Below are 227,340 nucleotides of genomic sequence, written 5' to 3'. Positions count from 1 at the left end.
ACGGTCAAGAAAGCGCGCGCCTGGCTCGATGAGCATAGCGTCGAATACGATTTTCATGACTACAAGAAGCTGGGCGTCGATCGAGCCATGCTGGAAAGCTGGCTCGAGCAAATGCCGTGGGAAAAGCTGGTCAACCGCGCCGGGACGACCTGGCGCGGATTGGGTGATGCCGAAAAAGCGGCGGTGCTAGACAACACCAGCGCCACCGCCTTGATGATCGCCAAGCCCAGCGTGATCCGCCGCCCCGTGATTGTGGACGACGCGCGCATCCTGGCTATCGGATTCGATAGCGAGACATACACCTCCCTGTTCTAAAAGCCAGGGCGCGCCTTCGCCTTGGCTTTCTGTCTTTTCTGAATTGGTGCATTGCCGCCAAAACCACACTTCAATTGCATCAAAATGGTGCGCATCCCATCCCAGCGCATTGGTGTTGCCTCATAAAAAATCTTCACTGCCAAAAGCTTAGACGCCTTCGGGATTACCCCTCATTGCCGTCTTTAATCTGGCATGCATTCTGCTAGAACACATATGCCGATCCAATGGCGGGTCGGCACCCGACACCGACGTCCGGATCTGCCCGCATAGGGGGTCTGGATTTTTTTATCTTATTGAGACAGAAACAATTGCGATGGAAACTCTGATCAGCCTGATGCATAGAATGAGCCTGAGCCAAAAGTTTGGCCTCAGCACACTGCTGCTCGCCCTTCCTGGCATCTTGCTGCTCGCGGTGGAATGGTGGCCGCAATACCGCCTCAATCTACACATTCTTTCCGGGGTGAGCGCAGGCATGGCATTGCTCATGATGGCCGCCTTCTATACCGCGATACGCCGCTCGCTGGATACGCTCAACCACGCTGTCAAATGCATGACTGCCGGCGATCTTTCCGCGCGCAGCCAGATGGAAAGCAGCGATGGCTTCGGCTCGCTGTCGCTCAACTTCAATGAAATGGCGCGCGAAACCGGCCGTTTGATCAAGGAAGTGCACGGCGCGACGGATGAGGTCGCCAGCGCAGCGCGCGAACTGACTTCCGCCGCTGCCCGCGTCGTTTCAGGCGCGACCGCGCAATGCAATCTGGCTGTCGATTCGACGAAAGCCGTCGAGGAAATGCGCACCAGCGTGGAGCAGGTCGCCGAAGCGGCCCGGTTGTCGCGCGAGATCGCCGAAAAGTCGGAGCATCTGGCAGAAAGCGGCACCGAGGTGGTCAACGAGGCCGGCAGCGAAATGGAGCGCATCCGCGCCTCCATGGTCAAGCTGGAAGCGCTGGTACTGTCGATGGGCGAAAACTCCGACGAAATCGGCAACATCGTCAACGTGATCCGCGAGATTGCCGACCAGACCAACCTGCTGGCGCTGAACGCCGCTATCGAGGCGGCACGCGCAGGCGAGCAAGGCCGCGGGTTCGCTGTGGTGGCGGATGAAGTGCGCAAGCTGGCGGAGCGCACCACCAGCGCCACCGTCAAGATCAGCGGCATGATCGACGGCATTCTGAATCAGATCGACGGCACGGTGCACGGCATGCAGGAAGGCCGCGCCCAGGCGGAACAAGGCGTGATTCTGGCCCAACGCGCCGGCGAAGCGCTAAGCAGCATACGCGAAGGGGGCCACCTGACCATGGATCGGGTACGCGCCATTGCCGAGGCAACTGAAACGCAAACCGCCGCCAGCCGCCAGGCAGTCGCCAGCATGGAAGAAATCGCCCGGCGCGCCGCGGAAAACAATGCCGCCAGCGACGAAGCCGCCGCCGTGGCCGGCCACCTCGAAACTCTTGCCTCCAACCTGCGCGCCTCCGTGCAACGCTTCAGGATTTAGCCATTATGCTAACGCTCGCCATCGCCATGTTCTGCATCGCCCTGCTGTATGGTGTGCTCTACCTTGCCGACAGCCACAAGAAACATCGCAAGATGCTGCGCCGGATTCGCGGCATCGCCGCGTTGCAAACCGGCGTGACGCTGATGTCGACCATACAGCAGCATCGCGGCATGTCTTCCGGTCTTTTGAACGGCAACGACAGCTTCCGTACCGGCCTCATCACCAAACAGGCAGAAGCACGCTCCATCATGTCGCACATGAAAGCGCTGATCGACGCAAGTCCGGAGCTGGCACGCGATCGCCGCACGCTGGAGAACGTAGCTACCGGCATGGAAGCCATCATCGGCAGCCTGAAGCAGATGACGCCCGAGCAGAGCTTTTCGCGCCATACCGAACTGGTGCGCAATACCATCCACCTGATCGGCGACATGGGCGAGCACTTGGGCCTGATGGACAATGAAGGCACGCCGCTGGCAATGCTTTCCAACCTGCTGCTGCTGCGCTTGCCGCTGTTGATGGAAAGCATCGGCCAGGCGCGCGCGCTGGGTTCCGGCTATGCAGCCAAGGGCCAGGTCGGCGCGGTCGGGCGTATCCGCCTTTCTTTCCTGGAAAGCCATATCCGCGAATGCCGCGAGAACATGCACATTCCCGGCAACAACGGCAGCGCCGCGACCGAAAAGGTGGAAGCGCTGCTCGACCTGCTGGAAAAGGAATTCATCCAGGCCGACGAAGTGAATATTTCGCCCGAGCAGTTCTTCAAGGCGGCGACCGATGCCATCGAATCCTGCCTCAAGTTGTGGCAGGACGTGGCGCAGCACACCGAATCGGCCATCGGCACGCGCAGTATTTCCGTTTCTACCGCCGCCGATCACCACTTCCGCGAATACCAACGCACCTAGGAATACATGACGCAGGCGGGCTTCAGCAAGCATCCGCCTTCTCCCGCCATCGCCCGGATGGTATCCTTGAGCTTTTACCGGTTTCGCATCGCCATGACTCCCACCCTGCAACTCGCCATCGACCTGCTTACTCGCCGTTCGAACACGCCGGAAGACGCCGGCTGCCAGGAACTGATGATTTCCCGCCTGGAAAAACTGGACTTCAGGATCGAGCGCATGCGCTTCGGCGATGTGGATAATTTCTGGGCGCGCCGCGGCACTCATGGCCCGCTGCTGGTGTTTGCCGGCCACACCGACGTAGTGCCCACCGGCCCGCTCGATCAATGGCACAGCGACCCGTTTACCCCCACGATTCGCGACGGCATGCTGTATGCGCGCGGCGCGGCGGACATGAAGACCTCGTGCGCCGCCTTTATCACCGCCATCGAGGACTTCGTCGCGGCGCATCCCGATCATGACGGCTCCATCGGCCTCTTGATCACTTCGGATGAGGAAGGCATTGCCGTGGACGGCACGGTGAAAGTCGTCGAGGCGCTGCAAGCGCGCAACGAGTTGATCGACTATTGCATCGTCGGCGAGCCAACTTCCAACAAACGGGTCGGCGACATGATCAAGAACGGCCGCCGCGGATCGCTTTCCGGCAAGCTTACTGCCAAGGGCATCCAGGGTCACATCGCCTATCCGCATCTGGTCAAGAACCCGATCCACATGGTATCCCCTGCCATCGCCGAACTGGCGAAAACCGTATGGGACGAAGGCAACGAATACTTCCCGCCGACCTCCTGGCAGATTTCCAACATGAATGGCGGCACGGGTGCGACCAATGTGGTGCCGGGCGAGGTAGAAATCCTGTTCAACTTTCGCTTTTCCACCGCCAGCACTGTTGAAGGCCTCAAGAGCAAGGTACACGCCATCCTCGACCAGCACGGCGTCGAATACGACCTGGAATGGGAACTCTCCGGCAAACCTTATCAGACACCCAAGGGAACCTTGGTGGAAGCCATCAGCGGCGCCATCGAACAGGCCTATGGCATCACACCCGAGCTTTCCACCAGCGGCGGCACCTCGGATGGACGCTTCATCGCCGACATCTGCCCGCAGGTAATCGAATTCGGCCCGCTCAATGCCACCATCCACAAACTCAACGAATGCGTGGACGTCGCGGACATCGAATCGCTCAAGGATACCTATCGCATCACCATGGAAAAGTTGCTGCTCAAGCCTTGAGCAGTCATTCTCGCGCATGGAATTCCTGCTGATATTCGCGGTGGCCGGCGGCATCATCTGGGCGCTGGTCTGGGCCGCCAGCGGGCGCGACAAAAATAACGGAGACAAAGATCAATGAGCACCAACCCGCTTGAAGCGGCGCACCAGCTGCACACCATCCGCGATTGGCTGCGCTATGCCGTGTCGCGCTTTGAGGAAGGCGGCATTTTCTTCGGCCACGGTACGCAAAACAGTTTTGATGAAGCGGTGTGGCTGATCATGGCCGCACTGCACCTGCCCCACGACACGCTGGAAAACTTTTACGACGCCGTCATCACCGAGGCCGAACGCCGCAAGCTCGCGCAACTGATCGAACGCCGCGTGACCGAGCGCGTACCCACTGCCTATTTAGTACGCGAGGCATGGCTGGGTGATTTCAAGTTCTATGTGGACGAGCGCGTCATCGTGCCGCGCTCCTTCATTGCCGAACTGTTGCGCGAGCAACTGGCGCCATGGGTGGAAAACCCGGAGGAAGTCACCGCCGCCGCCGACATTTGCACCGGCAGCGGATGCCTCGCGATTCTGGCGGCATACGCCTTCCCCAATGCCGAAGTGGATGCGGTGGATATTTCCGACAATGCGCTGACCGTCGCTCAGCGCAATGTCAGTGATTACGGGCTGGATAACCAGGTCAACCTGATCAAATCCGACATGCTGGCCGCGCTTAAGGGCAGACAATATGACGTCATCCTGAGCAACCCGCCCTACGTCGATGCTCCATCGATGGAAGCATTGCCGCAGGAATACCGTCAGGAACCCGGCTTGGCCCTTGCCAGCGGCGAAGATGGTCTGGAGCATACGCACACCCTGATCAACCATGCAGCGCAGCACCTGCATCCGGGTGGTCTGCTGGTCGTTGAAATCGGCCACAATCGCGACGTGCTCGAAGCTGCCTACCCCCACCTTCCCTTCACCTGGCTGGAAGTCAACGCCGGCGACGAATTTGTTTTCCTTCTGACGCGCGAACAACTGGTTTGAGCCGGCATCAAGCTATCGCTTGACACATATCCTGGCATCGCAGTTTCAAAAATTTGGGTATATTTATGCTAATTGGGTAACTCAGCATAAAAATCCACGGAAAAAAACTGCCATGCCGATCCTGGATCTCTTGACCACCAAGGCCTCGCCCCCGCCAGATCTCAACGATCCGGAATTTCAGCACTCGTTGATCAATGCTATCTACGAGGTATCGCCCAACGGGATTCTGGTCGTCGATGCGCGGGGCACGATCGTATTCCATAACCCGCGCTTTTTCGAAGTGTGGCAGCTGCCTGCAGCCAACAAGGCGAACCACTTCATCGGCATGGCCGTACGCTGGATCGCCACTCCACAGCCTTGCGCGGCCATCAGGGCCAGTATTTGGGGCGCGTCTGGTTTTTTCGCGACATTACCAGCCGCAAACAGGCAGAAAACATCCTGCGCGAGAGCGAAAATCGCTTCCGGCAAATGTTCGAACTGAACGATGCGGTAATGCTGCTGATCGATCCGGAATCGGGCGCGATTGTCGATGCCAATGCCGCCGCCAGCCGCTTCTATGGCTATGCGATCGAACGCATGCGGACGATGATGATCAGCGAAATCAATATGTTGCCGCCGGAGAAAATCGCTGAGGAACGTGCGCGCAGCCTGCGGTTAGAACGCAATTATTTTGTCTTTCCGCACCGGCTGGCCAATGGTGAAATCCGTACGGTGGAAGTGCATTCCTCCCCTATCCGGGTGGGCGACAACACGCTGCTGTTTTCCATCATCCACGACATCACGCGACAGCATCAGGCAGAACAGGAACTGAGGATTGCCGCCATCGCATTCGAGTCACAGGAAGGCGTGTTCGTCACAGATGCCGATCAGATCATCCTGCGCGTCAATCGCGCTTTCACGGACATTACCGGCTATACGGCCGAAGATGTGGTGGGCAAGTCGCCGCATATACTGAGCTCGGGCCGGCATGACGAGGCTTTTTACGCCGGGATATGGGAAAGCATCATGACGCGCGGAACATGGCAGGGCGAAATCTGGAACCGGCGCAAGAGCGGCCAAATTTATCCCGAATGGCTCACGATTACCGCCGTCAAGGATGAAAGTGGAAAGGTGACCCATTACGTGGCCGCACTCATGGATATCAGCCTGCGCAAGGCCTCGGAGGAAGAAATCAGCCAACTGGCCTTCTACGATGTACTGACGCGGCTACCCAACCGACGCATGCTGCTGGACCGGCTCGGCCGAGCAATGGCGGCAAGCAAACGCAGTCGCAAACAGGGCGCCGTCATGTTCCTCGATCTGGATAACTTCAAGCCGCTCAACGACACATACGGCCACATTGCGGGCGATATGCTGCTGATCGAAGCAGCACACCGTATTGCGCGCTGCGTGCGGGAGACGGATACCGTATCCCGTTTTGGCGGGGACGAGTTCGTGGTGCTACTGACCGACCTGGATACCGACCCTGCAGCTTCGCGAGAACAGGCGTTGCTCGTGGCCGAGAAAATTCGCGCTGCCCTCGCCGCGCCCTACCTGTTGACGCTCACCGCCACAGACCCGACAACATCGGCGACGGTTGAACACCATTGCACCGTCAGCATCGGCCTGGGGCTGTTCAGTGGTCGGATCAATATGGAGGATATTCTTGCGAAAGCCGATACGGCCATGTATCAGGCCAAGCATGACGGACGCAACCGGATCCGCATGTATGAAGCCCCGTCGTGAAAGTTCAAAGTACTCCTGAGTCTTTGACCTTACGGCTTCATCTGTCGCAAGGAGCTTGCCGGGTCATGCCGGACGCCGCTCAATCGCCTTTGTCATAGGGTAAAAAACGAGCTATCCCCTGCCGCGATTACGATCGCTGCGCTTCTGTTGCGCCGGCGGAGCCAGGTTCTCGCCGGTGACGCGGCGCTTGGCAGCCGGTACCTTTCTGGCAGGCGGTTTCCTGTCCGTGGTTTTTGCGGCCGGGGCGGCCAAGGTCTTGGCGCGGCTTTCCGGCTTGCGTTCCTTGGGCCGGAAGGTTTTCCCCAGGCTTTCCTTTTCTTTCTGCGTCCGTTGCTGAGCACGCGCCACCGGGAGCCCGGCCCATTCCAGGAGCTCCGCCACTTCCTGGGGCGGCAATTCGAGCATCTGTCCGCGTTTCAGGCGCGATGGCAGGCTGATCGGCCCGAAGCGCACGCGCATCAGGCGGCTGACCATCAGGCCGATGGCCTCGAACATGCGGCGCACCTCGCGATTGCGGCCTTCGCGCAGGCTGACTTCGTACCAGTGGTTTGCACCCTCGCCGCCCTTGTCCTGGATATTGTCAAACCCCGCGAGGCCGTCTTCCAGCTCGATGCCCTCCTTCAATTGCAGCATCTGGCCTTCGGTCAGTTCGCCCATCAGGCGCACTGCGTATTCGCGTTCGACCTCATAACGCGGATGCATGAAGTGATTGGCAAGGTCGCCGGACGTTGTAAATATCAGCAGGCCAGAGGTGTTGATGTCGAGCCGGCCTATCGCTACCCAGCGACCGCGCACACGCGGCAGCTTGTCGAACACCGTCGCGCGCTTCTCCGGGTCGTCCTGGCTGACGATTTCGCCCTCCGGCTTGTGATAGAGCAGCACACGCGGCAATTCGGCCTCGAACGGCAGCCGCAGGATGCGGCGGTCGAGCTTGACCACGTCGTTGGGCGTCACGGCGGCACCGACTTGCGCCACCTCGCCATTGATGGTCACGCGGCCGCTGGCGATCAGCTCTTCCATGTCGCGACGCGAGCCGAGACCAGCCAGGGCCAGCAGCTTGTGCAGACGCTGCGGCGGCAGGTCAGGAGTGCTAGGCCGCGATGGACGCGTAGCGGGGGATTGCTTGAAAGGTCTTGCCATTATTCAACTCCAATATTGAACCACGGAGATCACGGAGGACATTGAGAAAACCAGGCATTCTCTATGCTCTCCCGTGCGTTCCGTGGTGAAAAGCTTTTATTCCAAATCCAGCGGTATTTCGTGCTGCGGAAAATGCTCCAGCGGAGGCAGTTCCGACAGCGAACGCAAATTCAGGTCGTCCAGAAACGTCTTGGTCGTCGCCAGCAACGACGGCCTTCCCGGCACTTCACGGTGGCCGACGACGTCTATCCATCCCCGCTCCTGCAGCGTGCGGATAATGTTGGGGTTCACCGCGACGCCGCGAATTTCCTCAATGTCGCCACGCGTTACCGGCTGCCGGTAGGCAATGATCGCCAGCGTTTCCAGCACCGCGCGCGAATATCGCTGCGGCCTTTCAGGATTGAGCCGTGCCAGATACGGCCAATATTCGGCGCGCGCCTGGAAACGCCAGCCGCTCGCCACCTGCGCCAACTCCAGCGTGCGGCCCTGCCAGTCGGTTTTCAGCTCATCCAGCAGCATGCGCAGCGTGGTGCGATCCATGCGGTCTTCAAACAGCCGCAACAGGTCATCCAGCGACAACGGCTCGCGGCTCGTCAGCAACGCGGCTTCCAGCACATTCTTCAGGTGGCGGATATTGCCGGTTTCAACGGAGGCCATCGCTTGCCTGCACGTATATCGGGGTAAACGCCGCTTGCTGCGTCAGCCTGACCAAGCCTTCGCGCGCCAACTCCAGAATCGCCAGAAAACACACCACCAGTTTGGGAATGCCTTCCTTCAAATCAAACAATGCAACGAATTCCAGCAAGGGTTCGGCGTTCAGTTTTCGCAGGATCATGCTCATGTGCTCGCGCACCGAAAGCTCCTCGCGACTCACCTTGTGATGCGTGAAATGGCTGGCGCGCTTCAGCACGTCCTGCCATGCGGCGAAGAGTTCATCCATCGCCACGCCGGGTAATTGCTGTTGCGGAATATGCTCGTAATAGGCCTGCGCCACCAGCATCTCGCGCCCCACTTGCGGCATATCGTCCAGCCTTTGCGCAGCCAGCTTGATCGCTTCGTACTCCAGCAGGCGCCGCACCAGTTCGGCGCGCGGATCGTCTTCCTGCTCGATTTCCGCCGGCTTGGGCAACAACATGCGCGACTTGATCTCGATCAGCATCGCCGACATCAGCAGATAATCCGCAGCCAGCTCCAGCTTGCCCGCACCCATCCTCTCGATGTAATCCATGTACTGCTGCGTCAGGTCCGCCATCGGGATATCGAGAATATCCAGATTGTGCTTGCGAATCAGATACAACAACAGGTCGAGCGGGCCTTCAAAACTTTCCAGATAAATTTCCAGCGCGTCCGGCGGAATATAGAGATCCTGTGGCAGTTCCGCCAGGAGTTCGCCATGGATGCGAGCACTGGCGGCGGGAATCATCAGTTGTAGCCCAACCCCATCGCCTCGCGCACGTCGCGCATGGTTTCCCGCGCCATTTTGCGCGCTTTTTCGCAGCCATCGGCAACAATGTTTTTCACCAGTGTCGGGTCTGCCGCATATTCGGCGGCACGCTCCTGGATCGGTTTCAGCTCGACCAGCACAGCGTCGATGACCGGCTGCTTGCACTCGATACAGCCGATGGAGGCGCCACGGCAACCCTGCTGCACCCAGTCGCGGGTGTTGTCATCGGAATAGACCTCATGCAGCTGGTACACCGGGCATTTGGTCGGCTCGCCCGGGTCGGTACGGCGCACGCGCGCCGGGTCGGTCGGCATGGTACGGATTTTCTTTGAAATCGTGTCCGGGTCTTCACGCAGCGAAATGGTGTTGTTGTAGGACTTGGACATTTTCTGCCCGTCCAGCCCCGGCATGCGCGAGGCCGGGGTCAGCTTGGCTTCCGGTTCAACCAGAATCATCTTGCCGCCGCCTTCGAGGTAGCCCAGCAGGCGCTCGCGGTCGCCCAGCGACAGACCCTGGTGCTCTTCGATCATGGCCTGTGCCGACAGCAGCGCCTCTTCATCGCCGGATTCCTGATAACGGGTACGCAGTTCGTCGTAAAGCATGCCGCGCTTGCCGCCCAGCTTCTTGATCGCGGCCTCGGCCTTCTCCTCGTAGCCTGGTTCGCGGCCATAAATGTGGTTGAAGCGGCGTGCGATTTCGCGCGTGAATTCGATATGCGGCACCTGGTCCTCGCCCACCGGCACCTGGGTGGCGCGGTATATCAGGATGTCTGCGCTTTGCAGCAGCGGATAGCCGAGGAAGCCGTAGGTGGACAAATCCTTGCTGGAGAGCTTTTCCTGCTGGTCCTTGTAGGTCGGCACGCGTTCCAGCCAGCCCAGCGGCGTGATCATCGACAGCAGCGTGTGCAGTTCGGCATGCTCAGGCACGCGCGACTGGATGAAAATGGTAGCGCTGGCGGGGTCCACGCCGGCGGCAAGCCAGTCGATGACCATTTCCCAGACGTTTTCCTCGATCACATGCGGTGTGTCGTAGTGCGTGGTGAGCGCGTGCCAGTCGGCAACGAAGAACAGGCATTCCTGTTCGTGCTGGAGCTTGAGCCAGTTCTTGAGGACGCCATGATAGTGTCCCAGATGCAGGTTACCGGTGGGGCGCATGCCCGATAAAACGCGCTCTACAGCCATGATTCAGATTTGCCTTTTAGTTTTAAGAAAATAGCCACGAAATCGCCGCCATGGCGGCATTCACGAACGGCCACAGGATTTTACCGAGGATGCCGGTAAATAACAGCACTATCAGTATGATGAATCCGTAGCGCTCCAGTTTGGCAAATTGCCAGGCATATGGATGCGGCAACAGGCTGACCGCGATGCGCCCGCCATCTAATGGCGGCAACGGCAACAGATTGAGCACCATCAGTACCACGTTGATCATGATGCCGGCCTTTGCCATCAGCGCCATCGGCAGCACGAAGCTTTCGGGCATCGTGGCGGCCATCTTGTAGACCACGGCCCAGAACAGGGCCATCACCAGATTGGAACCGGGCCCGGCAGCGGCAACCCACAACATATCGCGCTTGGGGTGGCGCAAACGGCTGAAATCGACCGGAACGGGCTTGGCCCATCCAAACAGGATGCCTCCGACCAGCATGCTCAACAAGGGCACCAGCACGGTACCAATGGGGTCGATGTGCTTCAGCGGATTGAGCGTGATGCGCCCTGCTGCTGCGGCCGTCATGTCGCCGAAATGGCGGGCGGCATAGCCGTGCGCAGCCTCGTGCACGGTGATTGCGAAGATCACCGGCAAGGCATAAATCGAAATCTGCTGTATCAGGCTTAATTCCATATCACTCCAATCCAAAACGGGCAGGATCGCCCTTGCCGCGACGTATCAGTTGCGGCACCTCCCCGGTCAGATCGATCACCGTCGTCGGCAGCACGTCGCAAGCTCCCGCATCGATGACCAGGTCCACCAGTTTTTCCAGTCGGTCGCGTATCTCCCAAGCCTCGCTCAGCGGCGTTTCGTCGCCGGGCAGCATCAAGGTCATGCTGAGCAGCGGCTCGTTCAGCTCTTCCAGCAGCGCCAGCGTCACCGCGTGATCCGGCACGCGCAATCCTATGGTGCTGCGCTTGGGATGCTGCAAGCGGCGCGGGACTTCGCGGCTCGCTTGCAAAATAAAAGTATAGCTGCCCGGGGTGTTGGCCTTGAGCAGGCGAAACTGGCTATTATCCACTTTCGCATACACGGCAATTTCCGCCAGATTACGGCAAACCAGCGTGAAATGGTGACTCTCGTCCACGCCGCGTATTGTCCGGATACGTTCCTGAGCATTCTTGTCGCCCAGGGCGCAACCCAGCGCATAGCTGGAGTCCGTCGGGTAGGCGACCACGCCGCCGCTACGGAAAATCTCCACGGCCTGACGAATCAGCCGGGACTGCGGGCTTTCGGGATGTATCGAAAAAAACTGGGCCATTTAGTGAATAGCTTCTGCTTCCGGCCAATCTTGCCACACAGGAACGCAACCGGGCGGCAAATCCGGAAGTCGCCCCATATCCATGTAGCCATGCCCGGGTCCGTGGTAATCGGAACCCAGCGATGCAAGAAAACCGAACTGGTGCGCGAGACGCGCGAAATGACCGTATTGCTCGGGCGTATGGCTGCCGGTCACGACTTCGATACCGGCGCCGCCCAATTCGCGGAATTCCGCCAGCAATGTCGCCATGTTGGTACGGCCGAGATCGTAGCGTCCCGGGTGTGCCAATACCGCAACGCCACCACTGCCGGTGATCCAGCCGATGGCTCCGTCCAGCTCTGCCCAACGGTGCTCGAAATAGCCCGGCTTGCCCTTGACCAGATATTTCTTGAACACTGCGGAAATGTCTTTCGCATGCCCGGTTTCAACCAGAAAGCGAGCAAAGTGCGAGCGGCTGATGATGCCGCGTTTGGCATAGCTGTAAGCACCTTCCAGGCTGCCGGTAATGCCGATTTCATCGAGACCGGCGGCCATGCCTTCGGCACGCGCATGACGCCCGGCGCGTATCGCCTCCAATCCTTTCACCAGGGGCTCGTGTGCAGGCGAAACCTTGAGTCCGACGACATGAATGGTGCGTTTATGCCAGGTGACGGAAACTTCGACCCCATTAATGAATGCGATATTGTGACGTGCAGCAACCTCGGCCGCTTCGGCCAGTCCGCCGATATCGTCGTGATCGGTCAACGCCAGCACGCGCACGCCCTGAGCCGCGGCATGCTCGACGAGCTGGGTCGGCGTAAGTGTGCCGTCGGAAACAATGGAATGACTGTGAAGGTCAAAAGGGGAAGGCATAGGATCGCGTACATGAACCGCTCTTGTGAGCCAAGCAGAATCATAGCAAAATAGCAGCCCGACCGATACGTTAGCTAGCCCCTCTCCCACGTGAAATTCCTATTTGATCTGTTCCCCGTCATCCTGTTCTTCATCGTTTTCAAGACGATGGGCATTTATGCTGCGACGACTGCCGCCATCGCTGCCACGCTGGCGCAGATCGGCTGGGTGAAATACAGGCATGGCAAGGTGGATGGCATGCTCATCGCCAGCGGCGTGATCATCGTCGTTTTCGGCGGCGCGACCCTGCTGCTGCACAACGAAGCCTTCATCAAGTGGAAGCCGACCGTGCTGTACTGGATGTTTGCTATTGTGCTCTTTGCCGCCGAGATGTTCTGGAACAAAAACCTCATCCGCGCTGTCATGGATAAACAGCTTGTGCTGCCCGAACCGGTCTGGCGCAAACTGAACCACGCCTGGGCAGGCTTTTTTGCAATAATGGGCCTGCTCAATCTTTATGTGGCTTTTAACTTCGCCACGGAAACTTGGGTCAATTTCAAGCTTTTCGGCACGATGGGGCTGATGCTGGTCTTTGTTGTGCTGCAGAGCCTGTTCCTGGGCAAATACATGAAGGAACCGGAATAATGCTCTACGCCATTATCGGCACGGATCATCCCAATAGCCTGGAAAAGCGCATGGCCAACCGGCCTGAGCATCTCGCACGGCTGAAGCAGTTGCAGGAGGAAGGTCGCCTGCTGTTGGCAGGGCCGTTTCCTGCCATCGACAGCGTCGACCCCGGCCCAGCCGGATTCAGCGGCAGTCTCATCGTCGCCGAATTCCCTTCGCTGGCCGAAGCCAAGGCGTGGGCAGAGTCCGACTCTTTCGTCACCGGCGGCGTGTTTTCCGGCATTACCGTGCAACCTTTCCGTAAAACCCTGCCCGCTTGAACCATTCCGATCTACAGGACGAAATTCGCCGCCGTCTGACAGCGCTGGAGCCGCAATTGCTCGAAATTGTGGACGACAGCGCACAGCATGCCGGCCATGCCGGCAACAAAGGCGGCGGACATTTCACGCTTACGGTGGTCAGCTCGCATTTTTCCGGCAAATCGCAGATAATGCGCCATCGCATAATTTACCAGGCGCTTCAAGAACTTATCCCATCGCGCATTCATGCATTGAGCATATCCGCTTACGCTCCTGAAGATCGTTAACTACCATTCCATCCCATCCTCATTACAAGGAATCCTGATGAATCTGACACAAAAAACCTTGCTGGCCATCGCTTTCGGCCTGCTGCTCCCTTCCGCGCAAGCCGCCGACGCCAATGTCGCCACCGTCAACGGCAAACCCATCAAGCAATCCCTCGTGGACTACATCGCCAAGGATGCTACCGCGCGCGGCCAGAACGTTGACGCGAACGTTCGCAGCGTTATCGTCAACAAGCTGATCAGCAGCGAACTGGTCGTGCAGGAAGCCCAGAAGCAGGGAATGGACAAGCAACCCGATTATGTTGCCAAGGAAGAACTGCTGCGCCGCGAACTGCTGGTCAATACCTATATCGAGAACTTCCTGAAGAAAACCACCGTCAGCGAAGCCGACCTCAAGGCCGAATATGACAAATTCAAACAGCAGGTCGGCGACAAGGAGTACAGCGCACGCCATATCCTGGTTGCAACCGAGGCCGAAGCCAAGGACATCATCGCTCAACTCGGCAAGGGCGGCGATTTCGCCAAGCTGGCAAAAGAAAAATCCAAGGATACCGGCTCCAAGGACAAGGGCGGCGAACTGGGCTGGTTCCCCCCGGCTGCTATGGTCAAGCCGTTCAGCGACGCGCTCGGCACCCTGAAAAAAGGCCAGATTACCCAATCCCCAGTGCAAACCCAGTTCGGCTGGCACGTCATCAAGCTGGACGACACCCGTACCGCCCAACCGCCCGCCTATGACAAGGTCAAGGACAATCTGAAGAAACAGGTTCAGCAACGCAATCTGGAAAAGATGCTGAGCGACCTGCGCGCAAAAGCCAAGGTTGTCGCCAACTAAGCTTTGCGTATGGCAAGCTCCAGCGGCGCCGTCAAGGCGCCGTTTTTATTTCAGGAGCACCGGTCAAAGCCCTTGCACCTCAAGATGGTTATGCAATAATAAGAACAATTCTTATTTACTTGCGCCATTGCCATGTTAACCCTCAGCCTGGACAGCCTGAAACCCGGAGAGTCTGCGACCATCCACGCCATTACGGCGGAAGAAGGCCTGCATCAGCGACTCAATGCCCTGGGCTTCCGCATTGGAAAGCGCATCGAACTGATACGCCGCGCCCGCTTCCATGGCCCGCTACACGTGCGCATCGGCACGACCGATGTCATACTGCGCAGCGCCGAAGCTCATCGCATCCAGATTTCGCAGGATTCAGCCACTCCACACAACTGAGCTGCTCCGCCAGCTGCGCCGAACATACACTTAATGAAATTAATCGCACTCCTGGGCATGCCCAATACGGGCAAATCGACCCTGTTCAACCGCATCAGCGGCGCCTCGGCCCGCGTGGGCAACTGGCCCGGCATTACCGTGGACCTGATGAGCGCCAAGATATTGCTTGGCGGCCATATCGCAGAACTGATCGACCTGCCGGGCATTTACGACTTGCACGGTTTCTCCGACGACGAGCAAGTCGTGCGGCACTTTCTTGAAAACAACGAGATCGACCTGGTCATCCTCGTGCTCAATACATCGCAGGTGGATCGCCAGTTGTCGCTAGGCTTGCAGGTGCGCGACCTCGGCTTGCCCACGGTATTGATGCTCAATATGGTCGACGAGGCCAAGCGCGGCGGCATTACCGTCGACCCCGCCATCATGTCGCAACACCTCGGCACACCGGTGGCGATGCTGAGCGCCAAATACGGCGAGGGATTCCAGCAGGCGCTGCAACTGGCAGCGCAAACCATGAACAACGCTACCGCCCACCCCGCTCCCGAAGAATTGCGCGCGCAGCTCGACTCGGACGACAAAATCGAGCGTCAGATGGAAGAAATCGTCAAAGCCGCGGTGCAGATGCCGGTGCAACTGACGGATGCGCTTACGTCCAGGCTGGACAAGCTTTTGCTACATCCCTGGCTGGGATTGCCGATCTTCTTTGCCGCGCTTTACCTGCTTTTCCAGTTGATCTTTACCGTCGGCGCCCCGTTGCAGGACGGAGTAGCCTGGTTGCTGGATCATGGCCGCAGCGACCTGCTGGAGCCGATGATGGCCTCCTGGCCGGGATGGCTGCATGGCCTGCTGCTGGACGGCATATACAATGGCGTCGGTACCGTGGCAGCTTTTGTGCCTATCATTATCCTGTTCTTCCTGGTGATGACGCTGGTCGAAGACAGCGGCTATCTTTCCCGTGCAGCTTTCCTGATGGATGCGCTGATGGCGAAGATGGGCCTGGACGGCCGCGGTTTCGTGATGCTGCTGATGGGCTTCGGTTGCAACGTGCCCGCGCTGATGGGCACGCGCGTGATGCGTAATCGCGCTTCGCGCCTGCTGACCATGCTGGTCATCCCTTTCTCGCTCTGCTCGGCACGCTTGCAGGTGTTCGTCTTCATGACCGCCGTGCTGTTCACGCCGCAGCAGGCGCCGCTGGTGCTGTTCTCAATGTACCTGATGAGCTTTGCCGTGACGTTCCTGAGCGCCTTGCTGTTCAAGAGCCAGTTCCACAGCAACGAGCCCTTCATACTGGAACTGCCGCCCTATCGCTTTCCTACCCCCCGCCAGATCGTCCTGCGCGGCTGGCAGGAGGTCGGGCACTTCCTCAACCGTGCATCCAAATTCATCATTGCCGGCGTGGTGCTGGTCTGGGCGCTCACCAATTACCCGAGCGGCACCGCTCCTGCCAGCATTGATACTTATGCCGGCATGATAGGCCAGGTGCTTTCGCCGGTATTGACGCCCATAGGCATCGATGCCCAGCTCGCGATTGCGCTGATTTTCGGGTTTGTAGCAAAGGAAATCGTGGTGGGCTCGCTCGCCGTGATCTACGGCTTGCAAGGAGATGAACTGATGCAGCTGATGGCGCAGCGACTGGATTGGGTGCAAGGGATGAGCTTCATGCTGTTCACGCTGATCTACACCCCGTGCCTCTCGACCATCGCCACGCTCAAGACAGAATCCCGCAGTTCCGGGTTCATGTGGCTTTCCATCGGCTGGTCGTTGCTGCTGGCCTGGATGGTAAGCTTCGCCTTTTACCAAGGCGCGCGCGCCCTGGGGTTCTGAAGAAAACGTTACGGTTCAGGGCTGCCTTCACCCGGCCCTGAACATGAAATACACCGCCCCCATCAAACACAGTCCCGCCCATAAATAGTCCAGCTTGATGGGCTCTTGCATGTAAAACACGGCAAAAGGGATAAACACGGCCAGCGTGATCACTTCCTGCATGATCTTGAGCTGGGCGAGACTCACCGTGGTATAGCCGATACGATTGCCAGGTACCTGCAGAAAATATTCGAAAAGCGCGATACCCCAGCTTGCCAGCGCAGCGATCCACCAGGGTTTGTCGTTGAGATTCTTGAGGTGCGCGTACCAGGCGAATGTCATGAATACATTCGACATGACGAGCAATCCGGCGGCCTGCATCCAGGGAGGCAAGGATAGCAGACTACTCATACGCGGAATTCAGGGTGATGACGTTGCAGCAGCCCGAAGGCGAGCGCAAGATTGCCATGCGCCCGCCAGTTGCTGCTCTTGAGACGTAAATCAGACAGCGGCTTCGCCGGTCTCGCCGGTACGGATGCGGATCACCTGCTCCACCGGGGTAACGAATATCTTGCCGTCGCCGATCTTGCCGGTACGCGCGGATTTGACGATGGCTTCGATGCAGGCATCCAGCAGGTTGTCCGCCACCACCAGTTCCATCTTGATCTTGGGAAGAAAATCGACCACGTACTCTGCGCCGCGGTAGAGCTCGGTATGCCCTTTCTGGCGGCCGAATCCCTTTACCTCGGTTACCGTCAGCCCGGCAACGCCGATCTCGGAGAGCGCTTCGCGCACTTCATCCAGCTTGAATGGCTTGATGACGGCCTCAATTTTTTTCATGGTATTTCTCCTCCTTCAGAATTCGAATTTATATTTCGATGTTATCGGATAACGCCGGTCCTTGCCAAATCCGCGGTGCGTGATGCGCACGCCGACCGGTGCCTGGCGGCGCTTGTATTCGTTGCGGTCGATCAATGTCACGACCCGGCGGATATCCTCCGTCCGGAAACCCATCGCGGCAATTTCCGCCGGGCTTCTGTCGTATTCGACGTACGCTTCCATGATCGCATCCAGGATTTCGTAGGGTGGCAGCGAATCCTGGTCGGTCTGATCGTGCCGCAACTCCGCCGATGGAGCGCGGGTAATGATGCGCATCGGAATGATGGGCGCAACAGAGTTACGGTAATGCGAGAGCCGGTAGACCATGGTTTTGGGCACGTCTTTCAATACCGAGAACCCGCCAGCCATATCGCCATAAAGTGTTGAATATCCCACGCCCATTTCACTCTTGTTGCCGGTGGTCAGCACAATGGAGCCGAACTTGTTCGAGAGCGCCATCAGCAAGGTGCCGCGTATGCGTGCCTGCAGATTCTCTTCGGCGAGATCGAACGGAAGGCCCTCGAACTCCCCAGCCAGGGAATCGAGAAATGTTTCGAACAGATGTTCGATCGGCAATTCGGTGTAATGCACGCCCAGGTTTTCCGCCATTTGTGCAGCATCGTTCTGGCTGATGTCAGCGGTGAAGCGCGAGGGCATCATGACGGCACGTACGCGCTCCGCGCCCAATGCATCCACGGCAATCGCCAGTGTCAGCGCGGAATCGATACCGCCGGACAACCCCAGAACCACGCCGGGAAAACCGTTCTTGACGATGTAGTCATGCACGCCAAGGCATAACGCCTTGTATACGGCCGCTTCCAGAGGCTCTTCGGGAATCACTTCGGCCGGCAGCGGCTCGGCGCCGTCGAACTCAACGAGCCCGAAAGCTTCCTCGAACGCGGGCATCTGCATCATCAGAAGCCCTTCGCGGTTCAATACAAAGGAGGCGCCGTCGAACACCAGCTCATCCTGACCGCCGATCAGATTGGCGTAAACAATGGGCAAGCCAGTCTCACGCACGCGTTCGCGCAGCACCTCGTAACGCGTCAGCTGCTTTTCGAGGTGATACGGCGAGGCATTCAAGGCCAGCAGCAATTGAGCGCCGGCTCTGCGGGCGCGTATTGCCGGCTCCTGCTCCCAGACATCGGCACAAATAACGACGCCGATTCTGACGCCTTCGTGCTCGAAAACCAGCGGCTCGTCGCCCGGCTCAAAATATCGAACTTCATCGAAAACGCTATAATTTGGCAGCTTCTGTTTGTGATAAGTCGCGAATATCCTGCCTTCGCGAATCACGGAGGCGGCATTGAAATGCTTGCCATCCTGCTGTGCCGGATGCCCGACGATCAATGTGAGGCCCGCCGGGACCGATGCTGCCAATGAGCCGAGCGCGGTGTCGCATGCCTGGTAAAAATCTTCGCGCAGCAGCAGGTCTTCAGCCGGATATCCGGCGAGAGCGAGCTCGGGCGTCAGCAAGAGTGTGGCGCCAGCTTCACTGGCACGTCGACAGCTTTCCAAGATTCTAAATGCATTGCCGGCAAGATCACCGACAGTGCAATTGATTTGCGCTATCGCAAGTTTCATAAGGGAAATCAGCTACGGTCGTGGCCGGGTTTGCAGGCAGTGAGGCGACTCAATAGCTGCCGCCCGCATCCTTGATCATCTTGACGATGTCCTTCTCGCCATTTTTCATCGCATACACCAATGCGGTCAGCCCGTAGCCATCCTTGGCCTTGACATTGATGCGTTTGGCTAGCAGCAGGCCCACCATCTCCTTGGAGCCATTTTCGACGGCAAGATGCAGCAGGGATTCGTCATTAGTATCCTTGATGTTGACATCGGCGCCCTTGTCGATGAGCAATTCAGCGACTTCCACGCGACCTTTCTTGACCGCCCAGCTCAGCGCCGTCCAGCGCGTATGATCCTGATCGCCGACCTTGGCTCCTGCATCGAGCAGCGCCCTCACCGCATCCAGATTGCCTTCGCGCGCCGCATACATGAGGGCCGTCATCTTGTTGCGATCGCGTGCGGATACGTCGGCCCCGCTGTCCAGCAAAGTCTGGAGGGTTGGAAGCTGGCCGCTTTTCGCGGCGAACATCAGCACTGTCCTGCCGTCGTCGCTACGCGCGTTCGGATTGACCCCGGCCTTGATCAGCAGGCTGACTACCTCGTTGAAACCGGAAGTGGTTGCAAGGCCGAGCGCACTCCAGCCAGCCTGGTCGCGCACGGAGGTATCGGCGCCTTTTTCCAGCAACACGCGCACGGTATCGACAAAATTCTTCTTTGCGGCATACATCAGCGCCGTCCAGCCGTCGCCGTCCTTGGCGTTGACGTCCGCCCCCTTCTCCAGCAATACCTGCGCAACCTCGGCATTGCCCTTGCGCGCCGCATACATCAACGCGGTGATGCCTTCCGAATCCCTGGTGTTGGCGCTGGCGCCACTGTCGAGGATGGCGCGTACCATGGCTACGTCGCCGCGTGCGGAAGCCGCCAGAAGGTACGGCACATCTTCGGCCGCCATGGAGACCATGGGCAACAACGACAACAGAAGCAGGAGGCTACGCAGGATGAACTTCATTAGTTATTGTCCTTTTGCTTTAATGGCGGCCAGCACGGCTTCGCCCAGCCCGGCCGGAGAACTGGCGACGACCACGCCGGCCTTTTCCAGCGCCAGCATCTTGTCTTCCGCACGGCCGCTGCCGCCGGAAATGATCGCGCCGGCATGTCCCATGCGCTTGCCCTTGGGGGCGGTCTGACCGGCAATATAACCTGCGACGGGTTTCTTGACGTTGGATTTGATGAACTCCGCTGCAGCCTCCTCATCCGCGCCGCCGATTTCGCCCACCATGATGATGGCTTCGGTTTCCGGATCGGCCTCGAACATTTCCAGACACTCGATAAAATTGAGGCCTTTGATCGGATCGCCGCCGATACCGACGCAGGTGGTCTGTCCGAGGCCAAGCTGCGTGGTCTGGTGCACCGCTTCATAGGTGAGCGTACCGGAGCGCGACACGATGCCGACCTTGCCGCGCTTGTGAATCGATCCCGGCATGATACCGATCTTGCACTCGTCCGGCGTGATTACGCCCGGGCAATTGGGGCCGACCAGTCTGGCGCCGTTGGCGACCAGCGCCGCCTTGACGTTGAGCATGTCCAGCACCGGAATGCCCTCGGTAATGCAGACGATCAGTTCTATGCCGGCATCCGCCGCTTCGACGATGGAATCCGCGGCAAATGCCGGCGGAACGTATATCACGGATGCTTGGGCGCCGGTGGTCTTGACCGCATCGCGCATGGTGTTGAACACCTGCAGGTTCAGATGCATCTGCCCGCCCTTGCCTGGCGTGACACCGCCAACCATCTGCGTGCCGTAGGCCAGTGCCTGTTCGGAGTGGAAAGTGCCTTGCTTGCCGGTGAAACCCTGGCACAGCACCTTGGTATTTTTATTGATCAGTATGCTCATGTGATTCCTTATGCCACGGCAGCCACGGCTTGCTTGGCCGCATCGGTCAATCCATCGGCGGAAATGATGGACAGTCCGCTTTCGCGCAGCATTTTTTTGCCCAATTCAACGTTCGTGCCCTCGAGACGCACGACGACCGGAACCTGAACGCCGACTTCCTTCACGGCGGTAATGATGCCTTCCGCGATGATGTCGCAGCGCATGATGCCGCCGAAAATATTGACCAGGATCGCCTTGACGTTGCTGTCGGCGAGGATGATCTTGAAGGCGCGCGCCACGGTTTCCGCCGTCGCGCCACCGCCCACGTCGAGAAAGTTGGCCGGCATGCCACCGTGCAGCTTGATCAGGTCCATGGTCGCCATTGCGAGACCGGCACCGTTGACCATGCAGCCGATGTTGCCGTTCAGGGCAATGTAGTTGAGTCCGCTGGCGTGCGCCTCGGCTTCCTTGGGATCGTCCTGGCTCCAGTCGCGCAGCTCTGCCAGGCCTTTCTGGCGATAGAGCGCGTTGTCGTCCACGCTCATCTTGCAATCAAGTGCGACCAGCGTGCCGGACTCGGTCACTACCAGCGGATTGATTTCCAGCAGCGCGAGATCGTTTTCCTTGAACAGGCGATAAAGGCCTTTCAGCAGCTTGGTGAAGGCACCGATCTGCTCGCCGGCGAGCCCGAGCGCGAAAGCGAGATTGCGCGCCTGGTAATCCACCAGGCCGAGCAAAGGATCGCACACTTCGCGCAGGATTTTCTCCGGCGTTTCATGGGCGATTTCTTCGATTTCCATGCCGCCTGCTGCCGAAGCCACGACGACGACGCGCTCGACCGAACGATCCACCAGCAGCGAAAGATAAAGCTCGCGCGCGATGGGCAGAGTTTCCTCGATCAACAGGCGATGCACCGGCTGACCGTCGGGTGCATTCTGCTGCGTGACGAGGTGATTGCCCAACAGGTGAGTAGCGAGATTCTGCAGCTCATCGTGCGAGCGGGTCACCTTGACGCCGCCCGCCTTGCCGCGCCCGCCGGCGTGAATCTGCGCCTTGGCAACCCAGGCGGAACTGCCCAGCTCGCGCGAAGCGGCAACAGCCGACTCCGCATCATTCGCCACGATGCCGCGCGGCGTCGGCAGGCCATATTGTTGCAACAAATGCTTGGCCTGATACTCATGCAAATTCATGGTGATTCCAAAGACAGGGGAAATGCTGCAATTTTGGCGGAAAACCCCCGAATAAGCCAGTACTGGCGCATCGTTAAAACGTGATCTCCGGGCGCGATGCTATAATCGCGGCTCATTTTTCGCCAATTTTCCTATGCGTCTCGTGATCCAGGGGCAGAACCTGCTGCCCGAACATCTTGCCCATCTCTCCACCCTTAACGGCCAACGGGTTTTTCGTCCACTGACAAGCCACGCCTATGTGCTGTCGGACACCGCTCCCAATCCGGAAATTTCGGCCTATTGCGAGACCCACAAGATCGACTGTGCCTTCGTGAAAGACGAGCATACGCTGGACGATATCGGGCTGGTGGTGATGGACATGGATTCCACGCTGATCAATATCGAATGCATAGACGAAATCGCCGACATGCAAGGCCTCAAGCCGCAGGTTGCGGCGATCACTGAAAGCGCGATGCGCGGCGAGATCGAGTTCGCCGAAAGCCTGCGCCGCCGGGTTACGCTCCTGGCCGGACTGGATGATTCGGCATTGCAGCGCGTCTATGACGAGCGCTTGCAACTCAATCCGGGGGCACTCACGCTGCTCGAAGCACTCAGGGCACGCGGCATCAAGACCCTGCTGGTCTCCGGCGGATTTACTTTCTTTACAGAGCGGCTGAAACAGCGGGTCGGGCTGGATTACGCCCATGCCAACGTACTGGAAATCATCGATGGCAAGCTGACCGGTCGCGTGTTAGGGGATGTGCTGGATGCACAAGGCAAGGCGGACTGGCTGAATCGCATACGTGCTGAACTCGGGCTCAGTTCCGAGCAAGTAGTCGCCATCGGCGATGGTGCCAACGACCTGAAGATGATGGCCGCAGCCGGCATTGGCATCGCGTACCACGCTAAACCCGTAGTACGCGCGCAGGCAACTTACGCCATCAGCAACACCGGACTGGACGGTGCGCTCAACCTGCTTTCACCCGCTTAAAAAGCCTTGACCGAGGTGCGGCCGTCAATCTCGTCAGCTGCGGTATTCATGCTACGACCATAGGCATCCTGGCCGCTGAACTGGAATAGCAAGTGCTTGGGATCTATGGTGGCATTGCCGGTACTGTTCTGGCTAACCATGAACGTCACTGTGGCCTGCATGGTGGTTCTGTTGTAAACGACTGAAAGCGGCCGCTTGGCAATCTGCACCTCGGTGGTGGTCACGAAACCGGTGGGACTATTGTTGTAGTAGCCGCCGGCAGTGCTTTTCGCGCGTGAAATCGTCCAATTGCTCAATTGAGCGATAGACGTGTTGTCCATCTGGGTGCTGAACTGGATGTTGACTGAAAAGGTTTTGCTTGATCCGGGCGCAGTCAAATTGACCGGGTCGAGCATCCACAGCTGCGTGCCGGGCCCCAGGCTCAGATTGAAGCCGCTATTGGAGCCATCCACAAACAGAATCTTCGGCCGATTGATTTCAAAACTGAGGTCTGTGGTCAATGCCGAGCGCGCGCCCTTCAAAATCTGCAGTTGTCGGTTTGCTTCATCATCCTGACCAAGATGCGTGTAAGCCACGCCCAATTCATAGTTAGCCTCGTAGAACTTGGGCTTGAGCGACAATGCGGTTTTCAGTTCCTGCACCGATTCCTCGTATCTGCCCTGCTTGTTGTGCAAGGCACCCAGCGCATAGTAAACGTTGCCATCGGTCGGTACCATGCGCTGCACCTTGCGGAACTGCGCCTCCGCCTCCTGCAGACGGTCCGTTTGGACATACTGAATGCCCAGGGTATATTCGGGCAAGGGATTCCTGGGGTCCAGCCTGGCAGCGGACTTGAAGGTGATCTCTGCCTCATTGTAGCGTTTGCCTTGCAGGTAGGCATTACCTAGTTTGATCTGGAAATCGGAAGAAGTCGGATCGAGTTTGACCAGGTCCTTGAACGCCTTGACGGCTTCATCCACATTGCCCATCGAGAGATTGATATTCCCGATATAGGTGAGTGCCGTGGTGTTCTGAGGGTCGGAAGCAAGAGCCTGCCTAAAGCTAGTGATGGCCTCCTTCAGGTTATTGCTCTGCATTTGCTGAGCAGCTCGCTGCAGCGCATATTGCGCCAACTGCGAGCGCTGGGCGGACCGATCCTGTCCTATGACATCAAATATGTTGCCGCTGACGGAAAAAGGATCGGAAGCCATAATTGGTTAAGGAGCGACAGCCGAATTGCTAACGGGCTGCAAACCTGCGGCAATATTCCGATTGATGGCAATCAGGATATCGAGTTTGGCCGGTTCGGGATAGCTGATGGCCTCGAAGGTGCGCTTGTCAACGAACGCAGAGAGGGAAAGCAGATTGCGCTTGATTTCTGCGGGAATCGGGTTGTCCTTGTTCGCCATCTCGGCCTGGAACACCGTCCACAGGCGCAGGTTGTAACGCAGACTCTCGTCCAGCATGGCTTCCCGTTCCGGCGCATCCCAGTTCTGCTGCACGGCCGCCATGCGGGCCGCAGACTTGATCAACAGGCTGGCTTCGAGCGCGCGCCCATCCAGGGTAGCGCTTTCAACAGCTTGATAGGCTTTAAGCGGATTGTTGAACATGCTTGATTAACTCCTGTTCGAAATTCACCAGTTTGCGTGCACACTTCATGGCCTGATAATACCTGCCACAAGCCAGGTCATTGTTGATTTCGGCAATGTAATCCACCGTCGCCGGCGCTGCCACCAGTATCTCCTCGATCAACCGCTGGTAATTGCGCTGGTAGGCAGACAGATTGTTCCTGTCCATATACATCAATTGCACGCACAGATACACCTGCTTGCATGCGGAATCGGCTTCTTGCTCGGTCAATACATCTTTCTCTCGCAAAAGTGGAACATCGTTCAGAATGCTCAGCTCTGCAGAATTATCACCATTCTGGACAACCGCGCCCCCAATAAAGACTTTCTCATTGGGTTTCAGAGTTAACTTTAGCGCCATTGCCAGACCTTACAATTGAGCAAGTACGTCGGAAGCACCCGCGATCGGCAGGGACTTGCCATTCAGCTGACCGGCTACGGCAACGCTGATTTCCTGCGCCTGCGGCTCTTCAGGTGGGCGCGGCAGACCCTCGCTCGCATTTTCCGCAGTGCGCTGCAATTGCTGCTCCAGCGCCTCACGCGCAGTATTCACATCGTCGCGTATGACCTGCACCGCTTCGCCAAAGGCCAGCACCGCTGCATCGCTGGGCACTTGGGCATCAATGGGCGGGAACTCGGTCTCTTGCGGATAAAACACTGGCTCATAGTCTGGGGCTACAGGTGGAACCACCAAAGACTGCATCTCTTTTCGCAACCCATCTATGCTATTGATGTATTGCACCCGCTCTTCGTTCCCGGCCGGAAACGGTGGGTAGTTTTTTACCGCGCCGACCAGGGCCGCCATACCAGTCAGCAACTCATCTGCACGATCGAGCCCTTTGTTTGCATCCCTCACAGCTTGCGCAGCTCGAACGCTATCCTCCTTGCGATCCGTCAAAGTCGCGACGGATTCGGAAGACGAATTGATACTGACGGTTTCCTGTTGTTCGGACAAACCATTTTTCTGCCCATTCACACCCGGCGCAGTCTGCACACCTGATTCAGCAGGCGATGCAAGAGCGACTGAAGCCAAACCCGAAGGGTATCCCATGGTTGCCACATTTAATTCGCTGACCATGTCATTCTCCCAATGAAAGACCGGGGCGAGTCGAATTCGACCACCCCGGCAACATCATCAGTGTCCTTTCAACTCTCTTATTATTAGAAGAGTCTCAGGATACCTTGGGCTGCCTGAGAGGCCAGGGAGAGAGAAGTCGTACCCAGCTGATTACGCGTTTGCAGCATCAGCATGTTGGCGCCTTCTTCATTCTGGTCGGCCAGCGTCAGGTTGTCCGCGCCTGCCAGCTCGATATTCACCATTTCGTTGGTGAAATCCAGACGGGCGTTGACGATGGACAGGTTGCTCGACAGCTTGGTGGACTGCGCTTCCAGCACGGAGAGTGCAGCGGTAATACCGTTGCTGATCGCGGTCAGATTTTCAGCAATCGAGAAGCCTGCAGCAGTACCATCAGCGGATTGGAACAACGAAATCGTAGCAGCGGAACCACCAGCCACGTTAGCAGCCAGAAGGCTGAAACCGCCAGCCGTAGCAGCCAGAGAGCCAATCTGATCCGCGTCCAGCAGCATGCTGAACTGCGCATCGAAGCCTTGCAATGTCAGCTTGTTGGTGCCGGATTCGTTAAAGATGACGTCCAGACTAACGGCCGTACCGCCCAAGAAGTTAGTACCCTTGTACTTGGAGTCTTCAATCAAGTCATTGATTTCGCCAACGATGGTATCGAACTGCGAATACAGGGTGGAGTAGCTTGTGGAGGATGCCGTGGATGCCGTTGCGATAATACCGTTGGCACTTTCAAGCAGAGACTTGATACCTTCGATACCGGCATTGGTTGCCTTGATCGCCTGCACTGCTTCCGTCATGCCGTCCTTGCGGTTGGTCAGGTTGTTGGCACGGGTAGTGTGAGCAGCGGCACTAAAGAAGTTGGTCGGATTATCCAGCGCGGTGTTGACCTTCTTGCCGGTAGCCAGACGCTCTTGCGTACGATCCAGCAGATTGTTGGTGGCTTGCAGCGTGGTCAGGTTGGACCGCATTGCGGCGGTCAGCGTTACAGAGGTATTAGCCATTTCTTGCTCCTAATTCTTAAGAATGAATACGAGAAATTCTTTCCCGCTCACATGGGCTATCACGCCCACCACTCATTTTCGGCAGTGCTTTCTCGAACTTTAGGGAGAACGGCAAATTATTCTGAAATTTTTTTCAGCGCCGCCAAATGCCCGATGCGGCGGCGTTTCGGACAGTCAATCGAGGGCTTTGGCATCATCCAGCAAACGCCCCATGGCCTTCATCAGCTGCCCGGGATTCCGCTGGAGCAGGTCCGCATAGTTTTGCTTGGCCTCTTCGAAGTCGTGCTTGTTTTTGACCGCCTTCTCATAGCAAAGCAATGCTTCGTCGATCTGGCCTTCGATTTCCAGAATCACGCCCAGGTTGTTATAAGGGTGAGGATCGATGGGATCAATGTCGATCGCCTGCCGCAGGCAGCGCTTGGCCTCATCCAGGTCACCCTTGCCCGCCAGCGCCACAGCAAGATTATTGATCGCGCTCAGAAAGTCGGGTTCCAGCTCCAATGCGCGACGATACGCAGCGATAGCCTCGTCCCCACGCCCCAGCATCCGCAACGCCTCGCCCAGATCGTTCCAGGCCAACGCATTTTCGGCATCCGCCTCGGTAGCCTGACGCAACCAGCGCTCGCCATCATTCACATCCCCGCATGCCACGTGCAGTACACCCATTCCATGCAGAGCCGGAGAGTATCCTGGTACTTGCAGAAGTGCTTCCTGGAATATTGTCTGTGCAGTATCGGTATCGCCGTTCATCAGGCAGGTATGCGCCTGCTCGATACGCTTGTTAAGCCTTACTCGCTCTAGAGGATCGATTTTCATGATTGCTCCCGAATCATTGCTCCGTTGCCGCGAAAGCAACTTGTATATTTTTTACTACTTCTTCCCTGGCCTCATGCATGCAATCGATCAGGTTGGAGAAATCCCATTCGGCCTTGGCAAGCGCCTCGTCCTGATCCTTGATGATGGTGACCGCATTGTACGCCATGCTTAACAGGCGTGACGACGTGCCTCGGAACAGCAGTGCGCATGGATCATTGATATTGGATGGCGCAAGCGTCATCCAATGAATTTCGATCATTTTATCCAGCACATCTGACAGCGAACTCTGCGGGTTGGCTACGATGGCTTCGACCCGAGAGATAAAGGCATCGATCCGCTCCATCAGCATCCCCTGCAGCTCGTCCATATCCCATTCTTCGGGTTGGAAGGTATCCATGACTGCCTCGACAGTCGCATGCTTGTCGCACCCACCCGTCCAGGTTTGACTGAAATCCTCGGGAGGCAAAGGGATGGCATGTTCGATCAAGGCGCCATCGTTGAGGTTGTATACCTTGGCATCAGGATACATGGAAATGCTGTGGCTCATCATGGGCCGAGCAAACGACAGTACCTTGTTGGCATGCACTTCGCCGCCAAAATTACCGGGCACGATGATGTCGTTGGCCGGCTGGTGGGCGAGAATCTTCTTGAGATGATCCTCTTCAGGCATCAGGTTCATGTAAACCGTGTGCTTTGAATGATGCTTTTCCTTATCCTTGCTTCCAAGGTCGACGCCGAATAAATAAATATTCTTGAATCCCGCGCTCACCGCAAAGTCGATGGCGGTATTGGTGACAGTAGGCTGGCCGTTCAAAATAAGCTCGCGAGGCACGCCCTTGGCATTCAGCACCGCGCCCATCGTATCCGCGGCCTTTACGATCATGCCGTAGCGTTCAAACATGTTGAACACCTCGGGATACACGGGGCTTAGACCGATGAAGTTCACCCCTTCAAGAAACTCCATATCGTTGCTGATGGACTTCTGGATGACCTCGGCAATAATGTTCTGCCGCTCTTTTTCCACATGGAAATCCGGCTTGATGCCCATTTTATGCAGGATGGCCAGCGCGGTACCGCAGCTGAAAATTACCGCTCGATCACCATATTCGCGCAGGAGCGGAATCAGCCCATCCAGGGACGGACCGGAACCGATGACGAACGCAACCGCGTCCTTGGGGATCGTATTGGGGCGCCGATAGATCGGGACACCCTGTTTGAGATTGCCGAAGGTATGCCGGATGGTGACCAGTTCGTCATCGAAATACCCCATGCCGAAAAACAATTCCCACATGGTTTCCATGATCGTTTCTCTGATTTTGGCAACCATTGCTGTGTCGTCAACCCCATAAAACAGGGAAGCACCATGAATGAAGAACTGGGGCAAACCTCCGGTTCTCAACATCGCCCCCGTCAGGGAGCGCGCGATTTTATCGAGTTCGGATTGCACGATAAAGATCAGGTCGGTTCCCTTTTCCTGCGCAAGCCGTGTCAGCTGGACGTAATCCTGGAAAAAGGCGGACAAGCGGAAAGCATCCAGATCGGTTTCGATCACCACCAGGTGCCGGATCTTGTATTCAGCGAGCAGCCGGGGCAGATGCCAACCGAGACGGCTGCCGAATACAATCAGCAATGGGATTTCCTTCTCGCCGAAGCTGGGATAGCGATTGAGTCCACTATTGTCCGGATAGTGCTTGGCGAAATGCCGTGTCGCCCGGTTGGGGTATTCCGCATCCAGTTTGGAATAATGGAACACCTGGTGTCGGCCATGACTCGGGCTTTCCACGAATCTCCGCAAATTATGGAATGCGAGGAGTTGCGGACGATCGGACAGGTCACTGAATTTTTCGATGCGCCCCTCCATTTCCAGGATATCCGCGGTGACGCTACGGCTCTCGCCGTTGGCGTAGCGAACCACAAGATCGCCCTGCTCCGAGATGTCCACGCTCGCCGAAGATGCCTTGTCCAACAGCATTTTGTGCTGCGGCATGTTCAATTGGAAAAACGCTGCGTTTGCTTCAGCCGTCGCTCGCAATTTATTGAGGTAAGCCTGTTGTAGTGGTGTCATGTCGATATCTTTGGAAGGCTGTGCGGATTGTTTGCCGGGCAAGGTTAGCACCAATGCAAACTCAGGGACAAGTTAAAGAAAACCTTGCTCATGCAATGATTGCCATTATGAATTCGCGTGAGGCAGATGCGATTTAATCAGAGCGTAAACCCATCGTCCACAATCAAGTTTTGTCCCGTGATGTATCTGGTAGCGTCGGACAACAGGAATACCAGAGTGCTGCATATGTCTTGCGGGTCCAGCATGCCCTTTTCATTGCAATAGGCTTTATAGGCATCGAGAAAAGGCTCCGGCTGGCGATCGAGAATACCGCCAGGACTCAGGCAATTGACGCGGACACCTTTCCCCTTGAGATACTGGGCCAGGTAACGGGAAATGTGCAGGATGCCCGACTTGATGGCCGCATACTCCACCGGGTTGGTCATCGCCGTGTCTTTGTAAATGTCGAAACGCGGGGCAATGCAGCCATAGATGGAGGCCATGTTGACGATATTGCCGCCGCCATGCGCGACGAAATAACGGCTAAAACGTTGCGCCACGAGGAAATATCCGCCCAGGTGCAGGTTCAGGTTCTCGCAAAAATCCGCGTAGTCGACGTCCTCGAATTTACGACCGTAATTCGGATTGCGCGGATAGGCATTGTTGACCACCGCATCGATCCGGCCGTATCGGGCATGCAGCGTTTCGATCAGGGCATCGATCGAAGCCTTGTCGGTGATATCAAGCACTACGGCTTCGGCACGACCCGGGTATTCCGCCGCTATTTTTGCGGCTACCTCCTGGGCGGCCGGCAGATTCACGTCAGCCACGATGGCGACGCCTCCTTGCGCGGCTACCGCATGGCAGAAATTTTTTCCCAGCAGGCCCGCCCCGCCGGTGATCACGATGACCTTGTTATCGAGCACTACGCTTCCCTTTCGTCACGATATTGCAACAGGCATTCCGCCACCCGGAAATCCATCAGCGTATCGATATCGACGGCCCGCTCGACAGGAATCCGTACCGCACGGACCCGGCCGGCGAAAATAGTATCGGCGCGCATCACGAAATCGGGCGCCGTCACGTAGGCCACGGTCGTCATGTCATACACGTCCGGCGCGTCCTGGCGCCGCGTCAGAATACCGTCCCCCGGCGGAATAACCAGTTCGACACCGCCGTCGGCGCGCGCCTTGACCATGTTGAAGTACGGATTGCGATGCGGCTCCGCGACGGTGATGACGGTATCCACGTCGCCTTGCGCAAACTCGTCCAGGCAGCGCTCCAGGTCTTCCGGCAGGCGCAAGGGTGCCGTGGCCGGCACGACGAGCAATACATCCGGATAGGCGCCTTCATTCGCTTTCAGGTATTCCAGCGCATGGCGCCAAACGCTGCGTTCCGGGCTGTTGTCCTGGGCCAATTCGACGGGACGCATGAACGGCACTTCCGCTCCGGCCTTACGGGCGACGGCGGCAATCTCCTCCGAATCCGTCGAGACGATCACCCGACTGATGCGGGGCACTGCTTGAGCCTGCCGGATCGACCACGCGATCAGCGGCATCCCGGCCAGCGGCCGGATGTTCTTGCCGGGCAGGCCTTTCGAACCGCCTCGGGCGCAGATAAGGGCAACAATATTCATGAATGCTGCACCTTGACCACGGCACCAGCAGCTGCAGATGCGCGCGCGGCCTCGATGATGCGCAGCACCGCCAGCCCGTCCTCTCCGCTGACCATCGGTGACGCACCGGTCTCGACGCACTCCAGGAAGTGCCGCCATTCGGCGAGATAGCTGCCGTCGCGCTGCGTCGGACACTCCTCCACCACTTGCCAGGCGGTGCCTCCCTGCGCATAGAGTTCGACCTTGCCTTCCAGAGCGTTCCAGCGCAGCGAACCGGCCTCGCCGATCGCAATGCAATTGCGCACGGTATCGTGGCGGATGAAGTCGATATCCAGCGAGGCCACCAGCGGGCCGCGATCCGTAAGACCGTGGAAGCCCAGGATCAGGTGCGCCGTATCCTCGACGTCAATTTCAAGCGCGCTCTGCCTGAGCAAAGCCGCATTGACCCAGTCGATTTCGCCGAATACCCAACGCAGGAAATCGATTTCATGGCTAAGTTCCAGCAATGCGCCACCGCCCAGCGCGGCTTGTGCCGAGACATTGTTGCGGTAATCGCTACCAGGGCGCCAAGAAGGCAGGAACTGCCCCACTTCGGCACGTACCGACAGCACATGCCCGATGCAATGTGCGTGAATCAATTCCCGGAACTGCTGCAAGGACGGCAGGAAGCGCATGTTGTAGGCTGTCATCAGGACAACGCCATGCTGGCGGCAGGTGTCGATCAGTTCGGGCACATCGCCGGCAATACAGGAAATCGGCTTCTCGACCAGCAGATGCACCCCAGCCTTCGCTAGCGGAATGGCGCTCGAGACGTGGTGACTGGCCGGGTTCGTGATCACCCCCAAGCGGGGCTTGAGTTTCAAGGCATCGTCGATGCTGGTCACGCAGTGATCGATATCAGTGTCGGAAGTTTCCACTGCCTCGCTACGCCGCAAGGCGATGATCTCGCAATCGGGTCGCAGTTGCCTGATTACCCTGGCATGTCGCTTGCCTATGCTCCCCAGGCCGACGATCAGGACGCGATCCGCCATCAGGACTCGGCTTTCTGGTTAGCGACGGCATAATCGTCGATACGGCCGACGTCGAGCCACGGTTCGTGCATCGGGTAGACAACGGCGCGCAGCCCGCGCTCCTGCAACTTGCCGAACAGGGTCGGCATGTCGCAATGCTCGCCCTTTTGCATGTGATCCAGCACACTTGGATCGAGCGCGTAGACGCCAGCATTGATGTGACTTTTGATCACCGGTTTTTCCTCGAAGCCAACGATGTCCACGCCGCTCGTACGCACCACGCCGAACGGATGCTGCCATTCGTGCAAACGAACCGCCATCGTCGCAGCCGCGCCGTGATGGTTATGAAAGTCCAGCAGTTCGCCATAATGGATGTCCGTCAGCACATCGCCATTGGTGACGATCAGCGGCACGTCCGGCTTTGAATGCAGCAGCGCCAGCGCACCGGCGGTGCCGAGCGGAGTTTCCTCGCGGAGGTATTCGATGCTGATCTGCCAGCGGCTGCCGTCGCCAAAATAGTCCTCGATCATATGACCCAGGTAATGCACCGCCAGTATGAAGCGCTGAAAGCCTTCACCCCGCGCGCGCTCGATGATGTGCTCCAGCATCGGCTTGCCGCCCACCGGCAGCATGGGCTTGGGGCAGCGTTCGGTATAGGGCCGCAGCCGCATTCCCTGACCGCCCGCCATGATCACCATGGTATTGGGGCGCTGAACGGGCACCAGCAATTCATCCCATACATGCAGGCCGAGGACGCAGCGCTGACCATCCACCACGGGCAATTGGCGTACCTTGTTCGCCTGCATCAGTTGCAGCACCATTTCGCGTTCCAGGTGCGGCGGGACGACCAGAGGCTCGCGGTTGACGATGGACGCTACCGGGCTCTGCATGTCCAGTCCGCGCAACAAGCCACGGCGAATGTCGCCATCGGTCAGTGTGCCAATCAGGCTGTTCCCGGGGCCGACCACCATGGCAATCTGCAAGGCGGACGCATCCAGACTCATGATAGCTTGCTGCAGCGTGGCATCGGGTGGGAGCAGAGTTTTGTGCCACGGTTCGGAGGACGAGTGCTTGATGGACTCGCTCATGCACCGGCCTGCATTATCAATGGAATAGTTTTCATCGTTTTCATTCGGCAAGATCGTAAAACGGTTTCTTCAGCAGTTGATCCAGCGGATATTCCTGCAGCACCCGTACCACCTTCTCGCTCGCGCCGCCCTCGCCGTAGGGATTGCGCACCGTCGCCAACCTGGACTGGAACTCGGCAGAGTATAGCGTCCGAAGAGCATCGGCAATCGACTGCCGATCCGGGGCGCAATCGATCACGCTTCCCGCCTTCAGTCGGCCGCGCTGGCGATCGCCGATATTGACCGTCCCCTTGCGAAAACTGGGCGCCTCGATCAGGCCGCTGGAAGAGTTGCCCACCACGCCGTCCACCTGACTAATGCAGGAAAGATAACGCATCTGCCCCAGGGAAGTATAGACGCGGGCATTCGGATGAGTCGCGACGAACTGTTCGATCATGGCTATCAGAATCCGGCCATCGGTATCGGCGTTCGGCATCGTGAAAATCAGGTGCGTGTCTTCCAGTGCGTCGAGCGCCGCGAGCAATTCGGTCATCTGCGCGCCCGCGGTAGACTTTTCCAGCGTGACAGGATGGAAGGTGACCAGCAGATTTTTAGGGCCCAGCTTGAAATCCAGCGATGCTTCCAGCGCGGCGCGATCCAGCAAATCAAGCCGCTTGATATTGTCGATGCCCAGTCCGCCCACGAGGAACACCCGCTCCGGCGCCTCGCCCAGTTGCACGACACGGCGACGGTACTCTTCGGCCGCCACGAAATGCAGATGGGACATCTTGGTGATCGAATGACGGATGGCCTCGTCGATCGCGCCCTCGGTGGTTTCCCCGCCATGCAGGTGCGCCAGCGGCACGCGCGCGACCATCGCGGCGGCGGCGGCGGCAAAAATCTCGAAACGGTCGCCCAGCAGCAGCATCAGGTCCGGCTTCAACTGTTCAATGGCCTCGCCGAAACCGATCAGCCCGAGCCCCATGGATTTGGTGACGCCGGCCGGCGTATCCGAGCTCAGCAGCATTTCCACCTTGCGGTCGATGGCAAAGCCATCCTTCTCGATTTCGCGATAGGTCAGGCCGAACTCGGGAGACAGGTGCATGCCTGTCGCAATAACCTGAAGATGCAGGTCCGGCGATTGACGGATTCCTTCCATGACCCAGCGCAAAAGGCCATAATCAGCCCGGGTGCCGGTCACAACACAGATGGTGCGACTCATAGCTCGATCAGATCATCCTTGGCAAAATCGCGCGTTGCCCTACGCCCTAATACCTCATCCCAGCGCATGGGCGATATCCCTGTACCCGGTCTTTTGGCTGCGAGATTGGACTCCGTAAACACCTCGCCCGCATATATCTTCCGGCTCGCCACCAGCGACCTGCGCGCGATGGGAATGTTCTTGGATTCGCTTGGACTCGGACGCTTGATGCCGTCGCCAAGAGCAACCTCGATATTCCGGATTGCCGAGACCAGGCCCGACAACTCCTGGGGTTCAAGGCTGGCTTTATGATCCGGTCCGGCGAGGTTGCGATCCAGAGTGAAGTGCTTTTCGATCACGGTCGCTCCCAACGCAACGGCTGCAATCGGGATTTCGATCCCGAGCGTGTGGTCGGAATATCCGACCGCCACGCCGAACGTATCCCTGATGGTCAACATGGCCCGCAGATTGACATCGTTCATCGGCGTCGGATATTCAGTATTGCAGTGCAGCACTGTGATTTGTTCGCGTTTGGTTCCAGCATCTTCCAGCACCTCGATCGCCATCCCGATTTCGCCAAGCTCCGCCATGCCGGTAGAAAGTATCACCGGCATTCCGTATTTCCCAACATGGCGCAAGTAAGGCAAGTTGGTTATTTCTCCGGACGGAATCTTGAAGCGATCCAGCCCAAGTTGAGCCAGCATATCGACGCTTTCCTCGTCGAAACCGGTGGAAAAAAAGCCGATGCCCCGTGCCCGGCAATAATCGATCAGTTCGAGGTGCATTTCGCGCGTCAGTTCAAGCTTGCTCAGCATCGCATACTGGGTCTCGTCCGTGCCCGTGGCATTGCTTTGGTATTCGGCTTTCTGTGCGCCCGCAGTGACCAGCCGGCTAGCCGTAAACGTCTGAAACTTGACCAGGTCGGCGCCTGCGTCGGCCGCCACGTCAATCAGCCGGCGCGCCATGGACATATCGCCGTTATGGTTGACGCCAGCCTCCGCGATGATCAGTGTTCTCATTCCGAATATCCCGCCGACGCATCCTCGGCATGAGCTTCTAGATCGGCAATCACTTTTTCGCCCATTTTGACCATGCAGCGCTCGCCGATCCGAAGCCCTTGGCGCACGCAGGCATTGCTTCCGACAAAACTGCCCGCTCCGACCCATACGTCGCCATTCAATATCGCGGCGGTCGAGATGTGGCAATGATCGCCGACCTTGACATCATGCTCGATCAGCGCGTGGCTATTAACGATGCAATTGCTGCCAATGCTGGCGCCGGCATTCACCACCGCACCATGCATGACAATGGTGCCCTCACCCAGGCTCGCGTGCCGGGACACATACGCACGCGGCGAAATGATGCAAGGCAACTGGAAACCGCAATCCTTGAGCATCTGAAACATACGGATACGCAAATCAGGCGACTTGATCTGCCCCGAAACCACAAGCGCGCTGGCATATGCCCCGACCAAGGAAGGCAAATCGTCATCCGTTCCAAGTACGGGATATCCGAGCACGCGATTGCCGACCTCACGGGCCAGCCCAACCAGGCCGGCTATGACAAAGCGGTCTTCCTGTTCGATAACGTCGATGCAGGCCCGTGCATGCCCTCCCGCCCCGACCAATAGAATCGATTCTTTTTGCATGTGCTTTTCAGGCGCTGCCCACTGTCACACTGCTAGGGAGGTTGATTATGCGCTTTTCCAGAGATCCAGAGACAGGAAGCGGCATGCTCGGGCAGGCACGATATGGCGGAAGGTTGTGCATGAGCATCCACACCGGACGTGTCATCAATCCGGCGTCGTTGGTGGCTTGCAGCAGTTCGTCACGCAAGTCGGCGACGGGCTCATCCAACAGCAATGTCTGCAACCAGTAATTGCTGCGGCAGCCTTCCGGTTCGACAAGAATATGCGCTTCGGAAATGCCGGCAAAGGCAGTCTGGTACCGCGCATGCAGCCGGCGTTTGGCCTCAACGAACCCCGACAGCTGCTCCAGCTGCGCGCAGCCCAGTGCGGCATTGATGTTGGGCAACCGGTAGTTATAACCGATTTCGTCGTGGACATAGGCCCAGCGATGCGGCAGCTTGGCCGTGGTAGTCAGGTGCTTGGCGTGTTTCGCCAGCTCGGTATCGTCGGTCAGGATGGCGCCGCCGCCTCCCGTAGTGATCACCTTGTTGCCATTGAAGCTGAGCACGCCCATGCGTCCGAAGGTGCCGGTATGCTTGCCGTGGATGGTGCTGCCCAGGGACTCTGTCGCATCCTCCACCACTTCGAGGTGGAAATCGCGGGCCAGCGCCAGTACACCTTCGATGTCCAGCGGATGCCCGAACGCATGCATGGGGATGACGGCGCGGATCACGCGGCCAGTGGCCAGATTGACGCAGCGACCGTCGCGTAGCTCGGTCGTCGCGCCCAGATAGTCGCGCAGAGCTTGCGGGTCCAGGCCCAGTGTGCGCTCTTCGCTGTCCACGAAATGCGGGATCGCGCCGCAATAGGCCACCGCGTTCGCGGTCGCCACGAAGGTCAGCGCAGGAACGAGCACTTCATCCCCCGCTTGCACGCCCGCCAGTTGCAGCGCCACATGCAGCGCGGCGGTGCCGTTCACCACCGCCACCGCATGGCGGGCACCCGTATAGGCGGCGAGATCAGCTTCGAAGCGGTCAACATAGCGGCCCACCGAGGAGACGAAGGTGGAGTCCAGGCAGTCCTTCAGATAGGCCCACTCGTTGCCGGCGAAACGCGGTTCGTGCAGTGCCACGGAACCATCACCCACCACGGCCCGAATGGCCTGGAGGATGCGCGAGACAGCAGGAGATTGCGCAGAAGTATTATTCACAGATTGTAAATGTCCGCTTTATAGGCGGCCATATTGGCCGGTTCGCGGAACCACGCCACGGTCTCCGCGATGCCGCGCCGCAATCCGTCCACGCCGCCGTAGCTGGGCTGCCAGCCCAACAGCCGGGCTGCTTTCTCATTGGAAGCCCACAACCGGTCGACCTCGCTCTTCTCCGGACGCAGGCGCTGCTCGTCGGTGACGATCTCGATCTCTGCGCCCATCGCCTCGGCGATCACCCTGACGGTATCTCCGATGGAGATTTCGAAGTTGCTGCCGATGTTGATCACTTCACCCGCCCCCCGCTCGGAAGCCAGCGCGGCGAGGAAACCGCCAACTGTATCCGCCACGTAATTGAAATCACGCGTGGGATGGATCGCACCCAGCTTGATCTGCCGCTTGCCGCTGGCGATCTGGGTGATGACTGTCGGGATCACCGCGCGCGCCGACTGACGCGGCCCATAGGTGTTGAACGGCCGGATGACGGTCACCGGCGTGTCGAACGCGCAATGGAAGGACAGCGCGATCTGGTCCGCGCCGATCTTGCTGGCGGAGTATGGCGATTGTCCCTGCAGCGGATGCTCCTCGGTGATCGGCACGAAACGGGCAGTGCCATACACCTCGCTGGTCGAGGTATGGATGACCTTGCTCACGCCGAGTTCGCGGGCGGCCTGGACGACGTTCAGCGTGCCCTTGATATTGGTGTCGACGTAGGTGTCGGGCGAGTGATACGAATAAGGAATCGCAATCAGCGCGGCGAGGTGCAGGACAGCGTCGCATCCCTGCATCGCGGTCTTGACGCCGTGCGGGTCGCGCACATCGCCGGCGAACACGTCGAACTTGCCGGCCACATCGGGCGCGCAACGGTCCAGCCAGCCCCAGGAATTGAACGAGTTGTACTGGACGAACGCCCGGACGTCATAGCCCTGGCGCACCAATGCTTCCGTGAGATGCGAGCCGATGAACCCGTCGGCGCCGGTGACGAGGATTTTTTTCACTTCTTAATTACGGTCGGCTGCGGTTTACAGCAGGTTGAACAGGTTCAACTGGCTGGCATTGATGAAGGCTTTCTGGGTCGCCTCCAGCGATGTCTGCAGCAATTGCAGCTGCACGCCCGCAGTCAACATGTCCACCGACTCGACCCGGTCCAGCTCGTTCTGGTATTGCAACTTGTACTGGGTCTCGACCTCCTTGGCAGTTTCCAGCTGCTGGAAACGGACGGCCACATGGTCACTGATCTGCACCACCTTGCTCAGCGCGTTTTCCAATCCGCTGATGGCGGTGTCGGCGGTTGCGTCGAATACCGCACCGGTCAGGGTGCTGTCCTGCAAGTCAGTGATGAACTGGCTGATCACGGCGAACGGATCGTTGGCCGTGCCTACACTGAACACCTCCTGCCCCGAGTCGCTCACCTGGATTTTCTGGTTGGCGCCGATCGAAACATAGCGTTTTGCGTTATCACCCTGATAACTGGAAGCTCCGGTGCTCTGCTGGAACGGGGCGTCGTTCTGGAACCCGGAAAACATGTAATTGCCTGCGGCATCGGTGGAATTGGCATACCCGAGCAGGTCTTCGTATACCTGCGTCAGATAGTTGGCGAAGCTGGTCCGTTCCTGCGTGCTGGGGTTGTTGCCGGCACTCACCGCCGTATCCTTGGCACTCTGCAGCACCTTGCGTATCGCCTCGAGCGTGGTCGACTCCGCCTTGATCCGGGTTTGCGCCTTCGCGATGTTTTCCAGGCTGCTTTCCGAAACGGACAGCGCGCGGGCGGTTTGCAACGCGCGCGTAGCGCCGACGGGATCGTCCGACGGCGTCACGATACGTCGATGGGTCGCCATCTGCTGCTGGACGTGGAATAACGTGGCCTGTTTGTCCTGCATCGCCGCCAGGTTCATGTTGAAGTAGGAAGAAGTACTGATTCTCATGATTGCGATCTCTTAGCCGAGTTGCAGGATGGAGTCGAACATCGTTTGCGCCGTCGAGATGAGCTTGGCCGCTGCCTGGTATGCCTGCTGGTAACGCAGCAGATTGGCGGCCTCCTCGTCCAGGTTGACGCCGGACACCGACTGCTGGGCTTGCTGGGCCTGAGTCAGCAGATTGGTTTGCGCCCTCTGATTGACCTCGACCTGGCTGGTTTTGTTTCCGATGCTGCCGACCAGCGCGGCATACGCGCCCTCGAGCGAAGCACTGCCGCCCACCAGCGTCTTGTTGTTTTGCAACGCTGCCATGGCCAATGCGTTGCGATTGTCCTGTTCCCCGCTCGTATTGGCCGAGACGGTGAATACATCGCCGGTCGCGGGTATGCCGGTGATCTGGAACGTCCATCCGTTGTAGCTGATGTCGTCGCCCGCGGTGTAGGTCAGGCCGGTCGGATTGCCGGTGCCCGTACCGGATACATTGAACGTGGTCGCGGAGGTGAAGGTAATCGTCACCGTGCTGGCCAGGTTGGCATTGAGCGGCGGCTGATTGCTCGTATCCACGATCGGCTGGGTAAACTGTGCCGCACCGGTGTTGGCGGTCGCAGCGGCAGCCGCAACAGGCGAGGCGGCGGCGATCAGGTCCGGGTCCGAGATCGCGACACCGACACTGGTGGCCCCTGTCGCGGTCGGCCGGATCAGATAGCTGTCGCCCGAACTCACCGTGCCGCTGGCAAGCGAGAGCGTAAATCCCTGGGCAGCCGTGGTCGACAGCGTAGCCAGGCTGGCATTGCTCCAGGCTTGTCCGTCTGAAAGCCGCGTAAGGGTATAGTCGGTACCGTCGTAAGACAGCCGGTAATCGGAGGTCGTCAACGCACTGGCATCGTCTATCGTGGCGTCGATGTCGCCGCTGCCGGTATTGTTGCTGCTGGCGTAAGTCTGGGCAAACGTGGAAGGGTCGGTGAAAAACACTCCGCCCGCGTTACCGTTCAAATCCTGGCCCAGCTGGTGCTGGTCATTGATACTCTGAGACAGCGCGATAGCCAACCGCCCCAGCGAGTTCTGGGCAACATCGAGCGACTCAGAGCGATAATCCAGCAGGCCGCCCAGCTTGCCGCCCAGCGAGCCAGCCTCCCTGGACAGTTGCACGCCGCCATTGGCATCGAATACCTCGATCCGCGCCGGGTCGTACAAGGACGATTGGGCGGTGATGGAGGACGCCGTCATGCCCCCGACCAGCAAGTAACCATTACCGAGAAAGACATTGTAGCCATTGGTCGCGGCATCCTTGACCACCGTGACGCCCGCCAGCTCGTTCAACTGCGACACCAGCAAGTCACGCTGGTCGAGCAGGTCGTTGGGCGGCTGCGAGCCGGAAGCCTGCGCATTGGCAATGCGGCCGTTCAGTTCCGCGATATTCTGCGCATAGCTGTTGACCTGGTCAACAACACTGGTGATATCGGCATTGACGCTATCCTGCAACGATTGCAGATACGCGCCAACCCCATTGAGATTGTTGGCCAGCGTCTCCGCTGTGCCCAGCACCGCCTGCCGCGCGGCGATGGAGGAGGCATCGTCGGCGAGGTCGCTCCAGGAGGCAAAAAATTCCTGCACCATCGTGGAAAAACCGACCGAACGGTCGCCAAGGATATTGTTGATCTGCTGCATGCCCTGCAGATACTGGTCTAGGTACCCTGCCTGCGCTTCGCTCCGGCTCACCTGCCGCTCGAGCAGTTCGCTATAGGCTCTTTGGACCGTGTTGACGCTGACGCCCTGGCCGAGAAATCCGCTGCCGGTACGCGTGGCACCGTTGGTCCCCAGGATCACTTCCTGGCGACGATAGCCCTCCGTGTTGACATTGGCGATATTGTGCCCAACGGTCGCGATCGCGACTTGCGCCGATTGCAACGCCGATGTAGCCACGCTGTATATACTCATGCTTTCTCGCTTTCGATCATGTGTTCAATATCGGCCAGCCATCCAGAAACTTAAGCCGCCAGTCCCTGCCGCAGCGCGGCACTGCCGATGATGCGGCGCAGTTTGTCGCCATAGCCGGGATCGGTGGCGAAGCCGCCCTGACGCAGTCCTTTGATGAAACCTTCCGCATCCTGATTCAATGCACCGGCATAGCGCGGATTGTTAGAAAGCAGACTGGCATAATCGGCAAAGGCTTCCGCCGGCGTATCGTACGCACGGAAGGTTTCCACGGACTTGACTGCCTTGCCGTTGACATACTCCGTCACTTCCTTCGCTACTGTCCGTCCATCCCAGCGGCTGCCCGCCTTGATATTGAACAGATTGTGGCTGGCCGTGCCATCGGCAGTCTTGAGTACATGCTTGCCCCAGCCGGTTTCAAGCGCGGCCTGTGCCAGCAGGACATGCGGCGAAACGCCCAGCTCGGCCGCGGCATCCACTGCATGCGGCCACAGCTTGTTGACGAAACTGCGCGGCGTCATGGCTTCAATGTCTGCGTCTCCGGCATTGGCGGCCGCACCGGAGGCAGCCGCGTCGGAGACAGCCACCTCGGACGGTTGCGCGACAGGCGGCAGGTCATACGGGCGCGGCGCAGTCTTGACCCCTTGTGTTTCCAGCGAGAGCTGCATCTGCTGGACCAGCATATCTGCCAGACCCAGGCCTTTGCTTTGCGAAATGTTCTGCGCGACCTGCTGGTCGAACATTTCGCTGAACATTTTGGTTTCCTGGCTATCGAACGGGCCATCCTGCGACAGGGTCTGCCGCATGGTGCGCAGCATCATCTGCAGGAAATAGGATTCGAACTGCTGCGCCGCCGCACGAACCGATTCCTTGCCGTTATCCTGCTTCGCCTGCAAACGCAGGCTGTCCAGGCTTTTCGGGTTGAGGGCTAAGGAATCGGGCAGCATGATTATTACAGCCTAGATGACTTCCAGATCGGCCTTGAGCGCGCCGGCGGCTTTCATAGCCTGAAGTATTGCAAGCAAATCCTGCGGCGTGGCGCCGACAGCATTGAGCGCCTTGACCACTTCCCCGAGCGAGGCGCCGGCTTTGACCATCACCAGTTCACCCTTCTTTTCCTTGATCTCGATTTCGGCCGACTCGCTGGTCACGGTCTGGCCTTGCGAGAATGCGGCCGGCTGGCTCACCAGCGGCTCGCTGCTGATGATCACCGACAGATTGCCGTGGGCGACTGCAACGGTATCGAGCTTCACTTCCTTGTTCATTACGATGGAGCCGGTGCGCGCATTCAGGATGACACGTGCGACATCCTCGCCTGGATTGAGCGTCAGGTTTTCCATGCGAGAGATGAAACTCACGCGCTGGTTGATGTCCATCGGCGCAGCAACTTGAATCATGCGTCCATCCACTGCCACGGCGGTCCCCGGCCCGAAGTTGCGGTTGACGGCATCCACCAGGCGCGACGCCGTGGTGAAATCGGCCTGATGCAGTTCCAGATTGACGAACTGCCCTTGTCCCACGTCGGTGGGCACGGCACGCTCCACCGTCGCACCGGCAGGAATACGTCCGGCGCTCAGGTGGTTGACCTGTACGCTGGATCCGCCTGCCGAGGCGCCTACGCCGCCGACCATCACATTCCCTTGCGCCACCGCGTAGACCTGGCCATCGGCGCCCTTGAGCGGCGACATCAATAGCGTACCGCCGCGCAGGCTCTTGGCATTACCCATCGAGGAAACAGTCACATCCAGTGCCTGGCCGCTTTTGGCAAACGGCGGCAGGTTGGCGGTCACCATTACTGCCGCGACGTTTTTCAGTTGCAGGTTGGTGCCGGGCGGCAGGTTGACGCCCATGTTGCGAAGCATGCTGACGATGCTTTGCACGGTAAAAGGCGTTTGCGTCGTCTGGTCGCCGGTACCGTCGAGGCCGACCACAAGGCCGTAGCCGGCAAGCTGGTTGTTACGCACCCCCTGAATGGAAGCCAGGTCCTTGATGCGCTCCGCGTATGCCGGCATTGCCAGCAACACCGCAAGAAGCACGCCCAGCCATTTGCTTGTCGATTTCATAGCGTTGCTCCTCAGAATGGCACCAGCGAGATAAAGAAACGCGACAGCAAGCTGATGATCTGCGCGGTATCCATGCTTTGCTTGCCCTTGGATTCGATACGGGCATCGGCCAGCTGGGTCGAATTGACGGCATTGGCCGCCGTGATATTGACCGGATTTACAACGCCGGAAAGACGGATGAATTCTGTATTCTGGTTGACTGCGATCTGCTTCTCGCCGCTGACCATCAGGTTACCGTTGGGCAGCACTTCGATCACCGTCACGGTGATGGTACCGGTCACGTTGTTCCTGTTGGAGTTGGATTCACTGCTGTCATAGCTGATATCGGAGTCAGCCGTGACGCTGGTATCGAGATTGTTGCCGCGCGCGAAACCGGGAGGAGCCTTGCGCAGCGCTTTCGGCGTCAGGCCGAAGATCGTAGGCGTCGGAACGGAAACATTGACCTCGCCGGTACGCTCGTTGCTCTCGTCCACGCTCTTGGTAGCGCTTGTGCGCTCGACAATGTTGACCGTCAGCGTGTCGCCGACAAAACGTGCCCGCCTGTCCTCGAACAGCGGACGCGCATCGGCCACGCGATAGATAGAGCCATCGCGCTGCCCATTCTGCACCGGCGGCACCGGCCGTGTCGTCATCGGCTGCGCCACGCTGGTGGAAGGGTCGGTATTGCACCCTGCCAACAGTGCCAGCATCAGGATCAACAGGAGATTACGCAGGCTGTTCATGGTTCTTTCCGTCTTCGATCAAAGCTGGACCAGGCGTTGCAGCATCTGGTCGGAAGCCTGGATGGAGCGGGAGTTGATTTCATAGGCCCGCTGCGCGGTAATCATGTTGATCAGCTCTTCCACCACATTGACGTTGGAGGTTTCCACAAACCCTTGCTGCAGCGTCCCCAGACCGTTGGCACCAGGGTTGGAGGAGTTCGGCGTACCGGAAGCCACCGTTTCCAGATACATATTGTCGCCTATGCTTTGCAGGCCGGCCGGATTGATGAAGCTGGTCAGCTGGATCGGGCCTTGGGTGGTGACGGTATTACCCGGCTGGGTAATCGTGACCGTACCATCCTGGGCAATATCGACAGCGGTGGCATCGGGCGGGAGTGTGATCTGCGGCTGAAGAATATCGCCGTTGGCGGTGACCACGGTGCCTTCATTGTTGACCTGAAACGCCCCGTCGCGGGTGTAGGCCAGGGTGCCGTCCGGCAGTTGCACCTGGAAGAAACCGTTGCCCTGAATCGCCATATCGAGCGGATTGGTCGTTTGCTGCAGGTTTCCTTGCAGAAAAATGCGCTCTGTCGCTACCGGGCGCGCGCCCGTGCCGATCTGCAGGCCGGAAGGCACCTGCGTCTGCTGCGATGCCTGCGAGCCGGGCTGGCGCAGGGTCTGATAGATCAGATCCTCGAACACCGGGCGCGAACGCTTGAAACCGTTGGTGCTGACGTTGGCCAGATTGTTGGAGATGACGTCGATGTTGATCTGCTGCGACTCCATCCCGGTTTTGGCGATCCATAACGATCTGAGCATGATATTTCCTTAAATTAAGCCGTCAGCGCCATGACTTGCACGGCACGGTTGGCGTTTTCATCCGCTTTCTGCATCAGCTTGACCTGCATGTCGAAAAAGCGGGATTGATCGATGATGTCGATCAGCGCGGTGACGCTGTTGACGTTGCTGCTCTCCAGTGCGGACGAAGTCAGCGTGACGGCGGCATCCGCAACCGCGGGCTGGCCGCTTGCCTGACGAAACAATCCGTCGTCGCCGCGCACCATGTCGTTGTCGGCCGGATTCACCAGCTTGATGCGCGCAATGGCGGTCATCGCGTTGTACTGATTGTTGGTAACGATAGTGACGGTACCGTCCTTGCCGATCGTGACCTCCGAATCCTCGGGGATCGTGATCGGGCCGCCATCGCCCATCACCGGCAAGCCGTTGCTGGTCACCAGCAGGCCATTGCCACCCACTTGCAGGCTGCCGTTGCGGGTGTAGGCTTCCTGGCCGGCGCCGTCCTGAATCGCGATCCAGCCGTTGCCGTTGACAGCCACATCCAGCGGGCGGCCGGTATTGCGTATGCCGCCTGCCGAAAGATCGGCGCGCGGCGTCGAATCGACCACGAAGGTGCGTGTCGGCGCGCCCTGCCCCACCACCGGCACCGCACGAAACGCGTGGCTTTGCGCCTTGTAGGCGGTGGTCGAGACGTTGGCAAGATTCTGCGACGTCACAGCCTGCTGCAGCATGCTGTGCTTGGCACCGTTCATTGCAATGTAGAGAAGGCGGTCCATGGTTCAGCGATTAACGGAGGTTGACCAGGGTCTGCAGCACGGCGTCCTGCGTCTTGATGGTCTGCGCATTAGCCTGATACACGCGCTGCGCGGTGATCATGTTGACCAGCTCGGCGGTCAGATCGACATTCGAGTCTTCCACCGCCGAAGACTGCAACGCGCCGAATTGACCGCTCTGCGGCACACCGAGCACGGCCGGACCGGAAGCCGCGCTGTCTGCCCACAGGTTATTGCCCTGCGGCTCCAGGCCCTGCGGATTGCGGAAGTTGGCCAGCACGACCTGCGCCAGGTTCTTGGACTGGCCGTTGGAGTAGCGACCGAGCAGGATGCCGTCATCGGAGATCGTGAAGCCGGTCAGGCTGCCCGAAGCGAAACCGTCCTGCGCCAGATCGATGACCGTCGCTTCGCCGCCCCATTGCTTGGTGCCGGTGAAATCCACCCGGAAGGACATGTTTGACGCGCCGGTACCCAGTTGCGCGGCAGTAATCGCCTGGGTGAACGCGCCATTGGTCAATTCGGTCGATAGGCCTGCATCGATCACGCCATCGGAGTTGAACACAATGGTTGGAACGGTAGCGGGCGTGATATCGATGGGCGTGCCGCTCGGAGGCGTCACCGTGGTGTGAACGTCCCAGGTGTTGGCCGCGGTCTTCCGGAAAAACATGGTCAGGATGCTGGCGTTGCCCAGACTGTCGTAGATCGAAGTCGAGGTCGAGAAGTTGTAGGTGCTCGGATCCGTAGAGTCAAACGCAGTGGCAACTGGGATCGCATCTTCGCGGCTGTCCAGTTTCAGCTCCGCTTCCACGCCGGTGGCAGAGGCACTCGTGCCGGTCTCCTGCGGAGCGATATCCGAGATCGGGATGGTGATCTCCTGCAGGTCGCCCTGCACGATGGTGCCGGCATCGTCGGCCATGTAGCCGGTCACGCGCAGCCCCTGGCTGTTGACGATCTGGCCGTTCTTGTCCACCTGGAACTGGCCGTTGCGGCTGTAGTATGGCGTGCCACTAGGATCAGTGAGTCGGAAAAAACCGCCGCCGTTGATCGCGATGTCGAGCGGATTGTTGGTGGCGGTGATATTGCCCTGGGTGAACTGTTGCACGATGGTGGAGAGCTTGGAGCCCAGGCCCACCGGACTGCTGCCGGCACCGGTCAGCGAGGCCGCGAACACGTCGGCAAATTGCGCCTGACCGGTCTTGAAGCCGACGGTGGTGGCGTTCGCCACATTGTTGCCGATCACATCCAAATTCTTGGAAGCGGTATTCAAACCGCTCAACCCTTGTTGGAAACCCATTTTGCTGTCCTTTCCTTGCCTTTAGCTTTCCGATTAAAGCACTTGCTTGATGTCGTCGAGATCCACCAGCCCCATGCCGCTCACACTTAGTGCCGGACCGACATCGTCCATCAGCACGCTTTGCACCTTGCCCACTGCCAGACTGGTGGCATTCACTGCTTCGCCATCCAGCTTGGCGGTAACCGTAAAGGTATAGCTGCCGTCCGCGGCGGCGGTGCCTGCCTCGTTCTTGCCGTCCCAGGTGAATGCGTTCACGCCGGCATCGAGCTTGTCCAGATCCAGCGTCTTGACCAGGTTGCCCTTGCTGTCGAAGATCTTGACCGTCACATCATCCGCCGCGCTGGCGAGTTCCACGCCGCCGAGCGCCGTGCCGGAGGCCAGGTCCATGTGTTCGCCCGGTGCCAGCACGTAGTGCCCGATCATGTTGACCGACTGGAATGCCTGTGCCTTGGTGAAAGCATTCAGCGTCTCATTCAGCTTCTCGATGCCGGTAACGGTGGACAGTTGCGCCATCTGCGAAGTGATCTCGGCGTTGTCCATCGGGTTGAGCGGGTCCTGGTTCTTCATCTGCGTCACCAGCAGCTTGAGGAAGCGATCCTGTTGCGCCTGGACCGAATTACCGGTCAGCGAGGAAGCCCCTGTGGTCGGACTTGTGGAGTTGTTCACGGCCGTTACCATCGTATGTTCCTTTCGTTATTGACCGAGCGTCAGCGTGCGCTGGATCATCGTCTTGGCGGTATTCATCATTTCCACGTTCGCCTGATACGAACGGGAAGCCGAAATCATGTTGGTCATTTCCTCGACCACATTCACGTTGGGCATCGTCACGTAGCCTTCGGCATTGGCGAACGGATTCTGCGGGTCGTATACCAGTTTCATTGGCGCCGGGTCATCGATGACCTTGGTTACCGCAACGCCGCTCACGCCCTTGGGCATGGCGTTATTGACCGCCTGCGCCTGGAAAATCACCTGTTTGGCGCGGTAAGGTTGGCCATCGGCACCGGTCACGCTGTCGGCGTTGGCCATGTTGCTGGCTACCACGTTAAGGCGCATGGACTGCGCAGTCATCGCGGAACCGGCAATATCGAAGACATTGAACAAGGCCATGATCAGTTGCCTCTCAGCGCGAGCAAGGTGCTCTGGATCTTGCCGTTCATGAATTGCAGCGTGGACATGTACTGCAAGGCGTTTTCGGAGAACTGCGCCTGCTCGACGTCGGCATCGACAGTGTTACCGTCGATGCTGGGCTGCACGGCCGCACGGTACATCGGATTGATGCCTGCCACGGGGCTGCCGCCCTTGGTATCGATGTGACCGGCATCGGTCCGGCTCATCGAGATGCTACCCATCGCGTTGGTCAGCACCTGCGAGAAATCGATATCCATGGCCTTGTAGTTGGGCGTATCCGCGTTGGCGATATTGGAGGCTAATATCTGCTGGCGATAGCCGCGCACGGAGAGCATCTTGGAATCGAATGCCAGCGCCCTGTCGATACTGTTGAACATATGCCGAAGCCCTTGGGTTGATGTTTCGGCCTAACAAAAGCAGAAAGCATGCCATACGCCATAAACGGCGCCAGAACTGGGTTTCAACAGGATTAAGCGAGTGCTTTTTGCGGAGTCCGGCAAGCCCTTGCCGCTCAAGCGGCAAGGTTGGACTATTGAATGCGCTTACGCGCCGATAACGCGGTTGCGGCCGGAATGCTTGGCTTCGTACAGAGCCAGGTCGGCGCGCTTCATGGTGGCGTCCGGAACTTCGCCCTCAATGCGCTCCGCAACGCCGGCGCTGAAGGTGATCAGCACGCGCTCATTGTTATGCAGGAAGAAATTCTTGGTCAGCTCGCGCTGGACGCGCGCCATCACACGCTTGCCTTCCTCGAGGTCGGTTTCCGGCAGGATGATCACGAACTCCTCGCCGCCATAGCGCGCCAGCACATCAGTCGGCCGCAGCGCGGCCTTGGCGACCTTGGCGAGGTGAGCCAGCGCAATATCGCCGGCTTCGTGCCCCAGGCTGTCGTTGAGCTTCTTGAAATGGTCGATGTCCATGATCGCCAGACAAAGCCGGGCGTCGGTCCGGTCGGAACGGCTGAATTCGCGATCCAGCGCCTCGTTCATGCCGCGACGGTTGAGCGCGCCGGTCAGGTAGTCGTTATGCGCCATTTCACTCGCATGATCCAGCTCCGTCGTCAGTTGGCGTATGCGCTGCTCGGCAGCGTCAACCTTCAGCTGGGTTTCCTTGAGATCCTCGTGCGAGCGGATCGCATCGAGCTGCATTGCACGCGTGTCCTCCATCAGCCTGTCGAGCACGACATTGAGCTCGGTAATGTCGTCGGTGGAGCTGATCTTCTGCTGGTAGCCCGCGATCTTCTGGTGATACTCCCCCGTATTGCGCGTCATTTCGCCCAGTCGCTCCACGAACGTACGCGCCATCTGCTTGAGCGTATCCTTGGCTTCTGCCAGCCCGTGCTTGAGCTTGCCCTGCTTGAAGATCAGTTCCTTCAAGCCACTTTCGGCGTCATACAGCACTTCGATATCAAGCGGCTTGGAAATGATGTCGCGGATGATGGCCGTCTGGCCCGATAGCCATTTATCGTCGACCACCAGATCGCTCATATTGTCGACCAGCAGGCGCAACAGATGCAGCAGTTCCTCATGCAGGCGAAACTGTGCGTCGGTATGCATTTCCAGCTTGTACCAATAGCCCTTGAACGCCTCGGTCAGCTTGAGAACTTCATTTTCGGTGCGCGCACGGCGCGCCTGTTCCAGCAGGACTTCGGCGCCGCGCGCGAGTTCGGGAATGTATTTGAGCTGCGACAGCAGGCCGACCTCCAGCGTCTTGATCAGGAGATCGCGCCACAACAGCGCCAGCGGCCCTGCCTGTGCAGCGGCGTCGACCCTGGCGATATTCTCCTCGGCCTCGGGCACAACGGCCTGCATATCCGGGGAGATATCCTCTCCCGAACGCTCCATGGCCAAACCTCCGCCCCACGATGCGATCAAGGCCTGAATTTTCAGCAATAACTGATCGGGGTCGCTTTCGAAATTGACCAGCAGACGCTCCAGCCCCTCTTTTTTCTTGCTGGTCGTCAATCCCTTGTGGCTGGCTTCGAGTTGCCGGACAAGGCTGCGAATCAGCGTACCCCACCCGCTTCCCGCACCGGTGGGCAACAATTCGCGCAGCTGGTTTTCCGTTTCCTTCCAGTCGTGCTTGCCGACGGCGGCATTCAGGGCTTGCACCGATTTCAGGTATTTCGGCCGCTCCTTGCCGGCCTCCTTGAGCACCCGCTCCAGAGCTTTGGCGAGCCCGGCAGACTCATCCGCGGATTTGGTACCGGCAATTTCGTCGTATACCTTGCGGAAGTTGTCCGGCGTCGGAGCAATCTTGCTCAAGGCGAGCTGCTTGAGCGCCTGCCGAGCGATATCGATGGGGGTCGTAGGGCTTTGCATTTCGGGAAGATACTCGGGCTAAAGAAACGTTTGAGGTACGCTTCTTATTGGAATCCATTACAATCGCTCAGGTTCTCGATTCTATTACAGTTTCTTACGAATAGTTGATGCCAATGCGTTTCTTGAGTTTATTTTACCTGTTGATCCAGCTTGCTTTTTCCGCTGGCGCAGCCGCGCAGGAACTGCAATCGCTACCGGCTATCCAGAAAGCCGCGGAGGCATTCGTAAAAGAAAAAACCGCCAGCCTGCCGGGGCAATATACCGTCACCGCCAGCCGCGTCGATTCCCGCCTCAAGCTGGAGAAATGCACGCAATTGCAGGCTTTTCTTCCCAGCGGCAGCCGGCTGTGGGGCAACAGCAGCATAGTCGTGCGCTGTCTTGCACCCCAGAGCTGGTCGATTTATGTGCCAGTCCAGATCAAGGTAAGCAATCAGGTGCTGGTCGCGGTACGGCCGATCACCAGCGGGCAACAGGTACATGCAGAAGATGTCGCTCTGGAGATGCGCGATATCACCCGCTTCGCCGGAAGCGCACTTACGTCGCTGGATCAGGTCGCGGGCCGCACAGTGGTCGCCCCCGTCGCCAATGGAACAGTGCTACGCGCGGAAATGCTGCGCGCGGCGAATGTCATTCGGCAAGGGCAATCGGTCCAGCTGACCGCGAAGGGCAATGGATTTACCGTAACCTCGGAAGGCCAGGCCATGGGCAATGCGACGGCAGGCCAGATCGTCACGGTCAAGACCCGCTCCGGACAGCTCGTCAAGGGAATTGCCCGGGGCGAAGGCGTGGTCGAAGTGACGTTTTAAGGATAGCTGCCAGAATAAACTAACGACCAACCATTACTTCACCGGCAGCCACACCAGTTCACCTGCCTTCATATCCGGCACCAGTACATATTTGCCGTCCTGGCTTTTACCGAGATCCGCCGCGGCCTGGAAGCCATCCTTGAACAGTTCGACCTTGCCTTTTTTGCTGACGGAATAGACTTTGCCATTTTTCCAGTCGCTGACATACAGCACACCGCCAGGGCCGCGCACGACACCATCGCCGCCACCGAAACCTTCCGCGATCTTTTCCATTTCTCCGGTACGCAGCTTGACGCGGTAGAGGATGCCGGAAACGAAATCGACTTCCAGCAGCGCCCCCCGCCCATCCATCAGCAAGCCATTGGGCCCTTGCACCTGTGGGTCGTGATCGCCGACGACACGCGTTACCTTGCCGTTCTTGTTGATGCGATAGATCGCGCCGCCCTTGCCCTTGAGGTCGCCGCTGTCCGACACGTAGACATTGCCCTGGCTATCCGCTTCCACATCGTTCAGGAATTGCGGCACCACAGGGAAAGCATCGGCGGCGGCCAACACTGTCCACTTGCCGTCGATGCCGACCTTGAGCACACGCGTCTTGTCTGCGACGTAAAGATCATTGCCGAAAAATGCCAGGCCCTTGGGGTCATCCATGCCCATGGCAAACGTCTGCACCTTGCCGTCCTGGGCGATCACGCTTACCTTGCCGTCGCCATCCTTGCCGAATTCGCCGATTTCCGAGACATAGAGGCGGCCGTCGGAACCGACTACTACGGATTCCGGGGATTGCAGCCCGGTCACCTTCTGCGGCTCGGCCGCGGTGACGGTCATGGAAAACAGCAGGGAAACTGCAAAAACCAGTTTATTCTTGTTGAACATCATGTTTCTCCGATCAAAGTTTCGGAACCAGGGTCACCAGCGAGCAAGGCGACATGGGTAATGTGCGATCTATTCCCTGCTGCGCTGCGCTATTCGCCGTGAACTGCGCGGCGATATCCTGCATCGCGCGGTCATAGGCGGTTTGTACATAAGTTTCAATCAGGCGCGAGCCGTAGAAATCCTTGGACGTTCCGGTCGCGGTAAAAGTCTCGAGCAACTTGCCATCCGATCGATACAGGCGCGCCGTCACCTTGGCGTAATAAGTCATCATCATCGGGTTGTAGCTAAGATACGACTGCAGCCAGACCACGGCATCGGCATTCTCGTTGCTCTTGCACATGCGGATATCGCTGAAGCTCGGGCCGAATGCCTGGCGCGCCGCATTTTCCAGCGCCGGTCCTTTGCGCGCCCAGACGATATAGTGCGGCACAAAGCCAAGCCGTACCTCATGTTCGTATTCGTTGGCTTCGATGATCATCAACAGATCGGGCTTGGCCTCTTCGGCATGCACGCCGTTGATGCCGGCCAGCCCCAGCAATAAAGCAGCTATTACAGACTTCATTTCAATTCCTTGTAATCAGACAATAAATCAGTCCGGCACGATCATCGGGCATACGGATTGCCCGTCCGGGCCCACAGCAATCTCCGAAAGCCATCCAGGATCACTGTCATTTCAGCACATCGCTCCAGATATTCCTGGCCCACCATTGCGCGTAACTGCCTTCCTGCTCACTCGGACGGTCGGAGACGCCACCGCCTTCCGCCGACACCATGATTTGCTTTGATGCATCGAAACGATAGACGTTCGCCACATGCATTGCCATCGTATCGCTGACAAAGCTGTAGCAGGTGTTGGCAAAAACCGGCTGCGGGTCGGGCGCCTCGCCGGCCATCAGGGAAACAATCGCCGAAGCGCAGACCTTGGCCTGCGAAGTCGCCATGTGCGCGGACTTGGGCAGCGCTGCCGCCACCGCATCGCCGATGATATGCACGCCCGGGACAACCCTCGATTCGTATGTCAGAAAATCCACCTCGCACCAGCGACGGTCGATGTTCGCCATGCTCAATCCCTGCGCCAGCTTGCCGGCACGCTGCGGCGGAATCACATTGAGCACATCGGCCTTGACCGTCTCGAACTCCGTTTTCACGTTGCGTGTCGCAACATCGATTTCGATCAGCGCATTGTTGGGTCGATAATCCACCAGCCCCGGATACATGTCGGCCCAGGTTCTGGTAAATAGCCCCTTCTTCGATACAATCTCGGGATTTTCATCCAGCACGATGACTTTGGAGCGCGGCTTGTACTGCTTGAAATAGAAGGCAACCTGGCTGGCGCGCTCGTAAGGCCCCGGCGGGCAGCGAAAAGGCGCCTTCGGTATGGTCATCACAAACGCCCCGCCATCCGGCATGGCTTCCAGTTGGCGGCGCAGATTCACCGTCTGCTCGCCCGCTTTCCAGGCATGCGGCACAGCTTGTTGCGCAGTCGCGCTTTCCAGCATCGGGAGTTTTTCCCAGATGAAGTCGATGCCTGGCGCGATGATCAGCCGGTCATAGGCCAGCGTTTCTCCGTTCGACAAGGCCACCGTGCGAAGCTCGGGGTCGATGGCGGCGGCCTCCTGCTGCACACGGCGTATCCCGTACTTGTCCAATCCGGAGAACCCAAATGTCAGTTCGTCTATTGTTTTGCTGCCGCCTAGCACCAGATTGCTGAGCGGACAGGAAATAAACGCCGGGCTTTTCTCGACCAGCACGATGTCCAGCCGGTTACCGCCCCACATCCTCAAATATTTTGCAGCCGTTGCCCCGGCATAACCGCCGCCGATAATCACCACGCGGCCTTTGGGCTGATTTGCCCAAGCCAGGTTCGGGGCAGCGCCTACCGCAACACCGGCTGCAAGCAGCTTGAGAAAATCTCGACGCGCGATCACGGCGTTTCAGCTTTCGGGGGAAGTGTTGCCGAATGCCGCGGCTGAGCGGCGAAATAATCGGCGAGTTGACGGATTTCTGATTCGGTCAGCCCTTTTGCATGGCGATGCATGACCGTGGAAGGAAGCGTTCCCGAACGGAACGCCTGCATTTGCGTAATGAAATAGTCCGGCATCAGGCCAGCCAGCACCGGGGTGCCGCCGACGCTATTGCCATTGGTGCCGTGACAGGCGGCGCAGGAGGCCGCCAGCACGCGAAGATGAGGATCAGCCAGTGCCGCCTGCATGTAGCAGGCCAGCCATAGCAGCACAGCCATGGATACGCACCGTCTCACCTCACCTCCCAGTCGGAAAGACTATATTTGAGTCTTAAATCAGCTTTTTTTCAGAAGCATTTACCGTCTTTGCAGCCGTCGTCCTTGGCGCCGCCCTTCATCAGCAGATCGACCATGGCGGTGTTACCTTCATCGCGCACTACACGGACGATGGACACATTACCACGCAGCTTGATGTTGGGATCGGCACCCTTGGAAAGCAGGTAAGACACGACATCGCTGTAGCCGTCCACTGCGGCCAGTGCCAGCGCCGTCATCTTGGTGATCGGATGCCTGTAGTTCAGATCGGCACCTTTGTCGACCAGCAGCTTCACCACTTCCAGTTGACCCTTGTTGGCGGCGATTTGCAGCGCGGACCAGGCGAAATATTGATCGTTAACGTTCACGCCGTTGTCCAGGTATTTTTGTACCACCTTGACATTGCCGTTGCCCAGCGCTTCGGTATATTCGACTTGCTGATCACTGTCGAGAGCCATCGCGGAGAGCGGCGCTGCCAGTGCCAAACTCAGAATCAGTGCCTTAACCAGTTTCATGTTTTCTCCAGCTAATTATAAAAATTATCCTGCAAACTTCCGTGCATTGCGGAACATCCGCAACCACGGGCCATCCTCACCCCAACCCTCAGGATGCCACGAATGCTGCACGGTACGGAAGACCCGTTCCGGGTGCGGCATCATGATGCTGAAACGCCCATCGCGCGTGGTCAGGCCGGTAATGCCTTGCGGCGAACCGTTGGGGTTGAACGGATAGGTTTCCGTCGGCCGCCCGTGGTTATCGACAAAACGCACGCTGACCAGTTTATCAGCTAGCGCCTTTTCGACCGCGGTCGTCGAAGAAAATTCCGCAAAGCCTTCGCCATGAGCCACGGCAATCGGCATGCGGCTACCGGCCATGCCGGAGAAAAACAGCGACGGCGAGTCCATGATTTCCACCATCGCAACACGCGCCTCGAACTGCTCGGACTTGTTGCGCACGAAATGCGGCCAATGCTCGGCGCCCGGGATGATGGAATGCAGGTTGCTCATCATCTGGCAGCCGTTGCATACGCCCAGCGCGAAACTGTCGCCACGCTGGAAGAAGGCTGAAAACTCGTCGCGGGCACGCGGATTGAACAGGATGGACTTGGCCCAACCCTCCCCCGCACCCAGCACGTCGCCGTAGGAGAAACCGCCGCAGGCCACGAGACCGTTGAAGTCCTTCAGCGATACGCGGCCGGAAATGACGTCGCTCATATGCACGTCCGTCGCCTCGAAACCGGCGCGGTCGAAAGCGGCGGCCATTTCCACCTGGCCGTTGACGCCCTGCTCGCGCAGGATCGCCATCTTCGGACGTTTGCCGGTACCGATGTACGGCGCGGCAACGTTGTCGCTCAGATCAAACGTAAGTTGCGCATGCAGACCGGAGTCAGCCACGTCCAGGATGCGGTCGTGTTCCTGCTGCGCGCAGACCGGGTTGTCGCGCATGGATTGCATATGGAAGGTGGTGCTGGACCAGATGCGATGCAGTTCGACGCGCGACTGCTCCAGCAGCGGCATGCCGTTGCAGGTGAAGGCCAGCGTGGTATCGTCAGTCACACGGCCCAGCATGTGCACGCACTTCGGCAGCAGCGCATTGAGTTGCGCCAGCACGTCGGCAGCATCGGTGACACGCACCTGGATCACGGCGCCCAGCTCTTCGTTGAACAGGATATCGGTCACATGCCCCGGCAGCTTGCCGAGGTCGACATTCAAACCGCAGTGGCCGGCAAACGCCATTTCCACCAGCGACACGAACAGGCCGCCGTCGGAGCGGTCGTGATAGGCCAGCAGCTTGCCGTCGGCGTTGAGCTGCTGGATCGCAGTGAAAAAGTTTTTCAGCAATGCGGCATCGTTCACATCCGGCGCGACGTTGCCGGTCGCGCCGTATACCTGCGCCAGCGCGGAACCGCCCATGCGGTTCTTGCCCTGCCCGAGGTCGATCGCGATCAGCTGCGTATCGCCGAGATCGGTGCGCAGTTGCGGCGTCAGCGTCTTGCGTGCGTCGGTCACCGGCGCGAACGCGGACACCACCAACGAAATCGGGGCGGTGACAGCCTTTTTCTCGCCCTTTTCATCCCACACCGTCTTCATCGACATCGAATCCTTGCCGACCGGAATGCTGATGCCAAGCTGCGGGCACAGTTCCATGCCGACGGCCTTCACGGTGTCGTACAGCGCAGCGTCTTCGCCAGGATGCCCGGCCGGAGCCATCCAGTTGGCGGAAAGCTTGAGTTCGGAAATATCGGCGATAAGTGCCGCGGCAATGTTGGTCAGGGATTCGCCGATCGCCATGCGGCCGGAAGCAGGCGCATCGATCAGCGCCAGCGGGGCTTTTTCGCCGATGGCAAACGCTTCGCCGGTATAGGTTTCATAACCCGCCAGCGTCACCGCCACGTCGGCCACCGGCACCTGCCACGGGCCGACCATCTGATCGCGCGCGATCAAGCCGGTCACGGTACGGTCGCCAATGGTGATCAGGAAAGTCTTGTCGGCCACGCCTGGCAGGCGCAGCACGCGATGCGCGGCTTCCTCCAAATCCAGGCTGGTCGTGTCGAATGCAGGCAAGCTGCGCGGCTGGTGCTTCACGTCGCGCGTCATCTTGGGCGGCTTGCCGAGCAGCACGGAAAGATCCATGTCCACCGGCTTGTTGTCGAAATGGCTGTCTTCGACGGTCAAATGGCGCTCTTCGGTCGCCTCGCCCACGACAGTGTAAGGACAGCGCTCGCGCTCGCAGATTTCGGCAAAACGCGCCAGATCGGCCTTGGCGACCGCCAGCACGTAGCGCTCCTGCGACTCGTTGCACCACAACTCGCGCGGGCTCATGCCCGGCTCTTCGTTCTGAATGTCGCGCAGGTGAAAATGCGCGCCGCGCTCGGCGTCGTTAACCAGCTCCGGGAAGGCATTGGAAAGTCCGCCCGCGCCCACGTCGTGGATCGCCAGGATGGGATTATCATCGCCCAGCTGCCAGCAGCGGTCGATCACTTCCTGTGCGCGGCGCTCCAGTTCCGGGTTGCCGCGCTGCACGGAGTCGAAATCCAGGTTTTCGGTATTGGCGCCGGTATCCATGCTGGACGCCGCGCCGCCGCCGAGGCCGATCAGCATCGCGGGGCCGCCGAGTTGAATCAGCGCGGCGCCGGCCGGGATCGGATGCTTCATGGAATGCTTGGCGGAAATATTGCCCACGCCGCCCGCCAGCATGATGGGCTTGTGGTAACCGCGCACTTCCTTGGTGTTATCTGGGCCCACGGATTCGATTTCCAGGGTGCGGAAATACCCGGCGATATTGGGCCGGCCGAATTCATTGTTGTAGGCAGCACCACCCAAAGGGCCATCGATCATGATCTGCAACGCGGAGGCGATGCGGCCTGGCTTGCCGTAATCGTTTTCCCAGGGCTGCTGGAAATTCGGGATGTTCAGGTTGGAAACCGAAAATCCAGCCAGGCCCGCCTTGGGCTTGGAGCCACAGCCGGTCGCGCCCTCGTCGCGGATTTCGCCACCGGCACCGGTCGCGGCACCCGCAAACGGCGAAATCGCCGTCGGGTGGTTATGCGTTTCGACTTTCATCAGGAAGTGCATGTCTTCCTCAATATAGCCATAGCGGCCGTCGGCCTGCGGATAGAAACGCTTGGTCTTCTCGCCTTGCACAATGGATGCGTTGTCCGAATAGGCCACCACGGTCTTGCCGGGGTTGAGCTTGTGCGTGTTGCGGATCATGCCGAACAACGATTGCGCCTGCACCACGCCGTCGATCACCCAGTCCGCATTGAAAATCTTGTGGCGGCAGTGCTCGGAATTGGCCTGCGCGAACATCATCAGCTCGACGTCGGTCGGATTGCGGCCGATGCGGGTGAAGTTCTCGACCAGATAGTCAATTTCATCGAGCGATAGCGCCAGCCCCATATCGGCATTGGCCGCGACCAGCGCCGCCTTGCCGCCGCCGAGGATATCCACCGTGGACAAGGGCGCCGGCTGCGCCTCGTGATACAGCTTTTCCGCATCATCCAGGTTGCCGAACACCGCTTCCGTCATGCGGTCGTGAATTTGCGCCTTCAACGCACGCTTTTCATCATCCGTCAGCGGACTGCCGTCAGCCGTCGCCGCATAATAGGCAATGCCGCGCTCCAGACGCTGCATGGACTCCAGACCGCAATGCCGCGCAATATCCGTTGCACGCGAAGACCACGGCGAAATCGTGCCGGGACGCGGAACCACTAGGAACAATTCGCCAGACGGCGTCTCTTCCGCCATCTTGGGGCCGTAGGTCAGGATTTTCTGCAAGGTTTCCTGCTGCGCGGAAGATAGCTCGCCATCGCTCCAGGCAAAGTGCCAGAACTCGGCATAAAGATGCGAAACCCGTGGTGCGGCGCTTTTCAGCGCGGCCAGGATTTTATCGAGACGAAACGGGGAAAGGGCGGCACTACCACGGAGACGGAGCATGAGGATTCAGGCGTACGTAAAAGGATGAATTTTAGCAGAAAGTGGGCAGTTAGCCTCAGGGCTTGATTGAGGTTGGACTCTAATCTGTGGAACATACTCAATCTCAAACACAAATAGATTTTTTCGAAGAGATCACGGTGCACAAATCAAAACTTGACCACTTTTGTTGATAAGTTTGTATCGAATACGGTTTTCCTCATCGACTTCATAAACTATACATTTACCTTCTACAAGTCTCTCAACCAATTTATCAGCGTTTGACCAGGAAAATTCCTTAATGCCTTTTTCACTATATTGTTTTTTCAAGTTCGAGGATTCCCACCAAGTATTGTTAATTTCCTTTTCCCTTTCCTCCCACGGCGCTTTCTTAAACCATTTGTCATGAATAGCCGCGATGGCTGCAACTCCACCAAGGATAGTGGATGCTCCCAGAACCAATGTTAAAAACTCACCCATTCTTCACCCTCAGAAATATGAATAACATTGATTTTATAAGCTTGCGCAGACTAGAAGGAAATATTGCGTCGGGCTAGAAGGTTTTTCCAGTATTGGGTCAACGACCACCAAATGCCAAAAGCGGCAAATACGTCCAACAGCAAACTCACGGTTGCAACCAGCGTGGAATCATAGTATCGCTTGAGAGCCATTTCTTTTAGCAAATTAAATACTATAAATATAAGGCATCCCACAATAAAAACCCGCATGCTCAGATTTTCTTCATCACCAAACCTGATGGTAATTCTTTTGTAATAAACCATTTCGCCAATCCAATATCCCATTGAGTAACTCAAGGCGAATAGGGCAAGTTTTGAAAAAATTGAAACAATGGGGTCGGAGTCATAACAATTAACTCTGCTTCATTTCCTGCATAGCCATACTCGGCTCACATACCAATCAGTTAACATACCCCCTACTCAGGCATTCCGCCCGATCACTTCAAGGAACAATCATGTCTGATTTCGCAAGCGAACTGAACAAGGAAATTTCCGGCGCGGAAGCGACGATACGCCTGACTAACGGCGAGTCGTTCCGCATGTCGGGCAATGTGGAAAACATTGATGCCAATTTCATCAGGATCGGCTTATCCAACAACCCGGACAAGAAGGGTCGGATGCTGGTAAATGTCAATCACATCGTCAGCATCGACTGGTATGTGAAGTAATTACTGGCCGAGCGCGCCGAATACCTTCTTGATGAGATTCGTGGAGGCGCCTAGCGGGTCCTTGCGGATGGCTTTTTCTTCTTCCGCCATCATCAGGTAAAGCCCATCCAGGGTTTTCTGCGTGACGTACTGTTCCAGATTCGCCTGATCTTTTTTTACCAGCCCGTACTGCATGCCGGTTTCGGCGAATTTGTTGTATTGCTGGGCAAGCTGCACATCCTGCGTGGCTTCCTTGACCTTCGGCAGGAACTTGGCCGTCAATGGAGTGGCTGTCATCTTCTTGAAATACTGCGTCGCGGCGTCATCACCGCCGGTAAGAATATCCTTGGCGTCCTGCACGCTCATTTTCTTGACGGCATCGACCAGCAACACCTTGGCTTCGGGCACGGCGGCTTCGGCGGCGCGGTTCATGCGCAGCACCAGTTCGTCAGCCTGCTTGCCCATGCCGAAGAAACGCATCGCTTTTTCGGCTTTTTTGAGCGAATCTGGCAAGGGAATCTTGACCTTGGGATTCTTGAAAAAACCGTCGGTGACGCCGAGTTTGCCGACAGCAGCGCCGGACGCCTGAATCAGCGCATCCTTTAAGCCCCCGGTGGCTTCCTTGTTGCTGAGATCGGCCAACTCAACTGCGCTCGCCTGCCCGATGAAAAGAAATAATGCAAAAACAGCAGCAAGCGTTTTCATGACTCTCTCCTGAAGTAAATGATTTACCGCGCCACCGGCTCCACGCCCCACACCTTTTGCGCGTATTCGCGGATGGTGCGGTCGCTGGAGAACTTGCCCACGCGCGCCACATTGAGGATGGCACGGCGCGCCCATTCGTCCTTGTCGCGGTACAGGGCGCCCACGTCTTCCTGCGTTTTCACGTAGCTGGCGTAGTCGGCAAGCAGCAGGTAGTAATCGCCGTTCCAGGTCAGGGTTTCGTAGATCGGTTTGTAACGCTCGGGCTCCTCCACTGAGAAGTATCCTTCGGCGATCATGTCGAGCGCCTGTTTCAATTCCGCGTTGGCGTTGTAGTATTCCCACGGGTTATAGCCGCGCATGCGCAGCTCGGCGACCTGCTGCGTGGTCAGGCCGAAAATGAAGATATTGTCTTCGCCCACTTCTTCGCGGATTTCGATATTGGCCCCATCCAGCGTGCCTATGGTGAGCGCGCCATTGAGCGCCATTTTCATGTTGCCGGTACCCGAGGCTTCGGTACCGGCAGTGGAAATCTGCTCGGAAAGATCGCTGGCGGGGAAGATGCGCTCCGCTGACGACACATCGTAATTCGGCAGGAAAATCACCTTGAGCAAGCCGTTGATGGCCGGATCGCGATTGACCATGCCGGCCACATCGAGAATCAGGCGGATAATGAGCTTGGCCATGCGGTAGCCCGGCGCTGCCTTGCCGGCAAAGATCACGGTACGTGGCGTCATGCCTTCGGTCTTGCCCGAGCGGATGCGGTTGTACAGCGTGATCACGTGCAGTACGTTAAGCAGCTGGCGCTTGTATTCGTGTATGCGCTTCACCTGCACGTCGAACATCGACTCCGGATCGATCCGCATACCAAGGCGATGGTGGATGCGCTCGACCAAACGCTGTTTGTTGGCCTGTTTGATCTGCATGAACTCCTTGCGGAATCGGGCATCTTCAGCAAACGGTGCGAGTTTTTCGATTTGCGAGAGATCCTTGATGAAGCCGCTGCCGATGCGCGAGGCAATCAGTTCGGTCAACCCCGGATTGCACTGGTTGAGCCAGCGCCGCGGCGTGATGCCGTTGGTGACGTTGATGATCTTGCCGGGAAATATGCGGTTGAAATCCGCGAACAGCGTAGTTTTCAGAAGATCGCTATGAATCGCCGCGACGCCGTTGACAGTGTGGCTGCCGACCACCGCCAGATGTGCCATGCGCACGCGGCGTCCGTGGTCTTCGTCAATGATGGACACGCGTTTCAGCAGTTCGGTATCGCCCGGAAAACGATGATTCACATCATGCAGGAAATAGTGATTGATCTTGTAGATGATGTCGAGATGACGGGGCAGCACGCGCTCGAACATATCGACCGGCCAGGTTTCCAGCGCTTCCGGCATCAGCGTGTGGTTGGTGTAGGCAAAGACGCGCGTAGTCAGGCTCCAGGCACGATCCCATTTCAAACGGTAAACATCCACCAGCGCGTGCATCATTTCCGCGACGGCGATGGCCGGATGCGTGTCATTGAGCTGGATGGCGACCTTTTCCGGCAGCAACTCCCAACTGGAATCATGCTCATGGGTAAAGCGATGCAGGATGTCCTGGATGGAAGCGGACACGAAAAAATATTGCTGGCGCAAGCGCAATTCACGACCCATCACCGAAGTATCGTTGGGGTACAGCACCTTGGAGAGATTTTCGGTGCTGGTCTTGTCTTCCACCGCGCCGACGTAATCGCCGGCGTTGAAGGAATCGAGATTGAACTCCCGCGTCGCCTTGGCCGACCAGAGACGCAGATTATTGACGGTTTCGGTGTTGTAGCCTGGCACCGGCATGTCGTAAGCCATCGCCATTACGGTTTCGCAATCGACCCAATGCTGCTCGACCGAGCCGTCCTGCGCCGGGAATTCGACGACGTGTCCATAGAACTTGACCGGGTACAAGCGCTCCGGGCGCTGGAATTCCCAAGGGTTGCCGTACCGCAGCCAGTTGTCCGGATGTTCGACCTGCTGACCGTTTTCGATATGCTGGTTGAACATGCCGTACTCATAGCGGATACCGTAGCCCATACCGGGCAAATCGAGGGTTGCCATCGAATCGAGAAAACATGCTGCCAGCCGCCCAAGGCCGCCGTTGCCGAGCGCAGCGTCGGTTTCCATATCGGAGACGGCTTCCATGGTCTGGCCCAGCGCGTGCAAACCCTCGCGCACCTGACCGTCGATGCCGAGATTGAGGGCGGCGTTGGAAAGCATGCGGCCGATCAGGAACTCCAGCGAGAGGTAATAAACCCGCTTCGGATCCTTGTCGTAGTAGTTTTCAACGGTTTCCACCCAGCGCTCGATCAGGTGATCGCGCACGGTGTGGGCGGTGGTTTCATACCAATCGCGCGTAGTTGCAGCTTCGGCGTGCCGGCCGCTGGTATAAATCAGGTGATTCGCCAGTGAGTTATCGATGGAGTGTTCTTCGGAATTCAAGGAGAACTGGCGGGGAGATGCGGTTTTGCGAGGAGTGGCCATGCTGCTGGCTCCTGTTCAAGAATACCAGCAGTTTAACAAATCGCCACTTCCCCTGCGAGAAAGCGGCGGCCAGGACCTCAGGTGTCGGACTTTTTCTCGGCAGATGTCTGTTTTTCACCAGCCTGCTGTTGCTTCCAGCTATCGCGGGCCGCGTCGACATCCACGTTCCAGATATCGCCGAATGCCGAGATGCTTTCAGGCGGCTCATGTTCGGGATGCAAAGTTGAATAAAGCTTGCTGAGCGCCCAGATTTCAGTCACGGTCTCGGGCGGGAAGCCGAGCCGGTTCGGACGGTTGCTCATGATCAGTTCATCGAAATAGGGTCGCATGTCAGTGGTGCCCCAGAACTCCACAAGCTTATGAAATACATGCGGATATTTCTGCTCCAGATTCGTAGGATACTTATCCGCATGCTCTCCGAGGTGCTCAAGCATTTTCTGGTTCATTATTCACTCCTCAGATTGTCACATTAGTGATTAATGTAAACCTAAAAATGAAAGCTGCCAATCGGCAGCTTCCACGAGAGCACGCAGCTCGGCGTCACTCTTGACTGCAACCCCGATGGTTGGCCGACCACAGGTATCGTGATTGATTACCAATGATTAAACGAGCATTGCGTAGTACTGCACCACCAGTTGGATATCGATGGGGAACGGCACCTCGTCCGCTTCCGGCAGGCGAGTGATCTTGGCACTCAGCTTCTTGTCGTCCCAGCTCAACCACTCCGGTCGCGTCAGCGCAGGCTCGGCCATGGTTTCGACCACCATGGGAATATTGCGCGAGCGCTCGCGCAGCTGGATTTCGTCGCCGACGCGCAAACGCATCGATGGAATATTGACGATGCGGCCGTTCAACATGAAATGGCGGTGATTGACCAGTTGGCGCGCGGCGATCAGCGTTGGGGCCAGTCCGGCACGGAACACGACGTTATCGAGGCGGGATTCCAGCAATTGCAGCAGAATGGCACCGGAAGAACCGTGCGTGTGACGCGCATCCACCATCAGGCGACGCAGCTGGCGCTCGTTGACGCCGTAGTTGTAGCGCAGCTTCTGCTTTTCGATCAGTGCGACGCCGTAGTCCGACTTGCGTCGGCGGGCTGCCGACGCACCATGCTGGCCCGGCGGATTGGGACGGTTTTCGGTACTTTTGCGCGACAGGCCCGGCAATTCGACGCCGAGCGCGCGCATCACTCTCAGCCGGGGGCCGGTATAACGTGACATATGGATATCTCCTTGATTGTGTTGATTAGTGTCGTGTTTGGGACCAGTTGCGAGGTAATGGCCCCGCATCCAGCAGAAGACCGGTAATGCGGTTGGCTTCGTCCTCCGCCAGTTCCATGGCATCCAGCCCTTCCGTCAGCGTTGCCCACAGCAGCAGATAGGCATCGCGATCCATGTACAGACTGGCTTCACCCAGTCGCAAGCGCACGGTACGTTCTTCCAGGCAATATTCGACCGTCCAGTCTCCATGCTGGGAGAGAGGCAGCCATTCGGGAGATTTCTGTTTCATGCTGTAATCCTTTCTAGAGCCTGTTTCAGCGGGCTCTTGCGATAGCTATCGGATTTTTGCTATCCGGGAATTAAAAGTGACAAGCTTGCGTCTGCATCGTTCGCTCTTTTTTCATGCCACTTCGTTCGCAACTTCGTCTCCCGATAGCGCGGCTAACGCCAATACCAAATCCTGCATTGCGCATTTTCATGCCAACCCTCCGATCAAGCTATCTATCGGCTGGCTGGCTTGAGCTGGCTAGCGTATTTTTGAAGCGGCCGCTCGATGCGGCCTTATGTTTAAAGCGATTGCAATGTAAATAACACCGTCAACCCCAAGGATGTACCGACCAGTCCGGCCAACGCCAGGCGCGATCCGCGCATCTTGGTCCACAGCAGCACGCCGGTAATCGACAGCACCAGCATGGCTCCGGCCAAGGAATCAACCAGCAGAATCCAGCCGGCGTTCATGCCCGTGCCCTTGTGCATGCGCATCAGGAAGCCCCAGGCGTTGACGTCCTGCCGCTTCACGCTGACAAACTGATTGCCCACCCAGTATTCTGCGCTAAGGGAATAGTGCGGCAGATGAAATTCCGCTTTCCACTGCGCGGGCTGGGCAAGCTTTTTATCGCCCCAGGCAACCGGCCGTGAAGGCTCGTCATGCACCTTGTAAGCAGGCTGCTTGAGTTCGAACTCGCGCTGCATCAGATGCGCAAATTCCTGCGCGTTTTTTGGGGCGTTGGCCGGCATGGCTACTTCAAACTGGCTTTGCTCCATTTTGAGCGCCGGAATTTTCATCACGGCACGATGATTGAGCAAAAAACCGGTCACGCCGAACAGCAGACCCAACACCGCGCCCCACAACCCCAGCCAGCCATGCACGCGACGCAGCCAGCGCAAAACCTTGGCCCGGCTGACATGCGCCGAAGTCGTCGATGCTGCCGCCATCAGCGCCTCAGGCTCAGGGTTCCGACGTGACGTATGCCTTCGTAGGCATCGCCCTGGTATTCGCCCTTGGTCGCTTCGACGTGGACGACTTCCAGCACATACAGCCCCGGCCACGGCGTTTCAACCGTGGTTTCGCCCTGCGCATCGGTCTCATATTCGCGCAGCCACTGGTTGGGGGCGAACACATTCAGCTTGGCCTTGGCCAGCGGTTTGCCATGAAGGCTGACGCGCACCCGGCCCTTGCCCAGCGGCTGGATGTCGAGCGCCAACGCGGATGCGCCTTCGGCATCAGCCGCAGCGAAGCGCGAGTAATACATCGGCTTGACGATGCCGATGTTGTTTTTACGCAGGTCCTTCACTTTCATCGTGATTTCCTGCGCAATCAACGGCTGACCGGCCTTTGCGGCGAGCGCCAGGTAATCGGCCTTGCGCTGCAACGCAACAGTTGCGTGTTTGTCGTCGTTGGTCTGGACCTCGGGCATGGCAATCGTATCCAGCCTTCCGCCGGACTTTTCACGCAGCGCGTTTTCGTATTCGCCGAAGCACAGGTGGGCTTCCTCACCCACCGGCTCGATCCACAGGTAATGCGCCTTTGCCGGCATGGCAGTCGTCATACCCGACAAGAACAAGGCCATCATGAGTTTTTTCATGTTTGTTACTCCTAGAACTTGAGCTTGAGGGACAGCTGCGCATTGCGCGGGGCGCCCGGAGTATTGTCGATATCGACACCACCGTGGGCTGACACGAAATATTCGCGATCGAAGATGTTGTTCACCAGCAGCCGCACCTCGTATTTCTTGGTTTCGTAGAACGCGGTCATGTCGGCGCGTGCATAGCCCGACAGCTTCACGACATTGCTCGGCGAAGCGTACTGCTCGCCCATGAGCACCATACCGCCGCCGATGCCGAAGCCGTTGTCGAAGCGGCGCGTGACCCACAGATTGGCGCTATGGCGCGGCGTGAGGCTGGGGGTGTTGCCTTCAAGGGCGACCTTGATATTGGCACCGGTCGGGCTGATCGGCACATTCATCCTGCTGGGAGAATCAGTGATTTCAGCATCCAGGAAAGCGTAGCCGGCGGTGACATCCCAGCCGTGCGCCGGACGGCCGCTTACCGACAATTCCAGACCATCAGTACGCTGCTCACCAACAGGAATTACCCTGTTTGTCACCGGATCGGTAGACTTAATCTCGGTGCGTTCCAAGCGGAACAGCGAGATCATCGTAGAAAGATTGCCGCCCAGGAAATCCAGCTTGGTGCCAACTTCATAATTGGTCGTTTCTTCTGGCGCAATCTCGGTATTGTTGGCCGCCAGCGCAAAGGTTTCTTGCGAGGGCTGGAACGACTTCGTGTACGAAGCATACAAGCTGGCCCACGGCGTCGGTTGATATACCAAGCCGGCACGCGGGCTGTATTCGTTATCAGTGCGGCTCAACCGCGCGCCACTGATCAAGTTATCAGTTATCTGGTCGAAGCGGTCGTGACGCACACCAACCAGCGCTTTCCATTCGGGGCTCAGGGTAACCAAATCCTGCACGTAGAAACCGGCCGTTTGGCTCAGCGAACTCGTCCTGACCGCCGCAGTGCGCGTAGTGCCTAAATTGTTGAAAGGCTGCGGATCAAAAAGGCTAACATCGGGAGGAAAAGGACTGAAATCGCCAGACTGCGCATCCTTGTCTTGATAGCCCAACTCCATGCCGAACAGTAACGCGTGCTTCATACCCAGCCAATCTACATTGGTGCTGAGATCAGTCTGGTTGAAATAGCCATGTTCCTGGCGGTCGATGAAGCTATGACGGCGCGAGACGGTCAAAGTATTGGTTTTAACGGACTGGACCACGGTGTTGTTGCGGTTGAGGTCGTAATCATAGGCGCGGAAAGTGTTCTTGAGCTTCCAGCCGTTGTCGAACTCATGCTCGAGCGTAGCCGCACCGGACAGCACGTCGCTCTCGGTATAGTCGTCGTGGCGCGCGTCACTGGAGCCGTAATAGGTGCTCGGATCCACATTGACCGGACGGCCGTTGATCGCCGGCACGCCGAAGTCGGTCACGCGCTTGTCTTCAAGGCTCTCCACCTGAAGCAACAGCTTGGTCTTCTCGGAAATATCGAATTGCAGCGAAGGCGCGATGAAGTTGCGCTCGGTGAAACCCTGGTCGCGGAAGCTGTCCGAATCTTCCAGCGCCGCGTTGAGGCGGAAACTCACCGCTTCTCCCAGTGGCTGGTTGGTATCCAGTTCCACGCGCTTCATGTTCCAGGAACCCACAGTGGTAGTCACGTCCGTGAAGGCTTTATCGGTAGGCTTCTTGGTAATGCGGTTGATCAGGCCGCCGGAGGAGCCGCGACCGTAAAGCACGGAAGCCGGGCCCTTGAGCACCTCGACCTGTTCGATATTTGCCAGTTCGCGAAAATAGAGCGCATCGTCGCGCACACCATCGATGAACTGGTCCGCAATCGCGGAAAAACCGCGAATAGTGACCTGGTCGCGCTGGCCATCGCCGTTGCTAAAGCCAACGCCCGGCACGTTGCGCAGCACGTCGTTGAGCGAGCGAGCACCCTGGTCCTGGAACAGCGCTTCCGGAATGACATTGACCGTCTGCGGAATGTCACGCAATTCGGCTTCGATCTTGGCTGCGGTCTTGGTAGTCAGCGGCTGGTAGCGGTTTTCCGCTTCGGTAGAGGCCTCGACGCTCACATCGGGCAGCACGGCCTCAGCCACCGGGGCCGAATTATCGTTCGTTGTTTGAGTTTCCGCCGAGAAGGCAGGCCAGGCGGCAATAGCCATCATTACTGCGGCGATAGACGGCCGCAATCCAGTTCCGTAATTCATGCAAACTCCCAATAAGTGTATTTTTTTACTGGCTGGCTTGCCTCTGAATTAAATAGGGCTGGCTGGCGAATTGATTAGATATGCTTTATGAGTAACTTCCAAACGGAATATTAATGAGAATAGTTATTATTTGCAACTTTTTGTAAGGCGCATTTCACTTTCAGCGAGATAACGCGAGATGTGTAATTACGGCAGGTTGCAAAATGCACCCTGCCGTAATTAAAAAAGGAGATTTAGAGATTAACGGTTGTCGTTCGGGTCGGTGACGAAACCGATCTTGGTCAGGCCTGCCGAAGCGGCATCGGACATCACGACAGCGACATTGCGATACGCACTGCCTCCATCCGCACGAATGCGCAGCTCTGGCTGGGTCGGCGCCTTTGCGGCTTCTGCCATGCGCATTTGCCAATCGGACTTTTCAAGTTTCTGGTCATTCCAGTAGACCATACCGGCTGCGTCGATGGTCAGCCGGATCACTTCCGGCTTCTGCTCTTCGGGCGTCGAACTGGCTTTCGGCAGTTCGACCTTGACCGCGTGCGTCAACATCGGTGCGGTAATGATGAAGATCACCAGCAATACCAGCATCACGTCGATCAGCGGAATCATGTTGATTTCCGCCATCGGCTGCGTGGTCTGGCTTTTCGAAAATCCGCCGAATGCCATCATGCGCTCCGCTTGGAAATCGGCGTCACCTTGCCTTCGGCTGCCGGTTCCGCCATGCGCGTACCGGTAGACATGAAGGCGAACAGGTCATGCGCGAAAGAATCCAGTTCAGACAGAACAATGCGATTCGAGCGCGTGAAGAAGTTGTATGCCAGCACTGCCGGAATCGCGACGGCCAGGCCGAGCGCGGTCATGATCAGCGCCTCGCCCACCGGCCCGGCGACCTTGTCCAGCGTGCTCTGGCCGCTCATGCCGATGCCGACTAGCGCGTGATACACGCCCCATACCGTGCCGAAGAGGCCGATGAAAGGCGCACTGGAACCCACAGACGCCAACACCGTCAGGCCGGATTCGAGGCGGGCGGTGTCCTGCTCGATCGCGCGACGCAGCGAGCGGGTGAGGAATTCCTCCTGCGAGCCGGCTTCGATCATGCGTTGGCCGGTTTTGGAACCGTGCTGTGCAATCGCGCGAAAACCATGATGCGCCAGGTGCGAGAACGGATCGCGCGGCATGCCGTCGTTGAGGCGTTCGGCCACGACGTCAAGATTGGGTGCTTCCCAGAATGCCGCCAGAAAACTCTTGGCATGGCGACGCATGCGCCAGTTGGCAATCGTCTTGGTGACGATCAGATACCACGTGGCGATCGAAGATAGCGCCAGCGCGACCAGCAGAAACATGCCGACACCGTCGACTGTCTGTAAAAAATTTGCGAACCCCAATGTCTGTTGCATATAGACCCTATTTCAGTTGAAAACGACTGTGCGCCGGCCATGCATTGCGCGCAGGGCCAGGCAAGAGCCGCGCGGTTTGGCCATCCAAACAAGCGGCGAGTAACAACGCCATGCGCGCAATGCATGGCCATCCCGGAGGGTTTGAATACAAAAGAGCGTCTGCGGCGTTGCGAAACTTGCGAATGGAATAACCATTCGCTGCGTCTCGCGCCTTGCATCCATCTCTTTTGTATTCAAACGCATCATTCGTTTTCAACTGAAATAGGGTCTTACCCCTTTAAGCTAAATTGAATCGGTACGATGACCCACGCATCCACGGGCTTGTCGCCTTGACGTGCAGGTACGAATTTCCACTTCCGAACGGTATTGAGAGCCACCTGGTCCAGACGGTCGTAGCCGCTGGACTTGTGCAATACCACCGACTTGGCGGTTCCGCCCGCTGCAACGTGCACGCGCAGCAGGACACGCCCTTCTTCACCCATGCGCCTGGATAGCGATGGGTATCCTGGAGCGGGGTTATCGAGATAATCGGCATTGAAGCGCGGCGGATCGACGGGAGGATCTTCTTCCGCTGGCGCGGGAGGAGCCGCTTGGGCCACCTCAGGCTGCGGCGGCGGTGCAATTTCAGGCGCAGGCGCGGGCGGAGTGGGTGCCAGCGGCTCAACCGAGGGCGCAGGAACATTCTCGGGAGCCTTGGATACCAGTTGCGGTTCGGGTTGCACGACCGGCTCCGGTTTCTTCACGGGCTTGGGTTCGGTTTTTTTCTTGACTGGTTTGGGCGTCGCAGGCAGCGGCTTGGGCGGTGTGATTTCCGGCTTGGGAGCTTCCGGTGCCGGCTCGGGCGTAATCAGGCTGACCATGACGGGACGCGGCGGCTCGGGAACCTCCGTGCGGTAACTTGCCAGCACAGCGATGACTGCGGCATGCAGTGCAATTACCACGAGCAGCGATTTGGGTGCGATGCGCGGCAATTGGATACCGGGAAGATCAGGCATGGCCGCCAGGCGCGCCATGCTTTCATCGGGCATAACCACATTGGCCCCTGAAGATACGGCCGCGTTAGTGGACATGATATCCATCCTGCCCGTAAAACCCGCCATCGCGCAGGGATGCCTTGTCGAGGTTCGCGACAGCGGTCGCGATCAGGCTTGAAAGATTGCGGAAGGCATCATCCTTGAGCCGCAAGCTCACGGAGCCAACTTCGAGTTCCGCAACACGGCAATCGTGACAATAGACCACCCTGCAGCCGCTTTCGCCGGCCAACACCGTCTTGTTGCATGGCTTGCTTGCACTCATGAATACCCTTTTATCAACCCAACTCCCTGTACTGCCTGCCGGAGCGATTCCATGCTGCTTACCGCCGCCGCGCTGATGGCGCACCTGACTGGCTTGCACCCGTGACCGGGTTAATGTTGTTCTGGTTTACTTGGTCAGAATAAGCTTGCCCTGGCTGGTGATGCGCAGCCGGTACTCTTCGCCGACATGCTCGATCACCAATTCACGCAGCGATCCGAACAAGTCTTTGCTGCTGATACGCTTGCGGGCGGACGCAACATCGCCGGTCCGGGATTCGGATGCAAAGACGATGGATTTGTCGGAAGGCTTAATCATGTTGCAAATGATAATGATTCTTAACACCAGTGTCAACACGCCGCGCAACTCCCCGCCGACATTACTTTGGGATATCTACAGGGTAAGCCTCAGGAATGCCCGGCGCCATGAAGCCATGGGGTGATAACGCACGTATCCCTCGGACGGGGACTTGGTCTTATCCACATCCAACTCAGATCAAGGAAGGAGTGCCAACCGACAAAAAACGGATTAAAAACTTTAAACCAACCCCAGCGCCTTCATGCGGCGATACATCGTATTGCGGCTGATGCCGAGTTGGCGGGCGGCGGCGGAGACATTGCCTTCATGACAGCGCAATGCGGCGCGTATGGCCTCGCCGGCGAGGTCGTCAAGGGTGGCCCCTTCCGGCTCCGTTTCGGCAAACCGTTCCAGGTCGTCAAGGAAATCCTGCGTCAGGTGCAATTCGGTGACCGGCTTGCCGGAAGCCAGTGCGAGTGCCGTCCGCACCACATTGTGCAACTGGCGGATATTGCCCGGCCAGGGATGCGAGCGGAAAAGCTCCATGACCTCGGGCGTGAATTCCGCATGCTCCGCGTGCTCGATCTGCAGCAGCATATCCAGCAGCGCGGATAAATCCGTGCGCTGCCTGAGCGGAGGCAACGTCACCGACAGGCCGTTCAGACGGTAATAGAGATCGCTACGGAACTCGCCGCTTTCGACCTTCTCGCGCAGTTTCTGGTTGGTGGCGCTGACCAGCGAAAAATCCAGTGCCTTGGCCTTGCTGCCGCCTAGCGGAGTGACGCTGCGTTCCTGCAATACGCGCAGCAGCCGGGCCTGCAATGCCAGCGGCATATCCCCGATTTCGTCCAGAAATAACGTCCCGCCGTGCGCCTGCTCCAGTTTGCCTGGGCTGCCCCGGCGGCGCGCGCCGGTGAATGCGCCCTCCTCATAACCGAACAGCTCGGACTCGATCAGGCCTTCCGGCAAGGCGGCGCAATTCACCGCCACCCAGGGGCCGTGGCTGCGCGATGAGGCATCGTGAATGGCGCGCGCAAAGAGCTCCTTGCCGACGCCGGTTTCGCCTTCGATAAGAATGGGAATACCTTGCTGCAGCACCATTTTTACCTGCGCAATGGCGCGGGCGACACGCGGGTCGCCACTGTCCAGCATGTCAAAATTCGCGGCGGAAGTGCGCTTGGGTCGTGCCGATAATTCGGCGCGAGCGGCGGCGGAACTCCGCTCCGGCGAAATCTCCAGACGCGCAAACAGGCGCGCGCCGTTGGCAAGTCGCAGCGGGAAGATCAACTGCTCGGCCGATGCGCCACGCGCAAGGGTCGCGTTCAGCGGCATGTCGAACAGGCTATCGAAGGGAATGCCGCGCGCCGGGCCGGCCAGCTCAAGCTGGAATTGCCCGCTGCGATTCAGGGCCATCAGCGTGCCGTCGCCGGAAAATACCGCGATGCCCTCCCACAACGTGCCTATGAATTCCGGACGGGCATGGAAATGCAGCGCGAACTCGCCCTTGCAACTGGCACGGAACAACCGGTTTTCGATCATTTGCGCCGCCATCTTGACCAGGGCCAGGGTGTGCTGCTGCGGCATCAGGTAGTCGTTGGAAACGTCCAGCGTGCCGACCAGCTCATTGGCCGCGCCGAAAATAGGCACCGCCGAACAGCTGAGAATATGATGGCGCTCCATGTAATGCTCGGCGCCCTGCACCGTCATCGGGGCTTTATCGACCAGCGCCGTGCCGATGGCATTCGTCCCGCGCTGATCCTCATGCCAGGAGCATCCGGGGCTGAGTGCGATGCGTTGTGCTGCGCTGAGGAAATTATCGTCGCCCAGGCTGTGCAGTATCAGGCCCTCGTCGTCGGTCAGGATCACCATGCTGCGCGTATGCGAAATCTGCTCGTTCAGCGTCGCCATTTCCGGGCGGGCATGGGATAGCAGCAGCTCGTTCTTTTCGCATTTACGCGCCAGTTCGTCATGGGTAATCAGCTCATTGACGACGGGAGAAGAGGTCTCGAGGCCACTGTCCAGGCAGCGCCGCCAGGAGCGTTCAATCGCCTCGGCGACGGCTCCTTGCCGCACACGTCCGGCAGAAAAAAATTCCTGCCTGGCGCGCAAAACTGCTTGCGTATCATCTTGCATGAACGGGGTCCTCTGGGGCTGTTTCAACCTTGGTAATCTGTGCCACCCGCAGGTGACACCTGTGCATTTCCGTGACAACGGGGGAATTTTTCATTCCCCGATTATTTTTATTCGAACGCACTCGACAATTGGCGACGAAGCCTTGCAGGACAACGCCTTCCTCAATGCGCTTGCTGCATCTCGGCATTCTGGCACGCCAGTTGCGTAGATGAGTTGTGTCGATGATACGGCAATCGCTGATATCACGACAAGCGAATCTGATTTAGAGCTTGGCTCTAACCAATAAAACTAGTCTTTGGAGAATTAGCGTGAAATTTCAACCGTTGAAACTGGCTCTCGGTACCACCATGCTCGGCCTGCTCAGCCTGCCGGCATTCGCGAGCGACGAGCTGACGAAGCTCATGCAGGACGACGCCCAATGGGCGCATCCCCGCAAGGATTTTGCCAATACCGGCTATAGCCGCCTCAATCAGATCAACCAGAGCAACGTCAAATCTCTGAAGCTGGCCTGGACGTTCGCCACCGGTGTCAACCGTGGCCATGAAGGCGCGCCGCTGGTGGTCGGCGACACCATGTACATTCATACCGCTTTCCCGAACAACGTCTACGCGCTGGATCTGAACGACAACCAGAAGATCAAGTGGGCTTACTTCCCCAAGCAGGATCCGGCGGTGCAGGCGCTGCTGTGCTGCGATAACGTCAGCCGCGGCCTGGGCTACGGCGATGGCAAGATATTCCTGCAGCAGAATGACGGCATGCTGGTCGCGCTCGACGCCAAGTCCGGCGAAAAAGTCTGGGATGTGGCTGTCGTGAACACGCAGGAAGGCGCTTCCACCACCAATGCGCCGCATATCGTCAAAGACAAGGTCATTACAGGCTGCTCCGGCGGCGAATACGGCGTCCGCTGCTACCTCTCCGCCTACAATATCAAGGACGGCAAGCTGGCTTGGCGCGCTTACAGCACCGGCCCGGATAGCGAAGTGCTGATCGGCAAGGATTTCAACAAGGAAAACCCGCATTACAGCGCGCTTTCCTTGTATGAAGACGTGAATGGCGGCAACAAACAGGGCGGCTCCTTCAAGGCATTGACCAAGCAACAACTGAAGTATCCGGAAAGCGAACTCGGCGTCAAAACCTGGCTCAAGCCGCAGGCACGCAAGGACGGCTGGCAGAATGGCGGCGGTGCAACCTGGGGCTGGTATTCCTACGACCCGGCGCTCAACCTGCTGTACTACGGCAGCGGAAACCCCGGCACCTGGAACCCTGACGTGCGCCCCGGCGACAACAAGTGGTCGATGACCATCTTCGCGCGTGACGTGGACACCGGCATGGCACGCTGGGGTTACCAGATGACGCCGCATGACGAGTGGGATTACGACGGCATGAACGAAGTCATCCTGTGGGATGCCAAAGGCAAGAAGCTCGCTTCGCACTTCGACCGCAACGGTTTCGCCTACACCTTCGACCGCACCAACGGCACCCTGCTGGTCGCCGAAAAAATGCGTCCGTTCGTCAATTGGGCGACTTCCATCGACCTCAAGTCCGGCGTACCGAACAAGGATCCCAAGTTCTCCACCCATCAGGACTACAACGCGCAAGGCATCTGCCCTTCCGCGCTGGGCGTCAAGGATGAGCAGCCGGCGGCCTTCTCGCCCAAGACCGGTCTGTTTTACGTTCCGCTCAACCATGTGTGCATGACGTATGAACCGGTCGAATCCAAATACGTTGCCGGCCAGCCGTGGGTAGGGTCGACGCTGACCATGTTCGCCGGCCCCGAAGGCGTGATGGGCGGCTTCATGGCCTGGGATGGCCTCAAGGGCAAGTCGGTCTGGTACAACAAGGAAAAATTCTCCGCCTGGGGCGGCGTATTGGCCACCTCCACCAATCTGGTGTTCTATGGCACGCTGGACCGCTGGTTCAAGGCGCTGGACGCACGCACCGGCAAGGAACTGTGGAAATTCCAGGTCGGCTCCGGCGTCGTCGGCAATGCGATCACGTACAGCCACAAGGGCAAGCAGTATGTCGGCGTACTCTCCGGCATCGGCGGCTGGGCCGGCGTGGCAATGAATCTGGGCATGACCAACGATACCGACGGCCTCGGTGCTGCCGGCGGCTATAAGGAGCTGGTCAAGTTCAACGCGGCTCCTGGCGGCGGCGCAATGAACGTGTTCAGTCTGTAATCCTCCCGATCGCGCCCGGATCAACGCCGGGCGCGGGTTGTTGTAATTTCGCGATCCTCGCCCCTCTCTTTGCCATGGAGGGGCATTTTTTTGTGCAGCATCCAGTTGCTCTCCCCTGCGTCAGCCTCAGTAAACCCCCTATTGAATAAAGCTCCCTCGCGGAATACCATACTAAACAAGTCAACAATTAATCGGGGATAGCTAAAAGCACCGGATATTGCTTCGTTTCATGTGTTCGCACGCGTGCTTGCGTCCCCGGATTGCCCGGGAGGTTCGTCCAAAAATTTACAGGCGCTACTTTTTGAAGAAGGGAACACATCATGAAAGCAAATCGAATTTCCGGCCTTTTCCTGTGCGCGTCAACCACCATGATGCTGTGGACTGGCGTTGCAATGAGCGCCGAATTGCCCAGGCAGGGCACAGTCAATTATGTCATCCACTATGTCATGAAACCGATCAATACCATTGATGTCGACAAGCTGGGCAAAGCCGTTGCGCTGGAAATGGTAGGAACGACAGCCAACATGGAGGGGAAACCCCTCATGGACAAGATGATCGCCCATTGTGTCGCGATCAAGATCGACTCCGGCAAGGCACAATACATGAACGGCGGCTGCACCATGACCGACAAGGACGGCGACCGGATTTTCACGATCTTTGATACCCGCGAACTTGTCGGCGCACTGCCGCGATTCGGCTGCGGCACCCATACCATCACCAACGGCTCGGGCAAATACAAAGGCATCACCGGCAAGGAACCCTTCAACTGCCTCATCCTGCCCAGCGCATCAGGGCAAGGCTGGAGCGGGATGGATATCGAACACCAGATGACTTATAAATTCGAGTAAGGCTACTGTCGAAAGATACGCTTGAGGCAAAGAGAACGGTTCCTCCCTCTTGGCTATTGCAAAGATTTGCCGTCGATCAGACGCTGTAGACATGCCGCCGGTTGAAAGGGTAATCCTGCGTCCCGCCCTTGTGGGGACGGCCACCCAGTATCTGAAACAGCGCCATCCAGTTGTGCTCGAAGGCGTACGCCGAACCGGCCATGTAAATGCGCCAGATGCGGTATTTGTGCTCGCCTATCATCGCCAGCGCTTCGTTCTGCCGCGACTCCAGACGTTCTACCCAACTCCATAGCGTGCGCGCGTAATGCGGCCGCAGATTCTCGGCATCCAGCGGTTCCAGGCCGGCTGCGGCCATCTCCTGCATCACGTTGGAGACATGCGTCAATTCACCACCTGGAAAGACATATTCGTCGACAAACTCCGCAATGCCACTGCCCAGGCCATGCGCCTCGACCGCCGTGGAGGTGATTCCATGATTCATCACCAGTCCGCCCGGGCGCAGCAGCCTGTATATCTTGGCAAAATACGCCGCCAGGTTGCGCCGGCCCACGTGTTCGAACATGCCGACACTGGCGATCTTGTCGTATGGGGGACTCTCCGGCACATCGCGATAATCCATTAACCGCACCTCTACCCTCCCCTCCAGGCCGCGACGCCGGATTTCCTCGTTCACGTAATCGCGCTGGTTGTCGGAGAGCGTGATGCCCGTTGCCTGCACGCCATATTTTTCCGCCGCGTGCAGGATGAATCCACCCCAGCCGCAACCGATATCCAGCAGGCGCTCGCCGGGCTTGAGCATCAGCTTGCGGCAGATGAGATCGAGCTTTTTCTCCTGGGCGAGATCCAGGTTGCAGTCGGCATCCTCGAAATAGGCACAGGAATAAACGCGGTTGCGGTCCAGCCACAGCCCGTAGAATTCATTGGAAACGTCGTAATGGTAAGTAATGTTGCGGCGGTCGCTGGCGCGAGTATGGCGCCACCAGCGCCAATCGGAACCGTTGCTGTGGCGAACGGGTGCATCCGCCTTGCACAGGGTGCGGCCAAGTTCGAGGATATCGCGAGCATTGCCATGCAGATCGATCCAGCCTTCGACGTATGCACGCGCCAGCCCGCCCAGACTGGGGTTGGCCAGTACGCGCAACGCACGGGGATCGGAAGCATGAATGTGCACCATCGGCTCGGGCGCGGCCATCACTTCCCCGCTCCAGAGATGCACTGCCAGCGGCAAGTCACTCAGCTTCTCGCCGAGTTGCCTGAGCAAAACGTTCTTGAGCATCGCACTTCCCTCGTGTCGAAACAGCGAATCGGAACTTGTTGATTATACTAAGACAATATCAGGTGCCTGGGAATTCAGCCAAGGCGGTTCATTAAAATCATGAGGTGCATTTCATGACTACCCCGAATGCACACATCCTGTAGCTGGGTATAGTACGCTTCACAGAAGCCGGGATTCCGGCGACTGTAAGCACTTAACTCAAACCTAAGGAGATTATTATGTGGACCAAGCCCCAAGCTACCGAAATGCGTTTCGGCTTTGAAGTTACGATGTACGTTTGCAACCGCTAATTTGCGCTTGCATTAACCGGTAACCACGATGTGGTAGCCGGAATCAAAAACGGCAGCTTCGGCTGCCGTTTTTGTTTGTAGGGTATGCCACGTCCGAATGATAGATTTTTATTATCAATGCAATAACAACAATCAATTTGTACTATTTATATCCCCTCCCTAGAATGCACTTCATCGCAGTTCAACAATCCAACTAGGAGAAAACACAATGGCAACATCCCTGATCAACACCGAAGTCCTGCCTTTCAAGGCAACCGCGTTCCACAACGGCAAATTCGTCGACGTTTCCGAAACGGATCTGAAAGGCAAGTGGTCCGTGGTGTTCTTCTACCCGGCCGACTTCACTTTCGTCTGCCCGACCGAGCTGGGCGACCTGGCCGACAACTACGCCGAACTGCAAAAGATGGGCGTGGAAGTGTATTCGATTTCCACCGACACCCACTTTACCCACAAGGCCTGGCATGACACTTCCGACACCATCAAGAAGATCAACTTCCCGATGGTGGGCGACCCGACCGGCATCATCAGCCGCAACTTCGGCGTGATGATCGAAGAAGCCGGCCTCGCTGAACGCGGCACTTTCGTGATCGATCCGCAAGGCAAGATCCAGATCATCGAGATCAACGCTGGCGGTATCGGCCGCGATGCATCCGAACTGCTGCGCAAGGTCAAGGCCGCACAGTACGTTGCCAGCCACCCGGGCGAAGTCTGCCCGGCAAAGTGGAAGGAAGGCGAAGCGACCCTGGCTCCCTCCCTGGACCTGGTCGGCAAGATCTAAGCATCACACGCATGACGCCCGGGCTTGGTGCCCGGGCGGTTTTACCCGAATTCAAATAGAGAGAACGGAAAAATCATGTTGGACGCCAATATCAAAACCCAGTTGCAGGCCTATTTCGAGAAGCTGACGCAGCAGATCGACATCGTCGCCAATCTTGACGACAGCGCCAAATCGCGCGAGATGGTGGAACTGCTGGAGGATATCGCAGGGCTGTCCGGCAGGATCACGCTCGAACAACGCCGCGACACGAATGAGCGCGCACCTTCGTTCTCGCTTAATCGCCCCGGAGAAAACATCGGCCTCACGTTTGCCGGTATTCCGATGGGCCACGAATTCACGTCCCTCGTGCTGGCGCTGCTGCAAGTCGGCGGCCATCCACCCAAGGTGGAAGTCGACGTCATCGAGCAGATCAAGGGCATCCAGGGAGAATTCCGCTTTGAAACCTATATTTCGCTCTCCTGCCACAATTGCCCGGAGGTGGTGCAGGCGCTGAACCTGATGGCCGTGCTCAACCCGAATATCACCCATGTGATGATCGACGGCGCGCTGTATCAAAAGGAGGTCGACGAGCGCCGCATCATGGCCGTGCCGACGATCTACCTCAACGGCCAGGAATTCGGCCAGGGCCGGATGGAACTCGGTGAAATCATTGCCAAAATCGATACCGGCGCCGCAGCGCGCGATGCGGAAAAACTGTCGACCAAGGAACCCTACGACGTGCTAATCGTCGGCGGCGGTCCGGCGGGCGCGGCGGCGGCAGTCTATACCGCTCGTAAAGGCGTGCGCACCGGTATCGTCGCCGAACGCTTCGGCGGACAGGTCATGGATACGCTGGGCATCGAGAATTTCATTTCGGTAAAGGAAACCGAAGGCCCCAAACTCGTGGCGGCACTGGAAGAGCACGTCAAGAGCTACGAGGTGGACATCATGAACCTGCAACGCGCGGAATCGCTGATTCCCGGCGAGTTGATGGAGATTCGCCTGACCAACGGCGCGATACTGAAGAGCAAGGCGGTCATTCTCGCCACTGGCGCACGCTGGCGCGAGATGAACGTACCGGGCGAGAAGGAATACCGTGGCAAGGGCGTAGCCTACTGCCCCCACTGCGACGGCCCGCTATTCAAGGGCAAGAAAGTCGCAGTGATCGGCGGCGGCAACTCGGGCGTTGAAGCGGCGATTGACCTCGCCGGCATTGTCGGCCATGTCACACTGCTCGAATTCAACGATCAGTTGCGTGCCGATGCGGTGTTGCAGAAAAAGCTGCATAGCCTGCCGAACGTGACGGTTATTACCCAGGCACAGACCACGACAGTGACCGGCGACGGCGAGAAGGTCAATGGCCTCAACTATACCGACCGCGCGACCGGCGACTGGCATCACCTTGAACTGGAAGGCGTATTCGTGCAGATCGGCCTGGTGCCCAATACCGACTGGTTGAAGGGCACGATAAACTTGAGCAAATACGGCGAGATCGAGGTCGATGCCCGTGGCGAAACCTCAGTACCCGGCGTATTTGCCGCCGGCGACGTGACGACCGTGCCATACAAGCAGATCATCACCGCGATGGGCGACGGCGCGAAAGCCGCGCTGGGTACGTTCGATCACTTGATCCGCCACTAGTATTGGTAAGGCATTGTGCGCGAAGGGAAACCGTTGTTCCCTTCGCGCATTGCCTGCCTATTTTCCGTCTTGCTCGACAACCTTTCCTGTTTGCGCAGCAAAAAATAACCTCTCCAGAGTATCGTAAATGATTTTAGTTCTCATTTATAATGCTTCATGATAAAGTGCCGATCAATCGCTGCACTCGATAAACAGCGTTTAAATTTCGATAAGCCAGCCACCCAGGGATGTGCTCCAAGGCAGCTCGCCAGACATCACACTATCTGGGGAGTCTGTCATGAATTACACCGATCTGCGGCCGCGCACCCGCCAACGCACCCTTTCCATTCTGCTGGGCCTGCTTTACGCCGGCACCACCTCTTCCGCGCTTGCCGAATCAGGCACATCAACCACCGAACTTCAGCCGGCGTTGCTGGGCGACATAGTGATCACGGCTACCCGCACGGCATCCGACACCGCCGAAATCCCGGCCACGGTAACTGCCATTAATCAGCAGGAACTCGCACGCAAGGTGCCCTACGATGAGGCCGAGCTGTTCAAGGATGAGCCGGATATTGCAATGGCGCGCGATCTGCGTCGCTTTGGCGCAACACGCGTGAATATTCGCGGCATTGAGGATAATCGCGTCACCCAGCTGGTCGATGGCGTGCGCATGGCCGATTTCTACAATGGCGGCGGACCAACCAACTTCACAATGAATGCACCGCTGGGTGCCTCCATCGAATTCCTGAAGCAGGTGGAAATCCTGCGCGGGCCGGCATCGAGCCTGTATGGTTCGGATGCAATCGGAGGCGTGGTGGGTTATTTCACGCTCAACCCTTCCGACCTGATCGAAGACGACAAGAACCATGGCATCCGGTATCGCGGCAGCTACAACGGCATCAATGACGGATTCACCAATACCCTTCTGGGAGCTGTCAAAGGCGATGCCGCAGAATTCCTGATCGGCTACACCCATACAGACGGCCACGACGCCGACAACCAGGGCAACGTCGGCGGCACTACCAACCTGCGCACCAAACCCAACCCGCAAGACACGCGGGACGACGGAATATTGGCGAAACTGATATTGCGCCCCTCCGACCTGCATCGCATCACGCTGACGCTGGAAGGGCGCGAACAGGAGACGGATACAGAAGCCAAACGGCTGACCGCCTCCCTTCGCAAGGTCACGGCCATGTCCGGCACGGATGAGTCCCGGCGCAAACGCGGCAGCATCGAATGGGAATACATGCCGCCAGGCGCGTTTTTCGATCGACTCACCGCACGTCTCTATCGCCAGGATAGCGATACGCACAATTTCAACCTTCAGACGCGCAGCAACACCAGCGCCACATGCTCGGCCACGACAGGCAGCGGCAATAACTGCCGTATCGAACAGGACTTCAGCTTCACTCAGGAAAGTCTGGGAGGCGGACTCCAGTTCGAAACGGCGACCCAGTGGCTGAACAAGGAACACCTGATCACCTACGGCACCGACATTTCACGAGTCGATACGGAAGAACTGCGCGACACCTCGCGCTGGAACCTGACCAACGGCACCTTCAGCAAGACACTGGCCGGCGATACTTTCCCGTTGCGCGACTTTGCCAATGGGCGCACGGAAACCGTGGGTGTGTTCGTGCAGGACGAAATAAGCGGCTGGGCCAATGGGCGCCTGACCCTCACGCCGGGACTGCGCTACGATTGGCGCAGGCTCAAGCCTGAAGTCGACGCACTGGCGCAGAAATCCCTGACCGCCAATAATCGCGAAGCCGTTGAGCAAAGCGATTCGGCCTTTTCGCCCAAGCTGGCCGCGCTATGGAAGCTCGATGGCCGGTGGTCGCTCTACGGCCAGGCCGTCCGAGGCTTTCGCGCGCCCAATTATGAGGAAGTCAACGGCTCATTCCGGAATACCGTGCAAGGCTACGGTAATACGCCCAATCCCGACCTGAAGCCCGAAACCAGCATCGGGGTTGAAGCGGGCCTCAAACTGCATGCTGAAACCGTCCGCGGCCAGCTCTCGCTTTACGACAATCGCTACAAGAATTTCATCGAAAGCGTACGCCTCAATTGCCCTTCGGACCCCAATTGCCTGAGTGGGCTGAATACTTTCATGTATTCCAATCTTTCACGTGTCCGCATATACGGGGCTGAAATGCGCGGCGTCTGGGATTTCGCCCCAGGCTGGAAACTGGATGGCGCATTCGCATGGGCACATGGCCAGAATGAATCCGACAGCGAGCCGCTCAACAGCGTCGAGCCCGCGCGTGCAAACCTGGGGCTGATCCGCGACGCCGGCATATGGGGAGCGGAAGCGCGCGTTCGCGGCGCCACGGCCGTCTCGCGCACCGATGACAGCGACGGAGCATGGTATCGCCCGGCCGGTTACGTAGTGGTCGATCTGTATGCATGGTGGCGCCCCATCAAATCCGGCGTGCTGAACGTGGCGGTGAACAACCTGCTAGACAAGAAATACTGGCTGTGGAGCGACATCCGCCAGGCGGACGACATCAATCCGGTGGGCGTGGACTTTTACTCCCAGCCCGGCCGAACATTGTCGGCAAGTTTCACTTATCAATTCTGAGCGGACACGATGAAGCTTGTCAGATTTTTCATCAGGGCCGCCGCGCTACTGGCCTTATCCGCCAGTGCGGCGGCGGCACCGCGGGTGCTTTTCATTTCCGCCAATCCGGTCCAGCCGGGTAAATTCGTCAATCTCGCCAAGGTAGCGGAACCTTATGCGATCGGCGTGGAAGCGAAGTTTGCCGAAAAAATGGCGGCGGATACCGGCAGCGAAGCATTTGCAGCCTCCGACATCGTCATTTTTGACGCGCCTCGCGAGCACATCGAGGAGTTCATCCGTCTTCGGACCGCCAAGGCGCTGCCGGGGCTGGAAAAATCCGGCAAGCCCAGCCTGTGGATGGGGACAAAAACAGTCCGATCCCAAGGCATTCCAGATGCGCTGGCGCAGCGCTTGCACGCCTATTACATCAATGGCGGCCGCGCCAACTTCGACCATTTCTTCCATACCTTGCAGGCGCATTTTTCCAGCAAGCCATGGGACAAAATTCCCGCACCCATCATTTTCCCGACCTCCGGTGTTTATCACCCTAAGGCTCCCCGCCTGGTTTTCGATACTCCGGATGCGTACCTGGCCTGGAAAGCCGTCGACCTTGGCGCTCAACGCCCACCGGTGATTGCAATTGCCATGCACCAGCAATACATCGCTGCCGAGCAGACCGCCTTCATCGATGCCATGATCGCGCGTATCGAAGCTGGCGGGGCCGTGGCGCTGCCGTTTTACAGCCCCGTGATGGACCCCGATGCGATCACGCGCATGGTTACCCATGCCGGAAAACCGGTCGCCGACGTTATCGTCAACACCCAGATCATGCTCAATCCGGATGGGCGCCGCAACGAATTCCAAGCCCTCGGCATACCGGTCATCCAGGCCATGCCTTATCGCAAGGGCGACGAATCGGCATGGCGGGCCGATCCGCATGGCGTATCGCTGATGGACGTGCCGTTCTACCTGGCCCAGGCAGAGTACGCCGGGGTCACTGACATCCAGATAGCCGCGGCTACCCGCAAAGGCGATGAGCAGGTGGTGGCCATAGCCGCCCAGGCCGATGCCGTGGTGAACAAGGCGGTCAATCTGGTCAAGCTGCAGCGCGCCCAACCTGCCGACCGCCAGATAATCATGTTCTTCTGGAACTATCCACCGGGTGAAAAAAACCTGTCCGCCTCTTTCATGAATCTGCCACGCAGCCTGGCCGGAACGCTCGCCGCAATGAAAGAGGCCGGCTATACGACGGATACACCGGATGAAGCCCGCTTGATCCTGTTGCTGCAACGCCTCCTGGCTCCCTACTATCGCCCGGCTGAGGATCAAACCGAGCTGCAGGCCCTGCTACAGGAAGGACTGGCCGACCGTTTGCCGGTAAAGGTCTATCGTGACTGGCTGCAGACACTGCCAACCGAGGTGCGCGGCGCGCTGAATGAACGATGGGGAGCACCGGAGAAATCCTCCATGGTGCTGAAACAGAATGGCGAAACTTACTTCGTCATCCCCCGCCTCAAGCTGGGCAATATCAGCCTGTTGCCGCAGGCGCCGCGTGGCGAGCGCTGGGAGGAAAAGGAAAAATCGCTTTACCACTCCACCAGCGCGATTCCCTCGCATTTCTACCTTGCCAGCTACCTGTGGGCCAGGGAACAAGCCCGAGCGCATGCATTGGTGCACTTCGGCACCCATGGCAATCAGGAATGGCTGCCGGGCAAGGAACGCGGTCTGTCGGTATACGATTACCCGATGCTGGCGGTCGGCAACGTCCCGGTGGTTTATCCCTACATCATGGATAACATCGGCGAATCGACGCAAGCCAAGCGCCGCGGCCGTGCAACCATCATCAGCCATCAGACGCCACCGTTTGCGCCAGCAGGCCTGCATGACAGCCTGACCCATATCCATGACCAGTTGCATGCATGGCTGGCACAGGATGAAGGTGCGGTAAAGGACAAGATCAAGGCGGACTTCATGGCGCATGTGCGAAAAGAGCGCATCGACAAGGATCTGGACTGGGAACAGGAACGCATCGACAAGGAGTTCCCCGCTTTCGTCACGGCCGTTCACGATCACCTGCATGAGCTGGCGCGTACCGCCCAGCCTCTGGGGTTGCATACATTCGGCCAAGGTGCCGACGAACCGTGGCGCATGGCAACGGTGCTGATGATGTTGGGCAAGGGTTTCTGGGAGGCCGCTGCCGGCTCCGGTGAGGAAGCGGAAGAAATGCTGGTAGGCGATTACACGAGAATTGCCGATTCCGCGCCTTACAAGCGATTGCAGCAGATTATCCATGGCAGCATGGCAGACGATGGAGCGCTGCCGGAAGCTGCGCGTGAGCGGGCGGAAAAAGCCCGGAAATGGTATCGCGACCTGGGTGCGCAGAACGAAATTACAGCCTTTCTCAACGCGCTGAATGGACGGTTCATCCCAACTTCCTACGGCGGCGATCCCATCAAGAATCCGGATGCGCTGCCCACGGGCCGGAATTTATATGCGTTCGATCCTTCGCGCGTGCCCACCAAAGCCGCGTGGGAAGCCGGAAAGGAGGCTTTCGAAAGCCTGCTGGCGGCGCATCGCAAGCAATCCGGCCACGCTCCGAAGAAACTGACGTTCACCTTGTGGTCGGTTGAAACCATGCGCCACTTCGGCATGCTGGAAGCGCAGGCCTTGTGGGCGATGGGCGTGGAACCCGTGTGGGATGAAGGCGGCCGCGTCATTGATGTGAAGCTGGTGCCGCGCGGCCAATTGGGGCGCCCGCGTGTTGATGTGGTGCTCTCCGCCACCGGCCTGTACCGGGATCACTTCCCCAATGTCATGAAACAGTTGGCAAAAGCCGCCAAGCTGGCATCGGAAGCGCAGGAAGCCGACAATCCCCTGGCTGAAAATACCAGGCGCATCGCCAGCCAACTGGAAAAACAGGGCATGAATACAGACGCGGCCCTGCGCGCGGGGCAAACCCGCATCTTCTCGTCCGAATCCGGGCGCTATGGCACCGGGCTGGATGATGCAGCGCTCGCCACCGACACCTGGAAAGGCAAGGAGGACGGCGACCGCAAACTGGCGCAGCTCTACCTCGCGCGCATGCAGTTTGCCTACGGGCCGGACGAGGCGGAATGGGGCCAGGCCGACAAGGGCCTGAATCTCTACGCCGAGCACCTGAAAGGCACGGAGGGCGCTGTGCTGGCGCGCACCTCCAACCTGTACGGCATGCTGACGACCGACGATCCATTCCAGTATTTGGGCGGAATTTCCCTGGCGGTCCGCCATCTCGATGGCAAGGCGCCGGAACTTTACATTTCGAACCTGCGCGGCGCGGGCTCCGGCAAAGTGGAAGGTGCGGCACAATTTCTGAGCAAGGAACTGGCCACCCGCAACTTTCATCCCGGCTATATCGAAGGCCTGAAACGTGAAGGCTACGCCGGTACGCTGCAAGTGCTGGACGGCATCAATAATTTCTGGGGCTGGCAAACCACGGCACGCGAAATCGTGCGTGACGATCAGTGGCAGGAGTTCGTCGATGTCTACGTGCGCGACAAATACAAACTGGGGCTCAAGCAATGGTTCGAAAGCAAGAATCCCCATGCATTGGCACAGTCTATCGAGCGCATGCTGGAAGCGGCGCGCAAAGGCTATTGGAACGCAGACCCGGCCACGCTGAAAGAGCTCAAGGACCGCTATCGGGATCTGGAGAGCCGCTACGACGTCCGCACCGACAACGCGGCATTCAAGACTTTTGTCGGCGGAGGATTTGGCCTGCGTCACGAGCGCAGCCGGGCAACAAAAACAATAGCGCAATCCGCGCAAACGCCAATAGCTTCACCTTCCCTACCCGTACCGCCGCCTGTTCGCGGCATGCAGCTGGAGCAGGTGCAAGAGCAACAGCCGACCACGCCACCGTTGCAAACGCTGGCCTTCACCTTGCTGGCACTTTCCGTCATCGGCGGTGCGTACCGCGCCTCACGCACCTGACATTTTTCAATTTTTCCAAGCTCGGAGCCGCATCATGCAAAGTCAAATCGAATCATCCATGTATCTGGTAGGCCAGGTTTTCCAGTTGCCCACCCTCCTCCTGATCAGCCTGCTGTTCCTCTACGCTTTCTGGGTGTTGGGCGAATTTGGCGTGCTGGCCTGGCGCCGCCGCAACGGCCAGGGGAAAGCATTGCTGGCCGAGTTTCGCCGTCAACCCGACCTGACCGACGACACTCTCGACGTACTCGCGCACAAAATGCTGGAAGCACCGCGCATCGCCAGCCGCGTTGCTCCCATGCTGGGGCTGGTCGCCACCATGATTCCCATGGGCCCTGCATTGAAATCGCTTTCCGATGGCAACCTGGCCCTCGTTTCCGGCAATCTTACCGTCGCCTTTTCCGCCGTGATCCTGGCATTGATTGCCGCCTCCATCACATATTGGGTCGTGAATGTGCGCCGCCGCTGGCTGGCCGAGGAACTTCTGGAAATTGCCGCCATCAAGCAAGGGAGCGCGCAATGAGCATGAAACTGTTGCACGAGCCGGAAACCGAGGATCCCATCCTGTCGGTGGTCAACATCATCGACATTTTTCTGGTCATCATTGCCGCCTTGCTCATCACCATTGCCAAGAACCCGTTGATGAATCCGTTCAGCAAACAGGACGTGACCGTGATTACCGACCCCGGCAAACCCAGCATGGAAATGATCGTGAAGAAAGGCGAAAAAATCGAGCGCTACAAAGCCAATGGAAATATTGGCAGCGGCGACGGCGAGAAGGCCGGCGTCGCCTACCGCATGAAAGACGGCTCCATGATCTATGTGCCTGAAAGAAAGCAATAATGTATCGCCCGCTAACGCTGCTGTCCGGCCTGCTCTTCATCTGTTGCGCGCATAGTGCAGAACGCATTGTGGACACCCGCGACGGCAGTACCGTAACCCGGGAACAATTGATAGAGGTCATGGCCGGCAGCGAGTTCGTCCTGCTGGGCGAACTGCACGATAATGCCGCGCATCACCGGGACCGCGGAGAATTGCTGACCGCATTGAATAGCCATGCACCGAGCGTCGTTGCCGAACACCTGGAAAGCGGAAAGACTGTTGTTGCCGGAAGCGATCTTCAGGCCGATCTGGAGCGCGCCGGTTTCGACGCGAAAGGCTGGGGCTGGCCGCTGCATCAGCCCTTGTTCGCCGCGGTAATAGCAGCGGGAATGCCGCTGTCCGGCGGCAACATTCCGCGCGCCACGGCCAGAAATATCGCACGCGCGGGTGCAAGTGCCCTGCCCGAGGAGATAGCGCAACTGACAGTAGAAGCTCCTCTTGACGCGGAAGCCCGGGAAAAGCTGGATGCGGACTTGCTGCACGGCCATTGCGGCCAGCTTGATGCCGCCATGCTGCCCGGCCTGCGCCTGGCGCAACGTGCCCGTGACGCCACCATGTTCAACGCGCTGCGCAGCGCTACCCAGCGCCCTTCCATTCTGGTAGCAGGCAATGGTCATGTACGGCTGGACTATGGCGTTCCCAGCCTTATCCGGCACTACCTGCCGAACAGCCGCTTCGTCAGTATAGGTTTCGCTGAGGAACCTGCTATCGGCGTGCAGACCCAGTACCACTATCTTTGGATTACGGAACCGACACCACGCAGCGATCCCTGTGCGACCTTTAAGACCGGTAGTAAAGCCGGCAAATAAAGCGATCACTCCGTAATGCCCTGACGAATCCGTCAAATCTCCGTATCCGCAGCTTCAGTCTTCTTATGCGCAAGGTTCTCCAGCACCTGCAAAAAGCTGCTGAGGCTGGGGTTCCCGACAAAAGTGCATGGCTTGCCGGTGCGCTTGCATTGTTCCTTTACGCGCCAGTATGCGTTGTGGCTGATACAGCCGGTCTGGCAGATCACCGCATCCGCTGCCGAAATCACCGCCTCAAGCCGGCCGATGTTCTCTTCCTTCCCGCCGTCATGATGCATGAATTCGCCGCCTCGTAATTGCACCAGACTGCGAAAATGCGGAATGGCGTCGACACGGCCGCCGACGCACAGCACGGTACGCCCCAGCAGACGCTGTTCTTCCTGGTGCACGTCGTTCGATTCCGGCTCCTGGGCCGCGATCAATTCCGCCAGTTCGGATTCCAGCCGGCGAATGTCTTCCCGCGCCGCCGAATAGTCAATTTCCAGTGTCGCGTGGCGTTCCTTCAGCGTGGCGTATGCGCTCTCGGCCAATTGCAGCCGATACATCAGGCGCATGATTTCGTTTGAATCCTCCGCCTGTTCACGCAGGCTGTCGCGCTCGGCAGCATATCGCTCGGCCAGCGCCAGCTGCTGGACCGCGTCGGTGCGTGCTGCCTCCAACTGTGTTTTCAAGTCGGCAATCTGTTCGATGTAGCGGTTGCAGGACTCGGTGACGCGCTGCTGCATGCGCGACAACTCGCGCGTCAGCATGGCATTTTCCTCCTGCAGCCGCGTCCAGGCCTGCTGTTCGCGTCGCACACCGGCACCGATCTGATGTTGCAGCATGTGGATGTCGGCATATATCTGCAAGCGGAATTCCTCGGTGCTGGCCGGGTGCGTGAGCACGGCCCAGAACATACCGGGAATATCGTCTCCGGCCAGCGCCTCGCGCCATTTCGCCATCAGCTCCTCGGTCGTTTTCATGGGCTTGCAACGCTGGATGGCTAGCGCGTATTTCTTTTCCAGCGTCTTGTGCAACAGACTGGAAAGCGGCGTCCGCGTGCCGCACTCGCTGGCTGCGGTGCAGTGCACTTCATAATCGCTGGGCCGATGCGGAAAGGTCATGACCTTCAGCACCAGTTCGCGTATCTCGCCGAGCTTGAAGCAGACCCCGATGATCGGGCAGTGATACCGATGCGTCAGCTCCCACAGCCGATGGCGACGCGAACCATTGGTCAATGGCGTCTCGACGCTCATGTCCGCCTCGCTTGCTGGCGATCCAGTACCAACTGCCAGGCATCGCACAATTCATCGCAAGTCTTGTGAAGGATTTCCGGCAGGTCGTCGCGCTGCGACAGCACCTCCAGGTTTCGGTAGATGCGCTGGCTTAGCCTTGGTGAAGGCTGGCTTTGTTGGTCCTGGATTGCGTAAGAGTGAAACAGGCAGAGTAATGCGGAAATTGCTGCATCCGGTGTGATGGCAGCAACGGGAAGATCGAGTTCGTCAGGCATGGTAAGTCTCCTTGCGCTTGTGTTATTGATAATCATTCTCATTTAAATGAGTTGATTCGTCAAGCCCTGCCTCAAATAAAAAAGGCTGCCCGAAAGCAGCCTTTTCAGCGTCTTACCAAGAATGATCAGCTCATCAGCGACAGCAGCGAGTTCAGACGTTTCACGAAACTGGCTGGATCTTCCAGTTGCCCGCCTTCCGCCAGCAGCGCCTGGTCGAACAGCAGGTTGGCCCAATCGGCAAAACGCGCATCGTCGGATTCGCTCTTCAGGCGCGTCACCAAAGAATGCTGCGGATTGATTTCCAGGACAGGCTTGGTCGAAGGCGCGTTCTGACCGGCTGCTTTCAGCAGGCGCTCCAGATTTGCGCTCATGTCGTTCTCGCCGGTGACGATGCAGGCCGGGGAATCGGTGAGGCGATGCGTGACGCGCACCTCTTTCACCTTGTCTTCTCCCAGCGTGGACTTGATCTTCTCAACCAGATCCTTGAATTCGTCTTCTGCCTGTTTCTGCGCTTCCTTCTCGGATTCGTCTTCCAGCGAACCCAAGTCGAGATCGCCCTTGGCGACGGATTGCAGTTTCTTGCCTGCGAACTCGGTCAGGCCGCTGACCAGCCATTCATCGACACGGTCGGACAGCAGCAGCACTTCGATGCCCTTCTTGCGGAAGATTTCGAGGTGCGGGCTATGCTTGGCGGCGGCAAAGGAGTCGGCAGTCACGTAGTAGATATGTTCCTGTCCTTCCTTCATGCGGGCGATGTAGTCCTTGAGCGAGACGGTTTCCTCGTCGGTATCGGCATGGGTGGAGGCAAAGCGCAGCAGCCCGGCAATCTTTTCCTTGTTGCCGAAATCCTCGCCCGGGCCTTCTTTCAGCACACGGCCGAATTCCTTCCAGAAAGTCGCATATTTTTCCTGGTCGTTCTCTGCCATATCTTCCAGCAGGCCCAGTACCTTCTTCACCGAGCCGGCCTTGATGCCGTCGATTTCCTTGCTGTGCTGCAGGATCTCGCGCGACACGTTGAGCGGCAGGTCGGCAGAATCGATCACCCCGCGCACGAAGCGCAGGTATTGCGGCATCAGTTGCTCGGCGTCATCCATGATGAACACGCGCTTCACGTACAGCTTGATACCGTGGCGGCGCTCGCGGTCGTAGAGGTCAAACGGCGCACGGCCGGGAATGTACAGCAGCGAAATATATTCCTGCTTGCCCTCGACGCGGTTGTGGCTCCAGGCCAGCGGCTTGTCGAAATCGTGCGCGACGTGCTTGTAGAACTCCTCATACTGCTCTTCGGTGATATCGTTCTTGGCGCGCGACCACAGTGCGGAAGCCTGGTTGACGGTTTCGTCCTCGTCCGTCGGCACCTGCTCGCCATCCTTCCAGTCTGACTTCTTCATCACGATAGGCAAAGTGATGTGATCGGAATACTTGCGAATGATGGACTTGATCTTCCAGTCATTGAGGAATTCGTCCTCGCCTTCGCGCAGATGCAGCACGATCTCGGTGCCGCGAGCCGGCTTGTCAATCACTTCCAGCGTGTAATCGCCGGAACCGGTGGATTCCCAGCGTACTCCATGCTCGGCGGTGAGGCCCGCACGGCGCGTGCTGAGCGTAACCTTGTCGGCAAGAATGAATGCGGAATAGAAACCGACGCCAAACTGGCCGATCAATGTCGCGTCCTTCTTCTGGTCGCCGGACAATTGCGAGAAGAACTCGCGCGTGCCGGATTTAGCGATGGTACCGATGTTGTCGATCACTTCCTGACGGCTCATGCCGATGCCGTTATCGCTGAACGTCAGCGTGCGGGCGGCCTTGTCGAAGGAAATGCGGATTCTGAGCTCGCTATCGTTCTCAAACAGCGCGCCGTCGGACAGCGCTTCAAAACGCAGTTTGTCGGCGGCGTCGGACGCATTTGAAATCAGTTCGCGCAGGACAATTTCCTTGTTGGAATACAAGGAATGGATCATCAGGTGCAGCAGCTGTTTGACTTCCGCCTGGAAGCCCAGCGTTTCTTTGGTCGTGGTGGTCATGGGATCCCCTCTTGTTATCAGGAACTACGAAACAAGCTGGTAAATGGGGCCGGGCGGCCGAAATTCAAGAGGCAGTTTTATCTGGACAGATGCGCCAGCGCCCGGGACGCCATCCATAAGCCGAAGCTGGCCGTCACCGTCATCGCCGCACCGAAGCCGGCACAGTTGATGCCGCTCACCGGCTTGTCGTCGACATCGCAGGATTCGCCGTTTTCCGGCATCCTGAGCGGCTCGGAGGAAAACACGCACTCCACGCCGAATTTCTTCTTGGCATCCTTGGGAAAGCCGTATTCGCGCCGCAACAGCACCCGCACGCGGGAAAGTAGCGGATCCTGCACGCTGCGCGCCAGATCACCCAACTCGATGCGCGCCGGATCAACGCGGCCGCCGGCGCCGCCGGAAGCAATCATCTTGATCTTGCGGCGCTTGCACCAATTGATCATCGCCGCCTTGACGCGGGCGTTATCGATGGCGTCGATCACGAAATCGTAGCCACGGCCGAGCATGTCTTCGAGATTGTCTAGGGTGACGAAATCCTCGATCTCGATCACTTCGCAATCCGGATTGATGGCATGGATACGCTCCGCCATCGCGGCCACCTTGGCCTTGCCGTATTCGTCGCCCAAAGCATGCACTTGGCGATTGGTATTGGATTCGGCGATATTGTCGAGATCGATCAGGGTAATGCGGCCGATAGCGCTGCGGGCCAGGGACTCCGCGGCCCACGAACCGACACCGCCTACCCCCACGATGCAGACATGCGCCTGACGGAAACGCTGGAATGACTCTTCCCCATAGAGACGCCTGACGCCGCCGAAGCGTCGTTCGAAATCCATCTCCATTACTTTTCCAGTATTACAAAGGCGACGGCAAGCGCTTTTTCGTCGCTGATGGAAATATGCATGAAGCGGATACCGCGCTCCTCCACCCAGGCTTGCAAATCGGGGGCCAGCACCAGCACCGGCTTGCCGAGATCGCTATGGCCGACGCCTATGCTTTGCATCGCCACCGGCGCGCGCAATCCTGTACCCAATGCCTTGCCGAATGCCTCCTTGGCGGCGAAGCGCTTGGCGAGAAAACGCGCCTTGACCTGGCTCAACTCGAATTCGAGATATTCCGCTTCGGTCAGGATGCGCCGGGCAAAGGTGTCACCGAAACGCGCAAGCGATTGCTCGATGCGGGAAACCTCGACAATATCGGTGCCGATGCCGTAGATCATCGGCCTGTGGCGGCGGCTACCATCAGCGCCTTCATTTCGCGCACGGCATTGTCCCAACCGACAAAGAGCGCGTGGGCAACGATGGCATGGCCTATATTGAGCTCATCGACACCGGGAATCGCGGCGACCTGGTGCACATTGTGATAATGCAAGCCGTGACCGGCATTGACCGACAGGCCGAGCGATACGCCATGCACCACGGCATTCTTGATCCGGAACAGCTCTTCATTGCGTGCGTGCTCGGTTTCTGCATCGGCGAAGCCGCCGGTATGCAGTTCCACTACCGGCGCCCCAGCGGCTTTCGAAGCGTCCAGTTGTGCTTCGTCCGCATTGATAAAAAGCGATACGCGTATGCCGGCATCACCCAGTCGCTGGCAGGCACTCTTGACTTTGTCGAAATGACGCACTACGTCCAGACCGCCTTCAGTCGTCAGTTCTTCACGGCGCTCGGGCACCAGACAGACATCCTGCGGCTTGACCTGCAACGCGATGGCGATCATTTCTTCGGTGACCGCCATTTCGAGGTTCATGCGCGTCTGCAAAATACCGCGTAGCGTATGTACATCTGCATCCTGAATATGGCGGCGATCTTCGCGCAAGTGCAGCGTGATCGCATCCGCGCCCGATTGTTCGGCGCGCAAGGCAGCCTGCACGACACTGGGATAACGAGTACCGCGCGCCTGACGGATAGTGGCGACGTGGTCGATGTTGACGCCGAGTCTGATCATAATTCCTGTAAGTCGATAAGTAATTGACGGGTATGCAAGGGCTTGTCGCCGAGGTAATGCGCGAGCAGCATGCGCATCAGCTGCTTGCTTTGCAGCAGCGTGGCCGGGTCGCTGTAATCGTCGCGGGCCATATCAAGCAGCGTCTTGCCGCTTAATTGTACACCGGTTTCATTGTCACCCGGGCTGACAGCCCCGCGCTCCGGCAGGTAGAGATATTCGTGTTCAGGCTCGATGGGAGTGCCTTCCACCTGATGTGTCAGCGGCACGGCGTAGCCCAGCTCCTGCAGCATTTTCAGTTCGAGGCGACGCAGGGTCGGGGCCATCGGCTCGGCCGCCGCAAGGTACCGCAAAGTCTGGGAGTAATAATCGAACAAGGCCGTATGGGGATCTTCGCGCGGCAACAGGCGCAGAAGCAATTCATTGAGATAAAAACCACACATCAGCGCTTCGCCGTTGAGCAACAGCAGGCCTTCTCCCCAATCCAGAGAGTGCAGGTTACGGAGTTCGGATTTGCCCGACCATGTGGCGAGCAACGGTTGAAAGGCTTGCAACATGCCGCGCATTGCGGATCGCGGACGGCGCGCCCCTTTGGCGATTGCCGCGACACGGCCGAAATCGCGGCTGAACAATTCGACGACGAGGCTGGTTTCCTTGAAGGGATAGGTATGCAGCACGAAGACCGGCTGCTGATCCTGGCGTGCGATACCGCCGGCGGCCATGAGCTAGTCCCTGATCAATAACCCAGGCTTTTCAGTGCCCGCTCATCATCCGCCCAGCCGCCGCGCACCTTCACCCAGGTTTCCAGCCAGACCTTGCCGCCGAACAGCTTTTCCATGTCTTGCCGCGCCTCGGTGGAAATCTGCTTGAGCTTCTCGCCGCCCTTGCCGATCAGGATGGGCTTCTGGCCCTCCTTGTCGACGATGATGGCGGCATGGATGCGGCGCAAAGCTCCTTCCTGCTCAAATTTCTCGATTTCCACGGCGACCGAATAAGGCAACTCTTCACCGAGCAGGCGGAATATTTTTTCACGTATCAGTTCAGCTGCGAGAAAACGCTCGTTGCGATCCGTGAGCTCGTCCTCGCCATAGATTGCGGGCTGCTCAGGCAAGTGCTGCCGGATCGCGGACAACAGATCCTCAAGATTGAGGCTGCGCTTGGCGCTGATGGGCACGATGGCCGCAAACGGAAATACACCGCCGTGCTCCTGTATGAAAGGCAGCAACTGGCCTTTATCCTCCAGCAGATCGGCCTTGTTGATAACCAGTAGCACCGGAGTGTTTTTGGGCAGGATGTCGAGCACCTTGCGGTCGGCATCGCCGAAACGGGTGGCCTCGATCACAAACAGGACCACATCCACTTCGGACATGACCTGCTTCACCGTCTTGTTCATGCCGCGGTTGAGCGCATTGATGTGCTTCAACTGGAAGCCGGGGGTATCCACGAACAGGTACTGCGCATCCTCCGTGGTGTGGATACCGAGCAGCCGGTGGCGCGTCGTCTGCGCCTTGCGCGAAGTGATGCTGAGCTTGGCTCCCAGAATATGATTGAGCATCGTGGATTTCCCGACATTGGGGCGTCCGACGATAGCAATGGTGCCGCAACGAAAATCAGTCATTTTGAGCCTATTTCAGCAATTCATACGCTGCTTGCGCAGCCTGTTGTTCCGCAGCGCGCCGACTGTTGCCGGCACCCTGGGCATGGACTTTAAGTGCGGGAATACGACATTCCACGCGGAAAACCTGACAGTGTGCCTCGCCTTCCGTCGCCAGCAGGACGTATTCCGGCAAGGCCAGTTTGCGACCTTGCAGATATTCCTGCAAGAATGTCTTTGGATCTTTGCCCAGGGACTTGGGATCGAGGTTTTCGAGCAGCGGAGAATAAAGTCTTTCGACAACAGCTTCGGCAGCAGGAAACCCCGCATCGAGAAATACCGCGCCGAGCAATGCTTCGAGCGTGTCCGCCAGCATCGACGGGCGCCGCCATCCCCCGCTTTTCATCTCTCCCTCGCCCAGGCGCATATATTCACCCAGCGACAAACCGAGGGCAATTTCACATAAAGTGGCTTCCCTGACCAAATGCGCGCGCAAACGACTTAATTCGCCTTCGGGAAGCTTGGGGAAGCGGCGATAAAGCAGATGGGCGATAACGCAATTCAACACGCCATCGCCGAGGAATTCCAGCCGCTCGTTGTTGGGTACGCTATGGCTGCGGTGCGTCAGTGCCTGAATCAGCAGCGCATTGTTCGTAAAATCATGGCCGAGATACCGGACCAGTGCCGATTGGGTCATTAAGTTAAGGCAAGGACTTTCCTGCCGGCGAGTCTTCCGTAGATGCGTGGAATTTCAGCAAGGCACTGACATTGGCAACCAAGGGAATCACGACTTCGTAATCCGCCGTGACCACGGTTTCTCCGGAACTGTTCCGGGTAATTTGAAGATCCTTAGGTTGAACGCTGTGGATATCGTCAATGCCTTGGGATCGATCAAACGCGCGCTGGATTTCGTTTTTTTCCATACTGGAAAGGTTACCTGCACTCGCCATCCGGTTGATGGCTTTTTTGACCGCGAAAAATTCCGCATACGCCGGGAATAGTTTCATCGTCAATAAAGCAACGATAGCGATCATACCCACCGTGAACGTCAGGCTCCAGAAAGTAAAACCCTTTTGCTTGCGCATGGCATCTCCCCTTATTTAATGGTGTCGCCAATTCTGCCGAAATTATCGAAATTCCACCAGATCATGAACGCCTTGCCGACGATATTGTTTTCAGGCACAAAACCCCAGAAACGGCTGTCATTGCTGTTATCGCGATTATCGCCCATGACGAAGTAATGGCCAGGCGGCACAATGACTTCGCCATCGATCACGGGAGCATCGTCCACCAACAGAATATCGTGCTTATGTGCGCCCAGCGTTTCCTTGTACAGCTTGGCAGCGATGCGGTTGAGGCCCGGAGCCACATATTCGTAATCACCGTCCAGCCCTACTTCAAGCGGTTGGCCATTGATCACAAGATGCTTATCGCGATATTCAATGCGGTCGCCGGGAAGACCAACGACACGCTTGATGTAGTCCATCGAGGGGTCCTGCGGATAGCGGAACACCATGACTTCGCCGCGTTGCGGGTGATTCATTTCAAAGAAGGTATTGTTCAGGATCGGCACGCGCAAACCATAAGTATGCTTGTTGACCAGGATGAAGTCGCCCACCAGCAAGGTCGGCATCATGGATCCGGAAGGAATCTTGAACGGCTCGACCAGGAAGGAGCGAATCATGAAAACCGCGAGGATCACCGGGAAGAAGCTCTTGGAGTATTCCACGACCCACGACTCGGCCTTGCCTTCGGCACGTACCTTGCGCAGATAGAAGATGTCCAACAGCCAGACGGCACCGGTAAGTACCAGGGCCGCGAGCATGAACAGGGCGAACAGCATGATTATTTATCCTCCACACGCAGGATGGCGAGGAACGCCTCCTGCGGAATTTCAACGTTGCCCACTTGTTTCATGCGTTTTTTGCCTTCCTTCTGCTTTTCCAGCAGTTTCTTTTTCCGGGTGATGTCGCCGCCATAACATTTTGCCAGCACATTCTTACGCATGGCTTTCACTGTTTCACGTGCGATGATATTGGCGCCGATGGCCGCCTGGATTGCTACGTCGAACATCTGGCGCGGGATCAGCTCGCGCATCTTGGCAGCCAATTCGCGTCCGCGATACTGGCTGTTGCCCCGGTGCACGATCAGCGACAACGCATCCACCCGGTCACCGTTCACGAGAATATCCAGTTTCACCAGATCGGCAGTGCGGAACTCGAGAAACTCGTAATCCATGGAAGCGTAGCCGCGCGAGGTCGATTTCAATTTGTCAAAGAAATCCAGCACCACTTCGTTCAGCGGCATTTCATAAGTCAGCATTACCTGCCGCCCCATATACTGCATGTTGCGCTGTACGCCGCGCTTGTTGTTGCACAGCGTCATCACCGGTCCAACATATTCTTGCGGCATCAGGATAGTCGTTGTGATAATGGGCTCGCGGATTTCCTCGATGCGCGACGGTTCGGGCAGCTTGGAGGGGTTCTCCACCAGCACCACTTCGCCCGCCTTGGTAACGATCTCGTACACCACGGTTGGCGCGGTGGTGATGAGGTCCATGTCGTATTCGCGCTCCAGCCGTTCCTGCACGATCTCCATATGCAAGAGACCGAGGAATCCGCAGCGGAAGCCGAAGCCCAGTGCCTGCGACACTTCCGGCTCGAACTGCAGCGAGGCATCGTTCAGGCGCAGCTTTTCCAGCGCATCGCGCAGCGCTTCATACTGGTTGGATTCCACGGGATAGAGACCAGCAAACACCTGCGGCTTGATTTCCTTGAAACCCGGCAACGGCGCGGCGGCCTGCTTGTTTGCCAGAGTCACGGTATCGCCAACCTTGGCATTGGCCAGCTCCTTGATACCGGCGATGATGAAACCCACTTCACCGGCAGACAGGCTCTCGCGTTGACGCGACTTCGGGGTAAATACGCCGACCTGCTCGCACAGGTGTTCGGCACCGGTCGCCATCAGGCGTATCTTGTCCTTGGGCTTGATCGTGCCATCCACCACGCGCACCAACATGATCACGCCGACGTAGTTATCGAACCAGGAATCGATGATAAGCGCCTTGACCGGCGCAGCAGGATCGCCGACCGGCGGCGGAATCTTCGCAACAACAGAGTCGAGCACGTCTTCAACACCAACGCCGGTCTTGGCCGAGCAACGCACCGCGTCGGTCGCCTCTACCCCGATGATGTCTTCGATTTCCTGAATCACACGCTCGGGATCGGCCGAAGGCAGGTCGATCTTGTTCAGCACCGGCACGACTTCGACGTTCTGTTCGATGGCGGTATAGCAGTTGGCGACGGATTGGGCTTCAACGCCTTGCGAAGCATCCACGACCAGCAGCGCCCCCTCACAGGCCGCAAGCGAGCGGCTGACCTCATACGAAAAGTCCACGTGCCCCGGGGTATCGATCAGGTTGAGCTGATAAACTTGCCCGTCACGCGCCTTGTAATTCAGCGCGGCGGTCTGCGCCTTGATGGTAATGCCACGTTCGCGCTCCAGGTCCATAGAGTCCAGCACCTGGGCCTCCATTTCCCGGTCGGACAAGCCGCCGCAGAGTTGGATGATACGGTCAGCCAGCGTGGATTTGCCGTGGTCAATGTGAGCGATGATCGAAAAATTGCGGATGTTTTTCATTTTCAGGTAGCAAGAAGGGCGCCGAAAAGGCGCCCTTCTTGCTTAACAGGCTGTTCGAGCGCGGATTTTACCGCAAAGCAGTGGAATCCGCACCCGAAGAGACTACTTTCCGTTCACTTTTACCGGAATGTACAAGGTACTGTCGCCTCGCAGTACAAGCAATGCAACCGTCTTTCCCGATTGCGCCCCGCCAACCAGCTTGTTGAACTGCTCCAGGCTTTGAACCTCATTGTTGTTCACCGCCAGAATAACATCGCCGCGACGAATGCCGGCCTGGCCGGCCGTACCTTCAGCGCCGATCACCAGCAAGCCGCTCTTGCCATTCAGTTTCTTCTTCTGCTGCGGCGTCAGCTCACGCAGCGTTAAACCAATCTTGTTCGGCTCGGCTTTGGCAGGCCCCTTTGCCGGACGAGCTTCCTCTTTGTCGTCAGAGGGCATTTCACCCACCGTCAGAGAAATGTTGCGACCACCCCCTTTGCGCAGAATCTCCACATTCACTTCCTTGCCGGGCTTGGTGCCAGCGACAACGCGCGGCAGATCGGATGACGTGTTGATGGGCTTATTATCGAACTTAAGAATGACGTCACCTGCCAGCAGCCCCGATTTTTCAGCAGGACTGCCCTTTTCGACGCCCGCAATCAGCGCACCATTGGTATTTTTCATGCCAAAGGAATCGGCCAACTCTCGGGTAATTTCCTGGATATTGATGCCCAGCCAGCCGCGCGTTACCCTGCCGCTGGACTTCAACTGATTCTGCACCTCCATCGCGACATCGATAGGAATCGCGAAAGACAGGCCCATGTAACCGCCGCTGCGACTGAAAATCTGAGAATTGATGCCGACGACCTCACCCTTCAGATTGAAAAGCGGACCACCCGAATTGCCGGGATTGATGGCAACATCGGTCTGGATGAACGGCACGTAGTTTTCCTGCGGCAGCGCGCGCCCCTTGGCGCTTACGATACCCGCAGTCACTGTGTTTTCGAGGCCGAACGGTGAGCCGATGGCCACTACCCACTCGCCTACTCTGAGTTGTCCGGGGTCGCCAAAGACGACACGCGGCAAATTGGCGGCCTCGATCTTGACCAGGGCAACATCGGTACGGCGGTCGATACCGATGATCTTGGCCTTGAACTCGCGCTTGTCCGTCAGCTTGACGAGCACTTCATCGGCTTCATTGACGACGTGTGCATTGGTCAGGATGTAACCGTCGGCACTAATGATGAACCCCGAGCCCAGGGACTGCGTCTTGTAGTCCTGGCCAGGGCCGCCCCCGCCCGGCGGGGCGAAGCGGCGGAAAAACTCATAAAACGGATCATCTTCCGGCACGTTGGGGAAGGGCATGACTCCCTGTCCTTCAGCATGTATGGTCTGGGTTGTGCTGATATTCACTACCGCCGGGCCCTGCTTTTCGTAGAGCTCGGTAAAGTCAGGCAACTCCTTCGCAAAGGAAGGCATTGCAAAAGCAAAAATAAAAATCGATGCAGCAAAGGCTTTTTTAATCATTCAAATTACCTCTTTTACAAATTTTTCCATTGAGGCCGGGTATGGACTGCCGCAAGACAATCGGCCGGTAACTGCCGCTCGTCCGCCGCGCGGCATGACCGCGCAGCCAGAGCAAGCCTAGCGCCAACCCCAACCCGGCACCGCTTAATGCATAGGCATCCGCATTGGCTGGGGCAGCGGCAAAGGAACCACCCAATCCAGCACCGATAAGCAGTGAAATTAAAGGAACACCGTAAGCGGCCAGGGAACTGGCCAGCAACGCCTTCTCATCGATACCGACAACTACGCTGTCGCCGGCTTGGGCGTTAATTTGATTTTCTGCCCGGACAACCGAATTGCGATGCCCCAGCAGCCTCCCCCAGATCGATACGCCACAGCCGCGCGTCTGGCCGCAAAGGCCGCAGGGCTTGCTGCGCACGATTTCCAGTAAAGCCATGTCCCGATCGACATCGACGACAATAGCTTGCTCTTCAATCATGACTAATTAACCAGTTTATTTTTTAAAACTGACTGCGTTTGCAATCTGCCTGACCGTGGCTTCGGGCACTTCACCTACCACGATGATTTGATACCCGTCCAGGGCATTGGCGTAAACATTCGTGCCCCCTTGGGCAAGGAGGCCCAGTTTGGGCTTGGCATTTTTTTCGAGCGTTTCGATAAACAACGAGACCGAAGCCAGACCATCTGAAAACACCAGATGATGGACAGGAAATGATTTGCCGGGAACCTTGCGCCTTACCTGCTCAACCTTGCGGAAACCGGGAGGCAATTGAGCCACCACCCAACCCTCACCTTCCAGCAAGGCGGGCGTCACTGTTTCCTCAGGTTGCATCTCATATGTTTTGCCAGGCGACACTTCCGGACGGAACCAGTCCATATCCTGCGTATTCATCAATGAAAGCTGGCTAAAAGCCACCTGCTCGATCATTTCATTGTGTTCGTTCAGCATGACCGACTTGAGCAGAAGACCGAATTCACGATCCACCGAAAATTTATAGCCGTAACGATAGGGATCACGGGGCTCAAGGGAAATGATGATGCTGTCGCGGCCCCCGACACGCTCGTGCCCGACCTTGCGAACCTGATAACTTGCATTAAGGCTTTCCGGCAATCCAGGGAGCAGGGCGGGGAAGGAATTCTGAATACGCCTTCTTTCGATAATGACCTTTTCGTTGCGAGGATTGTAGATCACGACATCATTGCCTTGACGAAACACCTCACGCGGCTGCCCATCCAAGGAAACGAGGCGGGCATATTCACCTTGGGCGTAATTCATGTGGATGATCTCCATCGAACTGACATTACGGCCCGACTGGTAAACGAAAATACCCTTGTAATTCAGTTTGTGCGCGGCCTGGCCTGCTTTTTCAAGGACAACCCAAAGATCATCTTCCGATGCAGCTAATGCCGATAATGGTAAAAGTAGCAATAAGACAAGGACATGTCGCACAACCTGGCGCAGCATTAGTTACCATTCTCCGAGTAAGTCACCGGACGCACATAATAGGAAGTCTGCATTCCACTTTCGGGAGCAAGCTCTTGATGAGCAAGCAGATAAGAGTTCATGGATTCGGGAGAGACATTGCCCTGCGCCACGGAAGTGGCCGGCAAATCCTGCGTGGGAGCTTGCGCCTGCTGTTGCAACACCATCCATCCTACAAACATGACCGCAGCGACCGAAGCAGCCAGCGACATCAGGTGTGTGCGCTTCACTGCCAACTTGCGTTTCGGGGCAAGGACCGTAGGTTCGGATTCGATGCGCTGCATCACGCGCTGATGAAAGTCGGGGCTTAATTCAAGATTGCCGCGCATCGCATCGCCAATAAGATGGTATGTCGACCAACACTCATAAAACTCGCCATCTTTTTTCATTGCCTCGAACAAATGGTCCGAGGCATCTACATCAAACTCATCATCCATCAAGGCTGATATCTGGTCTTTCATTACCATCTCCTGTTTTCGGGGGTATCCAGCAAAGGCCGCAGTTTCTCGGCAATCGTTTCGCGCGCACGGAAGATACGGGACCGGACGGTACCGATAGGACACCCCATCAAAGTCGCGATCTCTTCATAACTCAATCCTTCGATTTCGCGTAATGTAATAGCGGTACGCAATTCCTCGGGCAATGCCGCTACCGTATCGTTGACGGTTTGGGCAATCTGTTTGGTCATGAGTTCCGTTTCGGGGGTATCTATCGTGCGTAAATCCTGACCATCCTCGAAATTTTCCGCATCTTCCACTTCGATCTCGGTGCTCACCTGTGGCCGTCGGCCCATTGCCACCAGATAATTCTTGGCAGTATTGATGCCGATACGATACAGCCAGGTGTAAAAAGCACTGTCTCCACGGAAGTTCGGCAATGCGCGATAAGCCTTGATAAAAGCCTCCTGCACTACATCCTCGACTTCCGCCTGATCTCGTATCATGCGCGACAGCAACCGCCCCAGCTTGCGCTGGTACTTCTGCACCAGCAAGTCGAAGGCAGCCTTGTCCCCGCGTTGAGCACGCTCAACCAATTCCTGATCTAGTTCACGCTCGCCCATGCGGGCGTTCTCCCTGAATTATTATCGATGAGCATGTATTTCCTAATGACTGGAGCCGCTCATCAGTATACCGCGCACGGCGATTTTGCCGTAACTCTATACGGGGGTTAGAGACAGCAGTACACTTCGGTTGGTTCATCTTCCAAGAAAAAATCGTGTTACGTTTCGATGTCCTGATTATCGGCAGCGGTCTGGCTGGCCTCACCCTGGCGCTGCAACTCGCTCCACACAAAAAAGTCTGCCTCGTCACAAAGCGCAATCTCAACGATAGTGCCAGCAGTTGGGCGCAAGGCGGAATCGCAGCCGTACTGACCGACGAAGATTCGCTGGAGGCGCACATTCAAGATACTCTGATTGCAGGCGCAGGGCTATGTGATCCCGAAGTCACCCGCTATGTAGTCACGCACGGCCGTGAAACCGTGGAGTGGCTGATCGAGCAAGGCGTGCCTTTTACGCGCGAGGAAGACGACAGCGGCTACCATCTGACACGCGAAGGCGGCCACAGCAAGCGCCGCATCATTCATGCTGCCGACGCCACCGGCCATGCCGTGCAGGAAACGCTTGCAGCCAAGGTATGCGCCCATCCCGGCATCACCGTACTTGAAAACCATATCGCGGTAGACCTGATCACCGCACGCAAGCTGGGAAAACGCAAGGATCGCTGCCTGGGCGCCTATGTGCTGGACAAAGCCAGCGGCAAGGTCATCACCCTCTCGGCGCAGCATACCGCTCTCGCCACGGGTGGCGCAGGCAAGGTTTATCTCTACACCACCAATCCGGACGTTGCCACCGGCGACGGCGTGGCCATGGCATGGCGCGCGGGATGCCGCGTGGCCAACATGGAATTCATCCAGTTCCACCCTACCTGCCTCTATCATCCGCAGGCCAAGTCCTTCCTTATTACCGAAGCCGTACGCGGTGAAGGCGGCTTGCTCAAACTGCCGGACGGCACGCGTTTCATGCCCGCACATGACGAGCGCGAAGAACTCGCGCCCCGTGACGTTGTAGCGCGAGCGATCGACTTCGAGATGAAAAAACGCGGCCTCGATTGCGTTTACCTGGATATCTCCCATCGCCCGGCAGACTTCATTCTGTCGCATTTCCCGACCATTTATCGCCGCTGCATGGAGCTTGGCATCGATATCACCAAGCAGCCGATTCCGGTGGTTCCTGCCGTGCATTTCAGTTGTGGCGGCGTGCTGGCCGACGAGGCCGCGCTGACGGATATTCCCAACCTCTACGCCATCGGCGAAACCGCCTGCACCGGCCTGCATGGCGCCAATCGCCTGGCGAGCAACTCCCTGCTTGAATGCATGGTCTATGCCAATGCCGCCGCCAAAGACATTCTCTCCGGTCCGCCCGCAGAGCTCCTGCCCTTGCCGGATTGGGATGAAAGCCGAGTCACGGATGCCGACGAAGAAGTGGTCATCACGCAGAACTGGGACGAATTGCGCCGCTTCATGTGGAATTACGTCGGCATCGTCCGCACCGACAAGCGTCTGGAGCGCGCGATGCATCGCATCCATCTGCTGCGCGACGAAGTACACGAGTTTTATAGTAATTTCCGCGTCAACAACGACCTGATTGAGCTCCGGAATCTATTGCAGATCGCCGAATTGATCGTGAAATGCGCGATGGAACGCAAGGAAAGCCGAGGACTGCACTACAGCAAGGATCATCCGGATATGTTGCCGGATGCGATCCCGACTGTCCTAACGCCGCTTAATTACTACAGCCTGCTGGATCATAAGCATGGCCAGAAGCATCACAAGCATTAAGAGTTATACAGCAGTACTCAACCCTAGCACTGGCTGATTGTGGGCGAAACAGAGAACCTGCTACCAATCAGATTTTCGGCATCGAAAAATTCAGCTCAACGCCATTACCGGCGGGATCGCGAAAGAAAATCTGCTTGGTGCCGGTTTGGTCGATAAAGCGTTCACCAAACTCGATTCGCCGATCGACAAGAATCTCCTCCATTCCCCCCGGATCGGTGCAAGTGAAGGCGACATGATCGAATGTGGTAGCCACATGCGTGGCGCGCATTTCTCCCGGTGCCGTCTCGCTCAAATGCAAGACATCATGGCCGCCCGCATATAGCCAGTAACCGAAACTCCTGAACGCAGGCCGCTCGCCCATCGTCAGCCCGAGAACATCGCAGTAGAAATCCTTGAGTTCATCCAGCAATGCACGAGGCGCGCGCAAGTTGTAATGATTGAATCCGGTAGCAGGCAAAGCGACGCTTCCAAGAGAATGATTAGTCGGAAAATTCTATGCCCGGCACGCCGCGCCCGCAAGCTCACAGGCTGGAAGTCTGCTCGCATCAGGAATAACATACACTTCCGTTTCGGATTTTCTTTTGCAAACAGAAAGGATACCAGCATGAGTAAAATCACTGTGGAACACAATCCGGATACCTCTCGCCTCAGTACGCTTGGGGTCTCGTCGTGGCCGACCTGGTCAAAAGAAGTATCAACTTTTCCTTGGACTTATAGCGAGCAGGAAGTCGCATATGTCCTCGAGGGCGAGGTCGTGGTCACTCCCCAGGGCGGAGAACCGGTGAAATTCGGCAAGGGCGATCTGGTGACTTTTCCAGCCGGCATGTCCTGCACCTGGGATGTCAGGCAACCCTTGCGCAAGCATTACCAGTTCGGATAGCCAAAAATGAAAAAGCCGGGAAAAATTCCCGGCTTTTAAATCTCGATTGGTCGGGGCGAGAGGATTTGAACCTCCGACCACTTGCACCCCATGCAAGTACGCTACCAGGCTGCGCTACGCCCCGAACCGTCGCCACAAGCTGCATGCTTGCGAACGAAGGTCGGCATTATAACGGAAAGCCCGGCTTCCGCCAAACGCCTTGCTTCAAGAAGAAGCTATTGCAATGATTGCGAGCTAAGAAGCGCGCAAAATCGCCAGGACGCTTTGCAATTCGCCACGCAAATGCGAAAAATCGAATGATGAATCGGGGGCAGTGGCAACCGGCATGGGTGCAGTCATCGCACTAGAGGGAGCGCCTGTTGACGCGTGCCCCTCCCGGACATCGACCTCTTCCAATCGATTGCGTGCGCCACTGATAGTGAATCCCTGCTCGTAAAGCAATTCGCGGATACGACGGATCAGCAGGACTTCATGATGCTGGTAATAGCGGCGATTACCGCGACGCTTTACCGGCTTGAGCTGTGTAAACTCCTGCTCCCAATAGCGAAGCACATGCGGCTTGACGCCGCATAACTCGCTCACCTCGCCTATCGTGAAATACCGTTTGGCGGGGATGGGCGGCAACACTACCTTAGTTGCCGGCTCCGCCATAGTTTTCCTCTACCTTGCTTTTCAGCTTCTGGCTGGCATGGAATGTCACCACACGGCGTGCGGTGATCGGTATTTCTTCCCCTGTTTTCGGATTGCGGCCCGGACGCTCGGATTTCTGGCGCAATTCGAAATTGCCGAAACCGGACAGCTTTACGCTGTCGCCGGCTTCAAGCGAACTCCGAACTTCTTCGAAGAACGCCTCGACCATGTCCTTGGCTTCCCTTTTATTCAACCCGACCTGCTCAAACAGCATATCGGCCAAATCTGCTTTTGTAAGTGTCATGCCATTCTCTCAACTACGTAACACAGCACCGTGTTTTTGGGCCATCGCCGTGAGCAACCTAGCCACTGCGGCATCGGTGTCCTCATCGGTCAAAGTTTTTTGAGTATCTTGCATAACTACAAGAAACGCAAGACTTTTCTTCCCTTGCTCGACGCCTTTTCCACGGTATTGATCGAACAGGGCGATCTCATTTATTACGCCCACATTCGCTTCATGCATTGCATCAATCAAAGCCTGCGCCGGTACGGATTCATCCACCACCACGGCCAGGTCACGACGCACGGGCGGGAATTTTGCGACCTCGCTGAAACATGGCAGGCCGACTTGCAGCAACGGTTCCAGATCCAGCTCGAACATCACTACAGACGACGACAACTGGTACTGCTGTTGCCACTTGGGATGCAGGCCGCCCAGCCAGCCAACGGGCACGCCATCGACCTCGATGCGAGCCGACTGTCCGGGATGCAAGGCCGGATGCACATCGGCGATGTATCTGGCTTGACCACGCGTCAAAGCTTCGACGTCTGCCTTGATATCATAAAAATCGACCTTGCGCCCCGCTTCATCCCATTGGTCCGGAACTACATTGCCATAGCACAGACCGGCGACTTTGGTACGATGGGCATACTTCTCGCCGTCCTGCGCAAAACAGGCGCCGACTTCGAACAGTCGGACACGCTCCTGCTTGCGATTGATGTTGTAAATCAAAGCTTCCAGCAGGCCGCCCCATAGCGTCGAGCGCATTACGCTCATGTTGCTGGCAATGGGGTTGCGCAATGGGATTGCCTGAGTATTACCGGCAAGATTGCGTTCCCAGGACTCGTCTACAAAGCTGTAGGTCACGACTTCCTGATAATCATTGGCGACCAATAACTCACGCACAGCCAACGCACTCCGATGAGACTCATTGTCCGCCAGCATGGTCATCTTCGCTTGCGGCGGATATGGCAGGATTTTCTCGTAACCGTACAGGCGCGCGACTTCCTCGATCAGATCTTCTTCGATCTCGATATCGAAACGATATGAAGGAGGCGTCACTGCAAACTCGCCGTCAGTCTGGGTGAATGACATGCCGAGGCGTTGAAGCAAAGCGGCGATTTCATTTTCACCGAGCGAAATGCCTAGCACGCGACGCACCCGATCCCGGCGCAAACGCACAGCAGGGCGCGCCGGCAATTCCGACACCGCTTCAGTAATCGGGCCCGCGCTACCGCCGCAAATTTCAATAATCAATTGGGTAGCACGCTCCATGGCCTGTAAAGTGGCGGCGAAATCAACACCGCGCTCGAAGCGATAGGAGGAATCCGTCGAGAAGCCCAGTTGACGCGCCTTGCCGACGATAGCTGCGGGGCTGAAGAAAGCGCTTTCAAGGAAAATATCGGTAGTAATTGCCGTCACCGAACTAGGTGTCCCACCCATGATGCCGGCCAGCGCCACAGGCCCGCCATTATCGGCAATCACCAGATAATCCGGCTGCAACTCAACCGTTTGCTTATTGAGCAATTCAAGCTTTTCGCCCGCCTTTGCCATGCGTACCTGGATATCGCCTTGCAATTTGGCGAGGTCAAACGCATGCAATGGCTGCCCCAGTTCCAGCAACACATAGTTGGTAACGTCAACGATAGCCGTCAGGCTGCGCAAGCCGCTACGCTCCAGGCGCTGCTTCATCCAGTCGGGTGTTGCCGCAAAAGCATCAACACCGCGAATGACACGGCCGGCATAGTGGGGACACGCTTCAGGTGCCGACACCTTCACTGCCTTCTGTTCTTGATGCGTCACCTGCACGGCAGCGGTTTCGGGTATCGTCAGAGGCACTCCGGTCAGCGCGGAAACCTCACGCGCCAGTCCCAACAGGCTCAGGCAGTCGCTGCGATTAGGCGTCAGCTTCAACGTAAACAGCTGATCATTGAGAGCCAACCAGTCGCGAATGTCGCGACCAACCGGCGCATCGGCCGGCAACTCCAGAAGACCGTTGCTTTCTTCCGCAATCCCCAACTCTTTTGCAGAGCACAGCATGCCGAAGGATTCGACCCCACGGACTTTCGCGCGCTTGATCTCGAATCCCGGCAATACGGCACCAACCAGTGCGCAGGGCGCCTTGAGGCCGGCGCGTGCGTTAGGTGCTCCACAAACGATCTGCAGCGGTTCACCATCGCCAACCTTGACTCGGCAGATCTGCAGGCGATCGGCATCGGGATGCCTTTCAGACGACAGAATTTCGGCAATAACGACACCGTTGAAGTCTGGTGCAACCGGATCAAGCTCTTCAACTTCAAGGCCTGCCATTGTCAACAAATGCGACAACTCCTCGCTGGAAAGCGAGGGATCAACCATGGTACGCAACCAGTGTTCGGAAAATTTCATTGTTCTATCGTTTCCAAAAATCGCTTATGCGAATTGTTTCAGGAAGCGCAGGTCGTTCTCGAAGAACAACCGGAGATCACTCACACCGTAGCGCAGCATCGCCAGGCGCTCGACACCAAAACCGAAAGCGAAGCCGATGTATTTCTCGCTATCGATGCCGACATGGCCCAATACGTTGGGGTGCACCATGCCGCATCCGGCCACTTCCAGCCACTTGCCCTGGCGCGGACCGCTGGTGAAGGCGAGATCGATCTCCGCCGACGGTTCGGTAAACGGGAAAAAAGAAGGGCGAAAACGCACCTGCATATCGTCCGTCTCGAAAAAATTCTTGAGGAAATCAGCGATCACGCCCTTGAGGTCGGCAAAACTGACGGCCTCCCCGATCCACAGGCCTTCAACCTGATGGAACATCGGCGAATGGGTCGCGTCGGAGTCGACGCGATATACCCGGCCCGGCGCGATAATGCGTACGTCCGGCATGGTTTCAAGCTGCTGGTGTCTGGCGACATGCGCTTGCATGTAGCGCACTTGGATAGGCGAGGTATGGGTGCGCAGCACATGCTGGTCATCCACGTAAAAAGTATCGTGCATCGCGCGCGCCGGATGATCGTCCGGGATATTGAGCGCGGTGAAGTTATAGAAATCGGTCTCGATTTCCGGCCCTTCGGCCACTTCAAAGCCGATCGAGTGAAAGAGATGCTCAATGCGGGCCAAGGTACGCGTCACCGGATGAAGTCCGCCCTGCTTCCTGCCTCGTCCCGGCAAGGTCACATCCAGGGTCTCGCTCGCCAGCTTCTGCGCCTGCTCGGCATCCAGAATCGCATCGCGACGCGCCTGCAGCGCCTGCTCGACGCCTTGCTTGACAACATTGATCGCAGCACCTGCGGTCGGCCGTTCTTCGGCAGACAGTTTACCCAACCCTTTGAGCTGCTCGGTGAGCGCACCGCTCTTGCCGAGGTATTTCGCCTTGGCCTGTTCCAGGTCTGCAATGTTCGCGCAAGCGGCAAAGTCACTCTGGGCGGCGGAAAGAATTTGTTCTAGGTTTTGCATAGTTCTCGTCGATTACCGTGCCGAAAAAAAAGGAGGCCATCAGCCTCCTTTTTCTGTCTGCTACTGATTAAGCAGCGCCGAGGCCGGACTTCGCCATTTCGGCAAACTTGGCAAATGCCGGTTTGTCGAAGACAGCCAGGTCAGCCAGCACCTTGCGATCCACTTCAACGGAAGACTTCTTCAGACCGTTCATGAAACGGCTGTATGTCAGTCCACATTCGCGGGCGCCGGCGTTGATACGGGCGATCCACAATGCGCGGAACTGGCGCTTCTTCTGACGACGGTCGCGATAGGCATATTGACCTGCCTTCATCACCGCCTGTTTGGCGATGCGGTATACGTTCTTGCGACGACCACGATAACCCTTGGCAGCGTCCAGAACTTTCTTGTGACGTGCACGGGCGATTACACCACGCTTGACTCTTGGCATGCTCTATCTCCTTATTGAGTCGGCATCATGGCGCGTACGCGCTTGACGTCGGTTGAGGAAATGATCGCCGTGCCGCGCAGCTTGCGCTTTTGCTTGGTGGTCTTCTTGGTGAGGATGTGGCGCAGGTGCGAATGGGTACGCTTGACCTTGCCATTCCCCAAGAACTTAAAGCGCTTCTTGGCGCCGCTCTTGGTCTTCATTTTTGGCATTTCGTTCTCCTTGAGATGATTAAGAAGCGATCGGGCATGCCTTTGGGCCGCGTCGCTCCAGGACTTGCTACTTGCTACCTACAACATCGAATCTCGCGAGCCAAACTCGCGAGAATTCAAATTACTTAACAATCTGTTTCTTGTGCGGGCCGAGTACCATGACCATTTGCCGGCCTTCCATTTTCGGGAACTGCTCAACTACCGCATGCTCCTGGAGATCTGCCTCGACGCGCTTCAGCAACGCCAAGCCTAACTCCTGGTGTGTAATTTCACGGCCGCGGAAGCGCAAGGTAATCTTGGCCTTGTCCCCTTCTTCCAGGAAGCGGATCAGGTTGCGCAACTTGACCTGATAGTCGCCTTCGTCCGTACCCGGGCGGAATTTCACTTCTTTGACCTGGACTTGCTTCTGCTTCAGGCGAGCCTCGTGCTGCTTCTTGCTCTCGTGATATTTGAACTTGCCGTAATCCATCAATCGACAAACCGGGGGCGCTGCTTGCGGCGCAATCTCGACCAGATCGATTTCCGCCTCTTCCGCCATGGACAACGCCTGACTCAAACTGACAATACCAAGCTGTTCGCCGTCCACCCCAATTAAACGAATCTGCGATGCAGTAATGTCACCGTTGATTCGAGTTTCTTTATCCTGAGCTATCGCCAATTCTCCAAGTCAATAAATAATCAGGCCGCGCCACCACGTCGGGAAACCTCTTCGCGCAGGCGTTCAATCAACGTCTGCAACGGCATGGATCCCAGGTCTTCACCTTTTCGGGTACGCACGGCCACTTGTCCGCTTTGCATTTCGCGCTCGCCTGCAACCAGCAGGTAAGGCATCTTCTGCAAGCTATGTTCGCGTATTTTAAAGTTTATTTTCTCATTTCTCAAGTCCGACTGCGCACGCAAGCCGTTTTTCTTGAGCTCAGAGACCACAGATTCAACGTATGAGGCCTGCGCATCGGTGATATTCATCACCACGGCTTGCACCGGCGACAGCCACAAAGGCATCGCGCCCGCGTAGTTTTCGATGAGAATCCCGAGAAAGCGCTCCATCGAGCCAACGATGGCGCGGTGCAGCATTACAGGCGGTTTACGCGAGTTGTCGTCGGCGACATATTCCGCACCAAGACGCGTCGGCAGGTTGAAATCAAGCTGGATAGTCCCGCACTGCCACAAGCGGCCAAGCGAATCTTTTAATGTAAATTCGATCTTGGGGCCATAGAACGCACCCTCACCCGGCTGCAGATCGTACTTGAGGCCGTTCTCGTCGAGGGCAGCGGCCAAGGCAGTTTCCGCCTTGTCCCAGGTTTCGTCGGAACCGACGCGTTTTTCGGGACGGGTGGACAATTTGACCAGCACGTCGTTGAAGCCGAAGTCGACGTATACCTCTTGCAGCATCACGATGAAGGATGCCACTTCGGCACGCACCTGCTCTTCGGTACAGAAAATATGGGCATCGTCCTGCGTGAATCCACGCACGCGCATCAGTCCGTGCAGCGCACCGGAGGGCTCGTTGCGATGGCAGGAGCCGAACTCCGCCAGGCGTAACGGCAAATCGCGATAGCTATGCAGACCGTGATTGAAGATTTGCACGTGACCGGGGCAGTTCATCGGTTTCACCGCATAGTCACGGTTTTCGGAAGCCGTCGTGAACATGTTTTCGCGGTAGTTTTCCCAGTGACCGGACTTTTCCCATAGCGAACGGTCCATCACCAGCGGCGTACGTACTTCCTGATAGCCGTGATCGATAAACTTGGCGCGCATGTATTGCTCGACTTCCTGCCACAGAACCCAGCCCCTGGGATGCCAGAACACCATGCCCGGAGCTTCGTCCTGCATGTGGAAGAAATCAAGCTGCTTGCCCAGTTTGCGGTGGTCGCGCTTCTCGGCCTCCTCCAGCATGTGCAGGTAGGCGTCAAGATCTTCCTTTTTCGCCCAGGCCGTGCCGTAGATGCGCTGCAGCATCTCATTTCTGGAGTCGCCGCGCCAGTATGCGCCTGCCACCTTCATCAACTTGAAGGCCTTGAGCCGACCGGTGGAAGGTACGTGCGGGCCGCGGCACAGATCGGTGAAATCGCCTTCGGTGTACAGCGAAACATCCTCGCCCTGCGGAATGCTTTCGATGATTTCAGCCTTGTAGTGCTCGCCGATGGACTTGAAATAGGCGACGGCTTCATCGCGCGGCAGAACCTTGCGCGTCACCGGGATGTCGCGCTTGGCGAGTTCAGCCATGCGCTTCTCGATGGCCTCGAGGTCTTCAGGCGTGAATGGGCGCTTGTACGAAAAGTCGTAGTAAAACCCGTTGTCGATGACCGGGCCGATGGTGACTTGCGCTTCGGGAAAGAGCTCCTTGACCGCGTATGCCAGCAAGTGGGCCATGGAGTGGCGGATGACTTCCAAGCCATCCGCATCGCGATCGGTAACGATAGCGAGATCGGAGTCTTCGGAAATCACATAGGAGGTATCGACCAGAGTGCCGTTGACCTTGCCGGCCAACGCGGCCCGGGCCAGCCCGGCGCCAATATTTTGCGCTACATCGAACACGGTCACCGGCGCATCGAATTTGCGCTCGGAGCCGTCCGGCAAACGGATAACTGGCATCGTGACTTCCCGTAATCGGACCGCAAAAATAACAAAAGCCGTCTAGCGGCTTTTGTTTTGGTGTTGGTAGGCGCGATTGGACTCGAACCAACGACCCCCACCATGTCAAGGTGGTGCTCTAACCAGCTGAGCTACGCGCCTAAAGAGCTGCGCATTCTAGCGAATAAAATGCCGGGAAGCAAATGCAGAATTGCACTTTTGCAAAACGCTATAATAATCGTCTTCCTGGAACATCATTCATCATGTCAAATTCCTTCCGCCCTGCCGAAGCAACCATCGCCGACGAAATCGCAGTTCAGGGTTACGCAATCATTCCCGATTTTCTTTCAGCCTCGGAGATAGCTGCATTGGCGAACGATCTGCGCGCTTTGCAGCAATCCGGAGAGATGCGAGGCGCGGGGGTAGGCAAGGATGCCGAGGTCACGAATAATGTGCGTGGCGATTTCATCCATTGGCTTGAGGAATCATTCGCTTCCCCGGCGCAGCAGGCGTATCTGCAACGTCTGGAAAATCTGCGCCAGGCTTTCAATCGAACACTCTATCTAGGGCTGTTTGAATTCGAAGGCCATTTCGCCAGCTATCCGCCCGGTGCGTTCTACCGCAAACACCTCGATCAGTTCCAGCATGACAGTCAGCGTGCATTGACTTGCATCCTCTACCTGAACGACGCATGGCAAGAAAGTGACGGCGGCCAGCTGCGCATGTATCTCGATGATCAGGACGATACCTTATATCGCGACATTCAACCTCAAGGAGGCACATTGGTCACCTTTCTTTCTGCGCGCTATTGGCATGAAGTGCTGCCCGCCCGGCGTGAACGGCTGAGCATCACCGGCTGGTTTCGCACGCGTGCCGCTCAATCTGCGATTTGATCAGCATGGATAAACAAACCCTGGAAGCGATGTTTTCGCCCGAGGCTTTCAACGCCAGTGGGCATGCCCTGATCGATATCCTGTCCCGCTATCTGTCGGATAATCTCGAAGGAAAAGGGCCAGTTCTGGACTGGCAACCTCCCGCGCAGGCAATGGAACAATGGCAAGCTGCGCTGCCTCGACAAGCCACGCTGACTTCCGGACAACTCCTGAAAGCGATCCAGGACGAAATTCTTTCGGCCAGCCTGCATATTCATCACCCACGCAATCTCGGACACCAGGTGGCCACGCCACTGCCGATGGCTGCACTTTGCGACCTGGTTGCCGCACTGACCAACCAGGCAATGGCCGTCTACGAAACCGGCCCCAGCGCTACCTTACTTGAGCGGCAAGTGTTGCACTGGTTGGGTGAACTCATTGGCTGGCAGCGCGCTGAAGGCGTGCTTACTTCGGGCGGAGCCCAGGCCAATCTCACCGCGTTGCTGGCGGCGCGGCAGGTCAAGGCCGGCTGGGATGCATGGCAGCATGGTGTCGGCGCCGGTCAACCCTTGCGCTTGCTGACAAGCGAGCATGCGCATTACTCGGTTAGCCGTGCTGCGGGCATCATGGGCCTGGGCACCGACGCTGTCGTCAAGATTGCTGCGGATGACCAGGGTCGCATGGATATGGCTGCATTGCAGTCAGCCTGGCAGCATTGCCTGGACCAAGGCAGCAAACCGTTTGCCGTTGCCGCAACCGCAGGCTGTACTCCAACCGGAAGTATCGATCCCTTGCCCGAGATCGCCAATTTCTGCCGCACACACGATCTATGGATGCACGTGGACGGGGCGCATGGCGCATCAGCACTTCTCTCCCGCCAGCACCGCCCGCTACTCGAAGGCATTGCCATGGCAGATTCGGTGGTGTGGGACGGGCACAAGCTGCTCTATATGCCAGCGACTGTCTCGGCAGTGCTGTTCCGCGAGCCGCAGCACGGATATGCGGCATTTGCACAAGAAGCTTCCTATCTCTTCCAGGGCAATAACAACGCGGAAGAAACCTACAACACCAGCTATCGCACACTGGAGTGCACCAAACGCATGATGGGATTGAAGCTGTGGGCCGCGTTTTCGCTCTATGGGACGGAGAAACTGGGCGGATTGGTAGATCAGGTATTCGCAACAGCGCGATTGCTGGCAGAAAAACTTCATGCCGCACCGGACTTTGAATTGCTGATGATGCCGCAGACCAATATCGTCTGCTTCCGCTACGGCAAAGAAGATCAAATGCTAATCAGGAAAAAACTGGTCGAATCCGGCGCCTTTCACCTGACGCAAGTCGCCATGCACGGCAAAGTCTGGCTACGCACTACAGTCATGAATCCCTTCACCGCCGAAGAGGACCTGGATGCGCTTCTCGCAGCCATTCGAGAGCACGGCATATCCAGTTCCGGTATTTTGTAAATGCATGATTACGCCGCATACTGGCAACATGACACCTGAAACCCTGTTGGAGCTCATGAGGGAAATCGAAAAGGAAGATCCCATCGATTTCACCGGGCTTCATTTCGAGGAAGACGACCTGCGCCAGTTGGCATGCCTGAACGTTCTAGAACTGATGAATAACTGGCCGCCCGACATCGGCCAAGAGGCACAGGATATGATCATGGCGGCCACCATTGCGCGGCTGGTGCTGGAAAACATGGTGCTGCAAGCCAGAATTTCTTTCCTGTTCCAGGATCAGTAGGCTGCGCCCTTTTTGCTGCTGAAACTCAGCGAAACTCTGTCTGCCAGCACTCCAGCTTTTGCCGCATGCGTTCAACGTGCCCGCCCTGCCAGTAAAATTTGTTGCAGCAAGGACATCGGTATGCCTTGCGGATATCCGGCGGCCATTGTGGCGATGGCTCGGCTTCGATGAGCGGGCTGTTGCACAGCGAACAGCGCGTGAACGGATTCAATAGCCAGTCAATATCAAGCTTACGGGTGATTTCACGGGCACAGGACTCTACTCCATTGCCTTCAAGCAGCACCGTCACGCGCATCGCATCGCGAATTTGCAGCAGGAAACGGTCGCGCGTAAGCAAAACACGCCCCTCCGCCAACGCACGCGCGACCAACTGGCGATCCGGCCTTCCGTCAGGTTCCATCGCCACATCGTAGCCCGACGTGCGCAGCCAGCGCGCCAATCCCTTGAGCATTTCGTCGCAAAGCAGTTTCATGGTTCGATTCATCGGGGCAAATAAAAAGGCCGCGTACGAGCGGCCTTTTGCTGCAAACTAAAACAGCAACCTGCTTGCCATCGGATTAACGATGGCCATGATGGCCATGATGGTGATGACGGTCATGGTGGCGGTAATCACGGTGACCACGCCATTGATGGTTGCGGCCATAATAGTGGCGAGGCTCGCTGTAATAGATTTGAGCACGCGGTTCATAGTAATAGCGAATCGGCGCAGGCTCATAATAGACCACGGGGGGCGGCGCATAGTAGACCGCCGGCGGTGCGGCATAGTAACCGGGGATGCCGATGTTCACGCTCAGCCCGAACGAATCCCGCGCGTATGCGCTGCCCATCCCACCTACTGCAAGTGCTGCGGCCAGCAATATTAATCGCAAGGTTTTCATCTTTAACTCCTCCATGCCAAAAAGGGCATAAGCATAAAACGCACGGAATTATTATTGGTTTACTTGAGTTCCGGATACCGCACTTGTCATCCGTGCGGCGATTTAAAATTATCCAGGCGTTTCGGCTGGGCACAGCCACCCCTCGCCCGGGCTAATTAATAGACCAGTGAGTTTTCAAGAAAGTTTCTTGCAGCGAATGAGCCGAGCGGGAAACGAATTTACCAGGCGCCGGAAAGATGTTTTTCTGCCCAGAACAGGGCAATCATGGTTTTGCCATCGGTGATTTCACCGCGCCGCATTGCATCCATCGCTTCGGCAAGCGTCAATGTAAATATCTCCAGCGACTCGTCATCGTCGCGCCGATGCTGCCCTGCTTCGAGGGTCGTCGCGAGATAGATCAGGATGCGCTCATCGGAATAGCCGATGCAGGGATGCAAAGTCGTCAGATGGTGCCATTCTCGTGCGGTATAACCGGTTTCTTCCTGCAATTCGCGCTGACCGGTTTGCAAAGGATCTTCGTTGGGGTCAATTTTCCCGGCGGGGAGTTCAATGAATGCGCGGCCCAACGGGTAGCGGAACTGGCGCTCGAACACCAGCCTGCCGTCATCCAGCAAAGGCACGATCAGCACTGCGCCGGGGTGAACGATATATTCGCGGGTGGTTTCGTGACCGTTATGCAAGCGCACGACATCGCGCTTGGCATGCATCAGTCTGCCGTGGAAAACGGTTTCGGAAGAAATGCGGGTTTCGGTGAGCTTATCGTCGCTCATTTGCGCCACAAATACCGCCAAACGAAACCGGGAAACGCGAATACGATGAACAGCGCGCCTGTCGTAGCATAGAACTGCCAGCCTTGCGGAGCCACCTGCCCCATGCTCGAGCGCTCAACGAAATAAGCCACGGCGCCGATGACGAAGTAAAAAACCACCAGTTCGAGCAGGCGCCATCCAAGATGCTTGTTTTTGAGCGACACGGCATAAAAGAGCCGCTCCGAGAACCATGGTAGATTTGCTGCGAGCAGCGTCAGCAGGATCAGAACAAGATGCATGGAATTCATTGCAGGCTATGAGCGATCGCGTAGGCGCAGAGTTCCATCAAACGCTGCGGCATCAAGCCCAGTATCAGTATCGCCATGCCATTGATGCCGAGAACCAGCGCCATGTCAGGCGAAGGCGTAATCGGCGCATGATCCTGCGGTTCGTCGAAATACATCAATTTGACGATGCGCAGGTAGTAGAACGCCCCTACTGCCGCCATCAATACCGCAAAGATCACGAGACTGACAAAGCCTGCCTGCAAGGCTGCCTGCAGCACGGTAAATTTGGCGTAGAAACCCAGCGTCGGCGGCACGCCAGCCATCGAGAACATCAACAGCAGCATGAGGAAGGCATACCACGGGCTGCGTTGATTGAGGCCCTTGAAGTCGTCCAGATTTTCCGCCTCGAAACCCTTGCGCGACAATAACAGGATCATGCCGAAGCCGCCGAGCGTCATCAGCACATAAGCCGAGATATAGAACATCGAGGAAATATAGCCGTTCATGCTGCCGCTCAGAAAACCGAACAGCAGGAAGCCGATATGCGAAATCGTCGAATAAGCCAGCATACGCTTCAGGTTGGTTTGCGCAATGGCGGTAATATTCCCGATGCTGATGGACAATACCGCCATGACGATCAACATGCCCTGCCAATCCACGGTGAGCACCTGCAAGCCCTGGATCAGCAAGCGGATCACAAAGGCAAACGCAGCGAACTTGGGCACCGAACCGACCAGCAGGGTGACCGCCGTTGGTGCGCCGTGATAGACGTCCGGCAGCCACATCTGGAAAGGTACCGCGCCCAGCTTGAAAGCCACGCCGGCAACCACAAACACGAGCCCCAGTATCAGCACGGAGCGGTCGGCCATGCCATTGAACAAGGCAGCATTGATCTGACTCAGCTCAAGCGCGCCGGTTGCGCCATAGATCATCGACATACCGTACAGCAGCATCCCTGACGCCAAGGCTCCCAGCACGAAATACTTCATCGCGGCTTCCGTCGAGCGCGGATTGTCGCGATCCAGTGCGACCAGCGAATACAGGCATAACGACAGCAGTTCGAGCCCCATGTACAACGTCAGGAAATGCTGGCCGGATACCATAATCATCATGCCCAGCATCGCGAACAGAACCAGCGCAAAAAATTCGCCGCGATACATGCCACGCAACGCAATATAGCTGCGTGAATAAACCAGCACCATGGACGTGCCAAGGTAGATCATCAGCTTGAGAATATCGGACAGCGGGTCGTCGACGAACATGCCGTTGAAGGCATAGCCGACCGCGGGAATATGCGTCGAAACGGTAATGAATGCGGCGCCGAGCAGCGTTACCTGCGTCAGGATATAGCTGACATAGAGGGTACGCGCACTCAGGAAAAGGCTGACCAGCAAGACTACCATGGCCATGCACAGCACGAAAATTTCCGGAAGTGCGGCGATCAGATCGTATGTTATTGCGTTATTCATCATGTTCAGCCTGGGATCTTGCTTTGGGCGAGGTGCGTGAGCAATTGCTCAACCGTGGCGTGCGTCAGTTCGGTGATCGGCTGCGGATACAGGCCGAAACCCAGCACCATCAATGCCAGCACACCCAATATCACGAATTCGCGCTTGTTCAAGTCCTGCAGTTCGGCGACATGCGAGTTGCCAACGGCCCCAAAAAACACCCGCTTTACCATCCACAAGGTGTAAGCCGCGCCGAGAATCAGCGTGGTTGCAGCCAGGAAGGCATACCAGAAGTTTTCCTGCACAGCAGCGAGGATCACCATGAATTCACCGACAAAGCCGGAAGTGCCGGGCAACCCGGCGTTCGCCATTGCGAATAGCACGGCAAATGCCGTGAAGGTCGGCATGGTATTCACCACACCGCCGTAGTCGGCAATCTGACGCGAATGCATGCGGTCATAGAGCACGCCAACGCACAGGAACATGGCTCCGGAAATGAACCCGTGAGAAATCATCTGCACGACGCCGCCTTCCATGCCGAGCGGATTGAAAATGAACAGGCCCAGCGTGACGAAACCCATGTGCGAGATCGACGAATAGGCGATCAGCTTCTTCATGTCCTGTTGCGCCAGTGCGACGAAGGCGATGTATACCACTGCGATCAGGGACAGAACGATCATGGGTGTCGCCAGATAATGCGCCGCATCGGGCGCAATAGGCATCGCGAAGCGCAGGAAACCGTAAGCCCCCAGCTTCAACATGATGGCCGCCAGCACCACCGAGCCGCCGGTAGGCGCCTCGACGTGCGCATCCGGCAGCCAGGTATGCACCGGCCACATCGGAATCTTCACCGCAAAAGCCATGAAGAACGCAAAGAAGATGAACAACTGCACCGACAACGGCAACGGCAACATGTAGTAGTCGACGATCTCGAAACTATTGCTCTGATGGAACAGGTAGATGAAAGCCACCAGCATCAGCAATGAGCCGAGCAAGGTATAGAGGAAGAACTTGATGGTTGCATACACCCGGTTCGGACCGCCCCAGATACCGATCACCAGGAACATCGGGATCAACATCGCTTCCCAGAATACGTAGAACAGGATGCCATCCAGCGCAGAGAACACGCCTATCATCAGGCCGGACATGATAAGAAAGGCCGCCATGTATTGCGCAACGCGCTTCTGGATGACTTCCCAGCCAGCCAGCACCACGATCATCGTGGTAAAGCTGGTGAGTAGGATCAGCGGCACCGCTAGGCCGTCCACACCGAGGTGGTAATGAATATTGAAGCTGGGGATCCAGTTATAGCCCTCCTGGAACTGGAAGCCGCCATCGGCACGGTCGAATCGAGTATAGAGCGGCAGCGTCACCAGGAATCCGGCAATGCTGCCGAGCAGAGCAATCCAACGTGTCAGGCCGGGGCGCTCGTCGTTACCGGTGGCGAGCACCAGGATACCTGCCAGTACAGGCACCCAGATGGACAGGCTGAGAATATTCGATTCAAACATGGAATGGTTTTTCTTATATCTTCATAAAGAAGGTCAGCAGAACGAATGCGCCGATGATCATCGCAAACGCGTAGTGGTAGATCAGACCTGATTGCAAATGACGTACGACCGCCGAGATGCGCCCGACCAGCCGCGCGGTGCCGTTGACCATGAAGCCGTCGATTACCTTCACATCGCCGACTTGCCACAGCTTGCCACCGATATAGCGCGCACCGCCGGCGAAGAATCTCTCGTTAAAGCTGTCGAAGCCGTATTTGTTATCCAGGATGCGATAGATCGTCATGAACTTGCTCTGGATGACGCCAGGCAACTCCGGACGCTTGAGGTACAGGAACCAGGCGCTGGCTATACCCGCAATGGCCAGCCAGAACGGTGCGGCCGTCAGACCATGCAGCGCGAAAGGCAGCCATCCGTGGAATTCACTGCCGATGTGGTGCAGTACGTCATGCTCGGGGCGAACCACGATAGCGTTGCCGAAGAAACCGCCGAACAGCATCGGTTCGATATAGAGCAAGCCGGCAAAGACAGATGGAACTGCCAGGAAAATCAGCGGAATAGTCACGACCCACGGCGATTCGTGCGGCTTCTGGCCGGGAGCGAGGCCGTGATGATGATCGGCGGAGACTTCCTCGTCGTCGTGGTCACCCTCATGATCATCGTGATTGTGTCCAAAGCGCTCCTCGCCATGGAACGCGAGGAATAGCTGGCGGAAACTGTAGAAAGCCGTCACGAATACGCCCGCCATTACCGCGAAATAGGCAAAACCGGCCCCGGGAATATGCGAAGCGTGCACTGCCTCGATAATCGCATCCTTGGAAAAGAATCCGGCGAATGGCGGAATGCCGGCCAGCGCCAGCGAACCAACCACGGAAGTCAGGTAGGTGATCGGCAGATACTTGCGCAGGCCACCCATGCGCCGCAGATCCTGATCGTGGTGCATCGCCATGATTACTGAACCAGCAGCGAGGAACAGCAGCGCCTTGAAGAAGGCATGCGTCATGAGATGGAAGATTGCCGCCGAGTAAGCGGAAACGCCCAGCGCCACTGTCATATAGCCGAGCTGCGACAGCGTGGAATACGCTACCACACGCTTGATATCGTTCTGGATGATGCCGAGAAAGGCCATGAACAACGCGGTAATGCTGCCGATCACCAGGACGAAGGACAGCGCGGTGGTGGAAAGCTCGAACAGAGGCGACATGCGCGCCACCATGAAGATACCCGCGGTCACCATCGTTGCCGCGTGGATCAGCGCGGAAATCGGCGTCGGACCTTCCATGGAATCCGGCAGCCAGACATGCAACGGCACCTGCGCCGACTTGCCCATGGCACCGATGAACAGCAGGATGCAAATCACCGTCATCAGCGACCACTCACTGCCCGGGATCAGACTCACCTTCATGTCAGCGAATTGTGGCGCGATGGAAAAGACTGCCGCGTAATCCAGGCTGCCCAGGTAATACAGCACCATGCCGATACCGAGCAGAAAACCGAAATCGCCGACACGATTGACCAGGAAGGCCTTCAGATTGGCGTAGATCGCGGTCGGCCGCGTGAACCAGAAACCGATCAGCAGATAGCTGACCAGGCCCACCGCTTCCCAGCCGAAGAAGAGCTGCATGAAGTTGTTGCTCATCACCAGCATCAGCATGGAGAAGGTAAAGAGCGAGATATAGCTGAAGAAACGGCTGTAACCGGGATCTTCATGCATGTAACCAATGGTGTAGATGTGCACCATCAGCGACACGAAAGTGACGATCACCATCATCGTCGCCGAAAGCTGATCGATCAGGAAACCGACCTCGAAGTTGGTACCGCCGCTGATCAGCCAGGTGTATACCGTCCCATTGAAAAGATGGCCCTGGAGTACATCGATCAGCACATAGGCCGATAACCCGAATGCCGCCGCCACAGCAGGGATAGTGATCAAGTGCGCCGCGGCACGCGGCAACTTTCTGCCGAAGAGGCCCACCACGGCAGCTGCGAACAAAGGCAGCAACGGGATCAGCAGATATATTTTTTGTATCTCGGTCATGATCGGCGGTCAGCCCTTCAGGCTATTCAGGTCGTCTACGTTAATCGTGTTCAGGTTGCGGAACAGCACGACCAGGATAGCCAGGCCAATTGCCGATTCCGCTGCTGCGACGGTAAGGATGAAGAACACGAATACCTGCCCCGCCGTATCGTTGAGGTAATGCGAAAAGGCGATGAAATTCATGTTCACCGCCAGCAGCATCAGTTCGATAGCCATCAGCAGAATAATAACGTTCTTGCGGTTGAGGAAAATACCGACCACGCTGATCGCGAACAGCAGGGAACCCAAGATGAGGTAATGCGAAAGTCCCACGCTCATTTCTGCTCTCCCTCTGCGGGTTCGTCTTTTTCGGCCGGCATGCTGACCATGCGAATGCGGTCCGCACGCTTTACCCGCACCTGCTTGGCCGGATCGTTATGCTTGGTGCCCGCACGGCGGCGCAGAGTCAGCGCAATCGCCGCGATAATCGCCACCAGCAGCACTACGGAAGCGATCTCGAACGGATAAACATAATCGGTATACAGCAGACGGCCCAACTCGGCGGTGTTGCTGTAATCGGCACCGTGTTTCTCCGGGGCGGAATAGCCGAAATGCTTGCTGCCCAGCACCATGACCATTTCCAGCGCCATCAGCACGCCGACGAAACCCGCCAGCGGCGCGTAATCCCAGAAGCCTTCCCGCAATTTGTCGAGATTGATGTCCAGCATCATCACTACGAACAGGAACAACACCATCACCGCGCCGACATATACCAGCACCAGCACGATGGCGAGGAACTCGGCCTCCAGCAACAGCCAGATACCGGCCGCGGTAAAAAACGCCAGCACCAGGAAGAGCGCCGCCTGCACCGGATTGCGCGTGGTGATGACGCGCAGGCCGGCGAACAGCAAAATGGCGGCCAGCGCATAGAAAACGTAGTCTTGGAAAATCATTATTTAAGCGACGCCTTATTGTGTGTCTAGCGGTCTTGTCCCTTTATCGGAATTTCGCATCCGCGGCACGGTCAGCCGCGATCTGTTCTTCATGTTTGTCACCCACCGCCAGCAGCATTGGCTTGGTATATAGCAGATCGCCGCGCTTCTCGCCGTGGTAGTCAAAAATGCGGGTCTCCACGATGGAATCGACCGGACAGGACTCTTCGCAGAAGCCGCAGAAGATGCACTTGGTCAGGTCGATGTCGTAGCGTGTGGTACGGCGCGTGCCGTCTTCGCGCTGATCCGATTCGATGGTGATCGCCATCGCCGGGCACACGGCTTCGCACAGCTTGCAGGCGATGCAGCGTTCCTCGCCGTTGGGATAGCGGCGCAAAGCATGCAAACCGCGGAAACGCGCGCTCATCGGCGTGCGCTCTTCCGGATACTGCACGGTAATCTTGCGTGCAAAGAAATAGCGGCCCGTCAGCGTCATGCCCTTGAGCAGCTCAAGCAGCATCAGGCTGGAGAAGAGGTCTTTTATGCGATTGATCATATGTTCTCTTCCCTTAATGGAACAGGTAGGCCCACGGGGTTTGCATCATCGCGCCGACCACCACGATCCACACCAGCGTGATCGGAATGAACACCTTCCAGCCCAGGCGCATGATCTGGTCGTAACGATAGCGCGGGAACGTGGCGCGGAACCACAGGAACAGGAACAGCAGCGCAGCGACCTTGAGCGCCAGCCACGGGAAACCGTCCGGCAGGAAAGGCACCGGCGACAACCAGCCGCCAAGGAACATGACGGCGGCGAGCGTCGCGACCAGGATCATGTTGGCGTATTCGGCCAGGAAGAACACAGCGAAGGCCATGCCGGAGTATTCCACATGGAAACCCGCAACAATTTCGGACTCGCCCTCGGCCACGTCGAACGGCGCACGATTGGTTTCCGCCACGGCGCTGATGAAATAGACCACAAACAACGGGAACAAGGGCAGCCAGTACCACTGCCAGAAGCCGCCCGCCTGCGCCAGCACGATCTTGCCGAGATTCAGGCTGTTGGCCGCCATCAGCACGCCGACCAGCGCGAAACCCATCGCGATTTCGTAGGAAACGATCTGCGCCGCACTGCGCAGCGAGCCGAGGAATGCGTATTTGGAGTTGGATGCCCAGCCCGCGATGATGACACCGTACACGCCGACGGAAGTCATGGCCAGGATATACAGCAGGCCGGCATCGATGTCCGCCAGCACCAGGTTGAGGTCGAACGGGACAACTGCCCATGCTGCCAGTGCCGGCCCCAATACCAGGATGGGCGCCAGCAGGAACAGGAACTTGTTGGCCGCCGTCGGCAGGATGATTTCCTTGAACAACAGCTTGATGCCGTCTGCCAGCGGTTGCAGCAGGCCGTAATAACCGACGCGGTTGGGCCCGATACGTACCTGCATGAAGCCGATCACCTTGCGCTCGGCGAGCGTCAGGTAAGCCACCGCCCCCATCAGCGGCAGTATGATGGCGACAATCTTCGCCAGATTCCACACCACCGGCCAGAAAGGCCCAAACAGTTGCTGGAGCGCGTCCATCATGCCTTCTCCACCGTAAGTTCACCGTACAGATCGCCCAGCGCGGCAGTTTCAGCGCATACCGGGATACGCACGCAATCGTTGAAGACGCGATCGTCGCGGCGCACCGGCAACACCACGCTGCTTCCGGATTGCGTAATGCGCGCGTTTTCGCCCTCGCTCAAACCTATCCTGGCGAGCAAGGCTGCATTCATCGCTGCATGGCCAAACCCGGTCTTGTGCGTTTTTTGCAATGAAGGCGCACGACGCACGATGGCATCGGACTGGTAAAGCGGAATCTCGCCCACGCGCTGCAGGATGCCTTCCTTGACCTGGACGTTGACTTCAGCCAGGTGGCGCAGATTGTTGTTGAGACGTTTCCAGACAAACTGCGACGGCCGCTCGCCGCCGAGTATTTCGTCCTTGACCTGTTCGCTGCTGTCCTGCTCGAAACCTTCCAGCCCAAGGAGATTGCCTAAAACGCGCAGCACCTTCCAGCTTGGGCGGCACTCACCCTGTGGTTTCACAGCGGCTGCAAAACTCTGAACACGCCCTTCCATGCTGGTGAAAGTGCCCGAGGTTTCGGTAAAGGGCGCGATGGGCAGCAGCACGTCCGCATCTCGCAGCGCGTCGGATTTATATGCCGTCAGCGCAACGACGCAATTGGCCGAATTCAAGGCCTTGTTGACCAGTTGTGCGTTGTGGCAGTCCAGTTCGGGCTCGATATTGACCAGCAGATAAGCGGAACGCGGCTGTTCCAGCATGCTGCGCGCATTCAATGCGCCGGGCTTCGGCAACACGCCGGCGAGGTCCATGCCGACGCGGTTGGCGGCATCGGACAATACACCGAAAGTCGCGCCGCACAATGACGAAATGGCTTCCGCCAGGCTGTAGATTTCGGAATAGCGCGGATGGTGTTGCGCGATATTGCCAAGAAAAATACCGACGCGCGGGTTGACCAGATCGTAATTCTGGCCCAGGCCGGCCAAGCTTTCCGCCATGGCACGGGCGTTGTCCCATACCACAACACCTTCCAGCAACTGGCTGAGCGAAGGCGGCAGGCACAGCGACAGGCGTTGCAAGCCAGACATCGCCTTGAGGATCTGCGAAAGCACGTTGACCATGTCGTTAGGCGTGCAAATCGCCTTGTGCGCAACCGGCATCAGCGGATCGTCGTCTACCGGGTTCACCAGCGACAACTCGGCGCCGTTCAGCTTGACCGCATGGCGCACGCGATGCGCCAGCAGCGGATGCTCGTTGCGCAAGCTGCTGCCGATGATCAGTATGCGATCCATCTCCTGTACGTCGGGGATATTGCAGCCCATCCATGGCGTGCCCTGGAATTGACCGTCCATGCGGAAATCGTTGCGACGCAGGCGATGGTCGATATTGCCGGAGCCGAGGCCATGCGCCAGCTTACGCGCCAGATAGCCCTCTTCCATCGTGCTGTTAGGCGACACGAGCACGCCGATGGCCTCGCCGCCCTCGCGCTCCGCGGTCTCTTTCAGGCGGCTGGCCGCAAATTCCAGTGCGCTTTGCCAGTCGGTCTCCACCCATTGGCCGCAGCGGCGGATCATGGGTACCGTCAGACGCTCAGGGCTATTCAAGCCTTCATAGGAGTAGCGATCGCGGTCGGAGATCCAGCATTCGTTGATGCTTTCCTTCTCGCGCGGCAGCACGCGCATTACGCGGTTGCCCTTGACGTGGATTTCGACTTGTGAACCCAGCCCGTCATGCGGCGCAACCGATGGGCGACGGGTCAATTCCCAGCTACGCGCGGTGTAGCGGAAAGGTTTGGAGGTCAATGCGCCAACCGGGCAGAGGTCGATAATGTTGCCGGAGAGTTCGGACTCGACGCTTTTGTTGACGTATGCTGTGATCTCGGCATGTTCGCCGCGGCCGATCAGTCCCAGCTCCATCATGCCGCCGACTTCCTTCAGGAAGCGGACGCAACGTGTGCACTGGATGCAGCGCGTCATGTCGGTTGCAACCAGTGGGCCAATGTTCTTGTTCAGCACTACACGCTTTTCTTCGGTATAGCGCGAAGCGGGCGCGCCATAGCTTACGGCGATGTCCTGCAGATCGCATTCGCCGCCCTGATCGCAGATCGGGCAATCCAGCGGGTGATTGATCAGCAGGAACTCCATCACGCTCTTCTGCGCCTCGATGGCGGTCTTGGAACGTGTAAAAATCTTCATGCCATCGCTGACCGGCGTCGCGCAAGCCGGCAATGGCTTGTTGAATTTTTCCACCTGCACCAGGCACATGCGGCAGTTGGCGGCGACCGATAGTTTCTTGTGATAGCAGAAACGCGGAATGGCTACGCCCAATTTATCGGCAGCATCGATGATGGTCGTGCCGTGTTCGACTTCTACCTGTTTGCCGTCGATTTCGATGTTCAACATATTGGAGCCTGTTCCGTCAGGAAACGACTGTGCGACAGCCCTGCCTTGCGCGCAGAACTAGGCGCGAGTCGCGCGGTTTGGTTATTCCAAATAAGCGGCGAGCAACAACGTCCTGCGCGCAAGGCAGGGCTGCCCTTCCGGGGTATGACACAAAAGCGCGTCTGCGGCGTTGCACCGCTTGCCAATGGAATAACCATTGGCTGCGCGTAGCGCCTTGTATCCATCGTTTTTGTGTCATATCGCATCATTCGTTTCCTGACGGAACAGGCTCTTTGCCTGTGACCATGCTGCGGCCATGCTGGATGTAATATTCGAATTCAGGCCGGAAGTGTTTGATGAAGCTCAGCACCGGCGTCGCCGCCGCGTCGCCCAGCGCGCAGATGGTGCGGCCGGAAATGTTATTGCTGACGTCGGAGAGCAGATCGAGGTCTTCCATGCGCCCCTTGCCTTCCACGATGCGTTTCACCACGCGATACAGCCAGCCTGTGCCTTCGCGGCACGGCGTGCATTGGCCGCAGGATTCCTCGAAGAAGAAGTAGGAAAGACGCTTGAGCGTTTGCACCATGCAGGTGGAGTCATCCATGATGATTACGGAACCGGCGCCGAGGCTGGAGCCAGCCTTGGACAATCCGTCGTAATCCATCGTGGCGCCCATGATTGCCACCGCCGGCATCACCGCCGTGGACGGACCGCCGGGGATCACTGCCTTGAGATTACGCCCTTTCCAGATTCCGCCGCACAGCGCCAGCAGTTCGGGGAAAGGAATGCCCATGTTGACTTCGTAATTGCCCGGTTTTTCCACGTGGCCGGACACCGCGAACAGCTTGGTGCCGCCCGAGTTGGCAACGCCCAGATCCATGAATGCCTGCCCGCCGTACTGCATGATGTACGGGATGGAGGCATAGGATTCGGTGTTATTGACATTGGTCGGCTTGCCGTACACACCGAAGCTGGCTGGGAACGGCGGTTTGAAACGCGGCTGCCCCTTCTTGCCCTCGATGGATTCGATCAGCGCGGTTTCTTCGCCACAGATGTAGGCGCCGTAACCATGGTGCGCGTACAGATCGAAACTGAAACTGGTGCCGAACAGATTTTCGCCGAGGAAGCCCGCCGCGCGTGCTTCGTCCAGCGCCTGCTCGAAGAAAACGTAGTCTTCCCAGATTTCGCCGTGGATATAGTTGTAACCGACGCGTGCGCCCAGCGTGTAGGCAGCGATGGCCATGCCTTCGATCAACTGGTGCGGGTTGTAGCGGATAATGTCGCGATCCTTGAACGTCCCCGGCTCGCCTTCGTCGGTGTTGCAGACGAGATACTTGGTGCCATCGAAATAGCGCGGCATGAAACTCCACTTGAGGCCCGTCGGAAAGCCTGCGCCCCCGCGTCCGCGCAGGCCGGAAATCTTGACCTGATTGATGATCTCGGTGGCCGGCACCTTTTCAGTGACGATGCGCTTCAGCGTCTCGTAACCGCCGATGCTGCGGTAGGTTTCCAACGAACCCGGATCGGGTAGATGGAGGGTGCGAAAACAGACTTCGTTCGCCATTACTTCAGCCCCTCCAGAATTTCATCGACTTTTTCGGGCGTGAGGAATTCGCACATTTGCTTGTTATTGATATGCATCAGAGGCGCACCGCCGCAACAGCCCATGCACTCGCCTTCCTTCAGCGTGAACTTGCCGTCCGGCGTGGTTTCGTTGAATCCGATACCCAGGCGGTGCTCCAGATGCTCGACGATCTCGTCCGAGCCGCGCAGCATGCAGGAGATGTTGGTGCAGACCGTGATCTTGTGCTGGCCGACGGGCTCCAGCTCATACATGTTATAAAACGTCGCCACTTCAAGCGCAGCGATATCGGGAATGCCAAGATATTGCGCAACGAAAGCGATGGTGTCCTTGGACAGCCAGCCCAGTTCATCCTGCGCGATACGCAACGCGGACATGACGGCCGACTGGCGGCGGTCGGCGGGATACTTGGCGAGTTCCTGATCGATTTTGGCGAGGGATTCCGGGGATAACATCAGCGATCAATCTCTCCAAAAACGATGTCTTGCGTGCCGATGATCGCGACGAGGTCGGCGATCATGTGCCCGCGTGTCATTTCATCCAGCGCGGAAAGGTGCGCAAAACCGGGCGCACGAATCTTCAGACGATACGGCTTGTTGGCTCCGTCCGACACCAGATAGATGCCGAACTCGCCCTTGGGATGCTCCACCGCGGCATACGCCTCGCCTTCCGGTACGTGGAAACCTTCGGTAAACAGCTTGAAATGGTGGATCAGTGCTTCCATGTCCTGCTTCATGCCTTCGCGCGACGGCGGCGTAACCTTGTGGTCGTCGCTCATGACCGGACCCGGATTCTTGCGCAGCCAATCGATGCACTGCTTGATGATACGGTTGGACTGACGGAACTCCTCCATACGCACCAGATAGCGGTCGTAGGAGTCGCCATTGACGCCGATGGGAATATCGAAATCCAGACGGTCGTAGACTTCGTAAGGCTGTTTCTTGCGCAGATCCCACGCAAAGCCGGAGCCGCGCAGCATCGGGCCGGTCAGCCCCATTGCCAGCGCGCGCTCAGGCGATACCACGCCGATGCCGACGGTGCGCTGCTTCCAGATGCGGTTATCGGTCAGCAGGGTTTCATATTCGTCCACGTAAGCCGGGAAACGGTTGGAAAAATCCTCGATGAAATCCAGCACGGAGCCCTGGCGATTTTCGTTGAGCGCCTTGATTTCTTCCTTGGAGCGGAAGCTGTTTTCCTGATACTGCGGCATGCGGTCCGGCAGGTCGCGATAAACGCCACCCGGGCGATAATAGGCTGCATGCATCCGCGCGCCGGAAACCGCCTCGTAAACGTCGAACAAATCTTCGCGCTCGCGGAAAGCGTAGAGGAATACCGTCATCGCGCCCACGTCAAGCGCGTGCGCGCCCAGCCACAGCAGGTGATTAAGGATGCGGGTGATTTCGTCGAACATCACGCGGATATACTGCGCGCGTTCCGGCACTTCCAGGCCCATCAATTTCTCGATGGCCATGACATATGCATGCTCGTTGGACATCATCGACACATAGTCGAGGCGGTCCATGTAGGGCACGGATTGCAGGAAAGTGCGATTTTCCGCGAGTTTCTCGGTACCGCGATGCAGCAAGCCGATATGCGGGTCGGCGCGTTCGATGACTTCGCCATCCAGCTCCAGCACCAGGCGCAGCACACCGTGTGCGGCGGGGTGCTGCGGGCCAAAGTTCATGGTGTAGTTACGAATCTCGGCCATACTAACTTTTCACTCCATTTCGAGTTGCATGCAAGCGAAGACAAGGCGGCGGCGCGCAGACAGTACGCGCAGTACGGCAAGCGCCGACAACGCCGTATTCGCTTGCATGCAACTCGAAATCAGCCACGATGGAAGCCCTCGTCGCGGATAATCCGAGGAACATTGTTGCGCTCTTCAATCGAAACAGGCTGGTACACCACGCGCTGCTGATCCGGGTCGTAGCGCATTTCGACATTGCCTATCATCGGAAAATCCTTGCGGAACGGATGACCGACGAAACCGTAATCGGTCAGCAGGCGGCGCAAGTCAGGGTGGCCTTCGAACATCAGGCCGTACAAGTCGAACGCCTCGCGCTCGAACCAATTGGCAGTCGACCAGACATTTACCACCGAAGCCAGCACGGGAAACTCGTCATCGGCAGCAAAAACCTTGAGGCGCACGCGATGGTTCAAGGATACCGACAACAAATGATAAGCCACGGCAAAGCGCGGACCAGCCCAAGTGCCTTCGCCAAAATCGCTGTAATCGATGCCGCACAGATCGATCAGCTGCTCAAACTTCAGCTCTTCGTGATCGCGCAGGATGCCGCAGACTTCCATGATGTCCGCAGGATTGATGCGAATGGTAATTTCGCCGACATGCGTATTGAAATCCGTGATTTTGTCGCCCAAGGCAGACTTCAGGCTTGCGGACAGTTTTTCCAGGCGTGGGGACATTATTGTTCTTAGCGGGCGATGGTGTTGGTTCGTTTGATCTTGTTCTGCAATTGAATGATGCCGTAGAGCAATGCCTCGGCGGTCGGCGGACAGCCCGGCACATAGACATCCACGGGCACGATGCGATCACAACCGCGCACCACCGCATAGGAGTAATGATAGTAACCGCCGCCATTGGCGCAGGAGCCCATCGAAATCACCCAGCGCGGCTCGGCCATCTGATCGTAAACCTTACGCAATGCAGGCGCCATCTTGTTAACCAGCGTACCGGCGACGATCATCACGTCGGACTGGCGCGGGCTGGGACGGAACACGATGCCGAAGCGATCCAGGTCGTAACGCGATGCGCCGGCATGCATCATTTCAACCGCGCAACAAGCCAGGCCGAAGGTCATCGGCCACATCGAGCCGGTGCGCGTGTAATTGATAACGGTATCGAGCGTTGTCGTAACGAAGCCTTTTTCAAGCACGCCTTCGATGCTCATGCCACCACCTCAAACCGGCTAATGATCGCCGCCTCAGCCAGATGTACGAAAAGCCTCTCGCCTACGGCTCGGCGTCCAAACATCATACGCGGACGCTCGCCTCCCGCCCTGCGGGCCGGAGCCTGCTCACTGCTCATGATCGCCGCCTCGGATTCGATCCAAGTGAGGTCCGCGCTGCCGGCTCGGCGTCCAAACATCATTCGCGGACGTTCACCTCCCGCCCTGCGGGCCGGAGCCTGCTCACTGCTCATGATGTTTACTCCCATTCCAGCGCCCCCTTCATCCATTCGTAAATGAAACCGACCACCAGAATGCCGAGGAACACCATCATGGAGATAAAACCGAACAGGCCGATTTCCTGGATGACAACCGCCCAGGGAAAGAGAAACGCAATTTCGAGATCGAACAGGATAAAAAGGATGGCGACGAGGTAATAACGTACGTCGAATTTCATGCGGGCGTCTTCGAAGGCTTCGAAGCCGCATTCGTAAGGAGAGTTTTTTTCGCTGTCGGGACGGCTGGGAGCGACTACCTTTCCGAGCACAATTGGCACCACACCCACGCCAAGCCCGACGAGGATGAATAGCAAAATCGGAAAGTAGTTTTCCAGCACGTTTTTATTTAGCCCACCAGGGCATATCCATCAGTACACATTTACAGGAAACCCGCCAGAAATCTGGCCTTGCACTCATTGTTTTAAAAGTTGACAAGATTATCCATTATTCGTCGCGCCACGGTCAACCTTATTCCCGACATTGGTATCCGGGGCGACAATGCATATCCTGCTAGTAAAAAACCCGCCTGCAATCTGCACAACGGGTTTCTACAAAATTTCATGGTGCCGACGGCGAGACTCGAACTCGCACGACTTTCGTCACTACCCCCTCAAGATAGCGTGTCTACCAATTCCACCACGTCGGCCACGTTGGGTTTATACCCGGACTACATTTCAAACTTATTGAGGTACATCCTTTGCTTTTGGCGCATCCGGCACCGAAGGATCGGACGACTTGGGAGCCGCCGGAACTTCGGTTGTCTGGGCCTTGACCACGCTGGAGCTCTTGCCGCTATGACCCGACAGATACGCCAGAGTCAGGCTCGTGATGAAAAATACGGTGACCATGCCCGCGGTTGCACGGCTCAGAAGATTGGCGGAACCACTCACGCCAAACAGGCTGCCGGATGCACCGCTGCCAAAAGCAGCGCCCATGTCGGCACCTTTGCCATGCTGCAGCAGAACGAGGCCGATGACCCCTGCCGCCGCGATAACATGTACTACCCAAACGATTGTTTCCATTAACCTTACCAACCCTACATTAATTGGCTGCCCGGCATATCGCCACGAATTCTTCAGCCACAAGCGACGCGTGACCCACCAACGCACCGTCGATATCCGGCATAGACAGCAATTGTGCCGCATTTGCGACCCGAACGCTACCCCCATGAAGGATTCTTACCTTCGCCGCCGCCGCTTTATCCAGGTGCGCAACGCGATTCCGGATAAAGGAATGTACCGCTTGCGCCTTCTGCGGCGTGGCACCGCGACCCGTACCGATAGCCCATACCGGTTCATACGCCAATACACCCTGGCAGAGACCTTTCGGCCCGATACGGTTAAGCACGGCATCCAATTGACGGGCGACGACTTGCTCCGTCAGGCCGGATTCGTACTCTTCACGCGTTTCGCCTACACAGAAAATCGGCTTCATGCCATCGTTGAGCGCCGCCTCGAATTTGGCGGCCACGACGGGATCGCTCTCATTGCACAGCTCGCGCCGTTCGGAATGGCCGATGATCACGTAACTGCAGCCGAAATCCACCAGCATGTGCGGCGCCACCGAACCGGTAAACGCCCCTGCTTCGAACTGGCTCATATTCTGAGCACCCCACGCGACATTCGTATCTTGCAGTATTGCTTGCGCCTGAAACAGATAAGGCGTCGGCACGCACACTGCGTAATCGGCGTTCCTGTAATCGTGAACGCCCTTGATGATGGCTTCCAGCAAAACCTTGTTGGACTCAAGGTTCCCGTACATCTTCCAGTTGCCGACCACCAGCTTGCGACGCATTTGCGTTCTTCCGCACAAAAACCGCGCAATCATACCGATCAAAGTGATTACGGTCAAAATCGGATGCAGTTTCCCTGCTTTCAAAAAGCATGGCCCATTTATTCAAATTAGTTATAAATATATATATACAAATTATTTTTAATTATTAATTGCTGTTGCTAAAGTGCGTCCCATTCGATGTCACCAAGGAGCAAGCACATGTCGCAACCAGCCACTCAAATCAAGTCGACCTTGGCACAGGAAATCTTACGTGCCGTCGAGAGCGTCCGCTTCGGTTCCATAGAAATCACCGTGCACGAAGGGCGTGTCACGCAGATAGAGAAGCGGGAAAAAGTCCGTTTCCACGCTCTGCCGCCGGATAAAACCCAATAAGCTCATCGGACGACCGAAGGCATAAAACCTCGCAAGACTCGGAGCTGACCGGACGGCCGGAAGATCTCCAGAACAATTCAACAAGGAGATTGGAATGTCATTCAAGAAAACACTGCTTGGCTCGCTGTTGATCAGCGGCGGCATCATCACAAGCCCGGCCACGGCTTTCGCCAACGACAGCTCGGAGCTGGAGCAATTGCGCGCTCTGGTGCAGGAGCTGGATCAGAAGGTTCGCGTGCTCGACCGCAAAAGCGAGATTGCGTCCGAGGAAGCCGCAGCAGCCAAGAAAACTGCGCCGGTACTTGTTGCCGGCGACAAGGGGTTCGGCTTGAAGTCGGCCGACGGCAACTTCGAATTCAAGCTGCGCGGGTTGTTGCAGGCGGATAAACGCACATTCTTCGACGCCGATGAATCCCAAGGGCGCGATGAGTATCTGCTGCGTCGGGTACGTCCGACTTTCGAAGGAACAGTATTCGGCAAATACGACTTCCGCTTCACGCCGGATTTCGCACCGGGCACACCGAATATTCAGGATGCTTACATCAATGCGCGTTTCCTGCCCTGGTTCAAGGTGCAGGCGGGTAAATTCAAGGTACCAGTCAGCCTGGAGCGGCTGCAAAGCGGTTCGGATCTGCGTTTCGTCGAGCGCTCCTATGTCGCCAACTCGCTCCTGCCCAACCGCGACGTCGGGGTGCAGATCCATGGCGACTTGCTGGAAGGCAAGGTCAACTATGCTGTCGGCGTATTCGACGGCACCGCCGATGGCGGCAGCAACAGCAGCAATACCGATAACAACATCGACAAGGATTATGCCGCGCGCATCTTTGTCGAGCCGTTCAAGGGAAGCGACTCCGCACTGTCCGGACTCGGCTTCGGCCTTGCAGGCACGACCGCCGACTGGAGCGGGCCGATCAGCGAAGCGAATCACAACTACCGAACACCCGGCCAACAGACTTTTTTCCAGTATCACAGTTCGGTTAATGCCGATGGCAAGCAGACACGACTCTCACCGCAGTTCTATTACTACACTGGACCTTTTGGCGTGATCGGAGAGTACGCGCGCGTCAAACATGATGTATCTCGCGGCAGCCGGTCCGAGACACTGTCGCATGATGCCTGGCAACTGGCTGCATCATGGGTGCTGACCGGCGAGGATAACTCGTTCAAGAGCATTACTCCCAAGCAGGCGTTCGATATCGACAAGGGCGGCTGGGGTGCATGGGAAATCGCCTTGCGCTACAGCGAGATCGACCTGGACGACGACACCTTCGAAGGAGCCGCCGGCGTACGCTTCGCCAATGCATCCTCCACCACCGACAAGGCCCAATCCTGGGCCGGCGGGGTTAACTGGTACCTCAACAAGAACGTCAAGCTGCAAACCACCTACGAGCACACCAACTTCAGCAGCGGTGTGGCGGGCGCGGATGATCGCGAAGACGAAAAAGTGCTGTTCAGCCGTTTCCAGGTCGCGTTCTAACCGCTTTACTCAATGACAAGGAAAACTAGAATGAAATTCTTATATTTATCGCTTAGCACTTTCATCGCCCTGCTGGCGTTGATCAACCCCTTGCGCCTGGAGGCGGCCGACGTCACGTTGCTGAACGTTTCTTATGATCCGACGCGCGAGCTGTACCAGGACTATAACGCCGCCTTCGCCAAGTACTGGAAAGGCAAAACCGGCGACAACGTCACCATCAAGCAGTCGCATGGCGGATCGGGCAAGCAGGCCCGTGCGATCATCGACGGGCTGGAAGCCGACGTCGCCACGCTGGCGCTGGCCTACGACGTGGACCAGTTGAGCGACAAAGGCAAGCTGATCCCCAAGGACTGGCAGAAGCGCCTGCAGCACAACAGTTCGCCCTACACCTCGACCATCGTGTTCCTGGTGCGCAAGGGCAATCCGAAGAAGATCAAGGACTGGAACGATCTGGTGAAGCCGGGCATTTCGGTGATTACGCCAAATCCCAAGACCTCCGGCGGGGCGCGCTGGAACTACCTGGCAGCCTGGGCGTATGCGCTGAAGCAGAACAACAATGATGAAGCGAAGGCCAAGGTGTTCGTGGGCAAACTGTTCAAGAATGTGCCGGTGCTGGATTCGGGCGCACGCGGCTCCACGACGACGTTTGTCGAGCGCGGCATCGGGGACGTGCTGCTGGCGTGGGAAAACGAGGCATTCCTCGCCAAGAAGGAACTGGGTCCGGACAAGGTGGAGATCGTTGTGCCGTCGCTCTCCATCCTGGCAGAACCGCCGGTGACGGTGGTGGATAAGGTGGTCGACAAGCGCAAGACACGCAAGGTGGCGGAAGCCTACCTGCAGTATCTGTATAGCGAGGAAGGCCAGGAGATTGCGGCAAAGAACTACTACCGTCCGACGCTGGAATCCGTGGCGAAGAAGTACGAGGCGCAGTTCCCCAAGGTCAGCCTGATCACCATCGATGACGTGTTCGGCGGCTGGGCAAAGGCGCAGAAGACGCACTTCTCCGATGGCGGCGTGTTCGACCAGATTTACGGCGCGCGATGAGCGACTGACGATGATTTGAGACTACGGCGCCGCCCTTTGGCAGCGCCGTTTTTCTTTGGGATATCTTACGCGGACAAGCCCTGGGCATCGAACATGCCCTCGAATAGCAGGGAACTGAGATAGCGCTCGCCGGAATCCGGCAGGACGACGACGATGGTTTTTCCGGCGTGTTCGGGGCGATGGGCGATACGCACCGCCGCCGCTACCGCCGCGCCGCATGAAATACCGGAGAGTATGCCCTCTTCCTGTGCCAGGCGACGCGCGTAGAGCACGGCGTCTTCATTGCTCACCTGCTCGACTTCGTCCACGAGCGACAGATCCAGCACGTCCGGCACAAAACCGGCACCTATGCCCTGAATCTTGTGTGGCCCGGGTTTCAGCTCCTGCCCCGCTCTCGACTGCGACAGCACCGGACTGGCAGCCGGCTCGACGGCCACGGTGAGTATGGGCTTGCCACGGGTTTGCTTGATATAACGTGCCACCCCGGTGATCGTACCCCCGGTGCCCACGCCGGAAACGAAGATATCGATGGTACCATCGGTATCGTCCCAGATTTCCGGGCCGGTGGTTTGCTCGTGGATTGCCGGATTGGCCGGATTCTTGAATTGTTGCAGCAGCACGTAGCGATCCGGATCGGAAGCGGCAATCTCCTCGGCTTTCTGGATTGCTCCCTTCATTCCCTTTGTACCTTCCGTCAGCACCAGCCTGGCGCCATACGCGGCCAGCAGCTTGCGACGCTCGATGCTCATCGTATCGGGCATCGTCAGCGTCAGCGGGATGCCCTTGGCTGCGGCAACGAATGCCAGCGCGATGCCGGTATTGCCGCTGGTCGGCTCCACCAGTTCCTTGCCGGGGCCCAGCAGGCCGCGCTTTTCGGCATCCCATACCATCGCCGCACCGATACGGCATTTCACGGAATACGCCGGATTGCGGCCTTCGATCTTGGCGAGAATGATCGCGGGGGCACCATCGGTAATGCGGTTCAACCGCACAAGCGGCGTACGGCCGATGGAAAGAGAGTTGTCCTTGTAAATATTCATATTCTTCTCCGATTCCCCGATGCGGAAACAATAAAGACCAATGCCCTGAGAAGAGACACCGGCCTTGTCGCATCAGCTAGTTATGTGAATGTGCCGTAATTTAGAACCTGCCTTGCAACAGTGTCAATCTTTATGCTGCTGACATTCAATATTAAATATGGTTATTTACATATAAATCTTTATTCTTTTACATGCTTACATGGGCAAGCTACAGTGCATTCAACTTAAATTTAAAAAGGGGACACAGCGTCATGCTCAAAAAACTCATTTTCGCCGCCTTGATAATCGCACCGCTCGCCCATGCCGACAGCAAGCCGATTTTGAACGTCTCTTACGACGTCACACGCGAATTTTTCAAGGAATACAACCCAAGCTTCGTGCAATTCTGGAAGCAGAAATCCGGGCAGGCGATCACCGTCAACCAATCGCATGGCGGCTCCAGCAAGCAGGCGCGGGCCGTGGCCGACGGCCTTGAAGCGGACGTCATCACGATGAATCAGCCCGGCGACATCGATATCCTTCACCAGCGCGGCAAACTGTTGCCCAAGGACTGGCAGAAACGGCTGCCGCACGAAAGCTCGCCGTTCACATCCACCACGGTATTTCTGGTGCGCAAGGGGAATCCCAAGCACATCCGCGATTGGGACGACCTGGCCAAACCCGGCGTGGCGGCGATCATTCCCAACCCCAAAACCTCGGGCAACGGCAAATACAGTTATCTGGCGGCATGGGGCTATGCGCAGAAAAAATACGGCAGCGATGACAAGGCGCGCGAGTTTGTCGGCAAATTGTTCAGGAATGTACCAGTACTGGATGCCGGCGGACGCGGCGCGACCACCACCTTTGTCCAGCGCGGCATCGGCGATGCGTTGCTGACCTTCGAAAACGAAGTGCAACTGATCCGCAAGGAATTGGGCGGCGGCGATTTCGAAGTGATTTATCCGAGTGTCAGCATTCTGGTCGAAGCGCCGGTCGCCGTAGTCGATAAATATGCTGACAAGCACGGCACGCGCGCCACTGCCCAGGCCTATCTCGAGCACCTCTATTCCGATGAAGGCCAGGAGCTCGCGGCGAAGCATTATTACCGCCCGCGCAACGAGAAAATTCTTGCCCGATACGCTGCCGGGCGCTTCCCCAACATTGCCTTGTTCAGCGTGGATGAAGTGTTCGGTAGCTGGGCCCAAGCACAAAAGACGCATTTCGACGAGGGCGGCACCTTCGACCGGATATACACAAACAAATAAGGAAATCCCATGCCATTCAACATCGACACGCTCAAGGCCGAGCTGCATGAAGCGCTCTATCTCGATCTCGACGAATTCGGTCTGGAAACCGAGGGCGAAGAACTCGTCAGCAAATTCATCGGCCTGCAATTGCGCAGCGCTTTCCAGCCGATTTTCAGTACGGCACTGGGCAAAGCGCTAGGCTTCGAGGCCCTGTTGCGCCCCTCTATCGGCCCATCGGATCCGCTGACTCCGGCTTTCGCCTTCGGCTTTGCCGACAACCAGGGGCGGCTGGTCAAGTTCGACCGCGTCGCCCGCACCCTGCATGCGCTCAACTCGCTGCGCCTGCCGGATGCCAGCGGCCTGCTTTTTCTCAATGTGCACCCCAAACTACTGGTCAGCGTGAGCGCGCACGGTCAGGTGTTCGAGCGCATTCTCCACGCCCATTCGGTGCCCACGCACAAGGTGGTGATCGAGATCCTGGAAAGCGCTATCGACGCCGACAAGCAGCTCACCGAAGCCATCGGCAACTACCGCGACCGCGGTTACCACATCGCGGTAGACAATTTCGGCAGCAGGCATTCCAGCCTTGATCGCCTGTGGAAGCTCTCGCCCGATTACGTCAAGCTGGATCTCAGCATCATTCATGAAGCCGAGCACAGCGCCAAAGTGCGCCGTATGCTGCCCAAGCTGATCGAGATCATTCAGGAGTTGGGCGCGCGGCCGGTGGTGGAAGGCATTGAAAACGAACTCCAGCACAAGATTGCACTGGATTCGGGCGGGACACTGGTGCAGGGTTATTTTCTGGGCAGACCGGCAACAGCGAGCATATGGCGCCAAGATCAGGCAACCCAGCCGCTACCCGTTACCGCATAACTTTCCCGATCTCCTCACTGGGCGCGCAAGCGCCCTTTTTTCTGCGGCCGGCAGCCGCTATGCGAGGAGCTGGATATCGGCGGCTCGCGCAGGCGTTGATTTCATTGTGCCTGACGGAATTTTTCGCGCAGGCTATCCACCGCATCGGGCTCGCCGCGCACCCGGAAGAAGGCGCCGTCATGGTCCGAGCGCTCTTCCAGCACTTGGCAGTTCGTGTAGATTCCGCCGCGCAATTGCTGCGCCGACCATGGAAGAAAAAGCTCGGCTTCCACCAGATCCTGCTGAAAAAACGCAACGATCGCCCGGTGCAGACTTGCGACATCGGCGGGCCGGCGGGCACTCATCACGACACAATCCGGGTACTGCGCCCGCAGTGCCGCTTCGCATTCGGCCTGAGCGGCGGCATCGCCAACGTGGTCGATCTTGTTGAAGACGCGAATGCGCGGCACGACATCCGCGCCGATTTCTTCCAGCACCTTGTCGGTGACCTCAAGCTGGCGCTCGAAGCCAGGGTCGCTGGCATCGATGACATGGAGCAGCAGCGAGGCATCCAGCGCTTCATCGAGCGTGGACTTGAACGATGCAACCAGGCCGTGCGGCAGGTTCTTGATGAAACCGACGGTGTCGCTGACCAGCACGCGCGGCACGCTTTCCGGGTAAAGGGTACGCACGGTGGTGTCCAAGGTGGCGAAAAGCTTGTTGGCGACCAGCACCTCGCTATCGGTAAGCGCCCGCATCAGGGTGGACTTGCCGGCGTTGGTGTAGCCGACGAGCGCCACGCCGGCGAGGCCCTGGCGCTCCTGCCGCCGGGCGCGCTGCGTCTTGCGCTCGGCATCCATCGCGACGATTTCCAGTTGCAGTTCGGCGATGCGGTCGCGGATCTTGCGGCGGTCCAGCTCGGTATGCGACTCGCCTGCCCCGCGTCCGCCGACGCCGCTGCGTTGCCGTCCTTGCGGCCCGGCAAGCTTGGCCGCTTCGCGCAAGCGCGGCGCCATGTAGCCTAGGCGCGCGATTTCCACTTGCGCCTTGGCAGCACGCGAGCGGGCATTGCGGTGAAAAATCTCGAGAATGACCATGGTGCGGTCCATCACCTCACAACCGGCATCCTTTTCGAGGTTGCGCGCCTGCGAGGGCGATATCTCGTGATCGACCAGGATCGCTTCGATATCGCGGGTATCCGGAGTCGCGCCAAATTTTTCGGACTCGACGCGTTCGGATTCATAGCTCACGAAATCGCGTATTTCCTGGCGCTTGCCGATGCCGAGGTAAGCCGTCGTATCGAAGCTGGAGCGCTTCTGCATGAATGTGTGGACGACTTCATATCCCAGTGTTTTTGCGAGTTCGCGCAGCTCGGTCAGCGATGCCTCGAACTCGACGTCGCTTACAGTCGGCAGTTGCACGGCCGCAACAACAGCGTATCTGGGTTTATCTTTAACTTCTCTTTGCATTAGGGGGTTGCATATCTGATTGGGCGAAGCCGAATAGTACCTTGCAAATACCTTAGCTGCCTGTATTAATGATCTATTTCGGCAGCCGCCGGTAACCGCCGAGTCCGGTAGTAGCCGGCAAAAAGGGGCTGGCAAATGATTGCAAACAGCCCCTACTCAGCCTACTGCAGGCAATGAGGAAACGAAACGACCTTAGTCTTATCGGCAGAAACCCGTAGATTTCAGGTTATCTCCGATCATAGCGGTCACGATCGTAGCGGTCATGATCATAGTCACGGCGGTCACGGTCACGATCGTGGTCTCTACCCCGGTGGCCTTTGAATCGGGTCTCTTTCGGGTAATGACTTCTTGGCAAATCCGTCCAGGGACCGGAACGTGAATTCGAGTAGAGCCAGCGGCTATTGTCGTAGTAATAATAATATCCGTGCTGATGGTAGTAAGGGTAGCCTATCTCCAACTCTACATATCCCGGCAATGCGGGTGCCACTACCACTCTGTCCGCGGGCGTTACTACGCACCCGCAAAGCAGAAGCGCCGTCAGCGGCACAATGATCAGCATTCTATGCATGTCCATTCTCCTGAATTGGGTGGCACATCGGATCAATAATTGCCAGCCCTGCGCCTGGCCGCGCTAGCAACCTGCTCACACAATCAGAAAGTAAATGCCCCGATGCGAGCCGTCTGTACGATGACGTACATAGCCATAAAAACCGCTTCTCGCGCATCAAAGGAAGCCCTACTCGATGGCTTCCCATGCATTGACATCTTTTACCGGCACCATGCGCTTGTAGTGGTAATACCGCCCGCCCCGCCATAGCACCAGACTGATCACGGCACAGGCCAGTTGCCCGGCCGCGAGCCACAATACGGAATGCACGAGAAAGGGCGCGACAATGCCGGCAAAGACTGCGCTCAGCATCGTCTGAGTGAATGACTGGCAAGAAGCGACGGTGCCGCGGATATCCGGAAAAAGATCCATCACCAGCAGCGTCAGCACCGGCGCGACCAGAGACATTCCCAACGTGTAGAAAAACAGCGGCACCACCGACCATGGCACGGCTGGCGGGTAATAGAAGTGATAGAGCACGTTGGCAGCTGAAGCGCCGATGAGCAATATGTACCCAAGCGTCATGATCATCGGGATGGAAATGCGGCCGGCGAAACGGTTGGCCGTGAGTGCACCGAGAAAGATGCCGCCCACTGCCGGAACGAACTGCCAGGCGAACTGATCCGGACCAAGGCCAAGGTGCTTGGTGATAAATACCGGCGCCGCCGCGACATAAAGAAAAAGCCCCGCAAAATTGAACGCGATCGCACCGGCTTTCAACTGGAAGGCCGGCGACTTGAAAATCTGCTTGTAGCTGTTGGCGAGAAAGGCCGGGTTGAAGGGCGTGCGGCGGCTTTTCGGGAGCGTTTCGGGCAGTCGCTTGTAGCAGTAGAAAAGCAACAGCGCCGTATACAGGAACAGCGACAGAAAAATGGCGCGCCAGTTGGAATATTTGACGATCCAGCCGCCCAGAATGGGAGCGATGGCCGGCGCGATCGAGAAAATCATTGTCACCAGCGAGAGCAGGCGCGCGGCAGCGGCATCTTCGTACAGATCGCGAATGATGGCTCGCCCCACTACCACCCCAGCCCCGGCCGAAACTCCCTGCAGCACGCGAAACGCCCACAAGTATTCAATGCTGTGCGAAGCCGCACAGCCAAGAGAGCCTATCGCAAACACCGCCAGCGATACCAGTACGATATTGCGGCGGCCGAATGCATCGGACAGCGCTCCGTGCCATAGGATCATGATCGCAAACGACAGCATGTAAGCCGTGAGCGTTTGCTGAACGGCAATCAGGTCCGTATCGAGCGTTTGCTCGATATCGGGAAAAGCCGGCAGATAAGTATCGACCGAGAAGGGCCCCAGCATCGCCAGGCCCGCCAGCATGACGGCTAACAAGGTGCTGCCAGGCATCTCGATGAGCTTGCGCTTGGGTTTGGGCGGAATGTTTTTATCCTGAGTCATGCTGTTATTCGTTCTTTTATAACCAATTGGAATAAATTAATTATTAAATATTATTTTTTAAGATTAAGTGGCGTCGCTATCATGGCTGCAACCTTGATTAGAGATGACACCGATGGCTGTATTGCGTTCCTGGAAATCCCATAGCGTGCTGCCCGGCTTTGGCCTGGCATTGGGATTTACCATTCTATATCTCAGCCTGATTGTGCTGATCCCGCTTTCCGCTACTTTCATCAAAACAGCGGAGCTGGGTTGGGGCGAGTTCTGGACGGCAGTCACCACACCACGCGCACTGGCTTCCTATCGCCTTTCTTTCGGCGCGGCCGCCATTGGCGCGCTGCTGAACACCGGCTTCGGCCTGCTTACCGCCTGGGTGCTGGTGCGCTATACCTTTCCCGGCAAGCGGCTGGTGGATGCGCTTGTCGATCTGCCTTTCGCCTTGCCCACCGCCGTCGCCGGTATCGCATTGACAGCGATATACGCGCCGAACGGCTGGCTTGGGCAATGGCTAGAGCCGCTCGGCGTCAAAGTCGCGTTCACGCCGTTGGGCGTGGTGATCGCGCTCACTTTCATCGGGCTGCCGTTCGTGGTACGCACGGTGCAGCCGGTGCTGGAAGACCTGGAAGCCGAGGTCGAGGAAGCCGCTGCCTGCCTTGGTGCCTCTCGCTGGCAGACCTTCGCCCAAGTGCTGATGCCCGCACTTTGGCCGGCGTTGATTACCGGCTTTGCGCTGGCCTTCGCCCGCGCCGTGGGCGAATATGGCTCGGTGATTTTCATCGCCGGCAACATGCCGCTGATTTCGGAAATCTCGCCCTTGCTCATCATCACCAAGCTGGAACAGTACGACTATGCCGGGGCAACGGCCATTGCGGTAGTCATGCTGGTGATTTCGTTCGCGCTGCTGCTGCTCATCAACGGCTTGCAGTGGTGGATTAGCCGCCGCCACGGAAAGAGGAATCCCTGATGTCTGCTGTCATTTCACACCCCTTGAGCGTATTGCCCGTACCGGCCTCGCGCGCCACGCAAGAACCGGCGTGGGTACGCTGGTTGCTGATCTCCATCGCGCTGGGCTGGCTCGGTTTGTTCCTGTTTATACCGCTGGCGGCGATTTTCACCGAGGCGCTTCGCAAAGGCCTTGAAGTGTACTGGGCTTCGCTTGTCGATCCGGATGCGCTGTCGGCGATCAAATTGACATTGATCGCCACCGTGATCGCGGTACCGGCCAATCTGGTGTTCGGCATCGCAGCCGCCTGGGCCATCGCCAAGTTCGAGTTCCGCGGCAAGCAGTTGCTGCTGACCTTGATCGACTTGCCTTTTGCGGTCTCGCCGGTCATCGCCGGCCTGATCTATGTGCTGCTCTTCGGCGCGCAAGGCTGGTTCGGCGAATGGCTGCAGGCGCATGACGTGAAGATCATCTTCGCCGTGCCGGGCATCGTGCTGGCCACCATCTTCGTCACCTTTCCTTTCGTTGCTCGCGAGTTGATTCCGCTGATGCAGGCGCAAGGCACCGAGGAAGAAGAAGCCGCCGTCACCATGGGTGCTTCCGGCTGGCAGACGCTGTGGCGGGTGACGCTGCCCAACGTGAAATGGGGCCTGCTGTATGGCGTTATTTTGTGCAACGCCCGCGCGATGGGCGAATTCGGCGCGGTGTCGGTAGTGTCGGGGCACATTCGCGGCATGACCAACACGCTGCCGCTACATGTGGAAATTCTTTACAACGAATACAACTTCGCCGCCGCGTTTGCCGCCGCTTCGCTGCTTGCCGGGCTGGCTTTGGTCACCCTGGCGCTGAAGTCGGCCGTGGAATGGAAAACCGGTGCGGAACTCCGCGCCCGCAATGAGGAAACCAGCAATGAGCATTGAAGTCCGCAACATCAACAAACGTTTCGGCAACTTTACCGCACTGAACAACATCAGCCTCGATTTGCCGAGCGGCGAACTCACCGCGCTGCTCGGGCCTTCGGGTTGCGGCAAGACCACCTTGCTGCGCATCATCGCCGGGCTGGAGCAACCGGACGGCGGGAATGTGCTGTTTCACGGCAAGGATGCCACCGGCAGCCACGTACGCGAACGCAAGGTCGGCTTCGTATTCCAGCATTACGCGCTGTTCCGTCACATGACGGTATTCGAGAACGTGGCGTTCGGCCTGCGCGTTCGCCCCAGGCAAGAGCGGCCATCCGAAGCCGAAATCCGGCGCAAGGTGCACGAACTGCTGGAGCTGGTGCAGCTCGACTGGATCGCCGACCGCTATCCCGCGCAGCTTTCCGGCGGTCAGCGCCAACGCATCGCCCTGGCCCGCGCCTTGGCTGTGGAACCGCAAGTGCTGCTGCTGGATGAGCCTTTCGGTGCGCTCGATGCCAAGGTACGCAAGGACTTGCGCCGCTGGCTGCGCCGTCTGCACGACGAGTTGCATATCACCAGCGTTTTCGTCACGCACGATCAGGAAGAGGCTCTGGAAGTCGCGGACCGCGTGGTCGTGCTCAACAAGGGCGGCATCGAGCAGGTCGGCACGCCTGACGAGGTTTACGATCAGCCGGCGACGCCATTCGTGTACCAGTTTCTCGGCAATGTGAACCTGTTCCACAGCCGCGTGCACGACGGGTTTGCGAAGATCGGCGAACTGGAAGTGGCGGTGGATGGCCACGAAGATACGCAGAATGCCGCCGCACTTGCCTACGTGCGGCCGCACGACATCGAAATTCACCGTACGCCGGAAAACGGTTCAACCTTCGCTGCCACCGTCGTGCACATTCACGCCATCGGGCCGATCGTCCGGCTGGAGCTGGCCCGTGCGGACGCCACGGAATATGTCGAGGCCGAACTGACGCGCGAACGCTTCCGAGAACTGGCGCTGAAGGAAGGCGAGGAGATATTCGTGAAACCGCGCAGTTTGCGGGTGTTTATCGACCCAAACCCGGCAGTTGCATAAGCGCCCTGCTCCTGCCTGTTTGTATTCGGGGCCAGCCCTGTCGTGCTGGCCCCGCCATAATAACCTTGTTAAAACTCAGACCTTAAGCATCTGGTTTCACGTTAAAATCGTTTCCAGTTCCAACTGGGAAGCCTACTCTTTCGAGGCCAAACGTTTTAATGCTGAGATCGTTTTCCACTGCCGTTTTTCTCACGCTGATCTCGGCATACGCTGCTCTATACCCGGCAATCGCGCAGGCGGCCGAGAGTTCCGCACGGCCGAGGGCAAGCGTCTCCGCGCTGCAATTGACCGTCGAGGAACAAGCCTGGATCAAAAACCATCCGGTGATCACCGTCGCCGCTAATCATGGCTGGGAGCCGATAAGCTTTCTCTCCGAAAGCAAGGAAATCCGCGGCATTTCGATCGATTACCTGAAACGCCTGGAATCGATGCTCGGTATCGAATTTCAACTGGTGCGCTCGGTCGAGAATCCCGCCATCGAAAAGGCCGATGTGATCGCGGCAACCACCAATCTGAATACGCTGAAGAACTCCCGTTTCACTCCGCTGAAGTCGCCTTACATCCGGATACCCTTTGTCATTTTTACACGCAAGGATTCCGATGGCATCCATCAACTGGCAGACCTTAGAGGCAAAAAAGTCGTCGTATTCAAGACCGGTCTCGTGGCCGAGATGCTGGCAAAAGATTATCCCGACATCCAGCTCTACAAGGCGGACATCGCCGAAGAAGCCCTGAGCGCGCTGACTTCCGGCGTCGTGGATGCCTATGTCGGCAACCTCCTGATCGTGACCCATGTTGCCCGCGACCAGGGATTCGGCAATATCAAGGCCGTGGGCCATACTCCCTACAATGCCCCCATCTACATGGCGGTGCGCAACGATTGGCCCGAACTCGCCTCCATTTTGCAGAAGAGCCTGAACAGCCTGTCCGGCACGGAAGCACAGGCCATCCTCCATAACTGGGAGGGCATTACCTACGAACGCCAGACCGACTTTTACTTGCTGGTCCTAATCGGAGGAACAGTGCTTGCCGTCATCGCAAGCCTCGCCTTCTGGAACTGGCGAATACATCGGCGCGAGCGCCACCGCTCCGTCCGCCGCGAACGCACGCGCAACCAGGTGCTGGAACTGCTGACGCACAATGCGCCCCTGCCGGAAATCCTGCATTCCATCGTAAAAACCATTGAGGAGGAAAACAGCAACATGCTGTGCAGCATCCTGCTCATGGACAGCGCCGGCAAGCATCTGCTGACCGGCGCCGCGCCCCGGCTGCCCAACTTTTACAATGCCGCGATTCATGGCGTCGCCATTGGCAACGGTGTGGGCTCCTGCGGCACAGCCGCGTTTACCGGCGAGCGCGTGATCGTCGAGGATATCGAGACCCATCCCTATTGGAAAGACTACTGTGAGCTGGCGGCCCGGGCCGGCCTGAAATCCTGCTGGTCGGAACCGATCAAGAACGCTTCCGGCAAGGTGCTTGGTACCTTCGCCATCTACCATCAGTACTCGCAGGCACCCCGCGAGGAAGACATCCGGGTGATCGACCAGGCCGCGAGCCTGGCGGGGCTCGCCATCGATCAGAGCCGGGTCAACGAAGAGCTGCAACTGGCGTTGCTCGTTTATCAGAACAGCAGCGAAGCGATGATGGTCACCGATGCCAACGGCACGATCCTGACCATCAACGCTGCATTCGCACGCTTGACGGGCTGCACCCAGGAAGAAGTCATCGGCAAAAATCCGCAGACTTTCGGCGACGGCAATGGCCATGCGTTCTATCACACGATCTGGCAGGAAATCGGCGATAGCGGCCATTGGGAAGGCGAAATCGTCGACCGCCGAAAAAATGGCGAAACTTATACCAAATGGCTGACCATCAATACCATTTTCAATGAAGACCGGACGGTGCATCGCCGTGTGGTGCTGTTCTACGACATCACCGAAAAGAAAAAGACCGAGGAGCTGATCTGGCAGCAGGCCAACTTCGATCCGCTGACCGGCCTGCCGAATCGCCGCATGTTCCACGACCGGCTCGACCAGGACGTGAAGAAGGCGCACCGGGCCGGCGCGCCGTTGGCCTTGCTGTTTCTTGACCTCGACCATTTCAAGGAGGTCAACGACACGCTCGGCCACGGCATGGGCGACCTGTTGCTGAAGGAGGCGGCAAATCGGCTGGTGAACTGCGTGCGCGAATCGGACACGGTGGCGCGGCTGGGCGGCGACGAGTTCACCGTCATCCTTGGCGAACTCGACGAACCGGGCTGTGTGGAGCGCGTCGCGCAGAATATCCTGCACAAACTGTCTGAGCCCTTTCAACTAGGCGAAGAGCTGGCCTACGTGACCACCAGCATCGGCATCACGATGTATCCCGATGACGCTACCGAAATCGATGCGCTGCTCAAGAACGCCGACCAGGCCATGTATTCCGCGAAACAACTGGGCCGCAATCGCTGCAGTTATTTCACGCAATCCATGCAGGAGGCGGCGCAGACCCGCATGCGCCTCGCCAATGACTTGCGTGTCGCCTTGGCCCGCGACCAGTTCCGCGTCTACTACCAGCCGATTGTGGAGCTGGCCACCGGCGCGACATACAAGGCCGAAGCGCTGATCCGCTGGCAACATCCTCAATACGGCCTGATCAGCCCGGCCAAGTTCATCCCCGTGGCGGAAGAAACCGGCCTCATCGTCGAGATTGGCGATTTCGTTTTTCTCGAAGCCGCGCGCCAATGCCAGATATGGCGGGCCTCCAGCCATCCCGCATTCCAGATCAGCATCAACAAGTCACCGGTGCAATTCCGCAACGAGCGCGCCAAGAAAAGCTGGGGCGACCAGCTGAAAGCCTTGAACCTGCCCGGCCAGAGCATCGCAGTGGAAATCACCGAAGGCCTGCTGATGGACGCCAATACCGCCATTACCGACAAACTGCTGCAGTTCCGCGATGCGGGAATCCAGGTGTCGCTGGATGACTTCGGCACCGGCTATTCCTCGCTCTCCTACTTGCAACGATTCGATATCGACTACATCAAGATCGACCAAACCTTCGTGCGCAACCTGACGCCCGGTTCCAACGATCTGGCACTGTGCGAGGCCATTATCGTCATGGCGCACAAGCTCGGCATGAAAGTCGTCGCAGAAGGTGTCGAAACGGTCACGCAACGCAACCTGCTGAGCGCGGCCGGGTGCGACTACGGGCAGGGTTACCTCTTTTCCAAACCGCTGCCCGTTGGCGAGTTCGAAAGCTTCCTGAAAAAACACGCCAGGGAGGGCATGGCGCTCGACAATATCTGAACTGCTATTTGATACCGCCATCGGCGGGTAAAATGCCGCCTTATGCATAAAAACAGCCCGCCCCGCTCTCCCTCGCAGATCCTGCACGACGTCTTCGGTTACACCCATTTTCGCGGCCCGCAGCAGGCCATCGTCGAGCATGTGGCCGCAGGCGGCGATGCGCTGGTGCTGATGCCCACCGGCGGCGGCAAGTCCCTGTGCTACCAGATTCCTTCGCTGCTGCGCAGCGGCACCGGCATCGTCGTTTCGCCCTTGATCGCGCTGATGCAGGACCAGGTCGATGCGCTCAAGCAGGCCGGGGTACAAGCTGCCTTTCTCAACTCCAGCCTCGATGCCGAAGAGGCACGCGAGGTGACCGGACGCCTGATCCGGGGCGAGTTGGACATTCTGTACGTCGCCCCCGAGCGCCTGCTGATGCAGGGCTTTCTCTCGCTGCTGGATCAGGTGCAGGAACACACCGGCATCGCCCTCTTCGCCATCGACGAAGCCCACTGCGTATCGCAATGGGGCCACGACTTCCGCCCGGAATACCGCCAGCTCACCATTCTGCACGAGCGTTTTCCCACCGTTCCGCGCATTGCGCTGACCGCTACTGCCGACGCGCCGACACGCGGTGAAATCGTCGAGCGGCTGGGGCTGGAAGACGCGCGTCAGTTCGTTTCCAGTTTTGACCGGCCCAACATCAAATACCGCGTCACGCAGAAAGCCAATGCGCGGCAGCAGCTCGAAGTCTTCCTGGAGTCCGAACACGCCAACGACGCCGGCATCGTCTACTGCCTCTCGCGCCGCAAGGTCGAAGAAACCGCCGGCTGGCTCAAGGAGCGCGGCTGGGATGCGCTGCCGTACCACGCCGGGCTGGATGCCTCCACGCGCAACGCCAACCAGCGAAGATTCCTGCGCGAGGAAGGCGTCATCATGGTCGCCACCGTCGCCTTCGGCATGGGCATCGACAAGCCCAACGTGCGCTTCGTCGCGCACCTCGATCTGCCCAAGAGCATGGAAGGCTACTATCAGGAAACCGGTCGCGCCGGGCGCGATGGCCTACCTGCCAACGCGTGGATGACTTACGGTTTGGGCGATGTGGTGAGCATGCGCCAGATGCTCGATTCCGGCGACGCCCCTGAAGAACGCAAGCGCGTCGAACGCCAAAAACTGGACGCCCTGCTTGGCTTCTGCGAATCCACCGCCTGCCGCCACCAGACCATCCTGCGCTATTTCGGCGAAGAACACCCCGGCAACTGCGGCCAATGCGACAATTGCCTGGAACCGGTGGATACGTGGGAGGCCACGCAAGCCGCGCAAATGGCGCTTTCCTGCGTCTACCGCACCGGCCAGCGCTTCGGCGTCGCGCACCTGATCGACGTGCTGCTGGGCAAGAAAACCGACAAGATCGCGCAATTCCGCCACGAAGCCCTCTCTACCTTCGGCATCGGGCAGGGCCTGACGCAAGCACAATGGAGCAGCGTCTACCGCCAACTCGTCGCCGGCGGATTTTTAGAGGCCGACATGGAAGCCTACGGCGGCCTGAAACTCACCACCGCCGCACGCCCGGTGCTGAAAGGCGAGCAGGAAGTCTGGCTACGCCGCGACGCCGAACCCGCCCGCCGCAAAACCAGCAAGGCCGAACGCAGCGCCCGCGCAAAGGAAGCTTTTGCCGGCGCCAATGATGATCCGCTGTGGCAGGCGCTCAAGTCCAAGCGGCTGGAGCTGGCGCGTGAACAAGGCGTGCCGCCTTATGTGATTTTTCATGACAGCACGCTGCTGGAAATCCTCAACCAGCGCCCGCAGACGCTGGATGAAATGGGACGTATCAGCGGCGTTGGACAAGCCAAGCTGGCGAAATATGGGGATGCATTTTTGGGGGTGCTGGAGGATTCGGCAAACTAGGCCGCAGACTTATCCTAAGACCTAACTTCAGCAGCAGAACTGATGCGATATTCATCTTCGGATATTTGCCGCCAAGATACGCTGCGACCCCCTGCCCAATCCTCAGCCGCCGCAGTAGAGAGCACCTGAAATATTTCCGGACGCATCGGCAACATGCCATGCCCCAGCAGACGCGAAATGACAATTTCTCGCACGTAATTCGATAAGGTTAGCCCAGCATGTTGAGCAAGCGATGCGAGATCGTTTCTCAGCCTGGCAGGCATCCAAACCTTAACCGGGGCAATATTCTTACCGAGCTCTGGAACCCAGTAAGTTTCAATGCGCTTTTTAGCTGAGCGGCCATCTCCCGTGCTGCCGCCTTGATAAAACACCCTGGCCTTTGGCTCCGGCTCCTTGAACAAGCCAATCCTGGCATCCTTCATCGCGTAAAAGGCATAAAGCCCATAGCAATGCACGATAAAGAACTGTCGTAGGAACTCGCTCATCGATATGCCGCTTCGCTCCCCCATTTCATTAAGAGCATGCTCGGCTGGCTCTGGTAACCAGAATTTTAAGGCGCTGTCATTCGTCGCGAGATTGGACAAATCGCCAATACCTTTAAGCAGCTCAGGAAACGTCAACGGACGCCGCGAGGACGAGTCTTCTTGAATGTTATTGAATGTCGGCCACATAGCATGTAATAGAAAGTAGGGTAATTTTCCAACATGGGGGAAACCAGATTTATTGTAGCAGCACACCTCAGACCAAGGACACTCACTCAAGTCCTTGCTCATTCAGCTTTCATTAGGAGACTCAACTATGAAGCAAGCACTACTTCTGGTTCAAATTAATAATAACCATGAGTTAAGGAATATTTGGGTAAATTTATGTTACCTCTTATCAGACTCCACAGATAACAGAGAAAACATAACCAAGTTAAACACAGAAACCCTATTGTTTGATCTTGACAAAGGCCTATCGCCCTTAGCAGAAGCCTTGGTCGAAATAAATAAACTCGATATTCCTGCCCGCATTCTATTTTTCGAAGAAAAACCAATTTGGCTCTTCCCTTAAATGCAAGGGCACATAATTTCATTATTTAATTATCCCTGTAGCATTAGCGAAACCGAAACTGCACAAGTAAGGAATAGTGGTTTTGACAGCTATATCCCTTGATTATCAGAGCATTTACAACAATTTATGGGACGACATCGTGAAAAGCGATAATAAGGAATCGATAGATATATCTAGATCCATGCTGAAAAATACCCTTGATACCTCATGGAAGCGCTTTGCTTTCCTTTTATTTCTGATCAACGCGGTCTCGTTGGTTGCAATTGTCGCGTTACCGCCTCCATTAAACATCCTCACTACTCAGTCATGGCTCGATGCCATCCCGGAAGACAAAGCGGATCGATTCGTTTCCCGAATTAAAAATAATTGTGCTGACAATTTATTGGGGGGTAAGTCATTCGCATCAGAATATTGGCTTGCAAGAGCAGGAAAAGTTGAAATCGCCTCGCCTCAATTAAGCAGTGTCACCGAACCCGACCCTTACTCGCAGGCACGCGCCAAGAAATCAGCCGACATGCTGGGTCTACCGTTGCAGGCTGTACAGGAGCGTTTGCCCGAAGTCGAGAAGCCCGCTGATGGATTCGGTTATCGTGATCTAATCAAGAACGCACCCGGACTGCAAAGTGCCTCTGAAAGTCTAGACATTCCCGATGAAGATTTGCAGCTAATCCGCAAACAACTCTCGAACTGCACCAAGCCACATTGCTCATCAGAATTGGATCATGCAGAATTCGAACAAATAATCAGTACCTGCTCTCATCGGATTGCCCAGACATATATCACAGATATGACCTTGCACTTAGACGAGCACCAGATCGAAGATCGTCTTCCCATCATTCTTACATTAGCTGGATTGGCTGTTTTTTTGGCCTGCTTAAGCTTTTTATACACTCCGACTATCGGCAAGGTGACTTCTTGGATCAGGAACGGATAATAATTTGAGCATGTAAGGCGCATTCATTATTGCGCCGAATGGAAGCCATCCGGTGCAATGCGCTTCGCTTATTGGCATCGTACCTCGAGCTTTATAAGCATTGGCGATTAAGCCGTTCTTGAATTCATATGGCACCGGAATGCCTTCTGATTGCCATTGTTCCAATTGACGCTCCTAACCCGGCCATCGTATATTCGAGCCCATGAACACGCGATTCATCATTCCGGCAGCGATTCCCGCCAAGCGACTGTGGCTATGGGTGTCCGCCCATTCCTGCGCCGCAATCCTGTTCTAACTTTCGTTTCAACCGGGCAACTGCGGGTCTGACCGCGTTGCCTGATGTTGCCCAAGACCTGCACGAACCAATAACAAAGGTCTTCAACCATGCCTCACCATTTACATCTCGCCCGACGCGACGCCATTTTTGGTGTCATTTTCGCGCTGCTTGCCGCTATCGGTTTTTCCGGCAAGGCCATTCTGGTGAAACTGGCGTATCAAAGCCCCGTCGATGCGGTCACGCTGCTGGCGCTGCGCATGCTGTTTTCAGTGCCGGTATTTATCGGGATTGCGGTATGGGCAGCGTATCGTCATGCAGAGCCGTTGAACAGGCACGACAAGCTGCTGGTCGTTGCATTGGGCTTGCTGGGGTATTACCTGTCGAGCCTGCTGGACTTTCTCGGACTGCAATATATTTCCGCCGGGCTGGAGCGGCTGATCCTCTTCCTGTATCCGACCATGACGGTAATCCTGCTGGCGCTGCTGCATCGCAAGGCCATCGACCGCAGAATCAGGACGGCGCTTGCATTGAGTTATGGCGGGATCGCATTGGTATTCCTGCACGATGCCAGCCTGCAGGGCGAAGGCATTGTGCTAGGCGCGACGCTGGTGTTCCTGAGTACGCTGTCGTATTCGCTTTATCTGGTGGGTGCCGGGCATGCAATCCAGCGCATCGGGACGACGCGCTTTACTGCGTATGCGATGATCATCGCCAGCACCGCCTGTGTCGTGCAGTTCGGCCTGACGCATCCGCTCTCTGCGCTGGACCTGCCGCAACGGGTTTACGGATTGGCGTTGGCGATGGCGATCTTTTCGACGGTGCTGCCAGTATTTCTGTTGTCGTATGCCATCCGCCGCATCGGCTCGGGCAGCGCTTCGCTGATCGGGTCCATCGGGCCGGTCAGTACCATTTACATGGCATATGTATTCCTCGGCGAACACATCTCATGGCTGCAAATTGCCGGTTCGGCGTTGGTGTTGTCGGGAGTGCTGATCGTCAGCCTGAATAGCCGGAAGGGAAACTGAATGAAAATCTGGGTCGATGCCGATGCCTGCCCCGGCGTCATCAAGGAAATCCTGTTCCGCGCGGCGGAGCGAGCAAAAATCGAAACGACGCTGGTCGCCAACCAGCTGCTGCGCGTGCCGCCCTCGCCTTACATCCGGGCGCTTCAGGTTCCGGCCGGGTTCGATGTGGCGGACAACCGGATCGCGGCGGAGGTACAGCCGGGCGATCTGGTAATTACCGCCGACATTCCATTGGCGGCTCAAGTCATCGAGCGCGATGGCTTTGCACTGAACCCGCGCGGGGAGTTCTACACCCGCGACAACATCCGCGAGCGGCTGACAATGCGGAATTTCATGGAAGAACTGCGCGGGAGCGGCGTGGATATTTCGGGCCCTTCTTCTTTCAGCCAGAGCGACCGGCAGGCATTTGCCGCCCAGCTGGATCGTTTTTTGAGCCGCAGGATAGTCTAGTCTGTTGCCCACTCGATGCTGAGCAGGCGTTCGAATTCAGCCAGCGGCACCGGTTTGCTGTACAAATAGCCCTGATAGAGCTTGCAGCCGATGCTGCCGAGAAAGCTCTGCTGCGCCTCGGTTTCCACGCCCTCGGCAATAACATCGATGCCCAGCGTATCTGCCATCGCGATGATGGTCTGCACGATGACCGCATCGGTAGACTTGATACCGAGGTTATGCACAAAAGACCGGTCGATCTTGAGTTCGTCCAGCGGCAGCCGCGTGAGATAAGCGAGTGACGAATATCCAGTACCGAAATCGTCCATCGAGAAACTCACGCCCAGCGTCTTGATCTCCTGCATTTTCGCAATCGAACCGGCGATATCTTCCAGCACGATGCTTTCCGTGAGTTCCAGCTTGAGTCTGGCGGGATTGGCGCCGCTGCTGTCGAGCGCGCAACGCACGAGATCGACGAATTCTTCCTGCCGGAATTGCCGCGCGCTGACATTGACGGATAACTGGAGACGCTGTGCATGCTTCTGGCTTTCCCATGCCTTGAGCTGCGCGCAGGCCGTGTCCAGCACCCATTGGCCGATGTCGAGAATGAGTCCGGTTTCTTCGGCCAGCCCGATGAATTCCGTGGGCGAAACAAGTCCGCGCCGCGGGTGCTTCCATCGGATCAGCGCCTCGGCGCCAACCACTTGGCCGTGCTGGCTCACCTGCATCTGGTAGAACAATCGCAATTGCTGCCTGGCCAGCGCCTGGCGCAGATCGGCATCCATGCTGAGCCGCGCTTCCAGCACCGCCTGCATTTCGGGGTCGAAGAAGCGCAGCACATTGCGCCCGGAGCGCTTGGATTGATACATCGCGGCATCGGCACGCTTCAAGAGTTCGTCGATTTGCAGTTCGTTGCCGAGGAACAGGCAGACGCCGATACTGCTGGAGGAGTGGTATTCGAAATCGTGCAGCTGGTAAGGTTTGTTCAATTCGGCGCGAATTTTCTCGCCTATCATTTCCGTCTGGGCGGCGGCGATGCGCTCATCCACGCCCATGTTTTCGATCATGATCACGAACTCGTCGCCGCCAAAACGCGAAACAGTGTCGGTTTCGCGCACGCATGCAAGCAAGCGTTGCGCCACCTCCACCAGCAGCAGGTCACCGACATCGTGACCACGCGTGTCGTTGAGCGTCTTGAAATCGTCGAGATCGATGAACAGCACGGCACCGTAGGCATTGCTTCGTGTACTGGCCGGCAATGCCTGGCTGAGGCGGTCCATCATCAGACGTCGGTTGGGTAACAGCGTGAGCGGGTCGTAGAAGGCAAGCTGGCGGACTTTTTCTTCCGCATCGCGCACATGAGTGATATCGAAGAAACCGGCCACGTAATGCGTGATCGCTCCGTGCGTCGAGGCGACGGCCGTGATGGTCAGCCACTCCAGATAGAGTTCGCCGCTCTTGTGCCGATTCCAGATTTCGCCCTGCCAGTATCCGTCCCGGGCGATTTTGTCCCACATGGCGTGGTAAAACTCGGCATCGTGCTTGTCCGACTTGAGGAATTCCGGTCTCTTGCCGATCACCTCCTCCGCCGAATAACCGGTGATACGCGTAAAGGATTGATTCACCCGCTGGATTACAATATCGGCATCGGTGACCATCATGCCTTCTTGTGCTTCGAACACGATGGCGGCAATACGCAGCGCATCTTCCGCCTGTCGGCGTTCGGTCACATTGCGCAATACGCCAACGAACTGGCTGAGGCGCTGTTGTGCGTCGAATACAGGCGTAATCGAAAGATCGTTCCAGAACGGCGTGCCGTCCTTGCGGTAGTTGAGAATCTCCCCGTTGAAGGCCTGTTCCGCAATCATCAGTTCCCGAATCTCGACTATCGTCTCCCGGGAGGTCGCAGGGCCTTGCAATATGCTGCACGAATTGCCCACCAGTTCGTTGCGCGAATAACCGGTCAGCCGGGAAGCGGCATCGTTGGCGTAAGTAATGATCCCGCTCTTGTCCGCAATCAGCACCCCCTGGGAAGTCGCACTCAGTGCCAAATTGCGTTGGCGCAAACGGCTTTCGCTCTCGCTTAGCCTTTGTTCGTTTTCCCGGCGCAAGCTCATGTTGCGCACCAGGCTGAAAGTCATCAACCCGGCCAGCAGGCAAATCGCAATACCTGTGGCACGCAGCACTAGCAGTCCTTGCGTGACCTTGCCCCACCCGGTGTCAGGGTGGCCGGCGATTTCCCAAGCTCCGCCGCCGGGCAGCACGATCTCTTCCACAACAGGATGCGCGGCAAACAGCGCAGGCAAGCCGTAGAAAACTTCTCCGGCTTGCCCACTCGGCGGCTTGGTCCGCAATGCGATTCCGATGGCGTCCCGGCGAGCAGCCTGACCGGTATCGTCCAGCAGTTGTTGTAATCGGATAGGCAAACCAACGGAACCGAGAAACCTGTTTTGCACGTCGAACATCGGTACGCGCACGATAATGCCCAACTCATTCTGGATCAGCATGACCGGACCGGCCACGATGACCTGTTGCGACTCCATCATGCGGCGATATGCAGGCCATTGCCTGGGCAGGCTCGCATAATCGATCCCGACCAGCCGCTCATTGCCCTTCCTGGGATAAACCTGCTTGATCACGGTGCCCTCCGCGATAGCAATATTGCGGATGCTGGGGTTATGTCGCATCAACTCGGCCAGCATGCCCGAGAGCTTGTCCGGCTTGATTTCCGGATTGGCCACCAGTGCCGCCGCCAAGCCGCGGGCCGAGGACATCACGGAATTGAGCACGCCTTCGAATCTGGCCCGCACCTCCGACAGCTTCTGCGCTACCTGAACGCGCCGCTCCTGTTCGATACGCGCACGCTCGCTGATATCGAGCACAGTCAGGATGGCAGCCGCAAACGTTGCGGCAATCACGCCCGCGATCACAGGATGAATGCGTAATGGATGAAACATACGGCGCATGTTATCGCATATTCCGTAGGCATCCATATGTGTGGAAGGGGATTTTTCGGAGCGCGCCCGGCCCATTCGGCGTTAAAATCAAGGTTTGGCAACAAAGCACACCCCATGGAAAAAATACGCCTCTCCAAACTGATGTCCGAACAAGGCCTGTGCTCGCGCCGGGAAGCGGATAGTTATATCGAGCAGGGGCTGGTATTCGTCGATGGCGAGCGCATCAGCGAGCTGGGCACGAAAATCTTCCCGACCCAGAAAATCACCCTGGCCAAGGGTGCGCAGGCGCAACAACAGTCGCGCGTTACCATCCTGCTGCACAAGCCGATGGGCTATGTGTCGGGCCAGGCGGAAGACGGCTACCAGCCGGCGGTGACGCTGGTCAACGCGGCTTCCCGCTTCAGCGAAGACAAAGCGCCCGTGCGCTTTACCCCCAACCACCTGAAAGGCCTGGCGCCGGCCGGCCGGCTGGACATCGATTCCACCGGGCTCCTGGTGCTGACGCAGGACGGGCGCGTCGCAAAACTGCTGATCGGCGACAACTCCAAGATCGAAAAGGAATACCTGGTACGGGTGCAGGGCAAGCTATCGGAGCAAGGATTGAAACTTCTCAATCACGGCCTGTCGCTGGACGACCAACCACTGAAGCCGGCCAAGGTCAGCTGGCAAAACGAAGACCAGCTGCGCTTCGTGCTGCGCGAAGGCAAAAAGCGCCAGATCCGCCGCATGTGCGAATTGGTCGGGCTGAAAGTGGTCGGGCTGAAACGGGTGCGCATCGGCCAGGTGAAGCTGGCCGACCTTCCGCCGGGGCAATGGCGCTATCTCCGTGAAAACGAACGTTTTTGAGCTTGCAACCTCAAACAATTCGTGGGGAAAATAGCGTAATTCTTCCGATGCCTAGAATATGCAAAACCACAAGGAAATCGTACGCAACTTTTACGACGCCATCTGGAATAACGCCGACAAGACCGTGATTCCGGATTTGCTGACCGAGGACTTTCTGTTCCGGGGTTCGCTCGGCCTGATGCAGCGCGGCCATGACGGTTTCGCAAACTTCATGGATCAAGTCCGTGCCGCGCTGGGGGAATATCGCTGCGACATCGTCGATATGGCGGCAGAAGGCAATAAGGTGTTTGCCCGCATGCTTTATTCCGGCGTACATCGCGGCGATTTGTTCGGCTACGCGGCCACTCACGCCAGAATCAAATGGGACGGGGTCGCGATTTTCACTTTCCGCGACGGCAAGATCTCCGAGCTGTGGGTATTGTGGGACGTCAACGACGTGATGAAGCAGCTGGCACGCTTCGTCATGGATTGACCGCACCGCCACCTCCGGCTTTAACGCCCTGAAAAATGCCTGGGCGCCGGTTTCTTGAAACCGCGCACCTTGGGCGTCCCTTCCATCGGTCGATGCTTGCCGCCCGCCGGTTTCGCCACTGTCGGTTGCCAGCTTGGCACCAGATGCTTCTTGCCGTTGCCGATCAAATCCGCACGTCCCATTTCCTTCAACGCGTCGCGTAATAGAGGCCAGTTGTTGGGGTCGTGGTAGCGCAGAAAAGCCTTGTGCAGCCGGCGCTTGCCACCCGCCTTGGGGATCACCACATCCTCGCTGGATTTGGTGACTTTGCGCAACGGGTTCTTGCCGGAGTGGTACATCGCTGTCGCCATTGCCATCGGCGTCGGCGTGAAGGTTTGCACCTGGTCGAGGCGGAAATTGTTCTGCTTCAGCCACAGCGCGAGATTCAGCATGTCTTCGTCCGTCGTGCCGGGATGCGAGGCGATGAAGTACGGGATCAGGTATTGCTCCTTGCCCGCTTCCTTGCTGAAACGCTCGAACATTTCCTTGAATTTCTGATATGCGCCCATGCCGGGCTTCATCATCTTGGAAAGGACGTTTTCCTCGGAGTGCTCGGGGGCGATCTTGAGATAGCCGCCAACGTGATGCTGCACCAGCTCCTTCACGTATTCGGGCGACTTCACCGCCAGGTCATACCGCAGGCCCGAGCTGATCAGGATCTTCTTCACCCCGGGAGTCGCGCGCGCCTTGCGGTAGAGCTGCACCAATGAAGAATGGTCCGTGTTCAGGTTGTCGCAGATATCGGGATAGACGCACGACAGCTTGCGGCAGGACTGTTCGATCTTCTCGCTCTTGCAGGCCAGCCGGTACATGTTGGCTGTCGGTCCGCCGAGGTCGGAGATCGTGCCGGTGAAGCCTTCCACCTTGTCGCGGATCTCTTCGATCTCGTGCAGGATGGATTCTTCGGAACGGCTCTGGATGATGCGGCCTTCATGCTCGGTGATCGAGCAGAAGGTGCAGCCGCCGAAGCAGCCACGCATGATGTTGACCGAGAAGCGGATCATTTCCCATGCCGGGATTTTTGCTCCCTTGTACGCCGGATGCGGCGCCCGCGCATAGTGCAGATCGTAGATGTAATCCATTTCCCGGGTAGTCAGTGGAATCGGGGGCGGATTGAGCCACACCTCGCGATCACCGTGGCGCTGGATCAGTGCACGGGCGTTGCCGGGATTGGATTCGAGATGCAGCACGCGCGAGGCATGCGCATACATCACCGGATTCACCGACACCAGCTCGTAATCCGGCAGGCGCACCACCTGACGCTCGCGCGGCACGCGGGCCGGGCGATGAATGGTAATGGGCTTGGCGTTGGGAGCATCCGGCACCCCATCCGAAGCGCAGGCCGCGCCTTCGCTCATCTGCATCGCATACGGATCAGGATGCGGATCGACGCGGCCGGGGCGATCCATCATTGCCGAATCGACTTCCAGCCAGTCTTCAGGCACGGATTTGCGCAGGAAAGCCGTGCCGCGCAAGTCGGTGATATCGTGGATATGTTCTCCGGCGGCAAGCCGGTGCGTCAGCTCGACCAGCGCGCGCTCGGCGTTGCCGTACAGCAGGAGATCGGCCTTGGAGTCGACTAGGACAGAGCGACGCACCTTGTCCGACCAGTAGTCGTAGTGCGCGATACGCCTTAAGGAGGCCTCGATACTGCCGATAACGACAGGTACATCGGAAAAAGCTTCGCGGCAGCGCTGCGAATACACCAGCACGGCGCGATCCGGCCGCTTGCCGGGTGCGGCATCGGGAGTGTACGCGTCGTCGGATCGGATTTTGCGGTCGGCAGTGTAGCGGTTGACCATCGAATCCATGTTGCCTGCCGTCACGCCGAAATACAGGTTGGGCTTGCCCAGTTTTCTGAACGCTTCTGCCGACTGCCAATCGGGCTGCGCAATGATGCCGACGCGGAAGCCCTGCGCCTCCAGCAATCGTCCGATCAGCGCCATGCCGAAACTGGGGTGATCGATATAGGCGTCGCCGGTGACCAGGATAACGTCGCACGAATCCCAGCCGAGCGTATCCATCTCGGCGCGCGACATGGGAAAGAAAGGCGCGGTGCCGAAACGCTTGGCCCAGTACGGGCGATAAGAAGGCAGGAGCTTGGGTGTTTCCATAACCGAGCATTTTACTATGGAAATCAGTAATTTCCGAACTTTTGTTTGCCACCCCACGTCAATTAGATGAGCTAAATGAACAGGATAGGTTGAGCATGCAATACGTCCAGAGCCCGCCGCCGGTGTACACGCCGACGTCGCCGACAGGGACCGTAACGGCATCCGATGCGGTTAAGGCTGTGCGCCCGGTCACGCCACAAGCCTCGCCTGAAGCCCCGATCCAGCGCCTGGATACCCGCTTGCCGGCACTGGAGCAGCGCTGGACGTCGCGCCCCATGGCAGTTGAAAGCGAACGCCGCAAGATGTGCCGCCGCATTCAACACGAACCAGTGCTGGAAGAACTGCGCTCCGGCATCGATCGCCGCCGCCGCAACCAACGCAGAAACGATTTGACCACGGCCATCGACGAAAGAATCTGAGCCTGCCAGACCCGGATCCCGACTCGCCCCTCCAGCCACTCAGTAAACCTGCTATTCAAGAGTCACAGCCTTAAGCCGCATTCTGACAATGCGCGAAAAAGTGTGGGAGAATGCCCAACTAAAAATTCATTCCCCAAATGAAGAAAAAATTTTCCACACTCTGGCGCTTCCTTCTCCCGGTCATGGTTCTTCTGGTGGCGGGGACCGCCATGCTCAGCAAACAGCAGACCTCGCAACAGCTTGAGAATATCGAGACGGCAGCGCGCGTCCAGGCCAAGACGCTGATCCGCATCCTGAATGTCACGGACGAACTGGTCGGCGAACAGGTTTATGCTTCCATGCATTTGCTCAAGGAGCGCGGCCTGCAACTCGGCATGCCGGCGATATCCGGCACTACCCGCGTGGGCGGGCGCATCGTTCCGCGCTTGATGCTGGGAGATTTGCCGCAGTCAAACCGCTTTCAGCTGGTCGATGGCGTCACCGATATCCTGGGTGGCACGGCCACCCTGTTCGTCAAGGATGGCAACGACTTCGTCCGTATCATCACCAATGTACGCCAGAAAAATGGCGAACGCGCCGTTGGCACCCTGCTCGATCCCAAAGGCAAGGCCATCGCCGCATTGCGCGACGGGCGATCCTTCCATGGCGAGGTGGACATTCTCGGTGCACCTTACATCACCCGTTACGAACCGATGCGCGATCTTCACGGCCAGGTCATCGGCGCGTGGTACGTCGGTTACAAGGTAGATATGAAGGTGCTACGCGAGGCCGTGGAGAATACGCGCTACCTTGAAGCCGGTTTCGCAGCCGTCATGGATGACCGGCAGAAAATACGCTTCCTCTCCTCGCACATGTCGCCCGCCGTCGCCGACCATTTGCTGCGCCAGCCTTCCGACGACTGGATGATCGTACGGGAAGACATCCCCAACTGGGGTTTCAGCGTAATGATCGGCTACCCGATGAGCGAAGCACGGGCAATCGGGCTGACCAAGTCCTTGTTTGCTATCCTTTCCGGCACCGTGCTCACGATACTGCTGATCGCAGTCATTCTCTGGCAAATGCGCCGCCTGATTCTCAACCCGATAGGCAGCGACCCGGCGCTCGCCATCGAAGTCGTGCAACGCATCGCCGCAGGCAACCTGGAACTCGATGACCTCCAGGCACCCAAGGGCACGCTGATGGCCAATGTGCTGCGCATGCGCAGCAAACTGGGCGAGATGCTGGACACCCTGCGGCAGAACGCGGAGCGGATGGGCCTTTCGGCCAGCGTGTTCGAACATACGCGCGACGGCATTTTCATCGCCGACACGGCGACGCGCATCATCGAAATCAACCCGGCTTTCAGCCTGATCACCGGCTACGGTCGCGAGGAAGCGCTCGGGCGTACTCCCGCAGAACTGGGCTTCGCCTCGGCCGAACCGCACTTCTTCGCGCACATCTGGCAAAGCCCGGATGCCGTCGGGGAATGGCGCGGCGAGAGCTGGAGCCGGCGCAAAACCGGTGACAGCTATCCTGCCTGGCTGGAGCTTTTCATCGTCAAGAAAGAAGACGGGCTGGCCAATTATGTCGGCGTTTTTTCCGACATCACCCTCGCCAAGGCGCAGCAGCAGAATCTGGAGCACATGGCATACCACGACGCGCTCACGCAACTGCCGAACCGTACCTTGCTGGACGACCGTCTGCACCAAGCGGTGGCGCGCGCGAATCGCTCGGGAGAAATCCTGGCGGTCTGCTATTTCGATCTCGATGGATTCAAGCCGATCAACGACAATTTCGGCCATGACGCCGGCGACCAGTTGCTGGTGGAGCTGGCCCAGCGTGTACGCAACTGCCTGCGCGAATCCGACACGGTGGCGCGGCTGGGCGGCGACGAGTTCGCACTGCTGCTGTGCAATCTGCAATCCATTGAAGAGTGCGAGCAAACGCTGACGCGGCTGGTGGTCGCCATCAAGGCGCCTTTCCAGCTGGTCGAAAAGACCGTACAGATCTCGGCCAGCATCGGCTATACCCTGTTTCCGATGGATGACAGCGAACCCGATACCTTGCTGCGCCATGCCGACCATGCCATGTACCAGGCCAAAGTGAGCGGCGGCAGCCGTTTTCATTTGTTCGATACCGAACATAACCGCCAGACGCGCGATCGCCGCCAGGAACGCGCGCGCATCGAAACTGCACTTCCCAACGGCGAATTCCGGCTCTTTTACCAGCCCAAGGTCAACATGCGCCACGGCCGGGTCGTTGGTGCGGAAGCCCTGATACGTTGGGAGCACCCTGAAACGGGACTGCGTTCGCCGGCGGAGTTCCTTCCGCTCGTGGAGGACACCGATTTCGTGATTCCGTTAGGCGAATGGGTCATTCGAGAGACGCTGCGCCAGATCAGCGCCTGGCGCAAGAGCGGGCTGGAACTGCAGGTGAGTGTCAATATCGCGCCGCGCCACATGATGCAGAAGAATTTCGCCGCCCGACTTGCCGAGCTCTTGCAAGAATATCCTGACGTTTCCCCAGCGTTGCTGGAACTGGAAATTACGGAAACCGCCGCCATCGAGGATATCGCCGGCGTCGCGCAGATGATCAATAGCTGCAAGCTGCTGGGCGTGACCTTCGCGCTCGACGATTTCGGCGTGGGCTATTCTTCGCTCACTTACATGCGCCGCCTGCCGGTGGAGGTCATCAAGATCGACCAGTCCTTCGTGCGCGACATGCTGCATGACGCAGACGACCTGGCGGTGGTAGCCGGCGTGATCAGCCTGAGCCGCGAATTCCAGCGCCAGGTGGTTGCCGAGGGCGTAGAAACGGCAGATCACGGCCTGAACCTGCTGCGCATGGGTTGCACCATCGCGCAGGGCTACGGCATTGCCCGGCCCATGCCTGCCGATGTCATTCCGGCCTGGGTGGAATCCTACATGCCCGACGCAAGCTGGGACGAAGGCTCGCTGTAAATCATTTTCGCCGCGGACGCTCACCGCACCTGGCGCCGATGGTAACTGCCGATCCAGCCCAGCACCTGTTCCGGCGCAAGCGGAGGCGCGACACCATAGCCCTGCACGATTTCGCAGCCTAGCGCCAGCAGCTTCTCGCCGTGCCGATGGGACTCAACACCTTCGGCGATCACCTTGTGGCCAAAAATCCTGGCGAGCTTGACGATGGCTTCGACAATCGCCTCGTCTTCCTTATCGACCAACATATTGCGCACGAAGGACTGATCGATCTTGAGCGTTCGCGCGGGCAGCCGCTTGAGGTAGGAAAGCGAGGAATAACCCGTCCCGAAATCGTCGAGCGCGAAACAGACGCCCAGGCGCTCGCGGGCAATCCGGACAACATCGGCTGTCTGGATGGTTTCCAGGGCGGAAGTTTCGAGAATTTCCAGTTCGAGCTGCTCCGACGAAACGTCCGGATATGCCGCGAGCTGGCCCTCCAGCTTGTCGATGAAATCCGCGCATTGAATCTGCCGGGCCGCCACATTGGCGCTGACCTGGATTTTTTCGCCCCGCTGCTGCCAGGCGCGGATTTGCCTGAGCGTGCGATCGATGACCCAGTCGCCTATGCGGATGATCAGGTCGTGCTCTTCGACCAGCGGCAGGAATTCATGCGGCTCCAGCAAGCCCCGTTCCGGATGGCGCCAGCGTATCAGCGCTTCCATCCCTTCAACCCGGCCACTCAGCAAATTGACCTTGGGCTGGAAGTAGAGACAGAACTCATCGTTTACCAGCGCAGCTTCGATGCGCTCTATCTGCTTGAAAAGCAGTTGCACCTCGCGATCGAGCTTGGCATCGAACAGGTGGTAGCGATTTTTTCCGGCCTTCTTCGCTTCGTACATGGCGAGATCGGCGTGGCGGATCAGGGCGTCGGCATCCACATCGTCGACGGGGAAGATCGTCAGGCCGATGCTGGCCGAGATGTTGCACTCGATTTCGTCGATGACGAATGGCTCGGCGACGGCTGCGTTGATTCTGGAAAGGATGAGACCTATCTGGTCCATATCGCGGAGATTGTTGAGCAGGATCACAAACTCGTCGCCGCCAAAGCGCGACAGGGTATCGCCGGCCTTGACCACCGACGCGAGACGCTTGGCTACCTCGACGAGCAGCTTGTTGCCTGTTGCATGGCCGTACATATCGTTGACGAACTTGAAGCCGTCGATATCGAGAAAACACACCGCAAGCAGGCGCCCATTGCCACGCGTCTGTTGGCAGCATTCGTTCAGTCGTTCGGCCAGCAGCGTGCGGTTGGGCAGGCCGGTCAGGGCATCGTAATGCGCCATTTTTTCCAGCAGTTTTTCGGCATTCTTGATGTCGGTAATATCGGTGAACACGCCGACATAATGCGTCACCTTCCCTTGATCATCGCGCACCGCGCTGATCGAAAGCTCTTCCGCATACAGCTCGCCGTCTTTCTTCCGGTTCCACAGCTCGCCGTGCCAGTGGCCGGCTTCCCGCAAGCATCGCCACATGGCTTCGTAGAACTCTTCGCTCTGCTGGTCCGAGGCGAGGAAATGGGGATTCTTGCCGATCACTTCTTCGGCCGTGTAGCCGGTGATCGCGCTGAAAGCCTGATTGGCGCTGAGAATACGGTTCTCGGCATCGGTGATCACGATGCCCTCCCAGGCGTTCGTGAACACATTGGCGTGCAACCGAAGCTCAGCCACCTGCTGGTCGATGCGATCCATCATGATGTCGAATTCCTTGGCTGCGACCGCGACTTCGTCGCTGCCGGACAAGGTGGGCGAGACGTGACGCTTCTCGCCAGACTCATATAGTTTCATCGCCTTGGCCAGATAGCTGATCTTTCTCACCACCTGCCGGCTGACCAATACGTTGATCAGCGCTCCGCCCAAAACACTGACAAAGAAGAGAATGGCGACCAGCGCAACGAACAACTGGCGCAATGGCTGCAGGATGACATCCACCGGAGCCAGCTTGAAATAGCGCCAGCCCATCGGTTCCAGGGCAGTGCCGACGGCCACGTATTCCCTGCCGCCGACCATGACGCTCTTCGAAAGCGCGTGTGAGCCGGCTTGTACCGGCGATTTCAGCAGCGCCTGCAAACCGGGCTCTTCCGGTAGCCTGAAATCACTGGAGTTCTTCATCGCTTCCAATGATTTCTGCCACGCCCCGGCCAGAATGAAATTGCCTTGCTTGTCCAGCAGGAAATTCTGCGTATCGCGATATAGCTGCTGTTCCTGGAACAGGAACGACAACACCTTGCTGAGTTGCATATCCTCGCCCAGGGAACCTATCCACCGGTCATCCTGATAGAGCGGATAGATTGCGCTAACCATCCATGTATTCGTGACCGGGTCGTTCAGTGGTGGGGTAAATCCGAATTTCCGCTGCGGATTGGCCACGGGCATGGTGTACGCCACCCACGGCGTCTGCGTGTAATCGTGATCGGCCTTCTGGGTGAAAACGAAATCGGGGAATGTGGTATCGAAAATGACAATGCTGCGATACGGATCCATGTACCAGACATTTTCCACATGCCGTCTCGCCGCGGATCCAAAGGAATCCATCACGTTTTTGATACGCATATGCATGACTTTTCGCTGTTCTGTCTCTTCCCGGCTATTCGGAAGAAACACCCCGGACTCGATGTTGCCGTCGAAAGGAGGTTTGCGATTGCGCCATATGCCATCCGGGCCGAGTTCCATCCGCTGATGGAACTGCCGTATTTCATGTCCCTCGACCGGCTTTGCCAACTCGGTTTGAAGCAGCCTGGCCAGGCCTTCCAGCTTGGGCTTGCTTTCGAGCAAACGCTGCCTGGCGGCCTCAGCCTGGGAATCGGTAACGGTAACGAGCTTGGAGATTTCGTTGTCGAGGATTTGTTCGCGCGTGTAGAAGTAGAGCGCAACGGATGCCGGTATCGCTGTCAGCAGGATGCTGGCGATCACGATCAGCACGAGTTTTCTGTTGATATTCATTACCTTATTGTCATGGCCAGCCGCTTCATACCATCACAATCACCGGGTCGGAACACGCTTTCACCTGGCCATGCCTGTCCAGATGCTGGCTCGGGCACTCAATGCGGAGGCTCCTCGAGGCCCAGCACCTCGGACTCCTCAAGAAAATGGATGAATCCCAGGCGCAACTGCTCAGGCCATTCCTGACCGAGCCTGAGCCCGATTTGGAGCAGCCGCGCCTCGATCAGTTCGGCATCCACCTCCATGAGGTCATAGGTGATCTTGACCAAGTCACCATCCGCATGGATTTCATGCACGCCCATCATGCCTCGCAAATCGTCGCAAAGCAGATCGGCCTCTTGGGAAGACAAAGGCTGGGCGAGCCTGAAGCTGCGTCTTTTCATGACCTGCACGCCTCTTTGCCTGGGGGATGGATGCCCCGGATAGCCAATATACAGATACGGGGTCGCGGTAAAACGCTCACGGCATTGCGCTGAACAGAAAACATAGCGTATGCCCTCGTAGAGGGTGGCAATTGCATCGCCCTCGACGGTCATGCCGCATACCGGATCCTTGTCGATATCGCTCAACGGATGATGCCAGTCCATTTCACTCGCCCCTTGCCGCTTTTACTTTTGACAGCTCTATCCTGCTGGCGTGCTTCGTCTCGGGAGCCTGCAGGTCATCCGCGCCTGGCGGATGACCTGCAGCGCGGAACTCATGAACAACGCCGCGATGAGCGTGCCCACGAGGATGTCCGGCCATCGAGACGCCAGCGCATAACTCGTCCCCGCCGCCAGCAGAACGCCGGTATTGGCGATGAGATCATTGCGCGAGCACAGCCAGGTCGAACGCATGTTCACGTTGTCCTCGCGATGCGTGTACAGCAGGTAAAAACACAACAGGTTGGCGGCCAGCGCCAGCGCGCCGACGACGCCCATGGTGGCCGCTTCCGGCATAACCGGGTGCAGCGTCTTGTAAGCGGCCTCAACCAGCACCCCCAGCCCGAACGCCAGCATGATCGCGCCCTTGACCAGCGCCACCGCGCCCTGCGCACGCTGACTGCGCGCCAGCACGTAGAGGCTCATCGCATACACCGTGGCATCGCCGAACATGTCCAGCGAATCCGCCAGCAGCGATGTCGAGTGCGCCAGCCAGCCGAAAACGCCTTCGACGGCGAACATCACGATGTTGACCGCCAGCACGATTTGCAGCACGCGCCGGTGTTTTATGCGCAGCGCGGTGATTTCGCAGGATTTGTCTTCGCAGCAGCCGGCCAAGGTTCACTCCTATTCCACCGAGAACACCTTGGGAGTCTCCCCCGCTTTGGGGATCGTGTAAACCGTCAACGTCCCCTTCTTCATCTCGCCCATGCCAGGCGAATTGAGCGGCATGCCGGGCACACTAATACCGGCGATGGCGGGCTTTTCCCTGAGCAGCGTGTTGATCGCGCTCGCCGGCACATGGCCCTCGACCACATAACCGTTGACCAGCGCGGTATGGCAACTGGCGACGCGGGTCACGCCGTAGCGCTTCTTGATGCCATCCATGTCGGCTTGGTCATAAGACTTGACCGCGAATCCGTTTGCTTTCAGATACTCGACATATTTCACGCAGCAGCCGCAATTCGGGCTCTTGTAGAGGGTGACGGCCGGGCCGGCAAAAGCAGAGACCGAACTCAAAAGAAGTGCAATCGCGCCAACGCGCATCCATCGTTTCATGGTTTTCTCCTGTTCAAATATCAGTGGGCATGCCCTTCGTGGGAATGCCCGTGGACGTCATCAGCGGGAGGCGTGGCATCCACATGAGGATGCGTGTCGGCCTCTATCGCGACACCGTGCGCATGCTCATGCCTTTGGCCGGATTCCACGGCGGGCAGCGAGAGCACGCCCAAGCCATGCCGGTACACCAGCTCCGCGCCATGCCAGGCGGTAACGGCAACCAGAACCCAGGCTCCGATCACCGCCCCCGCGAACCACCAAGCCGGCACCGTATCCACCTTGCTGCGCCAGGCGTCCCAACCGGCCAGCACGGCAATAACCGCCACCGTCGCCAGCGCCCAGGCACGGTGTGCCAGCATGGCAACGTGGCCGGCCTCGTCATGGTTGACGCTGTTGAACGCCTGCCAGCCGAAAAACGCCGTCGGCAGCGCCGCCAACGCCCCCAGCCACAGCGTGGTGTGGGCGAGGATGGCGCAATGCGTGGCGCACGCCTTACCGCGCGTCGCTAGCGCCGCCACATGGAAGACCGCCGATACTGCAATCAGGGCGATGGGAAAATGCACCAGCACCGGATGCAGGTTAGGGATGATTTCAGGCATGTTCACCCTTTCGATTGATTGAATATTCCTTCACCAACGCATAAATGGCCGGAATCACGATCAGCGTCAGCACGGTGGAGGACACCATGCCGCCCACCATCGGCGCGGCAATGCGCCGCATCACTTCCGAACCGGTGCCGCTGCTCCACATGATGGGCAGCAGGCCGGCCATGATCGCCACCACGGTCATCATCTTGGGGCGTACCCGTTCCACCGCGCCCTCCATGACCGCCGCATACAGATCATGAACGTTAAACGGTCGGCCTTCCGCCTCGCGTTTCGCCTTGAGCTCGTCGTAAGCGTGGTTGAGGTAGATCAGCATGATGACGCCGGTTTCCGCCGCCACGCCGGCCAGCGCGATAAATCCGACCGCTACCGCGACGGAAAGGTTATAGCCCAGCCAGTACATCAGCCACACCCCGCCCACCAGAGCGAACGGTACCGATAGCATGACAATCAGCGTCTCCGTCAAGCGCCGGAAGTTGATATAGAGCAGCACAAAAATGATGAACAGCGTCAGCGGCACCACCAGCTTGAGGCGCTCCTTGGCGCGCTCCATGTACTCGAACTGGCCGCTCCAGGTCGCGTAATAACCGGGCTGGAATTTAACCTTTTCGCGCACCGCCTTTTGCGCGTCCGCCACATAACCGCCGATGTCGCGGTCGCGTATATCGACATAGATATACGCCGACAACAGTGCGTTCTCGGTACGGATGCCGGGCGGGCCTTTTTCCAGCGAGACGCGCGCCAGCTGGCCGAGTGGAATCAACGCACCGCCCGCCGTCGGCACCAGCACCTGGCGGGCAATGGCGTCCGGATCGGAACGCAGTTCGCGCGGGTAGCGCGTGATGACGCCGAAACGCTCGCGCCCTTCCACCGTGGTGGTAATGGTCTCACCGCCCAACGCACCTCCGATCACATCCTGTATCTCACCCACAGTCAGGCCGTAGCGCGCGAGCTGCGCACGGTCGGGCTCGATATTGAGGTAATAGCCGCCGGTGATGCGTTCCGCGTAGGCACTCGTCGTCCCCGGCACGGACTTGACCACGGCCTCGATTTCCTTGGCGAGCTTTTCCATTTCGCCCAGATCCTTGCCGAACACCTTGATGCCGATGGGTGTGCGGATGCCGGTGGAAAGCATGTCGATTCGCGCCTTGATCGGCATGGTCCAGGCATTGGAAACGCCCGGGATCTGCACCGCCTGATCCAGCTCGGCGATCAGCTTGTCGAGGGTCATCCCGGAACGCCACTCGGATTCCGGCTTGAGATTGATGACGGTCTCGAACATTTCCAGCGGTGCCGGGTCGGTAGCGGTGTTGGCGCGACCCGCCTTGCCGAATACCGAGGCCACCTCGGGGAAATTCCGGATGATGCGATTCTGCGTCTGCATGGTCTCCGCCGCCTTGGTGACGGACATGCCGGGCAGGCTGGCCGGCATATAGAGCAGCGTGCCTTCGTTCAGGGCCGGCATAAACTCGCTGCCAAGCCGGGTGAACGGGTAAACCGATACGGCCAGCGCCAGCACGGCGGCGAAAATGGTCAGTTTCTTCCAGCGCATCACCCAGGCGATGACCGGCCGATAAATCCAGATCAGGAAACGATTCACCGGATTCTTGCGCTCCGGGATGATCCTGCCGCGCACGAACAGCAGCATCAGCACCGGCACCAGCGTAATCGACAGCAGCGCCGCGCCCGCCATGGAGAAGGTCTTGGTATAGGCCAGCGGCTGGAACAGGCGCCCTTCCTGCGCTTCCAGCGTGAATACCGGCAGGAAGGACACCGTGATAATCAGCAAGCTGAAGAACAGCGCCGGGCCGACTTCCCGGCAGGCGTTGATCATCAACTGCACGCGATTGGCATCAGGCGGCGCGCGCTCAAGGTGCTTGTGCGCGTTTTCTATCATCACAATCGCCGCGTCCACCATCGCGCCGATGGCGATGGCGATACCCCCCAGGCTCATGATGTTGGAGTTAAGGCCCAGCCAGCGCATCAGGATGAAGGCAATCAGCACCCCTACCGGCAGCATGATGATCGCCACCAGCGCGCTCCGCACATGCAGCAGGAAAAGCACGCACACCAACCCCACCACCAGGCTTTCCTCGATCAACGTCGTTTTCAGGTTATCGATGGCGCGATGGATCAACTCGGAGCGGTCGTATACCGCTTGTACCGTGACGCCCGGCGGCAGACCAGGGGCAATTTCAGCGAGTTTTTCCTTGATGTTGCCGATGACTTCGAGCGCGTTCTGCCCATAGCGTGCCATTGCGATGCCACCCACCACTTCGCCCTCGCCGTTGAGTTCCGCAATGCCGCGCCGCTCGTCCGGCGCCAGTTCTACCCGCGCCACGTCGCGCAGCAGCACCGGCGTACCGCGCTCGCTTTTCAGTACCAGCGTTTCCAGATCGCCGATGCCGCGAAGATAACCCTTGCCGCGCACCATGTACTCGGTCTCGGACATTTCCACCACGCGCCCGCCGACATCGCGATTGCTGTCGCGGATCACCTGCGTGATGCGCGATAGCGGAATGCCGTAGGCCTGAAGTTTGCGCGGATCGAGCACTACCTGGTATTGCTTGACGAAGCCGCCGATGCCGGCGACTTCGGCGACGCCGTGCGCCTTGGTCAACTGGTAGCGCAGATACCAGTCCTGAATGGTACGCAGCTCTTCCAGCGTATGGTTCTTTGCCAGCACCGCATACTGGTAGACCCAGCCGACGCCGGTGGCGTCCGGCCCCAGCGTCGGCGTCACACCGCGTGGCAGGCGGCCGGTGGCGGCATTGAGATATTCCAGCACGCGCGAACGCGCCCAGTAGATATCGGTGCCGTCCTCGAAAATCACATAGACAAAAGACGCGCCAAAGAAAGAGAAGCCGCGCACTACACGCGATTTAGGCACCGACAGCATCGCGGTAGTGAGCGGATAGGTCACCTGGTCTTCCACCACTTGCGGTGCCTGGCCGGGAACCTCGGTATAGACGATAACCTGCACGTCGGAGAGATCGGGAATCGCGTCCAGCGGTGTTTTCACCAGCGCGTAAATCCCGGCGCCGACCACGAACAGCGTCGCCAGCAGCACCAGGAAGACATTGCGTACCGACCAGGCAATGATACGTTCGAGCATATTAATGTCCCTCGTGGCCGGATGCGCCAGACGAAGCGCTTTCGCCAAAGCCGCCCAGCGCCGCCCGCAGGTTGCTCTCCGCATCGATCAGGAAGTTGGCCCGCACCACCACCATTTCGCCTTCGGCAACGCCTTGCAGCACTTCGGCATAGCCGTCGCCGCGCTGGCCCAGCTTGACTTCGCGCGGCTCGAACAAGCCTTCGGCGCGCTGCACCAGCAGCACCTGGCGCATGCCGCTGTCGAGCACCGCCGAATCCGGCACCGCCAGCACTTTGGCCTGGCCTCCGGCGGCCAGTTGCACGCTGGCGTACATGTCGGGCTTGAGCAGGCCGCCCGGATTGGCGAGCTCCACCCTCACTTTTGCGGTGCGCGTCTCGGGCGCGACGGTCGGATAAATATAGGCGACCTTGCCGCTGAATTCCTTTCCGGGATAGGCATCGACGCCAATCTTCACCGCCTGCCCGATGCGCACCTGCGCCAGATCCTGCTCGAATACATCGGCGATAAGCCAGATAGCCGAAAGATCGGCAATCCTGAACAGCGGTTCGCCCGGCATGAAACGCATTCCCTGCACAGCTGTCTTTTCCAGCACCACACCGCTGGCCGGGGCATGCAGCGTCAGCGTGCGGGTGACCTTGCCTTCCCGTTGCAGGCGCTGCAATTGCGCGTCAGAAATATCCCAGTTGCGTAGCCGTTTGAGCGCGCCTTCCGCCAGCTGGCCGACGCCCGCCAGCGATTCTTCAGTGCCGTTTTCCAGCGAATTCCTGCCTTTCCAGGCGATCAGGTATTCCTCCTGCGCGGAGACCAGCTCCGGGCTATAGACCTGCATCAGCGCCTGACCGCGCCTGACCGGCTGGCCGGTGGCGTTGACATGGAGATTCTCGATGTAACCCTCGAACTTGGCGGTGACGGTATGCAAGCGCCGCTCGTCCGCCTGAAACTGGCCGACGGCGCGCACCACCCTTGTCAGCTCGCGCATCGCGGCAGGCTCGGTACGAACGCCCAGCTTCTGGACCTTGTCCGGGCTGATACTGACCTGTCCCGGCTGTGCCACTTCGTCGGCATACACCGGGATGTAATCCATGCCCATGGAGTCCTGCTTGGGGACAGGCGAGGTATCCGGTAAGCCCATCGGATTACGGTAATACAGGATTTTGCGCTCGCCCTGCGCAGGATTTGCAGCCGGTGCAGGCGGTGCTTCGTCGGCATACACCGGAATGTAGTCCATCCCCATGTCATCCTTTTTGGGCTCCGGCGAAGTATCCGGCAAGCCCATCGGATTGCGGTAATACAGTATCTTGCGTTCAGCCTTGGCAGGGGCGGCGGATACTTCCGGCGATTCCGCCCGCTTCATCCCCAGCCAGTAGCCGGCGCCGGTTGCAGCCATCAGGCCGATCAAGCCCAGTACGGCCCAGATGCCGGTTTTTTTCATAATTCCTCTCCCACCCTGCTTTCGATTTCGGAAATACGCACTTCCTGCTCCACGCGTGCCTTTAGGCTGTCTTGCCGGGCACGCTTGATCGCGCGCTGGGCGTCGAGCAGCGTGGCAAAATCCACCTTGCCCGACTCGTAGCCGGCCAGCGCGGAACGGAATGTCAACTCGGCCTGCGGCAACAAGGTATTGGCGATCAGTTGCTCCTGCTTAACGGCTGCATCCAGTGCCGCCAGCGATTCCTGCAATTCGGCCGCCAGCTGGTTCGCCACCGCCTGCCGACGCTCCCTAGCGGCAGCCAGCATCGCGCTCGCCTCGCTTTCCTGCGAACGGCGGGTATCGAAGCGGAGGGGGATATTGAATTCCACCATCGCCTCCCAGCTATCGATGCTGCCGCCACGCTGGGTCGGCGCAATGCCGAGCGTGACATCGGGGTAGCGGTTCTTCTCCACCAGCCGCCGGTTGGCATCGGCGGCCGATACTTGCGCCGACTGCGCAGCCAGCAGCGGATTGCCATGCAGTACTTTCTCCTGCAGGACGGCGGCATCGATCTTTTCAGGGGATACGCGGCGCAGCGTCTGCGGCTCGGCAATCGGCGCAAGCTGCGGCCGCCCCAGCGCCGCATTCAGCCTGGCCATGGCGTGATGCTGCTCGGTGCCCAGACTGATAATCTCGGAACGCAGCATGGTCTTCTCGACCTGCGCCCGGATCACGTCCTGCTGCGGCGTCAGCCCGCCGGCGTAACGTGCCTGCGTGACCGCCTCCAGCTCGTTCAGCAGCCGCAGGATGTCCTCAGCCAGCTTTTTCAATCCGACGGCTTGGTAATACTGCGCATAAGCGCTTTTGATCCGGGCATGGATATCGACGACCGCTGCCTGACGGCGCCCGCGCACCTGATCCACTTGTGCCGTGGCCACCTCCTTGCGCAGATCGCGCTTGCCCCACAGCGGGATGCTCTGCATCAGGGTGTATTTGGTTCCGCTGCCCTTGCCGGGCAGCGGATTGAAACCGTCCGGCGCACCCGGCCCGGCAAAATCCTGCAACTCGACCCGCAACACCGGATCGGGCAACGCGCCCGCCGGGGCGATACGCTCGCCGGCGGCTTCGACTTCGTAGCGCATCGCGGCCAGTTCCGGGTTATGGGTATCGGCCCATTGCAGCAGTTCCTGCACATCGGCGCCGAGCGGCGCCGATGTTTCCTCCGCCTGGGCTGACGACATCGCCAGGAGGGCGACCGCCAGAGCAAGGCGTCGAAGTTGCTTGTTCGTTTTCATGGATTCACCTGTTTTCTCCATTTGGCCGGCCACTTACTTCACCGGCTTGATCTGCGTAATCAGCGGCGCACGGCCATTGACCTTTACAAACTGGAACTCGACTCGGTCACCGACATCCAGCGCATCCAGTTGCGCCTTGTCGGCGACCGCGAAAAACATGGTCATGGCGGGCCACTTCAACTCCGCGACGGCCTCATGCTTGAGCGTCACCTTGCCGCCCATCTTGTCCACGGCGACCACTTCGCCCCTTGCGGCATAACTTTTTTGTGCCTCGGCTTTGGGAGGGCGCGTATCGGCGGCGTATGCAGGCATGGCGGCGCTGCCGAGCACCCATGGTGCCAATGCGGCTATCAGGAATTTTTTCATTTCGGACTCTCCTTGTATCAGTTGTATCAATCCAGACAGGGTTCGGGCAAACCCCGGACGCATCTCGATTGCCACTGCAGCGCGCAAATACGCACTGCATCCGACAGCTAACGAACGCGTCTATTGGGTGTGCTGGAGGATGGCTGGGCAGCATGCACCCGAAACAATCAAATCGGATCGACTGCGTGACAACGCCGGAGAACCTTCAGCACTAGGCGAAGGAGGAGATGGGAGGTCGGAACAGGAAAGAGGAAAGGGATTGCGGTTTTTCGGCGATTGCCGCGGAAAATTTCGGGCTGGCCGCCATTGCCAGCATGGTAAAGGCGAACGGCACGATGGCTTGAGCCGTCACGATATGACAGGAAAAACACTTTTCGCAGGGAGTTTTTGCGGATGGAGACTTGGTCTCATGATGATCGCAGCCCGGCATCGCATCCGCCTGGTCGGCATCGGCATGCATTACCATGGCCTGACCGTGCGCATCGCACGCAGGCATGATCGATGCCGCCAGCCCGTTCAGGGGCAGGCAGATCAGCATGGCGAGCAGCACGATCAAACGGCTTAGTCTGGAATACATATTTTTATTATGCGCCTATTTTTAAAACCCTGTAAACACGGAGAAACTCCCGTAATTTCCATCTCGACGCACAGCGAGAAGCGCAATTCGCTCACCCTGCATCCGCCGGAGAATCGCCAGCCAATTGCTCCAGTATCGGGCATTCGGGACGATGATCCCCATGGCAACAATGGGCGAGCCGTTCCAACTCGGTTTTCATCGTCTGCATTTCAGCGATCTTGCGTTCGAGCTCGGCGATATGCTCCAGTGCCAGCGCCTTGACTCTCGCGCTGGAGCGCGACTGGTCGCGCCATAAACCTAGCAAATCCGCGATCTGCTTGATGGAAAATCCCAAGCCGCGCGCGCGGCGGACAAAGCGCAGGATATGCACGTCCTTGTCGGAATACATGCGATATCCCGCCAGCGTTCGCGATGCCTCCGGAATCAGGTGCATGTCTTCGTAATGCCGGATCATTTTTGCGGTCACACCTGACGCCGCGGCGGCTTCGCCGATACTCATGACACCCATCGATATCCTCCTGATCGCTGCGGCTTGAAAGTTGAGCGAATGATGATGAAGCTTCCCACCATGGTAAGGTCAAGCCCCGCAAATTGCTTGACCTTACCATCATGGGAAGGTTCAGAGTATCGTTATGCAATGCAGGGCTACACTCAAGGAGATTCCAAATGCATACTTTCAATGTTAACGACATGACCTGCGGCGGTTGCGCAGCGACGATTACCGCAGCCATCCGCAACATCGATCCGGACGCCACTGTCATCGCCGATCCCGCAACCAAGATAGTCAACGTGGAAAGCACGTTGCCGGCTTCCTCCATTGCCGATGCGATTGCAGCGGCAGGCTACCGCGTCGCAGAATGAAGTCGCTTGCCCTCATCATCTGCGGGCAGTAGGCTAGAAACATGACATCGTCCAATTCCCTTCGGCTTGCGATTGACGGCATGCGCTGCGCCGGCTGCGTCGCCGGCGTCGAAACCGCTTTGCGCGGCGTGCCCGGCGTCGCGGAAGTGAATGTCAATTTTGCCGCCCGGACAGCCGATGTTCGCGGCGAAGCCCAGGTACCCGCACTGATTGCAGCCGTATCGAAAGCGGGCTATCGCGCCAGCGAAATCATTGACGAAGAAGCCGCCGAAAGCGAGAAAGAAGCCGCCGAACTCGCACATTACCGTGTGCTAATGCGTAAATCACAGTTCGCGCTGGCCGTCGCCGTGCCGGCCTTGGCATTCGGTTTCCCTGCGATGCTCGGCGGTAACATGCCACACGCCCTGATGCAATGGGGATCGCCCGCCCTCGCAGTGCTGACGCTGACGGTGATGCTGTACTCCGGTCCGCAATTTTTCATTGGCGCATGGAAATCATTGCGCAACCACACCGCCACGATGGACACGCTGATCGCACTGGGCATGGCGGCAGCATGGGGCTATTCGCTCACTGTCACCGTCGCGCCGCGCCTATTCCCGGCCGGTACCGCCGAACCATTCTGGGACGTGATCGCCGTCGTCATCGGCCTGGTCGTGCTGGGGCAGGCGCTGGAGATGCGCGCACGCGGGCGCACCTCGGAAGCCGTGAAACGCCTGATCGGCTTGAAACCGAAAACCGCACGCGTCGTGCGCGACGGGCAGGAAATCGATATTCCGCTGGCCGAGGTGCGCGTCAACGATACGCTGCGCGTCCGGCCGGGCGAGAAAATCCCGGTAGACGGAGAGTTGATCGAAGGCCATTCCCTGGTCGATGAGTCCATGCTCACCGGCGAGCCCATGCCGGTCGAAAAAAACGTAGGCGCGGAAGTCTCCGGCGGCACGCTTAACAAAAGCGGTACCTTTCTTTTTAGAGCGACGCGCGTGGGCAAGGATACCGCGCTGTCGCGCATTGTCGAAATGGTCCGCCAGGCGCAAGGCGCCAAACCTGCCATCGGGCGGATGGCCGATACCGTCTCCGCCTGGTTTGTGCCGGCGGTGCTGATCGTCGCGGTGACTACATTCGTCGTCTGGTTCGATTTCGGCCCCGAACCCCGGCTCAACTTTGCGATGATCGCGGCCGTCACCGTGCTGGTAATCGCCTGTCCATGCGCACTGGGGCTGGCAACGCCGATGTCGGTGATGGTGGGCGTGGGCAAGGCGGCCGAACACGGCATATTGATCCGCAACGGCGACGCGTTGCAGCAGGCTGGACAGCTGACCACCGTAGTCCTCGACAAGACCGGCACCGTAACGATGGGCAAACCCGCCGTGACCGCGCTCATTCCGGCCGCCGGCCATGATGCCGACGGACTGCTGCGCCTCGCCGCCAGTCTGGAAGCAGGCTCGGAGCATCCGCTGGCGGAAGCGGTGCTCAATGCCGCAAAGGAACGCGGCCTGGCACTCGCCCCAGTCCAAAATTTCCAGGCGGTTGCAGGCCACGGCGTGCATGGCGAGATCGATGGCAAGCATGTCCGATTCGGCAACTACAAATTCATGGAAGAGCACGGCATTGCCTGCGATGCCCTGCACGACCAGGCCCAGCAGTCCGCATCGCGCGCGGAAACGCCGATGTTCCTGGCCGCAGATGGCATGCTGGCCGGCATCGTCGCTGTGGCCGACCCGATCAAGCCGGATTCAAAAACCGCCATCGCCCGGCTGCATGCGCTGCATATAAAAGTCGTCATGCTCACCGGCGACAATGCCGCCACGGCACATGCAGTGGCAAAACAGGTTGGCATCGACGCGGTATTCGCCGAAGTGTTGCCGCAGGACAAGGACAAACAGGTTGCCGAGCTGATCGCGCGCGGCGAAAAGGTCGGCATGGTCGGCGATGGCATCAACGATGCTCCCGCTTTGGCCCGCGCCGATGTCGGTTTCGCCATTGGCACCGGCACCGATGTCGCCATCGAATCTGCCGATGTCACGCTGATGTCCGGCTCGCTGCACGGGGTGCCGAACGCAATTGCCATTTCGCGCGCGACAGTGCGCAATATCCGGCAGAACCTGTTCGGCGCCTTTATCTACAACGTCCTGGGCATTCCGATTGCCGCCGGCCTGCTCTATCCCTTGTTTGGCCTGCTGCTCAATCCGATGATCGCCGGCGCGGCGATGGCGATGTCGTCGGTCACCGTGGTCAGCAATGCGGGACGCTTGCGGTGGTTCAAGCCATGAGCGAAACAATCGTCACCCTGGGCGGCATTGCCGCGATTGCGGTGATCGCATGGTGGTTCTGGCTTTCCAAATCCAAAGCCGAACATGTCAACGCACAGCAATCCATCGATATCCAGGTCAAGGATGGCGTCTACCAGCCGGCCGCGCTCGAAGTCCCGGCAGGACAGGCGCTGACGCTGCGCTTTACCCGCCATGACGCCACGCCTTGTGCGGAAAAAGTCGTATTCGGCGATCTCGGCATCAGCGCCGACCTCCCGCTGGGCAAGACGCAGAGCGTGACCCTGCCTCCACTGAATCCTGGCCAATATGAATTCACCTGCCAGATGGGCATGTATCGAGGACGATTGGTGGCGACGCAAGCATGATTCCCCAGGTAGCGCAGACATGCCGGCGGTTGAGTACGGCCCTTGAGCAATGATTTTCTGGCTGGACGCTGATACCCCTTTTCCCCCGCTGGAGCGAGCATTGAAAGAGCCCAGCGGCCTGCTCGCAGCCGGAGGCGATCTCTCGCCGAAGCGTCTGCTCGATGCGTATCGCCATGGCATTTTCCCATGGTACAGCCCCGGACAGCCGCCACTGTGGTGGAGCCCCGATCCGCGCATGGTACTGTTTCCGGATGAGTTGAAAATTTCCCGCTCGCTTGCCAAACGGCTGAAAAAGCGGGATTACGAAATACGCTACGACACGGTATTTCGCGAGGTTATGCTGGCCTGCGCCTCGACGCCGCGCCCCGGGCAGGAGGGTAGCTGGATCGTGCCGGAAATTCTGGAAGGATATTGCAAGCTGCACGCCCTGGGCTATGCCCACTCCATTGAAACCTGGATGGACGGCAAACTAGTCGGCGGGCTATACGGCGTCGCCATCGGCCGCATGTTTTACGGCGAATCGATGTTTCACCACGCCACGGACGCTTCCAAGCTGGCCTTTGTGCATCTGGTACAGCTCCTGCAACAGCAAGGCTTCGGCATGATCGATTGCCAAATGCATACGGCCCATCTTGCCCGTCTGGGCGCACGCGAAATCTCCCGCAACGAATTTGCCCAGAGATTGTCCGAATTGGTAAAATTGGAATCTGATTCTTCAGGAAAATGGAACTTCCATGACCCTGCCCAATGACCCGCCGCTTCAGCGGATCCAGTTCTACGTCACCACGCCCTACCCTTGCGGCTATCTTGACGGGCGTCAGGCGCAATCCCTGATTGCAGCGCCGCACCACCTGATCGACAACCGCGTTTATAGCGACCTGATCCAATTCGGCTTTCGCCGCAGCGGCAAATTCGCTTACCGTCCGCATTGCGAAAATTGCTCGGCCTGCGTGCCGGTTCGCCTTCCTGTTTCAGAATTCAAACCAAGCCGCAGCCAACGCCGCGCCTGGAAGCATCACGCCAACCTCACTGTACAAGTGCTCGACCTGCATTATTCCGAAGAGCATTTCAAGCTGTATCGCGCATACCAGCATGCGCGACACACCGGCGGCGGAATGGATGCGGATGGCGTCGAGCAGTACCGGAATTTCCTTGCGCAAAGCAATGTCGAGACCGTGCTGGTCGAATTCCGCGAAAACGAAGTGCTCAAGATGGTGAGCGTGGTGGATTGCGTACGAGATGGCCTATCCGCGGTTTATACCTTTTACGATTGCAGCAACCCGCACGCCAGCTACGGCACTTACAGCATCCTGTGGCTGGCCGAATGGTGCCGGCGGATCCAGCGTCCCTATCTTTTCCTCGGTTACTGGATCGCCGAAAGCCGCAAAATGGCCTACAAACAAGACTTCCAGCCATTGGAAGCCCTGCTTGACGGAGAGTGGCATCCGCTCATGAAAAATTCTTCAAAAGATGTGTGAACTTTCGCTGATTTGCCGAAGTCACACTTATGTCATCTCCGTGGCATCGGCGTTCTGACATTGGAGCTCAATCTCGGAACGCCATCTATTTAAAGGCCTGTTTCAGTAGTATTCGGCGTTGCCAAGGCCATGCGTGAGGAAGTACGTAAGGCGCAAACCGCAGTCTGGTTTTTCCAAACGGCGGCAAGCAAGTGACGATGCGCCAGGCATGGTTTTCCTACTGGGTCGCGTTGATGTGGAGCGCATCTGCTGGTTGCGCAAGTTGCGAACTCAAAACTCGTATCGCGCGCGTCCTGCAGTCATCCCGAATCTATCGCGATGGCAATTGCCGAATACTACTGAAACAGGCCTTGCCATAACCTTTTTCCGCATTACCTTTATTCGTTCGCAATGCCGTGCGGCACGTGACAGGTCGCCACATGCTGCCGTGCCGATTCGCAGTGTTTGCTCTGATCGTCAAAAAAGATATCCGCCCCGAAGGCCTCCAGGAATGGTCCTTTGTCCATTCCCGCAAGGAACAGCGCCTCATCGATACGAATCCCCCAATGCCGCAAGGTGCGGATCACCCGTTCGTGCGCCGGTGCGCCACGCGCCGTGACCAGCGCAGTCCGTATCGGCGCGGAGTCGGCGGGATATTCCGCCTGAATGTGATGCAGCATTGCGAGAAAATTCTTGAAAGGCCCGCCGGATAACGGTTCGCGTGCCGCTTGCACCTCGCTGTCCGAAAAGGCAGCCAGCCCTCCGGCCTTGTACACCCGCTCCGCTTCATCCGAAAACAACACCGCATCGCCGTCAAAAGCGATACGCAGTTGGTCGGTCTCGTTCCGCCCCACATTGGAAGGCAGGATGGTCGCCGCCGCATAACCCGACTCCAGCGCCTGCCGCACATCCGCCGGGTCGGCTGATAAAAAGAGATGGACGCCGAACGCCGGCACGTAGCGATACGGACTTTCCCCGCGCGTAAACACGGCTCGCTCGATGCCGAGTCGATGATGCCTGATCGAATTGAACACGCGCAGACCGGTATCGGCACTATTACGCGACAGCAGGATCACTTCTACCCGCTGTACCGAACCCGGCTGATTGAGCGCCAGCAACTTGCGCGTCAGTCCGAAGGCGACGCCGGGCTCCAGCGGGTCATCCTCGTGCTCGATCTGATAGCGGCAATACGCCTCCACGCCTTCTTGCTCAAAGACCTCATGACTGGCCGACAGGTCGAACAGCGCACGCGAAGCAATGCCGATAACAAGTTTGTTGTGTGTTTCCATCCGTAAATACTTTCTAGGGGGCCTTGCAAGAGAAGACAGGCAAGCCATCATGCTAGAATACCTCCCTTTTTTCCACTCCGTACATCATGCTCGACAAACAGGCCATGCTGGACAAACTGGTGATCATAGGCGTCGGTCTGATCGGCGGCTCGGTCGCGCTTGCCGCACGGCGGGCCGGGCTCGCGCGCCGCATTGTCGGCGTGGGGCGCCCGAGCGAAAACATGGATGCGGCGCTCAAACTGGGCGTGATTGACGCCATCGAGCCGGTTGAGTCAGCGGTTGCGGACGCCAGTTTCGTATTGCTGGCGATGCCGGTCGGCCAGATGCCGGACGTGATGGCGGCGATTCGTCCACACTTGGGCGCAAATACCCTGTTGTCCGATGCAGGCAGCACCAAGGGCGATGTGGTCGAAGCCGCGCACGCCAATCTCGGCGACGCCTTGCCACGCTTCGTTCCAGGCCATCCGATTGCCGGCGCGGAGAAAAGCGGCGTCCTGGCCGCGAAAACCGAACTGTTCGACGGCAAGAATATCGTCCTGACGCCACTGCCTGAAAATTCCGCTGCGGATGTGAAAGTCATCGCCGATTTCTGGCAAGGCTGCGGGGCTCACGTCATTGAAATGCCAGTCGATCTCCACGACCGGATATTCGCCGCCGTCAGCCATTTGCCGCACGTGCTGGCATTTGCGCTGGTCGAGGAAATCGCGCGCCGCCCCAATGCCGATCAACTGTTCAGCTTTGCCGCCGGCGGCTTCCGCGACTTTTCGCGCATTGCCGGCAGCTCGCCGGAAATGTGGCGCGACATTTGCCTCGCCAACCGCCCTGCAATGCTGCAAGAGCTGGACGCCTATATTGCGCGCCTTACGCAAATCCGCAGCCTGATTGACGCGCATGATGGCGACGCACTCGCTGCTGCGTTCGAACACGCCCGCCATGCCCGCAATGAATGGGCTCACTCTCAAAGCAAATAACTATGGATACATTGAATCTCTCACCCGTCAGCCGCGCCAAAGGCACCATCAAACTGCCCGGCTCCAAGAGCATCTCCAATCGCACGCTGCTACTGGCAGCCCTGGCCGAAGGCACAACGCATATCCGCGACCTGCTCGCATCGGACGACACCGCGCGCATGCTTGAAGCGCTGAAAATTCTTGGTATACCGCTGGAGCAAACCGGCGCTGACGACTGGAAAGTCACGGGTGTGGGCGGAGCATTCAAAGTCAAGGAAGCCGATCTTTTTCTTGGCAACGCCGGCACAGCCTTCCGTCCGCTGACCGCCGCGCTGGCCCTGTCCGGTGGACACTACAAGCTTTCCGGTGTCGCACGCATGCATGAACGGCCCATCGGCGACCTCGTGGACGCCTTACGCCAGGCCGGCGCGGACATCCGCTATCTGGGCAATGACGGTTTTCCTCCGCTTGAAATTTTCCCTTCCGCCGTCAGCGGCAACAAGGTTTCCGTGCGCGGCAATGTTTCCAGCCAGTTTCTGACTGCACTGCTGATGGCATTGCCCTTGACCGGACAGGAAACGACCATTGAAGTCGTCGGCGAACTGATCTCCAAGCCGTACATCGAAATCACGCTCAACCTGATGGCACGCTTCGGCGTCGATGTTCAGCGCAACGGTTGGCAATCGTTCACGATTCCCGCAAACAGCCGCTACCGGAGCCCCGGCGAAGTGTGGGTGGAAGGCGACGCCTCCTCCGCCTCGTATTTCCTGGCTGCAGGCGCCATCGGCCGCGGACCGGTGCGCGTGGAAGGCATAGGCAAGCAAAGCATCCAGGGCGATGTGCGTTTCGCCGAGGCGCTGGAGTTGATGGGAGCTGAAGTCACGATGGGCGACCACTGGATCGAAGCCACATCGAGCGGCAAGCTGAAAGCGCTCGACCTCGATTGCAACCACATTCCCGATGCCGCGATGACGCTGGCCATCGCCGCGCTGTACGCCGACGGCACCACCACGCTGCGCAACATCGCCAGCTGGCGCGTCAAGGAAACCGACCGCATCAGCGCGATGGCAACCGAGCTGCGCAAGGTGGGCGCCACGGTGGAAGAAGGTGCGGACTACATCCGGGTCACGCCGCCGGTCGCCCTGATTCCGAACGCCGCAATCGACACTTACGACGACCACCGCATGGCGATGTGCTTTTCGCTCGTTTCGCTGGGCGGCGTGCCGGTGACGATCAATGATCCGAAATGCGTCGCGAAGACCTTCCCCGACTATTTCGACAGATTCGGAGAAGTCGTTCAGGCGCGGTGAGCATGGGCCAGCCCTTCATGACCCATGCGCTGCCAGAATTTTTCATGGAAGAAATAAGCCACGGTATTGCAGGCTGGCTCGACCAGGGCAATAGCTCCGCCAACTGCCACGCTGCCCGTCATCGCATAACCGACGGTAAAGGCGACAGAAAAATGAACAGCAGCAAACGAAAGCGTTTTTTTCATGATGGCCTCCTTGACTTTGATGAGAACCATTATCAACAACGCTTGATATTCAAACAAATTGATTGTTTAAAAGAGTCCGATAGGAAATACAAATAGATGAGCCAGCCGCCCGCCCCTCCCGTGATTGCCATCGACGGTCCATCCGCTTCCGGCAAAGGTACTGTCGCGCAACTCGTAGCGCAGAAGCTGGGTTATCACTACCTGGACTCCGGTGCGTTATACCGCATCGTCGCGCTGGCAGGATCGAAGCAAGGCATTTCCTGGAATGAAGAAGCTGCTCTGGCCGACATGGCCAAGGATCTGGATATTCGTTTCGAGAATGGCGAGATTTTTCTGAACGGTGAGAACGTCAGCGCGGAAGTGCGAACCGAAGAAATGAGCCGAGGCGCATCCGAAGTCGCCGTGCATCCGCAAGTGCGTCGCGCGCTGTTAGACCTGCAACGCAGCTTTCGCAAGACGCCGGGCCTGGTGGCCGACGGACGCGACATGGGCTCCGTGATTTTCCCGGATGCCGAGACCAAGATTTTCCTGACTGCAAGCGCTGAAGTGCGCGCCGAACGGCGATATAAGCAGTTGATGGAAAAAGGAAACCATGCTAATCTAGACGACATCCTCAAAGATTTGCAATTGCGCGACGCCCGGGACCGGGAACGTAAGGTGGCGCCGTTGCAGCAATGCGAGGATGCCGCACTGCTCGATACGGATCATCTTACCATCGCGCAGGCCGTGCAGTCGGTACTGGATTCTCATGCCGCGCACTAGCAACACCAATTTTTAAGCTCCATGAATCGCACGATTCATGGTTTTTTTAATCTGACCCGCCGCCAGGCGGGAATATTTAGGTACTTTAATTAATGGCTACTGCTTCCCCACAATCCCAAGAGAGTTTTGCCGCCCTGTTCGAAGAAAGCCTGGCACGCCAGGAAATGCGTTCGGGCGAAGTGATCACTGCTGAAGTGGTCTCCGTCGATAACGACTTCGTTGTCGTCAACGCCGGCCTCAAGTCCGAGAGCGTGATCGCCGCCTCCGAATTCCGCAACGACAAGGGCGAACTCGAAGTCGCCGTCGGCGATTTCGTCAAGGTCGCGATCGAATCGCTGGAAGACGGCTTCGGCTCCACCAAACTCTCTCGCGAAAAAGCCAAGCGCCTGGCGGCCTGGCTGGATCTGGAAGAAGCGATGGAAGAAGGCCGTATCGTCAAGGGCGTGATCAACGGTCGCGTCAAGGGCGGCCTGACCGTCATGATCAACGGTATCCGCGCATTCCTGCCGGGTTCGCTGGTCGACACCCGTCCGGTCAAGGACACCACCCCTTACGAATTCAAGGAATGGGAATTCAAGGTCATCAAGCTGGATCGCAAGCGTAACAACGTCGTGCTGTCCCGCCGCGCCGTCATGGAAGCCTCCATGGGCGCAGACCGCGAAGCACTGCTGGCCAACCTGAAGGAAGGCGCAGTGGTCAAGGGCATCGTCAAGAACATCACCGACTACGGCGCATTCGTCGACCTCGGCGGCATCGACGGCCTGCTGCACATCACCGACCTGGCATGGCGCCGCGTCAAGCATCCTTCCGAAGTCCTCACCGTGGGTGAAGAAGTCGAAGCCAAGATTCTCAAGTTCGATCAAGAGAAGAATCGCGTTTCCCTGGGCATCAAGCAACTGGGCGACGATCCGTGGGTTGCCCTGTCCCGCCGTTATCCGGTCAGCACCCGCCTGTTCGGCAAGGTCACCAACCTCACCGACTACGGTGCGTTCGTTGAAATCGAACCGGGCATCGAAGGCCTGGTTCACGTTTCCGAAATGGACTGGACCAACAAGAACGTGCATCCGGCCAAGATCGTCCAGTTGGGCGACGAAGTCGAAGTCATGATCCTCGAGATCGACGAAGACCGCCGCCGCCTGTCGCTCGGCATGAAGCAGTGCAAGTCCAACCCGTGGGACGATTTCGCTGCCAGCCACAAGCGCGGCGACAAGGTTTCCGGCCAGATCAAGTCCATCACCGACTTCGGCGTATTCATCGGCCTGGCCGGTGGCATCGACGGCCTGATCCACCTGTCGGACCTGTCCTGGAGCCAGACTGGCGAAGAAGCCATCCGCAACTTCAAGAAGGGCGACGAAGTGGAAGCTGTCGTGCTGGCGATCGATGTCGAGAAGGAGCGTATCTCCCTCGGCGTCAAGCAGCTCGACAACGACCCGTTCAACTCCTATACCACCACCCATGACAAGGGCAGCATCGTCAAGGGCGTCGTGAAGAGCCTGGATGCCAAGGGTGCAGTCGTGACCCTGGACGGCGAAGTCGAAGGCTACCTGCGCGCTTCCGAAGTTTCCCGCGAGAAGGTTGAAGATATCCGCAACGTTCTCAAGGAAGGCGACGAAGTCGAAGCCCGCATCATCAACATCGACCGCAAAAACCGCGGCATCAACCTGTCGATCAAGGCCAAGGATATGGCCGACGAAGCCGACGCCATGCAGAAGTACGGCAGCAACGACAGCGGCAATGCGGGCACCACCAATCTGGGGGCGCTGCTCAAGGCCAAACTCGACGGCAAAAACAACGAGTAAGGCATGGACGCCATGACCAAATCGGAGTTGATTGCCAAGCTGGCAGCTCGGTTCCCGCAGCTCGTCGTCAAGGACGCCGAGCTGTCGGTCAAAGCGATCCTTGACGCCATGGCGGAAAAGCTTGCTACTGGCAAACGCATCGAGATTCGGGGGTTTGGCAGCTTCAGTCTGAACTACCGTCCCCCGCGCCTCGGTCGTAACCCGAAAACCGGCGCCAAGGTGCAGGTACCCGAAAAGTATGTACCGCACTTCAAGGCTGGCAAGGAATTGCGCGAACGGGTCGATTTAGACGCGTAACCGTAGTATTGGTAAAACAGGCGGCAGAACCTGCGTTCTGCCGCTTTTTTTATGTCGATTTAGGTAAAATGCGGCATGCGTTATTTATATCTGACAGGTGGATTTCTGCTATTCCTCGCGGCCTTGGGTTTCGCTCTCAAGAACACCGCCCCGGTCACGCTGGAATACTATCTGGGGCTGCAATGGCATGCTCCACTCATATTGGTCATGCTGCTCGCTTTCTGCGCCGGTGCGCTGGCCGGGATCATTGCCTGCCTGACACTCGTCATACAACAACGTCGCCGTCTGCTGGCGATACAACGCGAACTGCACGCTTTGCAGTCCAGTCAGGACTGACCTCTTCACAATGGAATTCGAATACTGGTGGCTGCTGGCCCTCCCCCTGTTTTTCCTGCTCGGCTGGCTGGCCGCGCGCATGGATCTCAAGCAGTTGCTCACCGAGTCGAGCGCGATGCCCGCCGCTTACTTCAAGGGGCTGAATTTCCTCATCAAGGAACAGCACGATAAAGCTATTGAGGCCTTTATCGAGGCGGTGCAGATCAATTCGGAATCACTCGAACTGCATTTTGCGCTCGGCAGCCTGTTTCGCCTGCGCGGCGAAATCGACCGAGCGATCCATCTGCATACCAACCTGCTCGAACGGCCACAGCTGTCGGATATTCAGCGCTTCGCCATCATGGCCGAACTGGCGCAGGACTACCTGAAAGCAGGCCTGTTTGACCGGGCCGAAGAGCTTTTCCGCGCCTTGTGCGCATCGCCCACCTATCACCAGCCGGCACTGCGCTCCCTGCTGGATATCTACATTCGCGAACGCGACTGGCTGCGCGCCATTGAGACGGCAACAGAGTTGGAGCGCGCATCCGGCGTTCGCTTCCATAAGGAAATCGCGCAATTCCATTGCGAACTGGCCGTCGAGGCCGCTTCCGCGGTTGGCACCGACCAAGCCAGGAAATACCTGGCGGAAGCGCTGGCAGCCAATCCGGAATGCGTGCGCGCCACCATCATGCTGGGCGACATGGAAGCTGCGGCTGGTTCGCGGCTGGAGGCCATCGTCACCTGGAAACGTGTCGAGCAGCAAAAACCGCAATATCTCGGACTGGTCGCTTCACGCCTGCTCGAAAACTACACAGCTCAAAGGAAAACCGGCGAAGGTCTGGAGTTGCTCAAGGTATGGATGGAAAAATACAGCCTGCCTTCCATCCTCAATATCATCTATGAAGCGACTCTGAAACACGAAGGCGCAGATGCTGCCGCCAAACTGGCCCGTACCGAGTTGGTTCGCAAGCCTAGCTTGAACATACTCGACCGTCTGCTCCAGGCGCGTGAGATTGAAAAGAGCGGCGAAGAAAGCGATGTCGGCCTGATCAAGAATACCGTTCACCATTTCCTCGGCAACACGCGCAGCTACTGCTGCAGCCAGTGCGGCTTCCGCGCACGTCAGTACTACTGGCAGTGCCCGGGCTGCAATCACTGGGAAAGCTTTCCGCCGGAACCCAAGGAGCAACCGCTACGATGACCGCACAGTATCACGATCCGAAAATTGTCGTCGCGCTCGATTTCGCGGAAGCGAAGCAGGCGCTGGCCTTTGTCGACCGCATCGATCCCACGCTTTGCCGCGTAAAGGTCGGCAAGGAGCTGTTCACCGCAGAAGGGCCGCGTTTTGTGGAAGAGCTGGTGAAGCGGGATTTTGGCGTCTTTCTCGACCTCAAGTTCCATGACATCCCCAACACGGTGGCCAAAGCCTGCGAAGCTGCCGCCAAGCTAGGGGTGTGGATGCTGAACGTGCATGCCTCGGGCGGCCGCGCGATGATGGAGGCCGCGCGTAATGCGATAGACAAGTCCTCGCAACAGCCGTTGCTGATCGCCGTCACGGTGCTCACCAGCATGGATCAGGCCGCGCTGAACGAAATCGGCATATCGGGCAATTTACAGGATCAGGTGTTGCGCCTGGCTTTGCTGACCGAGCAGGCTGGCCTCGATGGCGTTGTCTGTTCAGCCCAGGAAGCCACCCTGTTGCGCCAACATGTAAAGCAGAATTTTTGCCTGGTCACCCCGGGAATCCGTCCCGCCGCGGCTAGCAAGGATGACCAGTCGCGCATCGTCACCCCGGCAGATGCGCTGCAGCAAGGGTCGAGCTATTTGGTGATCGGCCGCCCCATTACGCAGGCAGTCGACCCACTCAAGGCGCTTCATGCCATTATCGATGAAATTTAGCCGCTTAAGTTGAGCACAGATACTCATACCGCATAGTTGAGTTTAAATATAATCGATCAAGAGGCATTGGCCCGACGCCGATGCATCCTCGCCAATCGTCAACTATTCAGGAGAACAACATGAAAAAACTCTTAGCGGTCTTTGCGCTTGCATTCGCATTTGCTTGCTCTGCCCAGGCTGCCGTCGATCTCAATACCGCGAGCCAGGCGGAACTTGAAAACGTTGATGGTATCGGCCCGAAAAAAGCACAAGCAATCATTGACTTCCGTAAGAAGAACGGCGCATTCAGATCCGTGGATGACCTGGACAAGGTGCCCGGCTTTGGCAAGAAAAGCGTAGACATGATGAAAAAGAACATCACCGTAGGTTCTTCCAAAGCGGCAGGCAACGGAAAAGTGGCCGACGTCAAAACAGTAAAAGAGAAAACCACGAAATAATTTCCTCTCCTCATCAGCAATAAAAAAGCCCCGCATTGCGGGGCTTTTTGTTTCACACTTGAATCAATCGTGATGCTTGTTGTGACCGGGGTTGTGCTTATTCTTCTGATGACCATACGCATGCCCGCGCTTCTTGTTATGGTGGCGATGCTCATCATCATCCTCAACCACGATAACCTGGGTCGCAGCAACCGGCATGGCAACTGCCGTCTTAACAACCGGGGCAGTATTGGTTTCGCCCACCGACTTGCCAACTGCGGAGCCTGCTGCACCACCCACGCCTGCGCCGACAATCGCACCGGTCTTGCCGCCCACAGACTGTCCCACCGCGGCACCTGCAGCGCCGCCTACCGCACCGCCTACGACCGCGCCGGTCTTGCCTTCGCCTTGCGTAGTTACGGCCGCGCCTACACCGCCACCCACCGCGCCTCCCACAACTGCGCCGGTTTTACCGCCAACTGCCTGGCCGATGGCAGTCCCCGCCGCGGCACCCACGCCGCCGCCGACTGCCGTCTTGACGGTACTATCTTCGGCTATCGCAGTGGTGGCAACCAGCAAAAGGAACAGAGCAAAAGATGAAAACTTCATATATGGCTTTCTTGAAATTATTAGTAAAGTTTACTTAACACGCATGCCCGGCTGTGCGCCGGCATCCGGCGATAGAATATACGGTCCACCGCGCTCATCGCTCGCTGCGAGCACCATGCCTTCCGACATGCCGAATTTCATTTTGCGCGGAGCGAGGTTGGCAACCATCACCGTCAGCCGGCCGACAAGCGTCGCCGGATCGTAGGCGGATTTGATACCGGCAAACACCTGCCGCGGTTGTTCCTCGCCGATATCCAGCGACAGGCGCAGCAGTTTCTCGGCCCCTTCGACATGGGCCGCGTCGACGATCTTCGCAATGCGGAGATCGACCTTGGCGAAATCGTCGATGGAGATGGTCTCGGCCACCGGCTGCACCTCATGCTGCTGCGCTTCGGCATGGCGAACTTGCGAATGGCCTTGTGTGGCGGGCTGTAGAGATTCCTTGTTGGCTTCGGTCATGGCTTCTATCTGTTTAGGATCAATTCGGGTTACCAGATGCTGGTAGGTTTCGATGGCATGGCCGTCATTCAGGCCATTTTGTACGGCATTCCATTCCAACGGCGCAATTTTCAGGAACGCTTCAATCGAGGTTGCGAGCTTGGGCAGCACCGGCTTGAGGTACAGCGTAAGCAGGCGGAACATTTCGAGCGCATCGGAACATACCGTATGCAAGGCCGCCTCCTGGCCCTCCTTCTTCGCCATGTCCCACGGAGCAGCTTCCGCCACATAGGCATTGGCCTTGTCGGCCAGTGCCATGATTTCGCGCAATGCGCGACCGTAATCGCGAGCGGCGTAGCTGTCGGCGATTGCCTGGGCAGCCGCACGCATTTCGACAATCACGGGACTGGCCGAGGCCGCGCGCACTTTGGCGTCGAAACGCTTGGCAATGAACCCGGCCGTACGACTGGCGATATTGATGTATTTGCCCACCAGATCGGAATTCACGCGCGCGACGAAGTCTTCCAGGTTGAGGTCGATGTCTTCCATCGTGCCGTTCAGCTTGGCGGCATAGTAATAGCGCAGGTATTCCGGGTTTTTCACGTGGTCGAGATAGCTGCGCGCGGTGATGAAGGTGCCGCGCGATTTGGACATCTTCTCGCCGTTCACGGTGAGGAATCCGTGCGCATGGATCTGCGTCGGCTTGCGGTAGCCGGAGTATTCCAGCGTCGCCGGCCAGAACAGTGCGTGGAAATAGAGGATGTCCTTGCCGATGAAGTGATATAGCTCGGTAGTTGAATCCTTCTTCCAGTATTCGTCGAAATCCAGGCCTTTCCGGGCGCACAGGTTCTTGAAGCTGGCCATGTAACCGATGGGCGCATCCAGCCACACATAGAAATACTTGCCAGGCGCATCGGGAATTTCGAAACCGAAATACGGCGCGTCACGCGAGATATCCCAATCCGACAGGCCGGAGGCGAACCACTCGCCCATCTTGTTCGCGGCTTCGGCCTGCAAGGTGCCGGAACGGGTCCAGTCCTTGAGGAAATCTTCACATTCGGACAGTTTGAAGAAGTAATGCTCGGTTTCCTTGCGCACCGGGGTCGCGCCGGAAACCGCGGAGAACGGGTTGATCAGCTCGGTCGGGCTGTAGGTCGCGCCGCACACTTCACAGGAATCGCCGTATTGATCCTTGGCGTGACACTTGGGGCATTCGCCCTTGATGAAGCGATCCGGCAGAAACATGTTCTTGAGCGGGTCGTAATACTGTTCAATAGTCTTCGTCGCGATCTTGCCGTTAGCCTTGAGCGCGCGGTAAATGCCCTGCGCCAACTCCTTGTTTTCGGAAGAGTTGGTCGAATGGTAGTTGTCGAACTCCACCAGAAACTCCGCAAAATCCATCGCATGCTCTGCATGAACCTTGTCGATCAGCTGTTCCGGTGTGATGCCTTCTTTCTCGGCGCGCAACATGATGGGCGTGCCATGCGTGTCGTCGGCGCAGACATAATGCACCTCGTGCCCCTGCATCTTCTGGAAGCGTACCCAGACGTCCGTCTGGATGTACTCCACCAGATGGCCCAAATGAATGCTGCCGTTGGCGTATGGCAAAGCGGAGGTGACGAGAATTTTGCGGGTCATGTACGGAGATTAAATACTTGTGAAAGATGGGCATTTTAGCAAATGACGCGCACCTTCACATGCGATAAAATTTATAGTTGATCCCATTAGTCAGGAATTCCCCTCCATCATGTCCCTCTCCGAACTTCAAGTGCAGACAGCACTCAAGGAAATCGTCGACCCTAATACCGGCAAGGATTTCGTCGCAACAAAATCCGTGCGCAATATCCGCATCGACGGCAATAGCGTCGCGCTCGATATCGTGCTCGGCTATCCGGCCAAAACGATCGCCGCCGACATCCAGAAACTGGTGACCGACAAGCTGAAAACCCTGCCCGAAGTCGGCAGCGTATTCGTCAATGTCACCAGCAAAATCGTGTCGCATAGTGTGCAGCGCGGCGTGCAGCTGATTCCGGGCGTGAAAAACATCATCGCCGTCGCTTCCGGCAAGGGCGGCGTCGGCAAATCCACCACCGCCGTCAACCTGGCACTGGCGCTGGCCGCCGAAGGCGCACAGGTTGGCATCCTCGACGCCGATATTTATGGTCCGTCCCAGCCGCAAATGCTGGGCATCACCGCCCGTCCGGAAAGCGCGGACGGCAAGAGCATGGAGCCGCTGGAACGCTACGGCATCCAGGCCATGTCCATCGGTTTCCTGATCGACATGGATACGCCCATGGTGTGGCGCGGCCCCATGGTCACCGGAGCATTGGAGCAGTTGCTGCGCGAGACTAACTGGCGCGAGCTGGACTATCTCGTCATTGACCTGCCGCCGGGCACCGGCGATATTCAGCTTACGCTGTCGCAGAAAGTGCCCGTCACCGGGGCGGTCATCGTCACCACGCCGCAGGACATCGCGCTGCTGGATGCACGCAAGGGCTTGAAGATGTTCGAGAAGGTCGGCGTTCCCATCGTCGGCATCGTCGAGAACATGAGCACGCACATCTGCTCCAAATGCGGCCATGAAGAACACATTTTTGGCGCCGGTGGCGGCGAACAGATGTGCCGCGACTACAACGTCGAGTTGCTGGGCTCCTTGCCGCTGGACATCAAGATACGCGAACAAACTGATGGAGGCATGCCCACTGTAGTCGCCGAGCCCGACAGCAAGATTGCCGGCGTGTATCGCCAAATCGCGCGCCGTACGGCGGTCAAGCTGTCCGAGTTCGGGCTGGATCACAGCAGCAAGTTCCCCAACATCGTGATCCAGAACACCTAGCCTCGGCCTCATCTGCCATGAACGCCGCATGCGATGCCTGCATGCGGCGTTCAGTTCATGCTGCGGCCGATCCACCATCAGGTTGACGCGCTCGAATTTCCCCGACACCTGAGTCGAAAAGCCTTGCCAATCAAGCGGCAACTGCAATTTGAAGTGTCCGCATTGCCGTGCATACGTTAAAATGCATCCCTTTATTTTGTTGCGGCTGCTCGCCGCCTACTGGGTTGTACCATGAATACACCGCACAAACCGGCTACCGACGACGTTCGCGTCAAGGCCATCAGGGAAGTCGTCCCGCCTTCGCGCATTCTGGCGGAACTGGCTGCGAACCATGGCGCCTCGGAGAACATCGTCGCCACGCGCCACGACATTCACCGCATCCTGCACGGAGCGGATGATCGCCTGCTGGTCATCATCGGCCCTTGCTCCATTCACGATCACAAGGCTGCACTGGAGTATGCCGAGCGTTTGATGGATCAGCGGAACCGTTTATCCGCCGACCTGCTGATCGTAATGCGCGTGTACTTCGAAAAGCCGCGCACCACCGTGGGCTGGAAAGGCCTGATCAACGACCCGCACCTGGATGGCAGCTTCAGCATCAACGACGGCCTGCGTCTTGCACGGCAGATTCTTCTGGAAATCAACGAGCTCGGAATGCCAGCAGGCACCGAGTTCCTGGACGTAATCACGCCGCAATACACCGCCGACCTGGTTTCCTGGGGCGCTATCGGCGCGCGCACCACCGAAAGCCAGATCCACCGCGAACTGGCTTCCGGCCTGTCCTGCCCGGTCGGGTTCAAGAACGGCACCGACGGCAATATCCGTATCGCGGTGGACGCCATCAAGGCGGCTGCCTGCCCGCATCATTTCCTCGCCGTTACCAAGGCCGGCCACTCCGCCATTGTGTCGACCGCCGGCAACGAAGATTGCCATGTGATACTGCGCGGCGGCAAACAGCCGAATTACGATGCCGCCAGCGTCGATGAAGCATGCAAGGAGTTGGCAAAATCCGGTCTCGCACCGCGTGTCATGATCGACTGCTCGCATGCCAACAGCAGCAAGCAATACAAGCGCCAGACGGATGTCGCGCAGGATGTCGCCGGCCAGTTGGCCGCGGGCGATCAACGCATATTCGGCCTGATGGTCGAGTCGCACCTTAACGAAGGCCGGCAGGAGCTCGAAGACGGTTGCGTGCTGGAGTACGGCAAATCCATCACCGACGCATGCCTGGGATGGCAAGACACCATCGGCCTGTTGGATATACTGGCACAGGGCGTACGCGCCCGCCGCAAGGTGTACGAAGACAAGGAAGAAGATTAAGCCTGCGCCACCGGTCTGCATCAGCCGGTAGCGCAGACGGGAATAAATGTCCCGGCAACACACCTAAATTTCATACAAAATCGGCAACTTGCGCCGTATAATGCCCCCTCTTTTTCAGTCACTTACCTAATCTAGCGACTATGAGCATAAAATCCGACAAATGGATCCGCCAGATGGCGGAACAGCACGGCATGATCGAACCTTTCGAGCCGCGTCAGGTCAAGGAAGCCAACGGCCACAAGCTGGTTTCGTACGGCACTTCGAGCTACGGCTACGATATCCGCTGCTCCAGTGAGTTCAAGCTGTTCACCAACCTGAACAGCACCATCGTGGATCCGAAGAATTTTGACCCGAATTCGTTTGTCGAAGTGGATGCCGACTACTGCATCATTCCGCCTAATTCGTTTGCCCTGGCGCGCACGGTGGAGTATTTCCGCATTCCGCGCAATGTACTGACGATTTGCCTGGGCAAATCGACCTATGCGCGATGCGGCATCATCGTCAATGTGACGCCGTTCGAACCGGAATGGGAAGGTTATGTGACACTGGAATTCAGCAACACTACGCCGCTGCCAGCCAAGATTTACGCCAATGAAGGCTGCGCACAGGTATTGTTCTTCGAAGCGGATGACGATGACGTATGCGAAACATCCTACAAGGACCGCGGCGGCAAATATCAGGGCCAGCATGGCGTGACGCTGCCCAAGATCTGAGGCTATGCAACTGAACATCGACAAAATCGTCTGGCGCGGCCCCAAGGGCGAAGTGATCGCCTGCACCGAAAAAAACAAGGTCATGCGCGAAAATCTGGAAGAACTGCGCCAGATGGCGCAGGACGCGCTTGAAGACGCCGTACTGATGGGCTGCGACGAAGAACAGGTTCGCAGCGCTCTGGCTGAGCTGATGCTCAGCCTGGTCAACCCCTACCCCCCTCGCGAATAGCGCGCGCATTCTTGCCTGCGCCTTCTTTTTCACATCCTCTTTTGCGTGAGGAAATGCCATGAAATTTCGTTTTCCCGTCGTCATCATTGACGAAGACTTCCGCTCCGAAAATACTTCGGGCCTGGGTATCCGCGTCCTGGCAAAAGCCATCGAGGATGAAGGTTTCGAAGTGCTGGGCGTCACCAGCTTTGTCGACATGTCTTCGTTCGCACAGCAGCAAAGCCGCGCGTCGGCTTTCATCCTGTCGATAGACGATGAGGAATTCGCGGAGGAATCGCAGGAAGCCCTCGATCGCCTGCGCGCCTTCGTGGACGAGATCCGGTTCCGCAACGAGGAAATCCCGATCTTTCTGCATGGCGAAACACGGACATCGCGTCATATCCCGAACGAGATTCTGCGCGAGTTGAACGGCTTCATTCACATGTACGAAGACACGCCGGAGTTCATCGCGCGCTACATCGTGCGCGAGGCACGCACCTATCTCGATTCGCTGCCGCCGCCGTTTTTCCGCGCGCTGACGCATTACGCGGCGGACGGTTCGTATTCCTGGCATTGTCCAGGGCACTCCGGCGGCGTCGCCTTCCTGAAATCGCCGGTTGGCCAGATGTTCCACCAGTTCTTCGGCGAAAACATGCTGCGCGCCGACGTCTGCAACGCGGTGGACGAGCTCGGCCAGTTGCTGGATCACACCGGCCCGGTCGCCGCTTCCGAGCGTAACGCGGCACGCATTTTCAATTGCGACCACCTGTTCTTCGTCACCAACGGCACGTCGACCTCCAACAAGATCGTCTGGCACTCGACCGTGGCTCCGGGCGACATCGTCGTCGTGGACCGCAACTGCCACAAATCCATTCTGCATTCGATCATGATGACCGGTGCGATTCCCGTCTTTTTGATGCCTACGCGCAACCACTTCGGCATCATCGGGCCGATCCCGCTGGAAGAGTTCAAACCGGAAAACATCCAGAAGAAAATCGACGCCAATCCGTTCGCACGCGGCGTAAAAAACAAGCCGCGCGTGCTGACCATCACGCAAAGCACGTACGACGGCATTCTGTATAACGTCGATACCATCAAGCAGATGCTGGACGGCGAAATCGACACGCTGCACTTCGACGAAGCCTGGTTGCCGCACGCCACTTTCCATGACTTCTACCGCAGCATGCACGCCATCGGCAAGGACCGGCCGCGCTGCGAAACGTCCATGCTGTTTGCGACCCAGTCGACGCACAAACTGCTGGCCGGGCTCTCCCAGGCGTCGCAAATCCTGGTGCAGGACGCAACCGAGAACAAACTGGATCGCGACGTGTTCAACGAAGCCTACCTGATGCACACATCGACCAGCCCGCAATATTCGATCATCGCCTCGTGCGATGTCGCAGCTGCGATGATGGAGCCACCCGGCGGCACCGCGCTGGTCGAGGAGTCGATCATGGAAGCGCTGGATTTCCGCCGCGCGATGCGCAAGGTGGACGCGGAATGGGGCGCAGACTGGTGGTTCAAGGTCTGGGGGCCGGACTATCTGGCCGATGAAGGCATAGGCGAGCGCGAAGACTGGATGCTGCGCGACTCCGAGCGCTGGCACGGTTTCAGCAATCTCGCGGCGGGTTTCAACATGCTGGACCCGATCAAGGCTACCGTGATCACTCCGGGCCTCGACGTGGACGGCTCGTTCTCGGACGACATCGGCATCCCGGCAGCCATTGTCACCAAATACCTGGCCGAACACGGCGTTATCGTGGAAAAAACCGGTCTGTATTCGTTCTTCATCATGTTCACCATCGGCATCACCAAGGGCCGCTGGAACACGCTGGTGACCGCGCTGCAGCAATTCAAGGACGATTACGACAAGAACCAGCCGCTATGGCGCGTTCTGCCGGAATTCGTCATCAAGCAGCCGCGCTATGAGAAGATCGGCCTGCGCGACCTGTGCTCGCAGATTCACGGCATCTACAAGGCCAACGACATCGCTCGCCTGACCACGGAAATGTATCTCTCGAACATGATTCCGGCGATGAAACCGGCCGACGCCTTCGCCAAGATGGCACACAAGGAAATCGAACGCATCGAAATCGACAACCTTGAGGGCCGCGTGACCAGCGTGCTGCTGACACCCTACCCTCCGGGCATCCCGCTGCTGATTCCGGGCGAGCGCTTCAACAGCACCATCGTGCGCTATTTGAAGTTCGCACGCGAGTTCAACGAGCGCTTCCCAGGCTTCGAGACCGACATCCACGGCCTGGTGAAGGAAGTCTCGCCGGACGGCAAGGTGGGTTATTACGTGGACTGCGTAGCCGGCTAGATGCTTGCGGCTTCGCGGCCGTAAACCACGAAGCTGTAAGCCAGGCCTTCGGCGCTGACGTGCTCTTCGCGCGTCAGCTCGCGCCAGGCACTTTGATCGTATTCCGGAAAATACGCGTCAGCTGCGTACTCGCCGCGAATCTCGGTCAGATAAAGCTTATCCGCTTTCTTCAATGCTTCGCGATACAGTTCCGCGCCGCCGATCACGAAGATTTCCGCATCGTTCCCGCAGTGCAAAATGGCCGAATCCAGCGACCCCGCCGTTATTGCCCCTTCGACGCAATAGTCCGTTTGGCGCGTCACAATCACCGTCGTACGGCCCGGCAGCAACCTACCCAACGACTCGTAGGTCTTACGTCCCATGATAATATGGTGACCCATCGTAAGGCTGCGGAAACGCTTGAGATCTTCAGGCAAATGCCAGGGTAAGGCATTATCGAGGCCAATTGCCTTGTTGTCGGCAACTGCGGCAATGACGGAAACACAGGACATGATATTGCTCATCAATAGGAATGCCTGAAATTATAAGCTCCCGACACTCACAATGAAGCGCCTAAGAGTTTTCTATCCCAATTCTTTTCTCAAGCTGCTCTCCATCGGCTTCGTATTGACGATACTGCCGCTGCTGTTCGCCTTCGCCAACGCTGCGCTTTATCTCGATCGCCTTGCCGATCAGAGCCACAAGACCGTGCATCGTGCCGTGGAGGCAACGCGCGCCAGCCGGATTCTGACCGAACAACTGACGATCATCGAGCGAGGCACCCGGCAATATCTGGTGCTCGGCGATGAAGCATTGCTGGAAAGTTTTCGCGGCGCGCACGAAAAATTCGTCGCTACCGTGGCGGAGCTTTCGAAACTGCCGCTGGACAAGGCGCTCAGGAATCAGCTGGATGAACTTAGCCGGCGCGAAACATTGCTCTTCAACAATGTGATGAGCGGAAACGCACAGAACGATATGGAGAGCATCGTCACCGAGTTCTTTCATCTCTCCGAACTGGCCAAATCGATATTGAACGCCAACAACCAGCTGATCGATCGCGAGTCCACCCTGCTCGTCGCCACGGCCGAGCGCGCCCAGCACATGCTGCTTTGGCAGACCTTGCCGCTGATTCCGATCGCCCTTCTGGTCGCAGTCGCGATCACCTTTCTCCTGACGCGGCCGATACGGCGCATGGATGTCGCCATACGCAAGCTCGGCCGCGGGGAATACAGCGACCCCATTGCTATCGACGGTCCGCGCGATCTGCGCCGGCTGGGCGAACGTTTGGAATGGCTGCGAGTCCAATTATTTGATCTTGAAGAACAAAAAAAGCGCTTTCTGCGCAACGTTTCCCATGAATTGAAAACACCACTGACCTCCATTCGTGAAGGCAGCGAATTATTGACCGAAGAAGTAGGCGGCATGCTGTCACCCCAGCAGCGCGAAATTGCGGCCATTCTTCACGAGAACAGCCTGCGGTTGCAGAAAATGATAGAAAACCTGCTTTATTACACCGCGGTACAGTTCCAGAAGCCCGTGCTCCAACTGGAGCGCATCGACCTCAAGCCACTGATCGAAGAAGCCATTTCCTCGTATACTCTGACCATAGACACCAAACAGCTCAATATCCTGCTTGCCCTGACCGATCTCTCGCTGGAGGGAGATCGCGAGCAGTTGCTGACTGTGATCGACAATCTGATTTCCAATGCGATCAAATACACCCCACGAGGAGGCAGCATTACCGTGCGCCTGGCGCGCGAGCAGGATCAGGCCCTGATTGAAGTTTCCGATAGCGGCCCCGGCATTTCCCCCGCAGATCGCGATCGTCTCTTCGAACCTTTTTATCGCGGCAGCGGCAATGTCGACAGCCATGTCAGCGGCAGCGGCCTCGGCTTATCGATAGCTCACGAATATATCGAAGCGCATGGCGGCAAGATCATCTTGATGCCATCCGAAAAAGGGGCTTGTTTCAGAGCCCTCCTCCCATTCTTGCAACAGGCAGCAACATGAAACCTATTTTTATCTGGCCCATTCTTTGCGGCATGCTTCTGGCAGTGGGATGCGCGCCCGTTCCGCCGAAAGCCAGTCACGCTTCCACACCCGTTATCGTCGTTCGGGCTGATAACGAGATACTGGCATACGCCCTGCGTTACGGAACTCTTTCCGCTGAAGAACAACGCAAGGAGCATGCACTTGTAATGCAGGCATATAACAGCAACAAACAGGATGTGACCAATCGAATGAAGGCCGCGCTGGTATTATCCTTGCCCGCCAGCCGCCAACGCGACAACGCGCGCGCACTGGCTCTGCTGGACGAAATCCAGCGGGATACTGCCGCCGATCCTGACACGAAAGCGGTTTCGTCCTTGTTGAAGGAATATGTCAGCGAACGGCAAAAACTGGAAGAAAATGCAGCGAAGCTCGGCCAGAAAGCCGCGGACGAACGCAAACGCATGGAAGTCTTGCAAGCCAGGACAGATGAACTTCAGCAAAAGGCCGAGAGTCTGCAACAAAAACTGGATGAGTTGAAAAACATCGAGCGAACGCTGACAAACCGCGACCAGGTAAAACCCAAATGAATGATAATGCCCACAAGATATTGATCGTCGACGACGATTCCGACATCGTACGACTCATTTCCATGCGGTTGCAGGCGGCAAGCTATCAAGTTGAAACGGCCGCAAGCGCCGAAGAGGCCTTGGCGTTGTTCTCCGTAAGCAAACCCCAACTGGTCATTACCGACCTGCGTATGCCGGGCATGGATGGCCTTGCCTTGTTCGATACCCTGCACCGCACCGACCCTGGCCTCCCCGTCATTATCCTGACGGCCCACGGTTCGATCCCTGACGCGGTAGAGGCCACGCGACGCGGTGTTTTCGGCTTTCTCACAAAACCGTTCGACAGCAAGGAACTGCTGCGCCAGGTAGCCGCCGCACTGCGTCTGTCGCAACCCGAGATCAGCAACCCGGTCGGCGACAGCGATGATTGGCGTAGCGAATTCATCAGCCGCAGTCCGGCCATCGAATCCATGCTGCAGCAAGCCAAACTCGCCGCAGCAAGCGGCGCCAGCGTATTGATCCACGGCGACAGCGGTACCGGCAAGGAACTCCTGGCCCAAGCCATCCATCGCGCCAGCCCGCGGCGCGACAAGCCATTCGTCGCGATCAATTGCGGCGCGATTCCGGAACCGCTGCTCGAATCGGAACTGTTCGGCCATACCAAAGGCGCTTTTACCGGCGCAACGCGCGATCACAAGGGATTGTTCCAATCCGCAGAAGGCGGCACGCTCTTCCTGGACGAGATCGGCGACATGCCTTTGACGCTTCAGGTCAAGCTTCTGCGCGCCCTGCAGGAAAGAATCGTTCGTCCCGTGGGGGCCATGGCCAGCATTCCAGTGAATGTCCGTATCGTTTCCGCGACTCACCGCGACTTGGCCGAGGAAATGAAAACCAACCGTTTCCGCGAAGATTTGTATTACCGGATCAATGTAGTCGGGCTGGAAATTCCCGCCCTGTCCGCCAGGCGCGAGGATATTCCGCTGCTTGCCGGGCATTTTCTGACGACAATCAGCCGCAAGTACGATAAAGCCGTCAACGGGTTTTCCCCCGAAGCGATGGAACTGCTGATCAGCGCGCCATGGCCGGGCAATGTCCGCCAATTGCAGAACATCGTCGAACAGACGGTCGTACTGTGCACGACGCCATTGATCCCAACTACGCTGGTACAAAAGGCATTGCGCGACGATGTAGGCGGCATTCTTCCTTTCGAAACGGCACGACGGAATTTCGAACGCGATTATCTTGCGCGGCTGCTCAAGGCCACCAATGGGAATGTCACGCAGGCGGCACGCCTCGCCCAGCGCAATCGCACCGAATTCTATAAATTGCTGGACAGGCATCAACTCACCCCCGCGCTCTTCAAAAATGAGGAGCAGTCATGATTTTGTCTCCTATTGGAGACATCAAAATCCCTTTGTTTTCAGCTATCTAGAAAACGACCTCGCCGAGTGTCTCCGTCCGGAGACACTCGGCCTTGTCCAAAGCACACCCGCCCCATACATATATTCTTGTTTTAACTAGAAATTCTTTAGTTGGCACGCCGCTTGCACTTGTTTAACCGACCAATACTGGATCAGGTAAAAACATGAATAAGCGTCCTTTAAGTTTTCAGAATCTCATGACTGCACTTCTTGCAGCCGCATTCGCAAGCGGAGCAATTTCGGCACATGCATTCGGCACGGAAGAGGATCAGGCGCAAACACCGCTTTATTCCGAATTCAAGAAACTGGACAAGAACAGCGATGGAAAACTCACCCGCCAGGAAAGTGTGCGTGACCATGACATCGGCCCGAATTTCGACAAGGCGGACACGGATAAGAATGACGCGTTAAGCGCGAAAGAGTACAGCGAGTTCAAAAGCGGGATGCAACAGGCTCGCGTTGAATCGTTTCTCGATGACAGCTCCGTGACGGCCAAGGTAAAGGCCGAATTGCTGAAGGACGACGGCATGAAAGCGCTCGCAATCAAAGTGCAGACGCATCATGGACAAGTGATTCTGAGCGGCTTCGTCGATACCGAGGCACAAGCGCGTCGCGCTGTGGAAATCGCATCCAGTGTCCGAGGCGTGCTTTCCGTCAAGAACAGTCTGGTGGTGAAAGGCTAAACATGGGCGCTTCGACGAAATGGCCCGCGCAGCAAGGCAGGAATGAAGATGTTGACAGCAGCGCCTGGGCCATCGAGTACGAAAACCATCCATTTCAGCCCGGCCCTGTCGCCACGCATCAGGAAACGGCGCCGAAACAGCAGCCTTCTTCTTGCGGGCGACTTACGAATCTGGAGCTTCACGATTTGAGACGCTTCGAAAAAAGCGGCCCTCATGCGGAAAGATTCCATTAAAAGGCCGTGAGCGCATTCGAAATCCAATAGAAGGGAGAAAAATCATGAAGATGCACAAACTGCACACAATGAGCTCCATGGTATATGGAGCAATGCTGGTCACCGGCATGGCAACAGCTGCCGTATGGGTTCCGCTTGCGCATGCCCAGGAAATGGAATTTGCCCAGAAATCGCTCGGCGGCGCCTACGGCGAGGAAAACCGCGCGCAATTCCGCTCGACGATTATCGACCCTGCCCGCTCCGGAAAGTCAATGACGGCGAACGCCAACAACTTGCGCATCATTCCGTTCGCCAATCCGGCCAGCGCCACCGGCAGCAAGCAGGCATGTGGCATTTGCGGAGTCGTGGAGTCGATCCGGCTTTCATTGAACAATGATTTGGGTGCCGAACCCGATGATGATAGCTCGCTCGAAAACACTGCCAAGCATGGCAAAGGAAAAGCCAGGCCGTATCTTACCGATAACCGAATGCCGGCCTTGGGCAATGGCGGGAATTCCATGAACAAACCATCGAAAAAACCGGCGCCCGTTTTTGAAATCAAGGTGCGCATGACCGATGGAACGATGCGCATCGTCAATCAACCGACCCAACCGGAATATGCCGTTGGCGACTATGTCAGGGTCATCAGCGGAGCAGTCACTGCAGCCTGACAACCTTCTTTAAGCGATATATCTCCCCCTTTTCCAGGCGGGCCGTCTTCCAACCCCGGGCGGTTCGCTTTTTTTTGCCTGTTACTTTCGTAATCAGACCGCAACCGGTGCCTTGATGGCGGGGTGCGGATCATAGTTTTCCAGCGTGAAATCCTCGAACCTGAAACCGAAGATATCCTGCACTTCAGGATTGATACGCATCGTCGGCAGCGCACGCGGTTCGCGGGACAGCTGTTCACGCGTCTGTTCCAGATGGTTAAGGTAGATATGTGCATCGCCCAGCGTGTGCACGAAATCGCCAAGCTTGAGGCCGCACACCTGCGCCACCATCATCGTCAGCAGCGCATAGGAGGCGATATTGAATGGCACGCCCAGAAAAATATCCGCGCTGCGCTGGTATAGCTGGCAGGAGAGCTTGCCGTCGGCCACGTAGAACTGGAAGAACGCATGGCATGGCGGGAGTTTCATCTGGTCCACATCGGCCACGTTCCATGCCGAGACGATCAGCCGGCGCGAATCGGGGGTCTTCCTGATCATACTCACGACCTGCGAAATCTGGTCGATATGCGTGCCGTCCGGCTTCGGCCAGTTGCGCCACTGGTAGCCGTATACCGGACCCAAGTTGCCCTGATCGTCCGCCCACTCGTCCCAGATGGAAACGCCGTTGTCCTTGAGGTATTTGATGTTGGTGCTGCCCTGGAGAAACCATAGCAGCTCATGAATGATGGACTTGAGATGGACCTTCTTGGTCGTCAGCAGGGGAAAACCTTCAGCCAGGTCGAACCGCATCTGGTAACCGAATACCGACAGTGTGCCGGTTCCGGTGCGGTCTTCCTTCTTGTGGCCGTGCTCGAGGACATGGCGCATCAGATCCTGATATTGCTTCATTGCTTGCCCCTGTGCTGAATACCGGCTTGCGCCGGAATGACGCTTAAGTGTGATCTACGATAAAACGCTTGATTGCATCGACATCCGCATCCATCACATCAAAGCGCTGCGGCAGATCCTCAAGTCCCTTGAGGTCTTCCGGACGCTCCGGTGCATGACCGAGCGCTTCCTGGATCGCTTCCTCGAACTTGGCCGGGAGCGCGGTTTCCAGCACCACCATGGGCACGCCGGGTTCGCGGAAAGCAGCCGCCACCTTGAGACCGTCGGCGGTATGGGTGTCGATGGTCACGCCATACTGCTCGTTCACCCAGCGGATCGTCTTCATGCGATGGGCATGATTGCTGGAGCCGGACACGAAACCGTAGTCACCGATCATGTCGAAATAGCCGCCCTCGTTGAGGTCGAATGCGCCGCCTTGGTCCACCTTACCCCATAACTCCCGCATTTTCGCGCCGTCGCGGCCGACGAGGTCGAATACAAAGCGCTCGAAGTTGGATGCCTTGGAAATATCCATCGACGGGCTGCTGGTGTGATAGGTCTGGGCTGCGCTGCGCGGGCGGTAAATGCCGGTACGGAAGAACTCGTCCAGCACGTCGTTTTCATTGGTGGCGACGACCAGTTTCCTGATCGGCAAGCCCATCATGCGCGCGATGTGGCCGGCGCAGACGTTGCCGAAGTTACCAGACGGCACGGAAAAGCTGACCTGCTCGTCGTTGCTGCGCGTTGTCGCAAAATAGCCTTTGAAGTAATACACGATCTGCGCCGCGACGCGGCCCCAGTTGATCGAATTGACCGCGCCGATCTTGTGTTGTGCCTTGAAGGCGTGGTCGTTGGAGACCGCCTTGACGATGTCCTGCGCGTCATCGAATACACCCTTGATCGCGATATTGAAGATGTTCTCGTCCTGCAGGCTGAACATCTGCGCGGTCTGGAAACGGCTCATCTTCTGATGCGGCGACAGCATGAACACGCGGACATTATGCTTGCCGCGCATCGCATATTCGGCGGAGGAGCCTGTGTCGCCGGAAGTCGCGCCGAGGATGTTGATCTCGCGCCCGGCCTTGTCCAGCACATACTCGAACAAATTGCCGAGCAACTGCATCGCCATGTCCTTGAACGCCAGCGTCGGGCCGTTGGACAGCGACAGCAGGAACAGGCCGTCTTCCAGCTTCAGTGTCGGCGTAATATCATCCGGGCTCTGTCCTTCACGCACATGGCAATAGACATCGGCGGCGTAGGTCTTGTCGATGATGCGCCGCAGATCTGCCACCGGGATGTCGGTCGCAAAGCGCGACAGAATGGTAAAGGCCAGTTCCCGGTAATTCATCTCGCGCATTGCGGCGAGATCGGTTTCGCTGAAATGCGGGTAGGTTTCCGGCAGGTACAGGCCGCCGTCCGGCGCCAGGCCGCCAAGCAGAATTTCGCTGAAGGTTTGCGCCGGCGAGTTGCCGCGCGTGCTGATGTATTTCATATTAACCCGTCAATTTGCAAAATCTTGAACCACGGAGCACACGGAGAGCACGAAGTTTTACTCTGTGTGCTCCGTGGTTCAGGCTGTTTCATCACTTACCTAATTCTTCCATGCGGATGCGCGTGACCTTGCCGGTGATCGCCGGCAGCGCTTCGATTTTGGCGATAGCCTGGTCGATGTTCTTTTCCACCGTGATATGCGTCAACAGGATGATGTCCGCTTCGGACTCGCCCTCTTCCGGCTCCTTCTGGATCATCGCGTCGATGGAAATTTCCAGGTCGCCCAGGATACGCGTCACGTCGGCCAGCACGCCCGGCTTGTCCTGCGCGCGCAAACGGAGGTAATACGCGGTGCGCACTTCGGACATCGGCAGGATGGGCAGGTCGGACAACTGGTCCGGCTGGAATGCCAGGTGCGGCACGCGCTGCTGCGGGTCGGCGGTATGCATGCGGGTCACGTCGACCAGATCGGCTACCACCGAGCTGGCGGTCGGTTCCGCGCCGGCACCTGCGCCGTAATACAGGGTCGGGCCGACGGCGTCGCCCTTCACGACCACGGCGTTCATCGCGCCATTGACGTTGGCGATCAGGCGCTTTTCCGGAATCAGCGTCGGGTGTACGCGCAGTTCCACGCCCTTGTCGGTACGCTTGGTGATGCCCAGCAGCTTGACGCGATAGCCGAGCTGCTCGGCGTAGCGAATATCTTCGCGCGTGAGCTTGGTAATGCCTTCGGTATAGGCCTTGTCGAATTGCATCGGGATACCGAAGCCGATGGCGGCCAGGATGGTCAGCTTGTGCGCGGCATCCACGCCTTCGACGTCGAAAGTTGGATCGGCTTCGGCATAGCCCAGGCGCTGCGCTTCCTGCAGCACGTCCTCGAACGCCAGGCCTTTTTCGCGCATTTCGGTGAGGATGAAGTTGGTGGTGCCGTTGATGATGCCGGCGATCCATTCGATGCGATTGGCGGAGAGGCCCTCGCGCACCGCCTTGATGATGGGAATGCCACCGGCCACAGCCGCCTCGAACGCCACCATCACGCCCTTCTTCTGCGCGGCGGCAAAGATTTCATTGCCGTAGTGTGCGAGCAGCGCCTTGTTGGCGGTCACCACGTGCTTGCCGTTTTCGATGGCCTTCAGCACCAGCTCCTTGGCAATGGTGGTGCCGCCGATCAGCTCGACGACGATATCGACGTTAGGATCGGACACGACGCTGAACGCGTCATCGGTCACGTCTACCGTGCCATTGGTCACTTCACGGGCCAGGGCAAGATTGCGATCCGCAACCTTCACGATGCGGATGGGGCGCCCCGCGCGACGGGTGATTTCTTCCGCGTTGCGGGTAAGGACGGTAAACGTTCCGCCGCCGACGGTGCCGATGCCTAACAGACCTACATTCATTGGTTTCATGCTTGTCTTGATACTCTCAAAATTATTTGGATGCGCCGTGGCGCTTGCGGTACTGCTCCAGGAAACGCGCAATGCGCCCGATCGCTTCGGTCAGATCATCCGCGCTGGGCAGGAACACCACGCGGAAATGATCCGGATGCGCCCAGTTGAAGCCGGTGCCCTGCACCAGCAGCACTTTCTCCTCCAGCAGCAGATCCAGAATGAACTGCTGGTCATCGTCGATGGGATACATTTTCGGATCGAGACGCGGGAACAGGTACATCGCCGCTTTCGGATGGCTACAGGTGATGCCGGGAATATCGGTGAGCATTTTCCAGGCGAGATCGCGCTGGCGGCACAGCCGGCCGCCAGGCGCCACCAGATCGTTGATGCTCTGGTATCCACCCAGTGCGGTCTGAATGGCGAACTGGCCGGGAACGTTGGCGCACAGGCGCATCGAAGCCAGCATGTTGAGGCCCTCGATGTAATCGTTGGCATGGCGTTTTTCGCCGGATACCGTCATCCACCCCGCACGGTAGCCGCAGGAACGGTAGTTCTTCGACAACCCGTTGAAGGTGACAAACAGCACGTCATCGGCCAGCGAGGCAATAGAGGTGTGCTCATTGCCGTCGTACAGCACCTTGTCGTAAATCTCGTCGGCAAAAATGATCAGGTCGTTGCGACGCGCGATCTCGATGATGCCTTCCAGGATTTCACGCGGATACAGCGCGCCGGTCGGGTTGTTCGGGTTGATGATGACGATGCCACGCGTGTTCGCGGTGATCTTGTTTTCGATGTCCTTGAGGTCAGGCAGCCAGCCGGACTCCTCGTCGCACAGGTAATGGCGCGGCGTGCCGCCGGACAGGCTCACCGCGGCCGTCCACAGCGGATAATCGGGCGCCGGCACCAGAATCTGGTCGCCGTTGTTGAGCAGCGCGTTCATCGCCATCACGATTAGCTCGGACACGCCGTTTCCGATGATGATGTCGTCGATCTGTACGCCGCGGATGTTCTTGCCCTGCGTGTAGTGCATGATCGCCTTGCGCGCGGCGAACAGCCCCTTGGAATCGCTGTATCCGGAGGCGTCCGGCAGGTTGTGGATCACGTCCTGCACGATCTCTTCCGGCGCCTCGAAGCCGAACGGGGCGGGGTTGCCAATGTTCAGCTTGATGATGCGGTGGCCTTCGTCCTCCATCTCGCGCGCTCGCGCCAGCACCGGACCGCGGATGTCGTAGCAGACGTTATTGAGCTTGGACGATTTGAGTATGGGTTGCACGATGCCGTTTTCGCGTGGAATCAAAGGCGCGATTTTACCTTGCCGCGCCATGCCCAAGCAATTCAAAGTACGGGAGTTTTTGCTTGCAGGCAGAGTTTCGAATGCTTTATTAATAATGCAGATGCGATTTATGTTGTACCGCGCGGCGGTAGCCGATGATGGCGTGATAAACAAACAGCGCGAATACCAGCGTTCCAGCCACGAGATGAGACACGGCGGACACCATTGCCAGCTGTTCGTCAGCCAGATAATAAATACCGATGGCAGTAACCAGCAGGAACAGCATCAGCAGCGCCATCGCGATACCGCTACGCCAGTGTTTGCGATGCCGCCAGCCGGCACGCATATGAATATTCCAGAGCGAACCCAGCATGGTCAGCATCCAGAACGAAACTGCGGCATGCAGCGCTGCCACGGCAATCTGCCCATTGCCTTCAAGCCGCCAGGGCATATCCCACTCCAGGCGCAAATCGAGCAGCGTAGGCGTCAGCAGGCCGCCAGTCAGCACCAGCCCGAACACCGTCAGCAACAATGCCGGATAAAACCAGCCTGGGTACCCTCTCACGCAGCGATTCCCCCTATCAGTTTTCCACCCAGATCGCGGATTAATGCCTCTCGCTCATGCTCAGACGCAACAGCGGCGACCTTGGTGAGCGCATCTGCGCGCCAAGCCGTTCTGGCCAATGCACTCCAGACTCCGGAAACAGGAACATGCAAATCACCCACGATCCAGGCCGGGAAATCGGCATCAGGCGTCTTGCGAACACATGAGGTCGCAATTGCTGCATTACTCAAACCACCCAGCGCACTGAATTCGCCATTCATTTCACGCCGCTGCACCGGCAATACAAGAGCTCCGTAGACCCGAAGATCGCCCCCGGCGTTCACCCAACCGGCTTCGACTCCATGCTGCTGCAGTACCTGGATTGCGCAATCCACGGCATAACCCTTGGCGATACCGTCCAGTGTCAGCAGCACAGGCCGACATAAACGCACCTTATTGCCGCGAAGCTCGATATCGTCGGCATTTCCGCTATCCAGATAATCCTTGATTCCATGATCGGGCAGGACGCCCTTGCGCACCAACGTGCCGCCGACGGTGCAATTAAATCGCCCGCCGCTGGCTCGCGTCATGGCCTTTGCCAGCCGCATCATGCGCAGACTGTGAGGCCGCAGTATCACTTCTTCGCCCTGAGCTGCGTTCAACCTCGATAGATCGCTGCCAGCGTCATGAAAGCTCAGCAGCGATTGTATTTCCTGTATGGCTTCGAAAGCAGCATCGATGGCTGACGCCAATTTCGACTGTGCGGATTGGGCGCCGATCTCGACGTACGTCCCCAGAAGGGGACGCATGCGCTTCAATTTATTCACCCGTCAGGGCAACTTTCTGCAGTGCCAGCAGGCGCTTCACCCCATCCAGCATGTTACGGCTGGATAGTGTCGCACCGCTGATGTTGGGTACGTCTTCGTCGAGCTTGAACGGATCAGCCAGCGTCTTGCCGACAAAGTGCTTGCGCCATCCGGCATCGCGCACCTGGTCGCCCTTGGTTTCGCGGTAGCTCATTACCTCGACCCCGACGACATGCCCATCCGGCGTAATCCCGACGCCATAGGTAATGAACTCATGCTTTCCCACAACATCGTCCACGACAAACCATCCGGCCAGTTTGCCGTCCTTTTCCACGCGCCAGACCTTCTGCTCCTCCCAGCGCTGCCTGACTCCCGCCAATGATTTGATCTGGTCGCGCTGCGCGCTGCTGAGTTTGACCAGCATGGGCTTGAAAACCTGCGCATCCGGGAAAATCTGTTTCTGCGCCTGTTCGGCCGTGAAATAATCGATGGCATACGCTGGGGCGGTGATCGCCGCTACCGGCAGAAGCAATAATGCGTTCCAATCGCTTTGCTTCATGATTTCATCCTCAGAACTCGAAGCCGACCTTGACGCGGACTTCCTGCTTGGTCTTTTCTATCAGGTGCAAATCGTTGTCATCCTGCTCTTCGAACTTCTCGCCGCCACCCTTGATTTGCTTGAACCAGGTGACAGTCGCCCACCAGTCCTGGCCGGCATAGTGCAGACTGGGACCGGCGAACCAGGACCAGCGTTCCTGGCCGACTTCGGTTTCGAATTCGGTTTCATACAGGGTCTCGGCCCCGACAAACCAGTTGGGCGCAAAACGATAACTGAGCCCCGTACCGGCTTTCATCTCGATTTCCATTTCCGCATCTTCAGGCCAATCATAATCGGCAGGGAGGCTTGCAAGGCGGCCGGCGGACAGTCCGTCACGCTTGGCGTATGCAGCTTCAGTGCCTATGTTGGCGGCCCAGATCAACTGGCCTTCCATGAAATATTTCTGGGCCAGCAGTTCGAGCTCGATGGCGTACTTGTCCTTGTCCTGACCGGAATGTTTGTCCAGCCAGTCATAACCCAGCGAGAGATATCCGGCCAGGCCGAAATCATCCTTGGCCGGGCTGAGGAACATGTACTTGAAGGAAGCCTCAACTCCTGAAGGACGCAGGCCGTAGTCTTCATCGCCCGGCAGATAGCCGTCAACGACAATGCCGCTCATGTCGATGGATTGCATCTTGAGGTAGGCCGCCGCGGTGAAGCGATCGGTAACGCCGTATTCGATTTCGGTCTTGGAATCCCAGGCGGTGTAGTCGCCGGCACCCTTGTCATCGCGGTAGGTGAAGGTCTGATCCAGTTCCCAGGAGCCCTTGGGCAGCGTTTCAGCACCCTTGATGTAGCCCAGCAGGCTTTCATCTGCGTGCACAGAATGCGACGCCGTCAGAATGGCTAAAGCTATTGATGAAGCAATAATACTGCGCATGGTGGGATTCCTATTTTTGAGTTTATATATGTTAATGATAACAATTCGTATTTAGATTATCAATAACAAACAGGATTTACCCTATCGCTCCGCCTTGACATATCATTACTCAGCAATTGCCCATCGGAATATCGTCATGAAACTCCATCTCACACGCGCAACAGGCTCCCAACTCATCACTGGCTATGGCGAGGGCTGGGTGGATATCAACGAAACGCGTCATCACAGCAGCCTGATTGTCCTGCCTAACCAGTTGGTGACGGACTGGCCGGTGATCGACTTCGACAGCCTCACAGCCGAGCATATCGAGCGCATTGCGCAGTTGGCGCCCGAAGTGGTTCTGCTTGGAACCGGCGCCACGCACCGCTTCGTGCATCCGCGCATCGGCAAGCCGCTGTTCGATATCGGTGTCGGCCTAGAATGCATGGACACGGCCGCCGCCTGCCGTACTTACAACATCCTGATGGCGGAAGGCCGCCACGTTGCAGCCGCGTTGATCATCTAATGCCATGGCGAGGAATGTCCCGCTCGCATTCGAATACGCAAGTCGCTACGGAAATCTGCCAGAAACTTGAATACAAGCACCTGCGTTTGTGAAAGAATACGAACTAGTTCGTATGCAGGGAGCGTGACATGGAACTTTTGGAAAGTACATGGTTTTTCCGGATGGTGGTACAGCAGGGGAAAAACCCCGAAAAGCGCCTACTCGCGATTTTCAGCGTCACCGAAAACTGGCTATCCGCGCCGGGCATGCGTGAGCGCATGGTGCAATCCCAGGCATCCGGCCATTTTTTGTACAACTGCGGCAAGCTCAAGGAGTTCCTGACCGGCATCGCGGTTTCCGCGCACGCCCGCAATCCGGTCAGCCTGGTCAACCAGCTCGTGATTCTTCTGCAAGGCGCCATCGCCGAAGAGATACGTAATCCCGACGCCCGCGCCATCGTCGAGGCCGGCAATGCGGCACGCGCCATCATCGCCGAAGCCTGCCCGCGCAAACGCAACACGCTACGTTTTTCCCTGGGCGGTATGGCTGCGGCCGCGCTCATCGCCGCTGTCGGCATGCATCCGGCAATCAAGGCGCAATGGTCGCCGGCGCCAATCTATCACCGCATGCCGGCGACCATAAAAACCGGACAGGCAAATTTCAATCCGGACAGCACCGAAGCCGTATTAGCGCTGCAAGAGCAAATCGCAAAGGGCGTCTGCCCCGCGCCGCAATTGCTCGCCATGCCGCCGGGGCAAGTCACCGCTTACATGAACGTCATTCACTTCCGCACGCCTGACGACCCCATCGCTGACCGAGAAAACCTTCGCGCCTTTCTCGCCTGGTTCGAACGAACGCGCTCCAGCGAATGCTATCAACCACCGACCAATGGCCATACGACTGTGGCCTGGGTCGCGGGATAAGGATGGGAGCCTGTTTCAGTAGTAAACGGAAGTGCGCTGGCCATGCATTGCGCGCAGGGCTAGGTGCGAGTCGCGCGGTTTGGTCATTCCAAATAAGCAGCGAGCAGCAACGCTATGCGCGCAATGCATGGCCAGCCCCCGGGTTCGGACACAAAAGGGCGTCTGCGACGTTGCAGCGCTTGCGAATGGAACAACCATTCGCTACGCGCTGCGCCTTGCATCCATCCCTTTTGTGTCCGAACGCATCTTTCGTTTACTACTGAAACAGGCTCCAAACATGGCTACCCAAATGCGCGAATACATCCTCGGCGTCGCGTCCGAACTCTTCGCTACGCGCGGCATCAATGCCACCAGTGTGGACACCATCGTCGCCGAGGCGGGCGTGGCCAAGGTCACGCTGTACAAGTACTTCAAGTCCAAGGAGCAGCTGATCCTTGAATACCTGCGCCAATACGACGACAAGCTCTGGAAAAAGCTGACCGAACGCATGACGACGCGCGATGCGGCACCCGGCGAAAAACTTCTGACGCTCGTCAACGCCGTCATGGACTGGATTGCCGATCCTGAATTCAAGGGTTTCGCTTTTACCAACGCCACGGCCGAGTTTCCGCAGGACGAAAACCCGGTGCATCAGACTTCGGTAGAGTTTGCCCAGACCTTGCGCAACACCCTGGCGAAAATCGCCGCCGAAGCTGGCATCAAGAATGCCGACAGGCTCGCGCTGCAACTATCGCTGGTCATTGAAGGCGCGGCGATCACCGAGCGGATGCAGCACGGCTCCGGCGCGGTCGAGCACGCCAAGGAAATGGCAAAAACACTGATCGAAGCCGCACGCTAGCCTTCACTTTGCGCGCCTGTTGCCAGGCAATCACTTGAGACAACATCGGCGGCCAAAGCCTGTCCAACGCGTAGCATCCTGATTTAACCACTCTCGAATTCGAAAGCAAGTACCGGAGTGTGAAGGTGAGGCGATGATGCTTAAATGCGTCTACCATTACTCTTCCAGGGAATCGCCATGAACGCACCGAGCAAAAAATCGCAGTTTGCCGCGGCGACGGAAAACGACCCGCGATGGGCGTCCGTACTAGCGCGCGATCCGGCAACGGACGGGACGTTCTACTATTCCGTCGCGACCACCGGCGTATATTGCCGCCCTTCCTGCGCGGCGCGTCTTGCCCGACCGGAAAATGTACGATTCCATGCGACGCGCGAAGATGCCGAACGAGCGGGATTTCGCCCCTGCAAGCGCTGCAAGCCGGATCAGCCAAGCCTTTCCGAGCAGCATGCGGCACATATCGCGGAAGCGTGCCGCCTGATCGAAAGCGCCGAAACCCTGCCTAGCCTGACCGAGCTCGCCCGCCATGCGGGGATGAGCCCCTATTATTTTCACCGCGTATTCAAAGCCATCGCCGGGCTGACGCCCCGCGCCTATGCCGCCGCGCATCGGGCAGAAAAAGTGCGCAGCAGCCTGAAACGCGGCAAGCGCGTCACCGATGCGATTTACGATGCGGGCTATGGCTCCGATAGTCGCTTTTACGAAAACGCCGGCAACATGCTCGGCATGACGCCATCAGACTACCGTGCCGGCGGCACGCATGCGCAAATCCGTTTTGCCTTGGGCGCATGCTCGCTGGGCGCCATCCTGGTCGCAGCCAGTCCACGCGGCGTTTGCGCGATCTCCCTGGGTGACGACCCCGAGACCCTGGTGCGCGAGTTGCAGGATCGCTTTCCCAAGGCTGACCTGATTGGCGGCGACGCCGATTTTGAACAATGGGTCGCACGCGTCATCGGCTTCATCGAAATGCCCGCGCTCGGGCTGGACCTGCCGCTCGACATTCGCGGCACGGCATTCCAGCAGCGCGTGTGGCAGGCGCTATGCGAAATCCCGCCAGGAAAAACAATGAGCTACAGCGAAATCGCCGCGCTGATTGGCGCGCCGAAATCGGTACGTGCCGTGGCGGGCGCCTGTGCCGCCAATCCACTGGCGGTAGCAATCCCTTGCCACCGCGTGGTGCGCACCGACGGCGCGCTATCCGGCTATCGCTGGGGCGTGGAACGCAAGCGGGCACTGCTGGAGAATGAGGCGCGTGACGAATCTGCCGCTATTTGAGAATGAAACGGGCACGCGCCGGAACGAACCGCTTGGCCCGGGCGCGACGTTGCTCCATGGATTTGCATTGGCCGACGAAACAGCATTGCTGGATGCGATTAAAGCAATCGCGGACGACGCGCCCTTGCGCAACATGGTGACGCCGGGCGGCTTCGTGATGTCGGTGGCGATGACCAACTGCGGCACTCTGGGCTGGACCTCCGACCGGCGCGGCTACCGTTACACGGAAATCGACCCCATCACCGAACGCCCATGGCCGTCGATGCCTGCATGCTTTACCGCCCTCGCAACTGGCGCCGCAGCCACGGCAGGCTTCGAGAGCTTCATTCCCGACGCCTGCCTGATCAATCGCTATGCGCCAGGTACGCGCTTAACACTGCACCAGGACAAGAACGAACAGGATTTCAGCCAGCCCATCGTCTCGGTGTCGCTGGGCGTGCCGGCTATATTTCTGTTCGGCGGCCTTAAGCGCTCGGACAAAACCCGCCGCGTGCCGCTCGTGCATGGCGACGTGGTGGTGTGGGGCGGGCCTGACCGGCTGCGTTACCATGGCGTACTGACGCTCAAGGAAAACCATCACCCCGGGCTGGAAAACTACCGTATCAATCTCACTTTTCGAAAGGCCGGTTAAGCATGCCTGCTGCATTTCCAAATATTTCGCGCCTTCAATCAAGGACGCGATACTTGCCGTTCCGGGTTTCGACTGACGCCCGGGCTGCGCTTGTCCGCAACCAGCAGACAGACAATTTCTGCGTGCTATGTAACTCCGAATGGAAGCTCGCTTTGCGCAGGGCTTTTTTCAAACGGGGTTTCCGTATCCGACGACAGCGCCCCCACCCGCACACCCAGCAACCTGATTCTGCTGTCCAGCGGCACCCGCTTCAGACACTCCCCCGCTGCGCGCCGAATGGAAGAGGCATCCTGCGTCGGCGCGGGCAAGGACAAATCCCGCGTCACCGTTCGGAAATCCTGATAGCGCAATTTGATGCCTATGGTGCGGCCCACATACCCTTTGCGCTTGAGGTCTTCCGCCACGCGAGTGCATAGCGCGGTAAATACCTGCGATAGCACCTCCCGGTCTCGCCTGACGTGCAGATCGCGTTCGAAGGTGGTCTCGCGGCTGACGGATTTGGGTTCGGAACGGGTCACAACGGGCCGGTTGTCGCGGCCGTGCGCAACGTTGATCAGCCAGCTAGCATAGCTTAGCCCGAAATGTTTTTGCAGCAGCGCCGGATCGGCATGGGCCAGATCCACAATCTTCACAATGCCGAGAGCCGCCAGCTTTTGCGCCGCCTTTGGGCCGATGCCGTTGATCTTTCGTACGTCAAGTGGCCAGATGCGCGTGGGGATACTGGCTTCATCCAGCAACGTCAGGCCATCCGGCTTGTCGAGGTCGGAACCGATCTTGGCGAGCAGTTTGTTGGGAGCGATGCAGATGGAGCACGACAGCCCCGTGGCATCGCGCACGGCCTGCTTGATCCGCGCCGCGAGTGTGCGGCTTTCTTCATCGCTGTGTGTGAGATCGATATAGATTTCATCGATGCCTCTGTCCTCAATCAGGGGCGCAACTGACGCCGCCGCCTGTTTGAACAGCCGCGAATAATGGCGATAGGCCTCGAAATTGGCCGGCAGCAGAATGGCGTCGGGTGCGAGGCGTGCGGCATTCATCATGCTCATTGCCGAAAAAACGCCCAGCGCCCGGGCTTCGTAGGTCGAGGTGGTAACCACCCCGCGCCCGGCATATTCGCGCAGGCGATGAAAATGCCGGCTTCCGTCGGGCAACAGCTCAGGCGCATCCGCCGAACGGCCGCCTACCACCATGGGCAAGCCGCGCAGTTCAGGGTAATACAGCAGTTCCACGCCGGCGAAGAACATGTCCATGTCGAGGTGGGCAATGCGGCGATTAGAGGGGTCCATCCTGGGAATTTCAAGTCAACTTCAATCTGCTATTTTGCCTCGTAAGATAACGATATGCACGGTCGGAAAAGGCTGCGAATAATATAAAAATATGTCACACATAAATACTTACTAGTTAGTATGTTTTTCATGGCATACTGTTCAATAGAAAATTGGTAGACTGACAGCCAGTTTAAATTTTTTCTTAGTGGCAACAAGCCAACACGAGGGAGACGAGAGTGAGTTCAACCACCGCCGACAGCCAGCTGACGGACTGGCGCGAGCATGCGCTGAAACTGGAATCCGAAATCAACAAGGTCGTCGTCGGACAGGAACGGCCGGTTCGACTCATCACCACCGCGATTTTCGCCCGCGGCCACGTGCTGCTGGAAGGCGACGTGGGCGTGGGCAAAACCACCTTGCTGCGCGCCTTTACCCGCGGCATCGGCGGCGGTTACGAGCGGATCGAGGGCACCATCGACCTGATGCCCAACGATCTCGTGTACCACACCTATTTGGGTGAAGACGGCCGCCCTCATGTGGATGCCGGCCCGTTGCTGCGCTGCGGCGAAAGCCTGGCGGTCTTTTTCTTCAATGAAATCAATCGCGCCCGTCCGCAAGTGCACTCGCTGCTGCTGCGCGTGATGGCGGAACGCACCTTGTCTGCATTCAACAAGGAGCATTACTTTCCGCACATGCTGGTATTTGCCGACCGCAATCAGGTGGAGAAGGAAGAAACCTTCGATATCCCTTCCGCCGCGCGCGACCGCTTCATGATGGAAATTCCCATCGCGGTACCCAGCGATCCGGACATCATGGAATCCCTGATTTTCAATACGCGCTTCCACAATGCCGACAAGCTGGTGGAAAACGTCCAGCCCGACGTGCTGCATTATGACAAGCTGAACAGCATCGCCGTGAATCTGCAAGATCATGTGCAGGCGAGTCCGACGCTGCGCAAATACGCGCTGGAACTGTGGCTGGCGACCAGGCATCCCGGTCAGTACGGCGTCAAGATCGACGGCGTCGATATCAACCGCCTGGTGCTGGCCGGAGCCAGCCCGCGCGGCATGTCGATGATGCTGCGCGCGGCGCGCGTCAATGCCTGGCTCAACAACCGCGACGCAGTGCTGCCGGAAGACATCCACACGGTGTTCCACGAAACCGTGGCGCACCGCCTGGTATTCAGCCCGGTTTATGAAATGCGCCGTACGGAAATCGCGCGCGAATTGCTGTCGGGCATCGTCAACGCCGTTTCTGCGCCGTAATTAACATGATCGAAGGCCAAATCAAGGAATTCACCTACCAGATCGGCTGGCGTTCGCGCGGCCGTCATCCGGGCCGCCATGCCAGTGCGCAGCGTGGATTGGGCATGGATTTTCGCGGCCATGCGCCCTTGATCTCATACCCCGATCCCCGTCGCATCGATATCCGGCAAACCATACGCGACCCGTTCGACCAGGTCTGGGTGCGGATTTTCAATCAGCGCAGCGCGGTGCCGGTTTTCGTCGCCTGCGACCTGTCGGGGTCGATGGGCTTTTCCGGCCAGATGCGCAAACTGGAAATTGCCGCCGAGATCACCGCCTCGGCCGCCTACTCCGCATTCCGCGTGAATGATCCATTCGGCTTTATCGGATTCGACGAACAGGTACGCGAGGACTGGATGTTCATGTCTTCCACCAAAGTGCACGGCGCTTTCGAGCTGACCGAGCGCCTCGCCGCCCATCGCCCCGGCCATATCGGCGCGGCGGGCCTGAACGACGTGAGCCAGTATCTGCCGCGCGAACGCTCGCTGGTGCTGCTGGTATCGGATTTCCATACGCCGCTGGAACAGCTTGAGCGCCATCTGGGCAGCCTGATGCGCCACCATGTCGTGCCGCTGATCTTGTGGGACGCCGCCGAATACCGCAATTTGCCAGAGTTCGGCATCGCCAGCGTAACCGACTGCGAAACCGGCGCGCGCCGCACGCTTTTCCTGCGCAAGAATTTCCGCGAGCGCATTCTGCAAGCGTTCGATGATCGCCGCAGCGCGCTCGAAAAACTGTTCATGCGCTTCGACATGCCGCCGCTGTTTATCGAAGACGGCTTCGAGGCGGATGATTTGACCGAATATTTTTACCAGTTTGTGGCCGCCTGATATGAAAAAACTTTTTTCTAATGCCAAGACGCCGAACGCACCCGGAATCCCATTTCTCACTTTCGGGCTTGCCCGGCGCCTGGGCGGTTTGACCGGCTTTATCGTCATGCTGGTCGCACTGGCATCGGCACCGGCTTTTGCCGAGGACGGCATCGCGGTCGATCCGCGCGTGTCGGTGAAAACCATAGAGCCCCAACGCGACGTCGGTTATAGCGTGGGCGACATCCTGGAACGCACCATCATCCTGGAAGCGAAAAAACCCTACGTTCTGCTTGAAACCTCGCTGCCCATCGCCGGCAACGACAAAAAGCGCCGCGGCAAAGGCAGCGGCGTCGAAGTGCGCGACGTCAAGCTCGAAACCACTCGCGGCATCGACACCACCACCTATACCCTGCATCTTTCCTATCAGGTATTCACCAACAACATCGTCGCCAAACCGGCCAATCTCCCTGCCGAATTTGTGAAATTCGGCGGCGAAGGCAAGAATTTCCAAATACGCATCCCAAGCTGGAGCTTCCGCATTTCGCCTCTGGCGGTATACGGTTCTGTCGTGGTCGAACGCGACATGAGCGGCTTTCGCGGTCCGCTGACGCTGGACGCCACTCGTCATCACCAACTGCTGTGGGTTGCATTGGGCATACTGGCGGCCTCCCTCCTCGGTCTTCTTTACGTGCTGGGCACCTCCTCGTGGCTGCCACGCATGGGCGGCCCTTTCGCCCGCGCTTACCGCGATCTGAAAAAACTCCCGACAACGCCCGAGGGCCTGTCGCATGGAGTTTCGCGTCTGCACCAGGCGTTTAACGTCACGGCCGGGAACAGCGTGTTCGACAGAACTGCTTTCCTGTCGCGCAAGCCGGGGTTTGCACCGGTGGGCCATGAGATCGACCAGTTTTTCGGGTTGTCGCGCACGGTATTTTTTGAACCCACCGCGCCGCACGGCATCGATGGCGACGCGATGGCGTGGCTACGCAAATTCTGCCGTCGCTGCCGCGATTGCGAGCGCGGGCTTAAATGATGAAGACGCCGACCATCGGTAGCGCAGGCGCCCCCGCCTGCATGGCCCCGTTATCGGCTGGAAAAATTGCAGGCGAGGACGCCTGCGCTACTGGTTGTCCGGAAAGTTAATCCCATGCTATTCAATACCTACTGGGTTCTTTTCCTGTTGCCATTGGCGGCGTTGCCGCTGCTGCTGGAACGCACGCATAGCCGCACCTATTCCTGGACGCAGTTGCTGCCGCGCGACCGGCTTTCCGACCTGATGGGGCTGTTGCTCAAGATACTCGCCGCGCTGGCGCTGCTGTTCATCATCCTCGGCATTGCCGGGCCGCATACCGCGGCGCAAAAGGTAGAGAAGGTCGGCGAAGGCGCGCAGATCGTGCTGACCATAGACCGTAGCGCGAGCATGGACGATCCGTTTTCCGGCGCGATGATCAGCGGCCGGGCAGGCGAATCGAAATCCGCTGCGGCGCGACGGCTGATCACGGATTTCGTCAGCCAGCGCAAGAACGACATGTTCGGCATGGTGACGTTCAGCAATTCCGCGATGTACGTAATGCCGCTCACCCAGAGCCGCGAAGCTATTCTTGCCGCCATCGATGCCGCCGGCGGTCCCGGCTTGTTCCAGACCAATATCGGCAGCGGTCTCACCACCGCACTGGGAATGTTCGCCAAGACGCCGGACTCGGGCTCACGCGCGCTCGTGCTGCTGTCGGACGGTGCCGGACGCATGGGCACCGATGCGCAGCAAAAAATCCGCGACTGGCTGGACCGCATGAACGTCACCTTGTACTGGATCGTATTGCGCCAACCCGGCGCGATCAGCATTTTCGACGAAGAATACAAGCCGCCCGAGGATCAGCCGCTGCCGCCTTCCATCGAGCTGCACCAGTACTTCAAGACGCTGCGCTCCGGCTACCAGCCCTACGAGGCCGATGACCCGCAATCGCTGGCGTTGGCCATCGACGACATCAATCGCAAGGAAATGAAACCCATCCGCTACATGGAACAGATTCCCGGCAACGATTTCACCTCGCACTGTTTCGCGTTGGCTGCGCTGATGATTGCCGCACTGCTGGGCATTAAACTTCTAGAGGTAAAAACATGGCGCTGAGTGCAAAAAAACTGACGGCCATTCTGCTTGTCACCGCGACTGCAGCGGGTGCGTGGGCGGCATGGGAGGCCAACCGCATCCGGCAGATCGAGAACTTCAACCAGGCGGTATCGACGGGCAAGACGCCGGTGACGGACACCCAATCCGATGAGGCCAAGTTTTCCGCCGCCTACTGGCTGGGCAAGAGTGGTCGCTATCAGGACTCCACCCTGCTCTTTCTGCAGCTGTCGGAAAAAGGCACGCCCAGTCAGCGCTCGGCGGTGCAATACAACCTGGGCAACATCTTTTTCCTGCGTGGACTGGCCATCAATGGCCGCGACCTCACCGTGCGCGACGAGGCCGTTTACCTGCTGACACAGGCCAAGACCGCCTACATGCAGTCACTGCGTCTCGATAACGATCACTGGGATGCGCGCCACAATCTCGACCGCATACTCACCATGCTGCCGTCCGAGCCGACGCCGGGCGTGGGCGAGTCGGATTCACCGGGGCTGATCATGGGCAATATTCCGGTCGGGTTGCCTTGATCGTGAGCAAGCTGCGCACTTTCATCGACTACCTGAAGCACCACCGCGATTTCGCGCTGCTGGGCGGAGCGACCTTGCTGCTTCTGCTCGCGCTGCTGCGCCCGATGGTGCAGGTGCAGCGCGACATCTACACCTATCTGCTGGTAGTGGACATTACCCAGAGCATGAATACCGCAGACATGATGGTGGATGGCAAGCCGACCAGCCGCATCGCTTACACACGCCGCCTGCTGCATGACCTGGTCTCCGGCATGCCTTGCGGCACACGCGTCAGTCTCGCCTTTTTTGCAGGGACAAGCGCCGCCTTGCAGTACAGTCCGATCGAGGTCTGCCGCAATTTCGACGCCATTCAAGACAACATCGCCCACATGGAATGGCGCATGGCATGGTCTGGCAATAGCCGGCTGCGCCAGGGCGCGCAGTCCATCGCCCACCTGACGCGCACGTTGGGCGAACCTGCGCAGGTGGTATTTCTCACCGATGGCGAAGAAGCTCCGCGTCTGCATGCTTTCAATACCCTGGAGCTGACGGATTTCCAGGGCGGCAAGGGTTGGCTCGTCGTCGGCATCGGCAGCGAAAAAGGCGCCCCCATTCCGAAGTTCGACGAAGACAATAAATTGCTCGGTTACTGGTCGGCGGAAAGCTTCCAGATGCAGCCCGGCGTTGCGCAGATTTCGCAGCAGAACTTCGGCGCGCGCGACGACGGCGTGGCATTGATGGACAGCTCAAGGCAATACTCCAAGCTGGATGAAGAGTATCTGAAAAAATACTCTGCCGAGATAGGCAGCGACTATGTGCGCGGCGACAGCATCGCCGGCGTGCAATTGGCCATCACCAGTCTCAAGCCGGCGCGGCGCGACATCGCGCCGATGGAAATCGACCGCATACTCGCAGGACTGGCCGGCTTGCTGCTGTTGGCCGCCTATTTCACCCATCACCCGCTGCAGTTGCTACGCAGGCTGCTGCACCGCTATAAACTCCTCCGCCATCCGGGTTAGGACTGCTGGGCTGTGCAGAACCCGGAGGCCAGCAATCCTGCAAACGGCTTCTGGCTGATACTGGATACCGCCCACACCAACCCTTCCATAATAAAAATATGGTTAAATCGAGTCCATGTCAGCCGCACTCCGCATCACTTCCCTGTTGCGCAACCTGACCGACACCTTGCGCCGGCGTCGCGACGTCGCTTTCCTCGTGGCGGCGCTCCTGCTGCTGATCATTGCCTTATTTCGGCCTGCCGCTCCGGTGCAGCGCGATATTCACACCTATCTGTTTGTGGTGGACATTACCCAGAGCATGAACACGGAAGACATGCAGATGGCCGGCAAGAAGACCAGCCGTATCGCTTATACCCGCCGCCTGCTGCATGATGCGATTGGCTCCATGCCGTGCGGCACGCGCGTCGGCGTGGCGCTGTTTGCCGGGGTGGTGGTATCGACGATATTCCATCCGGTTGAAGTGTGCGCCAGTTTCGACGCGATTCAGGATACGGTCGAGCACATCGAATGGCGTCAGGCCTGGCACGGCAACAGCCGCCTCGGTTTCGGCATGCTCTCTGCCTCGGCGGCGCTGAAGGCCTTGCCTGAGCCGGCGCGCGTGGTGTTTTTTACGGATGGCGAAGAGGCGCCGATGCTGCATGCCTTCAACCGGGCCGATCTTTCCAACTGGCAAGGCGGCAGCGGCTGGCTGCTGGTGGGCATAGGCAGTGATGAACCCACGCCGGTTCCAAAGATGGACGAGAACAACAAGGTCATCGGTTATTGGTCCGAAAACACCTATCAGCTCGAACCCGGCATCGCCCAGGTTTCCGACGAAACCCGCGGGCGGCGCGATAACGCCGTGGCCACACAGGATTACGAACGCTACCTTTCAGTACTTGACGAGAAATACCTGCAAGAACTGGCAAAGGAAATCAAGGCACGCTACATTCGCGGCGACAGCACGCCGGCCGTCCTGTCTGCAATCAAAGAACAGCCACCGGCGCGGCGCGACCGTGCGCCGATGAAAATCGACTGGCTGTTCGCGACGCTGGCCGGACTCATGCTGGTAGCCGCTTACGTGCCACAACACCCCCGGCATTATCTGCATGTTCTGCGTGGAAAACTTCACTTCCCGGGAAAAGCCTGACTTCCCCAACGCAGCCAGACGCGCAACGACCGGAACACATCGGCATCGCCGCTGTCGGAAAGCAGAATCGCCCGTTTCGCTAACCGCTTTCCGGGCTCGGTCAGGTTAAGCACGGTCAGCCAGGGCGTCACGAAACTGTCGCCGCGCACACTCACATCCAGCCACAAGCCGTTTCGCGACAGGCATCGCAATGCGCCATTGCTCGTCACCTCCAGCGCCACGATGGAGCCGGGCATGCGCAACAAGGCGTCATGGCCCAAGTAGTAGAGCGTGGTTGCCGCAACGACAGCAGCCAGCATCAGCTTCACCCACGGCAAGGCAGGCAGCAACAGAATCGCGGCGCATGCCGCAGTGCCGGCCACCCCCAGCAAACCGGCCAGCTGACGCGAGGGCCGCAAGGCGAGACGGATGGGCTTCAAGCTATAATGATTCATCAAATTTACCGGAGTCGTTTCATGCACCCAATCTGGCAGGAATTCCTTACACAGCAGGGCGCGAGCATCGTCGAAGGCCGCGTCGCGCATTTCCAGAATCCCGAGCAGGAACCGAAAATCGCGGGCAACCGCAACATTATCGCCGATCTCTCGCACCTCGGCCTGCTGCAGGTCGGCGGCGAAGATGCCCAGAGCTTTCTTCAGGGCCAAGTGACCAATGACGTCAAACTGCTCAACGGCAGCAATAGCCACTATGCCGGCTATTGCAACCCCAAGGGCCGTTTGCTGGCGATCTTCCTCGCCTTTGCGCACCAAGGGCATTTTAAGCTGCAAATGAACGGCGCACTCAAGGAGGCGATGATGAAGCGCCTGAAAATGTACGTGCTGCGCTCCAAGGTTGTGGTCGAGGACAAGACGGACGAGATCATCCGCTTCGGCATCGCCGGCACCGAAGCCGCCATCGCACTGAAAGCACATTTCGGCAACGTGCCTGAAGAACATCACCAGTTACAGGAACACGGCACCGCCACCCTGCTCCGTCTGCCCGGCACTACGATGCGTTACGAAATATTCACCCGCCCGGAACACGCCGCCGAGATATGGACGACACTCCGCAAGCATTGCGAACCGGTCGGCAGCGAGGGCTGGGAATGGCATGAGATCCAGGCCGGCATCCCGGATATCACGCCTGCCACGCAGGAGGCATTTGTCCCGCAAATGCTGAATCTGGACGTGCTGGGCGGCATCAACTTCAAGAAA

227 protein-coding genes and 3 tRNA genes (2 of these 230 running past the window's edge) are annotated in these 227,340 nt (G+C 58.0%); 86 read left to right on the top strand and 144 right to left on the bottom strand.

Annotated features, from left to right (window positions below):
- Positions 1-315: the 3' portion of an ArsC family reductase gene (locus A7976_RS05655; protein ID WP_067108398.1), read on the top strand. 30 nt of this gene lie to the left of the window's left edge; the window shows 315 of its 345 coding nt (coding positions 31-345); its start codon lies off the left edge, out of view; the stop codon is at positions 313-315.
- Here the strand turns inward: A7976_RS05655 and A7976_RS15150 are convergent.
- Positions 312-458: a hypothetical protein gene (locus A7976_RS15150; protein WP_165601723.1), complete on the bottom strand. Its 147-nt coding sequence runs from the start codon at positions 456-458 to the stop codon at positions 312-314. The two genes, A7976_RS05655 and A7976_RS15150, sit on opposite strands and share 4 nt — an antisense overlap.
- 170 nt (positions 459-628) lie before the next feature.
- On the opposite strand from A7976_RS15150, the gene A7976_RS05650 reads away from it, so the two are divergent.
- The 6 genes from A7976_RS05650 to A7976_RS05625 all read left to right on the top strand — a co-directional run bounded on the left by A7976_RS05650 (position 629) and on the right by A7976_RS05625 (position 6,678).
- Positions 629-1,810, top strand: coding sequence for a methyl-accepting chemotaxis protein (locus tag A7976_RS05650; protein WP_067108396.1), 1,182 nt, complete (start codon positions 629-631; stop codon positions 1,808-1,810).
- A gap of 5 nt (positions 1,811-1,815) precedes the next feature.
- Positions 1,816-2,709: a nitrate- and nitrite sensing domain-containing protein gene (locus A7976_RS05645; protein WP_067108394.1), complete on the top strand. Its 894-nt coding sequence runs from the start codon at positions 1,816-1,818 to the stop codon at positions 2,707-2,709.
- Positions 2,710-2,802: 93 nt separating this feature from the next.
- On the top strand, positions 2,803-3,936 hold the full coding sequence (gene dapE / locus A7976_RS05640) for a succinyl-diaminopimelate desuccinylase (protein ID WP_067109126.1): 1,134 nt from the start codon (positions 2,803-2,805) through the stop codon (positions 3,934-3,936).
- Positions 3,937-4,050: 114 nt separating this feature from the next.
- The gene (gene prmB, locus A7976_RS05635; RefSeq protein ID WP_067108391.1) at positions 4,051-4,953 is read left to right on the top strand and encodes a 50S ribosomal protein L3 N(5)-glutamine methyltransferase; all 903 of its coding nucleotides are present in this window, start codon (positions 4,051-4,053) and stop codon (positions 4,951-4,953) included.
- A 112-nt stretch (positions 4,954-5,065) separates the two neighbouring features.
- A complete protein-coding gene (locus tag A7976_RS14745) occupies positions 5,066-5,434 on the top strand; it encodes a PAS domain-containing protein (RefSeq protein WP_082878008.1) in 369 nt (122 codons plus the stop codon).
- Complete coding sequence (locus tag A7976_RS05625; RefSeq protein ID WP_082878007.1) at positions 5,422-6,678, top strand: diguanylate cyclase domain-containing protein; 1,257 nt, start codon at positions 5,422-5,424, stop codon at positions 6,676-6,678. Before A7976_RS14745 ends, A7976_RS05625 begins: the two co-directional genes overlap by 13 nt.
- Before the next feature lie 111 nt (positions 6,679-6,789).
- Here A7976_RS05625 and A7976_RS05620 read toward each other — a convergent pair whose 3' ends face one another.
- The 7 genes from A7976_RS05620 to A7976_RS05590 form a co-directional block, all read right to left on the bottom strand.
- Positions 6,790-7,818, bottom strand: a complete 1,029-nt coding sequence (locus tag A7976_RS05620; RefSeq protein ID WP_067108385.1) for a pseudouridine synthase — start codon at positions 7,816-7,818, stop codon at positions 6,790-6,792.
- Positions 7,819-7,914: 96 nt separating this feature from the next.
- Positions 7,915-8,475 (bottom strand): SMC-Scp complex subunit ScpB, encoded by a 561-nt coding sequence (gene scpB, locus A7976_RS05615; RefSeq protein ID WP_067108382.1) that lies wholly within the window; start codon positions 8,473-8,475, stop codon positions 7,915-7,917.
- Positions 8,462-9,241, bottom strand: coding sequence for a ScpA family protein (locus A7976_RS05610; protein ID WP_067108379.1), 780 nt, complete (start codon positions 9,239-9,241; stop codon positions 8,462-8,464). Before A7976_RS05610 ends, scpB begins: the two co-directional genes overlap by 14 nt.
- Positions 9,241-10,443, bottom strand: coding sequence for a tryptophan--tRNA ligase (locus A7976_RS05605; protein WP_067108376.1), 1,203 nt, complete (start codon positions 10,441-10,443; stop codon positions 9,241-9,243). The genes A7976_RS05610 and A7976_RS05605 overlap by 1 nt, the downstream gene beginning before the upstream one ends.
- Before the next feature lie 22 nt (positions 10,444-10,465).
- Positions 10,466-11,104 (bottom strand): site-2 protease family protein, encoded by a 639-nt coding sequence (locus A7976_RS05600; RefSeq protein ID WP_067108374.1) that lies wholly within the window; start codon positions 11,102-11,104, stop codon positions 10,466-10,468.
- 1 nt (position 11,105) lies between these two features.
- Positions 11,106-11,732: an L-threonylcarbamoyladenylate synthase gene (locus tag A7976_RS05595; RefSeq protein WP_067108371.1), complete on the bottom strand. Its 627-nt coding sequence runs from the start codon at positions 11,730-11,732 to the stop codon at positions 11,106-11,108.
- Positions 11,733-12,584 carry a 3',5'-nucleoside bisphosphate phosphatase gene (locus A7976_RS05590; protein WP_067108368.1) on the bottom strand — a complete coding sequence of 284 codons (852 nt, stop codon included), beginning with the start codon at positions 12,582-12,584 and terminating at the stop codon, positions 11,733-11,735. It abuts the gene before it with no gap.
- Positions 12,585-12,674: 90 nt separating this feature from the next.
- Between A7976_RS05590 and A7976_RS05585 the strand changes: the two genes are divergently transcribed.
- The 6 genes from A7976_RS05585 (at position 12,675) to feoB (ending at position 16,813) form a co-directional block, all read left to right on the top strand.
- A complete protein-coding gene (locus tag A7976_RS05585; protein ID WP_067108366.1) occupies positions 12,675-13,208 on the top strand; it encodes a septation protein A in 534 nt (177 codons plus the stop codon).
- Positions 13,208-13,510, top strand: a complete 303-nt coding sequence (locus A7976_RS05580) for a YciI family protein (RefSeq protein WP_067108363.1) — start codon at positions 13,208-13,210, stop codon at positions 13,508-13,510. The genes A7976_RS05585 and A7976_RS05580 overlap by 1 nt, the downstream gene beginning before the upstream one ends.
- Positions 13,507-13,776, top strand: a complete 270-nt coding sequence (locus A7976_RS05575; protein WP_067108360.1) for a BolA family transcriptional regulator — start codon at positions 13,507-13,509, stop codon at positions 13,774-13,776. The genes A7976_RS05580 and A7976_RS05575 overlap by 4 nt, the downstream gene beginning before the upstream one ends.
- Positions 13,777-13,813: 37 nt before the next feature.
- Positions 13,814-14,605, top strand: coding sequence for a peptidylprolyl isomerase (locus tag A7976_RS05570; RefSeq protein WP_067108357.1), 792 nt, complete (start codon positions 13,814-13,816; stop codon positions 14,603-14,605).
- 132 nt (positions 14,606-14,737) lie between these two features.
- A complete protein-coding gene (locus A7976_RS05565) occupies positions 14,738-14,989 on the top strand; it encodes a FeoA family protein (RefSeq protein ID WP_067108354.1) in 252 nt (83 codons plus the stop codon).
- A 33-nt stretch (positions 14,990-15,022) separates the two neighbouring features.
- Positions 15,023-16,813, top strand: coding sequence for a ferrous iron transport protein B (gene feoB / locus A7976_RS05560; protein ID WP_067108351.1), 1,791 nt, complete (start codon positions 15,023-15,025; stop codon positions 16,811-16,813).
- Between the two features lie 27 nt (positions 16,814-16,840).
- Here feoB and A7976_RS05555 read toward each other — a convergent pair whose 3' ends face one another.
- From A7976_RS05555 to sucC, 6 genes are all read right to left on the bottom strand, one after another.
- Positions 16,841-17,203 (bottom strand): DMT family protein, encoded by a 363-nt coding sequence (locus A7976_RS05555; RefSeq protein ID WP_205633455.1) that lies wholly within the window; start codon positions 17,201-17,203, stop codon positions 16,841-16,843.
- Positions 17,204-17,293: 90 nt separating this feature from the next.
- Positions 17,294-17,632: a P-II family nitrogen regulator gene (locus A7976_RS05550; RefSeq protein WP_067108348.1), complete on the bottom strand. Its 339-nt coding sequence runs from the start codon at positions 17,630-17,632 to the stop codon at positions 17,294-17,296.
- Between the two features lie 15 nt (positions 17,633-17,647).
- Complete coding sequence (locus tag A7976_RS05545) at positions 17,648-19,255, bottom strand: NAD+ synthase (RefSeq protein ID WP_067108346.1); 1,608 nt, start codon at positions 19,253-19,255, stop codon at positions 17,648-17,650.
- A gap of 49 nt (positions 19,256-19,304) precedes the next feature.
- Positions 19,305-20,249 carry an ankyrin repeat domain-containing protein gene (locus tag A7976_RS05540; protein WP_067108343.1) on the bottom strand — a complete coding sequence of 315 codons (945 nt, stop codon included), beginning with the start codon at positions 20,247-20,249 and terminating at the stop codon, positions 19,305-19,307.
- A 3-nt stretch (positions 20,250-20,252) separates the two neighbouring features.
- A complete protein-coding gene (gene sucD, locus A7976_RS05535; protein WP_067108340.1) occupies positions 20,253-21,134 on the bottom strand; it encodes a succinate--CoA ligase subunit alpha in 882 nt (293 codons plus the stop codon).
- 8 nt (positions 21,135-21,142) lie between these two features.
- Positions 21,143-22,303: an ADP-forming succinate--CoA ligase subunit beta gene (gene sucC, locus A7976_RS05530; RefSeq protein ID WP_067108337.1), complete on the bottom strand. Its 1,161-nt coding sequence runs from the start codon at positions 22,301-22,303 to the stop codon at positions 21,143-21,145.
- Between the two features lie 133 nt (positions 22,304-22,436).
- Here sucC and serB point away from each other — a divergent pair, with 133 nt between their 5' ends.
- Positions 22,437-23,273: a phosphoserine phosphatase SerB gene (gene serB / locus A7976_RS05525; protein WP_067108334.1), complete on the top strand. Its 837-nt coding sequence runs from the start codon at positions 22,437-22,439 to the stop codon at positions 23,271-23,273.
- Here serB and A7976_RS05520 read toward each other — a convergent pair.
- From A7976_RS05520 to A7976_RS05385, 28 genes are all read right to left on the bottom strand, one after another.
- On the bottom strand, positions 23,270-24,463 hold the full coding sequence (locus tag A7976_RS05520; protein ID WP_067108331.1) for a lipopolysaccharide assembly protein LapB: 1,194 nt from the start codon (positions 24,461-24,463) through the stop codon (positions 23,270-23,272). The two genes, serB and A7976_RS05520, sit on opposite strands and share 4 nt — an antisense overlap.
- A gap of 6 nt (positions 24,464-24,469) precedes the next feature.
- Positions 24,470-24,862: a flagellar biosynthesis regulator FlaF gene (flaF, locus tag A7976_RS05515; protein ID WP_067108328.1), complete on the bottom strand. Its 393-nt coding sequence runs from the start codon at positions 24,860-24,862 to the stop codon at positions 24,470-24,472.
- The gene (locus A7976_RS05510; protein WP_067108326.1) at positions 24,843-25,241 is read right to left on the bottom strand and encodes a flagellar biosynthesis repressor FlbT; all 399 of its coding nucleotides are present in this window, start codon (positions 25,239-25,241) and stop codon (positions 24,843-24,845) included. Before A7976_RS05510 ends, flaF begins: the two co-directional genes overlap by 20 nt.
- 9 nt (positions 25,242-25,250) lie before the next feature.
- Positions 25,251-25,958, bottom strand: a complete 708-nt coding sequence (locus A7976_RS05505; RefSeq protein ID WP_067108323.1) for a hypothetical protein — start codon at positions 25,956-25,958, stop codon at positions 25,251-25,253.
- An 83-nt stretch (positions 25,959-26,041) separates the two neighbouring features.
- Positions 26,042-26,965: a hypothetical protein gene (locus tag A7976_RS05500; RefSeq protein ID WP_067108321.1), complete on the bottom strand. Its 924-nt coding sequence runs from the start codon at positions 26,963-26,965 to the stop codon at positions 26,042-26,044.
- Positions 26,966-27,139: 174 nt separating this feature from the next.
- Positions 27,140-27,781 (bottom strand): tetratricopeptide repeat protein, encoded by a 642-nt coding sequence (locus A7976_RS05495; protein ID WP_082878006.1) that lies wholly within the window; start codon positions 27,779-27,781, stop codon positions 27,140-27,142.
- A gap of 13 nt (positions 27,782-27,794) precedes the next feature.
- On the bottom strand, positions 27,795-29,846 hold the full coding sequence (locus A7976_RS05490) for a motility associated factor glycosyltransferase family protein (RefSeq protein WP_131801000.1): 2,052 nt from the start codon (positions 29,844-29,846) through the stop codon (positions 27,795-27,797).
- 137 nt (positions 29,847-29,983) lie between these two features.
- Entirely contained in the window at positions 29,984-30,751 is a 768-nt protein-coding gene (locus tag A7976_RS05485) for an oxidoreductase (RefSeq protein WP_067108310.1), read from the bottom strand.
- Positions 30,751-31,461 (bottom strand): cytidylyltransferase domain-containing protein, encoded by a 711-nt coding sequence (locus tag A7976_RS05480; RefSeq protein WP_067108308.1) that lies wholly within the window; start codon positions 31,459-31,461, stop codon positions 30,751-30,753. The genes A7976_RS05485 and A7976_RS05480 overlap by 1 nt, the downstream gene beginning before the upstream one ends.
- The gene (locus tag A7976_RS05475) at positions 31,458-32,471 is read right to left on the bottom strand and encodes a Gfo/Idh/MocA family protein (RefSeq protein WP_067108306.1); all 1,014 of its coding nucleotides are present in this window, start codon (positions 32,469-32,471) and stop codon (positions 31,458-31,460) included. The genes A7976_RS05480 and A7976_RS05475 overlap by 4 nt, the downstream gene beginning before the upstream one ends.
- Complete coding sequence (locus tag A7976_RS05470) at positions 32,471-33,538, bottom strand: nucleotidyltransferase family protein (RefSeq protein WP_067109117.1); 1,068 nt, start codon at positions 33,536-33,538, stop codon at positions 32,471-32,473. Before A7976_RS05470 ends, A7976_RS05475 begins: the two co-directional genes overlap by 1 nt.
- 40 nt (positions 33,539-33,578) lie before the next feature.
- On the bottom strand, positions 33,579-34,739 hold the full coding sequence (gene neuC, locus A7976_RS05465) for a UDP-N-acetylglucosamine 2-epimerase (protein WP_067108305.1): 1,161 nt from the start codon (positions 34,737-34,739) through the stop codon (positions 33,579-33,581).
- Positions 34,736-35,737 (bottom strand): N-acetylneuraminate synthase, encoded by a 1,002-nt coding sequence (gene neuB / locus A7976_RS05460; RefSeq protein ID WP_067108303.1) that lies wholly within the window; start codon positions 35,735-35,737, stop codon positions 34,736-34,738. The genes neuC and neuB overlap by 4 nt, the downstream gene beginning before the upstream one ends.
- Positions 35,734-36,366, bottom strand: coding sequence for an acetyltransferase (locus A7976_RS05455; RefSeq protein ID WP_067108301.1), 633 nt, complete (start codon positions 36,364-36,366; stop codon positions 35,734-35,736). Before A7976_RS05455 ends, neuB begins: the two co-directional genes overlap by 4 nt.
- A gap of 7 nt (positions 36,367-36,373) precedes the next feature.
- Positions 36,374-37,555, bottom strand: coding sequence for a LegC family aminotransferase (locus A7976_RS05450; protein ID WP_067108297.1), 1,182 nt, complete (start codon positions 37,553-37,555; stop codon positions 36,374-36,376).
- The gene (locus A7976_RS05445; RefSeq protein WP_067108294.1) at positions 37,552-38,550 is read right to left on the bottom strand and encodes an NAD-dependent 4,6-dehydratase LegB; all 999 of its coding nucleotides are present in this window, start codon (positions 38,548-38,550) and stop codon (positions 37,552-37,554) included. The genes A7976_RS05450 and A7976_RS05445 overlap by 4 nt, the downstream gene beginning before the upstream one ends.
- Positions 38,551-38,574: 24 nt before the next feature.
- The gene (flgL, locus tag A7976_RS05440) at positions 38,575-39,477 is read right to left on the bottom strand and encodes a flagellar hook-associated protein FlgL (RefSeq protein ID WP_082878005.1); all 903 of its coding nucleotides are present in this window, start codon (positions 39,475-39,477) and stop codon (positions 38,575-38,577) included.
- Between the two features lie 12 nt (positions 39,478-39,489).
- Positions 39,490-41,406: a flagellar hook-associated protein FlgK gene (gene flgK / locus A7976_RS05435; RefSeq protein WP_067108276.1), complete on the bottom strand. Its 1,917-nt coding sequence runs from the start codon at positions 41,404-41,406 to the stop codon at positions 39,490-39,492.
- 50 nt (positions 41,407-41,456) lie between these two features.
- On the bottom strand, positions 41,457-42,350 hold the full coding sequence (flgJ, locus tag A7976_RS05430) for a flagellar assembly peptidoglycan hydrolase FlgJ (RefSeq protein ID WP_067108273.1): 894 nt from the start codon (positions 42,348-42,350) through the stop codon (positions 41,457-41,459).
- A 12-nt stretch (positions 42,351-42,362) separates the two neighbouring features.
- Positions 42,363-43,466, bottom strand: a complete 1,104-nt coding sequence (locus A7976_RS05425; RefSeq protein WP_067108270.1) for a flagellar basal body P-ring protein FlgI — start codon at positions 43,464-43,466, stop codon at positions 42,363-42,365.
- Positions 43,467-43,477: 11 nt separating this feature from the next.
- On the bottom strand, positions 43,478-44,188 hold the full coding sequence (locus A7976_RS05420; protein WP_067108267.1) for a flagellar basal body L-ring protein FlgH: 711 nt from the start codon (positions 44,186-44,188) through the stop codon (positions 43,478-43,480).
- An 18-nt stretch (positions 44,189-44,206) separates the two neighbouring features.
- Complete coding sequence (gene flgG / locus A7976_RS05415) at positions 44,207-44,986, bottom strand: flagellar basal-body rod protein FlgG (protein WP_067108265.1); 780 nt, start codon at positions 44,984-44,986, stop codon at positions 44,207-44,209.
- Between the two features lie 14 nt (positions 44,987-45,000).
- Complete coding sequence (locus A7976_RS05410) at positions 45,001-45,741, bottom strand: flagellar basal body rod protein FlgF (RefSeq protein ID WP_067108261.1); 741 nt, start codon at positions 45,739-45,741, stop codon at positions 45,001-45,003.
- 10 nt (positions 45,742-45,751) lie between these two features.
- Positions 45,752-47,032, bottom strand: coding sequence for a flagellar hook protein FlgE (flgE, locus tag A7976_RS05405; protein ID WP_067108257.1), 1,281 nt, complete (start codon positions 47,030-47,032; stop codon positions 45,752-45,754).
- 33 nt (positions 47,033-47,065) lie between these two features.
- Positions 47,066-47,710, bottom strand: coding sequence for a flagellar hook assembly protein FlgD (locus tag A7976_RS05400; protein WP_067108254.1), 645 nt, complete (start codon positions 47,708-47,710; stop codon positions 47,066-47,068).
- A gap of 15 nt (positions 47,711-47,725) precedes the next feature.
- Positions 47,726-48,139: a flagellar basal body rod protein FlgC gene (gene flgC / locus A7976_RS05395; RefSeq protein WP_067108251.1), complete on the bottom strand. Its 414-nt coding sequence runs from the start codon at positions 48,137-48,139 to the stop codon at positions 47,726-47,728.
- A 2-nt stretch (positions 48,140-48,141) separates the two neighbouring features.
- On the bottom strand, positions 48,142-48,537 hold the full coding sequence (flgB, locus tag A7976_RS05390) for a flagellar basal body rod protein FlgB (RefSeq protein ID WP_067108249.1): 396 nt from the start codon (positions 48,535-48,537) through the stop codon (positions 48,142-48,144).
- Between the two features lie 165 nt (positions 48,538-48,702).
- Entirely contained in the window at positions 48,703-50,478 is a 1,776-nt protein-coding gene (locus tag A7976_RS05385; RefSeq protein WP_067108246.1) for a GGDEF domain-containing protein, read from the bottom strand.
- A 122-nt stretch (positions 50,479-50,600) separates the two neighbouring features.
- Between A7976_RS05385 and flgA the strand changes: the two genes are divergently transcribed.
- Positions 50,601-51,284: a flagellar basal body P-ring formation chaperone FlgA gene (gene flgA, locus A7976_RS05380; RefSeq protein WP_165601721.1), complete on the top strand. Its 684-nt coding sequence runs from the start codon at positions 50,601-50,603 to the stop codon at positions 51,282-51,284.
- 33 nt (positions 51,285-51,317) lie between these two features.
- On the opposite strand, the gene A7976_RS05375 is transcribed toward flgA, so the two are convergent.
- The 7 genes from A7976_RS05375 to A7976_RS05345 form a co-directional block, all read right to left on the bottom strand.
- Entirely contained in the window at positions 51,318-52,163 is an 846-nt protein-coding gene (locus A7976_RS05375) for an SMP-30/gluconolactonase/LRE family protein (protein WP_067108240.1), read from the bottom strand.
- 10 nt (positions 52,164-52,173) lie between these two features.
- Entirely contained in the window at positions 52,174-52,722 is a 549-nt protein-coding gene (locus tag A7976_RS05370; protein WP_067108231.1) for a hypothetical protein, read from the bottom strand.
- Between the two features lie 106 nt (positions 52,723-52,828).
- Positions 52,829-54,088, bottom strand: a complete 1,260-nt coding sequence (locus A7976_RS05365) for an NAD(P)/FAD-dependent oxidoreductase (RefSeq protein ID WP_067108227.1) — start codon at positions 54,086-54,088, stop codon at positions 52,829-52,831.
- On the bottom strand, positions 54,085-54,402 hold the full coding sequence (locus A7976_RS05360) for a c-type cytochrome (protein WP_067108224.1): 318 nt from the start codon (positions 54,400-54,402) through the stop codon (positions 54,085-54,087). The genes A7976_RS05365 and A7976_RS05360 overlap by 4 nt, the downstream gene beginning before the upstream one ends.
- Before the next feature lie 68 nt (positions 54,403-54,470).
- On the bottom strand, positions 54,471-54,953 hold the full coding sequence (locus A7976_RS05355; protein ID WP_067108221.1) for an ankyrin repeat domain-containing protein: 483 nt from the start codon (positions 54,951-54,953) through the stop codon (positions 54,471-54,473).
- 24 nt (positions 54,954-54,977) lie between these two features.
- On the bottom strand, positions 54,978-58,874 hold the full coding sequence (purL, locus tag A7976_RS05350) for a phosphoribosylformylglycinamidine synthase (RefSeq protein ID WP_067108218.1): 3,897 nt from the start codon (positions 58,872-58,874) through the stop codon (positions 54,978-54,980).
- A gap of 132 nt (positions 58,875-59,006) precedes the next feature.
- Complete coding sequence (locus tag A7976_RS05345) at positions 59,007-59,330, bottom strand: hypothetical protein (protein ID WP_067108207.1); 324 nt, start codon at positions 59,328-59,330, stop codon at positions 59,007-59,009.
- Positions 59,331-59,823: 493 nt separating this feature from the next.
- On the opposite strand from A7976_RS05345, the gene A7976_RS05335 reads away from it, so the two are divergent.
- On the top strand, positions 59,824-60,036 hold the full coding sequence (locus A7976_RS05335; RefSeq protein ID WP_067108203.1) for a hypothetical protein: 213 nt from the start codon (positions 59,824-59,826) through the stop codon (positions 60,034-60,036).
- Here A7976_RS05335 and A7976_RS05330 read toward each other — a convergent pair whose 3' ends face one another.
- From A7976_RS05330 to A7976_RS05260, 14 genes are all read right to left on the bottom strand, one after another.
- On the bottom strand, positions 60,037-60,720 hold the full coding sequence (locus A7976_RS05330; protein WP_067108191.1) for a DUF4197 domain-containing protein: 684 nt from the start codon (positions 60,718-60,720) through the stop codon (positions 60,037-60,039). It lies immediately after the preceding gene.
- A 23-nt stretch (positions 60,721-60,743) separates the two neighbouring features.
- Positions 60,744-63,224, bottom strand: a complete 2,481-nt coding sequence (locus A7976_RS05325) for a glycogen/starch/alpha-glucan phosphorylase (protein WP_067108181.1) — start codon at positions 63,222-63,224, stop codon at positions 60,744-60,746.
- A gap of 77 nt (positions 63,225-63,301) precedes the next feature.
- Positions 63,302-63,670 (bottom strand): hypothetical protein, encoded by a 369-nt coding sequence (locus tag A7976_RS05320; protein ID WP_067108179.1) that lies wholly within the window; start codon positions 63,668-63,670, stop codon positions 63,302-63,304.
- 156 nt (positions 63,671-63,826) lie between these two features.
- Entirely contained in the window at positions 63,827-64,444 is a 618-nt protein-coding gene (gene rpsD, locus A7976_RS05315) for a 30S ribosomal protein S4 (protein WP_067108177.1), read from the bottom strand.
- 25 nt (positions 64,445-64,469) lie between these two features.
- Entirely contained in the window at positions 64,470-64,733 is a 264-nt protein-coding gene (locus A7976_RS05310) for a hypothetical protein (protein WP_067108175.1), read from the bottom strand.
- 278 nt (positions 64,734-65,011) lie between these two features.
- Positions 65,012-65,659, bottom strand: a complete 648-nt coding sequence (locus A7976_RS05305) for a PepSY-associated TM helix domain-containing protein (protein ID WP_067108173.1) — start codon at positions 65,657-65,659, stop codon at positions 65,012-65,014.
- Complete coding sequence (locus A7976_RS05300; RefSeq protein ID WP_067108161.1) at positions 65,659-66,309, bottom strand: hypothetical protein; 651 nt, start codon at positions 66,307-66,309, stop codon at positions 65,659-65,661. Before A7976_RS05300 ends, A7976_RS05305 begins: the two co-directional genes overlap by 1 nt.
- Positions 66,310-66,320: 11 nt before the next feature.
- On the bottom strand, positions 66,321-68,486 hold the full coding sequence (locus A7976_RS05295; RefSeq protein ID WP_082878004.1) for a TonB-dependent siderophore receptor: 2,166 nt from the start codon (positions 68,484-68,486) through the stop codon (positions 66,321-66,323).
- A 240-nt stretch (positions 68,487-68,726) separates the two neighbouring features.
- The gene (locus A7976_RS05290) at positions 68,727-69,149 is read right to left on the bottom strand and encodes a biopolymer transporter ExbD (RefSeq protein WP_067109111.1); all 423 of its coding nucleotides are present in this window, start codon (positions 69,147-69,149) and stop codon (positions 68,727-68,729) included.
- The gene (locus A7976_RS05285) at positions 69,149-69,826 is read right to left on the bottom strand and encodes a MotA/TolQ/ExbB proton channel family protein (protein WP_240483808.1); all 678 of its coding nucleotides are present in this window, start codon (positions 69,824-69,826) and stop codon (positions 69,149-69,151) included. Before A7976_RS05285 ends, A7976_RS05290 begins: the two co-directional genes overlap by 1 nt.
- Before the next feature lie 323 nt (positions 69,827-70,149).
- Positions 70,150-70,950, bottom strand: coding sequence for an energy transducer TonB (locus A7976_RS05275; RefSeq protein ID WP_067108141.1), 801 nt, complete (start codon positions 70,948-70,950; stop codon positions 70,150-70,152).
- The gene (locus A7976_RS05270) at positions 70,940-71,176 is read right to left on the bottom strand and encodes a hypothetical protein (protein ID WP_067108139.1); all 237 of its coding nucleotides are present in this window, start codon (positions 71,174-71,176) and stop codon (positions 70,940-70,942) included. Before A7976_RS05270 ends, A7976_RS05275 begins: the two co-directional genes overlap by 11 nt.
- Positions 71,177-71,302: 126 nt before the next feature.
- On the bottom strand, positions 71,303-71,491 hold the full coding sequence (hemP, locus tag A7976_RS15395) for a hemin uptake protein HemP (RefSeq protein ID WP_067109108.1): 189 nt from the start codon (positions 71,489-71,491) through the stop codon (positions 71,303-71,305).
- 219 nt (positions 71,492-71,710) lie between these two features.
- Positions 71,711-73,603, bottom strand: a complete 1,893-nt coding sequence (locus tag A7976_RS05260; protein ID WP_067108137.1) for a sigma-54-dependent Fis family transcriptional regulator — start codon at positions 73,601-73,603, stop codon at positions 71,711-71,713.
- 347 nt (positions 73,604-73,950) lie between these two features.
- Here A7976_RS05260 and A7976_RS05255 point away from each other — a divergent pair, with 347 nt between their 5' ends.
- Positions 73,951-75,783: a methanol/ethanol family PQQ-dependent dehydrogenase gene (locus A7976_RS05255; protein WP_082878027.1), complete on the top strand. Its 1,833-nt coding sequence runs from the start codon at positions 73,951-73,953 to the stop codon at positions 75,781-75,783.
- A gap of 320 nt (positions 75,784-76,103) precedes the next feature.
- Entirely contained in the window at positions 76,104-76,631 is a 528-nt protein-coding gene (locus A7976_RS05250; RefSeq protein ID WP_067108133.1) for a hypothetical protein, read from the top strand.
- A 76-nt stretch (positions 76,632-76,707) separates the two neighbouring features.
- Here the strand turns inward: A7976_RS05250 and A7976_RS05245 are convergent, their stop codons facing one another.
- Positions 76,708-77,907, bottom strand: coding sequence for a cyclopropane-fatty-acyl-phospholipid synthase family protein (locus tag A7976_RS05245; protein WP_067108130.1), 1,200 nt, complete (start codon positions 77,905-77,907; stop codon positions 76,708-76,710).
- 218 nt (positions 77,908-78,125) lie between these two features.
- Here A7976_RS05245 and pqqA point away from each other — a divergent pair, with 218 nt between their 5' ends.
- From pqqA to A7976_RS05210, 8 genes are all read left to right on the top strand, one after another.
- A complete protein-coding gene (gene pqqA / locus A7976_RS15430; RefSeq protein WP_082878026.1) occupies positions 78,126-78,197 on the top strand; it encodes a pyrroloquinoline quinone precursor peptide PqqA in 72 nt (23 codons plus the stop codon).
- Between the two features lie 208 nt (positions 78,198-78,405).
- Positions 78,406-78,975, top strand: a complete 570-nt coding sequence (gene ahpC, locus A7976_RS05240; protein ID WP_067108127.1) for an alkyl hydroperoxide reductase subunit C — start codon at positions 78,406-78,408, stop codon at positions 78,973-78,975.
- A 75-nt stretch (positions 78,976-79,050) separates the two neighbouring features.
- Complete coding sequence (ahpF, locus tag A7976_RS05235) at positions 79,051-80,595, top strand: alkyl hydroperoxide reductase subunit F (protein ID WP_067108125.1); 1,545 nt, start codon at positions 79,051-79,053, stop codon at positions 80,593-80,595.
- A 277-nt stretch (positions 80,596-80,872) separates the two neighbouring features.
- On the top strand, positions 80,873-83,161 hold the full coding sequence (locus tag A7976_RS05230; protein WP_067108122.1) for a TonB-dependent hemoglobin/transferrin/lactoferrin family receptor: 2,289 nt from the start codon (positions 80,873-80,875) through the stop codon (positions 83,159-83,161).
- Positions 83,162-83,170: 9 nt separating this feature from the next.
- On the top strand, positions 83,171-87,109 hold the full coding sequence (gene cobN / locus A7976_RS05225; RefSeq protein WP_067108120.1) for a cobaltochelatase subunit CobN: 3,939 nt from the start codon (positions 83,171-83,173) through the stop codon (positions 87,107-87,109).
- A gap of 34 nt (positions 87,110-87,143) precedes the next feature.
- Positions 87,144-87,629 carry a MotA/TolQ/ExbB proton channel family protein gene (locus A7976_RS05220; RefSeq protein WP_067108117.1) on the top strand — a complete coding sequence of 162 codons (486 nt, stop codon included), beginning with the start codon at positions 87,144-87,146 and terminating at the stop codon, positions 87,627-87,629.
- A complete protein-coding gene (locus A7976_RS05215; protein WP_205633467.1) occupies positions 87,626-87,949 on the top strand; it encodes a DUF2149 domain-containing protein in 324 nt (107 codons plus the stop codon). Before A7976_RS05220 ends, A7976_RS05215 begins: the two co-directional genes overlap by 4 nt.
- The gene (locus tag A7976_RS05210; RefSeq protein ID WP_067108103.1) at positions 87,949-88,797 is read left to right on the top strand and encodes a ChaN family lipoprotein; all 849 of its coding nucleotides are present in this window, start codon (positions 87,949-87,951) and stop codon (positions 88,795-88,797) included. The genes A7976_RS05215 and A7976_RS05210 overlap by 1 nt, the downstream gene beginning before the upstream one ends.
- Before the next feature lie 32 nt (positions 88,798-88,829).
- Here A7976_RS05210 and A7976_RS05205 read toward each other — a convergent pair whose 3' ends face one another.
- From A7976_RS05205 to rpoE, 17 genes are all read right to left on the bottom strand, one after another.
- The gene (locus A7976_RS05205; RefSeq protein ID WP_067108100.1) at positions 88,830-90,029 is read right to left on the bottom strand and encodes a DUF2325 domain-containing protein; all 1,200 of its coding nucleotides are present in this window, start codon (positions 90,027-90,029) and stop codon (positions 88,830-88,832) included.
- Positions 90,026-90,283, bottom strand: a complete 258-nt coding sequence (locus A7976_RS05200; protein WP_067108097.1) for a hypothetical protein — start codon at positions 90,281-90,283, stop codon at positions 90,026-90,028. Before A7976_RS05200 ends, A7976_RS05205 begins: the two co-directional genes overlap by 4 nt.
- Positions 90,284-90,408: 125 nt before the next feature.
- Complete coding sequence (gene htpG, locus A7976_RS05195; protein ID WP_067108094.1) at positions 90,409-92,307, bottom strand: molecular chaperone HtpG; 1,899 nt, start codon at positions 92,305-92,307, stop codon at positions 90,409-90,411.
- A 77-nt stretch (positions 92,308-92,384) separates the two neighbouring features.
- Entirely contained in the window at positions 92,385-93,149 is a 765-nt protein-coding gene (gene tcdA, locus A7976_RS05190) for a tRNA cyclic N6-threonylcarbamoyladenosine(37) synthase TcdA (protein WP_067108091.1), read from the bottom strand.
- Positions 93,149-93,526 (bottom strand): holo-ACP synthase, encoded by a 378-nt coding sequence (gene acpS / locus A7976_RS05185; RefSeq protein ID WP_067108088.1) that lies wholly within the window; start codon positions 93,524-93,526, stop codon positions 93,149-93,151. Before acpS ends, tcdA begins: the two co-directional genes overlap by 1 nt.
- Complete coding sequence (pdxJ, locus tag A7976_RS05180) at positions 93,523-94,254, bottom strand: pyridoxine 5'-phosphate synthase (RefSeq protein ID WP_067108085.1); 732 nt, start codon at positions 94,252-94,254, stop codon at positions 93,523-93,525. Before pdxJ ends, acpS begins: the two co-directional genes overlap by 4 nt.
- On the bottom strand, positions 94,251-94,973 hold the full coding sequence (gene recO, locus A7976_RS05175) for a DNA repair protein RecO (RefSeq protein WP_067108079.1): 723 nt from the start codon (positions 94,971-94,973) through the stop codon (positions 94,251-94,253). Before recO ends, pdxJ begins: the two co-directional genes overlap by 4 nt.
- A 14-nt stretch (positions 94,974-94,987) precedes the next feature.
- Entirely contained in the window at positions 94,988-95,869 is an 882-nt protein-coding gene (gene era, locus A7976_RS05170; RefSeq protein WP_067108077.1) for a GTPase Era, read from the bottom strand.
- A gap of 7 nt (positions 95,870-95,876) precedes the next feature.
- Positions 95,877-96,542 carry a ribonuclease III gene (gene rnc, locus A7976_RS05165; protein ID WP_067108074.1) on the bottom strand — a complete coding sequence of 222 codons (666 nt, stop codon included), beginning with the start codon at positions 96,540-96,542 and terminating at the stop codon, positions 95,877-95,879.
- A gap of 4 nt (positions 96,543-96,546) precedes the next feature.
- The gene (locus A7976_RS05160; protein ID WP_067108071.1) at positions 96,547-96,930 is read right to left on the bottom strand and encodes a DUF4845 domain-containing protein; all 384 of its coding nucleotides are present in this window, start codon (positions 96,928-96,930) and stop codon (positions 96,547-96,549) included.
- 11 nt (positions 96,931-96,941) lie between these two features.
- A complete protein-coding gene (gene lepB / locus A7976_RS05155; RefSeq protein ID WP_067108067.1) occupies positions 96,942-97,688 on the bottom strand; it encodes a signal peptidase I in 747 nt (248 codons plus the stop codon).
- Between the two features lie 2 nt (positions 97,689-97,690).
- Positions 97,691-99,484, bottom strand: a complete 1,794-nt coding sequence (gene lepA / locus A7976_RS05150; protein WP_067108064.1) for a translation elongation factor 4 — start codon at positions 99,482-99,484, stop codon at positions 97,691-97,693.
- A 102-nt stretch (positions 99,485-99,586) separates the two neighbouring features.
- On the bottom strand, positions 99,587-100,990 hold the full coding sequence (locus tag A7976_RS05145) for a DegQ family serine endoprotease (protein WP_067108061.1): 1,404 nt from the start codon (positions 100,988-100,990) through the stop codon (positions 99,587-99,589).
- On the bottom strand, positions 100,983-101,468 hold the full coding sequence (locus A7976_RS05140; RefSeq protein WP_067108058.1) for a SoxR reducing system RseC family protein: 486 nt from the start codon (positions 101,466-101,468) through the stop codon (positions 100,983-100,985). Before A7976_RS05140 ends, A7976_RS05145 begins: the two co-directional genes overlap by 8 nt.
- Positions 101,469-101,483: 15 nt before the next feature.
- Entirely contained in the window at positions 101,484-102,455 is a 972-nt protein-coding gene (locus A7976_RS05135; protein WP_067108056.1) for a MucB/RseB C-terminal domain-containing protein, read from the bottom strand.
- A complete protein-coding gene (locus A7976_RS05130; protein WP_067108053.1) occupies positions 102,455-102,934 on the bottom strand; it encodes a sigma-E factor negative regulatory protein in 480 nt (159 codons plus the stop codon). Before A7976_RS05130 ends, A7976_RS05135 begins: the two co-directional genes overlap by 1 nt.
- Positions 102,934-103,533, bottom strand: a complete 600-nt coding sequence (gene rpoE, locus A7976_RS05125) for an RNA polymerase sigma factor RpoE (protein ID WP_067108052.1) — start codon at positions 103,531-103,533, stop codon at positions 102,934-102,936. Before rpoE ends, A7976_RS05130 begins: the two co-directional genes overlap by 1 nt.
- Before the next feature lie 155 nt (positions 103,534-103,688).
- On the opposite strand from rpoE, the gene nadB reads away from it, so the two are divergent.
- A complete protein-coding gene (nadB, locus tag A7976_RS05120; protein WP_067108049.1) occupies positions 103,689-105,311 on the top strand; it encodes an L-aspartate oxidase in 1,623 nt (540 codons plus the stop codon).
- Positions 105,312-105,378: 67 nt separating this feature from the next.
- Here nadB and A7976_RS05115 read toward each other — a convergent pair whose 3' ends face one another.
- Entirely contained in the window at positions 105,379-105,768 is a 390-nt protein-coding gene (locus tag A7976_RS05115) for a VOC family protein (protein WP_067108045.1), read from the bottom strand.
- 147 nt (positions 105,769-105,915) lie between these two features.
- Between A7976_RS05115 and A7976_RS05110 the strand changes: the two genes are divergently transcribed.
- A complete protein-coding gene (locus tag A7976_RS05110) occupies positions 105,916-106,191 on the top strand; it encodes a cupin domain-containing protein (protein WP_067108042.1) in 276 nt (91 codons plus the stop codon).
- 47 nt (positions 106,192-106,238) lie between these two features.
- On the opposite strand, the gene A7976_RS05105 is transcribed toward A7976_RS05110, so the two are convergent.
- The 10 genes from A7976_RS05105 to A7976_RS05060 form a co-directional block, all read right to left on the bottom strand.
- Positions 106,239-106,315 (bottom strand) — tRNA-Pro (locus tag A7976_RS05105).
- 110 nt (positions 106,316-106,425) lie between these two features.
- Positions 106,426-106,842: a MerR family transcriptional regulator gene (locus A7976_RS05100; RefSeq protein ID WP_067108039.1), complete on the bottom strand. Its 417-nt coding sequence runs from the start codon at positions 106,840-106,842 to the stop codon at positions 106,426-106,428.
- A complete protein-coding gene (locus A7976_RS05095; protein ID WP_067108036.1) occupies positions 106,823-107,125 on the bottom strand; it encodes an integration host factor subunit alpha in 303 nt (100 codons plus the stop codon). The genes A7976_RS05100 and A7976_RS05095 overlap by 20 nt, the downstream gene beginning before the upstream one ends.
- Positions 107,126-107,134: 9 nt before the next feature.
- A complete protein-coding gene (gene pheT / locus A7976_RS05090) occupies positions 107,135-109,489 on the bottom strand; it encodes a phenylalanine--tRNA ligase subunit beta (protein WP_067108034.1) in 2,355 nt (784 codons plus the stop codon).
- Between the two features lie 24 nt (positions 109,490-109,513).
- A complete protein-coding gene (gene pheS / locus A7976_RS05085; RefSeq protein WP_067108031.1) occupies positions 109,514-110,539 on the bottom strand; it encodes a phenylalanine--tRNA ligase subunit alpha in 1,026 nt (341 codons plus the stop codon).
- A 67-nt stretch (positions 110,540-110,606) separates the two neighbouring features.
- Positions 110,607-110,969, bottom strand: coding sequence for a 50S ribosomal protein L20 (gene rplT, locus A7976_RS05080; RefSeq protein ID WP_067108028.1), 363 nt, complete (start codon positions 110,967-110,969; stop codon positions 110,607-110,609).
- Between the two features lie 11 nt (positions 110,970-110,980).
- Complete coding sequence (rpmI, locus tag A7976_RS05075; protein WP_019897898.1) at positions 110,981-111,178, bottom strand: 50S ribosomal protein L35; 198 nt, start codon at positions 111,176-111,178, stop codon at positions 110,981-110,983.
- Positions 111,179-111,299: 121 nt separating this feature from the next.
- Entirely contained in the window at positions 111,300-111,830 is a 531-nt protein-coding gene (gene infC, locus A7976_RS05070) for a translation initiation factor IF-3 (protein ID WP_205633466.1), read from the bottom strand.
- 26 nt (positions 111,831-111,856) lie between these two features.
- A complete protein-coding gene (gene thrS, locus A7976_RS05065; protein WP_067108025.1) occupies positions 111,857-113,773 on the bottom strand; it encodes a threonine--tRNA ligase in 1,917 nt (638 codons plus the stop codon).
- 64 nt (positions 113,774-113,837) lie between these two features.
- Positions 113,838-113,914 (bottom strand) — tRNA-Val (locus A7976_RS05060).
- A gap of 101 nt (positions 113,915-114,015) precedes the next feature.
- Between A7976_RS05060 and A7976_RS05055 the strand changes: the two genes are divergently transcribed.
- The 3 genes from A7976_RS05055 to A7976_RS05045 are packed head-to-tail and all read left to right on the top strand — an operon-like array spanning position 114,016 to position 116,370.
- The gene (locus tag A7976_RS05055) at positions 114,016-114,645 is read left to right on the top strand and encodes a 2OG-Fe(II) oxygenase (RefSeq protein ID WP_067108022.1); all 630 of its coding nucleotides are present in this window, start codon (positions 114,016-114,018) and stop codon (positions 114,643-114,645) included.
- Between the two features lie 5 nt (positions 114,646-114,650).
- Positions 114,651-116,087, top strand: coding sequence for an aminotransferase class I/II-fold pyridoxal phosphate-dependent enzyme (locus A7976_RS05050; protein ID WP_082878025.1), 1,437 nt, complete (start codon positions 114,651-114,653; stop codon positions 116,085-116,087).
- A gap of 28 nt (positions 116,088-116,115) precedes the next feature.
- Positions 116,116-116,370 (top strand): hypothetical protein, encoded by a 255-nt coding sequence (locus A7976_RS05045; RefSeq protein WP_067109096.1) that lies wholly within the window; start codon positions 116,116-116,118, stop codon positions 116,368-116,370.
- A gap of 25 nt (positions 116,371-116,395) precedes the next feature.
- Here A7976_RS05045 and A7976_RS05040 read toward each other — a convergent pair whose 3' ends face one another.
- The 20 genes from A7976_RS05040 to tpiA all read right to left on the bottom strand — a co-directional run bounded on the left by A7976_RS05040 (position 116,396) and on the right by tpiA (position 134,698).
- Positions 116,396-116,842 (bottom strand): Mut7-C RNAse domain-containing protein, encoded by a 447-nt coding sequence (locus A7976_RS05040; protein ID WP_067108019.1) that lies wholly within the window; start codon positions 116,840-116,842, stop codon positions 116,396-116,398.
- A 624-nt stretch (positions 116,843-117,466) separates the two neighbouring features.
- Positions 117,467-118,018, bottom strand: coding sequence for an NUDIX domain-containing protein (locus A7976_RS05035; RefSeq protein ID WP_067108016.1), 552 nt, complete (start codon positions 118,016-118,018; stop codon positions 117,467-117,469).
- Positions 118,015-118,296 (bottom strand): DUF2818 family protein, encoded by a 282-nt coding sequence (locus tag A7976_RS05030; protein WP_088178395.1) that lies wholly within the window; start codon positions 118,294-118,296, stop codon positions 118,015-118,017. The genes A7976_RS05035 and A7976_RS05030 overlap by 4 nt, the downstream gene beginning before the upstream one ends.
- 5 nt (positions 118,297-118,301) lie before the next feature.
- Complete coding sequence (nuoN, locus tag A7976_RS05025; protein WP_067109093.1) at positions 118,302-119,753, bottom strand: NADH-quinone oxidoreductase subunit NuoN; 1,452 nt, start codon at positions 119,751-119,753, stop codon at positions 118,302-118,304.
- A gap of 5 nt (positions 119,754-119,758) precedes the next feature.
- Positions 119,759-121,243 carry an NADH-quinone oxidoreductase subunit M gene (locus tag A7976_RS05020; protein WP_067108010.1) on the bottom strand — a complete coding sequence of 495 codons (1,485 nt, stop codon included), beginning with the start codon at positions 121,241-121,243 and terminating at the stop codon, positions 119,759-119,761.
- A gap of 13 nt (positions 121,244-121,256) precedes the next feature.
- The gene (gene nuoL, locus A7976_RS05015) at positions 121,257-123,278 is read right to left on the bottom strand and encodes an NADH-quinone oxidoreductase subunit L (RefSeq protein WP_067108007.1); all 2,022 of its coding nucleotides are present in this window, start codon (positions 123,276-123,278) and stop codon (positions 121,257-121,259) included.
- 9 nt (positions 123,279-123,287) lie between these two features.
- A complete protein-coding gene (nuoK, locus tag A7976_RS05010) occupies positions 123,288-123,596 on the bottom strand; it encodes an NADH-quinone oxidoreductase subunit NuoK (protein WP_067108004.1) in 309 nt (102 codons plus the stop codon).
- Complete coding sequence (locus A7976_RS05005; RefSeq protein WP_067108001.1) at positions 123,593-124,210, bottom strand: NADH-quinone oxidoreductase subunit J; 618 nt, start codon at positions 124,208-124,210, stop codon at positions 123,593-123,595. The genes nuoK and A7976_RS05005 overlap by 4 nt, the downstream gene beginning before the upstream one ends.
- Before the next feature lie 43 nt (positions 124,211-124,253).
- Entirely contained in the window at positions 124,254-124,745 is a 492-nt protein-coding gene (nuoI, locus tag A7976_RS05000) for an NADH-quinone oxidoreductase subunit NuoI (protein WP_067107998.1), read from the bottom strand.
- Between the two features lie 13 nt (positions 124,746-124,758).
- On the bottom strand, positions 124,759-125,775 hold the full coding sequence (gene nuoH, locus A7976_RS04995) for an NADH-quinone oxidoreductase subunit NuoH (protein ID WP_067107996.1): 1,017 nt from the start codon (positions 125,773-125,775) through the stop codon (positions 124,759-124,761).
- Entirely contained in the window at positions 125,775-128,159 is a 2,385-nt protein-coding gene (nuoG, locus tag A7976_RS04990; RefSeq protein WP_067107993.1) for an NADH-quinone oxidoreductase subunit NuoG, read from the bottom strand. The genes nuoH and nuoG overlap by 1 nt, the downstream gene beginning before the upstream one ends.
- 244 nt (positions 128,160-128,403) lie before the next feature.
- Positions 128,404-129,702, bottom strand: a complete 1,299-nt coding sequence (gene nuoF, locus A7976_RS04985) for an NADH-quinone oxidoreductase subunit NuoF (RefSeq protein ID WP_067107990.1) — start codon at positions 129,700-129,702, stop codon at positions 128,404-128,406.
- On the bottom strand, positions 129,702-130,175 hold the full coding sequence (gene nuoE, locus A7976_RS04980; RefSeq protein ID WP_067107988.1) for an NADH-quinone oxidoreductase subunit NuoE: 474 nt from the start codon (positions 130,173-130,175) through the stop codon (positions 129,702-129,704). The genes nuoF and nuoE overlap by 1 nt, the downstream gene beginning before the upstream one ends.
- On the bottom strand, positions 130,175-131,428 hold the full coding sequence (locus tag A7976_RS04975; protein WP_067107984.1) for an NADH-quinone oxidoreductase subunit D: 1,254 nt from the start codon (positions 131,426-131,428) through the stop codon (positions 130,175-130,177). The genes nuoE and A7976_RS04975 overlap by 1 nt, the downstream gene beginning before the upstream one ends.
- Positions 131,429-131,547: 119 nt before the next feature.
- Positions 131,548-132,144, bottom strand: a complete 597-nt coding sequence (locus tag A7976_RS04970; protein ID WP_067107981.1) for an NADH-quinone oxidoreductase subunit C — start codon at positions 132,142-132,144, stop codon at positions 131,548-131,550.
- Between the two features lie 8 nt (positions 132,145-132,152).
- Complete coding sequence (locus A7976_RS04965; RefSeq protein WP_067107978.1) at positions 132,153-132,629, bottom strand: NADH-quinone oxidoreductase subunit B family protein; 477 nt, start codon at positions 132,627-132,629, stop codon at positions 132,153-132,155.
- Between the two features lie 256 nt (positions 132,630-132,885).
- Entirely contained in the window at positions 132,886-133,242 is a 357-nt protein-coding gene (locus tag A7976_RS04955; protein ID WP_067107973.1) for an NADH-quinone oxidoreductase subunit A, read from the bottom strand.
- Between the two features lie 223 nt (positions 133,243-133,465).
- A tRNA-Leu gene (locus tag A7976_RS04950) sits at positions 133,466-133,550 on the bottom strand.
- Between the two features lie 34 nt (positions 133,551-133,584).
- Positions 133,585-133,926: a preprotein translocase subunit SecG gene (secG, locus tag A7976_RS04945; RefSeq protein WP_067107970.1), complete on the bottom strand. Its 342-nt coding sequence runs from the start codon at positions 133,924-133,926 to the stop codon at positions 133,585-133,587.
- A 19-nt stretch (positions 133,927-133,945) separates the two neighbouring features.
- Positions 133,946-134,698: a triose-phosphate isomerase gene (gene tpiA / locus A7976_RS04940; RefSeq protein ID WP_067109090.1), complete on the bottom strand. Its 753-nt coding sequence runs from the start codon at positions 134,696-134,698 to the stop codon at positions 133,946-133,948.
- Positions 134,699-134,896: 198 nt separating this feature from the next.
- Between tpiA and A7976_RS14730 the strand changes: the two genes are divergently transcribed.
- The 3 genes from A7976_RS14730 to A7976_RS04930 all read left to right on the top strand — a co-directional run bounded on the left by A7976_RS14730 (position 134,897) and on the right by A7976_RS04930 (position 137,591).
- Positions 134,897-135,070, top strand: coding sequence for a YezD family protein (locus tag A7976_RS14730; protein WP_082878000.1), 174 nt, complete (start codon positions 134,897-134,899; stop codon positions 135,068-135,070).
- A 94-nt stretch (positions 135,071-135,164) separates the two neighbouring features.
- Entirely contained in the window at positions 135,165-136,547 is a 1,383-nt protein-coding gene (locus A7976_RS04935) for an OprO/OprP family phosphate-selective porin (protein WP_067107968.1), read from the top strand.
- A 30-nt stretch (positions 136,548-136,577) separates the two neighbouring features.
- Positions 136,578-137,591 (top strand): sulfate ABC transporter substrate-binding protein, encoded by a 1,014-nt coding sequence (locus A7976_RS04930; protein WP_067107965.1) that lies wholly within the window; start codon positions 136,578-136,580, stop codon positions 137,589-137,591.
- 65 nt (positions 137,592-137,656) lie between these two features.
- On the opposite strand, the gene cysK is transcribed toward A7976_RS04930, so the two are convergent.
- Entirely contained in the window at positions 137,657-138,631 is a 975-nt protein-coding gene (cysK, locus tag A7976_RS04925) for a cysteine synthase A (protein ID WP_067107962.1), read from the bottom strand.
- Positions 138,632-138,882: 251 nt separating this feature from the next.
- Between cysK and A7976_RS04920 the strand changes: the two genes are divergently transcribed.
- Entirely contained in the window at positions 138,883-139,875 is a 993-nt protein-coding gene (locus tag A7976_RS04920; RefSeq protein WP_067107959.1) for a sulfate ABC transporter substrate-binding protein, read from the top strand.
- 9 nt (positions 139,876-139,884) lie between these two features.
- Positions 139,885-140,730 carry an EAL domain-containing protein gene (locus A7976_RS04915; RefSeq protein ID WP_067107956.1) on the top strand — a complete coding sequence of 282 codons (846 nt, stop codon included), beginning with the start codon at positions 139,885-139,887 and terminating at the stop codon, positions 140,728-140,730.
- 101 nt (positions 140,731-140,831) lie between these two features.
- Here the strand turns inward: A7976_RS04915 and hflX are convergent, their stop codons facing one another.
- Both hflX and A7976_RS04905 read right to left on the bottom strand, forming a co-directional pair.
- Positions 140,832-142,178 (bottom strand): GTPase HflX, encoded by a 1,347-nt coding sequence (hflX, locus tag A7976_RS04910; RefSeq protein WP_067107953.1) that lies wholly within the window; start codon positions 142,176-142,178, stop codon positions 140,832-140,834.
- A 736-nt stretch (positions 142,179-142,914) separates the two neighbouring features.
- On the bottom strand, positions 142,915-144,192 hold the full coding sequence (locus A7976_RS04905; protein WP_067107949.1) for a multidrug effflux MFS transporter: 1,278 nt from the start codon (positions 144,190-144,192) through the stop codon (positions 142,915-142,917).
- Between the two features lie 112 nt (positions 144,193-144,304).
- On the opposite strand from A7976_RS04905, the gene cysT reads away from it, so the two are divergent.
- The 5 genes from cysT (at position 144,305) to recQ (ending at position 152,289) form a co-directional block, all read left to right on the top strand.
- Positions 144,305-145,153, top strand: coding sequence for a sulfate ABC transporter permease subunit CysT (gene cysT / locus A7976_RS04900; RefSeq protein ID WP_067109088.1), 849 nt, complete (start codon positions 144,305-144,307; stop codon positions 145,151-145,153).
- Positions 145,153-146,052 carry a sulfate ABC transporter permease subunit CysW gene (gene cysW / locus A7976_RS04895; protein WP_067107946.1) on the top strand — a complete coding sequence of 300 codons (900 nt, stop codon included), beginning with the start codon at positions 145,153-145,155 and terminating at the stop codon, positions 146,050-146,052. The genes cysT and cysW overlap by 1 nt, the downstream gene beginning before the upstream one ends.
- Complete coding sequence (locus A7976_RS04890; RefSeq protein WP_067107942.1) at positions 146,042-147,118, top strand: sulfate/molybdate ABC transporter ATP-binding protein; 1,077 nt, start codon at positions 146,042-146,044, stop codon at positions 147,116-147,118. Before cysW ends, A7976_RS04890 begins: the two co-directional genes overlap by 11 nt.
- Positions 147,119-147,276: 158 nt before the next feature.
- Positions 147,277-150,402: an EAL domain-containing protein gene (locus tag A7976_RS04885; RefSeq protein WP_240483806.1), complete on the top strand. Its 3,126-nt coding sequence runs from the start codon at positions 147,277-147,279 to the stop codon at positions 150,400-150,402.
- 42 nt (positions 150,403-150,444) lie between these two features.
- Complete coding sequence (gene recQ / locus A7976_RS04880) at positions 150,445-152,289, top strand: DNA helicase RecQ (RefSeq protein WP_067107939.1); 1,845 nt, start codon at positions 150,445-150,447, stop codon at positions 152,287-152,289.
- A 14-nt stretch (positions 152,290-152,303) separates the two neighbouring features.
- On the opposite strand, the gene A7976_RS04875 is transcribed toward recQ, so the two are convergent.
- The gene (locus A7976_RS04875; RefSeq protein ID WP_131800999.1) at positions 152,304-153,062 is read right to left on the bottom strand and encodes a hypothetical protein; all 759 of its coding nucleotides are present in this window, start codon (positions 153,060-153,062) and stop codon (positions 152,304-152,306) included.
- 25 nt (positions 153,063-153,087) lie between these two features.
- Between A7976_RS04875 and A7976_RS04870 the strand changes: the two genes are divergently transcribed.
- From A7976_RS04870 to A7976_RS04855, 4 genes are all read left to right on the top strand, one after another.
- The gene (locus tag A7976_RS04870; protein WP_067107933.1) at positions 153,088-153,342 is read left to right on the top strand and encodes a hypothetical protein; all 255 of its coding nucleotides are present in this window, start codon (positions 153,088-153,090) and stop codon (positions 153,340-153,342) included.
- Positions 153,343-153,424: 82 nt separating this feature from the next.
- Positions 153,425-154,276 (top strand): hypothetical protein, encoded by an 852-nt coding sequence (locus A7976_RS04865; protein WP_067107930.1) that lies wholly within the window; start codon positions 153,425-153,427, stop codon positions 154,274-154,276.
- A gap of 384 nt (positions 154,277-154,660) precedes the next feature.
- Entirely contained in the window at positions 154,661-155,578 is a 918-nt protein-coding gene (locus tag A7976_RS04860) for a DMT family transporter (protein ID WP_067107928.1), read from the top strand.
- Positions 155,579-156,028 (top strand): YaiI/YqxD family protein, encoded by a 450-nt coding sequence (locus A7976_RS04855; protein WP_067107925.1) that lies wholly within the window; start codon positions 155,579-155,581, stop codon positions 156,026-156,028. It begins immediately after the preceding gene.
- Here the strand turns inward: A7976_RS04855 and A7976_RS04850 are convergent.
- Positions 156,025-158,973: an EAL domain-containing protein gene (locus tag A7976_RS04850; RefSeq protein WP_165601720.1), complete on the bottom strand. Its 2,949-nt coding sequence runs from the start codon at positions 158,971-158,973 to the stop codon at positions 156,025-156,027. The genes A7976_RS04855 and A7976_RS04850 overlap by 4 nt on opposite strands.
- A 105-nt stretch (positions 158,974-159,078) precedes the next feature.
- On the opposite strand from A7976_RS04850, the gene A7976_RS04845 reads away from it, so the two are divergent.
- Positions 159,079-159,810: a pseudouridine synthase gene (locus tag A7976_RS04845; RefSeq protein WP_067107919.1), complete on the top strand. Its 732-nt coding sequence runs from the start codon at positions 159,079-159,081 to the stop codon at positions 159,808-159,810.
- A gap of 58 nt (positions 159,811-159,868) precedes the next feature.
- Positions 159,869-160,282: an ester cyclase gene (locus A7976_RS04840; RefSeq protein ID WP_067107916.1), complete on the top strand. Its 414-nt coding sequence runs from the start codon at positions 159,869-159,871 to the stop codon at positions 160,280-160,282.
- Between the two features lie 20 nt (positions 160,283-160,302).
- Here the strand turns inward: A7976_RS04840 and A7976_RS04835 are convergent, their stop codons facing one another.
- Entirely contained in the window at positions 160,303-162,435 is a 2,133-nt protein-coding gene (locus tag A7976_RS04835) for a YgiQ family radical SAM protein (protein ID WP_067107913.1), read from the bottom strand.
- A 95-nt stretch (positions 162,436-162,530) separates the two neighbouring features.
- On the opposite strand from A7976_RS04835, the gene A7976_RS04830 reads away from it, so the two are divergent.
- On the top strand, positions 162,531-162,854 hold the full coding sequence (locus A7976_RS04830; protein WP_067107909.1) for a hypothetical protein: 324 nt from the start codon (positions 162,531-162,533) through the stop codon (positions 162,852-162,854).
- 209 nt (positions 162,855-163,063) lie between these two features.
- Positions 163,064-165,793: an EAL domain-containing protein gene (locus tag A7976_RS04825; RefSeq protein ID WP_240483805.1), complete on the top strand. Its 2,730-nt coding sequence runs from the start codon at positions 163,064-163,066 to the stop codon at positions 165,791-165,793.
- Positions 165,794-165,813: 20 nt separating this feature from the next.
- On the opposite strand, the gene A7976_RS04820 is transcribed toward A7976_RS04825, so the two are convergent.
- The 11 genes from A7976_RS04820 to cueR form a co-directional block, all read right to left on the bottom strand.
- Positions 165,814-168,771, bottom strand: coding sequence for an EAL domain-containing protein (locus tag A7976_RS04820; protein WP_067107904.1), 2,958 nt, complete (start codon positions 168,769-168,771; stop codon positions 165,814-165,816).
- A 98-nt stretch (positions 168,772-168,869) separates the two neighbouring features.
- A complete protein-coding gene (locus tag A7976_RS04815) occupies positions 168,870-169,358 on the bottom strand; it encodes a YHS domain-containing protein (RefSeq protein WP_082877998.1) in 489 nt (162 codons plus the stop codon).
- Positions 169,359-169,394: 36 nt separating this feature from the next.
- Complete coding sequence (locus A7976_RS04810; protein WP_067107901.1) at positions 169,395-170,030, bottom strand: cation diffusion facilitator family transporter; 636 nt, start codon at positions 170,028-170,030, stop codon at positions 169,395-169,397.
- Positions 170,031-170,039: 9 nt separating this feature from the next.
- Positions 170,040-170,471 carry a DUF411 domain-containing protein gene (locus tag A7976_RS04805; RefSeq protein WP_067107899.1) on the bottom strand — a complete coding sequence of 144 codons (432 nt, stop codon included), beginning with the start codon at positions 170,469-170,471 and terminating at the stop codon, positions 170,040-170,042.
- Positions 170,472-170,491: 20 nt separating this feature from the next.
- Positions 170,492-171,070, bottom strand: coding sequence for a DUF2231 domain-containing protein (locus A7976_RS04800; protein WP_067107897.1), 579 nt, complete (start codon positions 171,068-171,070; stop codon positions 170,492-170,494).
- Positions 171,063-174,191 carry an efflux RND transporter permease subunit gene (locus A7976_RS04795; protein ID WP_067107895.1) on the bottom strand — a complete coding sequence of 1,043 codons (3,129 nt, stop codon included), beginning with the start codon at positions 174,189-174,191 and terminating at the stop codon, positions 171,063-171,065. The genes A7976_RS04800 and A7976_RS04795 overlap by 8 nt, the downstream gene beginning before the upstream one ends.
- A gap of 1 nt (position 174,192) precedes the next feature.
- The gene (locus tag A7976_RS04790) at positions 174,193-175,623 is read right to left on the bottom strand and encodes an efflux RND transporter periplasmic adaptor subunit (RefSeq protein ID WP_067107892.1); all 1,431 of its coding nucleotides are present in this window, start codon (positions 175,621-175,623) and stop codon (positions 174,193-174,195) included.
- The gene (locus tag A7976_RS04785) at positions 175,620-176,897 is read right to left on the bottom strand and encodes a TolC family protein (RefSeq protein WP_067109080.1); all 1,278 of its coding nucleotides are present in this window, start codon (positions 176,895-176,897) and stop codon (positions 175,620-175,622) included. The genes A7976_RS04790 and A7976_RS04785 overlap by 4 nt, the downstream gene beginning before the upstream one ends.
- Positions 176,898-176,930: 33 nt before the next feature.
- Positions 176,931-177,263 (bottom strand): copper-binding protein, encoded by a 333-nt coding sequence (locus tag A7976_RS04780; protein WP_067107889.1) that lies wholly within the window; start codon positions 177,261-177,263, stop codon positions 176,931-176,933.
- A gap of 211 nt (positions 177,264-177,474) precedes the next feature.
- Complete coding sequence (locus A7976_RS04775) at positions 177,475-177,840, bottom strand: hypothetical protein (protein ID WP_131800998.1); 366 nt, start codon at positions 177,838-177,840, stop codon at positions 177,475-177,477.
- Between the two features lie 91 nt (positions 177,841-177,931).
- Entirely contained in the window at positions 177,932-178,339 is a 408-nt protein-coding gene (gene cueR / locus A7976_RS04770) for a Cu(I)-responsive transcriptional regulator (RefSeq protein WP_067109076.1), read from the bottom strand.
- Positions 178,340-178,506: 167 nt separating this feature from the next.
- On the opposite strand from cueR, the gene A7976_RS04765 reads away from it, so the two are divergent.
- The 5 genes from A7976_RS04765 to A7976_RS04745 are packed head-to-tail and all read left to right on the top strand — an operon-like array spanning position 178,507 to position 182,814.
- Positions 178,507-178,701, top strand: a complete 195-nt coding sequence (locus tag A7976_RS04765; protein ID WP_067107884.1) for a heavy-metal-associated domain-containing protein — start codon at positions 178,507-178,509, stop codon at positions 178,699-178,701.
- A gap of 41 nt (positions 178,702-178,742) precedes the next feature.
- Positions 178,743-180,971: a heavy metal translocating P-type ATPase gene (locus A7976_RS04760; RefSeq protein WP_067107881.1), complete on the top strand. Its 2,229-nt coding sequence runs from the start codon at positions 178,743-178,745 to the stop codon at positions 180,969-180,971.
- A complete protein-coding gene (locus tag A7976_RS04755) occupies positions 180,968-181,336 on the top strand; it encodes a cupredoxin domain-containing protein (RefSeq protein ID WP_067107878.1) in 369 nt (122 codons plus the stop codon). The genes A7976_RS04760 and A7976_RS04755 overlap by 4 nt, the downstream gene beginning before the upstream one ends.
- A gap of 49 nt (positions 181,337-181,385) precedes the next feature.
- Positions 181,386-182,087 carry a leucyl/phenylalanyl-tRNA--protein transferase gene (gene aat / locus A7976_RS04750; RefSeq protein ID WP_067107875.1) on the top strand — a complete coding sequence of 234 codons (702 nt, stop codon included), beginning with the start codon at positions 181,386-181,388 and terminating at the stop codon, positions 182,085-182,087.
- On the top strand, positions 182,071-182,814 hold the full coding sequence (locus tag A7976_RS04745; protein ID WP_067107872.1) for an arginyltransferase: 744 nt from the start codon (positions 182,071-182,073) through the stop codon (positions 182,812-182,814). The genes aat and A7976_RS04745 overlap by 17 nt, the downstream gene beginning before the upstream one ends.
- Before the next feature lie 377 nt (positions 182,815-183,191).
- On the opposite strand, the gene A7976_RS04740 is transcribed toward A7976_RS04745, so the two are convergent.
- Complete coding sequence (locus tag A7976_RS04740; RefSeq protein ID WP_067107869.1) at positions 183,192-184,082, bottom strand: 5'-nucleotidase; 891 nt, start codon at positions 184,080-184,082, stop codon at positions 183,192-183,194.
- Positions 184,083-184,168: 86 nt separating this feature from the next.
- On the opposite strand from A7976_RS04740, the gene A7976_RS04735 reads away from it, so the two are divergent.
- Both A7976_RS04735 and aroA read left to right on the top strand, forming a co-directional pair.
- A complete protein-coding gene (locus tag A7976_RS04735; RefSeq protein ID WP_082877997.1) occupies positions 184,169-185,053 on the top strand; it encodes a prephenate dehydrogenase/arogenate dehydrogenase family protein in 885 nt (294 codons plus the stop codon).
- 2 nt (positions 185,054-185,055) lie between these two features.
- Positions 185,056-186,342, top strand: a complete 1,287-nt coding sequence (gene aroA / locus A7976_RS04730) for a 3-phosphoshikimate 1-carboxyvinyltransferase (protein WP_067107866.1) — start codon at positions 185,056-185,058, stop codon at positions 186,340-186,342.
- Here the strand turns inward: aroA and A7976_RS04725 are convergent.
- On the bottom strand, positions 186,330-186,527 hold the full coding sequence (locus A7976_RS04725) for a DUF2061 domain-containing protein (RefSeq protein ID WP_067109069.1): 198 nt from the start codon (positions 186,525-186,527) through the stop codon (positions 186,330-186,332). The genes aroA and A7976_RS04725 overlap by 13 nt on opposite strands.
- Before the next feature lie 96 nt (positions 186,528-186,623).
- On the opposite strand from A7976_RS04725, the gene cmk reads away from it, so the two are divergent.
- From cmk to A7976_RS04690, 7 genes are all read left to right on the top strand, one after another.
- Positions 186,624-187,289, top strand: a complete 666-nt coding sequence (gene cmk, locus A7976_RS04720; protein WP_067107863.1) for a (d)CMP kinase — start codon at positions 186,624-186,626, stop codon at positions 187,287-187,289.
- Positions 187,290-187,381: 92 nt separating this feature from the next.
- Positions 187,382-189,088, top strand: coding sequence for a 30S ribosomal protein S1 (rpsA, locus tag A7976_RS04715; protein ID WP_067107860.1), 1,707 nt, complete (start codon positions 187,382-187,384; stop codon positions 189,086-189,088).
- A gap of 12 nt (positions 189,089-189,100) precedes the next feature.
- Positions 189,101-189,385 carry an integration host factor subunit beta gene (locus tag A7976_RS04710; RefSeq protein ID WP_067109066.1) on the top strand — a complete coding sequence of 95 codons (285 nt, stop codon included), beginning with the start codon at positions 189,101-189,103 and terminating at the stop codon, positions 189,383-189,385.
- A gap of 75 nt (positions 189,386-189,460) precedes the next feature.
- Complete coding sequence (locus tag A7976_RS04705) at positions 189,461-189,721, top strand: lipopolysaccharide assembly LapA domain-containing protein (RefSeq protein WP_067107857.1); 261 nt, start codon at positions 189,461-189,463, stop codon at positions 189,719-189,721.
- Between the two features lie 10 nt (positions 189,722-189,731).
- Positions 189,732-190,901: a lipopolysaccharide assembly protein LapB gene (gene lapB / locus A7976_RS04700; RefSeq protein WP_067107854.1), complete on the top strand. Its 1,170-nt coding sequence runs from the start codon at positions 189,732-189,734 to the stop codon at positions 190,899-190,901.
- Complete coding sequence (gene pyrF / locus A7976_RS04695) at positions 190,898-191,599, top strand: orotidine-5'-phosphate decarboxylase (protein ID WP_067107852.1); 702 nt, start codon at positions 190,898-190,900, stop codon at positions 191,597-191,599. The genes lapB and pyrF overlap by 4 nt, the downstream gene beginning before the upstream one ends.
- Before the next feature lie 119 nt (positions 191,600-191,718).
- Complete coding sequence (locus A7976_RS04690) at positions 191,719-192,036, top strand: helix-hairpin-helix domain-containing protein (protein WP_067107849.1); 318 nt, start codon at positions 191,719-191,721, stop codon at positions 192,034-192,036.
- A gap of 63 nt (positions 192,037-192,099) precedes the next feature.
- Here the strand turns inward: A7976_RS04690 and A7976_RS04685 are convergent, their stop codons facing one another.
- Both A7976_RS04685 and metG read right to left on the bottom strand, forming a co-directional pair.
- The gene (locus A7976_RS04685; RefSeq protein WP_067107846.1) at positions 192,100-192,624 is read right to left on the bottom strand and encodes a glycine zipper domain-containing protein; all 525 of its coding nucleotides are present in this window, start codon (positions 192,622-192,624) and stop codon (positions 192,100-192,102) included.
- 30 nt (positions 192,625-192,654) lie between these two features.
- Positions 192,655-194,700 carry a methionine--tRNA ligase gene (gene metG / locus A7976_RS04680; protein WP_067107843.1) on the bottom strand — a complete coding sequence of 682 codons (2,046 nt, stop codon included), beginning with the start codon at positions 194,698-194,700 and terminating at the stop codon, positions 192,655-192,657.
- Positions 194,701-194,809: 109 nt separating this feature from the next.
- On the opposite strand from metG, the gene apbC reads away from it, so the two are divergent.
- The 5 genes from apbC to A7976_RS04655 all read left to right on the top strand — a co-directional run bounded on the left by apbC (position 194,810) and on the right by A7976_RS04655 (position 200,462).
- Positions 194,810-195,898, top strand: coding sequence for an iron-sulfur cluster carrier protein ApbC (gene apbC / locus A7976_RS04675; RefSeq protein ID WP_067107840.1), 1,089 nt, complete (start codon positions 194,810-194,812; stop codon positions 195,896-195,898).
- Between the two features lie 231 nt (positions 195,899-196,129).
- Positions 196,130-197,218 carry a 3-deoxy-7-phosphoheptulonate synthase AroG gene (gene aroG, locus A7976_RS04670; RefSeq protein WP_067107838.1) on the top strand — a complete coding sequence of 363 codons (1,089 nt, stop codon included), beginning with the start codon at positions 196,130-196,132 and terminating at the stop codon, positions 197,216-197,218.
- Positions 197,219-197,358: 140 nt separating this feature from the next.
- Positions 197,359-197,931 (top strand): dCTP deaminase, encoded by a 573-nt coding sequence (dcd, locus tag A7976_RS04665; RefSeq protein WP_067107835.1) that lies wholly within the window; start codon positions 197,359-197,361, stop codon positions 197,929-197,931.
- 4 nt (positions 197,932-197,935) lie between these two features.
- A complete protein-coding gene (locus A7976_RS04660) occupies positions 197,936-198,160 on the top strand; it encodes a hypothetical protein (RefSeq protein WP_205633454.1) in 225 nt (74 codons plus the stop codon).
- A gap of 58 nt (positions 198,161-198,218) precedes the next feature.
- Entirely contained in the window at positions 198,219-200,462 is a 2,244-nt protein-coding gene (locus A7976_RS04655; protein WP_067107832.1) for an arginine/lysine/ornithine decarboxylase, read from the top strand.
- Here the strand turns inward: A7976_RS04655 and A7976_RS04650 are convergent.
- Positions 200,459-200,953, bottom strand: coding sequence for a dihydrofolate reductase (locus A7976_RS04650; RefSeq protein ID WP_067109060.1), 495 nt, complete (start codon positions 200,951-200,953; stop codon positions 200,459-200,461). The genes A7976_RS04655 and A7976_RS04650 overlap by 4 nt on opposite strands.
- 52 nt (positions 200,954-201,005) lie before the next feature.
- Here A7976_RS04650 and A7976_RS04645 point away from each other — a divergent pair, with 52 nt between their 5' ends.
- From A7976_RS04645 to A7976_RS04620, 5 genes are all read left to right on the top strand, one after another.
- Complete coding sequence (locus tag A7976_RS04645) at positions 201,006-202,451, top strand: ATP-binding protein (protein ID WP_067107830.1); 1,446 nt, start codon at positions 201,006-201,008, stop codon at positions 202,449-202,451.
- Entirely contained in the window at positions 202,448-203,020 is a 573-nt protein-coding gene (locus A7976_RS04640) for a hypothetical protein (protein ID WP_067107827.1), read from the top strand. The genes A7976_RS04645 and A7976_RS04640 overlap by 4 nt, the downstream gene beginning before the upstream one ends.
- The gene (locus A7976_RS04635) at positions 203,017-204,381 is read left to right on the top strand and encodes a sigma 54-interacting transcriptional regulator (RefSeq protein ID WP_067107824.1); all 1,365 of its coding nucleotides are present in this window, start codon (positions 203,017-203,019) and stop codon (positions 204,379-204,381) included. Before A7976_RS04640 ends, A7976_RS04635 begins: the two co-directional genes overlap by 4 nt.
- A gap of 236 nt (positions 204,382-204,617) precedes the next feature.
- On the top strand, positions 204,618-205,103 hold the full coding sequence (locus tag A7976_RS04630; protein WP_067107821.1) for a BON domain-containing protein: 486 nt from the start codon (positions 204,618-204,620) through the stop codon (positions 205,101-205,103).
- 277 nt (positions 205,104-205,380) lie between these two features.
- Entirely contained in the window at positions 205,381-205,986 is a 606-nt protein-coding gene (locus A7976_RS04620) for a hypothetical protein (protein WP_067107816.1), read from the top strand.
- A 93-nt stretch (positions 205,987-206,079) separates the two neighbouring features.
- Here A7976_RS04620 and A7976_RS04615 read toward each other — a convergent pair whose 3' ends face one another.
- From A7976_RS04615 to A7976_RS04580, 8 genes are all read right to left on the bottom strand, one after another.
- The gene (locus tag A7976_RS04615; protein WP_067107813.1) at positions 206,080-206,874 is read right to left on the bottom strand and encodes a thymidylate synthase; all 795 of its coding nucleotides are present in this window, start codon (positions 206,872-206,874) and stop codon (positions 206,080-206,082) included.
- 43 nt (positions 206,875-206,917) lie between these two features.
- Complete coding sequence (gene thrC, locus A7976_RS04610; RefSeq protein ID WP_067107809.1) at positions 206,918-208,345, bottom strand: threonine synthase; 1,428 nt, start codon at positions 208,343-208,345, stop codon at positions 206,918-206,920.
- A gap of 91 nt (positions 208,346-208,436) precedes the next feature.
- Entirely contained in the window at positions 208,437-209,750 is a 1,314-nt protein-coding gene (locus A7976_RS04605) for a homoserine dehydrogenase (protein ID WP_067107806.1), read from the bottom strand.
- Positions 209,751-209,772: 22 nt separating this feature from the next.
- Entirely contained in the window at positions 209,773-211,005 is a 1,233-nt protein-coding gene (locus tag A7976_RS04600) for a pyridoxal phosphate-dependent aminotransferase (protein WP_067109057.1), read from the bottom strand.
- A 109-nt stretch (positions 211,006-211,114) separates the two neighbouring features.
- Complete coding sequence (locus A7976_RS04595; RefSeq protein WP_131800997.1) at positions 211,115-211,570, bottom strand: hypothetical protein; 456 nt, start codon at positions 211,568-211,570, stop codon at positions 211,115-211,117.
- On the bottom strand, positions 211,567-212,358 hold the full coding sequence (locus A7976_RS04590; RefSeq protein WP_067109054.1) for an FAD:protein FMN transferase: 792 nt from the start codon (positions 212,356-212,358) through the stop codon (positions 211,567-211,569). The genes A7976_RS04595 and A7976_RS04590 overlap by 4 nt, the downstream gene beginning before the upstream one ends.
- A gap of 10 nt (positions 212,359-212,368) precedes the next feature.
- The gene (locus tag A7976_RS04585) at positions 212,369-212,914 is read right to left on the bottom strand and encodes an FMN-binding protein (protein ID WP_067107800.1); all 546 of its coding nucleotides are present in this window, start codon (positions 212,912-212,914) and stop codon (positions 212,369-212,371) included.
- Between the two features lie 10 nt (positions 212,915-212,924).
- Positions 212,925-213,833: a DUF6662 family protein gene (locus A7976_RS04580; protein ID WP_067107797.1), complete on the bottom strand. Its 909-nt coding sequence runs from the start codon at positions 213,831-213,833 to the stop codon at positions 212,925-212,927.
- A gap of 136 nt (positions 213,834-213,969) precedes the next feature.
- Between A7976_RS04580 and A7976_RS04575 the strand changes: the two genes are divergently transcribed.
- The 5 genes from A7976_RS04575 (at position 213,970) to alkB (ending at position 217,981) form a co-directional block, all read left to right on the top strand.
- On the top strand, positions 213,970-214,338 hold the full coding sequence (locus A7976_RS04575) for an Mth938-like domain-containing protein (protein WP_067107795.1): 369 nt from the start codon (positions 213,970-213,972) through the stop codon (positions 214,336-214,338).
- A 128-nt stretch (positions 214,339-214,466) separates the two neighbouring features.
- A complete protein-coding gene (locus tag A7976_RS04570; protein ID WP_067107792.1) occupies positions 214,467-215,240 on the top strand; it encodes a hypothetical protein in 774 nt (257 codons plus the stop codon).
- 277 nt (positions 215,241-215,517) lie between these two features.
- Positions 215,518-216,078 (top strand): TetR/AcrR family transcriptional regulator, encoded by a 561-nt coding sequence (locus A7976_RS04565; RefSeq protein WP_067107789.1) that lies wholly within the window; start codon positions 215,518-215,520, stop codon positions 216,076-216,078.
- 177 nt (positions 216,079-216,255) lie between these two features.
- Positions 216,256-217,350: a bifunctional DNA-binding transcriptional regulator/O6-methylguanine-DNA methyltransferase Ada gene (gene ada / locus A7976_RS04560; protein ID WP_067107785.1), complete on the top strand. Its 1,095-nt coding sequence runs from the start codon at positions 216,256-216,258 to the stop codon at positions 217,348-217,350.
- The gene (gene alkB / locus A7976_RS04555; RefSeq protein ID WP_240483817.1) at positions 217,337-217,981 is read left to right on the top strand and encodes a DNA oxidative demethylase AlkB; all 645 of its coding nucleotides are present in this window, start codon (positions 217,337-217,339) and stop codon (positions 217,979-217,981) included. The genes ada and alkB overlap by 14 nt, the downstream gene beginning before the upstream one ends.
- Before the next feature lie 125 nt (positions 217,982-218,106).
- On the opposite strand, the gene dinB is transcribed toward alkB, so the two are convergent.
- Positions 218,107-219,267 carry a DNA polymerase IV gene (dinB, locus tag A7976_RS04550; RefSeq protein ID WP_067107783.1) on the bottom strand — a complete coding sequence of 387 codons (1,161 nt, stop codon included), beginning with the start codon at positions 219,265-219,267 and terminating at the stop codon, positions 218,107-218,109.
- A 218-nt stretch (positions 219,268-219,485) separates the two neighbouring features.
- On the opposite strand from dinB, the gene A7976_RS04545 reads away from it, so the two are divergent.
- From A7976_RS04545 to A7976_RS04515, 7 genes are all read left to right on the top strand, one after another.
- Positions 219,486-220,514 (top strand): MoxR family ATPase, encoded by a 1,029-nt coding sequence (locus tag A7976_RS04545; RefSeq protein WP_067107779.1) that lies wholly within the window; start codon positions 219,486-219,488, stop codon positions 220,512-220,514.
- Positions 220,515-220,519: 5 nt separating this feature from the next.
- Complete coding sequence (locus A7976_RS04540; protein ID WP_067107776.1) at positions 220,520-221,383, top strand: DUF58 domain-containing protein; 864 nt, start codon at positions 220,520-220,522, stop codon at positions 221,381-221,383.
- Position 221,384: 1 nt separating this feature from the next.
- Positions 221,385-222,398: a hypothetical protein gene (locus tag A7976_RS04535; protein ID WP_240483803.1), complete on the top strand. Its 1,014-nt coding sequence runs from the start codon at positions 221,385-221,387 to the stop codon at positions 222,396-222,398.
- A gap of 114 nt (positions 222,399-222,512) precedes the next feature.
- Complete coding sequence (locus A7976_RS04530) at positions 222,513-223,493, top strand: VWA domain-containing protein (protein ID WP_067107772.1); 981 nt, start codon at positions 222,513-222,515, stop codon at positions 223,491-223,493.
- Positions 223,484-224,020: a hypothetical protein gene (locus tag A7976_RS04525; RefSeq protein WP_067107769.1), complete on the top strand. Its 537-nt coding sequence runs from the start codon at positions 223,484-223,486 to the stop codon at positions 224,018-224,020. Before A7976_RS04530 ends, A7976_RS04525 begins: the two co-directional genes overlap by 10 nt.
- A 2-nt stretch (positions 224,021-224,022) precedes the next feature.
- On the top strand, positions 224,023-225,018 hold the full coding sequence (locus A7976_RS04520; protein ID WP_240483802.1) for a VWA domain-containing protein: 996 nt from the start codon (positions 224,023-224,025) through the stop codon (positions 225,016-225,018).
- A 115-nt stretch (positions 225,019-225,133) separates the two neighbouring features.
- The gene (locus A7976_RS04515) at positions 225,134-226,147 is read left to right on the top strand and encodes a vWA domain-containing protein (RefSeq protein WP_082877993.1); all 1,014 of its coding nucleotides are present in this window, start codon (positions 225,134-225,136) and stop codon (positions 226,145-226,147) included.
- Here A7976_RS04515 and A7976_RS04510 read toward each other — a convergent pair.
- Complete coding sequence (locus A7976_RS04510; RefSeq protein WP_067109042.1) at positions 226,126-226,581, bottom strand: protein YgfX; 456 nt, start codon at positions 226,579-226,581, stop codon at positions 226,126-226,128. The two genes, A7976_RS04515 and A7976_RS04510, sit on opposite strands and share 22 nt — an antisense overlap.
- Positions 226,582-226,602: 21 nt before the next feature.
- Here A7976_RS04510 and A7976_RS04505 point away from each other — a divergent pair, with 21 nt between their 5' ends.
- Positions 226,603-227,340: the 5' portion of a folate-binding protein YgfZ gene (locus tag A7976_RS04505; RefSeq protein ID WP_067107766.1), read on the top strand. It continues 294 nt past the right edge of the window; only the first 738 of its 1,032 coding nucleotides appear in the window; its start codon is at positions 226,603-226,605; its stop codon lies off the right edge, out of view.

It is taken from the genome of Methylobacillus sp. MM3 (assembly GCF_001645185.1).
Taxonomy (GTDB): Bacteria; Pseudomonadota; Gammaproteobacteria; order Burkholderiales; family Methylophilaceae; genus MM2.
The sequence above is the reverse complement of the archived record's forward strand: the minus strand, read 5'-3'. Positions and strand labels throughout refer to the sequence as shown.

Excerpts from the sequence above, each read along its gene's own strand:
- A7976_RS05020 (WP_067108010.1), bottom strand. The coding sequence starts at position 121,243 with ATGTTTGAATCGAATATTCTCAGCCTGTCCATCTGGGTGCCTGTACTG.
- A7976_RS04800 (WP_067107897.1), bottom strand. The coding sequence starts at position 171,070 with ATGCCTGAAATCATCCCTAACCTGCATCCGGTGCTGGTGCATTTTCCC.
- pdxJ (WP_067108085.1), bottom strand. The coding sequence starts at position 94,254 with ATGATCAGACTCGGCGTCAACATCGACCACGTCGCCACTATCCGTCAG.
- A7976_RS05475 (WP_067108306.1), bottom strand. The coding sequence starts at position 32,471 with ATGGCGGATCGCGTCCTGATCGTCGGCCTGGGGAGCATAGGCAAGCGA.
- metG (WP_067107843.1), bottom strand. The coding sequence starts at position 194,700 with ATGACCCGCAAAATTCTCGTCACCTCCGCTTTGCCATACGCCAACGGC.
- lepB (WP_067108067.1), bottom strand. The coding sequence starts at position 97,688 with ATGCTGTTCGCCCTGTTCATGCTCGCGGCCCTGGTACTTACCGGTGCC.
- A7976_RS04590 (WP_067109054.1), bottom strand. The coding sequence starts at position 212,358 with ATGCGTCCCCTTCTGGGGACGTACGTCGAGATCGGCGCCCAATCCGCA.
- flgJ (WP_067108273.1), bottom strand. The coding sequence starts at position 42,350 with ATGCTGCCCGATTCCTTAGCCCTCAACCCGAAAAGCCTGGACAGCCTG.
- recO (WP_067108079.1), bottom strand. The coding sequence starts at position 94,973 with ATGGCCGCCGGCGGTATCGCACGCCAGGATCAGCAGCCGGTCTTCGTG.
- A7976_RS05545 (WP_067108346.1), bottom strand. The coding sequence starts at position 19,255 with ATGAAACTTGCGATAGCGCAAATCAATTGCACTGTCGGTGATCTTGCC.
- nuoH (WP_067107996.1), bottom strand. The coding sequence starts at position 125,775 with ATGGACGCGCTCCAGCAACTGTTTGGGCCTTTCTGGCCGGTGGTGTGG.
- A7976_RS05215 (WP_205633467.1), top strand. The coding sequence starts at position 87,626 with ATGAGCATGAAACTGTTGCACGAGCCGGAAACCGAGGATCCCATCCTG.
- A7976_RS04755 (WP_067107878.1), top strand. The coding sequence starts at position 180,968 with ATGAGCGAAACAATCGTCACCCTGGGCGGCATTGCCGCGATTGCGGTG.
- A7976_RS05620 (WP_067108385.1), bottom strand. The coding sequence starts at position 7,818 with ATGGCAAGACCTTTCAAGCAATCCCCCGCTACGCGTCCATCGCGGCCT.
- A7976_RS04710 (WP_067109066.1), top strand. The coding sequence starts at position 189,101 with ATGACCAAATCGGAGTTGATTGCCAAGCTGGCAGCTCGGTTCCCGCAG.
- nuoE (WP_067107988.1), bottom strand. The coding sequence starts at position 130,175 with ATGTTATCCCCGGAATCCCTCGCCAAAATCGATCAGGAACTCGCCAAG.
- apbC (WP_067107840.1), top strand. The coding sequence starts at position 194,810 with ATGTCCCTCTCCGAACTTCAAGTGCAGACAGCACTCAAGGAAATCGTC.
- A7976_RS04640 (WP_067107827.1), top strand. The coding sequence starts at position 202,448 with ATGAAACCTATTTTTATCTGGCCCATTCTTTGCGGCATGCTTCTGGCA.
- A7976_RS05255 (WP_082878027.1), top strand. The coding sequence starts at position 73,951 with ATGCTCGGCCTGCTCAGCCTGCCGGCATTCGCGAGCGACGAGCTGACG.
- A7976_RS05245 (WP_067108130.1), bottom strand. The coding sequence starts at position 77,907 with ATGCTCAAGAACGTTTTGCTCAGGCAACTCGGCGAGAAGCTGAGTGAC.
- A7976_RS05325 (WP_067108181.1), bottom strand. The coding sequence starts at position 63,224 with ATGGCCACTCCTCGCAAAACCGCATCTCCCCGCCAGTTCTCCTTGAAT.
- A7976_RS14745 (WP_082878008.1), top strand. The coding sequence starts at position 5,066 with ATGCCGATCCTGGATCTCTTGACCACCAAGGCCTCGCCCCCGCCAGAT.
- A7976_RS04855 (WP_067107925.1), top strand. The coding sequence starts at position 155,579 with ATGAAAATCTGGGTCGATGCCGATGCCTGCCCCGGCGTCATCAAGGAA.
- A7976_RS05345 (WP_067108207.1), bottom strand. The coding sequence starts at position 59,330 with ATGGGTGAGTTTTTAACATTGGTTCTGGGAGCATCCACTATCCTTGGT.
- A7976_RS05480 (WP_067108308.1), bottom strand. The coding sequence starts at position 31,461 with ATGAATATTGTTGCCCTTATCTGCGCCCGAGGCGGTTCGAAAGGCCTG.
- sucD (WP_067108340.1), bottom strand. The coding sequence starts at position 21,134 with ATGAGCATACTGATCAATAAAAATACCAAGGTGCTGTGCCAGGGTTTC.
- prmB (WP_067108391.1), top strand. The coding sequence starts at position 4,051 with ATGAGCACCAACCCGCTTGAAGCGGCGCACCAGCTGCACACCATCCGC.
- A7976_RS04645 (WP_067107830.1), top strand. The coding sequence starts at position 201,006 with ATGAAGCGCCTAAGAGTTTTCTATCCCAATTCTTTTCTCAAGCTGCTC.
- A7976_RS05110 (WP_067108042.1), top strand. The coding sequence starts at position 105,916 with ATGAGTAAAATCACTGTGGAACACAATCCGGATACCTCTCGCCTCAGT.
- A7976_RS05425 (WP_067108270.1), bottom strand. The coding sequence starts at position 43,466 with ATGAAATCGACAAGCAAATGGCTGGGCGTGCTTCTTGCGGTGTTGCTG.
- rnc (WP_067108074.1), bottom strand. The coding sequence starts at position 96,542 with ATGACCCAATCGGCACTGGTCCGGTATCTCGGCCATGATTTTACGAAC.
- A7976_RS05330 (WP_067108191.1), bottom strand. The coding sequence starts at position 60,720 with ATGAAAACGCTTGCTGCTGTTTTTGCATTATTTCTTTTCATCGGGCAG.
- A7976_RS05145 (WP_067108061.1), bottom strand. The coding sequence starts at position 100,990 with ATGATTAAAAAAGCCTTTGCTGCATCGATTTTTATTTTTGCTTTTGCA.
- A7976_RS05140 (WP_067108058.1), bottom strand. The coding sequence starts at position 101,468 with ATGATTGAAGAGCAAGCTATTGTCGTCGATGTCGATCGGGACATGGCT.
- recQ (WP_067107939.1), top strand. The coding sequence starts at position 150,445 with ATGCATAAAAACAGCCCGCCCCGCTCTCCCTCGCAGATCCTGCACGAC.
- A7976_RS05455 (WP_067108301.1), bottom strand. The coding sequence starts at position 36,366 with ATGCAAAAAGAATCGATTCTATTGGTCGGGGCGGGAGGGCATGCACGG.
- A7976_RS05375 (WP_067108240.1), bottom strand. The coding sequence starts at position 52,163 with ATGATGTTCAACAAGAATAAACTGGTTTTTGCAGTTTCCCTGCTGTTT.
- tpiA (WP_067109090.1), bottom strand. The coding sequence starts at position 134,698 with ATGCGTCGCAAGCTGGTGGTCGGCAACTGGAAGATGTACGGGAACCTT.
- A7976_RS04930 (WP_067107965.1), top strand. The coding sequence starts at position 136,578 with ATGAAATTCTTATATTTATCGCTTAGCACTTTCATCGCCCTGCTGGCG.
- A7976_RS05035 (WP_067108016.1), bottom strand. The coding sequence starts at position 118,018 with ATGAGCGACGATAAGCTCACCGAAACCCGCATTTCTTCCGAAACCGTT.
- flgG (WP_067108265.1), bottom strand. The coding sequence starts at position 44,986 with ATGCTCAGATCGTTATGGATCGCCAAAACCGGGATGGAGTCGCAGCAG.
- A7976_RS05470 (WP_067109117.1), bottom strand. The coding sequence starts at position 33,538 with ATGAGCGAGTCCATCAAGCACTCGTCCTCCGAACCGTGGCACAAAACT.
- thrC (WP_067107809.1), bottom strand. The coding sequence starts at position 208,345 with ATGAAATACATCAGCACGCGCGGCAACTCGCCGGCGCAAACCTTCAGC.
- A7976_RS04565 (WP_067107789.1), top strand. The coding sequence starts at position 215,518 with ATGGCTACCCAAATGCGCGAATACATCCTCGGCGTCGCGTCCGAACTC.
- A7976_RS05205 (WP_067108100.1), bottom strand. The coding sequence starts at position 90,029 with ATGAGCGTCGAGACGCCATTGACCAATGGTTCGCGTCGCCATCGGCTG.
- hflX (WP_067107953.1), bottom strand. The coding sequence starts at position 142,178 with ATGCAAAGAGAAGTTAAAGATAAACCCAGATACGCTGTTGTTGCGGCC.
- A7976_RS05305 (WP_067108173.1), bottom strand. The coding sequence starts at position 65,659 with ATGGCGGCAGCATCGACGACTTCGGCGCATGTCAGCCGGGCCAAGGTT.
- A7976_RS04885 (WP_240483806.1), top strand. The coding sequence starts at position 147,277 with ATGCTGAGATCGTTTTCCACTGCCGTTTTTCTCACGCTGATCTCGGCA.
- feoB (WP_067108351.1), top strand. The coding sequence starts at position 15,023 with ATGAAATTAATCGCACTCCTGGGCATGCCCAATACGGGCAAATCGACC.
- A7976_RS05595 (WP_067108371.1), bottom strand. The coding sequence starts at position 11,732 with ATGGCCCAGTTTTTTTCGATACATCCCGAAAGCCCGCAGTCCCGGCTG.
- A7976_RS04575 (WP_067107795.1), top strand. The coding sequence starts at position 213,970 with ATGAAACTCCATCTCACACGCGCAACAGGCTCCCAACTCATCACTGGC.
- A7976_RS05650 (WP_067108396.1), top strand. The coding sequence starts at position 629 with ATGGAAACTCTGATCAGCCTGATGCATAGAATGAGCCTGAGCCAAAAG.
- A7976_RS05420 (WP_067108267.1), bottom strand. The coding sequence starts at position 44,188 with ATGAACAGCCTGCGTAATCTCCTGTTGATCCTGATGCTGGCACTGTTG.
- era (WP_067108077.1), bottom strand. The coding sequence starts at position 95,869 with ATGACTGATTTTCGTTGCGGCACCATTGCTATCGTCGGACGCCCCAAT.
- A7976_RS05610 (WP_067108379.1), bottom strand. The coding sequence starts at position 9,241 with ATGATTCCCGCCGCCAGTGCTCGCATCCATGGCGAACTCCTGGCGGAA.
- serB (WP_067108334.1), top strand. The coding sequence starts at position 22,437 with ATGCGTCTCGTGATCCAGGGGCAGAACCTGCTGCCCGAACATCTTGCC.
- rpsD (WP_067108177.1), bottom strand. The coding sequence starts at position 64,444 with ATGTCACGTTATACCGGCCCCCGGCTGAGAGTGATGCGCGCGCTCGGC.
- A7976_RS05220 (WP_067108117.1), top strand. The coding sequence starts at position 87,144 with ATGCAAAGTCAAATCGAATCATCCATGTATCTGGTAGGCCAGGTTTTC.
- A7976_RS04875 (WP_131800999.1), bottom strand. The coding sequence starts at position 153,062 with ATGAGCAAGGACTTGAGTGAGTGTCCTTGGTCTGAGGTGTGCTGCTAC.
- A7976_RS04815 (WP_082877998.1), bottom strand. The coding sequence starts at position 169,358 with ATGGACTGGCATCATCCGTTGAGCGATATCGACAAGGATCCGGTATGC.
- hemP (WP_067109108.1), bottom strand. The coding sequence starts at position 71,491 with ATGATTAAGCCTTCCGACAAATCCATCGTCTTTGCATCCGAATCCCGG.
- A7976_RS04785 (WP_067109080.1), bottom strand. The coding sequence starts at position 176,897 with ATGAAAACGAACAAGCAACTTCGACGCCTTGCTCTGGCGGTCGCCCTC.
- A7976_RS04805 (WP_067107899.1), bottom strand. The coding sequence starts at position 170,471 with ATGAAACGATGGATGCGCGTTGGCGCGATTGCACTTCTTTTGAGTTCG.
- A7976_RS05050 (WP_082878025.1), top strand. The coding sequence starts at position 114,651 with ATGGATAAACAAACCCTGGAAGCGATGTTTTCGCCCGAGGCTTTCAAC.
- A7976_RS05045 (WP_067109096.1), top strand. The coding sequence starts at position 116,116 with ATGACACCTGAAACCCTGTTGGAGCTCATGAGGGAAATCGAAAAGGAA.
- A7976_RS04620 (WP_067107816.1), top strand. The coding sequence starts at position 205,381 with ATGAAGATGCACAAACTGCACACAATGAGCTCCATGGTATATGGAGCA.
- A7976_RS04650 (WP_067109060.1), bottom strand. The coding sequence starts at position 200,953 with ATGTCCTGTGTTTCCGTCATTGCCGCAGTTGCCGACAACAAGGCAATT.
- tcdA (WP_067108091.1), bottom strand. The coding sequence starts at position 93,149 with ATGGAGATGGATTTCGAACGACGCTTCGGCGGCGTCAGGCGTCTCTAT.
- A7976_RS05400 (WP_067108254.1), bottom strand. The coding sequence starts at position 47,710 with ATGGTAACGGCCGTGAACAACTCCACAAGTCCGACCACAGGGGCTTCC.
- rpmI (WP_019897898.1), bottom strand. The coding sequence starts at position 111,178 with ATGCCAAAAATGAAGACCAAGAGCGGCGCCAAGAAGCGCTTTAAGTTC.
- A7976_RS05570 (WP_067108357.1), top strand. The coding sequence starts at position 13,814 with ATGAATCTGACACAAAAAACCTTGCTGGCCATCGCTTTCGGCCTGCTG.
- A7976_RS05270 (WP_067108139.1), bottom strand. The coding sequence starts at position 71,176 with ATGAGTGCAAGCAAGCCATGCAACAAGACGGTGTTGGCCGGCGAAAGC.
- A7976_RS05100 (WP_067108039.1), bottom strand. The coding sequence starts at position 106,842 with ATGGCGGAGCCGGCAACTAAGGTAGTGTTGCCGCCCATCCCCGCCAAA.
- A7976_RS05335 (WP_067108203.1), top strand. The coding sequence starts at position 59,824 with ATGTCTGATTTCGCAAGCGAACTGAACAAGGAAATTTCCGGCGCGGAA.
- rpsA (WP_067107860.1), top strand. The coding sequence starts at position 187,382 with ATGGCTACTGCTTCCCCACAATCCCAAGAGAGTTTTGCCGCCCTGTTC.
- ada (WP_067107785.1), top strand. The coding sequence starts at position 216,256 with ATGAACGCACCGAGCAAAAAATCGCAGTTTGCCGCGGCGACGGAAAAC.
- A7976_RS04975 (WP_067107984.1), bottom strand. The coding sequence starts at position 131,428 with ATGGCCGAGATTCGTAACTACACCATGAACTTTGGCCCGCAGCACCCC.
- A7976_RS05135 (WP_067108056.1), bottom strand. The coding sequence starts at position 102,455 with ATGCTGCGCCAGGTTGTGCGACATGTCCTTGTCTTATTGCTACTTTTA.
- A7976_RS04850 (WP_165601720.1), bottom strand. The coding sequence starts at position 158,973 with ATGCGCCGTATGTTTCATCCATTACGCATTCATCCTGTGATCGCGGGC.
- htpG (WP_067108094.1), bottom strand. The coding sequence starts at position 92,307 with ATGACCACCACGACCAAAGAAACGCTGGGCTTCCAGGCGGAAGTCAAA.
- nuoG (WP_067107993.1), bottom strand. The coding sequence starts at position 128,159 with ATGTTGAACATCGAAATCGACGGCAAACAGGTAGAAGTCGAACACGGC.
- A7976_RS04510 (WP_067109042.1), bottom strand. The coding sequence starts at position 226,581 with ATGAATCATTATAGCTTGAAGCCCATCCGTCTCGCCTTGCGGCCCTCG.
- flaF (WP_067108328.1), bottom strand. The coding sequence starts at position 24,862 with ATGTTCAACAATCCGCTTAAAGCCTATCAAGCTGTTGAAAGCGCTACC.
- A7976_RS04660 (WP_205633454.1), top strand. The coding sequence starts at position 197,936 with ATGCAACTGAACATCGACAAAATCGTCTGGCGCGGCCCCAAGGGCGAA.
- A7976_RS05055 (WP_067108022.1), top strand. The coding sequence starts at position 114,016 with ATGTCAAATTCCTTCCGCCCTGCCGAAGCAACCATCGCCGACGAAATC.
- A7976_RS04725 (WP_067109069.1), bottom strand. The coding sequence starts at position 186,527 with ATGAAAAAAACGCTTTCGTTTGCTGCTGTTCATTTTTCTGTCGCCTTT.
- A7976_RS05095 (WP_067108036.1), bottom strand. The coding sequence starts at position 107,125 with ATGACACTTACAAAAGCAGATTTGGCCGATATGCTGTTTGAGCAGGTC.
- A7976_RS04790 (WP_067107892.1), bottom strand. The coding sequence starts at position 175,623 with ATGAAAAAAACCGGCATCTGGGCCGTACTGGGCTTGATCGGCCTGATG.
- flgE (WP_067108257.1), bottom strand. The coding sequence starts at position 47,032 with ATGGGTTTCCAACAAGGGTTGAGCGGTTTGAATACCGCTTCCAAGAAT.
- A7976_RS04655 (WP_067107832.1), top strand. The coding sequence starts at position 198,219 with ATGAAATTTCGTTTTCCCGTCGTCATCATTGACGAAGACTTCCGCTCC.
- A7976_RS05550 (WP_067108348.1), bottom strand. The coding sequence starts at position 17,632 with ATGAAAAAAATTGAGGCCGTCATCAAGCCATTCAAGCTGGATGAAGTG.
- A7976_RS04920 (WP_067107959.1), top strand. The coding sequence starts at position 138,883 with ATGCTCAAAAAACTCATTTTCGCCGCCTTGATAATCGCACCGCTCGCC.
- A7976_RS04515 (WP_082877993.1), top strand. The coding sequence starts at position 225,134 with ATGTCAGCCGCACTCCGCATCACTTCCCTGTTGCGCAACCTGACCGAC.
- A7976_RS04795 (WP_067107895.1), bottom strand. The coding sequence starts at position 174,191 with ATGCTCGAACGTATCATTGCCTGGTCGGTACGCAATGTCTTCCTGGTG.
- nuoL (WP_067108007.1), bottom strand. The coding sequence starts at position 123,278 with ATGACCGAGATACAAAAAATATATCTGCTGATCCCGTTGCTGCCTTTG.
- A7976_RS05310 (WP_067108175.1), bottom strand. The coding sequence starts at position 64,733 with ATGAAACAGAAATCTCCCGAATGGCTGCCTCTCTCCCAGCATGGAGAC.
- A7976_RS05290 (WP_067109111.1), bottom strand. The coding sequence starts at position 69,149 with ATGGCATTCGGCGGATTTTCGAAAAGCCAGACCACGCAGCCGATGGCG.
- A7976_RS05230 (WP_067108122.1), top strand. The coding sequence starts at position 80,873 with ATGAATTACACCGATCTGCGGCCGCGCACCCGCCAACGCACCCTTTCC.
- cmk (WP_067107863.1), top strand. The coding sequence starts at position 186,624 with ATGAGCCAGCCGCCCGCCCCTCCCGTGATTGCCATCGACGGTCCATCC.
- A7976_RS04915 (WP_067107956.1), top strand. The coding sequence starts at position 139,885 with ATGCCATTCAACATCGACACGCTCAAGGCCGAGCTGCATGAAGCGCTC.
- A7976_RS04570 (WP_067107792.1), top strand. The coding sequence starts at position 214,467 with ATGGAACTTTTGGAAAGTACATGGTTTTTCCGGATGGTGGTACAGCAG.
- A7976_RS04845 (WP_067107919.1), top strand. The coding sequence starts at position 159,079 with ATGGAAAAAATACGCCTCTCCAAACTGATGTCCGAACAAGGCCTGTGC.
- nuoF (WP_067107990.1), bottom strand. The coding sequence starts at position 129,702 with ATGGCGAACGAAGTCTGTTTTCGCACCCTCCATCTACCCGATCCGGGT.
- A7976_RS05285 (WP_240483808.1), bottom strand. The coding sequence starts at position 69,826 with ATGTTTCTGCTGGTCGCGCTGGCGCTATCTTCGATCGCCACGTGGTAT.
- A7976_RS05130 (WP_067108053.1), bottom strand. The coding sequence starts at position 102,934 with ATGAAAGACCAGATATCAGCCTTGATGGATGATGAGTTTGATGTAGAT.
- A7976_RS05580 (WP_067108363.1), top strand. The coding sequence starts at position 13,208 with ATGCTCTACGCCATTATCGGCACGGATCATCCCAATAGCCTGGAAAAG.
- nuoN (WP_067109093.1), bottom strand. The coding sequence starts at position 119,753 with ATGAATAACGCAATAACATACGATCTGATCGCCGCACTTCCGGAAATT.
- aat (WP_067107875.1), top strand. The coding sequence starts at position 181,386 with ATGATTTTCTGGCTGGACGCTGATACCCCTTTTCCCCCGCTGGAGCGA.
- A7976_RS04605 (WP_067107806.1), bottom strand. The coding sequence starts at position 209,750 with ATGAAACCAATGAATGTAGGTCTGTTAGGCATCGGCACCGTCGGCGGC.
- A7976_RS04690 (WP_067107849.1), top strand. The coding sequence starts at position 191,719 with ATGAAAAAACTCTTAGCGGTCTTTGCGCTTGCATTCGCATTTGCTTGC.
- A7976_RS05355 (WP_067108221.1), bottom strand. The coding sequence starts at position 54,953 with ATGAAACTGGTTAAGGCACTGATTCTGAGTTTGGCACTGGCAGCGCCG.
- A7976_RS05490 (WP_131801000.1), bottom strand. The coding sequence starts at position 29,846 with ATGACACCACTACAACAGGCTTACCTCAATAAATTGCGAGCGACGGCT.
- A7976_RS04775 (WP_131800998.1), bottom strand. The coding sequence starts at position 177,840 with ATGTATTCCAGACTAAGCCGTTTGATCGTGCTGCTCGCCATGCTGATC.
- A7976_RS04615 (WP_067107813.1), bottom strand. The coding sequence starts at position 206,874 with ATGAAGCAATATCAGGATCTGATGCGCCATGTCCTCGAGCACGGCCAC.
- A7976_RS04840 (WP_067107916.1), top strand. The coding sequence starts at position 159,869 with ATGCAAAACCACAAGGAAATCGTACGCAACTTTTACGACGCCATCTGG.
- purL (WP_067108218.1), bottom strand. The coding sequence starts at position 58,874 with ATGCTCCGTCTCCGTGGTAGTGCCGCCCTTTCCCCGTTTCGTCTCGAT.
- A7976_RS04820 (WP_067107904.1), bottom strand. The coding sequence starts at position 168,771 with ATGAATATCAACAGAAAACTCGTGCTGATCGTGATCGCCAGCATCCTG.
- flgK (WP_067108276.1), bottom strand. The coding sequence starts at position 41,406 with ATGAGTATATACAGCGTGGCTACATCGGCGTTGCAATCGGCGCAAGTC.
- A7976_RS05540 (WP_067108343.1), bottom strand. The coding sequence starts at position 20,249 with ATGAAGTTCATCCTGCGTAGCCTCCTGCTTCTGTTGTCGTTGTTGCCC.
- A7976_RS05600 (WP_067108374.1), bottom strand. The coding sequence starts at position 11,104 with ATGGAATTAAGCCTGATACAGCAGATTTCGATTTATGCCTTGCCGGTG.
- A7976_RS05210 (WP_067108103.1), top strand. The coding sequence starts at position 87,949 with ATGTATCGCCCGCTAACGCTGCTGTCCGGCCTGCTCTTCATCTGTTGC.
- A7976_RS05410 (WP_067108261.1), bottom strand. The coding sequence starts at position 45,741 with ATGGACCGCCTTCTCTACATTGCAATGAACGGTGCCAAGCACAGCATG.
- dcd (WP_067107835.1), top strand. The coding sequence starts at position 197,359 with ATGAGCATAAAATCCGACAAATGGATCCGCCAGATGGCGGAACAGCAC.
- A7976_RS05250 (WP_067108133.1), top strand. The coding sequence starts at position 76,104 with ATGAAAGCAAATCGAATTTCCGGCCTTTTCCTGTGCGCGTCAACCACC.
- A7976_RS05500 (WP_067108321.1), bottom strand. The coding sequence starts at position 26,965 with ATGGCTAATACCTCTGTAACGCTGACCGCCGCAATGCGGTCCAACCTG.
- A7976_RS05505 (WP_067108323.1), bottom strand. The coding sequence starts at position 25,958 with ATGGTCAGCGAATTAAATGTGGCAACCATGGGATACCCTTCGGGTTTG.
- A7976_RS04760 (WP_067107881.1), top strand. The coding sequence starts at position 178,743 with ATGACATCGTCCAATTCCCTTCGGCTTGCGATTGACGGCATGCGCTGC.
- A7976_RS04685 (WP_067107846.1), bottom strand. The coding sequence starts at position 192,624 with ATGAAGTTTTCATCTTTTGCTCTGTTCCTTTTGCTGGTTGCCACCACT.
- flgB (WP_067108249.1), bottom strand. The coding sequence starts at position 48,537 with ATGTTCAACAGTATCGACAGGGCGCTGGCATTCGATTCCAAGATGCTC.
- cueR (WP_067109076.1), bottom strand. The coding sequence starts at position 178,339 with ATGAGTATCGGCGAAGCCGCCGCGGCGTCAGGTGTGACCGCAAAAATG.
- dapE (WP_067109126.1), top strand. The coding sequence starts at position 2,803 with ATGACTCCCACCCTGCAACTCGCCATCGACCTGCTTACTCGCCGTTCG.
- pyrF (WP_067107852.1), top strand. The coding sequence starts at position 190,898 with ATGACCGCACAGTATCACGATCCGAAAATTGTCGTCGCGCTCGATTTC.
- A7976_RS04525 (WP_067107769.1), top strand. The coding sequence starts at position 223,484 with ATGGCGCTGAGTGCAAAAAAACTGACGGCCATTCTGCTTGTCACCGCG.
- A7976_RS04535 (WP_240483803.1), top strand. The coding sequence starts at position 221,385 with ATGAAAAAACTTTTTTCTAATGCCAAGACGCCGAACGCACCCGGAATC.
- A7976_RS05510 (WP_067108326.1), bottom strand. The coding sequence starts at position 25,241 with ATGGCGCTAAAGTTAACTCTGAAACCCAATGAGAAAGTCTTTATTGGG.
- A7976_RS04735 (WP_082877997.1), top strand. The coding sequence starts at position 184,169 with ATGCTCGACAAACAGGCCATGCTGGACAAACTGGTGATCATAGGCGTC.
- A7976_RS05520 (WP_067108331.1), bottom strand. The coding sequence starts at position 24,463 with ATGGCTTCCGATCCTTTTTCCGTCAGCGGCAACATATTTGATGTCATA.
- A7976_RS04635 (WP_067107824.1), top strand. The coding sequence starts at position 203,017 with ATGAATGATAATGCCCACAAGATATTGATCGTCGACGACGATTCCGAC.
- A7976_RS05625 (WP_082878007.1), top strand. The coding sequence starts at position 5,422 with ATGTTCGAACTGAACGATGCGGTAATGCTGCTGATCGATCCGGAATCG.
- secG (WP_067107970.1), bottom strand. The coding sequence starts at position 133,926 with ATGGAAACAATCGTTTGGGTAGTACATGTTATCGCGGCGGCAGGGGTC.
- A7976_RS05645 (WP_067108394.1), top strand. The coding sequence starts at position 1,816 with ATGCTAACGCTCGCCATCGCCATGTTCTGCATCGCCCTGCTGTATGGT.
- A7976_RS04765 (WP_067107884.1), top strand. The coding sequence starts at position 178,507 with ATGCATACTTTCAATGTTAACGACATGACCTGCGGCGGTTGCGCAGCG.
- A7976_RS05495 (WP_082878006.1), bottom strand. The coding sequence starts at position 27,781 with ATGAAAATCGATCCTCTAGAGCGAGTAAGGCTTAACAAGCGTATCGAG.
- sucC (WP_067108337.1), bottom strand. The coding sequence starts at position 22,303 with ATGAATTTGCATGAGTATCAGGCCAAGCATTTGTTGCAACAATATGGC.
- A7976_RS04705 (WP_067107857.1), top strand. The coding sequence starts at position 189,461 with ATGCGTTATTTATATCTGACAGGTGGATTTCTGCTATTCCTCGCGGCC.
- pheT (WP_067108034.1), bottom strand. The coding sequence starts at position 109,489 with ATGAAATTTTCCGAACACTGGTTGCGTACCATGGTTGATCCCTCGCTT.
- A7976_RS04965 (WP_067107978.1), bottom strand. The coding sequence starts at position 132,629 with ATGAGCATCGAAGGCGTGCTTGAAAAAGGCTTCGTTACGACAACGCTC.
- thrS (WP_067108025.1), bottom strand. The coding sequence starts at position 113,773 with ATGCCAGTTATCCGTTTGCCGGACGGCTCCGAGCGCAAATTCGATGCG.
- ahpF (WP_067108125.1), top strand. The coding sequence starts at position 79,051 with ATGTTGGACGCCAATATCAAAACCCAGTTGCAGGCCTATTTCGAGAAG.
- A7976_RS14730 (WP_082878000.1), top strand. The coding sequence starts at position 134,897 with ATGTCGCAACCAGCCACTCAAATCAAGTCGACCTTGGCACAGGAAATC.
- A7976_RS05030 (WP_088178395.1), bottom strand. The coding sequence starts at position 118,296 with ATGCATCTTGTTCTGATCCTGCTGACGCTGCTCGCAGCAAATCTACCA.
- neuB (WP_067108303.1), bottom strand. The coding sequence starts at position 35,737 with ATGAGAACACTGATCATCGCGGAGGCTGGCGTCAACCATAACGGCGAT.
- nuoI (WP_067107998.1), bottom strand. The coding sequence starts at position 124,745 with ATGATCAATCGCATAAAAGACCTCTTCTCCAGCCTGATGCTGCTTGAG.
- flgC (WP_067108251.1), bottom strand. The coding sequence starts at position 48,139 with ATGGCCTTGTTCAATGTCTTCGATATTGCCGGTTCCGCGATGACTGCG.
- lepA (WP_067108064.1), bottom strand. The coding sequence starts at position 99,484 with ATGAAAAACATCCGCAATTTTTCGATCATCGCTCACATTGACCACGGC.
- A7976_RS04970 (WP_067107981.1), bottom strand. The coding sequence starts at position 132,144 with ATGTCCCCACGCCTGGAAAAACTGTCCGCAAGCCTGAAGTCTGCCTTG.
- scpB (WP_067108382.1), bottom strand. The coding sequence starts at position 8,475 with ATGGCCTCCGTTGAAACCGGCAATATCCGCCACCTGAAGAATGTGCTG.
- nuoK (WP_067108004.1), bottom strand. The coding sequence starts at position 123,596 with ATGAGCGTGGGACTTTCGCATTACCTCATCTTGGGTTCCCTGCTGTTC.
- A7976_RS05605 (WP_067108376.1), bottom strand. The coding sequence starts at position 10,443 with ATGGCTGTAGAGCGCGTTTTATCGGGCATGCGCCCCACCGGTAACCTG.
- A7976_RS04830 (WP_067107909.1), top strand. The coding sequence starts at position 162,531 with ATGCAATACGTCCAGAGCCCGCCGCCGGTGTACACGCCGACGTCGCCG.
- A7976_RS05555 (WP_205633455.1), bottom strand. The coding sequence starts at position 17,203 with ATGAGTAGTCTGCTATCCTTGCCTCCCTGGATGCAGGCCGCCGGATTG.
- A7976_RS04585 (WP_067107800.1), bottom strand. The coding sequence starts at position 212,914 with ATGAAGCAAAGCGATTGGAACGCATTATTGCTTCTGCCGGTAGCGGCG.
- neuC (WP_067108305.1), bottom strand. The coding sequence starts at position 34,739 with ATGAGTCGCACCATCTGTGTTGTGACCGGCACCCGGGCTGATTATGGC.
- A7976_RS04630 (WP_067107821.1), top strand. The coding sequence starts at position 204,618 with ATGACTGCACTTCTTGCAGCCGCATTCGCAAGCGGAGCAATTTCGGCA.
- A7976_RS05385 (WP_067108246.1), bottom strand. The coding sequence starts at position 50,478 with ATGCAAAGCCCTACGACCCCCATCGATATCGCTCGGCAGGCGCTCAAG.
- A7976_RS04745 (WP_067107872.1), top strand. The coding sequence starts at position 182,071 with ATGACCCTGCCCAATGACCCGCCGCTTCAGCGGATCCAGTTCTACGTC.
- A7976_RS04870 (WP_067107933.1), top strand. The coding sequence starts at position 153,088 with ATGAAGCAAGCACTACTTCTGGTTCAAATTAATAATAACCATGAGTTA.
- A7976_RS05295 (WP_082878004.1), bottom strand. The coding sequence starts at position 68,486 with ATGAATTACGGAACTGGATTGCGGCCGTCTATCGCCGCAGTAATGATG.
- aroG (WP_067107838.1), top strand. The coding sequence starts at position 196,130 with ATGAATACACCGCACAAACCGGCTACCGACGACGTTCGCGTCAAGGCC.
- rpoE (WP_067108052.1), bottom strand. The coding sequence starts at position 103,533 with ATGGGCGAGCGTGAACTAGATCAGGAATTGGTTGAGCGTGCTCAACGC.
- A7976_RS04835 (WP_067107913.1), bottom strand. The coding sequence starts at position 162,435 with ATGGAAACACCCAAGCTCCTGCCTTCTTATCGCCCGTACTGGGCCAAG.
- A7976_RS05200 (WP_067108097.1), bottom strand. The coding sequence starts at position 90,283 with ATGCCTGACGAACTCGATCTTCCCGTTGCTGCCATCACACCGGATGCA.
- A7976_RS05260 (WP_067108137.1), bottom strand. The coding sequence starts at position 73,603 with ATGCAAGATGATACGCAAGCAGTTTTGCGCGCCAGGCAGGAATTTTTT.
- A7976_RS04825 (WP_240483805.1), top strand. The coding sequence starts at position 163,064 with ATGCTCAGCAAACAGCAGACCTCGCAACAGCTTGAGAATATCGAGACG.
- A7976_RS04740 (WP_067107869.1), bottom strand. The coding sequence starts at position 184,082 with ATGGAAACACACAACAAACTTGTTATCGGCATTGCTTCGCGTGCGCTG.
- A7976_RS04905 (WP_067107949.1), bottom strand. The coding sequence starts at position 144,192 with ATGACTCAGGATAAAAACATTCCGCCCAAACCCAAGCGCAAGCTCATC.
- A7976_RS04860 (WP_067107928.1), top strand. The coding sequence starts at position 154,661 with ATGCCTCACCATTTACATCTCGCCCGACGCGACGCCATTTTTGGTGTC.
- A7976_RS05040 (WP_067108019.1), bottom strand. The coding sequence starts at position 116,842 with ATGAAACTGCTTTGCGACGAAATGCTCAAGGGATTGGCGCGCTGGCTG.
- A7976_RS04935 (WP_067107968.1), top strand. The coding sequence starts at position 135,165 with ATGTCATTCAAGAAAACACTGCTTGGCTCGCTGTTGATCAGCGGCGGC.
- cysK (WP_067107962.1), bottom strand. The coding sequence starts at position 138,631 with ATGAATATTTACAAGGACAACTCTCTTTCCATCGGCCGTACGCCGCTT.
- rplT (WP_067108028.1), bottom strand. The coding sequence starts at position 110,969 with ATGCCAAGAGTCAAGCGTGGTGTAATCGCCCGTGCACGTCACAAGAAA.
- A7976_RS05275 (WP_067108141.1), bottom strand. The coding sequence starts at position 70,950 with ATGTCCACTAACGCGGCCGTATCTTCAGGGGCCAATGTGGTTATGCCC.
- A7976_RS05370 (WP_067108231.1), bottom strand. The coding sequence starts at position 52,722 with ATGAAGTCTGTAATAGCTGCTTTATTGCTGGGGCTGGCCGGCATCAAC.
- A7976_RS04580 (WP_067107797.1), bottom strand. The coding sequence starts at position 213,833 with ATGCGCAGTATTATTGCTTCATCAATAGCTTTAGCCATTCTGACGGCG.
- A7976_RS05300 (WP_067108161.1), bottom strand. The coding sequence starts at position 66,309 with ATGAAAAAACTCATGATGGCCTTGTTCTTGTCGGGTATGACGACTGCC.
- A7976_RS04890 (WP_067107942.1), top strand. The coding sequence starts at position 146,042 with ATGAGCATTGAAGTCCGCAACATCAACAAACGTTTCGGCAACTTTACC.
- aroA (WP_067107866.1), top strand. The coding sequence starts at position 185,056 with ATGGATACATTGAATCTCTCACCCGTCAGCCGCGCCAAAGGCACCATC.
- A7976_RS05565 (WP_067108354.1), top strand. The coding sequence starts at position 14,738 with ATGTTAACCCTCAGCCTGGACAGCCTGAAACCCGGAGAGTCTGCGACC.
- A7976_RS05360 (WP_067108224.1), bottom strand. The coding sequence starts at position 54,402 with ATGGCTGTGCTGCTATGGCTGGCCTGCTACATGCAGGCGGCACTGGCT.
- A7976_RS05160 (WP_067108071.1), bottom strand. The coding sequence starts at position 96,930 with ATGCGCAAGCAAAAGGGTTTTACTTTCTGGAGCCTGACGTTCACGGTG.
- lapB (WP_067107854.1), top strand. The coding sequence starts at position 189,732 with ATGGAATTCGAATACTGGTGGCTGCTGGCCCTCCCCCTGTTTTTCCTG.
- cobN (WP_067108120.1), top strand. The coding sequence starts at position 83,171 with ATGAAGCTTGTCAGATTTTTCATCAGGGCCGCCGCGCTACTGGCCTTA.
- A7976_RS05590 (WP_067108368.1), bottom strand. The coding sequence starts at position 12,584 with ATGCCTTCCCCTTTTGACCTTCACAGTCATTCCATTGTTTCCGACGGC.
- A7976_RS04780 (WP_067107889.1), bottom strand. The coding sequence starts at position 177,263 with ATGAAAAAATTCCTGATAGCCGCATTGGCACCATGGGTGCTCGGCAGC.
- A7976_RS05320 (WP_067108179.1), bottom strand. The coding sequence starts at position 63,670 with ATGAACCAGAAAATGCTTGAGCACCTCGGAGAGCATGCGGATAAGTAT.
- dinB (WP_067107783.1), bottom strand. The coding sequence starts at position 219,267 with ATGGACCCCTCTAATCGCCGCATTGCCCACCTCGACATGGACATGTTC.
- acpS (WP_067108088.1), bottom strand. The coding sequence starts at position 93,526 with ATGATCTACGGCATCGGCACCGATATTGTCGAGGTTTCCCGCATCGAG.
- cysW (WP_067107946.1), top strand. The coding sequence starts at position 145,153 with ATGTCTGCTGTCATTTCACACCCCTTGAGCGTATTGCCCGTACCGGCC.
- A7976_RS04540 (WP_067107776.1), top strand. The coding sequence starts at position 220,520 with ATGATCGAAGGCCAAATCAAGGAATTCACCTACCAGATCGGCTGGCGT.
- ahpC (WP_067108127.1), top strand. The coding sequence starts at position 78,406 with ATGGCAACATCCCTGATCAACACCGAAGTCCTGCCTTTCAAGGCAACC.
- cysT (WP_067109088.1), top strand. The coding sequence starts at position 144,305 with ATGGCTGTATTGCGTTCCTGGAAATCCCATAGCGTGCTGCCCGGCTTT.
- A7976_RS04530 (WP_067107772.1), top strand. The coding sequence starts at position 222,513 with ATGCTATTCAATACCTACTGGGTTCTTTTCCTGTTGCCATTGGCGGCG.
- pheS (WP_067108031.1), bottom strand. The coding sequence starts at position 110,539 with ATGCAAAACCTAGAACAAATTCTTTCCGCCGCCCAGAGTGACTTTGCC.
- A7976_RS05005 (WP_067108001.1), bottom strand. The coding sequence starts at position 124,210 with ATGATTTTCCAAGACTACGTTTTCTATGCGCTGGCCGCCATTTTGCTG.
- flgL (WP_082878005.1), bottom strand. The coding sequence starts at position 39,477 with ATGAGAATCAGTACTTCTTCCTACTTCAACATGAACCTGGCGGCGATG.